This window comes from Sphingomonas anseongensis, from assembly GCF_023516495.1.
In the GTDB taxonomy this organism is placed as follows: domain Bacteria; phylum Pseudomonadota; class Alphaproteobacteria; order Sphingomonadales; family Sphingomonadaceae; genus Sphingomicrobium; species Sphingomicrobium anseongensis.
Genome location: NZ_JAMGBC010000001.1, coordinates 446,474 through 671,982, shown reverse-complemented (window position 1 = coordinate 671,982; position 225,509 = coordinate 446,474). Strand labels below are relative to the sequence as shown.

The following is a 225,509-nucleotide window of genomic DNA, read 5'->3' as shown; positions in this document are numbered from 1 at the left end:
AGGGTCCGAAGAAAATGCTCGCGGCCACTTGGTGATAACCGCGCCCACCGGCGGATCCGCAGGGGTCATGCCTGCGGTTCTCTATTCACTCGATCAAGCCGGCGCAAAAGTCCCTGACCAGAAGCTTCGCGAGGGGCTGCTGGCCGCATCGGTCGTCGGCTATCTGTGCAAGCACCACGCGACCCTGGCAGCTGCGGAGGGTGGCTGCCAGGCGGAAATCGGAGTCGCCTCGGCAATGGGAGCGGCGATGATCGGACAAGCGCTGGATGCGCCGCCGCAGGTCATCGCCAACGCCGCGGAAGGCGCGCTTGAGCACCATCTGGGAATGACCTGCGATCCGGTCGCCGGGTACGTGCAGATACCGTGCATCGAGCGTTGCGCATTCGGGGCGGTCAAATCCTGGACCGGCTATCTGATCGCCAAGAACGAGATTCCCGCCAACCGGCGCGTGGATTTCGATTCGACCGTGCAGGCCTTGGCCATCACCGCCAAGGAGATGAATTCGAAGTATAAGGAGACGTCGGAAGGCGGCCTCGCCGTGTCCCTGACGCTCTGCTGAATCCGATGTCCGGGCCGGTCACGCGGTCGGGAGCGACGGCGGCAATCACCGCCGCCTGGCTCCTGACCGCAGTCTTCTATTTCTACCAATATTCGATGCGCTCGGCGCCCGCCGTCATGGTTCCGGAGCTCACGGCCGCCTTCGGGATGAGCGCCGTCGGCATCGCCTCTCTCGTCGGCCTTTTCTATTACGGCTACGCACCCTTCAGCCTGGTTGCGGGCGTCGCGATGGACCAGCTCGGGCCCCGCAAGGTCGTTCCCCTCGGGGCCGCCAGCGTGGCGATTGGCGCAATGCTGTTTTCAACCGGCGATCCGACGCTCGGAAGCATTGGCAGGTTCATGCAGGGTGCCGGCGGCGTGTTCGCGCTGATCGGGGCCGTTTACCTGGTAACGGCCTTCATGCCCGTGTCGAGCGCCGCGACGCTTGTCGGCGTCACGCAGATGTTCGGAATGGCAGGCGGCTCCGCCGGCCAGTTCGTCGTCGGCCCGCTGATCGCTTCCGGAATAGCGTGGGACAAGTTCTGGTTCATCGCCGGCGTCGTCGGCATCCCCATCGCACTCCTGCTGCTTCTGCTCATCCCGAAACGAGAGGTCCAGGAAGGTGCGTCCCGCCAGCGAAGGGGTCTCGGCCCGGCGCTGTCGGCGATGGGGACGGTGTTCGCGAATCCCCAGTCGCTGCTGTGCGGCCTGATCGCCGGGCTGTTCTTCATACCGACGACCATCTTCGACATGGTCTGGGGCGTTCGGTACCTGCAGGAAGCGCATGATCTGCCTTATTCGGTCGCGGTCCTGCGATCTGCCGCCGTCCCCTTCGGGTGGATCATCGGTTGCCCGCTCCTGGGTTGGATCACCGACCGGATCGGTCGCCGCAAGCCCGTGATCGTCGGCGCCGGGCTAGTCCTTCTTGGAACGCTGGCGCTGATCCTGTTCGCGCCGGTTGGCATATTCCCGCCGTTCAGCCTCGCCCTTGTCGCCGGGATCGCTTCCGGTGCGGCGATGATCCCGTACACGATCATCAAGGAAGCCAACCGGCCGGAGCACAGCGGCACGGCGACCGGAGTGGTCAACTTTCTCAACTTCTCGATGACGGCCGTCCTCGGCCCGATTTTCGCCGGCGCGCTGATTGGGGCGAGCGCAGGCGGGGACCGGCAGCTCGGTCATTATCAGGAGGCGTTCCAGCCGCTTCTCTATGGCGTGGTCCTCGCAATCGCCCTGACCCTGCTGCTTCGCGAAACCGGGCCGCGCGCACGGACAGCGAAGGCAGCTTCCGCACTCCCCGCCGAATGAATGGAGGACTCGATGCCGACCCTGATCATGGAGCCAGAACACAAGCGCGGGACCCAGGAACGCCCATCCTTCCAAAGCGGACTGTGGACGAAGGACATCGATGTCCGCAATTTCATCCAGACGAACTTCACGCCTTATTTCGGCGACGGCTCCTTCCTCACGACTGCGACTCCCCGCACCCGAGCTATCTGGAAGAAATTGACCGACCTTTTCGTCGAGGAGCGCAAGAAGGGCGTTCTCGACGTCTCGCAAATCCCAAGCTCGATCACGGCTCACGACGCCGGCTATATCGACCGCGACAACGAGGTGATCGTCGGGCTCCAGACGGACGCCCCCCTGAAGCGCGCGATCATGCCCAATGGCGGCCTGAGGATGGTCACCAACGCGCTCGAGGCGTTCGGCTACACGCCCGATCCCCAGGTCGTGGAGATTTTCACCAAATACAGGAAAACCCACAACGCGGGCGTCTTCGATGCCTACACCGCGGACGTCCGACGCTGCCGCAAATCACACATACTGACCGGTCTCCCCGATGCCTACGGGCGGGGGCGGATCATCGGCGATTATCGCCGCGTTGCCCTCTATGGCGTCGACCGCCTGATCGAGGAGAAAAAGACCGAGAAAAGCCAGCTCGACCAGGTGTGGTCGACGGACGAGACGATCCGCGACCGCGAGGAGCTTTCCGAACAGATTCGCGCACTTGGCGAACTGAAGGAAATGGCGGCCAAATACGACTTTGACATTTCGAAGCCGGCCACAAGCGCGAAGGAAGCCGTTCAGTGGCTCTATTTCGGCTATCTCGCCGGGGTGAAGGAGCAGAACGGAGCGGCGATGTCGCTCGGACGAGTGTCGACATTCCTCGACATCTTCTTCGAACGGGATCTCGCTTCGCGCCTGATCACCGAAAGCGAAGCCCAGGAGATCATCGACGATTTCGTGATGAAGCTGCGGATCATCCGCTTCCTTCGAACGCCCGAATATGACGAGCTATTCGCCGGAGATCCCACCTGGGTCACGGAGTCCATCGCGGGAATGGGGGATGACGGCCGCCCCCTCGTCACGAAGACGAGCTTCCGCTTCCTCCAGACGCTCTACAATCTCGGCCCTGCGCCCGAGCCTAACCTGACGATCTGGTATTCCTCGCAGCTTCCCGAGAACTTCCGCCGGTTCACGGCCAAGGTCGCGATCGACACGAGCTCGATCCAGTTCGAGAGCGACGAGATCATGCGGATGGCCTGGGGCGACGACGGCGCCATCGCCTGCTGCGTTTCGCCGATGCTGATGGGCAAGCAAATGCAGTTCTTCGGCGCCCGCGCGAACCTCGCAAAATGCCTGCTCTACGCAATCAACGGAGGGCGGGACGAGATCAGCGGGGATCAAGTCGGACCGCCGACCGCGCCGGTTGAAGGCGATTATCTGGATTTCGACGACGTCCTCGACCGGTTCGAGAAAATGATGGGCTGGCTGGCGGAGATCTACGTCAGCGCCATGAACGTCATCCACTACATGCACGACAAATATGCCTACGAGCGGGTCGAAATGGCGCTCCACGATTACTCGCCGATCCGGACGATGGCGTTCGGGATCGCGGGCATGTCCGTCGTCGCCGACAGCCTGTCCGCGATCAAATATGCGAAGGTCAAAGTCATCCGGGACAGCAGCGGTCTCGTCGTCGACTATGAAGTCGAGGGCGACTTTCCCAAGTTCGGGAACAACGACAACCGCGTCGATTATATGGCCGCCTGGCTGGTCAGCACGTTCATGGGGAAGCTTCGCGGGCACGAGACGTACCGCAACGCCCTCCACACGCAGTCGGTGCTGACGATCACGTCCAACGTCGTCTACGGCAAGGCCACCGGGAACACGCCTGACGGAAGGCGCAAGGGCGAGCCGTTTGCCCCCGGCGCAAACCCCATGCACGGGCGCGATAGCCACGGAATCCAGGCTTCGGCCGCCTCCGTGGCGAAAATCCCGTATCGCGACGCCCAGGACGGAATTTCGCTTACGACGAGTCTGGTGCCGACCGGGCTCGGCCGTACCGAAAAGGACCGGATCACAAACCTCACTTCGATCCTGGACCGCTTCTTCTCAGTCACTGGCTTTCACATGAACGTGAATGTGCTCAATCGCGACACCCTGGTCGACGCGATGGACCACCCGGAGAAATATCCGACCCTGACGATCCGGGTCTCCGGCTATGCCGTCAACTTCGTCCGCCTGACCCGCGAGCAGCAGATGGACGTGATCAACCGCACATTCCACGGGGAGTGAGTCGGCGTGGAATCAAATCCGCCGCCCACTCCGCTGGAGGCCAGCTCGCCTTTTGAGATGCGCGTCAGCCTTGGCGAAGGCCTGCCAGACACGGATGTCCGCTCGGCGCTCAAGACCGGTGACATGGGATTCCTGCACAGCTTCACCACCGGTTCGGCGGTCGACGGGCCTGGAATTCGTCTCGTCGCCTGGACCACGGCTTGCATGTTTCGCTGCAAGTATTGCCACAACCCGGACACCTGGACCCTGACCAACGGAATCCCCGTGACCCTGGAGCAGGCGATCGAGGAGGTGCGCAAATACGCCAACGGTTTGAGGGCGATCCGTGGCGGGTTCACACTGTCGGGCGGCGAGCCGCTGATGCAGGATCGCTTTGCGGTGCGGCTGTTTGCTGCGGTACAGGACATGGGTGTCCACACCGCCATCGAGACCAATGGCTATTTCGGCGAGCGGCTTTCGGACGACGAGCTCAAGACCATCGACCTCGTCATTCTCGACATGAAGGCGATCGACCGGGACCAGCACCGGCGGGTCACCGGGATGCATAACGACGATATCCTCGCCTTCTGCGATCGCCTGGCGCGGCTCAAACGCCCAATGTGGCTTCGCTACGTCCTGGTTCCGGGACTGACCGACATTCCGGAAGAGATGGCGGCAGTCGCGAAGTTTGGAGCCTCCCTTGGCGTCGTCCAGCGTGCGGAAATCCTGCCGTTCCACCAGCTTGGCCAGTATAAATGGGACCGGCTGGGCCTCGAATACTCCCTCGCCGATACCAAGCCGCCCACGGATGAGCAGATTGCGGAAGCAGTGCGGATTTTCCGGGCCGCGGGGCTAGCTGCAGATTAGTCCGAAGCCGATTCTCCTGTCCCGATCCGCAGCTTGTTGTTGATTGTCTCGACGACCGACTCTTCCGCCCGCGTAACGTCTTGGCGCATTCCAAGGAGCGTAGCGACGTGGCTTCCTGCTGCTTCGGCCACCTTATGGCAGGCGTCGACCAGCGTGGTTACGCGCGCCCTTCGCTCGTCGGGCGGAAGCACTGAAAAGCCGCTCCTCAACACTTCCAGTGCGGTGTCGAAAAGCTCATCCGAAGGCTTGCTTTCGAGCCAGCTGACAAGCTGCGCATAGGCAGGCGAGGCGGGGTCGATCTCACGACCGCGCGCAAGGCCAAGCACAGTTTCACGTTCGGAACTCGTGACCGAACCGCCTGCCCAGGCGACCTGGACGAGTGGGGCCAGGAAGAAGGCAGGTGCGGTCTCAACGGTCACTCCGAGTTGCCGCGTACGCATCAGCAGCTCGGGGTCATCGACCTGCAATTTGTCGCGCAGCGCGGCCGCGATCTCGTCGAGCCTGGCGTTCTGGCGCAGCTTCTCGACAAGTTTCGCTTCCTCTTGCCGGAAGTAATTATCCTCGAGCGCCTTTTCACGATCTCCCAGGATGCCCTTGGTCATGCTCACGCCCTGTCGCTGCTTCCCGTCATTTGGCGCCATGCCTCAGGGTAGCGATTGATGCTCTGCCCGGAATTTGCCCGCAGCCGGTGCAATGGCAATCAGGTCAATTCCCGACAACGCGTCGAGACTCAGGCGAATGCCTCCCACGCTAGCCACAAGCCGAACAGCGTGGCCAGGATGGCGGCGATCACCGCCGCGCTTTCCATGAACGAGACGCGGAAGTGCGCCTTGTGCTCCTCCATGAAGGCGTCGAGCTTCGGACGAAGGCGCTGGTTGCTGGTAAGGAGCCCGATGTCCAGGTGACGTCCGGTGCGCATGAACCTCAGGATCTCGCCGGTTTCCTCTTGAGTCACTGCCGGATAGCGACCGACCAGGCCGGCTATTCGGTCGCGGTCTATCCGGAGAGCGCGAACCTGCTCGCGCGTCGTACGGTTTGTCATTGTATCGTCCATTCTTGCTGTGAGCATCAGGCCATCGCCGGGCTTTGCTGGAGAGTCTGGCGGGCCGGCTTCTGCTGCTTCGCAAACTTGGCCAGCTCGCGCTCGATCGTTCGTGCTCTGGGAAAAGTCTTGCCGTCGAGCCCCTCGAAGCGGCTATCCGATGCATAGAAAACGAAGCCGCCGGGGACGCGGACTGCGATCCCTACGGTCCTTCGCTCGAATTCAACTGAGAAACGTTGCGTTGCCACGAAACTACTCCCTGACGGGCGGGCCCGTCGTCTGATGTGAGTGGCGCGCTGCGATGCGGCGCGCGGTTCAGTCGGGGGAGAGCCCTAAGCGCGGGCTTGGGCGCGCGCCGAGGGCACTAGAATCGTGCGGTGCTGCTGCCCGGATGGAGCTGAGGCCGCCTGCAGGGGGAATACCCAGTCATATAACCAATATGGACGTCGTGGCCGGGTAATCAAGCCGGACCGGTTTGCGCCTTCAAATCAACCCCATCGCCCGCATGCTGGTCCTGCCGCTCGCACCGACGATCACATGGTCGTGGACCGTGATCTTCATGTGTCGAGCGGCTTCGATGAGATCGTTGGTGATGCGGATGTCCTGGCTGGAGGGCGTCGGGTCGCCGCTGGGGTGGTTGTGGACGATGATCAGCGCGGTGGCGCCTAGCGCGATAGCTCGGGAGATCACCTCGCGGACGTGAACGGATGCTTCGTCGACGGAGCCATTCCACATGGCCTCGTTGGCGATCAGCATGTTCTTGGCGTTGAGAAACAGCACCCGGACCTGTTCGGTGCGCGAATGCGCCATCGCCACGTGGAGATAATCGCAGAGAGCCTCCCAGCTGGAAAGGATCGGAGCGCCCTCGGCGCGGGTCTCGAGCAGACGAAGCGCGGTCGCCTCGGCAATTTTCAATGCGCCGATCACCGACTCGCTTAGCCCTTCGCGCTTCATCGTCTCCGCGCTCGCCGACAGAAGGGGCCCGATGCCACCGAACTTGGCGATCAGCTCCTTCGCTTGGTCCTTGGTGTCGCGACGGGGGATCGCCAGCGCGAGAAGATATTCGACCAGCTCATGGTCCAGCAGCGCCTTGCCGCCGCCTTCGAACAGCCGCTTCCTAAGCCTCGACCTGTGGCCGCTGCCATTGCTTTCGACCGACGTGATTCGCCCGTGCATCCGGTTCCCATCCGACCACTCCGAGCAGTGCCATACTAGCCACATCCCTCGCGCCGTGGAAAGCGTGGTCGTGCCGGTGACGGAACGGCTGGCACGGGCGCGGGTTGAAGGCACCAATGGTCGGATCTGAGGCCGAGAGCGGGGACACCGTCGTCGTCAGGCGGCGGTACGGATGGCGCAGGGTGCTCACCTGGGTCAGCGTCGGCGCGCTCGCCTTCATCCTCGCCGCATTCCTGTTCGTCTGGCTGGAGCGGCGGCCGATCGCCCGCAACATCATCGACCGCCAGCTCGAAAGCCGCGGGGTGAAGGGGAGCTACACGCTCGACCGGGTGGGCCTCAGGACCGAGCAGATCAGCAACCTCCGGATCGGCGACCCGAATCACCCCGATCTCACTGCCGAGCGGGTGCTGATCCAGATGCGGCTGAAATGGAATGGCAGCGTCGATGTGTATCGGATCGTCGCTCGCGGTGTCCGGTTGCGGGGGAAGGTGTTTCCGAGCGGACGCGTCAGCTGGGGCCAGATCGACAAGTTGCTTCCACCGCCAACTGGCAAGCCGTTCAGCTTGCCCGACGTCGCGCTCGACATTGCCGACAGCAGCATTGCCCTTGCAACGCCATGGGGGCCGCTCGGGTTCGCGGTCCAGGGGAACGGCAACCTCACCGGCGGTTTCAAGGGCCGCTTCGTTTCCTCGAGCCCGCGACTGGTCACCGGCAGGTGCTTCGCCGAGAATGTGCGCGGCGCGGCCGCCATAGAGGTAAAGGCTCGCCACCCCCACGTCGTCGGCCCGCTCACCGCAAATCAGTTCGTCTGCCCGGCAAGCCGGTTCACGATCGTCCAGCCCCGCCTCGAGCTCGACGCCAAGTTTGGCGAGGCGTTCGATAATTACGACGCCAACGCGCGGCTGATGTCGCAGGTGCTGACAGCCGGCGACAACGGTCTTGCCGCGCTCAACGGCACGATGACCCTTGTCGGCGACCCCAAGGACGCTCGCGGGGTGATGGACTTCTCCGCGCAAAAATCGAGGCTTGGGACGATCACGGCCGAGCGGACGCGAGTCCAGGGCAAGTACAGGCTGCGGACTACCGCCGGCTCGCTGGTCATGGTCGGCCAGTATCGCGCCAATGGCGCCAGCCTGGCGCCTTCGATGACGGCTGGCCTGACGCGCGCGCTGGCGGCGACGAAATCGACCCCCATCGGTCCCATCGCAGCAACGATCGGCAAGGCGATCGGCGCGAGCGCACGCAACTTCGACGTGTTCGGCGGAATCCGGCTGGTGAACTTCCCCGGCTACGGCGGCGCTCGAGTCACCGACGCGACCGTTCGCACCGCCACCGGCGGACGGGCGCAGATCTCCGGCGGCAAGGGCGTCAGTTACTATTGGCCGACCGGCGCGCTTCGCTTCGACGGAACGATTGCGATGACGGGTGGCGGACTTCCGACCGGTTCGGTCACTCTCCACCAGGCGCCGAACGGAGCCTTGAACGGCTTCGGCAACTTCCGGCCCTATGTCGTCGACGGCTCGCGGCTCAGCCTGTCGACCCTGCGCTTCAACGGCGAGGCGAGCGGCGCCACCAATTTCAGTACGCTTGCTAACCTGACTGGCAATTTCCCCGGGGGGCAGGTGCGCAACCTCAATCTTCCGATCGAGGGAAGGATCGGCGCCAACGGCGGCATCCTCGTTGGCCGGCGGTGCATGGTCGTCACTTTCGACTATCTGAAGATGCAGCAGCTCAGTCTCGGCCGCACCCGACTGCCGGTCTGCCCGACTGGCGCGGCGATTATCGCCCAGGCCGCCGGCGGAGCGCTTCACGTCGGCGGAAGGATCAGCAATCCGGCGCTCGCCGGAAACCTCGGCTCGGCCCCGATGCGGCTCAGCGCCAGGTCGATCCTGCTTTCACAGGCCGGTTTCGAGGGGAGCAACGTCGCCCTTCGTATCGGCAGGGACGAAAGGCCCGTTGCGCTCAGTGCGGAGGCGCTTCGCGGCAGGTTCACCAGCGGCGGCGCGGCCGGAACCCTTTCAAATGGGGAAGCGGTTCTCGGGTCGGTGAAACTGAAGATGACCGACATCGACGGCCGCTGGAGGTTCTTCAACGAGCGGCTGACGGTCGACGGAAGCCTGCTTCTCAACGATCGCTTCGACCCGCCGCGCTTCTATCCGCTCATGAGCAACGATGTTCATTTCGTGCTGGCGAACAACCGCATCACGACCACCGGCACCCTGCGGCATCCGGCGAGCGGAACGAGGATCAGCGACGTCAACATCGAGCATAATCTCAACAGCGGCGCCGGCCATGCAAACCTTGACGTTCCGGGGATCACCTTCGGGCCCAACCTCCAGCCCGACGAGCTGACCCGTCTGACCGAAGGCGTGGTCGCCCTGGTTCAGGGGACCGTGAACGGTCAGGGCAGGATCAACTGGTCGGGGTCCGGTGCAGTCACCTCCACCGGCGACTTCTCGACGGCCAACATGGATCTCGCCGCGCCGTTCGGGCCGGTCCAGGGCCTGACGACCAGCGTCCATTTCACCGATCTTCTCGGGCTGGAGAGTTCGCCCGGCCAGGTCGCGTCGATCCATTCCATCAACCCCGGCATCATCGTCAATGACGGCGTCATCCGGTACCAGCTGTTGCCCAATCAGCTGGTGAAGGTGGAGCGCGGCGAATGGCCGTTCATGGGCGGCCGCCTGATCCTGCGCGAGACGATCCTCAATTTCGGAAGCGATGCGCCCAAGCGCCTGACCTTCGAGCTTCAGGGCTTCGACGCGAAAATGTTCATCGACAACCTCGGCTTCTCCGGGCTGGAGATCACCGGCACGTTCGACGGAGTTCTGCCGATGATCTTCGACGAGAACGGCGGCCGGATAGTCGGAGGCCGGCTGGATTCGCGGCCGCCGGGAGGCGAGTTCGCCTATAACGGGACCAAGCCCAAGGCAGGAATGATGGTCGGAGTTGCCTTCGACCTTCTCAGCAACATCCGCTACCGGTCGATGATCATTCGCCTGGATGGCGACCTCGCGGGCGAATTCGCCACCCGGTTCACGATCAACCAGGTGTCGCTGGGCAACCGCGGCGGCTTCGTCGCAGGGCTGGTCCGCGGCGCCTTCAAGAACGTGCCGATGGTCGTGAACCTCAACATCCGGGGCCCGTTCCGCTCGCTGATCCAGATGGCGAAGGGCTTCAAGGACCCGACCGGCGTCATCGAACCGGTGATGCCTTTCCCGCTCGATAGCCCCGGCATTGTCACCGAGACCCGCGTCCTCGGGAAAGAGGAAGAGCAGACGCGACTTACGCCGATCGACGAGGTCGATGTTTCCACCAAACCCCCACCACCAAGCGAGAAGTGAGATGACCAAGCTCAACATGAAGCGGCACTTCCGGCTCCTCGCCGGAGCAGCGCTGGCGATCCCGTTGGCGAGCTGCGTTACCGTCAAGGCGCCCGACAAGCCGATCGAGATCAACCTCAATGTCGTTATCCGGCAGGAGGTGGTGGTCAGGCTTCAACAGGACGTCCAGCAGCTAATCCGGCAGAATCCGGAAGCTTTCCCGAAGACGCCGGGAGGGTCGCAGTGACCCTTGCAGCGCGTCTCCTGATGGCGGCCGCGCTTGCCGTGGCGGCACCGGCCGCCGCGCAGGAAAGCTCGGTGATCGTCCAGGCCAGGCAGGCAGCAATCGTCGGTGAGCGCTATGACGGCTATCTCGGCTTTGCTCCCGGCGCCGGCGAGCAGGTGCGCCGGCAGGTGGGGGCGGTGAACATCCGCCGGAGGAGCCTCTACACGGATCTCGCCGTCAGGCGCCGGGCGACTGTGCAGGAAGTCGGGATCGCCGCCGGCTGCCAACTACTTGCAGACGTGAAGCCGGGCGAAATCTACATGCTCAATGACGGCTCCTGGCGGAGAAGGGCCTCCGGTGAGGGCGCCCCCGCGCCAAGCTACTGCGGGCGCTAAGTTTGCGAGATTTTCGCGTGGGTTGCGCGCGCGGTTGACTAGGCGGGCGTCGGTTCATAAAGGGTCCGCGCCTTGGCGGGCTCGTCGCCGCCATGTTTTTCGCCCCGGAGCTTGCCCCCTGTAATTCCGTCAGGGGCGACGCACAGGAGAGAATCGTGGCTGATGACGAAACCGGCAAGGTCCCGGACCTTCCACCCGACGCACGACTTCAATCGCTCGATCGGCGATTGGATGAGTTGCACCGGGCGGAAGCGGAGCAGGCGAAGCAGGAGCAGTCCAACCGGGTCCGGCAATTCGGGCAAAAGGTCGCTGCTCAGATGATCGGTGCTCCGGCCGGTGGGCTGTTGTTCGGTTGGGGTTTGGACACTTTGTTCAATACCAAGCCGCTGCTCATGATTATCCTGATGTTCGTGGGCTTCGGGCTCGGTATCAGGAACGTTTACTACTGGACCAAGTCGACGCCTTCGAACGACCGAAGGCCCGAATAGAGGCGAGGACTTTAAAGTGGCGGGCGAAGCGAAGTTCGACCCGATGCACCAGTTCCAGGTGCATCCGATCGTTCCACTTCATATCGGCAATTACGACATCAGCCTGACCAACAGCGGTCTGTGGATGCTGATCGCCCTCGTCGTAATCATCGGCTTCATCGCCCTTGGAATGAAGCGCGAGCTCGTTCCCGGCCGCTGGCAGATGGCGGTCGAGGAATTGACCGGAATGACCGAAAAGATGGCGGGAGCCACGATCGGTCCTGAAGGCAAGAAGTTCGAGCCGCTCCTGTTCTCGCTCTTCTCGTTCATCCTGGTGGCGAATTTCCTGGGAATCCTGCCGTTCGCGATGATTCCGGGCCTTCACCCCTTCGCTTCGACCAGCCACTTCTCGATCACCGGCGTATTGGCGGTGCTCAGCTTCTCGATCGTCCTCATCGTCGGCTTCGCAAAGCACGGCCTGCACTTCTTCACCTTGTTCCTGCCGCCCGGCGTGCCCTGGTACATGCAGGCATTCCTGTTCCCGATCGAGTTGATCAGCTTCCTCGTCCGTCCGTTCAGCCTCGGCCTCCGTTTGTTCGTCGCGATCTTCGCGGGTCACGTGCTGATGGAAGTGTTCGGAAACTTCATCGTCGACGGCCTGAACGGCGGCCCCTTCGGAATGGGCGTCGGACTGCTCAGCTTCATCTTCGTCGTTTTCGTGAGCCTTCTCGAGATTCTGGTGAACCTCATCCAGGCCTACGTCTTCACGCTTCTCACCGCCGTCTATTTGAACGACGCGGTCAACCTTCACTGATTTCAACAAAGGAGTTCGTCATGGATCTTGCAGCAGCCCAGGTCATCGGAGCCGGCCTCGCCGCCATCGGCGTTGGCGCGGCAGCAATCGGCGTCGGCAACGTGTGGGGCCCGTTCCTGGAAAGCGCGGTTCGCAACCCCGCGGCTTCCGACGGCCAGTTCACTCGCGTCCTGATCGGCTTCGCACTCGCCGAGCTGCTCGGCCTGATTGCGTTCGTCGTCGCGATGATCATCCTCTACGCGCCGCCGGCCGCCTAAGCGAGAAGGACCCGCCAAGGCGGACGATCCATGCCCCAGATCAACCAACTTTCCGAGATCTTCCTCTCCCAGCTGTTCTGGCTGGCCCTGGTGTTCGGCATTATCTACTTCGTCATCGGGCGAGGGATGGTGCCGAAGGTCCGGGGCACCGTCAGCGACCGCGAGGCGAAGATCGCGGCCGACCTCAAACGTGCCCAGGATGCTCGCGAGGAAGCCGATCGGACGGAAGCGGACTGGCGAGCCCGGATGAACGAGGCTCGCGCCAAGGCAGCCGAGGTTGAGCAGAAGGGGCGCGCGGCCAGCGCTCGCGAGATCGAGGCCAAGGTTGCCAAGTCCGCGGGCAAGATCACGAAGCGCGTCCAAGATGCGGAAGCAAGCATCCGCAAGGCCGTGGAATCGGCACGCGCCGAGTTGGAGTCGATCGCGGTCGATGCCGCTCAGGACATGGTTCGCCGTCTCGCCGGCATCGAAGTCGACAAGAAGCAGGCCGCCGATGCGGTGAAGGCGAATCTCAATGGCTGAGTTTACGACCGTCCAGGAGGTCCCGAGCGAGACGGGCCACGAGGAAGCGACCGCCTTCGGCCTCGGCCCGGGGTTCTACATAGCGCTTGCGATGCTGGTCGTTATCGGCCTGTTGATGTGGGGCAAGGCGCACAAGATGGTGGCCTCTGCGCTGGACAAGAAGATCGCCGCGATCAGTGCGCAGCTCGCCGAAGCGCAGGACCTGCGCAAGCAAGCCGAGGCGCTGAAGGCCGAATATGCCGCCAAGGGGGCCGCTGCCGAGAAGGAAGCCGCGGCAATGATCGAGCGCGCCCAGCACGAAGCGGAAGCGATGCTCGAGAAGGCTCGCGCGGATGCCGAGGCCCTCGTCGAGCGCCGGGCGAGGATGGCCGAGGACAAGATCGCCGCCGAGGAGCGAGCCGCAATTCAGCAGCTTCGCGCCGCGGTTGCCGAGGCTGCCACCAGCGCCGCCGCCCAAATCCTTTCCGAGCAGGTTACCGGTCAGGCGGATTCGGCGCTGATCGACAAGGCGATCAAGGGCTTCGACGGACGCTAGCCCTGGTTGTGCTGGCCTCCGGGAGCGCTGACTCCTTCGAGAGCCTGTTCCGCGCTCTGATCGTCGGTCTCACGCGCGAGGTCGCCCAGGCTGACGATTCCGCATAGCCGCTCGTTTGAATCGACCACTGGCATCCTGCGGACCTGCGCGCGGCTCATCTTCGCCGCGACGTCCTCGATGCTCTCGTCGTCTCGAGCACACAGGACATCACCGGTCATCAGCTCACGGACCAGCGTATCCGGCCCGTAACCCTTGGCTACTCCACGAACGGCGATGTCGCGGTCGGTGATCATCCCGATCAGGCGATCGCCCTCGCTGACGGGCATCGAGCCCGCATCCTCGCTCAACATGAAGCTGGCGGCTTCCTGCGCGCTCTGGTCGGGACGGACGGTTTTGACGTCGCGAGTCATCACTTCGCTGACTTTCATCGCTTCTCTCCTTTTCCGGGGTCTCGCGATGCAAACGAACGGCTGTGGCGGGTGTTGCGTCCTAGGGCACGTTCTCGGTCAGAAGGTCGTATGTGGCGACAAGTTCGTCCTTCTGGTTGAAGATCTCGACGGCCCAGCGGACCACGCCGGTTTCCTCGCTCTTGAGCGACTTCGATTTGACGGTGAGCTCCACGCGCATCGAATCGCCCGGATAGAGAGGCGTCAGGAAGCGCAGGTTCTCCAGGCCGGTGTTCGCCAGCACAGGGCCCGGATCGGGATCGACGAAAAGTCCCGCGGCGAAGCTCAGGATCAGATAGCCGTGAGCGACCCGGCCCTCGAAGATCGGCGAGGCCTTCGCCGCTTCCTCGTCCATGTGGGCGTAGAATTTGTCGCCGGTGAAATTGGCGAAATGCTCGATGTCCTCGATGGTGACGGTCCGGCTGCCGGTGACCCAGGTGTCGCCGATGGCGAGCTCGCTCATCTTCTGCCGGAACGGGTGGGCGTCGACGACGTGCTTGGGCGCTCCGGCGACATATTGGCCCGTGATTGCCGCAATCATCGCCGGCGAGGTCTGGAGCGCAGTGCGTTGCATGTAATGCTTCACTCCGCGAACACCGCCCATCTCCTCGCTCCCGCCGGCCCTTCCTGGGCCGCCGTGGACGAGGACAGGAAGCGGCGAGCCGTGGCCGGTGGATTCCTTCGCATTGTCGCGGTCGATGACCAGCATTCGCCCGTGGAACGAGGCAGCGCCGCGAACGAAGTCGCGCGCCGAGTCGGCCGAGTGGGTGAAAAGCGACAGCGCCAGGCTCCCCTTGCCGCGATTGGCGAGGGCGATCGCGTCATCGATGTCCCTGTAAGGCATGATGGTGGAGACCGGGCCAAACGCTTCGACGTCGTGCACGGCCGCGTTGTTCCAGGGATCGTCGCTTCGAAGCAGGATCGGCGGCAGGAACGATCCCCCTTTGACCGGGGATTCGGCATTGGGGTCGCCGGCGACGATTCGCGCACCTCCCGCCTCCAGCTCGGCGATCTTTTCCCGGACGTCCTTGCACTGGCTCGCGCTGACGAGAGCGCCCATGCGCGTGTCCTCCGAGCGCGGGTCGCCGACCTTGGTTTGCGTCAGCCGCTCGCCGAGCGCCGCCTGGACGGCGTCCAGATACTCGGCCGGCGCCAGCGCCCGGCGGATGGCCGTGCACTTCTGGCCTGCCTTCACCGTCATCTCGATCGCCACTTCGCGGACGAACAGATCGAACTCCGGCGTCCCCGGCGCCGCGTCGGGACCGAGGACCGAAGCGTTGAGGCTGTCCTGCTCGGCGATGAACTTGACGCTTTCGCGCATCACCACCGGATGCGTACGAAGCTTGTAGGCGGTCGATGCCGACCCGGTGAAGCTGACTACGTCCTGGCCCTGGAGATGGTCGAAGAGGTCGCCGACTCCGCCGACGATTAGCTGGACCGCGCCGGTCGGCAGCAGACCGCTGTCGATCATCACTCGGAACGCGGCCTCTGTCAGGTAGGACGTCGCCGATGCCGGCTTCACGATGGCCGGAACGCCCGCGAGGAAGGTGGGAGCGAGCTTTTCCAGCATCCCCCAGACCGGGAAGTTGAAGGCGTTGATGTGCACCGCCGCGCCCTGGAGCGAGGTATAGATGTGCTGGCCGACGAAGCTGCCCCTTTTCGACAGCGGCTCTAGGGCGCCGTCGAGCAGCACATGCGCGTCGGGAAGCTCGCGCCGGCCCTTGGATGAGAAGGAGAAGAGAGTGCCGGCACCGCCCTCGATGTCGATCCAGCCGTCCTTGCGAGTAGCGCCCGTCTGGTAGCTCAGCTCGTACAGCTCTTCCTTGCGCGCCATGATGGCTAGGCCGAGACCTTTGATCATCCGCGCCCGCTCATGGAACGTCATCTTGCGAAGCGCCGGGCCGCCAACCTCGCGGGAATGTCGGAGCATCGCTCCGAAATCGAGCCCGCCGGAGCCGGCGATTGCCACTGGCGAGCCGTCGATCGCGCTTGCAAGCTCGGACAGGCCGTCGGTACCGGCGATCCAGCGGTCGCGCTCGTAATTGAGCAATTGTTGAGTCTTCATCGCCGCTCCTTAGAAGAAGTTGGCGACGAGCAGGAAGGGGATGCATGTGATCGATCCGGTAAGGCCCATCCCGATCGAGGATGTAGAGGCAGCCCGCGAGCGGATCGCCGGAACCATCCTGCGCACGCCCCTGGTGAAATTGGACCTCGGCCCGGACGGGCCCGACATCCGGCTGAAGCTGGAAAACCTGCAGCCCACGAACGCCTACAAGATCCGCGGCGCGGCCAATGCCGTTGCAATGCTGTCGGACGAGGATCGGGCGCGGGGTGTGTGGACGATCAGCGCCGGTAACGCGGGGCAGGGCGTCGCTTATGCCGCGCGGGCCGCCGGGATTCCCTGTTCGGTTGTGGCAATCGAGACCGCGCCGAAGACCAAGCTTGACCGGATGCGGGCGCTGGGCGCGACGATCGTGCCTGTGTCTTACGAGGAGGCATGGAAGGCGGCGGAGGCACACGCCTTCGAAGGGCTGGACGGCACCTTCGTTCACCCGTTCGACAATCACGATTTCATTGCCGGCCATGGCACCATGGGGCTGGAGATCCTGGAGGACGCGCCGAATGTTCGCACCGTCATCGCTGCGATCGGCGGCGGCGGGCTAATCACCGGCGTCGGAAGCGCGATCAAGGCGCTCAAGCCCGATGTGCGGGTCCTTGGAGCCGAGCCCGAAACCGCGGCCCCTTATGCCTTGTCGCTTCGCAACGGAGAGCCGAGCAAGTTCACGGACTGGCAGGCGAGCTTCGTCGACGGCGCCGGCGGCCAGAGCGTCACCGCGCGAATGTGGGAACGGATGCAGCCGGTCGTCGACGGCTCGATAACGGTGTCGCTCGAGCAGGTGCGCGAGGCCATGCGGCTGATGGCCGACAAGGCACGAGTGGTTTCGGAAGGTGCCGGAGCGCTTGCCCTGGCCGCGGCACTCACCGGAGAGGCAGGCGACGGGCCCATCGTCTGCGTGGTTTCCGGGGGCAATATCGACCTGGCGAAATTCACCTCGCTGGTGACCGCGTGATCAGCGCCCGATGAACTTCGCCGGCCGCTTTTCCAGGAAGGCAGCGACGCCCTCGCGATAGTCTTCGCTGTAGCCGAGCCGGCGCATTTCATCGCGCTGGAGGTCAAGCTCCTGGTCGAGGGTTCGCTCCCAGGTCGTGCGGATGATCTTCTTGATCGCTGCAAGGCCTAGCGGTGGAAGCGAAGCGAGCTTGGTCGCCAGCGCGTTCACTTCGCCGTCGAGCGCGTCGTCGTCGACGCATTTCCAGATCAGCCCCCATTCCTCGGCTTTTTCGGCGGACAGGGGCTCTCCGGTCAGAGCCATCCCCATCGCCCGGGCCTGTCCCACGAGCCGCGGCAGGATCCACGAACCGCCGCTGTCGGGGATGAGCCCGATCGCTGAAAAGCTCTGGATGAACTTCGCCGAGCGTGCGGCCACCACCATGTCGCAGGCGAGCGCGATGTTCGCCCCGGCTCCGGCGGCGACTCCATTTACCCGCGCGATGACGGGTTGCTTCATCGAAGTGAGCATCGTGATGAGCGGGTTCCAGCCCGTTTCGACGGTGACACCTAGGTCGACTGGCTGGTCCCCCGACGCCACCGACCGCTCGTTGAGGTCTTGCCCGGCGCAGAAGCCGCGCCCGGCGCCGGTGAGGACGACGACGCGCGCCTCAGAAGCCTCGGCGAGCGCGGATCGAAGCTCCTCGTGCATTTGCGCGGTAAAGCTGTTGAGCCGGTCGGGACGGTTGAGCGTGACGCGCGCAATTCCGTCATCGATCTTGAAGTCGATGGTCTCGTAATCCATGGCCACGGACTAGCGAAGGAGGGGCAGTGGACGCAAACGAACTCGCGGACCGCGTCGCGCACCAGATGCTTGCCGACGAGGGCACGGGGCCTTCGTGGGGTATTCGCATCGAGGAAGTGCGTGCGGGCTATTGCCGGCTGTCGATGCAGCTACGCGAGGATATGCTCAACGGACATAGGATCGCCCACGGCGGGATGGTGTTTGCTCTTGCCGACACTGCCTTCGCTTACGTTTGCAACGGCCGCAACGAGCGCACGGTCGCCGCCCAGGCATCGATCGTCTTCCTGGGTAGCGCCGAGGCTGGCGAGACGTTGATCGCAGAAGGCGAGGAGGTCGCTACTGCCGGTCGCGGCGGCGTGACCGGGGTTTCGGTGAAAACCTCCAACGGCCGCCCAGTCGCCGAATTCACCGGCTATTCGCGCACCATCGGCGGAGCGGTGATCGAAGTTTGAACGTTAAGCAGGCAGGGACTACATCGAGATCATGTACACGACCGAGCTCCAGAAGACCGCTCAGATCAAGAACCTCGACGATCCGAAGCTTTCGGAAGCGTTCGAGGCGCGCGTCGCTGCCGACGAATTCATCGAGCCGAAGGACTGGATGCCGGAGGCTTATCGCCGGACTTTGATCCGGCAGATTTCTCAGCATGCGCACAGCGAGATTGTCGGGATGCTTCCGGAGGGCAACTGGATCACGCGCGCTCCGTCGCTTCGCCGCAAGGCGATCCTTCTCGCCAAGGTGCAGGACGAGGGCGGACACGGCCTTTACCTCTATTGCGCCGCCGAGACGCTGGGGACGAGCCGTGAGGAGATGATCGAGGCGCTTCACTCCGGGAAGGCCAAGTACAGCACCATCTTCAACTATCCGACGCTCACCTGGGCAGACATCGGAGCGATCGGCTGGCTGGTCGACGGCGCCGCGATCATGAACCAGGTGCCGCTGCAGCGGACCAGCTACGGGCCGTATGCCCGCGCTATGGTGCGGGTGTGCAAGGAAGAAAGCTTCCACCAGCGCCAGGGCTACGAGATCATGATTGCGATGGCGAACGGGACTCCGGAGCAGAAAAGGATGGCCCAGGACGCCCTCGATCGCTGGTGGTGGCCGTCTCTGATGATGTTCGGCCCGCCTGACGAGAACAGTCCCAACACCGCGCAGTCGATGCGCTGGCGCATCAAGCGCGAGACCAATGATGAGCTTCGCCAGAAGTTCGTCGACATCACCGTCCCGCAGGCGGACTTCCTCGATCTCAAGGTCCCCGACCCGGACCTCAAGTGGAACGAGGAAAAGGGTGGCTACGACTTCGGCGCCGTCGACTGGGAGGAATTCTACGCGGTCGTCCGCGGCGAGGGCCCGGTTGCCAAGGAGCGGATGGAAGCCCGCCGCAAGGCATGGGACGACGGCGCCTGGGTCCGCGAAGCCGCAGCTGCGCACGAGGCGAAGCGCCAGGCAAGGAAGGCGGCGTGAGTGGCGACTGGCCGCTCTGGGAGGTTTTCGTCCGCAGCAAGGGCGGGCTTTCGCATCGCCACGTTGGCAGCGTTCATGCTCCTGACGCGCAGCTCGCGCTCTCGCACGCCCGGGACACGTACACGCGGCGGATGGAAGGCGTGAGCCTGTGGGTGGTGCCCTCGAAGGAGATCGTTGCCTCCGACCCTGACCATGCCGGCGAGCTGTTCGAGCCGGCGGAGAACAAGATCTACCGCCACCCCACTTTCTACGACATCCCCGACGAGGTGAAGCACATATGACGGCGCCCGACGCGGCGCGCGTCGACTATCTTCTCAGGCTCGGCGACGATGCGCTGATCCTCGGGCAGCGGCTTTCCGAATGGTGCGGGCACGCGCCGGCGCTGGAGGTTGACCTGAGCCTCGCCAACATTGCGCTCGACCTGGTCGGGCAGGCGAATTTGCTGTTTGGCAACATCGGCGATGCGGACAAGATCGCTTTCCATCGCGACGTGCTCGATTTCCGCAACTGCCTGCTGGTCGAGCAGCCGAACGGCGACTTCGCCCGCACGATGGCCCGCCAGCTGCTGTTTTCGACCTGGCAGCACATGCTTTTGCAACGGCTCGCTTCGTCGACTGACCGATTCCTGAGTGAATATGCGGCGAAGGCGGTGAAGGAAGTCGCCTATCACCGCGAGCTCGCTGCCGAATGGGTGGCGCGGCTCGGCGACGGGACCGAGGAAAGCACGCGCAGGATGGCCGAAGGGCTCGACTGGTGCTGGCGCTTCATTCCCGAGCTGTTCGAGGTCGACGAAACGCTTCAGGCGATCATCGGCAGCGGTGCGGCGCCCGATCCGCGGGACTTCGAGGACGAATATCGCTCCGCGATCGCTGCAGTCCTCGCTGAAGCCAGGCTCGACGCCCCGGCCGAGCAGCGCCCGATCCTGGGCGGGCGGCGTGGGCACCACAGCGAGCACCTCGGCCACATCCTGGCGCCGATGCAATATCTCCCGCGCACCTACCCCGACGCGACCTGGTAATGAGCGCCCACTTCTACCCTCTGCGGGTGGCTGCAATCGTCCCCGAGACGAACGAGGCCAATTCGATCCGCTTCGAAATCCCCGACGAGCTCCGCGATGCCTTCGCGTTCAAGGCCGGGCAGCATTTGACGCTGAAGGCGGAGATCGGCGGCGAGGAAGTGCGGCGCAATTACTCTTTGTGCACCGCTCCGGACGAGCGCGACTGGATGGTCACCGTAAAACGGATCGGCGGCGGCCTCTTTTCCAACTGGGTCGGCGACAATCTCAAAGCCGGCGACACCATCGAGGTTATGCCTCCGCACGGAAGCTTCACGACCGACTTCCCCGCGGCCACGGCGCGTAACGTCGTCGGCATTGCCGGCGGATCGGGAATCACCCCGGTGATGTCGCTGCTGCGGACGCTCCTGAAAACCGAGCCGGAGAGCCGCTTCACCCTGCTTTACGGCAATCGCGATTCCTCCTCGATCATCTTCCTCGAGGAGCTGGCCAGGTTGAAGGACCGCTATCTCGATCGATTCCAGCTCTATCATTTCCTCGACGCCGAAGAGGGCGACGTCGAACTGTTCAACGGGATGCTGAACCGCGAGCGGCTGGACGACGCGATCGAGCATCTGATCGGTGCGCCTGATAGCGTCGCCGACTGGTTCATCTGCGGCCCGGGCCCGATGATGGATGCGGCCGAAAGCTCGCTGATAGACCGCGGGATCCGCCGCGAGCGAATCCACATCGAGCGCTTCACCGCCGACCGTCCGCCGGACACCCTCGTCCGCGAGATGGCCGAACTCCAGACGAAAGCTGCCGGCCTGACTCTCTCCGTGACCCTAGACGGGCGGACCCGAAAGGTACCCTTCACAGAGGGCAATATTCTCGACAGTGCGCGAGCCGCCGGCCTTCCGGCGCCCTTCGCCTGCAAGGCAGGCGTATGCGCGACCTGCCGCGCCAAGGTGACGAGCGGCAAGGTTGAAATGGCTGCCCGCTACGGCCTCACCGACGAGGAGGTTGAGGAGGGCTATGTTCTCACCTGCCAGTCGGTGCCCGACGGCGATGGAGTTGCGGTCGACTACGACGCCTGAGCCTTTTGCGCGGCTGCCGGTTTGTCGCTAAGCCGCTCGCATGTTGGACGAAGCCCAGGTGACCACCCGCTCGATCGCCGATCTTGCACCCGTCAAAAGTGACTCGCTGCTCGCGCTGATCGACCTCGCCAATGCCGACAAGCGGCCGGAAAAGATCGACGTTGGAGTCGGCGTCTATCGCGACAGCAGCGGAGCGACGCCGATCCTCAAGGTCATCAAGGAGGCGGAGAGGCGGCTCCTGGAGACGCAAGAGACGAAATCCTATCTCGGAGGACGCGGCGACGTCCGTTTCGCCGAGCTCCTCGCCCCGATCCTTCTCGGCGAGCATTCCAGCGACGAGCGCATTGCGGGAATCCAGACGCCCGGAGGATGCGGAGCGCTCACGCTGGGCTTCCACCTCATCAAGGCGGCAAATCCGGGCGCCCGGGTGCTGGTCGGCACGCCTACCTGGCCAAACCACGCGCCGATCATTCGCGGCTGCGAGCTCGAGATCGTCGAATATCGCCACTACGACCGCGCTTCGCGTCAGCTCTGCTTCGACGAGATGGCCGAGACAGTGAAGTCGGCGCGCCCCGGCGACGTCGTCCTACTCCACGGCTGTTGCCACAACCCGACCGGTGCCGATCTCGACGCGCAGCAATGGGCAGAGATCACCGCGCTGATCGTCGGTCGCGGGCTGCTTCCGGTAGTCGACATAGCCTACCAAGGCTTCGGCGACGGGCTGGATCCTGACGCTGCCGGACTCCGAGCAATTCTCGACGCCTGCGACACGGTCATCGTCGCGCAAAGCTGCGACAAGAATTTCGGCGTCTATCGCGACCGCGTTGGCTCGGTCTGGATCAAGACGGCAAGCACTTCCTCGACTGCAACGGCGATGGGACACATCCTCCAGATCTCGCGCGAGATGTGGTCGATGCCGCCCGATCATGCCGCCGCTGCGATCCGGATCGTGCTCGACGATGCGAAGCTCAGCGCAGACTGGCGGGTCGAGCTTGACGGAATGCGCGGACGGATCGCGTCGCTTCGCCAGAGGCTCGCCGCCGCTGACCCGCAGTTCGGCTACATCGCCGAGCAGAAGGGCATGTTCTCGATGCTTCCGGTGACCCCGGAGCAGGTTGTGAGGCTTCGCGAGACCCACGCGATCTACATGGCCGACAGCGGCCGCTTCAACATCTGCGGCCTGTCGGACGAGCAGGTCGACCGCTTCGCTTCCGCAGTACTCGAGGCGATCGGTGGCTGAAGCCGACGCGGCGAGAATGGCCGATTCGACGCTGGACTGGAGCCGGGTCGCCCGGCTCGTCCTGACATCGCGCGAGATGGACCGGATCGAGGAACAGGAGCTCGTTCCGCAAAAGAAGGTCCTCTACCAATTCTCCGCGCGCGGCCATGACATGGCGCAGGTGCTTCTCGGGCTGCACGTGAAGGACGGCGACGCGGCCTGCGGTTATTACCGCTCGCGGCCGCTCCTTCTGGCGCTGGGAGTCGAGCTGGCCGACGCCCTGGGGTCAGGAATGGGCCTCGCCGGCGGCTATTCCGACGGCCGTGATATCGGCGTGGTGTTCAACTATCCCAATCCGGGCGGTGCGCACGCTCTTCCGATGTGCGGCGGGGTAGGCGCTCAATATACGCCCGCTGCCGGCTGGGCGCAGGCCATCAAGTATAAGAACGAGGTGCTCAAGGAGGGGCCCGACGACGCGATTGGTCTGGTCCTCGGAGGCGATGCGAGCGCCGCGACGGGTGGATTTTGGTCTGCGCTAACAATTGCCACGACTCAACAATTGCCGCTACTCATCTATATCGAGGACAATGGCTACGGTATCTCCGTTCCGTCCGAATACCAGACGCCGGGCAAGGACATCGCTGCGAACCTCGCAAGCTTTCGCGGGCTGACGATCTTCAACGGCGACGGAACTGAGCCGGAGCAGGCGGCGAAGATGATCTCGGACGCCGTCGCCCACGTCCGCCACAAGCGAGCGCCCGCTCTTCTTCGCCTGACGGTTCCGCGCCTCGAAGGGCACAGCGCGCAGGACACGCAGGCCTACAAGACGGAAGATGAGGTTGCCGCTGAATGGAGTCGCGACCCCCTTCCGAAGCTCAAGGCACAGTCGGGACTTTCCGACTCGCAATGGCAGCAGATCGAGCGCGAAGTCGCGGGCGAAGTCGCCGCGGCCGTCGCCGAAGCGGAGGCTCGCGGCATCTCCGATCCAGAGCGAGTCACGTCCAACGTTTTCTTCGAGGGCGATCTTCAGAAAGTCGGCGGGCGCGCAGGGCTTAGCCTCGATGACGGCGCCACCGACCAGCCCAAGCCCGAGGGACAGCGGATCAACATGGTCACGGCGATACGCCGGACCCTTGAGCAGGAGGTCGAAGCGAACCCGCGCGTGCTTCTGTTCGGCGAGGACATCGGACCGAAGGGTGGCGTGCATGCGGTCACACTCGGCCTGCAGGAGAAGTTCGGTCTGAGCCGTGTGTTCGACACCTCGCTGAACGAGGAAGGAATTATCGGCCGAGCGGTGGGAATGGCGCTGGCGGGACTGATGCCGGTGCCGGAAATCCAGTTCCGCAAATATTCCGAGCCGGCGACCGAGCAGATCCACGATTGCGGCACGATGCGCTGGCGCACGAACAACCGCTTCGCTGCACCCATGGTGCTTCGCATTCCCGGTGGTTTCTTCAAGTGCGGCGACCCCTGGCACAGCCAGACCAACGAGGTGGAGTTCATCCACAATCCTGGCTGGAAGGTCGCCGTCCCCTCCAATGCCGAGGACGCGGTCGGGCTGCTTCGTGCGGCGCTTCGGGGCAACGACCCGGTGATCTTCTTCGAGCACCGTGCGATGTATGATGACGCCTGGGCGCGACGACCGTGGCCCGGCGACCAGTTCGTCCTTCCATTCGGGCGCGCGAAGAAAACACGCGAAGGCGACGCGATCACCATCGTCACCTGGGGCGCCATGGTTCCACGCTGCGAGGCTGCCGCCGAAGGCGTCAGCGCCGACGTCATCGACCTTCGAACCTTGATGCCGTGGGATCGCGAAGCGGTGCTGGACAGCGTCCGCCGCACTCGCCGCTGCCTGATCGTCCACGAGGACCTGCGCACCGGCGGTTTCGGCGCCGAGATTGCTGCCGTCGTCGCCGACGAGGCCTTCCTGGATCTGGACGCTCCGGTGGCCCGAGTGACGATGCCCGACATTCCGAGCCCGCATCACCCGAAGCTCCTCGAGCGGGCTGTCCCGTCCGTCGCTGATATCCGGGCCGAGATCGACCGGCTGGTGGGGTTCTGACGTGATCGAAATCCGGGTGCCGGACGAGCAAGAGGGGACCAAGGCGGTGGTCCGATCCTGGCTCAAGAAGGTCGGCGATGTGGTCGCCGAGAACGACCCGCTGGTCGAGCTCGAGACTGACAAGGTGACTCAGGAGGTGCCCGCCCCGGCCGCCGGCGTGCTTGCCGAGATCGTCCTCGATACCGATGCCGAAGCGATCCCCGGCGCGGTGCTGGGCCGGATTACCACCGACAAAGCGGTTGCCGCAGCGCCGGCGTCGAGCGAACCCGAAGCGCCACCTTCCGTCGAGCGCGCGGCATCTGCGCCCGGAGCGATCGGAGATGCCGAAACCCGCCTTTCACCTTCCGTTCGGAGGGCGCTCCAGCAGCACGGGATCGACCCCTCGTTGATCAAGGGGACCGGGCGCGACGGGCGGATCACACGCGAGGATGTCGACCGGGCCGTTGCGCAGGCTACCGCGACCGGCGTTGGCGAACCCGCCACGGCGCAGCCGCGGCAGACGTCAACGCAGGACATCCCACACGACAAGATGCGGCTGAAGATCGCCGAGAACATGGCTCGCGCGGTCGCCGAGCAGCCGCACGTCACTGCGGTCTTCGAGGCCGATTTCTCCGCTGTCGCGGCCCACAAGGCAGCGTTGGCCGCCAAGGGCGTGAAGCTCAGCTACACGGCGTACATCGTCAAAGCCGCTGCCGAGTCGATGGCCGCAGCTCCGGCGATCAACGGGCGCTGGGAATCGGACCGAATCGCAATTTCGCCGACGATCGACATCGGCGTCGGTACTGCGCTCGGCGAAAAAGGGCTGGTCGTTCCCGTCGTCAAGGATGCCGGAAGCCTCTCGGTCGAGGAGATCGGAGCGAAGCTCGACGACCTGACCCGACGCGCTCGTGACGGCGCGCTCACAGGCGCCGACGTGTCGGGCGGCAGCTTCACCATTTCCAACCACGGAGTCTCCGGCTCGCTCCTCGCGGCGCCGATCATCCTCCATTCCGGCCAGGCGGCGATCCTCGGCGTCGGCAAGCTGGAGAAGCGGGTGGTCGTCAGGGAATGCGATGGGGAGGAGGCGATGGCGATCCGCCCGATGGCCTATGTCACGCTCACGATCGACCACCGGGTCGTCGATGGTCACCAGACAAACGCCTGGCTCACAAGGTTCGTCGAAGTCCTAGAGGGCTGGCCGGCAGCCTAAGTGTTGGTTTCGTCGGGAGGAACACCCTCCGGAATTTCGGCAGCGCCTTCAGTTTCGACGCAGTGAAGGTCCGCCCCCGCGCTGTAGCAGGTCATCGACAGCGACCCCATCGAATAGCCCTTCAGGAACGGCTCCATCGGCTCGCCCGATTCCGCGGCGACGCCGGCTATGTAGAGAAGCGGGATGAAATGGTCGGGCGTCGGCACCGCCAACGCATAGTCTGGATGATCCACCAACTTGAGGATGTCGCCCGGATTGGACCGCAGCTGATCCATCGCGGCGTCGTCGAAGCGCTCCGCCCAGTCGAAAGCCGAATCCGGCTTGTCCCACTCAACCCTCCGAAGGTTGTGAACCACGTTGCCGCTGGCGAGAATCAGGATGTTGCTGTCCCGTAGCGGCGCGAGCTTTCGTCCCAGCTGGACATGATAATCGAACGGCTTCAGCGCATTGATAGAGAGCTGGACGACTGGAATGTCCCTGTCCGGATAGACGTGCACGAGGACGCTCCACGTACCGTGGTCGAGCCCCCACTGGTCGCGGTCGAGACCGCACCAGACAGGCGCAAGCGCGTCCGCCACCTCCTGCGCCACATCGGGCGCTCCTGGGGCGGGGTATTGAACCGCGAAGAGCTCGGGCGGGAATCCGTAGAAGTCGTGAATCGTGCGGGGCCGCTCCATGGCTGTCACGGCAGTGGCTCCGAAGAACCAGTGCGCGGAGATGACGACGATCGCGCGGGGCCGAGGCAGTGCCTTGCCGACCGCCTTCCAGCCGCGCGTGAAGCCGTTGAGCTCGAGCGTGTTCATCGGGCTTCCGTGGCCGATGAAGATGGCGGGCATCCTGCTCATCGACTCCCCCTAACACATGGGACGGCATACGGTCGCAGACTGGATTCCTTCCGCGGGTGGAACAGTCTGCGGGGCAGGTGCGCTACAGTCCGGCAAATCCGGCGGAGTTCGAGGTGGCTGAGAAGAAAGAGGTGCCCGGCAATTCGGAGTTCGTACGGCGGACGTTGATCGTCCTCGGTCTCGTCGCGCTCGTATTCCTCGCCTGGCAACTTCGAACCGTCATCGTGCTGTTGTTCGGGGCGGTGGTCGTGGCGACGATCATCCGAGCGATCGCCGATCCCTGCACGAACAGGCTGCGCGTGCCGGAAGGGCTAGCGGTTCTTCTGGCGGTTCTGGTCATTGTTGTTCTTGTTGGCGGCGTTGGCTGGATGCTCGGCAACCAGATCGCGGCGCAGACAGAGACGCTCGCAGATACTTTGCCTACGGCGTTCCGGACTGTTGACGGATGGCTGGCGAACCTTGGGCTTGCCCATCCAATCCAGAGCTGGCTGGCCGAACTGCACCAGCATGGCGGAGCGCTCGTGTCGCGGTTCAGCACATGGTTGTCGGACGCAAGCACGGGACTCGCCAACCTGCTGATCGTATTCTTCGGCGGAATCTTCCTCGCCGCGGAACCTCGCTTCTACCGGACCGGTGTGATCAAGCTTGTGCCGCCGCATCGGCGAGCACTCGTTGCCGACGCGATGCGCGATTCCGAGAACGCCCTGCGTCTCTGGCTCCGGGGCCAGCTGGCAGCGATGCTGGTGATCGGGGTGATGACGGGGGCGGGGCTGTGGCTGCTTGGGGTAGAGTCCTGGCTAGTTCTTGGAATCCTTGCCGGCTTCCTCGAATTCATCCCCTTCGCCGGGCCGATCCTGTCCGCGATTCCGGCGATCCTGATCGCTCTCGTCCAGAGCCCTGAGCTCGCACTGTGGACGGCGCTGATGTACGTCTTCGTGCAGCACGCCGAGGCGTACCTCATCCAGCCGCTCATCCAGCAATATGCTGTCGAGGTGCCGGCCGTCGTCCTGCTCTTCGCTCTTCTCGCGTTCGCGGTTCTATTCGGGATCATCGGCGTTATCTTCGCCGCCCCGCTCACCGTGGTCTGCTACGTCCTCGTCAAACGGCTCTACATCGTCGAGGCGCTTGAGACGCCGACGCCAATCCCCGGCGAATACAAGAAGTAAGGGACCGGGGTAGAACCCCTCCCTCCGCCCGGCGGGCTTCACTTCCGCACCTGGATCGTGCTTTTAACGGGGCGCTGACAGGGGAGTGGCATGTGAGAGCTCGACATTGTCTGGCGGCGGCTGCCGCGCTTCTGACCGCTGGCACGCTGTCGGCCGCACCAGTGCTCGCTCCACCGGTTGCTCCGGGAGCGGACGTGCAGCCGTTCGTACGCGTTCCGTCCGGACGGATCGCCATCACGCACGTTCGAGTGATCGACGGCACTGGCGCTGCGTCCGCCGAGGACTGGACCGTCCTGATCGACGGAGCCCGAATTGCTGGAGTTCAGGCGGCGAGCGATGCCGTGCCGGACGGTTACCGGGCCATCGACGCGACGGGGAAGACTCTGATCCCCGGCATCGTCGCGATGCACAACCACATGTTCTACATCGCGCGGCCGAACCTCACGCCCGAGGGCCGGGCCGACGATCCACTTGTCGTCCCGCAAATGACGTTCACCGCGCCGCGCCTCTACCTGGCGAACGGCGTGACGACGATGCGGACGACCGGGAGCGTCGAGCCGTACGCCGACCTCAACGTCAAGGCGCAGATCGACGCCGGGGCGATGCCCGGGCCGCACATGAACGTCACCGGCCCGTATCTGGAAGGCGCAAACAGCCCCTTCATCCAGATGCACCAGCTGCGCGATGCCGACGATGCCCGCCAGACGGTCGCGTTCTGGGCCGAGCAGGGCGTCAATTCCTTCAAGGCTTATATGAACATCACCCGCGCGGAGCTTGGTGCAGCGGTCAAGGAGGCGCATCGGCGAGGGCTTAAGGTCACCGGACACCTCTGCTCGGTCACCTATCCCGAAGCTGCCGCGCTCGGCATCGACGACCTGGAGCACGGCTTCTTCGTCAACACCCAGCTCGATCCGGGAAAGACGCCTGACGTGTGTCCCGACACGGGCGGAACACCGACACTGATCGCGATGAAGCCCGGAAGTTCTGAGGCCAACGCGCTGATCAAGCTGCTCGTCGACCATCGGGTCGCCGTGACCTCGACTTTGCCGGTGTTCGAGCAGAGCCTGCCGCTTCACGCGCCGCTGAACCCAAGGGCGATGGCCGTGCTGACTCCGGAAGCGCGCAACGACTATCTCTACCTTCGCAATCTCGCCGCGACCCGCGGCGGCAGCGCTCGAGGCGAGGCGTTCCGGGAGGCTTACAATAACAATGCGGGCCTGGAGCGTCAGTTCGCGATGTCCGGCGGTCTTCTCATTGCCGGGCCCGACCCGACCGGAAATGGCGGCGTGATCCCCGGCTTCGGCGACCAGCGTGAGATCGAGCTTTTGGTTCAGGACGCCGGGTTCAGTCCGGTCGAAGCAATCCGAATCGCCACCCTGAACGGCGCGATCTTCATGGGGCTCCAGGATCACATCGGCTCGATCCAGGCGGGCAAGATCGCCGACCTGGTGCTGATCGATGGCAATCCAGTGGCGGCAATCACCGACATCGAGAAGGTGGACACCGTCTTCAAGGACGGCGTCGGCTACGACAGCGCCAAGCTGCTGGATTCAGTGAAGGGCCGCTACGGCCAATATTAGCGGCGAGTGCTGCGGTAGAGCTTCAGGACGTCGTCGACGGGCAGGGCGTCGATGTGATGGCCCTGGTCCCCATCCATCGAGGTCGCCGCGAACATGGAGTTGATCGCGGCCTCCTCGGCAGCCTCGACCGCGGCTTCGAAGAGAGGTGAAACCTGGTCGTTGGGCAGGTCGACGATCGCACTCGGCTTTGCCCGCCGCTCTGCCGTCCGCCGCACATCCGCATTTGTCGAAAAGGCGATCGCATACTCGCCCGAGCCATTGGTCATGGGCGAGCCCGTCCGGGCGATACCGAGGAGTCCGCGATGGGCGAGCCGCTCCAGATTGCGGTCGGAAAGTGGGGCATCGGTCGCGATGACGACGATGCAGGATCCGTCTCCGCTAGCCTTCGATAGCTCGTCCTTGAGAAAGTATTTGCCGAGTTTCTGCCCGACCGGAGTTCCCGCCACCTGAAGCACGCCCCCGTAATTGGTCTGGACCAGCACTCCGACGGTCCAGCCACCCAAACTGGCCGGAAGCTTGCGGGAGCTTGTCCCGATCCCGCCTTTCCAGCCGAACGCGATGGTGCCCGTGCCGGCGCCGACCGAGCCTTCCTGGACCGGGCCAGTTCTCGCTCCCTCGATCGCCGCAATCGTGTCGGAGGGCTTCACGCGCCGGGCGCGTATGTCGTTGAGGTAGCCGTCGTTGGTCTCGCCTACGACCGCGTTGACCGAGCGAACCTGCTCGTTTCCCGGCTGCCTAAGCGTCCACTCAACGGTCCCCGCCGCTGCTTCGGGCACGTTGAGCGTGTTCGTAAGCAGGATCGGCGTTTCGATCTCCCCGAGCTCCTTCACCTGCGTCGATCCCATGAACTTGCCGTAGGCATTGCCGACCGCGAAGCCGGCGGGGACCTTGTCCTGGTACAGATTTCCGCCATGCGGCAGGATTGCCGTCACGCCAGTTCGGATGGACGTTCCTTCGACGATCGTAACCTGGCCGACCTTCACTCCGGCGACGTCCGTTATGGCGTTCAGCGGCCCCGTGGAAAGGATGCCGAACGTGATACCCGCCTCGCGCGCACGCGGCCGATGATCCGCGGCAGAGGCGGCGCCAGTCACGAGGATAGCGGCAAGAAGGAGCAGGCTGCGCATTGTGCAGTCATCGCGCGCGACCTTGTCGGGCGCAACCGCCATCGCTAAGTCGCGCCTCCAAGCACCCGTAGCTCAGCTGGATAGAGCGCTGCCCTCCGAAGGCAGAGGTCACAGGTTCGAATCCTGTCGGGTGCGCCACTTCACTTGCCAAGAAAATCCGCCAGCGCCTCGTGCAGCTTTGCTCGCGCGGAGCCGACGATCATGCCCACATGGCCGGAATCGATTGGGATCGCTCGACCTGCCGGAGCCGTCGCGGCGGGCGTGATCCGGTCGTTTGACGCGGTAATGTTGAGAAGCGGGCAGGTGAGGCGATCGCTCATTGCCTTGCCGGCCACGCGCCACTGGTTGCGACCGGGCAGGTCGCTGCCGAACAGGTCTTCCATCAGTTCCCGGGCGGCAGGATAGGGCAGAGGCTCGCCTTCGTTCGCCCAATCCTCGAGTGCGACGAAACGTTGCGCTTCCTCGCCATCGGGCGGAAGCTCGGCAAAGCGCGCGAACTTCGTGACCGTTCGCTTGGGATCGAGCGACCAAAAGGCGCTTTGAAGCACTTCCATGGGAAGCACGTGCAACTGCTGCGCTGGAGGCTTCGCGCTTTCCCAAAGCTGCTGGAGCGGCTCGCGCGCTTCGAGAGGGTATCCGCCGAAGCGCCAGGGCGCGGCCAGGGTGACGACGCGCTCCACCGCTACCAGGTTGGCGGCGGCGATCGCCATAGTCCCGCCGAGGCAATAGCCGAGCAGCGCCGGGGGCTCGCCCAACTCCCCGATCAGCGTCGTCAGACTTTTCTCGACATGGTTGCTTACGCTCATTCCGGGCCGCCTGGCCGCCTCCCCCCAATCGACCAGAAGCACTCGGCGGCCCATTGTGCTGAGGGCGCCGGCGAGTGACACATGCTCGTCGAGGTCGAGGATGCTGGGCGGGTTGATCAGCGACGGCACGAGCACCAGCGGCCGTCCGGACCCGCCATAATCGCGAAGCGTTACGGCGCCCGCCGTTGCGACAGCCGGCCTCGGATCGCGCTTCAACAACCGGGGTGCCTGTTCGTACTTGGCCAGCCCGTCGAGCGCTTTCCCCGCCAGCTCCGGATTGTCCTGCGACACCATCCGAACAAGCTCGAGGAACAGCGGCAAAGGGCGGGGCGCGCGCTTTTGTTGCACCGCACACTCGGCGTCTGTTACTCTGTCGGTTCGATCATCGGAGCGGTTCATGGGCAAATCTGGCGGCAAGGTGACGATCAAGAAGTACGCGAACCGGCGGCTTTATGACACCGAAAGCTCGGCCTACATCACCCTCGACCGACTGGCGGAGATGGTCCGCGAGGGCCGCGAGTTCGAGGTCATCGATGCGAAGTCCGGCGAGGACATCACCCGCCAGGTGCTGACCCAGATCATCGTGGATGAGGAATCGCGCGCCGGATCGACGATGCTTCCGGTGAACTTCCTCAAGCAGATCATCGGCCTCTATGGCAATTCGATGCAGGGCGTGGTGCCGCAATATCTCGAGGCGGCCATGGACGCGTTCAAGCGCAACCAGCAGGCGCTTGGGCAGGCGTTCAGCGGAAGCAGCTTCGCCGACCTGGCAAAGCAAAACATGTCAATGTTCGAGGGCGCGAGCAGGGCATTCACCGAGACGGTGAAGAAAGCCGCGCCGGCATCCGAAAAAGAGCTCGACGAGCTTCGCGCAGAGCTTGCGAAGCTCCAGGAAAAAGTCGAACGCCTTAGCAAATGAAGACAGCCTTGTTTGCGTTCGCGGCAGCATTGCTTCTGCCGCTGTCCACCTCTTCGTCCGCTCAGGCCCCGGCGCCGATTGACCTCGAGTCCGTTCAGCCGATTGCAGGGCAGTGGGTTTATCGCTCTTTGCCCGCCGCTACCGAGGCGGACTTCGTCGACGCTGCTGGAACAGTCCGGCTGATGATTCGGTGCAACCGCGCCGGGCGGACCGTCTCGCTGATCCGAACCGGGGTAGCGGCCGCCGCCCCGACCTTGAGCGTTTGGACAACCTCGGCCTCGCGCAGCCTCCCGTCGAGCTTCCAGTCGACGAAAGAGCTGACGGCGACTCTGGCTGCGACGGATCCCTTGCTTGACGCCATCGCCTTCAGCCGCGGCCGTTTCGCAACCGGTGCAGCCGGAGCGCCGATGGTCGCGGTGCCGGTCTGGGCGGAGCTCAGTCGGGTGGTGGAGGATTGCCGAAGCTGATCGCGGGCGAGTCGTTTCGCGAAGTCAAACAAGATCGCCCAAACAAAGCTTCAATACAAGACTTGTGCTGAAGCCGATGGCGGCCGATGTTCGCTCTAGCTTCAACGCAGCGAAAGGAGGTGATCCGATGTCTCATGGTTCAGCACAGAGGTCGGAAAGGGGTGTCCGTCGGTAATCGCTGAACGGACGGCCGTCACTTCCGGCCGCTGACCATGTTCGAGGGGATCGCTGCACAGCAGCGGTCCCCTTTAACGTATCTAGCCTCTTGCAACTCGCCGGACTTCGCCGTTTTCCTTTGCTTTTTCGCCGCCGCAACGGAACTGTTGTAGGGTTGAAGTGTCTAATGCGGCGACCGCAAAGGAGGTTTTGCGATGGCAAAGTCCAGCACTCGTAAGTCAACATCATCAAAGTCTTCGTCGCGCTCCAAGAGCTCGAACCAAAGCACCAGTGATAAGATCGCAAAGGCCGCGATGAGCAAGGAAATGCTCGCTGCAGGCCTGACCGCTGCCGCGGCCGCGATTGCCGCCAGCCCGAAGGCCCGCAAGGCAATCAAGGACGCGGGGATGGATGCAGCGGACACGGCCGACAAGGCGGCCAAGTCAATGATGTCCAGCGCCACCAGGCTCGGCTCGCTGATTGCCGAGGCCGTCGCCGACGCGGCTCAGCGGATCATGTCCGGCAAGTGGCCGATGGACGACAGCAACTCGTCCGGCACGCGCGGGGCAAGCTCGGCGCGGAGCTCGACCTCGAGCTCACCTCGAGCGACCACTGCGAAGCCGGCGGCCAAACGGTCGACGACCCGCCGAAGCACGGCGAAGAAGAAGACCTCCACCGCAGCCAAAACCAGCGGCACCGCGACCCGCAAGGCGCCCGCAAAGTCGGGTGTCGCAAAGCGAAGCACCGCTCGCAAGTCGACGACTGCGCGGCGCGGCGCACGCAAGCCGTCGGGCGGAACGAAGCCTAGCTAGGCGGCCTGCCCGGCGAACTGAAGGCGGGCGAGGCTCGCGTAGAGTCCCTTCGCCTTCGTCAGCGAATCGTGAGTTCCTTCCTCGACGATCCGGCCGTGCTCCATCACGATGATGCGGTCGGCAGCGCGGGTCGTTGCGAGCCGGTGCGCGATGACGACGGTGGTGCGAGTCTTCATCAGTCGCTCCAGGGCTTCTTGGACCAACTGCTCGCTATGCGCGTCGAGCGCTGACGTCGCCTCGTCAAGCAGGAGCAGGGGCGCATCGCGAAGCAGTGCGCGGGCGATGACGATGCGCTGACGCTGCCCGCCGGAAAGGCGTGCCCCGCCTTCGCCAAGGAACGTGTCGTAGCGCTCGGGCAAAGTGTCGAGAAATTCATGGGCGTTGGCGGCCTTCGCCGCCTCGACGATTTCCTCGTCGGTCGAGTCCCAGCGGCCGTAGCGGATGTTGTCCTTGGCCGAGGCGGCGAAGATCACCGTTTCCTGAGGCACCAGCGCGATCCGTTTCCGCATCTCGGCTGGGTCGACGTCGCGAACGTCGATGCCGTCGATCAGCACTCGCCCTTCCTGCGGGTCGTAGAATCGAAGCGCCAGCTGCAGCAGCGTCGACTTGCCTGCACCCGACGGGCCGACCACCGCCACCGTCTCCCCGCGCGCAATGTTCAGCGACAGATCGTGGACCGCCTTCTCCTCGGGCCGCGTCGGGTAGCGGAAGGTGATATTGTCGAACTCGAGGCTTCCGACCGGCGGCTCGGGGAGCGCAACCGGCTCCGCCGGCGCATGGATTTCAGGCCTGGCGATCAGCAGCTCGTGGATTCGCCCGGCAGCGCCCGAGCCGCGAAGAAGGTCGCCATAGGTTTCGGTCAACGCCCCGAACGCGCCTCCGACGAGCACGCCGGTAAAGACGAAGGCGGCGATGGTCCCGCCGGTCATCCTGCCCTCGGCGACGTCGCTGGCGCCCTCCCAGAGGATCATGACGATCGCTCCGAACATCATCAGGATGACGCTGAAGGTCATGACAGCGCGAAGCGTGAAGCGCCGACGCGCGACGCGGAACGCCTGCTCTACGGCAGTCGAGAAGCGGCCGAGCTCGCGCTCCTCCTGACCGAAGGCCTGGACGACCTTCATCGCGCCGAGCGTCTCGGACACAGTCGTACCCACGTCGGCGATCCTGTCCTGCGACGAGCGGCTTAGCGAGCGGACCTGGCGACCGAACAGTACAAGCGGGATGACGATCACCGGGATCCCGATGACCAACATCGCGGCAAGCTTGGGCGCAAGGACGAACAGGTAGATGATGCCGCCAATGCCGGTTGCCATGTTCCTGAGCGCAATCGAGACGCTCGAGCCGATTACCTGGTCCAGGATCGCGGTGTCGGCGGTGAGCCGCGATGCGATCTCCGACGGTCGATTCTCCTCGAAGAAGCGCGGAGGCAAGGACAACAGGTTTCGCTGAACGGCGACCCGCAGGTCGGCGACAGTCCGCTCGCCGATCCATGACACGAAGTAGAAGCGCAGCGCGGTGGCGAGCGCCAGTACGGCCACAATCATCAGCAGATAATGAAACGCGGTGGCGACCGCATGTTCACTGCCGCCCTGGGAGCCGAAACCCTGGTCGATGACGCGTTTGAATCCGTAGGGAATTGCCAGAGTCGCCGCGGACGACATCACGAGGAAGAAGAGGGCGGCGAAGATCTGCGCCGGATATTTGCCCGCGGCGCGCCACACGACCCAAAGGTTGCCGAGCCTGCCTCGGGGTTTTTCGGTACTGGCCGCCATTCGCTACCGCCTAGCAGCCGCGCTCCAAGCTCTCAACGAGCCGTTCGCCGGATGAAGATTTGCGCGAGGGAGTGGGTCGATTCGGGGACGGGCGTCACGCAGTCAGGCCGTGGTAGCTGCTTGCCGGTGAGGCGAGTCGCCGAGGTTTCTCAGCTTGAGAGCCGGGCGCTCCACGCAGAACCATGAAAGTGCGCCACACAGCACGCCCAGTGGAAGCGAAAGCGCGATCATCGCGGCGACGCCGATTCCCGGGATGAGCGCGGCGAGGACCTGGCCGACGGGAAAACCCCAGATGTAGGTGCCGTATGAATAGTCCCCGAGCTTGTTGTAAGCGAGGAGAGCGGGCGCGCGGGCAAAGCCAAGCCAGAGAACGCAATAGGCAACCGCAACCGACCACAGTTCCTGAACGCCATGGCCGGTCACGATCAATGCGAACGCAGTAGCGAACAGGACCAGCGCGACACGACCGTTGCGGATACCCGAGGCACGGAACAGGTAGAAAGCTACACCGACGACGAACGGCAGGCTGAAAACGGCAAAATACCTGAACTGCGGCCACGGCCCATAACGGATGATGAGATAGGCCGGAGCCCAGGCGAGGACGATTACGGCGAACCGTTCGCGCCGAAGCAATCCCAGCACGCCGATCAAGAACAGGCCCGCGTAGCACGCACCTTCGAAGAGCAGCGTCCACAGCGGCCCGTTGACGATGTTGGGAGTGGGGTTGTGCATGAACACGCCGGGCAGTCCGATTGCGTACAAGATGCCGACAAGCGAGATGTTCTTGAGGGGGTACAGCCACACGCTTTCGTCGGAGAAATAGGCACCGAGCGGGTGGTCGGTGAACAGCGGTCCGATAAGGAATGCGCAGGCGAGCGAGACCACAAGAAGGGCCGGAATAATCCGCGTCACCCTCGCGAGCAGGAAAGCGGAATTGGACGTACGGCGTTCGAAACTGAGCGAAATGAAATATCCGGAGATCGCGAAGAAGGCGAGGACGGCCGTCGCTCCAAGATCGATGCCGATCAGGCTGTAAAGCGGGTCGGGGGTGTCCCAGGACAGAGACAGGTTCCCCGAATGAGATATGATCACCGAGCTTGCCGCAATCATCCGTATCAAGTTGAAGTGGTTCTGCTCGCGCTGACGCGGCAGGCTCTCGAACGACACGGAGGCTCATCTCCAAGTCGGCCGGCGGTTCGCCCCGAGCGGCCCCACCTTCCAGTTGAAGAGGTTTATTTCTCAATGGCATCGGTGCATACCTAACGTAAGTTAGTGCTGGAGGCTTCGCGCCCTGCTGACGCGGGGTGAGACATCGACTGGGGATAACTTCGCCGCAGCGCACCAATTCCTTGCGCAGGTGCGAAAGAGGGGCCACATCAGAGCCAATGCTCTATGATGCTTATGAAGTGCAGCGCTCCTTCCTCGCGGGCGCAAGCAAGCTTGCGGGCTTTGGGGCCGGGTGGCTCACCAATCCGGCAAATCCCATGGCCTACGCAAGCGCCAGCCCGCTGATTGCTGCGAGCCTCGAGGTCTTCGCCAACGCGACCGCACCGCACGGCAAGCCTGAGTTCGGGCTGAAGGCGGTCAAGATCGGCAAGAAACAGGTCGCGGTTCGCGAAGAGATCGTTCTGCGCAAGCCTTTCGGGCAGCTCAAGCGCTTCGTCCGGGAAGGCGTCGACACCGGCCCGAGGCTCCTCATCGTCGCCCCGATGTCGGGCCATTATGCGACGCTGCTTCGCGGCACCGTCGAGCGGATGCTTCCCGGGCACGACGTCTACGTGACCGACTGGCGCGACGCGAAGATGGTGCCGCTCAGTGAAGGCAGCTTCGACCTCGACGATTATGTCGACTACCTGATCGAGTTCCTGGAGACGATCGGCGAGGCGACCGGCGAGCGGCCGCATGTGATCGCCGTCTGCCAGCCCTCTGTGCCCGCATTTGCCGCAACCGCGCTGATGAACGCCGACAAGAACCCGTGGCGGCCCAAGACGCTCACAATGATGGGTGGGCCGGTCGACACGCGCAAAGCTCCGACGCCGGTCAACACGCTAGCGATCCAGCGGCCGCTGAACTGGTTCCAGAACAACGTGATAGCCACGGTCCCTGCGATCTATCCTGGTACCGGCCGAAAGGTCTATCCGGGCTTCCTTCAGCTCGCCGGCTTCATGGCGATGAACCTTGGCGACCATCTCGTCAGCCACTGGGAGATGTTCAAGCATCTGGTGGTCGGCGACGACGAGCATGCCGACGCGACCCGCGCCTTCTATGACGAATACCGGTCGGTCTGCGACATGACCGAGGAATTCTACCTGCAGACGGTCGACGTTGTCTTCAAGCGGCACCTGCTTCCGCGCGGCAAGATGACTCACCGCGGCCGCAAGGTCGATCCGGCGGCGATTACCGACACCGCGCTTCTCGCCATCGAAGGCGAGCGCGACGATATTTCCGGAATCGGCCAGACCAAGGCGGCGCTGGGCCTCGCGACCAAGCTCAAGGCGTCGGCGAAGAAATACTTCCTCGCGCCGAATGTCGGCCATTACGGAATCTTCAACGGCGGCAAGTGGCGCGAGATCATCGCCCCCGTCGTCGAGGACTGGATCGCCGCCAGCGATTAGGTGGGCGCCGCCTTGCGTTGCTTGCTGGTCGAAGTGTGGCGAAGCCCTATGAAGGATACGAGGCCCGACAGGGCTGCGATCACCGCCCCGATGATCATTGCCACCGAATAAGGGGCCAGGAGCGCCTTGCCGTTTTCCGCGAGCACGGCACCGAGCAGCGACACTCCGAACAGGCCGCCGGCGCGCGACAAGGCGCTGTTGAAACCGGAAACCATCCCGGTGTGCTTCGGATCGACGGAAACGAGGACGGTGCTCGTCAGCGGGGCAACGAGAATCGACATTCCCAGGGCGATTAGCGTGACAGCAGGGAAGACGTTCGTCCAATAAACCTGGTCCGAAGCGACCCGCGTCGCGAGCAGGAATCCGGCCGCGACCACCAGCGGGCCGACCGTCAGTGGCACGCGCGGGCCAAAGCGCGTGGCGAGCTTGCCCATCAGGGGCGAGCCGAGCCCCATTAGGATCGACAAGGGCAGCAACGACATTCCGGCGGCGACGGGCGAATAGCCGCCTGCGGAGATCAGCACGTAGGGCAGGAGAAGCAGGCAGGATCCGAAGGTGCCGTAGAGAAGGAAGGTGGTGAGGTTGAGCGACGAGAAGCACCAGTCGCCGAAATAGCGGAGCGGGATCATGGCCTTCTCACCCGCCCGGCGCTCGATGAGCATGAAGACGACCAGAATGACGATGCCGGCCGCGATCGACGCGCCCACAAGCGGCGAGAAGCTGCGATGCGAAGACCATAAGGTGAGGCCGTAGGCGAGGGCGCCCAAACCGAGAGTGGCAAGCACGGCCCCGGGGAAATCGATCGGCACCTTCTGCCGGTCTTTCGATTCCGGCACTTTCCAGAGCGCCACGGCGACCGAAGCCGCCGCGAACGGAATGTTGATGTAGAAAATGCTCGGCCAGCCGACATGGTCCACCAGCCAGCCGCCGATCAGCGGAGCTATCGCAGCGCTGATTGCGCCGGCGGCGGCCCAGATGCCGACCGCACGGCCGCGCGCTTCGCCTTCATAGGCGCTGTTGAGCAAGGCGAGGCTGTTGGGAAGCAGCAGCGCGGCAGCGACTCCCTGGAGCGCCCGGCCGACGAGGAGAAGCTCGAGCGAGCGGCTGACAGCGCAAAGGACGGATGCCAGGCCGAACAGGATGGTGCCGATGACCAGCCAGCGCCTGCGACCCTGGTGATCGCCGAGCGCTCCGCCGAGGAGGATCAGGGCTGCGAGTGGGAGCGTGAAGCCGTTCACCACCCATTGGATCTGGGCGGCGCTCGCATCAAGGCTTTCCCGCATCGCGGGGAGGGCGACATTGAGGACCGAGCCGTCGATGAAGGACAGTGAGGACGCACAGACCGACATGACGAGCGTCCATGTCGGGGAAGGGCGCCGCATCCGACGGCCTTAGCGCATCAATCGACCTTTTGCGCGATCGCGGCGGCGACCATCGCTCGCCACGTCTCCACGTCCCCGGCGGCAGCCATGGCTTCGTCGGGCTCACGCATCGTGTGGAGCACTGCCTCTGCCTGGTTCACATGCTCGCGCCAGGCGAGGTCGATCTTGTCCCCGGCCGACGGGTCGCTGCCTTCCGCATTGCTGCTGAGCGCAGCGCCCGCGAGAACCCGCGCCACTCTTTCGACCAACGGCTTTTCCGAAACCGGCATTGTCCGCTCTCCTCCTTTTCAGTGACAACACGCCGGAGGGCGTGCGGTTCAACGGGCGGACTTGCGCCGTGGGGGAGGGGGCAGAATCCGCTTGAGGAAGGCGCGGGCCTTCCACACGAGCCACAGCGACAGCAGCACCAAGATCGCGGCAATCAGAACCGCGGCGACAGGGTTGGCAATCGCCAGGGCAAGCAGCCCGCCGGTGGCGACATCTTCGGCGGTGGACACCGCGACATTGGAGAAGGGCTCCGGGCTCGCATTGACCAGGGTGCGGGCGCCGGCCTTGCCGGCATGGGCAAGGAAGGCCGCGCCGCCGCCCAGGAGCAGGCTTCCCAGCTGCCAGGCAGGGTCGGCGCCATCAATGATCGCCATCGACAGCAATGCGCCGCCGATGGGGCGGACGACGCTGTGGACGGCGTCCCAGGCACTGTCGACCCAGGCGATCTTGTCGGCGAAGAACTCGGCCAGCGCACCAACAGCCGCGACTCCGATGATCCAGTTGTTCGCGAGAACGTCGAGAGCGCTGAGCTGGTCGGGCAGGGCGATCCAGCCCAGCTTCATCGCCAACCCCGTCGCGAATGTGACCAGATACAGCCGCCAGCCGGCCAGGAGGCTGACCGTTGACGCCAGGGCAATCAGTTCGACCGCGGGCATTCCCGGCGAATAGCATTTCCGCCGTTCGTCGAAAAAGGGCTTGTACTCTACAAATGTAGCGCTACAAATGTAGCGACTGAAGGAGGCAACCATGTCGCGTCACCAAACCGTCCTCATTATCGCCGCCGCCGCTCTTGTTTCGACGGCACTGATCGTTCCCACGTCGGGGGTGCTTGCCGAGAGCTGGACGACCGTCACCGTCGATCACCGGCCGATTGTCCAGGGCAGCGGACACGTGGTCCAGCAGAGGCGGGACGTCGGAGACTTCCGCCGCGTGGAAACGCTTGGGTCGGAAGACGTGGACGTCCGTTTCGGCCCGACTCGCTCGGTCGTCATTGCCGCCGACGACAACATCCTGCCGCTTCTCAGCAGCCGGGTGGTGGGCGGGACGCTCAAGTTTGAAAGCCGTGGTTCCTACCGGATGCGCGGCCCGATCCGCGTCTGGATCACCACGCCCAGGCTCGACGAGTTCAAGACGGTGGGCAGCGGGAACGTCGTCATCCACGACGTCAACAGCTCCAGCCTGAAGCTCAGCCTGCACGGCTCCGGCGACATCCAGGCAAACGGCCGCACGCAGCAGCTCGATCTGGCGCTGATGGGCTCGGGCCGGGCGCGTCTCGCCGACCTCCTTGCAACCGACGTTTCCGCAGGTGTGTTCGGAAGCGGCGACGCCATCGTCCGCGCGACGGGCAAGCTCGACGCCCAGATGTTCGGTTCGGGGAGCCTGCGTTACGTGGGCAATCCGAAGAGCATGCGCAGCTCGCACTTCGGAAGCGGGCGGATCGTCTCCGCTAACTGAAGCCCACTACAAGATCTCGAACAGGCCGGCGGCGCCCATCCCGCCGCCAACGCACATCGTGACGACGACGTGCTTCACTCCGCGGCGCTTGCCCTCGATCAGCGCGTGGCCGGCCATCCTCGCGCCCGACATTCCGTAGGGATGTCCGATCGAGATGGCGCCGCCGTCCACGTTCAGCCGGTCATCGGGGATTCCAAGCTTCTCCTGGCAATAGAGCACCTGGACGGCGAAGGCCTCGTTGAGCTCCCAGAGCCCGATGTCGTCGACGCTCAGGCCGAAGCGGCCGAGCAGCTTGGGAACGGCGAAGACCGGGCCGATACCCATCTCGTCCGGTTCTGTGCCGGCGACCGCCATGCCGACATAGCGGCCCAGCGGTTCGAGCCCGCGTTTCGCCGCGAGCTCGGCTTCCATAAGGACGCACGCGGACGCACCGTCCGAAAGCTGGCTCGCGTTTCCGGCGGTGATCTGCTTGCCTGGCCCGCGCACGGGCTCGAGCTGCTGAAGCCCCTCCAGCGTCGTCTCGGGACGGTTGCCCTCGTCCTTGTCGATTGTGATGTCGCGCATCGAGACCTCGCCGGTCTCCTTGTCCTTGACGCCCATCCTTGCGCTGACGGATATGATCTCGTCGTCGAACCTGCCCTCGGCTTGCGCCTTGGCGGTCCGCTGCTGCGAGCGAAGGGCATATTCGTCGCACCGCTCACGGCTGATCGAATAGCGTTCGCCGACCACTTCGGCGGTGTCGATCATCGGCATGTAGACGCCGTTGTGCATTGCCAGCAGCTCGGGATCGGGGCCGACGCGCAACTCGCCCGTCTGGACGAGGGAGATGGATTCGACTCCGCCGGTGACGATCACGTCCATCCGGTCGACGATGATCTGCTTGGCGCCGGTGGCTATCGCCATCAGTCCGGACGAGCACTGGCGGTCTATCGACATTCCGGCGACCGTGACGGGTAGTCCGGCGCGAAGCCCCGCAGTCCGTCCGATGGTAGTCTGGACGCCCTGCTGGAGCGCCGCGCCCATGATGCAGTCGTCGACCTCCGCCGGGTCGATCTTCGCACGTTCAACCGCGGCTCGGATCGGGTGCGCTGCGAGCGTTGGGGAAGGGGTGGCGTTGAACGCGCCGCGATACGCCTTTCCGATCGGAGTCCGGGCGGTGGAAACGATGACTGCGTCGCGGGCCATTCGGCTCTCCTTCAGGTGAACAGCAAGGTCAGCCACACGGCCGATAGTGCTGGCTTGTCCTCATCTTCTATCTCGACAGTCACGAGGTGGCGTAAAAGAATTTGTCCCGCCGCTTTGTCCTCTACGCAGTCCAGGGTGAAGCGGCCCCGGACCCGCTTGCGGGATCGGACCGGCGCCAAGAACCGAACCCGGTCGAGTCCGTAGTTTACGATCATTCGCGTGCTGTCCGGGACCAGGATCACCTCGGCAGCCATTCGCGATAGCAGCGACAGGCTGAGGAAGCCGTGCGCGATGGTGCCGCCGAACGGTGTCTGCGCGGCAGCCTGCGGATCGACGTGGATGAACTGCCGGTCCTCGGTCGCGTCGGCGAAGGCGGAGATCCGCTCCTGGTCGATCGTCAGCCAGGACGAAACGCCAATCTCCTGCCCGGTGCGGCCGCGAATTTCGTCAATCGTTGCGACGGGCATCAGCGGCGCGCCGGAGCGGCCGCATAGGGCATGATCATCTTCCCGTCGGGCGCGGCCGTGAAGGTCGTCTGCGTCGGATAGGCGAAGTCGATCTTTCGCTCCGCAAACTCGCGAAGGATGTGCATCATGATCGCGGTTCGATCAGCTGCGAGGACGTTGGGGTCCACCGTCGTGACATCGAACAGCAGCTCGTGGTCGAGGCTGGACGGCCCGAAGCCCGTCATCGCGCAGCGGACGAAGGCACAGCCCCGGCGGCTCTCCACCGCCTGGCGCGCGAGGTCCGGAATCGCCTCCAGCTTCTCGGTCGGCGTCTGGTAAGTGATTCCGAAATTGAGGCTGGTGCGGCGGCTCTGCCCCTCGGCCAGGTTGCGGATTTCCTGATCGAGAAGCTTGGTGTTGGCCATCACCAGCTGTTCACCGCTCAGGGCGCGAAGCCTCGTCGTCTTCAGCCCGATCCTTTCGACGGTTCCGACGCTGTTACCGAAGCTGATGGTGTCGCCGCGACGGAATGGCTTGTCGAAGAGGATCGAAAGCGCGGCGAACAGGTCGGAGAAGATTCCCTGCGCCGCGAGGCCGATTGCGATTCCGCCGATGCCGAGCCCGGCGACAAGCGCGGTGACGTTCACGCCCAGATTGTCGAGGATGACAATCACCGCGATCGCGAACAATGCGACGCTGACGAGCACGCGGATCACCGCTCGGGCGTTGTCGAGAGAGGTCTCCCCCGGTTCGTCGCCCGCCTTCTGAGCGAGAATTCCCATTACCAGCTCGCGCGCCCACACCGCCGCCTGCAACGCCGCGACGATGATGAACGCGACATCGATCAGGCGAGCGATCCGCTCCGGCGGCTCTGAGTAGCTGGCGAGCACGTCGAGCGCGGCGACGACCATGAATACGATGCTGGTCCTGGCGAACACGCGCCCGATCACCGAGCGCCAGGTGCGGCAATGTGGGTCCCTGGCGGCGATCTGGCGGCCGATTTCGCGAAGGACGAGCATCAGCGCGACCGCAGCGACGGCCGCGGCGGCGCCGATCATCAGCTCGTGCCGGTTCTGCGCCAGCCAGGCGGCGGCGCGCGAGGGCCACATGATGCGCTCGTCCATCGCCGGCGGTCATGGCCGGTTCGGGCCGTGGAAATCAAGCAGCGCGCTTGCGCTGCGTGCCTTGCTTTCGCTCCAGGAATTTGAGGAAGCCGACTTCCGGAGACGACAACCACTTGCGCTTGCGCTGCGGCTCGATGCCGCCAAGCGGGTCGCGCGGATTGTCCTTTATCGCCTCGATCAGCGCCGGGTGGACATAAGACTTGCGGCTGATCGCCGGCGTGTTCCCAAGCGCTTCCGCCACGGGCTCGACGACGGTCTGGACGCTGACCCGGCTCGCTTCGTCCGCTTCCAGAATCTCGCCGTAGGCGATGACGCTCGCCCACCAGGTGCGGAAATGCTTGGCTGTGAACTCGCCTCCGCTCGCTTCGCGAATGTAGGCGTTGACGTCATCGGACGTGATCGGGTGCGGCACCCCTTCGCCGTTGATGTACTGGAACAGCGCCTGGCCGGGCAGCTCCTTGCACTGGCGGACGATCCGGCCAAGCCGCCGATCGGTGATGACCAGCTCGTGGAGCTTCCCGTGCTTGCCGTTGAAGCGCATCTTCACCTTGCCGCCGTCGGTGTTCACATGGCGGCAGAGAAGCGTCGTCGCACCAAAGCTCTTGTTGTCCTGTGCGTAGCGTTCGTTCCCAATGCGCAGATATTCGGTGTCGAGGAGCCGGACGACGGCAGCGAGCACCTTCTCCCGGCTCATTCCCGTGCTGCCAAGATCCTCCTCCACCCGCGTCCTGATCTTCGGTAGCGCCTCGCCGAACTGGAGGAGGCCGGAGAATTTCTTCTTGTCGGCCCGGGCGCGGAAGTCAGGATGGTAGCGATATTGCTTGCGGCCCCGCGCATCGATCCCGGTCGCCTGCAGATGCCCGTTGGAATCCTTGCAGAACCAGGCGTCGGTATAGGCCGGGGGAAGGCCCAGCGAATTGAGCCGGTCGATCGTGTCGCGGTCGGTCACGCGTTCACCCGCCTCGTCGAAATAGGCCCAGTAGCGGCCCATCCGCTTGCGCGAGTACCCTGGCTCGCTATCGCTGCTGTGGCGCAACCTTTGCTTCTGTTCCGGCATGATCGCCTAAGCGACCGGCGGGGCAGGGCGGTTCCTGCTGTTCGCCGAACGGAGTCACCAAGTGCCGAAAATCCGCGATTCAAGGGTGCTCATCGTCGCCACCGACGGGTTCGAGGAGTCGGAGCTGTTCGGCCCGCGCGAAATGCTGATGGCGATGGGCGCGCAGGTAATGCTCGCCTCGCCGGACTTGAGGCCGATCCAGGCGACGGTGCACGACGATCCGGGCAGGACGATCCGGCCCGACGTGAGGATCGAGGACGCTCGCTCGGCCGATTTCGACGCGTTGGTCCTGCCCGGCGGGGTCCGAAACCCGGATGCCCTGCGAATGAACAAGCCGGCGATTGCGCTGATCAGGGAGTTTGCGCAGGCGGGCAAGCCGGTTGCCGCGATCTGCCATGGCCCTTGGCTGCTCGTGGAAGCCGATCTCGTGCGGGGCAGAAAAGTTACGGGATGGCCTTCGATCCGCACAGATCTCTCCAATGCCGGGGCGAAGGTCGTGGACGAACCGGCGACGATCGATGGGAACATCCTGACCAGCCGCAACCCCGACGACGTGAAGCCCTTTACGGAAGCGCTCGTTGAGCTGATCGAATCCTCGGCGTCTGCCTAACCAGCCGGCAACCTTTGGCAGGGTAGGAAGCGTGAATGGCCCTTCTCGCCCGACTCCTCGCACGCCGATGCTTCGAGCTTCCCGAGTTCGAGCTCCGCCCGCTCGAGTTCGAGAGCGAGGCGGCGGAGGAGCTTGCCGAATTGCTGCTCGACAAGCCCATGGCGGTGAGCGCCACCAACGTCGTTGCGATGCCGCGGCCCATGCCCACCGCCGGCGAATTGCGCGATTCGATCGAGCGCCACCTGCGCAACAAGGCAAGTGGCGCCGGCGCTGGCGAGCGCCTCAGTCCGGCCGACGAACTGAAACTTGCGCTCGCCGAGCTTCGCCAGTCGCTCGCTTAAACTAGTCCTCGACCGTCAACGCCTCGATGGTGAGCACCAGCGAGCCGTCCGGTTGTTGATCGGGCTCGCCTGCAAGCGCGATGTCGGCAACCACATGGCCGGGGATGGAGAACTCGGAATCTTCAAGTCCGTTAACCAGCCTTGCCACTATCGCCCCCGCATCCGGCGCTGGGACACGAAGGCGAATTTTGTGTTGCTCGCCTGTAAAGGTTAATGATTGCCAATCCGTTGAACGGAACTCGGTAAGCAAAATCCTATCGCGGTTTACGCCGCCACGCCGAAGCAGGGAACGCAGCAACCCCGCGGCGGCGGGGGACATGGCCAGCCGCATCATTGCGGCGTCTCCAGATAGGCGAGAACCCGCTGTATAGTTCGCGGGCGCGGCTCTCTCCCCTTGCGCAGATCGAAAACAAACCGCGGATCGCCGACAGCATCCCGGCCGAATCGGGTTGGTGCGACCTCCTGGTGGCGTAGAAATTTCTCGACTTCTCTTAGCAGATACACGCTTATTCCCCACTTCGTCTGACGACTCGGCTGCCCATCCATTCCCAACGCAATTCCTACTTGTCTAGGCACATGCCTACACTTATGAGACCAACCATGGAGTCCAATCCCCGTGCCGTGTTGGAGCGCCTCTGCGCCGAGCGCGGCGAAGATTTCGCCGGATTGTCGCGAATGCTCGGCCGCAACTCGGCCTACATCCAGCAATTCGTACGCCGTGGTGTTCCGAGGAAGCTGAAGGAGGAAGAGCGAAAGAAGCTGGCTCGCTTCTTCGGCGTTCCCGAATCCTTGCTCGGCGGCCCGCCCGATGCGGACAAGCCTCCGCCAGGGCTCATTCCCGTGAAGCGGACGCTCGTGCATGCCTCGGCCGGGCCGGGCGCATTTGCCGGGGAGGAAAGGGGAGGACCCTATTTCGCGTTCGACGAGCGCTGGCTCCGGACGCTCACTCCGTCGGCTTCATCGAAGCTGTCGATCATTCGTGTCGAGGGGGATTCGATGGCGCCGACGCTGAATGCCGGCGACGACATCCTGGTCGACCTCGGCGACTGTATGGAGCGGCTCCGGGACGGGATCTACGTCCTTCGCGCGGACGATGTCCTGGTCGTGAAAAGGCTCGCGATCCATCCCACCGGACGACGGGTAACCGTCCAGTCGGACAATCCTGCCTACCCGGACTGGCCCGATTGCGACATCGACGCGATCCACTGCATCGGCCGGGTGATCTGGGCCGGGCGCAAGCTGGGTTGAGACTCTAGCTTCGGCGCCGGTCGAGCAGCCATACGGCGACCGCCACGGCAATTCCCGCGCCAAGGCCGATCCAGACGCCGCGAAGCGCGTTGCCGGTTACGAGGCCGGCGAGGAACCCCAGCAGGACTGCCGCCATGATGAAGCAGCCGCCAGCGCGCTTGTTTTGTCCGTCCATTGCCGCGCCTTGGCAGACCGCGGCTGCAAGCGCCAGCGTCAGGCGGGGAAGTTCATCTTCCGGAGCAGTGCCGCATAGCGGGGATCGCTCCGAAGCGGGTCGATGTACGTGTCGCGCTCCACTCGGAGCAATCCCGAATCGCGGATTACCCATGCCCGATCGAGCGCCGCGAAGGCTCGATCCTTATCGCCGAGCTGCGCATAGACCTCGGCATATTGGTAGCTTGCGGCGTCGCCATAGGATTGGCGCATCTTCTCGATCACCGCCGGCACCTCCTTGCTCTTCCCTGTCTGGGCGAGGATCACCGCTTCGTTGACGAGACGGTTGTAATTGTCCGTTGGTGCTCGCTTCAGATAGGCCTGGGCCTCGGCGAGCTTGCCTTGGGCAACGAGCGCAGTCGCGACGATCTCGGGCCAGTTGAACAGATACGGTCGCGTCCGTTCGAGCTTCTGTGAAAACTCGACCGCTTCGTTGAACCGGTGGGCGGCGAGCAGGGCGGAAAAATGAACGAAGTAGGCGTTGACGCTCAACGGATCGAGGTTGATCGCCTGATCGGAAAGCCTGATCGACTCCGTGCTGTTTCCGAGCGCTCCGAGGATGAAGGCATAATCCGACAACACGGCAGGGCTGGCGGGCGCGAGCTGAAGCGCAATCTTATACTCGCGGATTGCGGGCCCAACGTCCAAGACGACGCGGTAAATCTCCGCCAAGGCATGGTGAGCGTTGGCGAGCTTCGGAGCGAGCCGAAGCGCGACCTTGGCGGTTTCCATCGCATCTGAACGAAGCCGCACAAGTTCCGGAAGACCATCGGAATAGGTGCTTGCATACCAATTGGTGAACAGCGCCTTGTTCGCATAAGCATCGGCATATTTCGGATCGAGCTTGATCGCCGCGTCGGCGAGGGAAATGCCCTCCTGCAACGCATCCTTATCGCCGCGCCGGGTCGCTTCGAGCGCCTGAAGCAGAAGCTTTTGGGCCTCAGGGTTCTTTGTGCCTCCGGCGGTGATCGCTTCATGCTCGAACCCGCCGAGCGTGATGCTGAGCGCCCGGGCCACATTCTCGGCTATATCCGTCTGGATGACGATCGCATCGCCCGGTTTGCGATCGTAGTTTTGCGACCAGCGTTCGATCCCGCTCTGGCCGTCGATGAGCTGCGCGCTGACGCGAATGGTCGAGGGGGACTGCCGGACGCTTCCGGTGAGGATGTTGCCGACGCCGAGCTTTTTCGCAGCGGTCTCCGCATCGTCGTTGCGAACCGCTTCCGAGGAGGTTCGGCCTACGACTTTCAGGCCGGCAAGGCGGGCCAGGGCGCTCCGAAGTTCTTCGGCAATTCCATCTGAAAAATAGGCCTGGGAGGGATCGCCGCTCAAATTGGCGAACGGCAGGACGGCGATGCTTCCAGCAGCGGAAGCGGACGTCGGCTTGAAGAGCGCGTAGCCGCCAACGGCAGCGACGGCGACTGCGGCAATGCTGCCTCCGGCAATGACGTTTCGCCGGCTCAGCCCAGTGCCGCCAGAAGCGGAGATCGCCTCACCGCTCGACTCGCCGGCGAGCCTGGCGACCGCAGAAAGGATGGCTTGGAAACGCGGCTCGGAACGGCCGCCCTTCCATCCACTCAGTGGAAGCGCCTGCATCTCCCCAAAGCCCAGCGGTAGATGGACGTTATCGAGAAGCACCGGCACATAGACGCGGCGCTCTTGCGCCCGCGTCGCTTCGTCCTGCACGAACGTGCCTTCCGGCCCGACCGAGCGCTTGCTCCAGACAACGATGACGCATTTGGCTGCGTTGAGCTCGGATTCGATCATGTGGCGCCATTGCGCGCCGCCGCCGATCTGCTCGTCCCACCAGACCGAATAGCCCTCGGCCTCGAGCGCATCGACCAGCGGCTTAACCCGCCGCCGGTCTTCTGCCTTATACGAGACGAATACATCGCTCATTGGTGAGCCCCCGCTCTCGGAGGCAGCTTAGGTCCGATGACAGGCCTTCGCAATCGGCGGAGAGCAGATGGTCAACGCTCCGTTGACGATGTTCATCCGCAGTCCCGAAACGGCTCCGGGGCTAAGGCGCTTCAATGGACTCTCCCTTCATTTCGGGCCGCCCGGCGCTTGCCGATGCAGCGGAGCTGATCGAGCGCTTCGGCGACAATGCCGGTCTCGAGGCAGCCGTCCGTGCGGAGGAGAGCCGCGACGCGGGCAACCTGGTCCGCTTCTGTCACTGGCGGCAGATCGAGCGGGTCATCGTCACGCTGAGCAGCGAGGAAGTGCGCGGAAGCGTTCACTAAATCGTCTGGCCGGTCTGGCGCGGTTCATGTCCGCCCTCTAGTCTGCACCAATGGACGAGCGGGCTGGGGTGGGGGTCATCGCGCGGCTGCTTTGTGCGGCCGCAACGGCGGCATTTGCCTGCGCCCCTGCTGTCGCCCAGCAAGCAAACCCGTCACCCCCACCTGAGCCGCAACCCGATTCCACCTACATCGACCCATCCGCGCCGCTTGACCCCATGCCGGACCTCGGCGTGCCGTGGCCGGAGATCGGCAAGGACCTGCCCGACGCCTCTCAGCAACAGGCGCCCGACGCTCCAGCGGCTGCAATTACCGAGACCGACTCCGAGCATGCCTATGCGATCGTGATCGACGGGCTCGAGCGGCTGGGAAATCGGCAGGAATTGGTGGACGCGTTCGAGAAGCAGTCCGCGCTGTACGAACGGCGAAGGGAGGAAGCCAACGCCGCCCAAATCCAGCGCCGCGCCGAAGACGATTCGGAGCTGCTTGCCGAGCTTCTGCGATCCCAAGGCTATTATGACGCGCTCGTCGAGCCCGCCATCGAACCCGAAGGCTCCGTTCTCCGGGTGACCCTGGAGGCGCAGCCGGGCCAGCAATATCGATTCCGGTCTGTCGAGCTTCCTGGGCTCGAGGCAGCCGGCCCGGACGCCGAGAAACTTCGCCAGTCCTTTGCCGTCAAATTCGGCGATCCCGTGAATGCGCAGGAGGTGATCTCGGCCAACCTTGCGCTCAAGGTTGCGCTGGGCGAGGAGGGTTTCGCTCTCGCCAACATTGGCGAGCAGCAAATCGTCGTCGATCACCAGACCCACCTCGCGACCCTCGTGCTTCCGGTAAACCCGGGGCCGGTTGCTCATTTCGGGGCGATCCGGGTCAGCGGGAAGCCGCCGTTCAGCGCCCGCCACGTCGCCGAGATGGCGAGGTTCAAGCCGGGCCAGAGGTTCGAGCGCGACAGGGTCGACGATCTCCGCCGCGCGCTGATCGCCACCGGCCTTGTCGCCTCCGCGGAGGTTAAGGTCGTGCCGGTGACCGACCAGGGCAGGGTCGACCTCGACGTCACCCTGACTCCGGCTCCGCGCCACACCATAGCTGGGGAGCTTGGCTATGGGACGGGCGAGGGCGCCCGGCTCGACGTCAGCTGGCAGGACCGAAACTTCTTCAACCCGGAAGGAGCGCTCTCGCTGCGCGGAATTCTGGGCACTCGCGAGCAGCTGGCGGGCGTACAGTTCAGGCGCAACAATTTCATGAGGCGCGACCGCGTTCTCGACCTTCAGCTGACCGCCAGCCACACCAAGTTCGACGCATACGAGGCGCGCACCATTCGCTTCCTTGGGAGCATCGAGCGGCAGAGCAACATCATCTGGCGCAAGCGCTGGACCTGGGGCGTGGGCACCGAACTCCTGGCCACCGACGAGCGCGGGGTGTTCAGCGATCCCAACGTGAAGGAAACCAAGACCTTCCTGATCACTGCACTTCCGGTCAGCCTTGCCTATGACGGCAGCGACGATCTCCTGGATCCGACTCGCGGGTTCAGGATGTCCGGCCGGCTCAGCCCGGAAATCTCGGCCAAGTCCGGGTCCTTCGCCTACGCCCGCGCGCAAATCGACGCGAGCGCCTACCTTCCTGTTGCCGGGACAGCTGTTCTCGCCGGGCGGGTGCGCCTGGGAAGCATCCTCGGCGCGGACGCGCCGTCGATTGCGCCGTCGAGGCGATTCTATTCGGGCGGCGGCGGATCGGTTCGCGGATATGGCTACCAGCGCGTCGGGCCGGTCGACTTCGAAAACGATCCGGTGGGAGGGAAGACCCTCACCGAGTTCGCGCTCGAGGCCCGGTTCCGGCTCAAGGCGTTCGGCGGCAACTTCGGGCTCGTGCCTTTCCTCGACGGAGGGTCGCTGACCAACAATATCTTGCCCGGTGCAAGCCGCTGGCAGTTCGGCGCCGGCGTCGGTCTCCGTTATTATTCCAGCTTCGGCCCCATCCGGATCGACGTCGGGACCCCGCTCAATCCGCGCCACGGCGACAGCCCGATCGCGGTGGCGGTCTCGCTCGGCCAGGCCTTTTAATGGCCGAGGCTGCGCTCGTCGAAGGCGGCGGTGGGCGGCCGCCCTATCGGCTGAAACGCAATTGGGCACGAAGGCTCCTTCAGGAGCTTGTCGCGCTTTTGCTCGGCCTCGCTCTGCTCCTCGCCATCGGCCTGTTCGTGCTCGACACCGCGCCAGGGCACCGCTGGGTCGTCGACCGGCTCGCCCAGGTCGAGACCTCATCGGGCCTCAGGTTCCGAATTGGGCGAATCGAAGGCTCTATCTTCGGCGAATCAAGGCTCAAGAATGTCGAGATCCTCGACCAGAAGGGCGTGTTCTTCACGTCGCCCGACATTCGACTCGACTGGGCCCCAGGCGCATGGCTGTACAACAAGCTGTCGATCGACCGGCTTCACGCTGACCGAGCCACCCTGGTCCGGCTGCCCAAGCTCAAGCCGAGCGCGAAGAAGGGCCCGATCCTCCCCGGCTTCGACATCCACATCGGCGAATTGTCGATCGACCGGCTCGACGTCGGCAAGGCTGTCTCCGGAACGCCCCGCGTTGGCCGCCTGAAGGGGAGCGCCGATGTCCGTTCCGGCCGGGCCGTGATCAGGATGGGCGCCGCGATCGACCGCTCCGACCGGCTCCTGCTCAATTTGGACGCAGAGCCGGACGGCGACCGATTCGACCTCGAAGTTCGCGCCCGCTCGGCCGCGAATGGAGTGCTTCCGGCGCTGTTCGGATCGAAGCGTTCGATGGACGCTGTGATCACCGGCGACGGAACCTGGAAGCGCTGGCGGGGCGCAGCGGCGCTCAACCTTTCCGGCCGCCCGACCGCCAGGTTCACCCTCACTGCGTCCGACGGTACCTTCGGCCTCTCCGGCGCCCTGAAGCCATCGCAATTCCTTCGCGGGCGCCAGCTGCGGCTGACGTCGCCGATTGTCCGCGTGACCGGCAGCGCCCAGCTGAAGGACCGTATCCTCGACGGCCGGCTGATCCTCGGCTCGGGTTCGCTCCGGATTGCCACGACCGGCGCCCTCGACCTCGCCCAGAACAGCTTCCGCTCCGTGCGCATCGGGTTCGACCTGCTTCGCCCGCAGGCGCTGTTCACCAACATGACCGGGCGGCAGGTGCGGATGCTGGTCACGCTAAACGGTCCGTTCAGCACCGCGACCCTGGCCTACCGGCTCACTTCGCCCGCAGTGAAGTTCGACAATACGGGCTTCGTCGACGTGCGCGCGGAAGGACGGACTCAGCTTTCGCAGTGGCCGATGCAGGTCCCGCTGCACCTGAAGGCTCGAGCCATCACCGGGGTCGGCGATGTCGCCAGCGCAATCCTCGCCAACGCCAGCCTCGATGGAATGCTGACCATTACGCCCAAGCTCGTTCGCGGTGAAAATCTGCAGCTCCGGAGCGCCCAGCTGAACGGCAAGTTATCGCTGCTGATCGACCTCGTCACCGGCCAGTTCCAGGTGCTGCTGTCGGGCGGAATGCACCGCTACTTTATCGAGGGCCTGGGCATCGTCGATGTGCTCAGTGACCTTCGGGTCGTGCCGGCGCCGGGCGGCCACGGGTCCCTCGTCACTGGCACCGCCAAGGCATGGGTGAGGCGGCTCGACAACAGTTTCTTCATGAGCCTGACCGGAGGCCTTCCGCGGCTTGAAACCAACCTTACCCGAACGCCTGACGGGATCCTGCACCTTTCGAACCTCCAACTCTATTCGCCCAAGCTGCGGCTATCGGGGGAAGGGGTGCGCTTTCGTGACGGCACCTTCCACGTCATCGCTCGTGGGCGGCAGGCGAAATACGGGCCGGTCCGGATGACTCTCGACGGCAATATCGCGCGGCCGAAAGTCGACCTGGTTCTCGACCGTCCCAACGACACACTGGGCCTGAAGGACGTTCGAATTTTCCTTAATCCAATCGCGGCGGGCTATGATTATCGCGCGAACGGCGGATCGCGGCTCGGACCCTTCACAAGCAAGGGCCAGATACTGCTGCCGCGCGGCGGGCGCACCGTCATCGATGTGGCATCGCTCGACGTGAACGGAGCACATGCAAGCGGCCGCCTTCGCGCCGATCCGGGGGGCTTCACGGGCGGCCTCGATGTCGCTGGCGGCGGCCTGACCGGCAATCTGGCCTTCGCGCCCGTCGGTAACGCGCAGAAGATCGAGGCGCACCTCATCGCCAACGGCGCAAGCTTCCCCGGCGCGCTTGCCGTGAGGAGCGGACGTCTGGACGGGACGGTCGTGCTCGCCGACGAGCGAACGACGATGTCAGGCGTAGTGACCGCTCGCGGCCTCGAGATGAATGGCGTGACGATTGCGCGGCTCACCGCCAACGCCAACCTGGTCAACGGCACGGGCCAGGTCCGCGCCGCCTTTGCCGGTCGCCGTGGTGCCGAATTCGAGTTCACGACCGTCGCCGACGTCTCTCCCGACCGGATACGGCTCAGCGGGCGCGGGTCGGTTGAGCGAAAAGCACTGGTGCTCGAGCAGCCGGCGGTTCTGACCCGTTCCGGCGACGGCTGGGCGCTGTCGCCGACGCGCGTCGCGTTCGGCGGCGGCCATGCCGTCGTCTCCGGCAACAGCGGATCCAGCCCCAACGTTCACGCCCAGCTCGCGTCGGTCCCGCTCAGCGTCCTCAACATTGCCTGGCCCAACCTGGATATGGGCGGCCTGGCGAGCGGAAGCCTCGACTATGCGTGGAAGGGGACGCGCTCGGGCCGGCTGAACCTGACCGTCCGCGGCCTCAGCCGCTCCGGGCTCGTGCTGGCGTCGCAGCCGATCGACCTTGGAGTCGCCGCGATCCTGACCGGCGACAAGGCGGGCCTGCGCGCGGTCGCGGTGAGCAAGGGGCAGACCATCGGGCGGGCGCAGGCGCGCTTCGCCCCGCTCGGCGCGGGATCGGTGATGACGGCGCTGATGAACGCGCCGCTGTTCGCGCAGCTTCGATACCAGGGCCCGGCGGACACATTGTGGCGGCTGTCGGGCGTGGAGATTTTCGACCTTACCGGGCCAGCCGCGATCGGTGCCGACATCCGCGGGACCCTCGCCAATCCGACGATCCGCGGAGCGCTTCGGACCGACAATGCGAAGTTGGAAAGCCCCGTCACCGGAACCGTGATCGACCATCTGGTCGCGCAGGGTGTGTTTGCCGGGCCGAAGCTGGTGTTCAGCAGGCTATCTGGCCAAACATCGGGCGGCGGCACGATCGCCGGATCGGGAGCCGTGACCTTCTCGGAAGGCCGGACCTTGCTCGACCTGGCCTTCAATGCGTCCGAGGCGCAGCTGCTCAACCGAGACGATATCGCGGCGCGCGTAACCGGCCCGCTCAGGGTGAAGTCTAACGGCGCCGGGGGCACCATTTCCGGCAATCTCCACCTCAACGGCGGCCGCTTCACCCTGGGCCAGGCGAGCAGCGCCGCCGCGGTGCCGCAGCTCGACGTCAAGCATACGGGCCTCGATCCCGCGGACGTGATCGAAACCGAGCAGCTTCACCCGTGGAAGCTGGACATCGAACTTGCGGGCGGCGGGTTGCAGGTTCGCGGCCTTGGAATCCGAAGCACCTGGACGACCGACATCCACGTCGGCGGAGCCGCCGATTCTCCGGCGTTCACCGGTCGCGCCGACTTGGTCCGCGGCAATTACGACTTCGCCGGCCGGACCTTCCGGCTCGACCGCGGAGTCATCCGCTTCCGCGGCGAAAGCCCACCCGATCCGCTTCTCGATATCCGCGCGCTCGCGCAGGTGCAGGGGCTTGACGCGACGGTCCTCGTGCAGGGGACCGGGCTGAAGCCGGAAATCAGCTTCGCGTCGAATCCGCAGCTTCCGCAGGACGAGCTGCTGTCGCGGATCCTGTTCGGAACCTCGATCACCAACCTGTCGGCGCCGGAAGCCTTCCAGCTCGCTTCGGCAGTCGCCGCGCTCAACAGCGGCACCGGGAGCCTCGATCCGATCAACGCACTGCGCCGAGCGGTGGGCCTCGACCGCTTGAGAATCCTTCCTGCGGACATCGCCACCGGACAGAAGACTGCGATCGCCGGCGGCAAGTATATCGGCCGAAAGCTCTACGTCGAAGTGATCACCGACGGGCACGAATATTCCGCCACTCGCGTCGAATATGAGATCACGCGCTGGCTTTCCGTTTTGTCCACCGTTTCCACCATCGGACGAGCGCAGGCGAGCGTTCGTGTCAGCAAGGATTATTGACGCGAGCCGCCGCGGTTGCGAGCAGTGGCGCGAACGGGGGTAAGCACCGCATGAGAAACTGGAACGTCCGCAAAATCGTCGTGCCGCCTGAAGCGATGCCCGAGGAGCACCGGCTCAAGAAGACTCTGTCCTGGCACCATCTCATTTTCCTCGGCGTCGGGGCGATCGTCGGTACGGGAATACTCGTTCTGATCGGCACTGCAGCCGACAAGGCCGGCCCTGCGATGATGCTGAGCTTCGTGATCGCCGGCGTGATCTGCGCGGCCGCGGCCCTCGCTTATGCTGAGGTCGCGACGATGATACCTGCTTCGGGATCTGCCTACACCTACAGCTATGTCGTATTCGGCGAGCTGATCGCCTGGTTCGTCGGCTGGTCGCTCATCCTAGAATACAGCCTGGTGGTCAGCGCCGTCTCAGTCGGCTGGTCGGGCTATTTCTCGCCGTTGATCGGTATTCCGCAGGAACTTGCGACGGCGCCTCTTCTCGGCGGAGTGTTTAACTTTCCCGCCGTGTTCATCATCGCGGTAATCGCCGGGATGCTCATCTACGGAATGCGCGAGAGCGCGACTCTCAACTCGATCCTGGTTGCAATCAAAATGCTTGCGCTGGCGATGTTCATCGTCGTGGCGCTGAGAGTCTTTCAAGCCGACAATTTCACGCCGTTCATGCCCTACGGCTTCGTCAAGAGCGGGCCTTCGGGGCAGGAGGTTGGGGTGATGGCGGCCGCCGCAATCATCTTCTTCGCTTTCTACGGCTTCGACGCCATCGCCACGGCAGCGGAGGAAACGAAGAACCCCGGCCGCGACCTCGCGATCGGAATCGTCGGTTCGATGGTTCTGTGCGTGCTCATTTACATGGCGGTCGCTGCAGCGGCGATCGGTGCGGAGCCCTATCAGCGTTTCGTGGATTCCCCAGAACCGCTTGCTCTGATCCTTCGGGACATTGGCCAGCCGGTTGCGGCGAAGCTGCTCGCTCTGTCGGCTTCGGTGGGCCTCCCGACGGTGATCCTCGCCTTCTTCTACGGACAAAGCCGAATCTTCCTCGCGATGTCGCGAGACGGGCTCCTTCCGGCGCCGCTTGCACGGCTCTCGGGCCGGCGTAATCCGGTCCGAATCACGCTCTTCACGGCCGTCGTGGTCGGAGCACTGGCCGGCCTCGTTCCGCTGAACGACCTAGTCGCGCTGGCAAATGCCGGAACGCTGACCGCCTTCATCGCGGTGTGCGCAGCAATGCTGACACTCAGACGGCGTGACCCCGATGCAAAGCGTCTGTTCCGGACGCCCTTGCCGTGGGTGACCGGGCTCATCGGCATCCTCGGCTGCGCTTATCTTTTCTACAGCCTGCCGAGGTACACCCAGGAATGGTTCCTGATCTGGAACGCGGTCGGGTTGGTCATCTATTTCGTCTTTGCCTCGGGCAACGCGGAGCGGACCCGAGGGAAAGCCGCCAGCTGATCAACTGCTGTAATACATGTCGAACTCGACGGGGCTGGGCGTGGTCTCCCAGCGCATCACCTCGTCCCACTTGAGCTCGATATAGGCGTCGATCTGGTCGTCGCTGAACACGTCGCCCTTGGTCAGGAAGGCGCGATCTTCCTGCAGGTTCACCAGCGCCTCGCGAAGGCTTCCGCAGACCGTGGGAACGTTGACCAGCTCCTGCGGCGGCAGGTCATAAAGATTCTTGTCCATCGGATCGCCCGGATGGATTCGGTTCTGGATGCCGTCGAGGCCCGCCATCAGCAACGCTGAATAAGCGAGATAGGGATTGGCCAGGGCGTCGGGGAAGCGGAACTCGACCCGCTTGGCCTTCTCCCCAGCGCCGTACGGGATCCGGCAGGAGGCCGAACGGTTGCGGCTGGAATAAGCGAGCAGGACCGGCGCCTCGAAACCCGGAACCAGGCGCTTGTAGCTGTTGGTCGTCGGGTTGGTGAACGCGTTGAGCGCCCGGGCGTGCTTGATGACCCCGCCGATGAAGTAGAGCGCGGTCTCGCTCAACCCGGCATAGCCATTACCCGCGAACAGCGGCTTGCCCGCCTTCCAGATCGACATGTGCGTGTGCATGCCGCTGCCGTTATCCTTGGCGATCGGCTTTGGCATGAAGGTCGCGGTCTTGCCGTAGGCATGGGCGACCATGTGGACGACATATTTGTAGATCTGCATCCGGTCGGCGGTCTGGACCAGGCTTCCGTAGGTGAGGCCGAGCTCGTGCTGGGAGGCCGCGACCTCGTGATGGTGCTTGTCCATGGGGAGGCCCATCTCGAGCATCGTCGAAACCATCTCCCCGCGGATGTCCATCGCGCTGTCGACCGGAGCGACCGGAAAATAGCCGCCTTTCTCGCGCGGGCGGTGAGCCAGGTTTCCGCCTTCATATTCGCGGCCGGTGTTGGTCGGAAGCTCGATGTCGTCGATCCTGTAGCCGCTGGCGCTATAGCCATCCTCGAACCGGACATCGTCGAACATGAAGAATTCGGCTTCGGGGCCGACGAAGACGGTGTCGCCGACGCCGCTCGCCTTCAGATAGGCTTCCGCGCGAGTCGCGGTGGAGCGGGGGTCGCGGCCGTAGAGCTCTCCGGTCGAAGGCTCGACGACGTTGCAGAACAGGATCAGCATCGGGGTGGCGCTGAAGGGATCCACGTAAGTCGTCTCGAGGTCAGGCTTCAGGATCATGTCGGACTCGTTGATCGCCTTCCAACCGGCGATGGACGATCCGTCGAACATGAAGCCGTCGGTCAACATGTCCTCGTCGATGACGACCGACGCCATGGTCAGGTGCTGCCACTTGCCCTTGGGATCGGTGAAGCGGAGGTCGACCCACTCGATCTCCTCATCCTTGATCTTCGAAAGGATCTTGCTCGCGTCGTTGGCCATTTGCCGCTCCCGGTTTGCTCGTTTCCTGGCGCTAGCGGACTCAAAACCAAGGCGGCCCGCGCTGCTGCTGGAGCAACACGGGGAAGGTTCGCGAATCCGAAGCTTGGAACAGGCTTGTCGGGCCGGTGCGGGTGCAAATCCAGATCGCCGTTAACTTTTCACCCCAGGAGCGCTGAGTCTGAGCAACCTGCTCACAGGACTAATCTAGGTTGGTGAGATTTCCCGAGAGGATGTAACCGGAGTTAACTTGAAACTCGGACGCGCGGTTTAAGTTTTCCTAATGGAAACAGACGTTTGCTATTTCCGCCGGAGGGCGGAAGAGGAACTCGCAGCTGCGGGCACAGCTTCGTGCGATCACTCGCGCGCGGCGCATTTCGAGATGGCCGAGCGCTATTCACAGCTTGCCGCCGCGATCCAGGAAGCAAACGAGAAGCTGGGACCGTTGCCGCGCCTCGTTCTAGCGCGGCAAAGTCCCGGCTAACTCACATCATATCGTTGACGGTCGGAACGGTGGTCGTCTGATCGCCGCCAGTCACGCTTCCGCCGGTCGAGATCTGCTGTTGGACCACCTGCACCAATTGAGGGCTGGTGGTTGTCGCCTTGCAGCTTCCGTTGCCGCTCGCCAGCGAAGCGGCGAGGGCGTCCACGGACACGCCGCAAACGGCGGCTGCGACGTCGACCGGTACCTGCGCCGTCACGGGGATGCTATCGCGGTTGACCTGCAGCGATACCGACAGGTCGTTGAGCACATTTTCCAGGCTGACGTTGACCAGCGTCGGGATGCTCGATCCCGATCCCGTGGCGCCGTTTGTTCCCGTTGTTCCAGCCGAGCCTTCCGTGGCCGCCGTGGTCCCACTGCTTTGCGGCGCCTCCGTCTTGCACGCGCCTAACGTGGCAACCGCGGCGGCAATAGCCAGCAGATTCATCGGCTTGCTAGCCATACTTACTTCTCCTTGTACAAATTTACTGGGGTCGCTGGGTCGTGTTCGTCGTCGTGTTGGTGGTGACCGGCGTTTGCGTGTTCGTCGGAATCTGCGACTGGTCGCCACCTCCGACCGACCCGTTGGCGGCGAGCTGCTGCTGAATGTACTGCTTTAGCTCCGGAGATATGCTGTTGGCGGTGCAGGTGGAGCTTCCGCCGCCAGACATCGACAGGATGTTGATGTTCACGCCACAAACGTTCGCCGCGATGGTTATCGGGATCTGCGCGTTGATCGGGATGTTCGCCTTGTCGATGTGCAGGTCGAGCGCGAGATTGTTGAGGACGTTCGACAGGTCGACGTTGACCAGCGAAACCGCACCGCCGGCAAGATCGCCGGCTCCGCTTGCGACCGTTTCTCCGGCGCTCTTGACTGCGTCCGCAGCGGTGTTCGCCGTCTTGCACCCGGCGATGGCGGCAATCGAAAGAAGCGTGAAAAAAGCGACGTCGGTACGCATACTGGGACCCCTGTAGTTAGCCCGTTTCTAGAAAAGTTGATCGGTCAGAGATTCCCGGTGAGGAGAAGGATGACCACGATAATGAGGATGAGCCCAAGCAGGCCCGACGGGCCGTAGCCCCAGCCGCTGCTATAGCCCCAGCGCGGAAGCGCTCCGACCAGCAGCAGGATTAGCAAGATGACGAGAATGGTCCAAAGCATGGCCGTTCCTCCCACTAATTGATTGCCAAGCGTAACGTGCCGGCGGGGGAGTAGTTGCAGCGGTTTGTTGCCTGGGATCAGTAAATCCGGCGTTGCGCGGCGACGAGCATCCGAAGGAGCATCGCAACCGGCCGAGGCACTCCGACCTTGCCTTCCAGCCACAGGCTCACCGCCGAGCGTGACACCCCGATCGCGGTCGCCAGGTCGGCCTGCGTGCGATAGCCGAGCGTCCGCATCGCTGCCTTCAGCTCGTCCGGCGACATGGAGGCGAGGCGTGGGTCGTCCATCTAGATCGCGTCGGCTCCGCGGTCGCCGGTCCTGATCCGAACCGCGTCGTCGATCGGAAGAACGAAAATCTTGCCGTCGCCGATTCGCCCCGTCCGCGCTGCCTGGCTGATCGCCTCGATGACGTTTTCAACGAGCACGTCCTCGACCACGACCTCCACCTTCACCTTGGGTAGGAAGTCGATCACATATTCGGCGCCGCGGTAAAGCTCCGTATGGCCCTTCTGCCGACCGAAGCCCTTGACCTCGGTGACGGTGATTCCAGACACTCCAACATCGTGCAGCGCGTCCTTCACGTCATCGAGCTTGAATGGCTTGATCACCGCTTCGATCTTTTTCACGCCGAAAGCCCCTTGTCAGGTGATGACAGAGCTAATGCCCAATCGCCGCCGCATTTGAAAGGCAGTGGCGCCAAATGGATAGGGCGATCATCCTTTCGGCAGGCCAGGGCTCGCGCCTCGGCCACATGGTCGACAACCGGCCTAAGTGCCTGATCGACTTTGGCGGCCGAACCTTGCTTGACCGCCAGCTCGACTGCCTGGATGCAAACGGAGTGCGCGAAGCCGTGGTGGTCACCGGCTTCCATGACGAACTCGTCAACGAGGCGCTCTCGAACAGAACTGCGGGCCCCAACGTCCGCGCCGTCTACAATCCGTTCTACAAGGTAGCGGACAACCTGGGGTCGCTGTTCATGGCCCGAGACGAACTCTCCGGAGACTGCCTCGTCTGGAACGGCGACACGCTCGTCTCCGACCCGCTGATGGCCCGAGTGATCGCCAACCAGCGTCAGGGCATCTGTGTGACCATCGACCGCAAGGACAGCTACGATTCCGACGATATGAAAGTGGTCGTCGATGATGACGGCCGGTTGCGGTCGATCGGCAAGCGGATCAGTGCCGGCGTCAACGGCGAGTCGATCGGCCTGCTGGCTTTCCGCTCCGGCGGAGCGGAACGCTTCCTCGAGGCGATCGAGCGCGACATCCGCACGCCCGAGGGCACGACCATCTGGTACCTGCGAGTGATCCACCACCTCGCCCAACAGTCGGACGTGTGGACTTTCGACATCGCCGGCGAGGAATGGGGAGAAGTTGACTTCCCACAGGACGTCGAGCGCGCGCGGGAGCTGGTCGCCAGGTGGGATTCGAAAGGCGACAGCGCGGCCGCCTGAACCATTTCGGCGGCCGCCTTGAAACCGCGCCAAGGGGGTCCATATGGATGATCAGATGTTTAAGAACACCATCCTTGGTCGTCCTCAAGTCCACGGCGGAAGCAGCACCGCACGAGCCTGAGCGCCTGACGCTCCGCCCCTGACGGGCGGGGCAGGGCGCGATGTCGCGGCAGTGGCCGCATCATTTCACGAGTCCCGGAATTTCTGACGCGCCGTCCGCCGGCTCGGGTCGCAAGTGCGCGCGTGAAGGACGTCAACGATGATCGCTGCTTCGGAGCTGCTTCTTCGACGAGTCACCGCTGCCCGGAATGCCGTGGCGCTGAATAGTGGAGAGGATACTTTGACAAAGGATTATTCACGGATCGAAATCGACGGATCCGCCAAGCTCAGCGCGGGCGACTTTCCGTTGGCGACCGTGGCCGTGGTCGGCTCGATCGTCGCGCTGACGGCCTTCCTGCTCCTGTTCCTGTTGGTGTCGATCTGATCGGCACCGCCCGTCGGCGCCGCTGGGATCTCCCCCAGATGCACGCCAGCGCGTGCCGGCGGGCTTTAACGACTACAGATAAGGTGGCTTGTCGAAGTCCTTCGGGCTCTTCGTGAAAATCTCACAGCCGGTGTCGGTAATCCCGATCGAATGCTCGAACTGTGCGGAGAGCGAGCGATCGCGGGTCACCGCGGTCCAGCCGTCGTCGAGAAGCTTCACGTCCGGCCGCCCAATGTTGATCATCGGCTCGACGGTGAAGATCATTCCCGGCTTCAGCTCTGGCCCTGTCCCGGGCCGCCCCGCGTGAATCACCTCGGGGCTGTCGTGAAACAGGCGCCCGACTCCATGGCCGCAAAAATCGCGGACGACGCTGTAGCGGTTAGCCTCGGCGTGGCGCTGGATTGCATGGGCGACGTCCCCGAGCCGGTTGCCGGGCCTGGCCTGCTGGAGACCGAGCATCAGGCATTCGTAGGTGGTGTCGACCAGCTTGCGGGCCTTCAACGGAACGTCGCCGACCAGGAACATCCGGCTCGTGTCGCCGTGCCAGCCATCGACGATCGGAGTCACGTCGATATTGACGATGTCGCCGTCCTTCAGAACCTTCTCGCCGGGAATTCCGTGGCACACGACGTGGTTGATCGACGTGCAGCAGCTCTTCGTGAAACCGCGGTAGCCAAGGGTTGCAGGCACCCCGCCGCCCTCGGTCGTCATCCGGTGGACGATCGAATCCAGCTCGTCCGTGGTCACTCCGGGAACGACATGCGGCACCAGGGCGTCGAGGATTTCCGCCGCCAGGCGCCCGGCCCGGCGCATGCCTTCGAAGGCCTCGGGCCCGTGGAGCTTGATCACTCCATTGCGTGCTTCGACGCGGTCGTCTCCGGCGACGGTAATATACTGGGTCATCGGACCTAAATAGGCCGGGACGTTCGCGATTGCGACCCCTCGGCGCGGCTGTAGAAGGGACGAAGGAGGCGCTTGGATGAATCGGGTGTGGACCGCGGCGCTGGTCGTCATCGGCGACGAGATCCTTTCCGGCCGGACCGAGGAAAAGAACATCGCGCAGGTGGCGAACTGGCTGAACCGCCAGGGAGTCCGCCTAGCTGAGGCGAGAGTGGTGCCTGATGTGCTGGAAGCGATCGTCGATGCGGTGAACGCTCTCCGCCCAGTCCATGACTATGTCTTCACAACCGGCGGAATCGGCCCGACTCATGACGACATCACCGTGGACTCCATCGCCGCCGCCTTCGGCGTTCCCGTCGTCGTCCACCCGCAGGCGCGGCTGGTGCTGGAGGATTATTATCGCGGTCGCCCCGGCGGGCTGACCGAGGCCCGGCTCAGGATGGCCCGGGTGCCCGAAGGCGCCGAGCTGATCCCCAATCCCACGTCGGGCGCTCCGGGTGTGAGGATGGGCAACGTTTATATCCTTGCCGGAGTGCCCAACATCGCACGCTCGATGCTCGAGGGACTGGAAGGAAAGCTGGAAGGCGGCTCGCCGATCGTGTCCGTCACCGTCCGGGCCCATGTGGCGGAAAGCGACGTCGCGCTACTGCTGAAAGAGGTGCAGGACGAGCATCCGGGAGTGTCGATCGGGAGTTATCCATTCTACGGCGGCGGCAAGTTCGGCGCCGATTTCGTCGTCCGCTCGGAAGACGCGGACCTAGCCGAGGGGTGCGCGCGGGTGCTCCGGGATCGATTGAAGGCCGCGGATTTTGAGGTGGTAAGCGGCTAGTCACCGGCCGGTTCTGGAGCGGGCGAAGGGAATCGAACCCTCGTCGTAAGCTTGGGAAGCTTCTGCTCTGCCATTGAGCTACGCCCGCGCCGGCGCTGGAATTAGGTGCTCGCCTAAGCGGCGTCAACGCGGCTAAGAAACGTCCGTGGGGGCGTTCACGCGAAAGCCGAAACATGTCGACGCGGCGGACCTTAAGGGCCGTCAATTCCGCTATTTCGACTTCGTGATGGTGGCCTTTGTTGTCGTCCTGCTGCTGTCCAACGTCATCGGTGCCGAAAAGAGGTCGGTGGTCGACCTTCCGCTGGTCGGCCCATGGCCGTTCGGCGCAGGAATCCTGTTCTTCCCGATCTCCTACGTAATCGATGATATCCTGACCGAGGTGTACGGCTTCGCCCGCGCCAGGCGAGCAATCTGGGCCGGCTTCGCGGCGCTGTTGTTCATGGGCGTGATGGAATGGACCGTCGTCCATCTGCCCGTCGCCGAGGGTTGGACGGGGCAGGGCGCTTACGAACGCGTGTTCGGATCGGGCTGGCGGATCATCCTTGCATCGCTGACGGCATTCTTCGTCGGCGATTTCCTGAACTCAGTCGTGCTCGCGAAGATGAAAGTGTGGACCAAGGGAAAGCATTTGTGGACCCGGACCATCGGCAGCACGATCATCGGCGAGGGTGCCGATAGCCTGATTTTCTACCCGCTGGCATTCTACGGAATGATGGACTGGCCGCTGAGCGTCCTCGGAGAAGTCATGCTCAGCCAGTTCATCCTGAAGGTCAGCTGGGAAGTGATCCTCACCCCGGTCACCTATGCGGTGGTGGGATGGCTGAAGCGCCGCGAAGGCGTCGACGTTTACGACGAGCACACGGACTTCTCGCCCTTCACCACGCAGGTCTGAGGGACTCTTCCGCGAGCGTCGCTCGTGCTAAGCTGCGGCTTCGGTGGGGCAGGTGCCGTTCATGCGGCAGGGGGCAGGCATGCGCAATCCACCGTCACCTACAGTGGCCGGTCTTCGCAACGGCGTTTCGGCGATCTCCATCATCTCCATATTGGTGCCGGCCCCGGCGCTGGCTGCACCGGAAGCGGTGCTGCAGGACGTGCCTTCCGCGGTCCAGGCAGTCACCCGCGAGGACCTGCAGAAGCTACCGACCGGACGTCGGCTCGAGGATCTGATCCGAACCTGCCCGTCGCAGACGATTCCCACGGTGGCGAGGCAGCCAGGCGTGCCGACGGACGGTCGGCCCGCGATCGACCTTAACTGCACGCGGCCGGCGGACATCGAGATGATCGACGTCTTCAAGGGGCATAACAGCATCCGTTCCCTGTATGGTGCGCCGGCGATGGCATGGGATCCGGCGCTCGAGCGATCCGCGCTATCCTACGCCACTACGCTCGCCCAAACGGGAAAGCTCGTCCATGCATCGCGCGAGGGGCGCGGAACGATCCGTGAGAACATCAGCCAGGGCCTTCCGAACTGGAATTCGGGGAGGCTATTCCAAAGCTGGCTAGACGAGCGGCCCTATTTCACTCCCGGAACATTCCCGAACATCAGCACCACCGGCGATTGGTACAAGGTCGGCCATATCAGCCAGGTCCTTTGGCCGACGACGACCACCTTCGGCTGCGCACGCACCGTCGGCGGCGGCTCCTCCTGGCTCGTTTGCAGGTACAATCCCGGCGGCAACAGGGACGGCAAGCAGGTCGGATTCCCGCTGCAGATCGCGCAGGGCGGGCCGCCCGTCATCAACATCAACAATCCGGTCCAGCAGGCGCCTCAACCCCAGGCGCAGCCGCGCTGCGAGGTCACTCAGCCCGACGACCTGATGGACCTGATCCTCCAGGGCATGGTCAAGGCTGGCTATACGGAAGGCGCGCTCGATCCGCGCGACCGCGACACTGAGATCAAATGGGACCGTGCGCTCCAGCACGAGAACCAGATCCAAGACCGGATGATCGGCGAGCTCGCCCGGGTGCAGGGTGACGTTGCAAAGAATATCAACGCCTATCTGGCCGCCACTTCGACCTGGCAGGAACGCTACGTTTACATCGCTTCATCGACGACCGGCCTCCAGGGCCTTCTGACCAATTGGTATGAGTCGCGCGCGATCTACGAAAAGGCGGACCTGGCCTTCGCGCTGATGAACCTGGGTGTCGGCGTCGGGAAGCTCGGTTTCAAGGCGTACAAGTTCCTCGCGGCGCGGCGTGCCGCCGCAGCGGCCGCTGAAACGACGCAAGTGGCCGGGGCCGCCGGCAAGGCGACGGAAGCGACTGCCGCTGCGCTCGGCGAGACGCAGGCATTCAACAAGACTCTCATCCCGCCGGGACAGCAGCCGAACATCCTTGGCATGAAGGGCTATACCGGCGCTTCGTCAGTCGCGGGCAGGGTGGCTGAGACCGGATCCCAATATACGGTCGCACTCGAAGGGGCGAAGCAGAAGCTGGCGACCGCCAAAACCGGTTTCGAACAGCTGATCGCCCGAACGGAAATCGACAATCTGATCAAAATGGGTCCTGCGGGTTATGAGGCCCAGCAGGCGGCGAGAACCGCGGCGAAGTTCGCTGAGCTCGACACGGGACTGGTCAAGGCCGCCCAGCAGGCCGGGGTCAACGTCGAAAAGGCCGCGGTCGGAGCCAATGTCGCTGAGCGGGAATGGGCGCTGATGAAGGCCATCGCGGAGGCGCGCGGCTGGCACGATATTCCCCGCTGGGCAAACACTCCGATTACGAACACCCTACTCCAGGCGCGCAAGATCCTGGGCGGCGTGAAGGATGCGAAAATCAGCCCGCAGGACTTGGAGCTCCTCAAATCGCTGAAAACCTATGTCGAAGGCCGCGGCCTGAACTTTGCGGAATATCTCCGTACGGCCGCCGGGGAAGTTGCGGGTGGAATCGTGGCGGGGGAATCGAAACCCATCACCGAAATCATCAAATATTATGACGATGCCGACATTAACCTGCTGCTGAAAGTGCTCGATACGGGCGGCGACGCGGCCGCCTTGCGGAACGTCGTAAGCCCCGTAACCCAGGCCTCGCTGAACGGCCTTGCCCAGGCGGGTTTAGGCACAGCCGGCACGCTTGGTCACGGAGGATCAGGCAGTCCTGGCCAAGCCGGCCAGGGCGGATGCGGCGCGCTAGATGCCGGTGTGGGCCTGACCCAGGCCGGGCAGGGAACGACCGCCCCCGGCGGCAAGCCGACGGACGCCCAACTCTCGAATGTACTCAACGGGCTGGGAGATCTCGGCCAGGTGGGGCTGGGCAATGCCGTCGACCAGTTCGGAGTGACGGACCGCTTCACGGCGGGTCAGGGTTACGGCCGAGCGGTCATGGGCGAACTGTGGGAGTTCATCACCTCGCCGTCGGCGACCACGGCCAGCTTCTACTACACCCTGGAAGCGCAGAACGAGTTGCTGAACCTCCTGCAAAACGAGCGGAAACCGCTCGTCGAGCTCGGAACCAGCCTCGACTCCGCATCACGGGCGCTCGCGGATTTGCAGAACACGCTCCAGAGAGCCGGGCTGAGCGGAGCCAACAGCTATTTGACGGGGCGCGGGCCGGCCGAGCTTCGACAGGCTCTCGACGAACTGCAGAAAGCCTACGATTCCGGAAGCGACCAGTGGAAGCAGCAGCACAAGGCGCAGATGGACGAGCGGCGCAACCACATCACGCAAAAGCTGCAGGATCTCGCCGAGACTGTGGCCGACCTCAACGCACTCGCTGGGCGGATGGGACAGGTACGCAGTTGGCTGGATTCATTGAGGCTCGGCCCGGATGGGAAGCCGCGAGGGCCCGTCGAGGCGTTCAATCCAATGACCTTTGTTCGCCTCGGCTCGATCAGCCTGTACCTTCGCGGCATGGCCGCGGATGCTTTTGGCCTGACGACCGACGCCCCGTTCCGGGTCAGCCTGCCGCAGCCGAGCCCGCCAGCGAACATGCCGCGACCGGAAGGCTGGGACGAGATGTTGAACCGGATGAAGCAGCAGTCCGCGGCGTTCGATGCAGCCCCCGAGGTTGAGGTCGATCCCGGTTTCGATGCCTGGCTAAACGGGCTCAACCAAGGCAAATAACGCGCGGCCTTCTCATTCATTTCGCGGATGCGTGAGGCCATGCGATTGAGCTTTCGCAGGCTTTGCTCCAATCCTTGCGCGCAACTCATTTGGTGTCGGACGTATGAGCAAGAGTGATCTCGACAGCGGCTTTAAAAAGGCTGGCGCGCAGGCCACGCGCAAGAGCGCGCGGGTCCCCGTTACGGCGATGGTCAAGCTGCGCCGGCGCGGCCATGACAATTTCGGCGCCAAGGCGTTCGACTTCTCGCGTGAGGGCTGCAAGCTCGAGTTCCGGGAGCGCCCGCAGCTCGACGAAACGGTGTGGGTAAAATTCGACCAGCTCGAGCTGCTCGAGGCGACCGTGTGCTGGGTCGATGACATGTGCGTCGGAGTCGAGTTCGCGCGTCCGCTCCATCAAGCCGTCTTCGAGATGCTCGCCGCCCGCTTTCGCTAAGCTCCATTGCCAAAGCCGCTGCCGGAACCTCCCGGAGTGTTGTTGATTTAGTAAGCACCCTTATTATATGGGCGGCCCATGGAAGATCTGTTGTTCGACATCAACGAGACCGCTCGAGCCATTCGCCGAGCGATCGACCAGCGCGCCGCCGTCTTCGGAGTCACTCGCGCCCAGTGGCGAGTGCTGGTCCGACTGAAGCGCGAGCCGGGACTGCGGCAGGTCGAGCTTGCGGAGCGACTGGACATGGAGCCGATCACCCTGTGCCGGATTATCGACAGGCTGGAAGAAGCGGGGCTCGTCGAGCGCAAGCCGGATCCGTCGGACCGCCGGGCTTGGCGCGTCGAGGTGACGCAAAAGGCGGAACCGCTGGTGAAGAAGCTTCGCGGCCTCGCACATGATCTCGCGGAAGAGGCGATGGGCGGAATCGAGGAGACGGACCTCAAGGACCTTCAATTCCAGCTTGCGGCTATACGGGCCAACGTCGCCCGCGCCGGAGAGCAACGCGCCAAGGCAATTCGAGCATGAACGAAATGAAGAAAGAAGTCGCTGAACGCGCGGCAGCGACGAGCGAGGCTCCGGAAGACGCCACGGAGGTTGTGAAGGTTACCCGCAAGCGCAAGGCGCTCAAGGGATCGCGCACTCGGACGATCCTCATGCTGGTCGTTCCGCTGCTGCTCCTGCTTGGCCTCGCGTATCTGTGGCTGGCCAGCGGCGGGTCAGAGTCCACCGACAACGCGCAGGTGAAGACGGACATCGTCTCTGTCACGGCGCAGGTCACAGGACCCGTCGTAGAGGTCAAAGTTAAGAACGGCGACCAGGTGAAGCGGGGCGACGTGCTGTTCCGGATCGATCCGGCCCCGTTCCAGGTCGCGCTCGAGCAGGCGCAGGCACAACTTGCGGCTGCGAAGCTGCAGACCAACGAGCTTCGCACCCAGGCTGCCGGCACCGGCGCCGACATCACCGGTGCCCAGGCGAACCTCGCGATCAAGCGCAACGCGCTGAACCGCCAGAGCACTCTGCTGAAACAGGGCTTCACCACGCGGGCGGACTATGAGGATGCGCTCAACGAGGTGCGCACCGCCGAGACCGACCTTGCAGACGCGAGAGCTCGTGCTGCCAATGCGCACGCCGCGATCGCTCCGGGCCAGCAGCCTGCGATCGCGCAGGCGCAGGCGGCGGTCGACAAGGCCAGGCTGGACCTGTCGCGCACCACCGTCCGTGCCCCCATGGACGGCGAGATCGCCAACGCTGATCGGCTCCAGATCGGAACGCAGATCGTCTCCGGCGTCGGAGCGCTGTCGATCGTGCACAGCAACGGCGCCTGGGTCGAAGCCAACTTCAAGGAGAAGCAGCTGACCGACATGCGTCCGGGCCAGCCGGTGAACGTGAAGATCGATGCCTATCCCGGAGTGAAGTTCAAGGCGCACGTGGAAAGCATCGGCGCTGGCACCGGTAGCGAATTCTCGCTGCTCCCGGCTCAAAACGCTAACGGCAACTGGGTGAAGGTGACCCAGCGCGTTCCGGTCCGCGTTGCATTCGACGGGCATCCGTCAAAGCCGATGATCGCCGGCCTGTCGGCAGTCGTGACCGTCGACACCGACTAGGCACGAGCGAATGGCGACGGCTCAAACCGCCACTCACCCGCTTCCGGCCGGGCAACGGCTGATCGTCACCGTCGGAGTGATGCTTGCGGTGCTTCTGCAGGTGCTCGACACGACGATCGCCAACGTCGCCCTCCCGCACATGTCCGCAGACCTCGGCGCGACTCAGGAACAGATCAACTGGGTGCTCACCAGCTACATCATCGCGTCCGCGATCGCTCTCCCGATGAGCGGCTGGCTCGCCGACCGCGTCGGCCGCAAGCGCCTGCTGCTTATTTCCGTCATCGGCTTCACCATTTCCTCTACCTTGTGCGCGATGGCGACCTCGCTTCCGGAAATGGTCGCTTTCCGGGCCGTGCAGGGAGTCAGTGGCGCCTTCATCGTTCCTCTGGCCCAGGCGACCTTGTTCGACATCAACCCGCGCGAAAAGCACGGGCAGGCGATGGCGCTGTTTGGAGGCGGCGTCATGATCGGTCCGATCCTAGGGCCGGTGCTCGGAGGTTGGTTGACCGACAGCTACAACTGGCGGTGGGTGTTCCTGGTGAACCTTCCGGTCGGGGTGATCTGCTTCTTCCTGATGACGGCGTTCATGCCGACGACGGAAACCCGCAAGCGCCGATTCGACCTGTTCGGTTTCACTTTGCTCGCCGTGGCCCTCGCGTCTCTCCAGATGTTTCTCGACCGGGGGAACCAGAAAGACTGGTTCGACAGCTGGGAAATCATCATCGAGGCAGGGCTGGCCGTGGCCGCCTTCTGGATGTTCCTGGTCCACACCATCACCGCCAAGCAGCCGCTGTGGGACAGGGAGATGTTCGCGGACCGCAATTTCGCGAGCGCTTTGGTGTTCATGGTGATCACCGGAGTCCTGCTGCTCGCGGGCCTCGCGCTGCTGCCGCCGCTTCTCCAGAACCTCTACGGCTATTCGGTGCTCCAGTCCGGCTTCCTGACGGCGCCGCGCGGGGTGGGGACACTGATCTCGATGCTAGTTGCCGGCCGGCTAACGAGCCGCATGGACGCGAGGATCCTAGTTGGTGTCGGGGTCGTCCTGATGGGCATCTCGCTGTGGATGATGACCGGCTTCGCGATCGACCAGCCGTCGCGGCCGGTTATCGTCAGCGGAGTCGTGCAGGGCCTCGGACTCGGCCTCATCTTCGTACCGCTGCAGACGCTTGCCTTCGCCACGCTTCCGGCAAGGGACCGCACGACCGGAGCGGCGCTTCTCAACCTAGCTCGAAACGTCGGAGGGTCGGTCGGGATCTCGGTCGTGAGCTTCCAGCTCGCCCGAATGGCGCAGGTCGCTCACGCTGACATGGCCAGTCATATCACCGACAGCAAAATCCCGACTCTCGACCCGAACGTTCTCCAGACCTTCGGCAACCAGGCCGTGTCGGTCACCGCCTTCATCAACGCCGAGATCACCCGGCAGGCCTTGTTCATCGCCTATCTCGACGACTTCAAGCTGATGATGTGGATCAGCTTCCTGGTGCTTCCGCTGCTCCTTCTGATGCGCAATTCGAAGAAGGCCGACGACACGCCGCTGGTGCTCGACTAGGGATAGGCGCCGAGAGCCTGTTCGAGGTCCGCGATCAGGTCCCCAGGGTCCTCGAGGCCGATCTGAAGACGGACCAAGGGGCCTTCCCAGTCGGGGCTGCTTGCTGTGCGAATGGGCTCCGCGGGCGTGACCAGGCTTTCGAACCCACCCCAGCTGTAGCCGATGCCGAACATTTCGAGCCGGTCGATCAGGTGGTCGCGTGCCGCTGAATCGCCGCCGCTGAGGGCGAAGGAGAAAAGGCCCGCGGAGCCCTTGAAGTCACGCTTCCAATATTCGTGGCCGGGGCAGCTTTCGAACGCAGGGTGGAGGATTCGGGCGACTTGCGGCTGCTCGTCCAGCCAACGGGCGACGGTCAGGGCGCTTTCCTCGTGGCGCTTCAGGCGGATGCCGAGAGTTCTCAGTCCGCGGGAAGTCAGCCAGGCATCGTCGGGAGCGGCGGCGTGGCCGAAGTCCCAGACGGCGCGCTGCACCCGATCGTAATATTCCGAATTGGCGGTGATCGAGCCGAGCAGAAGGTCGGAATGGCCACCGACATATTTGCTCAGTGCTTGGATCGAGATGTCGACTCCGTGGGCGATGGCCGGGAAGAGCAGGGAGGTCGCCCAGGTGTTGTCGAGCAGGCTGACGACATTGCGCCGCCGGGCCATCGCGCAGATTCCGGGTACGTCCTGGACCTCAAAGGTCTGGGAGCCCGGGCTTTCGAGGAAGAGCGCGCGGGTGTTGTCACCAAGTAGCGCCTCGAGGTCTTCGGCCGTGGCGAGTGGGTCGTAATAGCGGGTGGCGATCCCGAGGCGGGTCAGGACAACATCGCAGAAATGCCGGGTTGGACCATAGGCACTGTCGACCATCAGCAGCTCGTCACCGGAGTGCAGCACGGCCATCAATGCGGCGGTGACCGCCGCCAGCCCCGTTTCGGCGAGTGCAGTTCCGGCAGCTCCCGGCTCGAGCTCCGTCAGTGCCTCCGCGAGCGCCCACTGCGTCGGCCAGCCGTGAAGGCCGTAGTAATATCTCCCGAGCCCAGGCCCGGAGGCTCGAAGCTCCTGGACCGTATCGAACAGGATCGTCGACCCGCGATCGACCGGCGGATTGACCAGGTGGCCTCGCCATTCCTTGCGGCGGCCGCCGGTCACGAGCGTCGTGTCGGGCCTTCGCCGGCGAGCCACCCTAAAGGTTCACCGTCTCCATGCCGCGAGCATGGTAGCGCTCGCCGGCGGCGGCTCCGGGCGGAAGAATCTCGTCGGGCCGTTTCAGGTCCTCACTCGTCAGCTGCACGTCGAGCGCGCCGATGTTCTGGTCGAGATACTTCACGTGCTTTGTTCCCGGGATGGGGACGATGTCCTGGCCTTGGGCGAGCACCCAGGCGAGCGCCAGCTGCGCGGTCGTGCAGCCTTTTTCCTCGGCCATCGCCTCCACCTCGCGCACGAGCTGGATGTTCTTGGCGAAATTCTCGCCGGTGAAGCGGGGATGGAATTTGCGGAAATCGTCCTCCGGGAAATCGTCGGGCGACTTGAACTGGCCGGTGAGGAACCCGCGGCCGAGAGGCGAATAAGCGACATAGCCGATGCCGAGCTCGCGGACGGTCGGAAGCACGCCTGCCTCCGCGTCGCGGCTCCACAGTGACAGCTCCGTCTGGACGGCGGTGATCGGGTGGGTGGCATGGCCCCGGCGGATCGTCTCCGGAGCGGCTTCGCTAAGTCCGAGGAAGCGCACCTTTCCGGCCTCAATCAGCCGCGCCATTGCGCCGACGGTTTCCTCGATCGGCACCTTCACGTCGACCCGGTGCTGGTAATAGAGGTCGATGACGTCGACCCCGAGGCGGCGAAGGCTCGCGTCGCAGGCCTGGGCGACATATTCCGGGTCGCCGCGGACGCCCAGGAACTCGCCTTTCTCTCCGCGCACGTTCCCGAACTTGGTCGCCAGGAACACTTCGTCCCGCCGGTCGCGGATCGCCCGACCGACGAGTTCCTCGTTCTTGAACGGGCCGTACATATCGGCGGTGTCGAGAAAGGTGACTCCGCGGTCGAGCGCGTGGTGGATGGTGGCGATGGATTCCTGCTCGTCGCCGCTTCCGTAGAACTCGCTCATGCCCATGCAGCCGAGGCCGATTGCAGAGACTTCCGGCCCGTCCTTGCCGAGGCGCCGCTTCTGGATTGCGATCATCGTCAGTCCTTTCTTCGCTCGCCCCCGAGCCGCTCCCGCACTTGTTGGGCCTCCAATGGCACCGACAGGCGCTTGTGGCGACTCGCTGAGCCTGCGGTAATCGAAACTTCCGAACGGCTGAGCCCGAGCGCCTTGGCGACGAGCTTAACAACCGCCTCGTTCGCGGCTCCGTCGGCGGGCGCTTCGGCGACCCGCACTTCAAGCTCGGCGCGGCCATCCGCCGCGGCGCGCCAGCCGCCGATTCCCGGCTTCGACGAGCGCGGAGTGACGCGGATTGCAATCTGGCTCGTCACGGACCGCGGACGATAGCGCCGCCCTTCATCACCATCCGCACATGCTCCACGGCGGATACATCGCGGGTGGGATCGCCCTCCACGGCGACGAGGTCCGCTAGGAGCCCGGGCCTGATCGCTCCGCGGTCCGTGAGATGAAGGATCTTCGCGTTGCGAGAGGTGGCGGAAATTAGAACTTCAGCGGGGCTCATGCCCGCGCGCTGCATCGCCTCCATCTCGAGCCAATTCTTGCCGTGAGTGAACACTCCGACATCGCCACCCATGCAGATGGGCACGCCAGCCTTCATCGCCAGCTGGAAGGAGCGGCGGTTCTCCTGAACGCTCTCCGGCGCGGGCTCCTGGCCGTTCCAGTTCTGGAAGTATCGCGCATAGGCTTCCGAGGCTCCGAGCGTCGGGCAGAGCGCGGTTCCCCGCTGCGCCATCAGGCGGAACACGTCCGCAGTGCCGCCATAGCCGTGCTCGATCGTGTCTGCGCCCGCGAGCACCGCTCGGCGCATGCCCTCGGCTGTCGCCGCGTGGACTGCGACGAGACGTCCGGCGTCGTGAGCGGAAGCGACACCGGCGTTTAGTTCGGCTTGGGACAGGGTGGGGCGGCTCGGCTCGGCCTTGCCCCAGTGATAGTCGGCGTAGAATTTGATGAGGTCGGCGCCGCCCGCAATCTGGTCGCGCACCGCCCGGACGATCTCGTCGACTCCCGCAACCTCCTGCGCGCCCTGAGGGATCAAGATTCCAGGCTCAAAACCCTTGGGGCCGTAGGCGCCGCGGGCGACGATCGCCCTGGTTGCGACCATCAGACGCGGGCCGGGGACAATTCCTTCATCGATCGCCCGCTCCAGCCCGACGTCCGCAAAGCCCGAGCCTTCGGTGCCGAGATCGCGCTCCGTCGTGAACCCGGCTTCGAGCGTCTTTTCGGCGTGGACGACGGCGCGGGCTGTGCGCAGCGCGAGCGGCTCGTGAAGCACCTGATCGTCCCACAAGGTCTCGTTGTAAGGGTGAAGGAAGAGGTGGGAGTGACCCTCGATCATTCCCGGCATCAGGGTCGTTCCGGGAAGATCGATCACTTTGGCGCCGGCAGGGGCGGCGAGGTTCGGGCCGGCCGCCGCGATCCGGTCGCCTTCGACCACCACCGTCCAGCCCGGATGCGGATGCGGGTTGACGCCATCGAAGACCTGAGAGGGCCTGAGCAGGAGTGTTTCCGCGGCCGCGGGTGCGGCGAGCAGGACCGCGTACAGAAGCAGGATCAGACGGCGCATGAATTCTCCCCTCGAGCGGTGAGCCTAAGCCATCTTCCTCGGCGCGCAACTGCCACCCGTAGGTTGCGGCCCTCAGTCGCGTCGGGCAAATGGCCGCGTCATGTCTCCTGTGCGTCCCACAAATGCCAACACGAAGTCCGCGCGCGGCATGGTGGACGGCGTCTGGCGCGGCATCGCCAGCTTCTCGGAATCAGTGTTTTGCCTCGAGGAACCGTACAATACGAAGGCCATCTTCGGGCGTGTCGTCCAGCGCGTCCTTGAGCTGCTGACGAACCAGCTGGGGACGGTCCCGTTCGTCCAGGTCGGTGCGAACGACGGGATTAGCGCCGACCATATCCATTCGTTCGTGAAGAGCGGAGCCTGGACCGGTGTCCTGGTCGAGCCGGCTCCCGTGCCCTTTGCGCGGTTGCGCGAAAACTATCGCGGGGTCGAAGGCCTGCAATTCGCGCCCGTCGCCATTTCCACGTCGGAAGGGACGCTGCCTTTCTACTTCGTCGAAGGCGACGACGGGCTATCCAGCTTCTCGCTGGACACCATCCTCTCGCACGCGCCGAAATACGAGGATCTGCGTGGGATGGTCCGAACACTGGAGGTGAAAACCAGGACTCTGGATGCCGTCTGTGAGGAATATGGAGTCAGCAGTCCGGCCGTGGTCGCTGTCGATACCGAAGGAACGGACGACATCGTGCTGGAAAGCCTCTCGATAGAGGAGCGCAAGCCGAGCGTGATCCTGTTCGAGCACTGCCACCTGTCGGCGGAGCGAAGCGCCAGGCTACGCGACCGGCTGGTCGACGCCGGATACCGCCTGATCCACGACCGCCACGATGCACTGGCGATCGCACCTGGAACCTTTGACGAGGCGCAAGTCGACTTCCTGGCCGACGTGGTTGCCGTTGCTCGAGCGAACTTCCCGAAGGCCGGGCTCGACACGCTGTAGCCAGCGGACCTTCGGGCTGGACGCTCTCCCTGCATTTTGCAGGGGGAGATAGACCTTAGCGCTTCGAGAACTGGAAGCTTCGGCGTGCCTTGGCGCGGCCGTACTTCTTGCGCTCGACGACGCGCGGGTCGCGGGTGAGGAAACCGGCCTGCTTGACGACCGTGCGAAGTGCCGGCTCGAAGCGGGTCAGCGCCTGGCTGATGCCGTGCTTCACTGCACCCGCCTGGCCGGACAGGCCGCCGCCCTTGACCGTCGCGACGACGTCATACTGGCCGCGGCGATCGGCGATGTCGAACGGCTGGTTGATCACCAGTCGAAGCGACGGGCGGGCAAAATAGACTTCCTGCTCGCGGCCGTTGACGAGGATCTTGCCGGAGCCGGGCTTCAGCCAGACCCTGGCGATTGCATCCTTGCGGCGGCCCGTTGCGTAAGCGCGACCCTGCTTGTCGAGCTGCTGCTCGCGGATCGGCGCTGCCTCGACCGGGGGCGGAGGAGGAGCGGCTTCGGCGGTGTCCTCAGCCGGAGCCTCGACAGCGGCGACGGCCGCCTCTTCCTTGGTCAGCTCGGCGAGATCGGAAAGGCTCTTCTTGTCGGCCATCTTATGCGCCCACCTTGTTCTTGCGGTTCATCGACGCGACGTCGAGGACCTGCGGGTTTTGGCCAGCATGGGGATGCTCGGTGCCGTTGTAGAGGTGAAGGGCACGCATCTGGTCGCGCCCCAGGGGCCCGCGCGGAATCATCCGCTCGACGGCCTTCTCGAGAACTCGCTCCGGAAAGCGCCCCTCGAGGATCTTGCCCGCGGTGACTTCCTTCAAGCCACCGGGGTAGCCGGTGTGCTTGTAGTAGATCTTCTGCTCGAGCTTGCGGCCGGTGAACTTCACCTTGTCGGCGTTGATAACCACGACGTGGTCGCCGCAATCAACGTGAGGCGTGAAGCTCGGCTTGTGCTTGCCGCGAAGGATGTTCGCGATGATCGAGGCGACGCGGCCGACGACCAGTCCGTCGGCGTCGATCAGGTGCCATTTCTTGTCGACCTCAGCCGGCTTTGCCGACTTGGTCGTTTTCATCAGCGCCTTCATGGCGATGATCCTTTCGTTGAAATACGAAAGGCGACGCCAAAGTGCGCCGCCGTCGGTCGCGCTATTTGCGGGAGAGGGCGGAAAAGTCAAGCAAAGCCGAGGGTTTCTCGACGGGTAAAATACTACCGAGTGCTATTTGCCTTGCGCTTCGATCTTGGCAACGCGGCGGTTGCGGTCCCAGATCTCGGAGCCGACGGGAAGCTTTCGCTCGCGCACCTGGCGAACGACATCGTCATCGTCAGCGGCCTCGATCCACTCGGCCTCGCTGATGTTTCCCGCTCCATCAAGTCGGTAGTGCCTGTACGATGGCAAAGTCTACTCCCCCACGGGCGCTGGATACACTCTCGGCCGAAAGAAACTGATTCACCTGCGTTATCGAAACCGACGGTTTGGCTTTCAAAAACATATAGTTCTTGCAAACGTGACGGGGGTGTAATTTACGCTTCCACCTCTGCTCGTGCGTCTGCGTTGGGGCTGAACGATGATCACCGCCCATCTCAAGAAACTGAGGCTTCGAACGTCGATCAGCCCGGACGAGGAGCGGGTCATTCGGGGGCTCGTGTCGGAAACGAAGCGGTTCGCTCCCGACACAGTGCTGGTCCGCACCGGCCAGCAGCTCCAGGTGAGCATGCTGGCGCTCGACGGCTGGCTGTTCCGGTCGAAGGATCTTCCTACCGGCGAGCGGCAGGTTCTCGAGATCCACCTCCCGGGCGACTTTGCCGATCTCCACGGCTTCACCCTCAAGCAGCTCGATCACGACATCATCACGGTCACGGAAACGATCATCGGCTTCGTTCCGCACGAGCGGCTCACGGAGCTCACCAATGCGCACCCGCACCTGACGCGGGTCTATTGGCTTTCGACCAACATCGACGCTGCGGTAACTCGCGAGATGGCCCTGTCGCTCGGCCAGAGGTCGGCGCTTTCGCGGATGGCACACCTGTTCTGCGAGCTGAGAGCGCGGCTCGCGATCATCGGACGCACGAACGGCGCTTCGTTCGAATTTCCGCTGACGCAGCGCGAGCTCGCAGAATGCCTCGGCCTGACCGTTGTCCATGTGAACCGGACCCTCCAGGAGCTTCGGCGGATGGGCCTGGTCGAGACCGCGAACAGGCGGCTAACCATCCTCGACTTGGAGCGGCTGGAGGCAGTCGCCGATTTCGATCCGGGATATCTGCAGCTTCACCGGCGCCAGCTCTGATCCCGCAGGCAAGAGCGCCGCCGAACCGGCCTTAGCGCGGGATGCGAGAAAGCGACTCTCCGACCCAGTCTGCATAGCGCGGAAGGACGGCTTCTACAGGCCAGGCCGTAATGCACGGAGTGTCGTAGCTGTGGAGCGCGGCGACCCGCTCGATGAGGCCGCGCACCTTGCTGCCGTCGGTCTTCAGGATTGCCGCCACTTCCTCGGCAGTCTCGATCGCGCCCTTCCAGCGATAGATGGACCGGCAGGGACCCAGGATGTTGACGCAAGCGGCGAGCTTCTCTTCGATGACGGTTCGGCCGATCCGCTCGGCCTCATCTTCGCTTGCGAAGATTGCGTAGACCGACAGGATCGTCATCTCTTCTGTCCCACGACATGCGCACCCCACACGGTAGAAGCGAGCACCAGGGCGCCTACTGCCTGATGGAGGACGGCCACGGACAGGGCGATCCCGGTTGTCACCGTGGCGATTCCGAGGATGATCTGAGTCCCAAATGCGCTGTGGATCGCGATGGAGGCCGAACGCGAGCCGGCGCGCCGGACCTTTCGGGCGAAAACGACTAGCGTCGCAACGACGGCCCACGCCCACCAGCGGTGAAGAAAATGGAGGAGGAACGGATCGTGGGTCAACGCGAAGCCGGCACCGTTCGACCAGTCCACGCCCTCCGGGAAGAAGCGGTCGTTCATCAACGGCCAGCTGTTGGAGACGTAGCCCGCGCGGAAGCCCGCGACCCATGCGCCCAGCAGGAGTTGGACGAACAGGATGGCTAGCGTGACGATCGATGCGGCGGTGAGCTTCGCCGGACGTGCGTCACGGTTCCTGCCGACCGAGCGCAGATCGAGCGCCGTCCAGATCAGCGCGCCCATCAGGAAAAGCGCAAATAGCAGGTGCGCTGAGAGGCGGTACGGACTGACCTCGGTCCGTCCCTCCAACCCCGACATGACCATCAGCCACCCAACCGCGCCCTGAAGTCCGCCCAGCACGAACAGCGCAATCAGGCGCCAGGTGAAGCCCTTCGGGATTGCTCGCTTCCAGGCGAACCAGGCGATTGCGCCGAAGAAGACCAGGCCGATGACACGGCCAAGAAACCGGTGAACCCATTCCCACAGGAAGATGAACTTGAAGCCGGCAAGGTCCATTCCCGCCGGTCCCGCCACCTCGCGATATTGCGGGGTCTGTTTGTAAAGATCGAAGGCGTGGACCCAGTCCTGGTGCGAAAGCGGCGGAATCGCTCCGACGATCGGCTTCCATTCGGTGATCGAAAGGCCGCTTTCCGTCAGTCTGGTGATCCCGCCGATGACGACCATCGCGAAGACGAGCCCCGCGGTGAACAGCAACAGGTTTGCGAGGGCGTAGGGTTTCGGGTTTGCGGTGGCTGTAGGCATCGGCGCGACTGCTAGCCGACGCCAGCGCCGAGGTCGACCGGGACATTCTACGGACCGAAAGCTCACGTGATATGTTGTAACTTCTCGGGCCTTGAACTACATGGATACTCGCAATGGGCCAGCTGACCGTTCCGAACTCACGCATCGACCATGTGGCGATGGGCCTTTCGGGCCTGTGCCTCGTGCATTGCCTAGCCACGGCAATCATGCTCGGTTTGCTTGCAAGCGCCGGCGGCTTCCTCGGTCAACCCATTATCCACGAAGTCGGTCTGAGCTTGGCCATGATCCTGGGGACGATCGCTCTCGGCCGCGGTGCGATGGAGCACGGATTCGTCCTTCCCACGGCAGTCGGCGCCTTGGGCCTAGGAGTCATGGCTGGCGCGCTGACGCTTCACGAGGGGGGAAACGAGCCTCTCTTCACGATGGTGGGCGTCGGCATCCTTGCACTCGGCCACCGGCTCAACTTCATGGCTGCCGAGTAAGCGCGCTTGCTCCGTCCCGCCAGCGGGCGTAATTTGAACAACTGAAAATGCGCTCCCACGATCATCAGGTCCACGAAGGCGAATCGCTGCGCAAGGCCGCGCGCGACCGGCTGCAGGCCAAGGGCGAGCAGTGGACAGACATGCGCTCCGCCGTGTTCGACGCTCTGTCGAGCTTCGATCGGCCGGCGAGCGCGTACGACATTGCTGAAGCGGTCTCGAAGTCTCAGGACCGCCGCGTCGCGGCAAATAGCGTCTACCGGATCCTCGACTTGTTTGTGGGGGCCAACTTGGCGCGGCGGGTCGAAAGCGCCAACGCCTATATCGCCAACCAACACCCCGACTGCCTCCACGATTGCATTTTCCTGATTTGCGACAATTGCGGGCAGGCGGTGCACATTGACGACGACAAGCTGTCCGGAGGCATTCGCGATGCGGCCGCCAATGCGGGCTTCGCAGCCAGGCGGCCCGTCATCGAGGTGCGCGGCACCTGCGGGGACTGCTCGGACAGCAAATAGCTGAGCAAAGTCTGAGCATTCGCTGAAATCGTCACCGCGCCGTCACGCTTGGGTGACACGGCGACAGCTTGAGGATAAGTCGCCGCCAATGTCGGACCGCCCGAAGACACCGCTTCTCGATACCGTCACCGTGCCTGCGGACATCCGCGCGCTCGACCGGTCGCAACTCGTCCAGCTTGCCGAGGAGCTTAGGCAGGAGACGATCTCGGCCGTTTCGGTGACCGGGGGACACCTGGGTGCAGGGCTCGGCGTCGTCGAGCTGACCGTCGCAATCCACTATGTCTTCGAAACGCCGCTCGACAAGCTGGTGTGGGACGTCGGCCACCAGGCCTATCCGCACAAGATCGTCACTGGGCGGAGGGACCGAATCCGCACTCTTCGCCAGGGCGGCGGGCTGTCCGGATTCACCAAGCGCACCGAGAGCGAATATGACGCGTTCGGTGCCGCCCATAGCTCCACGTCGATCTCCGCGGCACTTGGGTTTGCAATCGCCAACAAGCTTTCTGGTGACCCGCACCACGGAATCGCGGTGATCGGCGACGGCGCGATGAGCGCCGGAATGGCCTATGAGGCGATGAACAACGCCGCGGCGGCCGGAAACCGCCTGATCGTCATCCTCAACGACAACGACATGTCGATTGCCCCGCCGGTCGGGAGCCTTCGTAACGCGCTCGCCCGGCTGGTCAGCTCGGGCAAGTATCTGGCTCCGCGCCGGCTGGCGCAGAAGCTGGCTCGCGCGATGCCCGAGCCGCTCCACGTCGCCGCCCATCGCATGGAGCAATATGCACGCGGCATGTTCACCGGCGGCACGCTCTTCGACGAGCTCGGCTTCTACTATGTCGGCCCGATCGACGGTCATGACGTCAACGCCCTCGTCGAGGTGCTGGAGAACGTCCGCGACGCCGAGGAAGGGCCGATGCTGGTCCACGTCGTCACCAACAAGGGCAAGGGCTACGCTCCGGCGGAGAACGCCGCCGATAAATATCACGGGGTCGTGAAGTTCGACGTGGTGTCGGGCGTGCAGGCGAAGGCCGCGGCCGGGGCGCCGAGCTATACGGGCGTGTTCGCCAAGGCGATGCTCGCCGAAATGGAGCGCGACGAGAAGGTCGTTGCGATCACCGCGGCGATGCCCTCGGGCACTGGTCTCGACAAGGTCCAGGAAAAATTCCCCGACCGGACGTTCGACGTCGGGATCGCCGAACAGCATGCCGTGACCTTCGCTGCGGGGCTCGCCGCCGAAGGCTACCGGCCTTTCTGCGCGATCTATTCGACCTTCCTCCAGCGCGCCTACGACCAGGTTGTGCACGACGTCGCCATTCAGAACCTGCCCGTGCGCTTCGCTATGGACCGCGCCGGGCTGGTCGGAGCTGATGGAGCAACGCACGCGGGCTCGTTCGACCTCGCCTATCTGTGCACTCTGCCCAACTTCGTCGTGATGGCTGCGGCCGACGAAGCCGAGCTGGTCAACATGGTCCACACCATGGCCGTGCACAACAGCGGCCCGATCGCGGTTCGCTATCCCCGCGGCGAGGGCAGGGGCATCGAGCTTCCGCAAGTCCCGCAGGCGCTGGAGATCGGCAAGGGCCGGATCGTCCGCCAGGGAACCAAGGTCGCAATCCTGTCGCTCGGTACGAGGCTTGAGGAGGCTGAAAAGGCCGCCGAGCAGCTCGAGGCCAAGGGCCTGTCGACGACCGTCGCCGACCTTCGCTTCGCAAAGCCCCTCGACGAGGCGTTGATCCGCAAGCTTCTCACCACCCACGAGGTCGCCGTGACCATCGAGGAAGCGTCGATCGGCGGGATCGGCGCCCACGTGCTGACCATGGCTAGCGACGAGGGTTTGCTCGACGGCGGGCTGAAGATCCGCACGATGCGATTGCCCGACCGCTTCATCGACCAGGACAAGCCCGAGAAGCAGTACGACGAAGCCGGCCTCAACGCGCCGCAGATCGTCGAGACGGTGCTCAAGGCGCTGCGCAGCAACAGCGCAGGCATCGAGGAGGTTCGGGCGTAGCCAAGGTCCGCGCAGACCAGCTGCTGGTGAGCCGGGGGCTGGCTGAGAGCCGAACCAGGGCTCAGGCGCTGATCATGGCTGGCGCGGTCTTCTCGGGCGAGAAGAAGCTGGCCAAGGCGGGCGAAATGCTTGCCGGGGACGCTCCGCTGGAAGTGCGCGGCAAGGACCATCCCTGGGTCTCGCGGGGCGGGATCAAGCTCGCGCACGGGCTCGATGTATTCGGATTTGACGTCACCGGCGGGGTCGCGCTCGATGTGGGAAGCTCCACCGGCGGATTTACCGACGTGCTGCTCTCGCGAGGAGCGGCAAAGGTCTATGCGGTGGATGTCGGCACCAACCAGCTCGCCTGGAAGCTCCGCCAGGATCCGCGGGTGATCGTTCACGAGCAGACCAATGCGCGCAGCCTGGACGCATCGATCATCCCGGAACCGGTCGATATCATCACTTGCGATGCAAGCTTTATTTCCTTGTCTAAAGTACTGAAATCGGCACTTAACTTCGCCCGATGTGGAGCTAAACTAGTGGCCCTGGTGAAGCCGCAATTCGAAGCTGGACGGGAGGAGGTGGGCAAGGGCGGAGTGGTCCGCGATCCGCAAATCCACGAACGCGTCTGCGCCGAGGCAGTGACGTGGGTAAGAAGTCAGGGCTGGAGCGTTGTCGGCATAGCGCGGAGTCCGATCACGGGGCCCGAAGGCAATGTCGAATTCCTGCTGGGGGCAATCAAGAATGGCTGAGGACCTGAAGAGTGCGAGCTGGTGGAAGATCGCCATCGTCACTGTGATTGCCATCGAGGCGCTCGGCGGCTTGAGCGGCTGGTTGTCCAACAGCGGCTACGGCAATCAATGGTTCGACTCGCTGGTGAAGCCGAGCTTCATGCCGCCCGGCTGGGCCTTCGGCGTCGTTTGGCCCGTCCTCTATGCATTGATCGGGATGGCGCTGGCGATGGTGCTTGCCGAACCGCCGTCCGGCCGGCGCAAGATAGCGCTGATCCTCTTTTTCCTGCAGTTGGCGCTCAATTTGGCCTGGTCGCCGATCTTTTTCGCGGGGCACGACATCGTGCTCGCCAATACGGTCATCTTCGCGATGGCTGCGCTCGCAGCCGCTGCGGCCGGGCAATTCTGGCGGATTCGGGCCGCAGCCGGTCTGTTGATGATCCCCTATCTCGCCTGGCTGGTTTTCGCGGCCACGCTCAACGCGACTATCAACCAGCTCAACCCCGGTTCGGGGGCGTCGCTGCTCGGGATCTAATTCCGGCCATCGCAGCAAGTTGGGGATAGTCGGCCCCCGCGGGGTGGCGGAACGGACGCCCACTCACTATTTCCCGGCCGAAAGGGGTGACGTCATGCAATCCGAAAATCGCATGTTCGACGATTTCGTGAAGATGGTGAACGGCTTCGCCGGGACGATGGCCGGCATGGGACGCGAGGCTGAAGCCTCCGCTCGCGAAAAGATGCGCGAGTGGGTTGGCGGAATGGATTTCGTCTCCCGCGACGAGTTCGAGGCGGTGAAAGCCATGGCCGCGAAGGCCCGCGACGAGAATGAAGCTCTCAAGACCCGTCTCGCGGTGCTGGAGGCGACGCTCGGCGGCACGGCCCCCAAGCCAGCTCCGAAGCGCAAGCCGGGAGCGAAACCCTGACCGAACCCCAAGTGAACGATGAACGCGAAGACGGCGCTCCGATCGAGGTTCTCGAGCAATATTTCGAGGCTCGCGGCTGGGCGTGCGAGCGCTCGGGCGAAGGTGAGATCGTTGCGTCCGCGACTGGCAGCTGGGCGCAGTACGAGCTTCGCGGCGTGTGGCGCCCGGAGGACCAGGTTCTCCAGTTCCTCGCTTTCCCGGACATCAAGGTGGCGCCGGAGAAGCGCTCGGCGATCTACGAATCGCTTGGCTTGATCAACGAACAGCTGTGGCTCGGCCATTTCGAGATGTGGTCGGGATCCGGCCTGATCGTCTTCCGTCACTCGACGGTCCTCGACACCCGCGACGGCGAGGGCCTGAGCCTCGAGCAGGCGGAGGCTGTGGCGGAGGCGGCGCTCGAGGAGTGTGAGCGTTTCTACCCGGTCTTCCAGTTCGTGCTGTGGGGCGGCAAGAGCCCCGGCGAAGCGATCGCGGCAGCGCTAATCGACACCCACGGAGAGGCATGATGCAGCTTCCAGTTCCGACCTGGTTCGTCGGTTGCGGCAACATGGGCCAGGCGATGGTCGAAGGCTGGCGCCTGGCCGGCGTCGACCTTTCGAGCGCCGTCGCCATCCGCCCGAGCAACGTGCCCGTCCCGGGAATCCGGACGGTGGGATCAATAAAAGAGGCCGGCGCTCCGCCGCGGATGATCATCCTCGGCTTCAAGCCCCAGAAGCTGGACGAGGTGGCGCCCGAGCTTCTTCCTTGGATCACCTCTAAGACGATCGTCGTTTCGCTCCTCGCCGGAGTCGAGACGGCCAGCCTCAAGGCGCGCTTCCCCAAGGCGACGGTCATCCGCGCGATCCCCAACCTTCCGGTGTCAGTCCGCCGCGGCGTGGTCGCGCTCTTCACCGGCGGCGAAATTGAAGAGGGGCTTCGAAAGCAGCTTTCGGAAGCGTTCGCAGCGCTCGGTTTTGCAATGTGGGCCGAAACCGAAAACTCACTGGCCGCCATCGGCTCGGTTGCCGGCCCGGGACCAGCCTATGTCGCACGTTTCATCGCCGCTCTCGCCGACGCAGGAGTGGAACAGGGCCTTCCGAAGGCGCTTGCTTCGTCCATCGCCGTGGAGACGGTGCTGGGTACCGCTTGGCGTGCTGCTTCCAGCGGCGAGACCATGGACGATCTGGCGCGGCGCGTCGCAAGCCCCAGGGGCACCACCGAGGCCGGACTTGCAGTCCTCGACCGCGAGGACGCGTTTCGCCAGCTGATCGGAGCGACGATCAACGCCGCACGACGGAGGGGAGCCGAGCTCGCCGCCGAAGCACGCGGAGAACAGGTCGCCTAGTTTTCCGTAAACTTTACGAGCCGGACCGCCTGTCCTAGGCGGACCGCATGGCAGATAATCAGACCTACGACGACCGCGACGGCTTCATCTGGTTCGACGGCAAGCTGGTGCCGTGGCGCGAGGCGGAGGTGCACGTCCTCACGCACGCACTTCATTATGCCTCGTCGGTGTTCGAAGGGCAGCGCGCCTACGGCGGCGACATTTTCAAGCTCCACGCGCATTGCGAACGGCTTCACAAGAGCGCGAATATCCTCGGCTTCCAGATCCCATGGAGCGTCGAGGAGATCGCGACCGCGTGCAAGGAGGTATTGAACTCCAGCGGGCTGAAGGACGCCTACATGCGCCCGGTCGCCTGGCTGGGGTCTGAGCGGATGGGCGTTTCGCCGAGCGGGACCAAGCCGCACCTGGCGATCGCTGCGTGGGAATGGGGGAAGTATTTCTCGCCGGAGAGAGCCGCCAAGGGAATCCGGCTGACTATTGCCCCATGGCGTCGGCCCGCGCCTTACACTGCTCCCGTCCACTCCAAGGCTTCCGGCCTCTACATGATCGCGATGCTCTCGCGGAAACATGCCGAGGACACTGGGTTCGACGACGCCCTGATGTTCGACTGGCGGGGGCAGGTCGCCGAAGCGACCGGCGCCAACGCCTTCTTCGTCCGCGACGGCGTACTTCATACTCCGACGCCGGACTGCTTCCTCGACGGCATCACCCGCCAGACGATCATCGAGCTCGCCCGCAAGCGCGGGATCGAGGTCCAGGAGCGGGCGATCTGGCCGGAAGAGCTGGAGAGCTTCCAGCAAATGTTCCTGACCGGAAGCGCCGCGGAGGTCACCCCCGTCGGCTCAGCCGGCCCCTGGAGCTTCGAGGTTGGTGACGTCACGAAGCAGCTGGCCAAGGATTACGACGACCTGGTCAACGGGCGCCTTCCCAACTCCTAAGCCCCTTTCAAGTCGCTCGAGTGCGGCTATATGCCCGCACTCGGCTGGTGGGGCGTCGCCAAGTGGTAAGGCAGCGGCTTTTGGTGCCGCCATTCGCAGGTTCGAATCCTGCCGCCCCAGCCAATCCGCAGATGCCTCCGCTTCGGAGTGAAGGTTAAGCACGGGGAGACCCTGATCGCGACACTCATGCGCGATGGGCACCGGCCAGCATCAGATCAGGACCAGGGAGGAGCGGCGGCGAGTCATGCTGCCGGCGCGACTCCGCAGCCAGTCCGGCTGGAGCGACGCGTGCATCCTGAACGTCTCGGCTCACGGCTTGCTGATCTACTCCAACGGAGCTGCACAGCCGGGAAACTTCGTCGAGGTCCGTCGCGGCGGCCAGCTAGTCATCGCCCGCGTCGTCTGGCGCAGGAACCAGCGAATCGGCCTTTGCAGCCCCGACACGATCCACGTCGACGACATCATCTCCACCGACGAGGGCCAGGCCGCGCTTACGACCGCCTACAAGGTGACGCTTGAGCGGCGGCGGGTACCGCGCACCCCTGACTCCAGCCGCTCCCAGGCCAGCGCGGGCGAGTTCATCGGCACCGTGCTGATCGTCGCGGCCCTGGCCGGCGCGGGGGCTTTCTACGCGGCGAGCACGCTGGCCAGGCCGCTCGGGCACGTAAAGGCGGCGCTCGCCGGCCACTGACGCACCCTTGAGTTGCGTTGCCACCGGAGTGCATGAACGGCGGGATGCCGGGGCCGCTGCACGGAATGACGATTGTCGAGATGGCGGGTATCGGCCCGGCACCTTTCGCTGCGATGATGCTTGCCGACCATGGAGCCGAGGTCATCCGCGTCGAGCGGGAAGGGCTGATCGGAATTCCGAACGACCCGCTGCTACGTTCGCGCAGGAGCATATCGTTGGACCTCAAGACCGACGGCGCGCGCAGGGTCCTCCGGCGGCTCGCCGCGAGCGCGGACGCGCTGATCGAGGGATATCGTCCGGGCGTGATGGAGCGTCTCGGCCTGGGTCCGGATGCACTTCTCGGAGACAATTCAAGGCTGGTCTATGGCCGGGTGACCGGCTGGGGTCAGGAAGGGCCGCTCGCACCCGCCGCTGGGCATGACGTTGATTATCTTGCGATCACCGGTCTGCTCCACGGGATTGGCCCGAAGCAACGGCCTGTCGTGCCGATCAATTATCTGGCGGATTTTGCGGGCGGAGGGATGATGCTCGCCTTCGCCATGGTGGCGGCCTTGCTCGATGTGCAGCGCGGTGGTCAGGGACAGGTGATCGACTGCGCGATGAGCGACGGCGCGGCGCTGATCGGTGCGTTCACCTATGGGATGCGGTCGGCTGGCATTTGGAAGGAGGAACGGGAAGCCAATCTGCTCGACGGCGGCGATGCCGCTTACGGTGTGTACGAGTGCAGCGACGGCCGCTTTCTTGCCGTTGGCGCGATCGAGCCGCAGTTCCGAAAGGCGCTATTCGAGGGTCTTCGATTGCCCATGGACGCGGGCAAGGCCGAGGTTGCGGAGATCATCGCCAAGCGCAGCCGCGACGAATGGGTGACGCATTTCGGAGGAAGCGATGCCTGCGTCGCGCCCGTGCTGACGCTGGAGGAAGCGCCCGGTCACCCGCACAACGTCGAGCGCGGCACCTTCGTGGACCTCGGCGGCGTAGTTCAGCCGGGGCCGGCGCCCCGTTATTCGCGGACGGCCACCGATCAGCCGACTGAACCTCGTCCCGTTGGAGCGGATGGTGAAGCCGTTCTCGCAGGGATTGGCTATTCGCCCGACGACATCCTGTTATTGCGCCGCCAAGGAGCGCTTCTTTGAACCCGATCTACGAGCAGATGCAGACCAGCGTCTTCGAGCGGATGTCGGCGCTCGCCGCCAAGCACAGCGCCGTGAACCTAGGGCAGGGCTTTCCCGACTTCGGCTGGCCTAACGAGATACTGGACGCGGCGGCGGACGCGCTCAAGAACGCATCGAACCAATATCCTCCGTCGCGCGGTTTGCCTCAGCTGCGTGAAGCTGTCGCCGGTCATTACCACCGCCATTTTGGTCAGACGCTGAGAGCTGAGGATGTCTGCGTGACTTCGGGCGCGACCGAGGCCTTGGGCGCGTGCATCCTCGCCACCGTGTCGCCCGGCGACGAGGTGATCATCTTCACGCCCGCCTACGACAGCTACGCGCCGATGATTCGGAGAGCCGGCGGAGCGGTCCGCGAGATCGCGCTTCGGCCGCCCGAGTGGCGGATAGACCGTGACGCGCTCCAAGCTGCGATCGGGCCGAAGACGCGGGCGATCTTGTTCAACAACCCGCAGAACCCGACCGGGCGGCTGTACGACGGGACCGAACTGCAGATGATCGCAGATGCGGCAATTCAACACGACCTGACCGTCATCAGCGACGAGGTGTGGGAGCATATCGTGCTCGACGGGCAGAGGTTCACTCCGCTGGCAACGCTCCCCGGAATGGTGGACCGCACCCTGAAAATCGGCTCCGCCGGCAAGATCTTCTCGTTGACCGGGTGGAAGGTCGGCTGGATCGCCTCCGCGCCGCCGCTTGCTTCGGTCGCTGCAAGGGCCCACCAGTTCCTCACCTTTTCAACTGCTCCCAACCTGCAGGCGGCAGTGGCTTTCGGAATGGACGACGGCGATTCCTGGCTGGAGCCGATGCGGCAGAGGTTCGCCCGTGCCCGGGACCGGATGGTCGATGGGTTGAAAGGGGCGGGCTACGCCACTCTGGATGCAGCCTCGACCTACTTCCTCTGCGTCGACCTGAAGCAATCGGGGCTGGACTTGGACGACGAGGCGTTCGCCTCGGCAGCGGTCGAGCAGGCGGGGGTGGCCGTCGTCCCCGTGTCGGCCTTTGCCGAGCAGGACCCATCTCGGCATATCGTCCGGTTGTGCTTCGGAAAGCGCGACGAGACGATCGACGCGGGCGTAGCGGCGATGCGTAAGGCGAAGGAGCTGCTGGCATGACCCCGGCGGACGAAGCGCGGAAGCTCCTGGAACGGCTTGGAGTAACCTGCGGCGGATCGCTGGAGAGCCGATCGCCCATCGACGGGCAGGTCATCGGCAGCGTGGCCGAGGAAGGTGACGTCACCAGCGCCTGCGCGCGGGCGCAGGAGGCGTTTCTTTCCTGGCGCTTAGTCCCTGCACCCCGTCGCGGGGAGCTGGTGCGATTGCTCGGCGAGGAGCTTCGCGCGGCAAAGGAGCCGTTGGCCCGGCTCGTAACCCTCGAATGCGGAAAGATTGTCCAGGAAGGCCTGGGCGAGGTCCAGGAGATGATCGACATCTGCGACTTCGCGGTCGGCCTGTCGCGCCAGATCTACGGCCTGACGATAGCAAGCGAGCGGCCGAACCACCGGATGATCGAACAATGGCACCCGCTGGGGCCGGTGGGGGTCATCACCGCCTTCAACTTCCCGGTCGCCGTGTGGGCGTGGAATGCGGCGCTCGCGCTTGTCTGCGGCGATCCGGTTGTCTGGAAGCCTAGCGAGAAGGTGCCCTTGTGCGCCGAAGCGGTGATGGCGCTGGCGAGGCGCGCGATGGAGCGGTTCGGCGATGCTCCGGATGGCTTGCTGCAATGCGTGCAGGGCGGGCGCGATGTTGGCCAAGCCCTCGTGGAGGACGAACGGATCGCTTTGGTCTCGGCCACCGGCTCGACGGCAATGGGGCGCAAGGTCGGGCCGAAGGTCGCCGAACGGTTCGGCCGGGTGCTTCTGGAGCTGGGCGGCAACAATGCAACGATCGTCACTCCGTCTGCCGACCTGGACCTAGCAGAGCGCGCGATCCTCTTCTCGGCGGCCGGCACTGCGGGGCAGCGCTGCACGACGCTGAGGCGGCTGATCGTCCACGAGAGCATCGCCGACGCTTTCGTCGAGCGGCTGAAATCGCTCTTTGCCCGGATCAAGGTCGGAGACCCGCGCGATGCGGATACCCTCGTAGGCCCGTTGATCGACGCTTCGGCGTTTGAGGCAATGCGCAATGTAATCGGTGAGACGATCGAGCAGGTGGATGCAGTGCCAGGCGGCTATTACGTCAGGCCGGCGATCGTCGAAGCTGACGTCCAGCAGGGCACGATGCTGAAGGAGACCTTCGCGCCGATCCTTTACGTCCTGCGCTATTCAGATCTGGACGAAGCAATCGCGCTCAACAATGCCGTATCGCAAGGGCTTAGCTCATCCATCTTCACGAATGACCTTAGGGAATCGGAGCGCTTTCTGTCGGCGTCCGGCTCCGACTGCGGCATAGCCAACGTCAATATCGGTCCTTCAGGGGCGGAGATCGGCGGTGCGTTCGGAGGTGAAAAGGAGACAGGCGGCGGGCGCGAAAGCGGCTCCGACAGCTGGCGCGCCTACATGCGCAGGCAGACGAACACGATCAACTACGGATCAGATCTCCCGCTGGCGCAGGGAGTCGAATTCAAGGTCGCACCCTAGGCCTCGCCGATCAGCTCCGGCCAACGGCCGGCGAACTCCTCGATCCAGGCGCCGAGCGAATCCGGCTCGAGCGGGCGAGCGACGATATAGCCCTGCGCGACATCGCAGCGCAGCGAGCGGAGGAAACGAAGCTGCTCGGGGGTCTCGACGCCCTCAGCAGTGGCGACCAGCCCGAGCCCATGGGCGAGGTCGATGATCGCCTTGACGATCACGCAACTGTCGTGGGCGGCGGGAAGGTCCTTCACGAACAGGCGGTCGATCTTCACTTCCGTGAAGGGCAGCTGGCGAAGCTGCATCAGCGACGAATAGCCGGTGCCGAAATCGTCGATCGCGAGGCCGATGCCCTTGATCCGGAAGCGCGTGAGGGTGTCCATCAGCTTGATCAGGGGCTGCGTCGCGCCCTCCGTCAGCTCGAGGACCAGCCGGTCGGTCGGGACGTCCAGCTCGTTACACACGCGCTCAACCAGGTCTGGGAAATCGAGGCTCTGGAGGCTGATCGCGGAGATGTTGAAGGCGACGTGTGTGTCCAGGCCCTGTTTGCTCCACTTGCGATACTGGCTGAGCGTAGTTCGAAGTCCCCAGTCGGTCAGCGGCCCGATCAGGCCGTGCTTTTCCGCCAGCGGCACGAAGCGGGACGGTTCGACAGGCCCAAAGTCAGGCTCGTCCCAGCGCACCAGCGCTTCGAGACGGGTCAGCTCGCCCGTGTCCATGCGGACCTTCGGCTGGTAGACCATGTGAAGCTCGCCGCATTCGAGCGCTCGCTCGAAGCTCCGAAGCAGAGCGCCTTCCGGCTGCGCGCTCATTCCACCAGGCTCGGCCGCATTTCCGTAAGGAGGCCCTCGAGCTCCTGGAAGCGGACAGGCTTTTCTAGCGGGCCGACCATGGTAAGCCCGAGGGCTTCGCCGAGGCGGAAGGCGGATTCGAGCACGCGCCGGTCAAAGCCGCTGATGATCAGGATCGGCGCCTGGCTATTCTCCAGTGCAAGGAAGCGGAGCAGCTCGACACCGTCCATGCCGGGCATTCCGAGGTCGAGGGCGACCATGTCGGGCTTCCTGGTCTGAACAGCCTTCTTGAAGCTGTCGTAATCGGCGGTGAGAATTGGCGCGAACCCGCAGTCCCTCGCGACCTGGGCCACGAATTCCGCGAGCGCAGGCTCGTCATCGATAACAAGCAGTCGCGGCTGCCGCATCCGCCACTCCATTGTGACCCGATTGGCGCTTTGCGCTTGGCAAGTCCGGAATGAAACCGGTTTTTAACCGCATTCCGTCCAAAATGAGGACAGAAGGTTCGATTATCAGGAAGGTCGCGGATGTTTGCATCCCTTATCCGTCGCAGAGGCGGTCAGTCGCTTAGCGACGACCAGGCGGCGTTCGAATCGACCACTTTCTCTCTGAGCACGGCCGTTCCACGTCCTGCCGAGCGCCGCGTTGACGAGCGGCTGATCCCGCTCCTCAAGGTGTCGAAGCTGGTGTCGGACGGGACCGAGCGGCTGATTCGAATCCGCAACATTTCCGCCGGCGGAGTCATGGCGGAAGTCGCAAATCCGCCGCAGGTGGGCGAACGCGTCGCCATAGAGATGTCCGGGCAGCAGATTCCGTCGAGCGTGGTGTGGATCCGTGAAGGCCTTGCAGGGATCAAGTTCGACCAGACAGTCGACCTCGGCGAGCTTCTTGCCGGCCGCAAGCCGCGCCATGGATTCCGCCCCCGACCGCCGCGCCTCCACGTCGAATGCAAGGCGTCGGTCCGTGTCGGCAAGGTCTATTACAACGTGGACGTCCACGACATCTCGCTCGGCGGGATGAAGGTCGAGCCGATCGAGGAATATTGCGTCGGCCGGCCGGTCATCGTGGTCGTCGAGAGCCTGAAGCCAATCAAGGGCGAGGTCCGTTGGTTTTCCGACCGCCGCGCCGGAATCGTCTTCGACAAGCCGCTGGACTTCGGGGAGCTTGCGGAGTGGGTCGGCAAGCGACTTGAAGTCGCGAGCCTGAAGGCGAGCATGCACCGCCACTAATTTCGTTCATTCGCTCCTCGCAATGAGCCGCGGCAAATCCTATCTCCGCAAGGAGAAGGAGAGTCGCGATGGCTGAACAAGTCGCAATTCTGGCAGGCGGGTGCTTCTGGTGCACCGAGGCCGTTTTCAACGATGTCATCGGAGTCAGCAAGGTCGAAAGCGGCTACACCGGCGGAACGGCGGCCGAGCCGACCTACAAGGAGGTCTGCGGCGGAAACACCGGACACGCCGAGGCGATCCGGGTCAGCTTCGATCCCGACGTGATCTCCTACGGCGATCTTCTCGACATATTCTTCGCAACCCACGACCCGACCCAGCTCAACCGCCAGGGCAACGACGTCGGTACGCAGTATCGCTCGGCCATCTTCCCCCAGGATGCGACGCAGGAGAAAGAAGCGAAGAGGGCCAAGGACCGTGCCCAGTCCCACTGGGACGGAAATGTGGTCACGACGATCGAGCCACCGTCGCAATGGTGGCCGGCGGAAGGTTATCACCAGGCGTATTGGGAAGGCGAAGGGCAGAGTAGCCCCTATTGCATCGCCAACATCCCGCCGAAGCTGCAGAAGCTGAGGAAGAGCTTCCAGGCACGGGTCAAGGGCGAAACCGCCGCTTACTGACGCGGCGCTGCAGCGCGGCGAAGCCGGTCGTTGATGGCTGCACCGAGGCCTTCTTCCGGCACTCGCGCCACCGCAATCCGCGGCTTGGGCGACTGATCGGCCTGGTGAAGGAGGTCGAAAAGCCTTGAGGCGGCTTCGACGAGGTCGCCGTCCGGGCTGAGACTGGAGTCTCCGGCGACTTCGCCGAACCCGATAAGATATTCGTCGGCGGAAGCATCAGCGGCGTTCAGCCGCAGCGGCTTCGACGGGGCGTAATGGCTTGCCAGCTGCCCCGGCGCCTCGATCGCCCCTTTTGGTCCCTCGACAGCGCCCGCAATCTCTAACGGGCCGCGTCTAAGGAGCCTCAGCCCGCCATTGATCTCTGCAACGATCGTCGATTCGATGCCGCCGGGGCAGGGGCCGTCATCGATGATGAGCGGGATCCTGCCCGAAAGCGAGCGAACGACATGCTCAGCGCGCGTGGGGCTGATCGAACCGCTGGCGTTGGCCGAAGGAGCGGCGAGAGGGGTTCCGGCCGCCTCCAGCAGCGCCCGCATTGCACGGTGATTCGGCATCCGGAGTGCGATCGTCGCCAGACCCGCGGTGGCGAGCGCGGCAATCCCGCTGCCTGGTTTCAGCGGAGAGACGATGGTGAGCGGCCCCGGCCAATGCTTTCCGGCAAGTTCGAGCGACTGCTTCCCGAGGTCGGCGATCGCTTGGGCGTGGGCCAAGTCGAAAACATGGATAATCAACGGATTGAAGGACGGTCTTCCCTTCGCTTCGTAAATGCGTGCAACCGCTTCCGCGTTGGTGGCATCAGCGGCGAGACCGTAAACCGTCTCCGTCGGCACGGCGACCGGTTCGCCGGCGCGGATCAGCCGCGCGGCCTCCTCGACCGATTCGTCGCTGAAAGGTAGAACCCGCGTTTCCATTGGACGCGGCTAGTAAGGACTAGGCGTGCAGTGTGTCGAGCAGTTGTGCGGGCTTGATGCCGAGGCGCGCCATACGCTCGCGAATCTCCGGCCATTCCTCGGTGAGGAAGCGGTCCCGTTCCGATGCCTTGAGGCGAGCCCGGGCACCGTCCGCGACGAAGAGGCCGACACCGCGCTTGACCACTACGAGCCCCTCGTCCTGGAAGCCCTGGTACGCCTTGGCAACGGTCAGCGGGTTGGCCTGCTCTTCGGCCGCGAATGCGCGTACGGAGGGAAGCGGATCGCCGTCGCCGTATTTTCCGGAAAGAATAGAGTTCGCAATGATTTCGCGAAGTCGGACGTAGACCGGCTTGTCGTGGCTCGTACGAAGCGTCATGCTGTCATAATACAGCACCGCGCGCTTTCGTCAACGCCTGCCTATGATTTCGGCGACCAATCGCTGACGACCTCGTCGAGTGGCGGCCTGGGCCTTTCCTCGAGATCCACTGCGCACCGGCCGATGAAAATGAAGCCGGCGATCCGCTCGCCCGGCCGGCACAGCGCGGCGGTGACCCGCGGCGAGTAAGCTCGCCACCCGGTGACCCACCCGGCGACATAGCCAAGCGCGTGCGCCGCCAGGAGCAGGTTCATCCCGGCAGCGCCGCACGATAGCTCCTGCTCCCACACGGGGATCTTGTGGCCGCGAACGGGGCTCGAGACGAGAACGACGAGCGAGCCTTCGTAGCGGGAGAACTCCTCTTCCTTCTTCTGATGGGCGGCGGTCGCATCCGGGTTTTCCTCGCTGAGCGCCTGCCTGAGCAGCGTCGCAAGCTCGTCGCGCTGGCCCTCGTGGATCACCACGAAACGCCAGGGGTGCAGCTTTCCGTGGTCGGGCGTTCGCGCCGCTATCGTCAGCATCTCGTCCAGTTGCTGCCTCGTCGGAGGATCCCCTCTTATGTCGCGCGGCTTGGCCGAGCGGCGGGTTCGAAGAAGCGAAAGAAGCGAGGAGCGGTCGTTGAGCATTTGGCCGTCCATCTAGGGCCGGGTCGGCTCTGCAACAATCGGCTTCACAACTGGTTTTTGCCCGTTAGGGTGCGGCGCCTTGATGCCCGCCGCTGCGGCGGCGCCGTCTCTGGAGGGAGAGAGCATTGGACGCCGAACACGTGATTCCGATCATTGCTGCCGCGTTCCTGGCGATCCTTCTGGGCGGCGGCGCGCTGGTCGCCGCAACCAAGAAATCGGAATTCCTGGGCCACCCGAAGGGCCTCTACATGCTCTTCTTCGCCGAGATGTGGGAGCGCTTCTCCTACTACGGCATGCGGGCGCTGCTCATTTTCTACCTGACGCAGCACTGGTTGTTCAGCGACGGCAAGTCGAACCTGATCTACGGCGCGTACACCAGCCTCGTATACATCACGCCGCTGCTCGGCGGCTATTTGGCTGACCGTTGGCTGGGCCAGCGCAGGGCCGTGCTGTTCGGCGCCGTGCTGCTGACGGCAGGTCACTTCCTGATGGCGTTGGAGGGTACCGGCGGGCAGAACGATCCGACGATCAATGCCTTTTGGCTGGCGCTCTCGCTAATCATCGTCGGCTCCGGATTCCTGAAGGCCAACATCTCGGTCATGGTCGGGCAGCTCTACCCGCTCACCGACGTTCGGCGGGACGGCGCCTACACCATCTTCTACATGGGCATTAACGTTGGCGCCGCGATCGGCACGATCATCGCGGGCTATCTCGGCCAGACCTACGGCTGGGGGTACGGTTTCGGTGCCGCTGGCGTCGGCATGCTGCTTGGTCTTGTCGTCTTCGTGCTCGGCAGGTCGGCGCTTCGCGGTGCCGGCGAAGCTCCGGCGCCGTTGGCCCGCAACACCGAGTGGCTGCTTTATGGCGCGGGGATCGTCGGTGTCGCGGTGATCTGGGGCCTCGTCCAGTATCAGGATGTCATCCAGACCCTCCTCATCATCTCGGGCGTCCTGTTGCTCGGCTACGTCCTCTACGAAGCATTCAAGCTCGAGCGTCACGCGCGGGATCGGATCTTCGCGATCCTCTTCCTGATCGCGCTGAACCCGCTTTTCTGGGGCCTGTTCGAACAGGCAGGCGGTTCGCTCAACCTCTACACGGACCGCTATGTCGAGCGCGGCGGGGTGCCGGCGTCGATCTTCCAATCGATCAATCCCATTTACATCATCCTCCTCGCGCCGATGTTCGCGATGCTTTGGACCTGGCTCGGCAGGCGCGGCATGGAGCCGTCGGCGCCGGCGAAGTTCGGCCTCGCGCTGCTTCAGGTGGGCGCCGGTTTCTTGGTGTTCGTGCTAGGCGCCGCCACGGCCGACGTCACTCCGGTCATCTTCGTCTTTCTGATCTACCTGCTGCACACCACCGGCGAGCTTTGCCTGTCCCCTGTGGGATTGAGTGCGATGAACCGCCTCGCGCCCAAGTTCATGGCCAGCCTGATCATGGGCGCCTGGTTCTACATGACTGCTGTCGGCAATTTCGTAGCTGGCAAGATCGGAGAGGCAACCGGCGGCGAATCGGGTGAAATGACGAAGGGCGCGACGCTGTCCATCTACAGCACGATCGGCTGGGTCGCCGTCGGCATGGGCGTCCTCGTGCTGGTAATCTCTCCGCTCGTGAAGAAGCTGATGCATCTCGATACGCTTCGCGATGACGAAGAGCTGGCGGGCTACAAGGAACTCGGCGAGAAACAGGCGCCGGGATTGTTTCCTGACCGTGAAACGAAGCCGGGGCCGCAGGAAACTTGATCGAATCGCTGAGCGGGGTCGCATGTCTGTTCGACTGATATGGGGAGCGGCTGCTGCCGCACTGGCGCTCTCCGGCTGCGCGGCTCTGGAGCCGCCCAAGAAAAATGCGCCGGCGATCCACGTCAACGAGGATCCGTTCCCGTCGACCTATGTCGCCTATCCAGGCGTTCCGACGGCGATCCGCAACGCGACGATCTTCGACGGCGAAGGCGGGCAGATAAACAACGGGACGGTGGTCCTAGCGGACGGCGTTGTTCAGGCGGTCGGCGGGCCGGAGCTTCCGATTCCCGCTGGAGCTTTGGTGATCGACGGCACCGGAAAGTTCGTCACGCCCGGGATCATCGACGTCCACAGCCACCTTGGCGACTATCCATCGCCGGGGGTCGAGTCGCAATCGGATGGCAACGAGGCGACGTCGCCGGTTCGCCCCGAAGTCTGGGCCGAGCATAGCGTCTGGCCGCACGATCCGGGCTTCTCGCGGGCGCTGATCAACGGCGGAGTGACCACTCTGCAGATCCTCCCCGGGTCGGCGAACCTTTTCGGCGGCCGATCAGTGACGTTGAAGAATGTGCCCGCGCGCACGGCGCAGGGAATGAAGTTCCCGGGAGCGCCGTACGGGCTGAAGATGGCGTGTGGCGAGAACCCGAAGCGGGTCTACGGGTCAAAGGGGCAGATGCCGCAGACCCGCATGGGCAACATCGCCCTTGCGCGCGAGACCTGGATCAAGGCGCAGGCTTACAAGCGCAAGTGGGATGAATATTACAAGAACGGCGGCGACATGCCGGAGCGGGACCTGGCGATGGACACGCTCAAGGGCGTGCTCGAGGGCAAGATCCTGGTCCACAACCACTGCTATCGCGCCGACGAGATGGCCAACATGATCGATATGTCGAAGGAGTTCGGCTATCACATCACCGCGTTCCACCACGCGGTCGAGGCCTACAAAGTCGCCGACCTTCTTCGCGACAACAACATCTGCGGAGTGATGTGGGCCGACTGGTACGGCTTCAAGATGGAAGCCTATGACGCGATCAAGGAGAACATCCCGCTGGTCCACAATGCGGGCGCCTGTGCAATCGTCCACTCCGACGACCCCAATTACATTCAGCGGCTGAACCAGGAGGCGGCAAAGGCGCTCGCCGACGGACAGCGCGTTGGCATTCCGAACCTGTCGGAGGCGGTCGCCTGGCAATGGCTCGCGTCGAACCCGGCGAAAGCGTTGGGAATCTTCGATAGGACCGGAAGCCTGAAACCCGGCAAGATGGCGGACGTCGTGCTTTGGAATGACGATCCGTTCAGCGTCTATGCCCGCCCGGAGCGTGTCTGGATCGACGGCGCCGAGATGTACGACGCCAACGATCCCAAGAAGCGCCCGGTGAGCGACTTCGAGCTCGGCCAGCCCGGCGAAGGGGACGTGAAATGATCCGCGCAATGCTGGCGGCGCTCCTCGTGACCGTCGCTGCGCCCGCAGCTGCCGAGACGATCGCGATCATAAACGGCACAGTCGCCATCGGAAACGGCTCCGGCCCCGTGGAAGGCGCAACAGTCGTAGTACGCGACGGGCGGATCGTCGCTGCGGAGCAGGGGGTCAGGGTTCCGGCCGACGCGCGTGTGATCGACGCGTCGGGCAAGTGGGTGACTCCCGGCATCGTCGCGGGCTTCTCCCGCCTCGGCCTCGCCGACGTCGACCTTGGTGCCGGTGGCGCCGACGATACGAGCGCCCGCAACGGCCCTTTCAGCGCCGCGATCGACGTCGTTCCGGCAATCAATCCCAACTATCAACCGATCGCCGTAAATCGCGCCGACGGAGTCACCCGTGCGCTGGTTGCTCCGTCGAGCGCCAAGAGCATCTTCGCAGGCCAGGGCGCAGTGATCGACACCGGCGCCGACATGGACCCGATCACCAAGGCTAGAGCCTTCCAGTTCGTGGAGCTTGGCGAGACTGGAGCCAATGACGCTGGCGGTTCGCGGGCTTCGGCGCATCTACTGTTCCGAAACGCACTACGCGAAGCGCGCGAGCTTGCCCGCTATTCGCCGCCGGTCTCGTCGGGGCGATCGACGCAGCCGGACGCGCGCGAGCAGCCGACGGTACGCAACCCGAACGAATCCCGGCTCTACGGCGCGGATGCGCGGCGCAGCGAGGACGTGCTCCTGACGCGGTTCGACGCAGCGGCGCTGGTGCCGGTTCTCCAGGGCCGCCAGCACCTGCTGGTCCATGTCGAGCGTGCGAGCGACATTCTCCAGGTGATCGACCTTGGGCGCGAGTTTCCGGCGCTTCGGATCGTCATCGTCGGGGCGAGCGAAGGATGGATGGTCGCGCCCGAGATCGCGCGATCGGGAATTCCCGTCATCGCCTCCGCGCTCAACGACCTTCCCGCGAGCTTCGAGCAGATTGCTTCGACCCAGTCGAACATCGGCCGGATGCAGGCAGCGGGCGTGAAAGTGTCGATGGGGATGATCGACGACAACGATAGCAGGCAGGAGTTCAACGAGCGCCAATATGCCGGCAATCTCGTCGCACTGACCAAGGTGCCCGGTGCGACCGGAGTGAGCTGGGGAGAGGCGCTTCGCCTCATCACCTCGGCGCCGGCGGAAGCCATCGGGCTCGGACACGACATCGGAAGCCTGCAAGCCGGACGCCGCGCCGACGTCGTGATCTGGTCCGGCGACCCGCTCGATCCGAGGAGCGCGGCCGAGCAGGTGCTGATCGACGGCGTGCAGCAGCCGCTTCAGACCCACCAGACGCGGCTTCTCGACCGCTACCGCTTCCTTCCGCGCCGCGACCTTCCGGAGGCGTATCGCCACTAAGTCGCTTTGGCCGTGGCTCAATTGAGGGTTATGAGGCGCACATGACGCGTAAGTTCTTCGGCACGGATGGAATCCGGGGCCTCACCAACAGCGAGCCGCTGACCCCGCAAACTGCGCTTATCGTCGGGCAGGCGGCGGGTGCCCATTTTCTTCGCGGCGACCACCGCCACCGGGTGGTGATAGGCAAGGACACGCGCCTGTCGGGCTACATGATGGAATCGGCGCTCGTCGCCGGGTTCACCAGCGTGGGGATGGACGTGGTCCTCCTGGGACCGATGCCGACCCCGGCCGTGGCGATGCTGACGACTTCCATGCGCGCCGACCTCGGCGTGATGATCTCGGCTTCGCACAACCCCTTCTGCGATAACGGGATCAAGCTGTTCGGACCGGACGGCTACAAGCTCAGCGACGAAGCCGAGCAGGCGATCGAGGCGAGGATCGAGGATAATCCGAAGCTTGCGAAGCCGGAGATGATCGGACGCGCCAAGCGGATCGACGACGCTCGCGGGCGCTACGTCCACCATGCCAAGTCGACGTTTCCCGAGAGGCTCCGGCTCGACGGGCTCAAGGTGGTTCTCGATTGCGCCAACGGCGCCGCCTATCACGTGGCTCCGGAGGCATTGTGGGAGCTCGGAGCGGAGGTGATCCCGATCGGAGTCTCGCCGGACGGGCTCAACATCAACGCTTCGTGCGGATCGACCCATCCTCAGCACCTGCAGGAAACCGTGGTCGCCAGCGGCGCCGATATCGGCCTGGCTCTGGACGGCGACGCCGACCGTCTGGTCGTGGTCGACGAGAAGGGCAATCTCGTTGACGGCGACCAGATGATGGCCCTGATTGCGCTCGACCGGCGCAAGCGCGACCAGCTGAAAGGGGCGGTGGTCGCCACGGTGATGTCCAACCTCGGGTTGGAGCGGCGCCTCGGCGAGACCGGCATTGCAATGGTTCGAACCCAGGTCGGCGACCGCTACGTCCTCGAGGAAATGCGACGGAGCGGCTGCAACGTCGGCGGCGAGCAATCGGGCCACATCATCCTTGCGGATTATTCGACCACCGGCGACGGCTTGGTCGCCGCTCTCCAGGTGCTTGCGGCTCTCGTCGACAGCGGCAAGGCAGCAAGCGAGGTGCTCAGGCAGTTCGAGCCGCTTCCGCAGCTGCTCAAGAACGTTCGCTTCAACGGCGGCGCACCGCTGGAGAACGAGACCGTGAAGAAGCGAATCGCGGAGGCGGAACGCGAACTGGAAGGCCGCGGACGCCTGCTGATCCGCAAGTCCGGCACCGAGCCTTTGATCCGTGTGATGGCCGAAGGCGAAGATCAGGCATTGGTGGAGCGGGTCGTGGACGAAATCTGCGAGGCCGTCCAAGCGGCGGCGTGAACGCTTTATTCGCATTTCTGGGTGCAGAAGCGGCCCTGTGCACATGGATAACTTCGCCCCAAGGAGCGGGTCGAAGGCGAGTAGCGTGACGCCGACGGCGCGAATCCTGATCATCGCTGGCTCCGATTCTGGGGGCGGGGCGGGGATTCAGGCTGACCTGAAGACGGTTACCATGCTCGGCGGTCACGGGATGACCGCAATCACCGCGATCACCGCTCAGAATACGCTGGGAGTGGATGCAGTTCACCCGGTCCCGGCCGAGATGATCATCGCCCAGATCGATTCGGTCATCGGCGACATTGGCGTCGATGCGGTAAAAGTCGGCCTGGTGCCCGGAGCATTCGCCGCAGAAGCGATCGCCAACCGCCTGGAAAGACTGGAGAACATCCCGATCGTTTTCGATCCGGTGATGGTCGCTACGAGCGGGGCCCAGCTTGCGGACGATTCTACCGTCGCTGCGTTCGGAAAGCTGATGGACGTGGCGACCCTCGTCACGCCCAACCTTCCCGAGTTGAGCCGCCTGACAAGCGAGGAAGACCCGGTCGCCGCCGCGCTCCACCTCGTGGGCCGTCACGGCTGCGCGGTGCTGATCAAGGGCGGGCACGAGGAGGGCGACGCGCTTGCCGACGCGTTGATCGAAACGGACAATATGACGAGCTGGCAAGGCCAGCGGATCGACACGAGGAATACCCACGGGACGGGCTGCACGCTCGCAAGCGCGATCACCTGCTTCCTCGGCCAAGGCGACAACCTCAATTCGGCGGTGGAGCGGGCGCGGACGTTCGTTCGAATCGCACTCCAGGATTCGCCGGAGCTAGGCCAGGGGGCGGGGCCGCTTGGCCAGGGGCGGGTGCGCCTCGACGTTGGGGAAGGACTGCGGCTGAACCAAGTGACCGTAACCGGCACCAACTACCGCAAGTCGGTGGAATTCTACCGGACCCTGGGCCTGAGGCAGATCGTCGACAGCCCGGAGAACGGCTACGCGCGATTCGAGACTGCCGGCGGGGCAACCTTGTCGGTTCAAATCGACCCTGAAGAAGCGATTTCCGCGACCACCGCGGTCTATCTGGAATGCGACGATCTCGACGAGCGGACCGAGCAGCTGGCCCGCAACGGCCTGGTGTTCGAGCACGGTCCGCGCAATCAGCCGTGGATGTGGCGCGAGGCGCGGCTCCGCGACCCGTCCGGCAACATCATCTTCCTCTACAAGGCCGGAGAAGCCCGCCGCTTCCCACCGTGGCGAGTCGACGAATAAGGATCTTCGACTTTTCCACAGCATAGGCCGGCGAACCTCTGGACGCCTGCCGTTCGGGCGGTTCACAAAGCGACTCGATGCCGCGCCGGTGCTCGTTCAAGCTCGAACTTGACTTCCCCCAGCCGCTCGCCGGTGTGGACGAGGCCGGTTGCGCGCCCCTTGCGGGGCCAGTGGTCGCCGCGGCGGTCATCCTGAATCGCGACAATTTTCCTCGCGGGATCGACGATTCGAAGAATTTGCCCATCGAGAAGCGCGAATCGATCTACGCTCGGCTGGTCAAATGCTCCGCCTGGGGTGTGGGCATAGCCAGCGTGGAGGAAATCGACACGATCAACATCTATTGGGCGCGGATGCTGGCGATGACCCGGGCCGTCGAAGCGCTGGGTGTCGAGCCGGCTTGGGTCCTTGTCGACGGCAATGCCACTCCGCGCTGGCAGCGGCCGTCCAAGGCCATCGTCGAAGGTGACGCCAAGTGCCGCTCAATCGCGGCGGCATCGATCATCGCAAAGGTCACGCGCGACCGGATGATGGCCGAATGGGCGGAGCAATATCCGGGCTACGGTTGGGAAACCAATCGCGGCTACGGGACCCCGCATCATTATCGAGCCCTTCATGCGCTGGGGCTCACTCCGCTCCACCGGAGAAGCTTCGGACCGGTGAGGGCGATCGAGCGCGGCGAGGCACCGACCGAGCTCGAGATCATCGAAATGCCGGCCAGCGAGTCCTTTGAGTCACACACACCAGCAGTTGAGTCCGCGCCCGATCAGGCGACTCAATATATTGTGGTGGAGCCCCGCTCCGCCGCATAGCGATTGAGGCTCGCGGCCACCCGTTAACCTCTGCGCAGTTGACCGCGAGTCCGCCCTGACTCACCTTCCGTTCCTCACCAGGGGGCGTGTGTCAGATGAACCTGCTTGCTCGAGTTCCAGAGCCGAAAACGCGAGCCCGCCGGCCGGTCGCGGCGAAGCGCGAGTTGCCACTCGACATGATCCTTATCGGTGACTGCATCGCCCAGATGGCGCGGCTTCCCGACAAGTGCGTCGACATGATCTTCGCCGACCCGCCGTACAACCTCCAGCTCGGCGGCGACCTTTTCCGTCCGGAAGGCGGTCGGGTCGATGCGGTGGACGACGATTGGGACAAGTTCGACAGCCTCACCGTCTACGACGACTTCACCCGCGAGTGGCTTCACGAGGCGCGCCGCATCCTGAAGGATGACGGTACGATCTGGGTGATTGGAAGCTATCACAACATCTACCGCGTCGGCGCCCTTCTGCAGGACGCTGAATTCTGGATCTTGAACGACATCGTCTGGCGCAAGTCGAACCCGATGCCGAACTTCCGCGGAACCCGGTTCACCAACGCGCACGAGACTTTGATCTGGTGCGCCAAGGACGAAAAGGCGCGCTACACTTTCAATTATCAGGCGATGAAGGCGCTGAACGACGACCTGCAGATGCGGTCGGACTGGGTGCTTCCGATCTGCAGCGGAGCGGAGCGGGTGAAGGGCGCGGACGGGGCCAAGGCCCATCCGACGCAAAAGCCCGAGGCCCTACTCTACCGAATCCTCCTCGCCTGCACGAAGCCCGGCGACGTGGTCCTCGACCCCTTCTTCGGGACTGGAACGACGGGCGCGGTCGCCCGGCGGCTTGGCCGCCACTGGATCGGGATCGAGCGCGAGCGAACCTATGTGAAGGTCGCGCTGGAGCGGATCGAGTCGACGCTTCCGCTCGACGAGAGCGCGATGGCGACGATGGCCGACCGAAGGGCCGCACCGCGCGTGGCCTTTGGCGTCCTTGTGGAGGGCGGCTTGTGCCCGCCTGGCAGCGTGCTCACAGATTCGAGGCGTCGCTACTCCGCACGTGTCCGCGCCGACGGGTCAGTCGAATCGGGTGCACACAGCGGATCGATCCACAAGGTCGGAGCAGCGCTGCAGGGCGCGCCTTCGTGCAACGGCTGGACCTTCTGGCACGTGGAGGAGGGCGGTTCGCTCCAACCGATCGACAGCTTGCGGCAGCGCCACCTCTCCGCGCTATAGCGGAGCGATGCGAACACTCATCCGCCCGACTGCCTTCGTCGATTCACCGTTCGGCCATGACGGCCAGGTGGCGCGCCTCGCCGGCGGCCTCAACTGGTTCGCCGGGGTCGAGCTGCTGGAAATTGATGGGAACCGACGCTCCTCGACCAACCTCCTTTCTATTGAAGAACTTCAGTCACAGCTTGACGATGATTTATCAACACAATGGGAGCGGCTCACGAACCCAAGAGCGCCGCTGAGCCTGGGCGATCGAACCATCCGCCTCGACCAGCCGCAGGTGATGGGAATCGTCAACGCGACACCAGACAGCTTCTCGGACGGCGGGCAGTTCGCGGATGCAGGCGACGCTGCGGCCGCCGGAGCGCGAATGAGCGAGGCCGGGGCAGCGATCATCGACGTCGGCGGCGAATCCACGCGACCGGGCGCGCAGTCGGTCTGGGAGCGCGACGAGATCGAACGAATTGATCCGGTGATCCGCCAGCTCGCCTCGGGCGGTGTCGCGGTCTCGATCGACACGCGCAAGGCTGACGTCATGACAGCAGCCGTCGCCGCCGGAGCGCGGATGATCAACGATGTGTCGGCCCTGACCTATGACGAGCGATCTGCGAAGACCGCCGCCGCGGCTGGCGTTCCGGTCGTCCTCATGCACCACCAGGGCGCTCCGGAGACGATGCAGCAGAACCCGCGCTACGATGACGTGGTCGTCGAGGTCTATCTGTGGCTCGAGGAGCGGATCGCCGCAGCCGAGGCTTCCGGAGTCGATCGCTCGAAGATCCTGGTCGATATCGGCTTCGGGTTCGGCAAGACCGTGGCTCACAACCTCGAGCTGATGAACCACCTCGCGCTCTATCATTCGCTAGGTTGTCCGCTCGTCATCGGAGCGAGCCGGAAGCGGAGCATCGGCGCCCTGTCGAACGAAGCGCCGCCTGGGGAACGTCTGGGAGGAAGCCTGGCGCTTGCGCTGAAGGCGGCGGAGCAGGGGGCCCAGATCGTTCGGGCGCACGACGTTGCCGAAACCGTCCAGGCGCTCAAGATCTGGCGCGGCCTTCGCGACCAGGCGCTGACACCCCGCGCCTAGGCGGCGCTGGTGTCGATGCCGATTTCGCCCAGCTTCCGGTAGAGCGTCGACCGGCCGATCCCGAGGCGCTTGGCGACCTCGGTCATCCGGCCGCGATAATGTCCGATCGCAAGGCGAATCAGGTCTGCCTCGATCTCGTCGAGCGGGCGAATGTGGCCGTCGCCGTCGAAGACGGTGATCGCGCCCATGCCGTTGACCGCAGCGTCGCTGGACTGTTGGCTGAGGTTCGGCGTCGCGTCGGTCGAGCGGCCGGTGAATCGCGACTGGGTGGAGATGTGCGGGAAATCCTCGACCGAGAGGGAGGCCGAGCTGCACTCCAGCCCCGCGCGCAGCAGCACGCTCGCCAGTTGGCGGACGTTCCCCGGCCAGCCGTAGCGCATGAGCACCGTCAGTGCTTCATTGTCGATCGTGAGCGGCTTGATCAGCCTTTGCTCAGCAAAACGGGTGAGTAGGTGCCGTGCCAGCGCCGGAACGTCGCTGCTTCGCTGCCTGAGGGGCGGAAGCAGAACGACCGTGCCCTCGAGTCGTTCGCGAAGTTTCGGATCGAAGCTATCGTCCAGAGGGCGGCTGCTGGTTGCGATCAGGCGCACGTCGACGGAATGGCTGCCGTTGCAGCCGACGGGGCGCACTTCGCCGGTGGCGAGCGTGCGGTCCAGCGCGTCCTGCGTCGAAGGGGTCAGCGCGGTAACGTCGTCGAGGAGCAGCGTTCCGCCATCGGCGTCGACCATCTTGCCGCTCTTGGCGGAGAACGCGCCCGGGAAGGCTCCGGCTTCATGGCCGAACAGCTCGCTGTCGATGATGTTCGACGCCACGCTCTTGCAGTCGAGCGTCACCAGCGGCGAGCGTGAGCGGAGGCTCGCGGAATGGATTGCGCGGGCGAAGGTTTCCTTCCCGGTGCCGGGCTCGCCCACAATCAGGATCGGCAGGCGGTTGCGGGCTGCTTTCGCTGCGACCGCGAGCGATGAGCGGAATTCAGGCGTCGCGCCGATGAGCTGGTCGAGCGAGAGGGGGTGGGCGAGCTTCTCGGCAATCGGCATGAGCTCGCCGGCTGGCCGGCGGCGGTCGGCTGCGGATGCAAGGGCTTCGAGCAGGCGTTCGGGGGCGACCGGCCGCCCGAGAAAGTCGGTGGCTCCGGAGCGGATCGCCTCGATCGCGAGCGGCAGCGCCTCTTCGTCGGCGAGAAGGAGAACCGGAAGCTGCGCGTGGCAGGAGCGGAGGGCGTCGATGATTGCACCCGTTCCGTCCGGGTCCCAATTGCCCAGAACGGCGACTCTGACCTCGGGGCCGTAAGGGCCACGAAGGATGGCCACGGCTGTCTCCAACCCGTCCGCGCCGATGACGGTCCAGCCCGCGCGCGAGGCGATCGCAGAGATCCGGCGGCGCTCTGCAGCGTCGGCGTCAACCAGGAGCAGCGATCGGATCGGCTGATTGGGCATGCTTACACCTCGAGGATCGGTGTAGCCGCAAGCGGTAAAGGCGGGCTTAAAGCGCCGATTGGCTCTTGGGGGAGCGGGAGCGGCTTGTTATGCACGCCGCCACGAAACAATGGGGACATCAATGGCGCATGACGAAGAACCCATCCTGACCAATCCTCCGACGCAGGAGGTAGGCAGGCACGTCGATGATTATTCGCGGTTCACGGCGCTCCTGAAATGGGGGGCAATCGTGTGCCTGATCGTCGCGTTCATCGTTCTCCTGATCATCGGCTAGATCGCCGCCGGACGTGAAGATTGCGGTCCTCAAGGAGACGGCGCCCGGCGAGACGCGCTGCTCGGCCATTCCGGAGACGGTGAAGAAATTCACCGCGCTCGGGGCCGAGATGGCGGTCGAGAAGGGAGCTGGGCTTTCAGCCGGCATCTCCGACGAGGACTTCAAGGAAGCGGGCGCGAAGATCGGGACACGCAAGGACGTGCTCAAGGGCGCCGGCGCGATCCTGTGCGTCAGTGGACCCGAACCCGAAACGCTGAAGGACGCAGGGAGGGGCGCGCTTCTGGTGGGAGAGCTTGACCCTCTTCGGCGCAAGGTGGCAGTCGAGGGTTATGCCAAGGCCGGCCTTGTCGCCTTGGCGATGGAATGGATGCCGCGCATTACTCGCGCCCAGTCGATGGATGTCCTCTCGTCCCAGTCGAATCTCGCGGGCTACAAGGCAGTTCTGGAGGCCGCGGCCGCATTCGGCCGGGCCTTCCCGATGATGATGACCGCGGCGGGCACGATCAGCCCGGCGAAGGTGTTCGTAATGGGCGTCGGCGTCGCAGGCCTACAGGCGATCGCCACCGCCAAGCGCCTAGGGGCGCAGGTGAGCGCCACGGACGTCCGTTCGGCGACCAAGGAGCAGATTCAGTCGCTCGGGGCCAAGCCGATCTTCGTCGAGAATGTCGCGGGCATCGAAGGCGAGGGGAAGGGCGGCTATGCGACGGAGATGTCGCCCGAATATCAGAAGGCGCAAGCCGAGCTGGTGTCCGGTCACATCGCCAAGCAGGACATCGTCATCACCACCGCACTCATCCCCGGGCGGCCGGCACCCCGCCTGATCAGCGATGCTCAGCTGGCGACGATGCGCAGGGGCAGTGTAATCGTAGACCTTGCTGCCGAAGCGGGTGGCAATGTCGAGGGAACCGAGGCCGGTAAAACCGTCGAGAAGCACGGGGTCTCGATCATCGGCGCGCCGAATCTGGCGCGAACGCTAGCGGCGGACTCGTCCGCACTCTTCGCCCGAAACTTATACAATTTTCTCAGCGCCTTTTGGGACAAAGAGAAGAGCGAACCTGAACTTCCAGACGACGACGAAATCGTTCAGGCGATCCGCCTGACGCGCGGCGGCAAGGTTGTGAACGAAAGGTTGGCTTCCTCCTGAACAGCGACGTGCTGATCATCGGCGGCGGAGTCGCTGGCCTGTCGGCGGCGGCAATGCTCTCGCCCCACGTTTCGGTCACCGTGCTCGAAGGCGAGGAATCGATCGGCTACCATTCATCCGGCCGAAGCGCGACGATGCTCCACTATGCGCTCGGAAATTCGCTGGTTCGAGCGCTGACCCTGACAAGCCGCCGGTTCTTCGATGAGCCGCCCGAAGGCTTCAGTGACGTGCCGCTGGGCCGGCAGATGCCGGTTTTTGTGCATGCGCGAGTGGATGAACTTGCGGCGCTGGACGAGTTGGACAGAGCTATCGCCGCGTTTGCGAAGGTCGAACGGGTTGGCGAAGACGAAATCCTGCAGGTCTGCCCGGTGCTGAAGGTGGGCGAGGGCGGTGCAGTGTCGGCGATCGTCGACCGGAACGGGCTTCGGCTCGATCCGCACGCCTTGCTGCAGGGCTATGCGAAGACTCTGCGCACCAGCGGCGGACAGCTCGTCACCTCGGCTCGTGCCGCTCAAATCAAGCGCTCCGGAGGGGCGTGGACGGTCGTCAGCGAGCGGGGAGACAGTTTCTCGGCGCCGATTCTGGTCGACGCCGCCGGCTCCTGGGCCGACAAGGTGGCCGAGCTGGCCGGCGTCCGCCCCCTCGGGGTCGAGCCGAAGCGGCGAACGATCATCACTTTCGACGCGCCTGAAGGTTCGGACCTATCCTCATGGCCGTTCGCAAAGACGGTAGGCGAAGAGCTCTACTTTGCTCCGGAATCAGGACGATTGTTCGCTTCGCCGATGGACGAGGTCGCCAGCGATCCCTGCGACGCGCAGCCGGACGATTACGAAGTCGCGCTCGCAGCGCACCGCGTGGAGGAACGGACGACGATGAAGGTCAGGCGGATCGTCCATAAATGGGCTGGGTTGCGGACCTTCGCGCCCGACCGGAAACCTGTAGCCGGCTTTGCTCCAGACGCCGACGGGTTCTTCTGGCTTGCCGGACAGGGCGGCTTCGGGCTGCAGACCTCGCCGATGATGGGCGCCGCGGTCGCCTCGATCATCGCTGGCACGCCCTGGCCTGTCGAAGGGGTGCTTCCGGACGAGCTATCCCCCGGCAGGTTGCTCCGGCAGCCGGCATAGGTCCACCCAGCGTTCCCCCACCAGCTCGAACAGGCGGTCGGTCTTCACCTTCACCGATGTGTTGAGCGAGCCGCCTGCGGGAAAGACGGTGTCGAAGGCGCGAAGCGAGACGTCGAGATAGACGGGGAGGGCGATCTTCAGCCCGAACGGGCAGACCCCGCCAACCGGATGGCCCGTCAGCTCGAGAGTCTCCTCCGAACCAAGCATCCTCGGCCTCGCGCCGAACTCGTCCTTGGACTTGCGATTGTCGAGGCGCGCGTCTCCGCGGGCGACCACGAGGAAGGTGTGGTTGCCGGCCCTCACCGCGAGCGTTTTCGCGATTCGCCCCGGCTCAACACCCAAGGCCTCCGCCGCGGTTGCGACCGTCGCAGTCGTGGATTCCACCTCGATCACCGGCAGGTCGGGTGCGTGCTCGGCCAGCCATGCCCGCACCGACTCGAGGCTCATTCGCCTTCTCCGATCAGGTGAAGCGCAATTCTCCGGTCGGGCGGCGATTGGCGGTGCTCGAACAGGAAAATGCCTTGCCAGGTGCCGAGCGCCATTGCGCCGGCTTGCACCGGGATCGTCAGCTCAGTCTGGGTGAGAGCGCTTCGGATATGGGCCGGCATGTCGTCCGGCCCTTCGTCATTATGCGTGTAGAGGGCTGGGTCTTCGGGCGCGATTCGCTCGAAGAACCGTTCCAGATCGTGGCGGGCGGCCTGCGCCGTATTCTCCTGGATGACGAGCGATGCGGAGGTGTGAGCGCAGAAGAGGGTTAAAAGCCCGTCCGCGATTCGCTGCGAGTCGAGCCAGCCTGAAACCTTCTCCGTGATATCGAAAAGGCCGGGTGTGGGAGCCCGCACGCGGAGGCTTCCAAGGGCCTGGGTAAGCATCGCAGCGGACTTCACCACAAAATCGCGCAAATCTTCAACACAAACGAAAAGCGCCTGCAAATGCAGGCGCTTCCCTATTTCGCAATTGAACTAGGGTCGGCTTAGCCGTTCGACCCGCCGTTGGTCTGTCCGCCGCCAAGCAACCAAGTCCAGAAGCTCCAGCGAGCAGGCAAATTCTTGTTCATGTCTTCACCCCGGTTTTTCAAACTGCGATTCGGCAGCTTCGAGAACATTAACCTTAAGGAATAAGGTTAGCAACTCGTTAACCAAAGTCAGACCGTGAGCCTTCCCGGGGCGGGACACGTCGTTACTGGATCAGATTGAGGCTAGGCGACCTTGGAGCGGCGCTCGGAAGCGAGCCGGCGGCGCAAGCTTTCAAGGCTCATCGGCCTGCCGGTGATATAGCCCTGGGCGATGTCGCACTCGAGCTCGGCGAGAAGCTCGAGAGCCTCTCGAGTCTCGACGCCTTCGGCGACGACCTGCCGGCCGAGCGAATGGGCGAGGGCGATGGTAGAGCTGACCATCAGCTTTTCGCTTCGATTGTCGACCATGCCCTTGATGAAGCTCTGGTCGATCTTGATCTCGCTCGCCGGGATTTTCTTCAGATATTCGAGCGTCGACAAACCGGTCCCGTAATCGTCGATCGAGATGTTAAGCCCGAGCTCGCGGAGCTGGGTGAGCATCTCGAGCGCCTCGCCGCTGCCGGCAAGAGCCGCCGTTTCCGTTAGTTCGAGCGTCAGGTGCCTGGGATCAAGGCCGTGCCGCTCCAGCAGGATTGCGATTCGGCCGACCAGCGCCTTGTCGCTGAGAAGGCGACCCGACAGGTTGACCGACATGTCGAAGTGGTGGTCGCCCTTGTTGAGCGTCGCGGCGGCGGAGATCGCACCGTCGAGCATGAAGGCGGTCAGCTTGCCGATTCGATCGTTCTGCTCGGCGGCCGCGATGAACTCCGCCGCGGCGATGGGGCCCTTTTCAGGGTGGGTCCAGCGAGCCAGCGCTTCGGCCCCGACGATCTTGCGCGTCTTGAGGTCGACCTTCGGCTGATAGGCAGCCCACACCTCGCCGCGGTCGACAGCATCATCCAGCTGGCTGAGCATCGACAGCTTCCACGATGCATCCTGCAATGAATCTGGGTCGTGGTACTTCCATTTCAGCCCGTCGTGTGCGGCCTGCTCGGCGGCAAGAAGCGCGCTTCCAAGACGGTTAGCGATAGACCGCCCGCTGCCGATCTCGACGCCGAAGCTGATCGACAGGTCGATCGCCATGCCATTGACCCGGACCGGCGTGCGGAAGAGGGCATGCAGCGCTTCGAGGTGGTGCCCAAACGGTTTCCCCGGCTCGTCGAACCACGCGAAGATCCCATCATCGCCCTGGTAGAAGGTCCGGTCGCGAGCGCCGACCGACAGGCGCGAGACGATCTGTTCGACGAGCTGGCGCTCGGACGATGTCGGAAGGGTCGCAGCGATTTCCGCATAGTTGAGGATGCGAGCGACGATCAGCGCCTTGTCGCGGGTACCGCGGGCCGACTTCAGCGCGGTCAGGTTCGGAAGGCCGGAAACCGGGTCGATCAGGCCGCGCTTCCTGAACCGTCCCCGCAGCAGCAGGGCGCTGGTCGCCGCAAGGACGAGCAAAGCCGGAGTTACGTCGACGAAGATCAGCCGCGCCTCCAGGGCCGCCGGTCCCACCAGCGTGGCGATGGCGGCGATGCCCATCAACAGCAATTTGTGCTGGTCGACACGGCGGAACAGAACGAACGCGGCGGAGGCGATGCTCGCCAGCAGGAGGGGCAACCACCCGAGGTCGATCGGCCTTCCGGCCTTGAGCGTTTCCGCGCCGAGCGCATGGATGAAGACGCCGCCCATCTGTCCGACGCCGGGAACGAAGTACATGTCCCCGCCGGCGTCAGTGGTCGTGCCCACGATCACGTCCTTGCCGCGCACCACCTCGGCAGGGAACCTGGAGGCGAGCACCGCTCCGGCGGAAACGGATGGGATGGACTGCGGATCGACGGAATAGTCGACCGTGAACGAACGCGTCGGCGGCCCGGCGCGGTCAGACAGCAAAGCGGAGAATGACGGCAGCGGCGCCTTCGATGTGCTGGTAGCGTAGGGAAGCTGCCAGACAGCATTCTGGTAATTGTAGAACCAATTGATGCTTCCGAGATGAGCATGGCTCGCGAATGCGGGCAGCGGCAGCTCCTCTGACTCGCCCTCGAAATTGGTACGCGAAGGGCCGCGAACGGCAAGCGTTACGCGTCCCGACCGGGTCAGGGATTCGGTGAACATCCTGTCATCGGTTGGGTCGGTCGCGCCGTAGAACTTCACGTCGAAGAATATCCGCTTGGCTCCGGCGCGGGTGAGCTCGTCGGTCAATTTGGCGTAATAGCGGCGCGGCCAGGGCGGTACGCGGCCGACGAAGCGGTTCGACGCATCGTCCATCTTCACGACGACGATGTCGCCGCTCGCCTTGTGCCAGTGGAGGCTGTTTCGTCCGGTGCGAAGGACGTCCTCGCCGATTTCGCCAAGGCCAAGGGCGCCGAAGATCAGCCCCGCAATGGCGATCCAAAGCAGGGTCCGCCAGGGCTTTGGCGCCGTCCGGTCGAGGTCACGTGTGTGCACGTCACGCACATGCGCGCATAAAGGTTAGGAAATCGGAAACTCTAAACCGGTGAACGGCGGAAACTGCGGGCTGAATCTTGCCTCTGTCCTAGCGCGCCGAACTTGTGCAATGTCCCGCCGATGGACTTCATCTCGATCCTGTCGATCTTCGTCCTGGCCTGCTTTGTCGGCTATTACGTGGTCTGGTCGGTGACGCCGGCGCTTCACACCCCGCTGATGAGCGTCACCAACGCCATTTCCTCGGTAATCGTCGTCGGAGCGCTGATCGCAGCCGCGGCGGCGGGAAGCGCCTCGTCGAAATGGCTCGGCCTCCTCGCGGTCGCGCTTGCCAGCGTGAACATCTTCGGCGGCTTTGCGGTCACCGCCCGGATGCTAGCCATGTACAAGAAGAAGGAGCGCAAGGATGCATGAGGCGGCGGCGACGCCCGCCTGGGTCCTTCTCGCTTACCTGATCTCCGGAGTCTGCTTCATCCTGGCTTTGCGAGGGCTTTCGAACCCGGAGAGCAGCCGCCGCGGCAACCGCGCCGGAATGATCGGAATGGCGATTGCGGTCGTGACGACGCTGCTCATCCATCCTCCAGTGAGCACCATTTATTCCGACTTGCTGCCACGGCCTGGCGAAGCGCCCAGGATTTGGCACCAGGAACTGGACCTGACGACATTGCTCGAGATCCTGGGCGCGATGGTGATCGGCGGCGGCATCGGCCTCGTCACGGCTCGTAAGATCCAGATGACGGCGATGCCGCAGCTGGTCGCGGCATTTCACAGCCTCGTCGGAATGGCGGCAGTACTCGTGGGCGCGGCGGCATTCCTCAATCCGGAAGCGTTCGGAATCGCCATCCGGATCACGCCCATTGCGACGCCGTCCTTCATGAGCATCTATCCCGTCAGCCGGATCGAGATGGGCCTCGGCGTCGCGATCGGCGCGATCACCTTCTCCGGCTCCGTGATCGCCTTCCTGAAGCTCAACGGAAACATGAGCGGCAAGCCGATCCTTTTGCCCCTCCGGCACGTGATCAACCTTGCGACCCTCGCCGCCATCCTGCTTCTGATCGCTTACTTCACGCAGAACCAGGACCCCTGGGTCTTCTTCACCATCATGGGGCTCAGCTTCGCGATCGGCTTCCTGCTGATCATCCCCATCGGCGGGGCCGACATGCCGGTCGTGATCTCGATGCTGAACAGCTATTCGGGCTGGGCCGCAGCGGCGATGGGATTCACCCTCCACAACAGCGCGATGATCATCACTGGGGCGCTGGTGGGAAGCTCGGGCGCGATCCTAAGCTACATCATGTGCCGGGCGATGAACCGAAGCTTCATCTCGGTGATCGCGGGAGGCTTCGGCACCGATTCCGGTGGGGGAGGGGACGCAGCGGCGATCGACCGGCCGTGGAAGCGCGGATCCGCGGAGGATGCCGCCTTCCTGATGAAGCAGGCCGACCAGGTCATCATCGTTCCCGGCTACGGAATGGCCGTCAGCCAGGCGCAGCACGCGCTCAAGGAGATGGCGGACAAGCTCAAGGAAGAGGGCGTCCGGGTAAAATATGCAATCCACCCGGTTGCTGGACGGATGCCGGGCCACATGAACGTGCTGCTGGCCGAGGCCAACGTGCCATACGACGAAGTCTTCGAGCTCGAGGACATCAACAGCGAGTTCGCTCAGACGGATGTCGCTTTCGTGATCGGCGCCAATGATGTCACCAATCCAGCTGCCAAGACCGACAGGAGCTCGCCGATCTACGGAATGCCCGTTCTCGACGTGGAGAAGGCGCGGACCGTGCTGTTCGTGAAGAGATCGATGGGCGGCGTCGGCTATGCGGGCGTCGACAACGAACTCTTCTATCGCGACAGCACAATGATGCTGCTGTCCGACGCGAAGAAGATGGTCGAGGAAATCGTAAAATCCCTCGGCTAGTGCCGGGGCAGGTGAACTTCCGCGATCATGCAGCGGACGCTCCCGCCGCCGACCGCCTCGATCGTTGGGATGTCCACCGCCAGCAGCTCGCCGAAGCGCTCCAGCGCGCGAAGCTGGTCCGGTCGTAGGTTGGACCGCGCTTTCTCCGACATGGCGATTAGCGGGCCTCGCTTGCCCTTTAGCTCGAGCAGGTTGCAGCCGAAGCGGCGAAGCTGGGCGAAGCTTAGCTCGACGATCTTCCTGCCGCTCTCCTGGATCTCCGCCACCAGCGGCGCGCGCTGTTCCGGCGCGACGGCTTCGAGGCAGAGGACTGCGAAGCGCGTCCCGAGGCTCAGCAGCACGTTGGTGTGATAGATCGGGCGCCCCCCCGGATCGCGAGCGTCGAAGGCGAAGGTGGAATAACCCAGCTGCCGGTCGAAGTCGGCGATCGCCTCAGCAGACGTTCGCGGGCCGAGGCTTGCGTAAGAGCGGCGGCGGGGGCGGTCGAGGACGAGGCTTCCCGTGCCTTCCAGGAATTGCCGCTGCTCCTCGTGCAGAGAGAGATCGATGACCTGGCTCACGCGGAACCCGGCGTTATCGACGAGCGCCCTGACCTCCTCGACTCGCCTTTCGAGCCGTCGGGGTGGGGTGGCCATCGGATACAACACCATCGTCCCGTCTGCGTGGAACGATACCCAGTTATTCGGGAACACCGCGTCGGGCTTCGCCGGCTCGGCGCTGTCTTCGAGCACCAGCACTTCGACACCGCCAGCGGACAGTTTCGTCGCAAGCCGGTCGAACTCTGCCTGTGCCCGCCTTTCACCGCCGGCCTCACGCGCGTCGTGGGCGAAGACGTTCGACTTCGCGGCTTCGGCATTGAAGCCGAACGCGGCTGGTCGAACCAAAAGCACTGCGCCGGTCGATTGCTCTTCCATCACAGTGCTTTCCTCTGCCTGAAAAGTGACGTCAATCGACGCACAGTTTTCGCCTCTCAGGCGGCTTGCCGACAAAGGCGATATGGCCGAAAGTCGGGCGAGCGCTGAGTCGCAGGTTCAGCGTCGAAGTCGCATCTGGGTTAAAGCCCCCAGCCGGTCGCCGGTGGGGGTGCGGCCGGAAGGGAGGCAGGTTTGCGCAAGCTTGGGATTATCGGCGGCACCAGCTGGGCGTCCACAGCGCTCTATTACGACCATATCAACCGCGGCGTCGCACGCCGGCTCGGCGGTCTTCACAGCGCCCGGCTGGCAATCGAAAGCCTCGATCTTGCTCCGCTTGCAGAGCTGGAGCTGTCCGGCGACTGGGATGGCGTCGCGGGAATCATGATCAATGCCGCGAAATCGCTCGCCAAGTCCGGCGCCGACGGCCTGCTCATCGCCTCCAACACCGGCCACAAGGCCTATAGCGCCGTCGCCGCGGCCGTGCGGGTCCCGGTGCTTCATATTGCCGACGCGACGGCGGAAAAACTGGTGGAGGACCAGGTCAGCCGGGTCGCGCTTCTCGGTACCCGCTTCACCATGACGGAGCCCTACGTCCGCGAACGCCTCGAGAAGCGAGGGATCGCTCTCGCCTCTGTCGATCCCAAGTGGATGCAGGAGGTCGACCGGATCATCTTCGAAGAGCTCGCAGCCGGGCAGGTGATCCGCGACAGCCAGCGCAAGCTCAAGACGCTGATTGCCGAGCTTGCCCGTCACAAGGTCCAGGCCGTCGTGCTGGGCTGCACAGAGCTTGTGCTTGCAGTGGACACTCGAGCGAACGTGATTCCGGTGTACGACACGACGGCGATCCACGCCCGGGCTGCCGTCGAGTGGATGCTGGCGGAACAGGAGCAGGCCAAAGCGGCGGCTTAAGCCCTCCCGCAACGGGACAGCATCGCCTACATCGGCTTGATGGACCGTACTCCGGCCGATCGTCCCGACCAGCCCAATGCCGCCGAGCGCTTCAACGAAGAGCAGGCGACCTATGCCGTGCGCGGTGCGGACAAGCCCGACCTGGAGGTGGGCGTGGCGGCCATTCGCGACGTCCTGAAGACCCTGCCGAGGCGCCCGGGGGTCTATCGGATGCAGGATGCGCGCGGGGACGTGCTCTACGTCGGCAAGGCGAGGGCGCTCCGGAACCGCGTAACCAACTACACGCAGGTCGCGAAGCTACCCAAGCGGCTGCAGCGCATGGTGTCGCAGACTCGGTCGATGACCATCATCACGACCCGCACCGAGGCCGAAGCGCTCCTTCTCGAAGCGCAGCTGATCAAACGCTTTCGGCCGCCGTACAACGTCCTCCTCCGCGACGACAAAAGCTTCCCCTTCATCCTGCTCCGCGAGGACCACGCCTTTCCAAGGGTCCAAAAGCATCGCGGGGCGCGGCGGGCGAAAGGGCAATATTACGGGCCGTTCGCAAGCGCCGGTTCGGTCACTCGAACTCTTAATGCGCTTCAGAAGCTATTCCTTCTAAGAAGCTGTTCCGACAGCTTTTTTGAAACACGTTCGAGGCCATGCCTGCTCTACCAGATCCGCCGCTGCTCGGCGCCTTGCGTCGGGCGGATTTCGGAAAGCGATTATGCCGAGCTCGTGAAGGACGCGAAGGCGTTCCTGGCCGGCCGTTCGACGGGTGTCCAGGAACGGCTCGGACGATCGATGGCGGAGGCCGCGGACAAGCAGGATTATGAACTTGCCGCCGTCTATCGCGATCGCCTGCGCGCGCTGACCTACATCCAAGGCAGCCAGACGGTGCATTCCGAGGGGCTTGGCGACGGCGACGTGATGGCGCTTGCCTGCAAGGGCGGGGCAGTGTGCATCCAGGCCTTCTTCATTCGCGGGGGTCAGAATTGGGGTCATCGCGCCTTCTTCCCCGCGCACACGAACGACATTCCCGAGGCAGAAGTGCTCTCCGCCTTCCTGGTCCAGTTTTACGAGGAGGTGCCGCCACCGAAGCGGATATTGGTCGACCGTGATCTTCCCGACCGCGAGCTGCTCGAGGAGGCGCTATGCGAGCGGGCAGGGCGAAGGATCTCAATCGAGCAGCCGAAACGCGGCGCGCGGGCGAGGTTGATCGACCAGGCGCGCAGGAACGCCGAGGAAGCGCTCGACCGGCGAATGGCCGAGACCGCGACCCAGACCCGGGTCCTTCGCGAGCTCGCCGATACATTCGACCTCCCCGAAGTGCCGAAGCGCATCGAAGTCTATGACAACAGCCACATCATGGGCACCAACGCCACCGGTGCCATGATCGTCGCTGGCCCTGAGGGCTTCAGGAAGAACAATTACCGCAAGTTCAACATCAAGCGGCCCGAAACCGCGCCTGGGGACGACTTCGCCATGATGCGCGAAGTCCTCGAGCGGCGCTTCGCGCGGCTGGAGAAGGAAGACCCGGAGCGAGCGAGCGGAGAGTGGCCAGACCTCGTGCTCATCGACGGCGGCAAGGGCCAGCTGTCGGCAGTGTGCGAGGTGATGGAGGAAATGGGAGTCCACGACGTCCCGATCGTCGGCGTTGCCAAGGGTCCGCATCATGGCCGCGACGGCCGCGAAATATTCCATTTGCCCGGCGGTCGAGAACTGACGCTCCCGCCCAATTCGGCGCTGATGTTCTACCTTCAGCGGCTTCGCGACGAGGCGCACCGATTCGCTATCGGCACCCACCGGCAGAAGCGTGCCAAGAGCCTCACCACGTCCACTCTGGACGACGTCCCGGGCATCGGGCCCAACCGCAAACGGGCGCTTCTCATGCACTTCGGGACGGCACGCGCCGTGAAGGGCGCTGCGCTCGAGGACCTTGAACGGGCGCCGGGAATCTCGAAAACAATCGCACGCCAGGTCTACGACCATTTCCACCCTGGCGCCTGAGGCTGTTGGTGCAGATCGACACTGAAGCGATCGTGTGCGGGGTCAGGGGCCACGGCGAGCACGGGACGATCGTCCGGATGCTCAGCCCCGACCATGGGATGGTTGCGGCCTATGTTCGCGGCGGGCGCGGGCGGCGAGTGCGGCCAATCCTTATTCCCGGAAACACAGTGTCCGCGCAGCTCCGCTGGAGAACCGAAAACCAGCTTCCGCAGGCGACGGTCGAGTTGGTCCAAAGCCGGGCGCCTATCCTCAGCGAGCCGCTTCCTTCGGCGGGGATCGATTGGGTAACGTCGCTCGTCACGGCCGCGCTCCCGGAGAGACAGCCCTATCCGCGGCTCTACCAGGCGATGGGCGGCCTGCTAGACGCGATCGAAGCCGCTCCGTCGGCGATCGGCTGGAGTTCGGCGCTGGTGCGGTTCGAGCAATTGCTGGTCGCCGAGGTCGGCTATGCGCGGCCCGAAACTGACTTCATCGAAGGCCAATCGCCGGCGGGATGGAGTGAGATACTTGCTGCCCTCAACCGGTCGTCGCGGCAGCTGTTCGGCGAGCTGTTGACCGGCAGGGTGGAGGCTCTCCAGGATAGCCGGTCGAGGCTGCTCGACCGCCTTGCGCGGGCCGCGCGCTAGACAGCTTGTGCGAGCCAGCACTCGCCCCTACCTTCATTTTGATGGCTTCATCCTCCGACGCGCTTGCGGTGCTGTTCCCCAATGTCGCCGTGACTCGCGATATCAAGGTGAGGGTGGCCGTCAGTTACCTGGCAGAACAGTCCAACCCGCAGCTCGACCGCTGGTTCTGGTCCTATCACATACGAATCGAGAATTGCTCCGACCTATCGGTGCAGCTGCTTTCGCGAAGCTGGAGCATTGTCGACGGGCGCGGCGCCATTCATGAGGTCCATGGCGAAGGCGTGGTCGGAGAAACTCCGCTGATCGCTCCTGGCGGGAGTTTCGATTATGTTTCGGGCTGCCCGCTCGACACGGCGGGCGGATCGATGAGCGGGACTTACCGGATGGTGGACGAGGACGGATCGATCTTCGACGTCGACATCCCGCGTTTCGCGCTCGTCGCTCCAAGCGCATAAGAAAAGGGCGGCCGCGAAGGGCCGCCCCATTCAAGCGAAAGTCACCGAATCAGGCCGGGCTCACCGGCGTGATGTCGCCATTGTGGTTGTCGTCGCTCAAGAGCAGAAGTGCGGCGACCCCCAAAATCGCAGCCAGTCCGAGGAGCAGCGGTAGAGTACCGATTCCCGTTCCCGGTGCTGGCGGCGGCGGAGGTGGAGGTGCGACTTCGCCGACCGCCGCTGGAGGCGGAGTCGTGACGGGAAGCACGCATCCGGGGGCTACACCCTGTGCGGCCGTCGCTGCCGCGGCCGCAGCGGTCGAGCCGGCGCAGACAGCAGCCTGCGAAGCCGCGGAAGCGAGAACGCTCAGCGAAACGAGCGGATCGATCCTCGGCGCTGTGGGGGACGGCGCGGCATAAGCTGCCTGACCGGAGACCAACGCTGCTGCTCCTGCAGCAAGAACAAGCGTGCGGAATCGTGCCATGGAAAACCCCATTCTGGCCAAAGTGGGGGCGAAAGCCTCCGAAGTGGACAGAACGCCGCAGCGGCGGTTCGGTTGCGCAAAATCTAAAGCGACCGTTTTTCGAAGACGCAGGAGCAGCAATCCGCCGCACTTCCGGCAAATTGGCGACATCGGGGAAACCATGTCCGTTATGGATGGTTTGTGCCGCATCCACTTCAGGAGTCCGGAAGGAGCCGCGCGATGACGAAGTCACTGCTGTTCAAAGCCGTTTTCTTTGGTGCGGCAGCTGCCGCTCCGATCGCCGCGGTCGCTGCCCAGGCCGTGGCGTGGGCGCCGGGCTCCGAGATTGCGGGCCAGACCGTGCAGGTTCAGACCAACGGCGTGATGAACAGCATCACGTTCAACGCTGACGGCACGGCAACGATTGGCACCCCGAGCGGCACGACCGTGCCCGGAACGTGGTCTGCGGCAAACAACATGCTGTGTCTGAGCGCGAACGGCGGGCAGGAGTGCTGGCCTTATTCGCAGCCATTCCACGCCGGCCAACAGATCGCCCTCACCAGCTCATGCAACCAGGTGACGACGTTCACTCCGCAGTCGACCAATCCGCCGACGCAGCGCAGCGGCGGCGAGCGCGGCTAGCACATAGAAAAAGGGCGGCCCAAGGGCCGCCCCGTTCCTTGCGTGCAATCAGGAATTAATCAGGGCTGACCGGAGTCAAATCCCCGTGGCTATCTCCGTTTCCGGACGCGATCAAAGCCACCAGCCCGAGGAACACGACAAGCCCGAGAACGAGCGGAAGTGCACCAATGCCATGGCCCGGAGGCGGGCCCGGCGGCGGTGAGCAGGTCGCTGTAACCGGAATGACGCTTCCATCCGGGCAGGTCTGAACCGCCGGAGGAGCGTCCTGGACCACCGCGGCCGCCGCGACAAGCGAGGCGCGCGACTGAGTCGTTCCGAGAACGCTCAACGAGACGAGTGGATCTACGCCCACAGCTCGATGTGCTTGAGGAGCCGCGTAGACGGCCTGTGTAGAGATCAATGCGGCCGCCCCTGCAGCCAACACAAAACCGCGGATTCCCCAGTTCATCTGGAACTCCCGTATTTGCCAGAACGGCGGCTTTTGCCACCAAAACGGACATAAAGCAAAACCCAAATCAAAAATTTCGCAAGCTAAATGAAATCGCGGGTGCGCGGCGGGCCGGCTGACGCCCCTTTCAGGGGCCCGCCGAGGCCATGACGTCACCATTTGCATCAGGCGGGGCCCGCTTATCGGTGACGGCAAAGCGTTTGAAATTACGCCTATTTAGCCGAGCATTTAAAAAAGCTGCCGGGGCCTGGCACGGTCCAGGAGGGGTGCATTTGGCGAGTTGGGAAATTATCGTGCGCTTCCGTCGACAGCCCGGTCCGGGAAACCGTCGATTGGCGGAAATTCGACTAGATGGATCACGCAGAGCCCCCGCGCGCCGTGGTAATAGTAATGGCCGATTCGGATGATTCGCCGTTCGAATGCCGACTCAGCCCGGCGGTGATGCGCAGTTGGAATCGGCAGACGCTTCGCCGATACGCACGCGCTTGAACGAGTAAGAGAGGAACCAGGTGGGTAAGACCGCAACTTCATCCGACGGAGACGAAAGGGGATGAGCCGTCGACTCTTCTTCTCGCGTCCGGCCAAGCCGGCCGGCCCGCGCGGCCGCCGCGCCTATGCGATCGGCGACGTTCACGGCTGCCTCGACATTCTCGACAGCCTGCTCGCGCAGGTCGAAGCTGACATCGAGGCGCACCCGAAAGCGAAGACCAGCATCATCTTCCTTGGCGACGTCATCGATCGTGGGCCGGCCTCAGCGCAGGTGGTCGAACGGCTGCGAACCTACGCGCATCCTCGAGCCACCGCCCATTTCGTGATGGGAAATCACGAAGAGGTCATGCTCCGTGTGCTGGACGGCGACCTCGAGACGCTTTCCAGCTGGCTGCGCTTCGGGGGCGCCGAAACGTTGCGGAGCTACGGCATCGAGCCGCGCGATCTCAAGAACAAGCCGGATGACGAGATCGTCGCCAGCATCAGGGCTGCCGTTCCGCCCGAGCATCGGGAATTCCTGGCGAACTTCGCGGACAGCTTCACGTTCGGCGATTATCTGTTCGTCCACGCCGGCATCAGGCCGGGGGTCGAGCTATCGGAGCAGGCGCAGTCGGACCTCAGGTGGATTCGCGACCCGTTCCTTAGCGATCCGACCGATCATGGCTTTGTCGTCGTCCACGGCCACACAATAACCAACGCTGTCGACGTCGCCACCAACCGAATCGGAATCGACACGGGCGCCTATTGCACCGGCGTTTTGACCGCGCTGGCGATCGAGGGGCCGAAGCGCTGGCTGATCCAGACATCAGAAAGCGAAGCGCAGCCGGTCTGAGGGCCGATCGTCAACCACCCCCGGTTCCAGCGCCGTCACCACTATGGCTATGGCAATCGTTACGGCTATGGCTATGCCTATGGTCATGGGAATGGGTAAGCAGGGCCAGCGAAAGGAAAGCCTGGCAGGGGCGGCGGCAACGCTTGTCGTCGGGGCGCTTCTCGCAATCGAGGTGGTGCGTCTGTCGGTCGCATCGAACATCGCCGAAACCAACCCCAGGCTTGCATCGCAGCTTGCGCCGAATAGCCCGTTCGCGCTGCTTTCGAACGCGATGGGGGGAGTGGGACGATCCGCCGCTACGGGAGGGAACCCCGACCAGCAGACGCTGGATTCGCTCAAGGCCACTGCGGGCTTGTCGCCTTTGCAGCCAGAACCGTTCCTGGTCCAGGGCGCTCTGGCAGAGAGGGCGGGCGACATGGCTCGAGCTGAGGTTCTCCTGACCGAAGCGCGCTTTCGCAACCCGCGCTCGAACGCAGCCCGCTATCTGCTCGCGGACGTGTGGCTGAGGCAGGGCAAGGTCGTCCAAGGTCTTACTGAAATGGCGGTCCTTTCGCGCCTTTTTCCGGAGGCGTCCGTTCAGCTGGTGCCCGCGCTGTCGGCTTATGCGCAGTCGCCGGGCGCTCCGGATAGGCTCGCTCGGATCCTTAAGACGAACCCGCAGCTCAAGCGGCCATTGCTGAACGCGCTCGCTTCGGATCGTGCCAACGCAGGGCTGGTGCTGGACCTCGCCGGATCCGACGTCCGGTCGACGGACAAGGAGGCCAACCGGTGGAAGGAGAAGCTGCTCAGGGCTTTCGTGTCAGCCGGGGCCTACCAGCAAGCCTATGACCTGTGGCGTGCCTTTGCCGGCTTGCCGAAAGGCGCGGCCCCGCTTCTGTACAACGGCGACTTCAACAAAACCGGCGCTCCCCCTCCGTTCAACTGGACCTACATTTCGGGCCCGGCGGGCTTCGCCGAACCTGACAAGGACCGGCTGCGCGTGCTTTATTATGGCCGGCAGGACGCGCCGCTGGCTTCGCAACTGCTGCTACTCGCGCCGGGGAGCTATCGGTTCGCTGTTGCAGTCAGCGGAAGCCCGGCCGCCGGCGCTCTCGTCTGGACCGTGACCTGCGTGGGAGCGAAGTCGCCGCTGATGCAGCTCGACGTGGCCAGCGGGACTTCGGCGCCCTTCACGATTCCCACTGGCTGCCCTGCGCAGACGCTCGCTCTTGGCGGCCATCTGCAGGAGGTTCCCAAGGACACCGACATCCAGATGGGATCCGCGCGGATCCAGAGGGTGGGGGCATGAGCAACCGGACGCTCTCGCTGATCCTCGGCGGCTACGTGCTGCTCTGCATCGTCGTGGGCGGAAGCGCGCAGGGGAGATGGGCGAACCTGGCGCTTCAGCTCCTGGGGATCGCACTACTTGGTCTCGCCGCTCTCAATGAAGCTGAGCGGGAGCCGCCGGACCGGTCTCAGATGCTCATCGCGGGACTTCTCATTGCCGGGCTTGCCTTTGTCCTCGTGCAGCTGGTCCCGCTGCCGGCATCCCTGTGGACGTCGCTTCCCGGCAGGGAAGCTCTGCAAGAAGGCTTCCGCACGCTCGGCTATCCGGCGCCAGCCATGCCGATATCCGAGGCACCTTATACTTCTCTTCTCACGCTGTTTTCAGCCATCCCGGCGATTGCGACCTTCGTAGTGGTGATGAGGCTGAGACCGGATCCGCGCTGGGTGGCTCTGGCCGTCGTCGCTGCAACGATCCTGGCAATCCTGTTCGGCGCAATTCAGGTTTCGAGCGGCGCGAACAGCTGGGCCTATCTCTATAAGATCAACAGCGCCGGAGCCGTCGGCTTCTTCGCCAATCGCAACCACATGGCGACGCTGCTGCTGGTCGCGATCCCGATGGCCGCCGCGCTTCTGGCCTCGGCAAAGTCGGACCGCCGGTCGGCCGCGGGGCGCTATGCGACCGCCGGCGCGCTCGTGGTCACCCTGATGGTCGGAATCGGCCTCAACCAGTCCTTCGCCGCCTACGGCCTGGCGCTACCCGTCCTGTTCGCCAGTTTCGCACTTCTTCCGGCCACCGCCGGTTGGCGGCGGATCGCCTTGCCGGTCGCCGCGGTGGCGATGTTCGGCGGAATCGTCTTGCTGGCGACCAAGCCGATCGGAACCACGGCAATTCAGGCGAGCGCAACGGGATCGGTGACGTCGAGGGCGGAGATCTGGAACACGACCGGCAAGGCTATCGCCGAAACCTTCCCGGCGGGCACCGGCCTGGGGACGTTCCAACAGGTCTATTCGCACTACGAAGATCCCTCGCTGGTCACGAACCAATATGTGAACCACGCCCACAACGACTATCTGGAGCTGGTGCTGGAGCTCGGCGTAGCAGGCATGGCCCTGATCATCCTGTTCCTCGCCTGGTGGGTGGTTGCAGCCGCGCGAATCTGGACGTCGCCGCTAAGCACACCTTATTCGCGCGCGGCGACCATCGTGACGGCGACGATCCTCGCGCATAGCGTCGTGGACTTTCCGCTCCGCACGGCGGCGATCTCCGCGATCTTCGCCGTTTCCGTTGCCATCATGGCCCAGCATCTGGCGAGCCCTCCCGCGCCCCGCAAAGGCGAGTCTCGGCCGACCCGGCACGTCAAGCTCGGCTGAGGGACGAAAAGCAGCGCCAAGCTGAAGCCCGGCTCGCCTGAACTGTGTTGTTTCTGCAACGGTGCGTGCTACGGCAAGACTGATGGACGTGGCCGCGACCGAATCGGAAATCGGAGAGCAGAAGGGGAGCTGGCTGGCCCGCGAGCGCGAAAGCGGCCGATTCTACCGCTATGCTGCAATTGTCACGGCTGTGGTCCTGGCAGCCACTGTCGCGTTCAGCATCTGGCTGCTCCAGCGACCCGCGAGACCCGGATCACTGCTGAAAGCGCCACTGATCGCAGCGCTTCTGATCGCCAACCTGATTCCGGCCATCGCCCTGATGGTACTTCTGGCTCGGCGGATCGCGATGCAGCGGGCGGAGAGGGGAGGGGTCGGTTCGGGTCGGCTGCACACCCGGCTCGTCGCCCAATTCTCGGTCATCGCGGCGGTTCCGACCGTGCTCGTGGCGATCTTTGCCTCGCTTCTTTTCCAAAGCGGCCTGGAATTCTGGTTCTCCGACCGCGCTCGCGGCATGCTCGAGAATTCCGTGCAGCTCGCTCGGGAGACCTACAATGACGAGGTCGAGCGGGTGTCGGCAAACACGGTCGCGATGAGCAAGGACCTCGCCGGTTATCTGGAGCAGGTTCCGATCGATGATCCACGCTTCGTCGAGGCGTTCTCGAAGGTTCAGGTCTACCAACGGGAGCTCTCGGAGGCGATCATCTTCACCTACGGCCCCGATAAACAAATCCGAACGCTGGTGCTGGTCAATCCCTACGACCGCCCGCTGGACCGAGTGATCACGCCCGACAAGATTGCGGCCCTTCAGACGAAAGAGACTGTCGCGGTGAATTCGTCAGACAGGATCGGCGCGCTCACCCGACTCAATTATGGACCGACCACCTACTTGTACGCTGCACGCGTCTTCGATCCCGATTTCCAGGCGCAAATCGACAGGGCTAACGCCGTTCTCCATGACTACCAGGCGCTTCTTGCCCGATCGCGCGTGAACCAGCTGCGGTTCAATGCCGCGCTCCTCCTTGGCGCCTTGCTCATCGTCGCGCTCGCTATCCTGGCGGCGATGCGTCTCGCCGACCGGCTGGTTCGTCCGGTCGGCCAGCTCGCCGAGGCCGCCGGCCGGATCGAGCAGGGCGACTTCACGGCGCGAGTCCCGATCACTCGAACCGAGGACGAAATCCAGACGCTTGCCCATGCGTTCAACCAGATGACCGACCGGCTTCAGGAACAGACGGGAGAGCTCCGCGCCGCGAACACGCAGCTCGATACCCGCCGCGCCTTCATCGAGGCGGTGCTGTCCAGCGTCACTGCCGGCGTCGTCGCGCTGGATGCGCGGAATAAGATTCTGCTCAGCAACAAGTCGGCCGCCGCGCTTCTCAAGCCCGAGAAGGAAACCCTCGAGGGCACCGCCCTTTCGAAGCTGTCGCCCGAGCTGGCAGAATTCATGCACGGCGATGAACGCGAGGCGAACGTCGACGTCGAGGCAGGGGCGGGGCGCCGCACCCTCGCCGTGAAGCGGGTTCGCTACCAGGACGGCGCCGTGCTGACCTTTGACGACATCACCGACCAATTGTCCGACCAGCGGAGCGCGGCTTGGTCAGACATCGCCCGTCGCGTCGCGCACGAAATCAAGAATCCGCTGACCCCGATCCAGCTCGCAGCCGAGCGACTCCAAAGGCGCTTCGGCAAAGAGGTTCAATCGGATCCGGAGACATTCGACAGGCTGACGGGCACGATCGTCCGGCAGGTGGGCGACCTTCGGAGAATGGTCGACGAATTCTCCAACTTCGCGCGGATGCCGAAGCCGGTGTTCCGCAGCGAGAACGTCCACGACATCGCCAGGCAGGCGCTGTTCCTGCACGAGGTTGCGCATCCCGAAATCAAGTTCCTGCTTGAGCCGCCGACGGGCGACTACCCGATGATCTGCGACCGCCGCCAGCTTGGTCAGGCGCTGACGAACGTCGTGAAGAATGCCGTTGAAGCCATTGAATCGAGGCGTAGCCGGGGCGAGCATCATCTCAGCGGCGACCGCGTCGAGCTGCGCCTTCGCCGCGACGGCGACCAGCTGATCATCGACGTGATGGATACGGGAATCGGCCTTCCGGCCGACCGGGAGCGGCTTACCGAGCCCTATATGACGACGCGCGTCCGCGGGACCGGGCTTGGCCTCGCGATCGTCAAGAAGATCGTCGAGGAGCATTGCGGCGAGATCGCTTTCCTCGACCGCCAGGGTGGCGGAACGCATGTGCGGATCGCATTCGACGTGGACAAGTTGGCGGACCGGCAGGCGGAAGGCCCGGAGCCTCAATCGGATAATGAAAGTGAAGATGGAACATATATTTAGGGAGCGTTTCTGATGGCGCTTGAAGTGCTTGTGGTCGACGACGAGGAAGACATCCGCGACCTGGTCAGCGGTGTCCTCCAGGACGAAGGCTATGCCGTTCGCGCCGCCGCCGACAGCAGCGCTGCGCTTGATGCGATCAAGGACCGCAGACCATCGCTGGTTCTCCTCGACGTATGGCTTCAGGGCTCAAGGCTCGACGGCCTGCAACTGCTCCAACAGATCAAGCACAACGACCCGAGCCTTCCGGTGCTGATGATTTCCGGCCACGGCAACCTCGACACGGCCGTTGCCGCGGTTCGCGAAGGGGCGGTCGACTTTATCGAAAAGCCGTTCGAGGCCGGGCACCTGCTGCACCTGGTTTCGCGGGCCACAGAGACCGACCGGCTGAGGCGCGAAAACGAGAGCCTTCGCCAGCATGTCGTCCACGATGAGGTGCTGAGCGGCAATTCGGTTGCGATCAACACGGTTCGAGCAACATTGAAGCGGGTCGCCCCGACCGGAAGCCGGGTGCTGATCACCGGTCCCGCCGGGGTGGGCAAGGAAGTCGCGGCTCGAACGATCCATGCCTGGAGCACTCGCGCCAACGGCCCGTTCGTCGTCGTGTCGGCGGCGATGATGACGCCGGAACGGGTCGAGGAGGAGCTGTTCGGCCTCGACAATGAGGACGTGAGCCGGCCGGGCCTCCTGGAGCAAGCGCACGGCGGAACCCTGTTTCTCGACGAAATCGCCGACATGCCGCTAACTACCCAGGGCAAGATCCTCCGGGTTTTGACCGACCAGAGCTACCAGCGAGTCGGCGGCCAGCGGCCGGTGAAGGTCGACGTCCGCGTTCTGTCAGCGACTTCCCGCGACCTCGCGCAGGAAATCGCGCAGGGGAGGTTCCGCGAGGACCTGTTCTATCGGCTGAACGTGGTTCCAGTCCGGCTTCCTCCGCTCCGCGAGCGGCGCGAGGACATACCCGAGCTCGCCAATCACTTCGTCGCCAGGTTCGCCGCCGAACGACGGATCGTAACTCCTGCGCTGTCGGATGAGGCTATCGCTGCGCTCCAGGCGCACGAATGGCCCGGAAACGTCCGGCAACTTCGCAACATCATCGAGCGGACCGTCATCCTCGCTCCGTGCGAGCAGGTCGAGCGGCTGGAAGTCGACATGCTCCCGTCGGAAATCCTCGAAAACCAGGGCTCGACCGGGCTTTCGAGCCAGGCGATGACGATCATGGGCAGCCCGCTCCGCGAAGCTCGCGAATCCTTCGAGCGCGAATATCTGCGGATCCAGATCCGCCGGTTTTCCGGCAACATCTCGAGGACAGCGTCGTTCATCGGGATGGAGCGGTCAGCGCTCCACCGGAAGCTCAAAGCGCTGGGGATCGGCGACAAGCGGGACGAGGAGTGACTTACCGTCCGTGATGGCAGCCAAGCCCGTAAGCCTGCAGGATCAGTTCCTTAACACCGCGCGCAGGTCGAAAGCCCCGCTGACCCTATTCCTGTTGAAGGGCGTCAAGCTCCAGGGCGTCATAACCTGGTTCGACTCCTTCTCGCTGCTCCTCAGACGCGAGGGGCAGAACCAGCTCGTCTACAAGCATTCCATCTCGACCATCATGCCGGCGGCCGGGCTTGACCTTGGCGAGCTGAGCGCGCCCGAAGGGAGCCGTCATCCCGCGTTGCAGGATGCCTTCCTGACCGCTGCTGCGCGCGAACGGAAGCGGATGACGGTCTTCCTGGTCAACGGCGTCATGTTGGAAGGGCTGGTGACAGTCCATGATCAGTTCTCGCTACTTCTGGAGCGGGGAGGGCAGGTGCAACTGGTCTACAAGCACGCAATTTCCACGATGCAGCCGGACGAGCCGCTTTCGCTTGGCGGAATGGACGCTGGCGAAGAGGACGAGGAATGACGGTCAGAATCGCCGACGGCGCCGGCGCTCTGGACGTCGCTCGAGGCGAACGGGCATTCGTGATCGGAATAGAGCGAACCGGGCCGGGCAACGGCCGCTCTTCGGAGGCGAAGCTCGACGAGGCGGTAGGGCTCGCGCAGGCGATCGGAATTGACGTCGTGGCGCAGCGCACCGTCAGGCTTCGCGCGCCCAAACCCGCGACCCTGATCGGCAAAGGCCAGATCGATGAGATCGCCGAGGAAGCCAAGGAGCGCGAAGCGGGCCTCCTCATCGTCGACGCGCCGCTCACCCCCGTGCAGCAGAAATCGCTCGAGGAGCAGGTCGGGACGAAGGTGATCGACCGCACCAGCCTCATCCTCGAGATTTTCGGGGAAAGGGCGGCGACTTCGGAAGGGCGGCTCCAGGTCGAGCTCGCCCACCTCGATTATCAGGCGGGCCGCCTGGTCAGGAGCTGGACCCACCTAGAGCGGCAGCGCGGCGGCTTCGGCTTCCTCGGCGGCCCTGGCGAAACACAGATCGAGGCGGACAGGCGGCTTATCCGCGACCGGATGGCTCGGATCCGGCGGGAGCTGGAGCAGGTAAAGCGCACCCGGTCGCTTCACCGAGGGCGGCGCCAGCGTGCGCCGTGGCCGGTGATTGCGCTGGTCGGCTACACGAATGCCGGGAAATCCACGCTTTTCAATCGCATGACCGGTGGTGACGTTCTCGCCGAGAACATGCTGTTTGCGACGCTGGATCCCACCATGCGTGACGTCAAGCTGCCAGGATTCGACAAGGCGATCCTGTCGGACACGGTGGGCTTCGTGTCCGACCTTCCGACGCAGCTCATCGCCGCATTCCGGGCGACTTTGGAGGAGGTGGCGTCGGCCGACCTGCTCGTCCACGTCCGCGACATGGCGCACCCCGACCGGGAAGCGCAGCGCGAGGACGTGGACGAGGTGCTTGCACAATTAGGTGTCGGACCGGAAGACGAGGGCGCCCCGCCGCGGATTGAAGCCTGGAACAAGGTCGACCTTCTGGCTCCGCAAGACAGGGAGGCGCTTCAGGCGGAAGCCGCTCGCCGGGAGGACGTGGTGCCGATCTCGGCACTGACCGGCTTCGGCCTCGATGTGCTCAGCCAGCGGATCTCGAACCAGCTTCAAAGCGGCAATGTCGTCCACTCGATCCAGCTGCCCGCAAGCGACGGCGAGAAACTTGCCTGGCTCCATGCGCGCGGTGACGTCATCGGCCAGGACATGCGCGACGGGGATCTGCACCTTCAGGTTCGCCTTTCGCCGGAAAATTGGGCGCGGTTTCAGTCGCTCTGAGCGGCCTTGGCCTTCACCCACAGCGCTTCCATCTCATCCAGGCTCATGGTGTCGAAGCCCGGAGTAGTCTCAATCGCTCGAAACCTTTTCTCGAACTTACGATTCGCATGACGCAGAGCATCTTCCGGATCAATCTTGAGATGTCGTGCGAGGTTTACTACCGCGAACAATAGATCGCCGAGCTCCTCTGTGCGGCGCTTCTGGTCGGTTTCGCCGTCGAGCTCCTGAAGCTCCTCGTTGACCTTCGCCCGGGCTCCGGAGCTGTCGGGCCAGTCGAAACCGGTTCGAGCCGCCCTTCGCTGAAGCTTCATCGCCCGGTCGAGAGCGGGAAGGGTGTTGGCCACGCCGGCGAGCGCGCTGTCGTCCGGCTTCTGCTTGCGCTCGGCCGCCTTGATCGCGTCCCAACCGGGACTTTCCGAAGCGTTTCCAAAGATATGCGGGTGCCTGCGCTCGAGCTTGTCGCAGATGCGGCCGATGACGTTATCGAGGCTGAACAGCCCGCGTTCCTCAGCCATTTGCGCGTGGAACACGACCTGGAGCTGCAGGTCGCCAAGCTCATCCTCGAGCGCGTCCATGTCGCCGCGGTCGATCGCATCGGCGACCTCATAGGCTTCCTCGATCGTGTAGGGGGCGATGGTCTCGAAGCTTTGCTTGAGATCCCATTCGCAGCCGCGCTCCGGGTCGCGAAGACGGCGCATGATGGCCACGAGCCGCTCAAGGTTCATGAGGGGGCCCCTGGAAGCGCATTTCCGACTGCAGCGTTAAGTCTGATAATATGTATTATGTAAACTCCTAGGTGTGTCAGGGAACGAGGACCAGCCAACGCCCCTCAACCCCCCAGCGACGAAGTGTCGACAGGAAATTCATTCCCAGCACGTTCAAATCGTCATTTTCCGTCACGTGAAGCGCGAAATTGTCCCGTTCGATAGTCCCGACCCGAAGCCGCCGCGCCCGCCCCGTCGCCACTTTCACGAAGCCGTTGCCCGTCCTGACGATCTGATTTGCCGTCTCGCTGACCTGGACTCCCGCCTCGGCTGCTTCCTCACGGTCGATCGTCGTCATCGTGGCTCCGCTGTCCACCAGGAACCGAACCTTTTGGCCGTTCACTCGCGCATCGACCCAGAAATGCCCGTCGATCGCCATCGGGATCCTGAGCTCGCGGCCCTGATGGACCGGCTCGCCCGTGATTTCGGAGCGTGCGCGCTCCCAGACCCAATCCAGATTATCCCGGAAAGTGAACAGGATGAACCCGCTACTGAAGATCGCGACCCACGTGAGGATGTGCGTCAACGCCCGAGCGAAAGGCTCGCGCCTCGACATCAGCGAGCCGAGGAGGAGCATCACCGCCATCAAGATGTAGAGGCTGCCCAGCATCAAACCGTTGGTCACGGCTGAAGCACCAAAGTGTTGCCTTCGACCCGCCAGCCGCGGAGCGTGGACAGGAAGTTCATCCCCAGCAGGTTCATGTCCTCCTGTGAACTGATATCGACCGGGAAGTCGCTGCGGACGATCGTTCCGACCTCGAGCCGGTCGGCGGTCGCCTGAGTCATCCAGGCCGCGCCGTTAGCCGTGTTCACCATCACCCTCTGGCCTTCCGCGGCCACGCCGACGGTCGCCGCCGTGTCCCTGCCGATCGTCGTGGTCGATGCGCCGCTGTCCACCATGAAGCGGACGCTTTGTCCGTTGAGCCTGGCCTGGACCCAGTAGTGACCGTCTTCGCTGATCGGAATCTTGACCGTTGAACCTTCCACGATGGGATTGCCGGTCGCTTCGGCCCACAGCCGCTTGCCGACCCATGCAAAGTCGTTGCGGAAGGCAAAAAGGGCGAAGGCGACGGCAAATATCCCGATCCACGCCAGGGTCATCTTGAGGGTGGTGCTGAGGGGCGTTCGGCGCCCGATCAGCGAGGACGCGACGAACACGGCCGCGACGACATAGAAGACGATGTACGGCCCGTTAGTCCCCATGGTCCGACCAGGATTTCACTCTGCCGCCTTGGGAAACAGTCGAAAGAAGTTCGCGGTGGTGGTTTCCGCCAAGGTCTCAAGGTCCTCCCCCCTCAGTTCGGCGACAAACGCGGCAGTGTCAGCAACGAAAGCGGGCTCGCACGTCTTTCCGCGGTTGGGGACGGGCGCGAGGAAGGGCGAATCCGTCTCTACCAACATCTGGTCTGCGGGAAGCCACTTTGCGGTGTCCTGAAGGTCGCGGGCGTTCTTGAAAGTGACGATCCCCGACAGCGACACGTAGAATCCAAGATCCAGCCCCTTGCGAGCCAGGTCCGCGCTTCCCGTGAAGCAATGGAGGACGCCGGTCACACCGCCCTCCTTCGCCGCGGCCTCAAGCATCTCTGCAGTGTCGGATTCCGCCTCGCGCGTGTGGACGACTAGCGGCAGTCCGGATTCGCGGGCCGCCTGGATGTGCGCGTCGAACCCCTCGCGCTGGGCTGCACGGTCCGACTTGTCGTAATAATAATCGAGCCCGCACTCGCCGATCGCGATCACCCGCGGATGCGCCGCAGCATCGACGAGCGCGGCCGAGCCCAGGTCCGGGTGAGCATCTGCCTCATGGGGGTGGACCCCGACGGTCGCCCAAACGTCGTCATTGCGTTCCGCGACCGAGATGACGTCATTCCACTCGCTTTGGCGGGTTGAGATGTTGAGGAAGCCGGCGACGCCGCGAGCTCGCGCGGTGGCGAGCACCTCGTCCTGCCGCTCGGCAAGCCCTTCGTAGTTGAGGTGGCAGTGGCTATCTATCAGCCTCACGCCGCCTCCCCCTCCTCTGCCGGCAGCTCGAGCCGCGGGAAGATCGGAACAGGCTGCTCGAGTGCCCCCTGCAGCGCAGCGTCGATCGTGTCGATCAGCTTCTGGGCCGAAGCCGGCACGACAGGAACCACCGCTTGAGCGAGCTTGCGGATCGCCACCACCAAAGTGCCAAGCACGTCCGCCATTCGCTCCGGATCGCTTTTCCTGAGGACCCAGGGCGCAGCGGTGTCGACATAGGCATTGCAGGCGAAAACGGCAGTCATCCAGGCTTCGAGCCCGACGGAGAAGGCGAACTCCTCGAAGTGCTCGTCCAGCTCCTTCACCGCGGCGTCGACCTTCGCCAGGAGCTCGGCGTCTTCGGGTTGCTTGCCCGGCGCCGGAATTGCGCCATCCAAATTCTTGTAAACCATAGACAAAGTACGCTGGGCGAGGTTGCCGAAGCTGTTGGCAAGCTCGGCGTTCACCCGGTTGACGATCGCTTCGGCAGAATAGCTCCCGTCCTGCCCGAACGAGACCTCGCGCATCAGGAAATAGCGCAGCTGGTCGACCCCGAAGCGCTCGGCCAGCACCAGCGGGTCGACGACGTTGCCGATGCTCTTGGACATCTTTTCGCCGCGGCTGAGCAGGAATCCGTGGCCGTAGACCTGCCTGGGAAGCTCGATGCCGGCGGACATCAGGAACGCCGGCCAATAGACGGCGTGGAAGCGGACCACGTCCTTGCCGATCAGATGGACGTCTGCCGGCCAGTAGCGGCGCCACAACTCCGTATCTTCGGGATAGCCGAGACCGGTGATGTAGTTGGTGAGCGCGTCGAGCCACACGTACATGACGTGGCCCTCGCTTCCCGGCGCCTTCACGCCCCAGTCGAAGCTGGTCCTTGAAATCGAGAGATCGGAAAGCCCACCCTCGACGAAGCGCACGACCTCGTTCCTGCGGCTCTCCGGCCGGATGAAGTCCGGATTTGCCGCATAATGGTCGAGAAGTTTCGCCTGATAAGCCGACAGTCTGAAGAACCAGCTCTCCTCCACCGTCCACTCCACTGGAGTGCCCTGCGGGGACAGCTTTTCGCCGTCGTCCCCCTGCGTAAGCTCGCTCTCGTCGTAATAGGCTTCGTCGCGAACCGAATACCAACCCTCGTAGCGGCCGAGGTACAGGTCCCCCTTCTCCGCCATCGCTGTCCAGATTGCTTGGCTGGCCCGGTGATGCGCTGGCTCGGACGTCCGGATGAATCGATCGTACGAGACCTCAAGAATATCGCACATCTCCTGGAATAGAAGCGACATTTTGTCTGCGAACGCCTGCGGCTCAACGCCTTCCGCGCGCGCGGCCTGGGCCATTTTGAGCCCGTGCTCGTCGGTGCCCGTCTGAAAGCGCACGTCGCGGCCTTGTGCGCGCTGGAACCGCGCGATCACATCGGCCGCGATGGCCTCATAGGCGTGGCCGATATGCGGCGGGCCGTTCGGGTAGGAAATGGCGGTGGTGATATAATAGGGTTCTGACACTAGGGCGCCCTACCCTGACCCTTGCCGCCCTTCAAGAAACGCCCGGGCCAGAGACCGAAGCCAGATATCCGCCGAGCTGGAAAACCGTCGCCGCTGGGTCGAGCGACAGGCGCGGAGCGATCACCGACAGCTCGCGGACCCGCTCATAGGCGTCGATCGCCAGCCCCCGCTTCGGCTCCGGAAGCGAGCGCGCTTCCCTCGCGACCATCGCCGGCAGAAGGTCGAGGAAAGCGGCGTAGCGGTCCGCCGCCGGCTTCCGGGCAAGCGCTCCGGCGAGCGCGGATCTCTTGCTGTTGTCGGGATCGCCATCCCTGAGGATCGACAGCGCCTCCTTCTCCAGCGTCCCAAGGTCGAGCGAAGCAAAAGCGAGCGCCCGCCCGACCGAACCGCCGGCCATGGGGATCACGCTTCGGCGATCCGCTTCGCTCGTGTCGGGAAATTCCCTCTCGAGGATCGACGCCATGGCGTCATCGTCCAGAGCGTGGAATTCCAGCCTTCGGCAGCGGGAGCGGATCGTAGGCAGCAGCCGCCCGGGAGCGTGGCTGACGAGCAGGAAGGCCGTGTTGGGCGGCGGCTCCTCGAGCATCTTGAGGAGCGCGTTCGCCGCCGACTTCTCAAGCTCGTCGATGCTGTCGATGACGACGACCCGCCACGGCGACAGTGCCGGGGTCAGCCCGAGGAAATCGCCAAGCTCGCGCACCTGGTCGACCGTTATGTTTCGCGCGAGGTTCCCAGTCTTTTCATTCTCCAACCGCTGCAGCAGGCGCTGGTCGGGGTGGCTTCCGGCGGCGATCAGCTTAGCGATCCGGTGATCGGCGGGCGTGTCCAGCACCGGCGCGTCGAAGTCCGGTCCCCCGGCCTTGGCCAGGATCCAGCAGCTTGCCGAGCGCGCAAAGCTCGCCTTCCCGACGCCCTTTGGGCCCGCAAGCAGCCACGCATGATGCAGTGCGCCGGAATCCCAGGCCTGCCGGAACTGCTCGACCGCCTCGTCGTGGCCAATGATCACGGCAGCAAGTCCGAAAGCGCCGCGAGCAACCGTTTCGTGACCTCCTCGGCGTTCCCCGAGGCGTCGATGATTCGCACGCGCTGCGGCTCCTCCGCCGCAATCAGTCGAAACGCGAGATCGACCTTCTGGTGGTATCCTTCCGGGCGTCCGCCGATGCGGTCGCTAACCTCATTGTCCCGAACTCGCGCGCGAGCGCCGCCTTCGGCAAGCGCTAGCACCAGCGTACGGTCGGGAAACCAATCGCTTATTCCGAAGGCATTGATAGCCCGGACCGCTTCGATACCAAGCTCCCCAGCTCCGCCCTGGTAGGCCAGCGAGCTGTCGACGAATCGATCCGAAAGAACCCATTTTCCCGACAGGATCGCTGGGCGGATCACCTTGTCGACATGGTCCGAGCGCGCCGCCGCGAACAACAGGGCCTCCGCTTGAGGACTCCACCGTCCCTCATCGCCGGTCAGCAGCATTTCGCGAATCTTCTCGGCCCCTTCGCTTCCCCCCGGCTCGCGAGTGACGACGACGTCGAGGCCTTGCGCCCGAAGGGCATCGGCAAGCGCCTTCACCTGGGTCGACTTGCCGGCCCCCTCCCCGCCTTCGAGGCTGATGAAGCGACCGCGCTCGCTCACGAGAGCCCGAAGAGCGACTTCAACCCGTTCCACGCGCGTCCGAAGAAGCCGGCCTCGCCGACATCCTCGCCGGCCACCAGCGGAACCATCTGCGGAGGCGTGTCGCCTGTCGTGACGACCAGCTTCGCGATTTCCTGGCCTTTGCGGATCGGCGCCTTGATGGGGCCGTCGTAGCGCACCTTGACCGTCATTCCGCCCGAAATGCTCAGACCTGCGGGCACGGTCACCGCGAGGTCTCGAGGAGCCACCAGCGGCACTTCGCTGCTCGATCCCATCTGAACCTTCGCCTTGGCGACCTCGGCGCCCTTCTTGAACAATGGCTTCGCGGTCCAGGCGTTGAAGCCCCACTGCATCAGCCGCGTCGATTCCTGGACGCGTTCGTTCCAGCTGCCCATTCCGGCGAGCACCTCGATCAACCGCCGGCCATTCTGCTCGGCCGAGCCCGTGAACCCATAACCGGCCTCGTCGGTGTGACCTGTCTTGAGCCCATCAGCGCCGGGAATTTTGCCCAAGATCGGGTTGCGGTTCGCCTGAATGATGTCCTGACCGGAGCCGAGTGTCTTCCCCCACGTGAAGCTCGGTTGCGAATAGAATTTCTTGTAGAGAGCGAAGTGATTTTCGATCTCGTACCGGGCGAGCGTGGCGAGGTCGCGCGCCGATACATAGGTCACGCCATTGTCCGGCCAGCCATTGGCGGTCCCGAAATGGCTGTTCGTCAGGCCCATCTTCTTGGCCAGCGCATTCATCTGGTCGGTGAAGGCTTCCTCGGTCCCCGAAATGCATTCGGCGAGGACCACCGACGCATCATTGCCCGACAGGGTGACGATTCCGTGGAGCAGGTTTTCGACGCTGACCTGCTCGTTTGCGGAAAGGAACATGGTGGATCCGGCCTGGGGCCCATGCCATTTCTGCCAGGTCTCCGGCCGCACCGTGCACATCTTGGTGAGCGGCAGCTTGCCGGAATCGATCAACTCGAACGCGACATCGGTGGTCATCATCTTCGCCATGGAAGCAGGCGGCATCCTGACGTCGGCATTTTTCGCGAACAGCACGGCGCCTGACGACAGATCGATGAGGAATGCCACCTTGGCGGTCGTATCGAACTGGGGGGCGCGCGCGGGTGCGGCGGTGCCGGCAAGGATTGCGGCGGTCGTGGCGAAAATCAGTGCGCGCTTCATGGGTGGAGACAAGGCCCTCTTCCAAATGATCGTGAATGGCCCTGTCTATCGCGCCATTGGCTTCGGCGCGAGGGCCTGACGGCCGCTATCGCGCGGAAATGGCGTTGGCCAGCAGCGCAACCGACAGCGCGTAATAATTGGAGCAATTGTAATCGAGGATCGCGTAATAATTCCGCGTAAGCAGGTATCCGGGAGCATAGGCGCCGGGGGTTTCCATCAGAGTAGCGAGCTCGTTGTCGGGAAGGCCGCGCCCGCCAGGCACGATCCCAAGCGTCCGCCACTCCGCAACCGTCAGCCAGCGGCTGTGCCGCTTGAACACGGCCGGACAGCGAGTCGGGTGAACGCGCGATTGGATTGCAGCCCGGTTCAGGCGGGCAGGGATGTTGACCGGAACTCCCCAGGGGATTCCCCGCTTCCACCCCGCATCGCGAAGGTAGTTAGCGATCGAGGCGAAGGCGTCGTCCTCGCTCCCCCACACGTCGGCATAGCCGTCGCCATTGCCGTCCTGGCGCAGGCGAAGGACCACTGACGGCAGGAACTGCGGATAGCCGGTAGCGCCGGCATAGCTGCCCTTGAGCTGGTAGCGCCTCACTCCCGCGTCCATCAGCTTCAGGGTGGCAACGAACTCGTTCTCGAACAGAGTTCGCCGTCGGCCTTCGTAAGCGAGGCTCGCAAGCACCTCGAGCAGGTCGAAGTTGCCGGTGATCGATCCGTAACTGGTTTCCTTGCCGTAGATCGCCATGATCACGGCTGGGTCGACTCCGTACCGCTGCTCGATCCGCGACAAATTCCCCCAATGCGACGAGTAGCGCGACTGTCCGCGGTTGATCAGCGAGCTGGTGATGTGCCGTTCCAGATAGCCCGCGAAGGACGGCGGGCGGTCGTCGTTGGACGGCGTCGGCCGCTGCGCATGGTCAAGCTGCATCACCCGCGAGTTGAGCTGGAGGCCGGGGATCACCGACTGGATCGTCGCTTCCCTGACGCCCTGGCTTCGCGCCTTGGCCGCGAGATAGCTTTTGTAGCGCTCGAACGGGCTCTGGGCCTGCGGGTAAGTTATGCCGTAGGTCTGCGCCTGAGCGATCTGCACGGTCGCCCGCGCCTCGGGCGCCTGTAGAGCAGACGGAATCGACTGGCTGTCTTCGGCTTCGGCAGGCCCGAGCGCCAGCGCTGCCGCGCTCGCCACACTCCACCCGACGGTCCAACGCAACGCAACTCTCCAGGCCCCGGTCATACCAACAGCCTAGGGGCCGCCGCCGTTCCCGGCCACAATCATTGGTCGCACAGCTTGCACGGCCCGGCTCGACCGGCGATATCACCGCGCGCCCTTGGCCGAGTGGTTTGAGCGGGTGGTGACTGTCTTGCCAGGGACAAGACATCAAGCCACACGGTCTTGAAAACCGGCGAAGCCGATTGGAGAGGTGGCCGAGTGGTTTAAGGCACTGGTCTTGAAAACCAGCGACGGGGCAACCCGTCCGTGGGTTCGAATCCCACCCTCTCCGCCAGCCATTCGTCGAAAAAATTCGCGCCCTCCCAAAAATTCATCTTGCGTTCACGCTACAAATGTAGCACTCGCTACAAATGTAGCGCGAAATAGGAACAATGATTCTCATGCTCAGCAAGCTTCCGCCCCGTGAACGCCAGATCGTCGATATCCTGTTCGAATCGGGACCGTTGACCGCCGGCGAAGTGTGCGACCACCTTCCCGACCCGCTCAGCGGCTCGGCGGTCCGGGCCATGCTCAAGCGGCTCGAGGACAAGGGCTTCGTCCAGCGCGCCGATTCCGAACGCGGCTTTCTTTACAGCCCGGCGGTGTCCGAAGTCGCGGCGCGCAAGTCCGCGCTCAGCGAGATCGTCCGAGTCTTCTTCAACGGATCCGCAGCGGGCGCTGCTTCGGCGCTGCTCGGAATGTCCGACAAGCTCAGCACCGACGAGCTTTCCGATCTGGAAGCCATGATCGCCAAGGCGCGTAAAGCGAAGGGAGCGAACTGATGGACTGGCTAATTCCTCTCGCCGCGAAGTCCTTCGCAATCGCCGCCGGAGCCCTGCTCCTCCTCAAGCTGATGAAGAATCGCTCTCCCGCGGATCGGAGCTGGATCGCGCATCTTGCGCTCGCCGGCCTCCTGTTGCTGCCGGTCGCCACCGTCGCGCTTCCAACGCTCGACGTCGCCGGCCCGGCATTCCTGGTTGGCACGGCCGAAGTCGAATCCCCTTCTTCGGCCGTGCTTCCGACAACCGTTCCTGCAGTGGTGCAGGCGCCTCAATCGGCGCACACGGCGCAACCAGGACAGGCGCTTGAGCAGCCGATCGCAGGGAGCACACCCGTCAACTGGCCCTTTTGGGGCTATGCCCTACCTGCGGCTCTGCTCATCCTGCTTACCCTGATCGCGCTTATCCGGCTGTTCGTCCTCAAGGCGCGGGCGACCGTGATGGTCGACGCTCCATGGCTGACGGCGCTTGCCCGCGCGCAGAGCCGCATGGGCTTCAAGCACGGCACCGCCCTGCTCACCAGCAAGGACCTGCCCTCCCCCATCAGCTGGGGCGTGGTCAGGCCGGTGATCCTGCTCAATGCCGAGGCCGCCGATTCGCACGAGGAAGCCGAAGCCATCATCACGCACGAGCTGGCGCACGTTGCCCGGCTCGACTGGGCCAAGCTCCTGCTTGCCCGCGTCGCGGTCGCTTTGTTCTGGTTCAACCCGTTCGTCTGGCTGCTTGCCCGCGAAGCTCACCAGCTGCGCGAAGAGGCTGCGGACGACGCGGTGCTCGCGACCGACATCGACGAAACCGAATATGCCCGGCTTCTGGTCGGCGTCGCCCGCCACGAATGCCGCGGGCTTCTGATCGGCGCGCACGGTGTGGCTCCGGCGAAGAACTCGCTGTCCAGGCGGGTGAAGCGGGTGCTCGACCGCGCCGTCCAGCGCGCTCCGGGCGGATGGCGCTGGGGCTCGGCCGCGGCCTTCTTCGCCGCTGGCATGGCCGTTCCGGTTGCCGCCCTGAACCTGGTTCCGGCGGTCGCTCCCGCACCAGTGGCCAACCCGTCGAGCGCTTCCGGCAAGACCCCTTATTATGGGACGGTTCCGGCCCCGGTCGCGGCGGCGACCGCTGCCGCCGCTGCCACGGCTGCTGAAGTTGCCGCACAGGCGGAGTCACCGGCGGAGATCGCCGTGATCGACGGAGTGGCAACACTTCGTTCGGGCAAGACGACGATTTCCACGAAGAACGGCAAGACGGTCCTGCGATCGTCGGACGGCGGCACCATCACCGTCCTTCCGCCCGACGCAAGCGGCCACAGGCGCACCATCCTGACTGGCCCCGACGGCAAGAAGCTGGTCGTTGCCGATGCCCGCGCCATTCCCGGTCTCGCGGTGGCAATCTCGAGCCATCCCCGCTCGGGCGATGATCGCGAGACCGCAATCGACCGCGCGATTGAGCTCAAGGCGGTCGGCGTGACCCCGGAATATGTCGCCGCCATGCGCTCGGTGGCTCCGCAGCTCCGCCTCAACCATGACGACATCGTGTCGCTCAAGGCCGTCGGAGTGACCCCGGCCTTCGTCCAGGAGCTGGCGCGGCTCGGCTACCGCGCCGTCGACGCCGACGACATCACGGGCGCCTATGCCGTGGGCGTGCGCGAGGATTATGTCCGATCCATGGCTTCCGTCGGGTACGGCCGTCTGTCGCTCGAGCAACTGACCGAGCTTCGCGCCGTGGGCGTCACGGCCGGAGACGTTCAACGTTACCGCCGGGCCGGCTTCACCCAGATCGACGTCGACAAGCTCGTCCAGCTCAAGACCCTCGGGATCACTCCCGAAGAGCTGCGGGCGAGCGAACGATACGGACCGTGATCGCTCCGCCGGCCTGACCGACTGAGCTGAACTTCAAGACAAGCGAATTTTCACCGCCTGGAAGAGGCGGGCGGGCGAACTTTGCCCGAAGCATTGAGGAAAAGGAGACGTGACATGACGAGGATGTTGGCTTTCATCGCCGCTCTGTTGCTGACCGCAATCACGGTGTCCTCCGCTTGCGTGGCGGGTACCTCGTTGCCGCTCCAGTTCACCATCGTCCCACGAAGCGGCGACCAGGTGCACGTCAAGTTCACCCGCGAGCGCAACGGCCACTCGGAGAACAACTGGGAAACGTCGTTCCATCCGGACGAACTCAGCGGCCTCGATACCGCCGCTCTCAACAGTCCAGGCACCCGCCAGCTCCGCTTCGCGATCGCTCGCGACGCCGGCCGAGTCGACTGCGCCGGCAGCGGCGGGAACCAGATGGCCCGCGGCAATTGCTCGATGACCTCGAGCCCCGATTTCGACCGCTTCCTTAGCGATCACGGTATCGCCCGGCCCACGGAAGAGCAGAGCTTCGGCCTGATCGCTCTCAACGTTCGCCGCGATCTCGTCGATGCCTTGGCGAGAGCACGCTATCCGACGCCTTCGATCGAAAAGCTGATCGAGCTGACCGCTGTGGAGGTTACTCCGGCTTACATCGACGAGCTTTCCCGTCAGGGTTATCGGCCGCAGGCGTTGCAGGGCCTGGTCGAATTCGGGGCCTTGAAGATCACTCCCGAATATATCGGCAGCTTCGCCCGCGCCGGTTATGCGAACCTGCCGCCGGACGAGCTGGTGCAGCTCAAGGCGATGAACATCACGCCTGATTTCATCGCGGGATTCGAACGCATCGGATACCGCCACCTGCCGGTCGACAAGCTAGTCGAGCTCAAGGCGATGAACGTCACTCCTGAGTTCGTCCGGGCGGTTCAGCAGGGCGACACGCTGCCCTCGCCGGACCATCTCATTCAGATCCGCGCCGTCAGCGAGGACATGCGCAAGCACTAGTTTGCCTCACTGTATTATATCACTAATACTCTAACGATCGATTTGGGGGTAGTCATGACGAAGGCCAGCCACAGTTTGAAAGTTGCGTTGATGGCTTCGGCGGCCAGCTTCCTGCTGGCCTCGGCAGCGGCTGCACAGACGACTGACCCCGCGGCAGTGCCGCCGCCAGTCGCCAAGTCGGCGGGGCAAAAGCGGGTTTATGCTCCCGCCGATTTTGCCCGGTTTGCTCCCAAGACCGCCTACGACATGCTGGTCCAGGTTCCCGGATTCTCCATCCGGGGCGCCGACCAGGAGCGAGGCCTCGGCCAGGCATCCGAGAATGTCCTGATCAACGGCCAGCGCATCGCCAACAAGTCCGGCGGTGCGATCGACCAGCTTCAGCGCATTTCCGCCTCCAGCGTCGAGAGGATCGAGATCGTCGATGCGGCGAGCCTCGGAATCGCGGGGCTTTCGGGCCAAGTGGCGAACGTCATCGTCAAGCAGAACCAGAAGTCCGCCGGTCAGTTCGAATATCGGCCGCACTTCCGGGCCCACTTCGCAAAGCCGGAATTCCTCGCCGGATCGGTCAGCTACAACGGCAAGACGGGTCCTCTGGATTATACTCTTTCGATCAAGAACAGCCCGGGCCGGGGCGCATTCGGAGGCCCCGTCTACATCCGCAACGGCGATGGCGTCCTCACCGAGAGGCGCCGCGAGGTCTATCACTCCGAATATGACCAGGCGAACATGCAGGCGAAGTTCGGGCTGGACGGGCCCGGGTCGTCGGTCGGCAACCTGACGCTTGGCTACACGCCTTATTGGAACCCGGCTTTCCAGCAGGATCACCGGACCATCCTCGCCACCGACGAGCACCGAACCCGGACGATCACCACCAAGCTCGACGGCTATTATGCCGACATCAACGGCGACTATGAGTTCGCGCTCGGGCCCGGACGTCTGAAGCTGATCGGAGTCCGCCACTGGGAGCATGAGCCCCTGCTCCAGGACCTCATCCTCCGCTTCGACACGACCGGAGCGCCGGACACGGGGAGCCGGTTCAGCCGCGACACGCATATCGGGGAAACCATCTTTCGCGGCGAATATGGCTGGAAGACGGGAAAGAACGACTTCCAGGTCTCGCTCGAACGCGCGTTCAATTCGCTCGACCAGAAAGGCGCCCTCTTCACCCTCGATCCAGAAGGCGAGTTCGTCCCCTTTCCCTTCCCCAACGGGACGGGCAAGGTCACGGAGGTCCGATACGAGGGGATCGGGACCTGGAGCCGGCCGCTCGCATCCAACCTCAACCTGCAGGTCGCGGCCGGAGCGGAAATCTCGGAGCTGGACCGGGTCGATGACGATCAGGCGCCGCGCAAATTTTTCCGCCCGAAGGGAAGCGTCACTCTGGGATGGCAACCGAAGCCGTCCTGGGACCTTAGCCTGAAGCTTCGCCGCCGAGTCGGCCAGATCAGCTTCTACGACTTCCTCGCGCAGCCCAAGCTCGCGGACGACCGGGAGAATGCGGGCAATCCCGAGCTCGTGCCGCCGCAGAGCTGGGAGGCGGAGACCGAGTTCGCGCACGATCTCGGCAAATGGGGGAAGACCCGGCTCAACCTCCATTATTACCGCGTGGAAGACATCATCGACGTCATTCCTATCGGAGACGATGAAGAAGGGATCGGAAACCTGCCGCGCGCGGACCGCTACGGGTTCGAAAGCGTGAGCACGATCCAGCTCGATCCGACCGGCTTCAAGGGCGCGAAGGTCGACCTCACCTTCGGCGTTGAATGGACGAAGGTGAAGGATCCGCTCACCCACGAAACGCGCGCAATTTCAGGCATTCGCGACAAGTGGTGGAGCGTCCAGCTGCGTCACGATGTCCCCGGAACGTCCTGGGCCTGGAGCGCCTACGCCGAACGCAACCACTACACGAAGTATTTCTTCCTGACCGAGATCAATCAGAATCTCGACCTGCCCTACTTCGCGGGCGTCTACGTCGAGAATAAGAACGTGCTGGGAACGACGGTCCGGTTTTCGGTCGATAACATCATCGAGAGCCGGCATCGGGTGTGGCGCACCGTCTTCGACGGCTTCCGCGACCGGTCGCCGCTGCTTTTCTTCCAAAAGCAGAACCAGTTGGTCGGCCCGATCTTCACATTGTCGATCAAGGGCAATTTCTAGCGAATGAGTTTCAACCGGCCACGCAACCGGCAGAACGTCGAAACTGGCCGGCCGCTGGCGAAACCGTCTGTCGGTTGGTCGAACGCCGCTGGCGGAACGGCCATTTCGGTTGGAGCTGTGTTACCACATTAAAACAGGGAATATGAATGCGTAACTCGGTTCTGCTCACTTCAGCGGCGGTCGCGGTCCTTGTCCTGCCGGGCGCGGCCTTTGCACAGGCAACGCCTGCGGAACAGCCGCCGCCCACGCAGGCCCCCCCGGGCTCAGCGAATGTGAACTCTGCGCCGAAGAGCAGTCGCACGCTCCAGTACGAAGCGTCCTTCTTCACGCCTTTCGCTCCACGCACGGCGCTCGACATCGCGCGCCAGGTTCCGGGGTTCAGCCTCGACCTCGGCAACACCGACGTACGCGGCTTTGCCGGTGCCGTCGGCAACGTCGTCATCAACGGCGCGAGGCCGAGCGCCAAGTCGGAATCGCTGGAAACCCTGCTATCGAGAATTCCCGCCAGCCGCGTGACGCGGGTCGAGGTCGGTCCGGGCGACCTCTACGGCGCGGACTATGCCGGCAAGGGGCAGGTGCTCAACATCGTAATGTCGGCAGTCGCCGGCTTCGATGGAGAGGTCAGCGCTTCAGCGAACCGACACTTCAGGGGCAACATCGTCCCCAATGCCGACATCACGGCGCTGATCAAGCGGGGGGATTCCAGCTTCAACCTTTCCGCTGGAACGGGACGCAACGACTATAGCGAGGAGGGCAGCGACGACCTGTTCGCCTTCGCAACCGGCGACCTGCTCGAGCACCGGCGCAAGATCAACGATATCCGCCAGCACGATCCCTTCCTGTCGGGCAGCTGGGCGTTGGAGCATGGGGACAACAACGCGATCCACGTCAACGCGCGTTGGTCGCCGAGCACCTTCTTCCTTCGCCAGTCCAACCACGTCACCCCGACAGTCGGCGCCGAGCGCGACGACCAGCTCATCCAGGACTACAAGAACCCGGTGATCGAGTTGGGCGGCGATATCTCGCGGCCGCTCGGAAGTGGCGCAATCAAGTTCGTCGGCCTCGCAACCCGCCGCAAGCGCGACAATTTCGACGCCAGCTACAACCGCGGTGTCGGCGGAAGCCCGCTCCTGGGCGGATTCGAGCAGATCCAGGAAGCCAAGCTCCAGGAAACGATCGGACGGTTGAGCTATTCCAAGCCCAAGCTGTTGGGCTTCAGCTTCGAAACAGGCCTCGAAGTCGCCTACAACAAGCTCGATTCCCAGCTCGACCTGTTCTTGCTCGACGACGAAGGTGGAAGGACTCACTTCGATCTGCCGATCGAGAGCGCAACGGTGTCCGAGCTGCGCGGCGAAGGCTACGTGAACGCGGGCCGGTCCTTATCGAAAACGGTCCGCATCGATCTCGGGCTGCGTTACGAGGCGTCGAAGCTCAAGGTCCGCGGCGATGCGCTTGCAGACCGCACCCTCAAGTTCCTCAAGCCCAGTGTCACTCTCGACTGGCGACCGGGCGGCGGCTGGCACACCCAGGCCAGCCTCCGGCGGACAGTCGCGCAGCTGAACTTCTACGACTTCATCAGCTCGGCGGAGCTTTCCAGCGACCGGATCAACGGCGGCAATGCCGACCTTCAGCCGCAGCGGACCTGGGAAGCGCGACTTCTCGCCGAAAAGCCGATCCTCGGCGATGGCCTGGTGAAGCTTGAGCTTGGCTACGACCTCGTCTCGATGCTCCAAGACCGTATCCTGGTGTCGACTCCGGAAGGGGATTTCGACGCGCCGGGCAACCTCGGCACGGGCAAGCGCATGTTCGCGGATTTCAACCTCGACGCGCCGCTCGGCAAGTTCGGCCTTTCCGGCGTCCGCTGGAAGGCACAGCTGACGCTCCAGCGCACCCGCGTCGAAGACCCGATCTCCCACGAGCAGCGCCGCTGGACCGACTTCTGGCCTGCCTGGCAGTGGTACACGGAACTTCGCCGCGACCACGGCGCCTTTTCTTACGGCTTCGCAGTGTCGGACCGCGACAAATTCTACCTGTTCCGGACGGACGAGATTTACAGCAATTGGAACGGCGGTCCCTACGCGACCGCCTTCGCTGAATATCGACCCGACAAGCGGACGACGATCCGGCTGGATCTCGACAACATCCTCGACACGAACGCGACTGCGAACAGGCTCCTGTTTCGCCCCAACCGGACGAACCCGGACCCGCGGTTCCAGGAAATCCGCGAGCGCAACATCCACACCAGCGTCGGGCTGACGATCAAGCGCAGCTTCGGCGGCGGAGGGGCCGGCAAGCCCAAGGGTTGAGCGGGGGTGGCGAAGACCCGGCGCGCCCGCTAGAGGAGCGGCGTTTCCGCAAGCGGGGGTTTCTTCGTGGCCGAACCAGCCATTTTGCCGTTCGACTGGGCCGATCCCTTCGGCCTCGACAGCCAGCTTACCGACGAGGAGCGGCTCGTCCGCGACACGGCCGAAGGCTATGCGCAGGAGAAGCTGCAACCGCGGGTGACCAAGGCCTATCTCGACGAGGACTTCGACCGCTCGATCCTCACCGAGATGGGTGAACTTGGCCTGCTTGGAGCCACCATCCCGCACGAATATGGCGGCGCCGGCCTCGGCTACGTCAGCTATGGCCTGATCGCCCGCGCGGTCGAGCGAGTCGACAGCGGCTACCGCTCCGCGATGTCGGTTCAATCCAGCCTCGTGATGCACCCGATCCACGCCTACGGGTCGGAGGAGCAGCGCAAGAAATACCTTCCGGGCCTGGCGACAGGCCAGTTGGTGGGCTGCTTTGGCCTCACCGAACCCGATTCAGGCTCCGATCCGGGCAGCATGCGCACTCGCGCGGCTAAGGTTCAGGGCGGCTACGTCCTCACCGGCAACAAGATGTGGATCACCAATTCCCCGATCGCCGACGTCTTCGTCGTCTGGGCGAAGTCGGAGGCGCACGACGGCAAAATTCGCGGCTTCGTCCTTGAAAAGGGCGCGAAGGGCCTGTCCGCACCGAAGATCAAGGAGAAGCTCTCGCTCCGCGCCTCGATCACCGGCGAGATCGTCATCGACAATGTCGAGGTTGGAGAGGACGCCCTCCTCCCGAATGTCGAGGGCCTCAAAGGTCCGTTCGGCTGCCTCAACCGCGCCCGCTACGGAATCGGCTGGGGAGCGATGGGCGCGGCCGAATTCTGTTACAACGCTGCGCGCCAGTACACGCTGGACCGCAAGCAGTTCGGAAAACCGCTCGCGGCCAACCAGCTGGTCCAGCTCAAGCTTGCCAACATGATTACCGAGATCACGCTCGGCCTCCAGGCGGCGCTTCGGGTCGGCCGGCGGATGGATTCAGGCGAGCTTGTCCCGGAGACGATCAGCCTCATCAAGCGCAACAATTGCGGCAAGGCGCTGGATATCGCCCGGATGGCGCGCGACATGCACGGCGGCAACGGAATCTCCGCCGAATTCCACGTGATGCGCCACTCCTCCAACCTCGAAACGGTGAACACCTATGAGGGCACGCACGACGTGCACGCGCTGATCATGGGCCGCGCAATTACCGGAATCGCCGCCTTCTAGCGGAGGACCTCGAATCGCCTTAAGCTCGCCTCACTTAAGGGGGGCCTTCACATGAGTCTTATCGGCTGGATCGTCGTTGGCGTCATCGTCCTGCTGCTTCTCTACGCGGTGGGCGTTTACAATCGGCTCGTGCGCCTTCGCGCCCTGGTGAAGGAAGGCTTCAGCGGGATCACCGTCCAGCTCCGCCGCCGCGCCGACCTCATCCCCAACCTCGTCGAGACAGTGCAGGGCTATGCCACGCACGAGCGCGAGGTCTTCGAGGAGGTCACTCGAGCCCGCGCCGCCACGGTCAACGCCGGCAGCGTCGAGGCGACCGCACAGGCTGATGCGACGATGACGGGCCTGCTGGGGCGCTTGTTCGCCGTTGCGGAAGCCTATCCCGAGCTGAAGGCGAACCAGAACTTCCTGCAGCTTCAGGACCAGCTTGCCAATATCGAGACGGAGCTTCAGAGCTCGCGGCGCTATTACAACGCGACGGTTCGCGACCTCAATTCGACGATCCAGAGCTTCCCGCCCGTTCTCATCGCCCGGCCCGCCGGCTTCGCCGAAGAGCCGTTCTACGAGGATGAGGACAAGAGCATACAGACGGCGCCAAAGATCGATTTCGCTCGCCCGGCGGCCTGACCGTGCGAACTCTGCTGGCGGCAATCGCCGCATTACTCTTTGCCGCGGCACCAGCTGCGGCCGAAGAGAGGATCACCAGCTTCGTTAGCGACGTGTCGATCCAGAAGGATTCGGCGCTCAAGGTCACCGAAACGATCGACGTCCATTCCGAGGGCGACCGGATCCGCCACGGAATCTATCGCGACTTTCCGACCCTCTACACTGGACGCGACGGAAGGCGGGTGCGGGTCGGCTTCACCTTTGAAAGCGCGGAGCGCGACGGGCATCCGGAGCCGGCGAGCGTCGAGCCCCTGTCGAACGGAGTGAGGATCAAGGTCGGAAGCGCGGACACCGAGATTGAGCCGGGCGAGCACCGCTACGTGATCCACTATCGGACGACCCGCCAGGTTGGCCGCTTTCGCGGCTACGACGAGCTCTACTGGAACGCGACCGGCAACGGCTGGATCTTCCCGATCGACGTTGCCGAAGCGCGGATCCGCCTGCCCTCCCCGGCCAGCTTCGGCCAGCGCGCCTCCTACACGGGACCGCAGGGGTCGAAAGACAGCAATGCTCAGGTGGTCAGCGAGAGGCCGGGCGAGATAGTCTTCCGGACCACCTGGCCGCTCGGACCCTATGAAGGACTGACCGTCGCGCCGGCCTTCCCCAAGGGCGTGGTGGGGGAACCGGGCCAGAACACGAAGCTCGGGTGGTGGCTTGCGGACAACGGCCCGCCGATCATCGGCGTCTTCGGGCTGCTCGCGGTGCTCACCTTCTATTATCTGGCCTGGCACAGGGTCGGCCGCGATCCGCGCGCCGGGACGATCGTGCCTCTGTTCAGTCCCAGCGACGACCTCAGCCCCGCGGGCATGCGCTATGTCGTCAAGGAAGGCGCCGACAACCGGGCTTTTGCCGCCGCCCTGGTCGACATGGGGGTTCGCGGCCACATCCGGATTTCGGAGCGCGACGGCGGGCTGCTGTCCTCGGACGTCCGAACCATCGAGCGCCTGTCCAGCACCAACCCTCTCCCGCCGGAGGAGCAGGCTGCGCTCAACCAGCTTCTCTCCTCGCCCGGCGAAACGAGGGAGATGAAGCAGGACCAACACACGTACTTTTCCGCCGCAAAGAAAGAGTTGGAATCTATTCTTAAGGAAAAATACGAAGGCAACCTGTTCAAGCGAAACCTCGGCTGGGCCGCTGCCGGTTTCGGTGTTTTCGTCGCGGCGATGTGGCTCGCTGCTGCATCCGTCGCCTTCGCCAGCGGATTCGCTTCCGGCATCCAGATCGCGATAGCTCTGGGCGCCGGAGTTGCCGCGGCGTTGCTCCTTATCCTCCAGAAACAGGTGACGACCGCCGGCAAGTGCCTTTTTACGGGCCTTGGCGTGCTGCTGGCATTCGGAGCGGTCGCAATCGGCGCGCCCCGGTTCATCCAGGCGCTCGACAGCGGTTGGTGGTTCCCGCTCCTCCTGCCGGCGTTGTCGTTGCCCATCGTCATATCGGGTTTCTGGTGGATGTCCGCGCCGACGACCGAAGGCCGCCGCGTTCTCGACCATGTCGCCGGTTTCAAGCAGTATCTGTCGATCACCGAGCGCGAGCGGCTGGACCGCATGACCTCGCCCGCCGACACGCCGGAGATCTTCGAGAAATATCTTCCCTACGCCATCGCTCTCGGCGTCGAAAACCGCTGGGCGGACCGGTTCGCGCCGGTCCTCGCTGCCGCCGCTGCGCAGGGCCAACAGGGCTTCGCCTGGTATTCGGGCTCCACCAGCCCGTGGAGCGACCCAGACGGCTTCACCCGGAGCGTCGGCTCGTCTCTCGCAAGCAGCGTCAGCTCGGCATCGACTGCGCCCGGATCGAGCAGCGGCTCGGGCGGCGGCGGTTTTTCGGGTGGCGGTGGTGGCGGCGGTGGCGGCGGAGGCTGGTAGCCTACCCCCACGCCGGGCGTTTGAGGATTACAGTCGGGTCGTCGTGGTAGAGCGTTTCGCCGATCCGCTCAAAGCCGAGTTTCTGGGCGAGCTTTAGCGACGGCTCGTTTTCCGGCGCGATGATGGCCCACAGCGGCTTCGGCTCGAGATTGCCTTCCGTCCAGTCGATTACGGCGTTGCAGGCTTCGCGAGCGAAGCCCTGTCCGTGGGTCTCTGCTGCGAAGATCCAGCCCATCTCGGGCTCATCGCCGAACTCGGGGTCAAGGCCGCGCCAGGCGGTAAAGATTCCAACGTTGCCGACCAGCTTGCCGTCGCTCTTGCGATCGACTGCCCAGGTCCCGAAGCCATTGAACTGCCAGCCTCCAACGGCCGCGGTCAGCCGGCGCCACGCTTCTTCGGTACCCATGGGCTGCGGGCCGAAGTGCCGATGCACGTCGGGATGCTGCATGATCGCATGCCAAGGACGGAAATCGTCCTTGCGCCACGGGCGAAGGACGAGACGTTCGGTTTCTATCCGTGGAGCTTCGCGCACCAGGCGTGCCGTGCTCGCTTGTCCCCCCGACAAGCTGCACCCGTCACTTCTTGCCGAGAGTGAGCCCGCCGAAACGCTTGTTGAAGCGCGCGACCTGGCCTCCGGTGTCCATCAGCTTCTGGTTGCCGCCGGTCCATGCCGGGTGAACCTTGGGATCGATGTCGAGGTGAAGGGTGTCCCCTTCCTTGCCCCAGGTCGACCGCGTCTGGAACTTGGTTCCGTCGGTCATTTCGACCGTGATCATGTGATAATCGGGGTGGGTACCGGATTTCATTGTCTTTTCCTTGGGTTTGGCTGGTTTCCGACCAGCCGGAAAGGCGTCGCGGCCCCATAGAGGCTGAGGCCGCGCGATGCAACCGCAGTCAGGCCCTGGCGTGGGCCGGGCGAGCTTGGCGAATGGCCGGCAGGAACCGCTCCGCAATCGCGAAACCGCCGAACAGCGCCGCCGTGAAGGTGAGGTCGCCCGCGAGCGTGTTCTGGAAGAACGGGATCGCGGCGACGTAGCAGGCGACCAGCCCTTCCCTCGTCAGCGGATAGATGCCGCTGAACAGCCACATGCCGAAATTGGTGAGGACGAAGAACATGACTGAGCTTGCGACCGCTGCGGCGCCGATGGTCACCGCGGTCTTTTGCCTGGCGACCAGCCAGCCGATCAACACCGTGAGCCCGAAGCTGAGATAGACGAAGTTCATGCCCGGGTAGAAACCGCCAAGGAGCGCGTCGCTAATCAGCAGCGCAGCAAAGGGAGCGACGAACGCCGTCAGCCGCCGCGGCATGTAGGCGCCGCTGAACAGCGCCATCGCAGCGATCGGAGAGAAGTTCGGTGGATGAGGAAGCAGGCGCATCGCGGCCGCCGCGAAGATCGCGGCGAGAAGCGCAAGCAGTCGGGCGTTCTTGTCCATCGTCAGTCCCAGTCTTTGCATCAGCCGTTCATAACCACCCCGGCGCTCGATTGACAATTGTCCGCGGCGAGACTTAGCCAGTCCGCGACGAGGGTGCCGCCCACGAAGCCAAGCTTCGGCGGGGGCGGTCAAAAGGGAAGCCGGTGGAATTCCGGCGCTGTGCCCGCAACTGTGAAGCCGCTTTCGAGCGGCTAGTCAGGAACCTGCCCCCGTCCGTCGTCCGCACCCCGGCCGGGAACAGCCGAGATGCGTGGAGCCGGACGCCATCGCGGCAGCCGGCGCCTCCGAGACGACAGCTGCAGTCGTTCAAGGAGGTTCCCGATGCTCATTTCCCTGTTGCTCACTTCTCTCGCCGCGGCCGACGCCACCCCCGAAATCGTCGTCACCGCATCGCGGGCGCCTGAAGAACGGTCGAAATCTGCCGCGAGCACGACGGTGCGGGACCAGGAGCAGATCGAAAGGCTGGGCGATCCGCTCGCCGTGTCGCTGCTCCGGCTGGTCCCGTCGGCAGCGGTCGAAACCAGTGGTCCCGCTGGCAGCTTCGCCGAGGTCCGGATTCGCGGTGCCGAAGCCAATCACACTTTGCTGTTCATCGACGGAATCCGCGCCAACGATCCGGCCGCGAACGACACGCCGAGGTTTGAGCTCCTCAATTCCGACATGATCTCGCGCATCGAGGTGGTCCGCGGGCCGCAATCGGCGCTGTGGGGGTCGGACGCCATCGGCGGCGTGATAGCAGTCAACGGCCTTGCTCCTACGGAGCCTGGCTATTCGGCGGCAGGAGAAGCCGGCTCCTTCGGTTTCCGGCGACTTTCGGCTTCTGGCCAGCTCGTTTCCTCCAACGCAACCCTCGCCGGCGCAATTGGGTGGCAGCGAGCCACCGGCATCGACAGCTTCAATGGCGAGGGCGACCGCGACGGCTACCGCAACCTTTCGGGCCGTATCCGCGGAAGCTGGGAGTTTGCTCCGGGGTTCGAGGTTGGTGCAGCCGCATTCTCATTGGACGGCCGAAGCGAATTCGACGGGTTCAATCCCGACCCGCCGTTCCAGCATACCGACACGCTCGACAACACCAGGAACCGTCTTTCTGCGGGACGTCTGTGGCTGAAGGGCGGCGATGAGGTCAGCGGGCTGAGCGGAAGCATCGCAACGTCGCTGCTCGGCTCGTCGAACCGCAATTTCATCGGCAATGGGGAGATCAACCGGACTGCGGGGGATCGATGGACCGTCAACGGCCAGCTTGAATATCGCTTCTCAACCGGCCCGGTGCGCCACACAGCCATCGTTGCGCTTGACCACGACCGCGAGACCTTCGAAGCGAGCGACATCATCTTCTTCAACGCCAGCGACCAGCATCGCCATCGCAGCCACGATGCCGTCACGGCCGAGTGGCGCGCGGAGCTGAAACCGCTTGTGGCGGACATCGCGGTCCGCCGGGATTCGTTTAGTGCCTTCGCCGATGCGACCACGGTAAGAGCTTCGGCGCTCTTCGCTGTGGGTGGCGGCTTCTCGATCGCAGCTTCCTATTCCGAAGGGATCGCCCAGCCCACCTTCTTCGACCTTTTCGGAGTGTTTCCGGGGACCTTCATCGGCAACCCGTCGCTGAAGCCCGAGAGCTCACGCGGGTTCGAAGCCTCGCTGCGCTTCAGGCGAGGACCGATCGACGCCGCGGTCACGGGCTACAAGCAGACACTCCACGACGAGATCATCGACCTGTTCGATCCGGCGACCTTTACCTCGACCACTGCCAATCGCTCCACCTCTAGCCACCGGTCGGGGATTGAAGCGGAGTTCGGCTGGAAGCTGGGCAAGCAGCTGCGGCTGAGCGCCACCTACGCCTATCTCCATGCGACCGAGCCGGGCGCTATTCCATCATCGCAGTTGCGCGAGGTTCGGCGGCCCAAACACAGCGGATCGCTCGCCCTCGACGGCGCCAGCGGCCGCCTCACCTACGGCGGTAGTGTCGCTTATGTGGGTACCCGGAGCGACACCAACTTCGACGTCTTTCCGGCGCAGAAGGTTCGCCTCAAAGCCTATTGGCTAGCGGGGGGGCGGGTCGCCTATCCCGTTCGGCCCGGGGTCGAGCTTTTCGCACGTGTGTCGAACCTGTTCGACGCGAAATACCAGGATGTGGTCGGCTACCGGACCGAAGGGCGAGCGGTCTTTGCCGGGGTACGTCTCGGCGGCCGTTGATCAGTCCGACGGAGGATCGGCGATCATCGCGGTGAAATTGGCCTCCGCTACAACCTTTCCCTCAATCAGTGCGCGGCCGGCGAACTTGCACACCGTCGGCCGCTTCTGGACGAACTGGACTTCAAGGCGAAGCAGCACGCCCGGCTCGACCGGGGCGCGGAACTTCGCGCCTTCGATCGCCATGAAATAGACGAGCTTGCCGGACCCGGCGAGGCCCAGCGATTCGACGGCAAGCACTCCTGCCGCCTGGGCGAGAGCCTCGACGATCAGGACTCCGGGCATGATCGGCCGCCCCGGGAAATGCCCTTGGAAGAACTGCTCGTTCATCGTCACCGCCTTGATGGCGACGATGCCGCCGTCCGGGTCGAGGCTTTCGACCCTGTCGACGAGCAACAGGGGGTAGCGGTGCGGAAGCGCGGCCATAACCCGCCGGATGTCCAGCGGGCCTAGCCCCTTCCCTTCCGCGGCTTCGCTCACCGCCCCTGCGGCTGCTTCGGCTGGGCCGGAGCGACGACCTGGAGCGACGGAAGGGCCGCGTTCAGCCCGGCGAGCACGTCATTGGTGACTTCCACGGTCGGAGCGATTGCGAGCGTCGTTCCCACTTCAATGAGCAGGTTGGCCCCGCGACGCTGCATGACCTGCTGGAAGATCGGGTTGAGCTTCGCCTGGACCTGCTGCGACACATATGCGGAGTTCCGCTGAATCTGCTGTTCCTGCGTTGCGATCTGTGTGGCCGCCTGCTGACGCTTGGTTTCGAACGCCTGCATCCGCCCCTGGAGAGCCGCGTCCGGTGCCGCGCCCTTCAGGGCGTCGATAGCCGCCTGGATCGACTTCTGCTCGGCTTCGAGCGGAGTCGCCAGCGCCTGCTTGCGGGAGTTGTAGGCATTCACCTGGCCCTGAAGAGCAGCCCGGGCAGTCTTGCATGCGTTGCAGTCCGACGTGACCTTTTCGAGATCGACGACAGCGACGACCGCACCCGGAACAGCTTGCGCCTGTGCCGAAGCGGGCACCAGCATGATCGCCGCAGCCGCGGCGGAAAGGAGAAGATGTTTCATCAGAATTGCGTTCCTACGTTGAATGAAAAGAGCTTGGTGTCGTCGCCCTTCTGCTTGAGCAAGGCCTTGGCGATGTCGATGCGCAGCGGGCCGAACGGCGAGGTCCAGTTGACCCCGAAGCCGATCGAAAGCCGCGGCTTGGGCGAACTTCCGAGGAAGATTTCCTTGAAGCCCGGAATGAAGGTGTAGTTCGACGTCGGGCAATTGGCAGCGGTCTGGCCCGGTGCAAGCACGATCTGGGTCGCGCCGCCAGTGATGTCCACCGGGTTGCAGGTGCCGGGAATGTCGATCAGGCTGGGCGTCTTGAGGCCCCACACCGAGCCGACGTCCACGAACGCCGACGGGCGAAGGCCGAGGCTTCGGATCGAAGAGCTCGTCGGAACTTCGAGCTCGATCCGGCCCATATAGTAGGAATGGCCGCCGATCGCGTCGCTGACCAGCCGGGTGCCGTTGGTCGTCTCCATCTTGTCGAAGTTGACTTCGGAAAGATTGCCCGTGTCGTCATAGGGAACGCGGATGATCCTTGGGCCGATGCCGCGGATATCGAAGCCGCGCATGTCGTTGCCGAAGAATCGGTCGGTCAGGCGAATCGGGTCAACACCTGGCTCATTGCTCTTCTTCAGCGGGAGGATGTGCCCTCCCTCCAGATGCGCCGACAGGATCCAGCCGCCGCCGAAGCTGTGATATTTCGTGCCATCGGCGCGCGTGCGCAGATATTTCACGTCACCGCCGAGCCCCGCAAAATCCTGGCTGAAAACGAACCTCTGCCCGCGGGTCGGATGGATTCCGTCGGTGTTGTCGAAAGCCAGCGAGTGGCCGACCGAGGAGGTCAGCCTCGAACCGAGCTCGTCGCAAAGATAGCGGCCGGCCTTGAGCGGATCGCAGGCCAGCGGCAACGGTCCGTTGCTCCCTGTCAGCGGACCACTTCCGTCAGGGTCCGGAACGAGGTCCGGATCGGTGAAGTAGAGCGCCTTGCTGAGCGTGACCTTGTCCCAGGTCAGCGAGTAGCGCGTGCCCCAGGTCATGAACTCGGTGAGCGGGAAGCCAAGGCGGAAGCCGCCGCCGGTGCTGAGCTGCCGGTAGGTGGTGTTCCGCTCGCCGCCGAGGAAGTTGAACGCATTATAGTCGCGGCGGAAGATTTGCCCGCCGAGCAGGATCTGCTTGTCGAACAGGTAGGGCTCCGTGAACCCCGCCGAAATCGACTTGGAATAGCGCGACCAGCTCACGCCCGCGTCGAGGCTCTGCCCCATTCCGCGGAAATTGTTCTGCGACACCGCGAGCGAGACGAGGAACCTCTCGATGCTCGAGTAGCCGGCGGAGAATTGAAGCTGGCCGGTCGCCTTCTCCTCGAGGTCGACGCCCAGGACCACGCGGTCGGGAGCCGACCCTTCCGTCTGCTTTACCTCGATATTGTCCTGGTAATAGCCGAGCGACTGGATCCGGTCCTGCGATCGCCTGATCTTGATGGCGTTGAAGGCGTCGCCTTCGTTCACCCGGAATTCGCGGCGGACGACCTTGTCGTGCGTGATGGTGTTCCCGTTGACGTCGATCCGCTCGACATACACCCGCGGTGTTTCGCCGACGCGGAAGGTCACGTCCATCGTGTGGGTTTCGGGGTTGCGCTTGTACGACGGATTGATGTCCGCGAACGCGTAGCCAAGGTTGCCCGCGGTCTCGTTGAGCGCGGTCACGGTGTCCTCGACGGCCTTTGCGTTGAACCACTCGCCCTGCTGGATATGCACCTGCTGCATGATCTTTTCTTTGGGCAGGTCGCGAAGCGCGCTGTCCGCCGTCACCGGGCCGAACTTGTACCTGGGGCCTTCCTCGACGACGTAGGTGATGATGAAGTCGCGGCGGTCGGGCGTAAGCTCGGCAAGCGCGGAGGCGACGCGGAAGTCGGCATAGCCTTCCGTCAGGTAGAAGGCGCGAAGCTTCTGCTGGTCTGCGGCCAGGCGGTCGGGATCATAGGTATCGTTCGATTTGAGGAAGCCGAGCACTCCGCCCGCCTGGCGAGTGTACATTTCCTTGCGCAGGCGCCCATCGTCGAAAGTCTGGTTGCCGATGATGTTGATCTTGCGGATCTTCGACACCGGGCCTTCGTAAATTTCGAAGATCAGGTCGACGCGATTCTGGTCCTGCTCAACGATCTTGGGAATGACGCGGGCGGCGAAGCGGCCTTGGCGTTTGTACAGCTCGATGATCCGGTCGACATCAGCCCGGGCCTTGGAGCGAGTGAAGATCTCGCGCGGCTTGAGCTGGATTTCCGGAGTGATCTTGTCGGACTTGAGCCGTTTGTTCCCCTCCAGGACGATCCGGTTGATGACCGGGTTCTCCTGGACAGTGATCACGATGTTCCCGGTTTCCGCGCCGGTAATCACCACGTCGGCGAACAGCTCGGTCGCGTAGAGATCCTTCAGCGCCTGATCCAGCGTTTCGGCGGTGTAGGTCTGGCCCGGCTGAAGATTTGCGTAGGAGATGATCGTCGCCGGTTCGAGGCGCTGGCTTCCCCGGACCGCGATCGAGCGGATCGTTCCCGCGGCTTCAGGAGCGGTCAGGGTCGTCGGGGCCGGGGGCGTTGCCTGTGGAGTCGCAGCAGGCGCCTGCGCCGGCTGCGGTTGGCTCGTGTCCTGGGCAAGGAGCGGCGCGGACCAGCCACCGATGATTGTGCCGACCAGAAGAATGGCACCCGCACGCCTGGAAATGTTCGCTTTATCTGGAGTCACGCGTTCCCGCCCTTGAATGCTGTGCCGCTTCGCGAACGCTGCGGCCTGTGGATGTGCAGCCCTGCCCCATGCGCCCTAGCCAATCAAGCGCCCGAGCCGTTCCCAGACGCCGAATGAGCCGAGATCGTTCACGGTCGTGAAGAACAGTAACGCGACGAGCAGTGCAAGGCCTCCGCGAAACGCCCATTCCTGCGCCTGGACGCTGACCGGACGCCGGCGAACCGCTTCGACTGCATAGAAAAAGAGATGGCCGCCATCCAGTATGGGGACTGGCAACAAGTTGATGAATCCGAGATTAATTGAAAGCAACGCGAGCAGGCTGACGAACGCCAGCGGCCCCTGCGCTGCCCCTTCGCCGGCCACGCGCGCGATCTTGATCGGCCCGCCGAGCTGCTTTGGAGAAATCCGGCCTCTGACCAGCTGGACGATGCCGTCGACGATCGAACGAGTCATCCCGATTGTGAAGGAAGCGGCAAGGGGGACCGCCTCGACGATGCCGACAGGTTCGCTCACCCCGGTCGTCGGGCGAACGCCGAGGATCCCGCGCTCGAACTTGGTGCCGGCCGGATCGTCCATCATCTCCTTGCGGAGGTGGACCGGGAAGACGGCCAGGGCGTCGCCGCGCTTGATCTTCACGCTCACGGTCTCGTCGGGACGAACCACGACGGTGCTGAACACGTCGGAGAAGGTCGGAGTCGGACGTCCGGCGATCGCCACGATCTGGTCACCAGGCTGAATGCCGGCGGCAGCGGCCGCCGACCCCTTCTCAACCGCCCCGACGACATTGGTCAGGGGCGCGCCGACCAGGGTAAAAAAAGCGACGAAAATGACCCACGCCAGAAGGAAATTGGCCACCGGCCCGGCAAGGACGATCAGGAACCGCTGCCAGACGGGCTTGCCGGCGAAGCTGCGCGGGTCAGTTTCGTGCGGCGCGTCGGACTCGCCCGCATGGCTTTCGTCGCCGACGAAGCGGACGTAGCCGCCGAGAGGGAGCCAGCCGACCTTCCAGCGGGTGCCGGTGCGGTCGGTCCAGCCGGTGATTTCTCGCCCGAAGCCGATCGAGAAGGTCTCCGCCCCCACGCCGAACAGGCGGCCGACGGCATAATGGCCAAGCTCGTGGATGAACACGAGCGGACCCATCGCGCATACGAACGCGACAATGATCAGCCATGCGGGGGGTTGCGCGAGCATTACGGGCGGCTTTCGGCAATAAGTGCGCTGGTCCGGTCGCGCGTTTCCCCATCGAGTGCAACTACTTCCTCTACGGAGCGCGGCCTCGAGGCATCGATTTCGCCAAGCGCCCGCTCGACGGTCCGGCTGATGTCGCAGAAGCCGATCCGACCCTCGAGGAAAGCCTGGACGGCGATCTCGTTCGCCCCATTGAGGACGATCGCCGCCCCTTCCCCGCGCTCCAGCGCCTCGCGCGCAAGGCGAAGCGCCGGGAAGCGCTCGAGGTCGGGGGCCTCGAAGTCCAGCCGGCCGATCTCGGTCAGCGACAGCCGCTGCGAAGGCGTCGCCATCCGTTCGGGCCACGCGAGGGTGTAGGCGATCGGGATCCGCATGTCGGCGCTACCGAGCTGGGCGAGCATGGATCCGTCGACGAACTCGACGAGCGAATGAACGACCGACTGGGGGTGAACGACGACGTCGATCCGCTCGGACGGCAAAGCGAACAGATGGTGCGCCTCGATCAGCTCCAGGCCTTTGTTCATCAGGGTAGCGGAATCGACCGAGATCTTGGCACCCATCGACCAGCGCGGGTGGGCGACCGCCTGGTCGGGAGTAGCCTCGCTCATCTGCTCGAGCGAGGAGCCCAGGAAAGGGCCACCGCTGGCAGTCAGCACAAGGCGTGAGACATCTTCTCTACGACTTCCGGCAAGACATTGGAAAATTGCGTTATGTTCGCTGTCAACCGGCAGCAAAGTGGCGCCGCTCCGGGCCGCCGCGTCCATCATCAGCGCGCCGGCGGTGACCAACGCTTCCTTGTTGGCGAGGGCCACCGTCTTGCCCGCCTCGATCGCGGCCATGGTCGGAACGAGGCCAGCACAACCGACGATCGCGGCCATTACCCAGTCAGCGTCACCCGAAGCCGCTTCGACCAGCCCTTCGGCGCCAGCAGCAGCGCGGCATCCGCTTCCCTCGAGGCGATCGCGGAGCTCATCGTAGCGCGCCTCATCGGCGATGACCGCAAGCTTCGCTCCGGTTCGCATCGCAGCGTCGGCCAGGCCCTCGACGTTGCCCCGCGCGGTCAGCGCTACCACCTCAAAACGCGCGGGCGAGCGCTCAACGAGGTCCAGCGTCGACCGGCCGACGGAGCCGGTGGCGCCGAGGATTGCGATCCGCCGCTTCATGCCATGCCCGCGATGACCGCGAGCGCGGTCAGGATCGCGACTGGGAGAAGTCCGTCGAGGCGGTCGAACACGCCTCCGTGGCCGGGGAGCAGCCGCCCGGAATCCTTGACCCCCGCCCGCCTCTTCATCCAGCTTTCGAACAGGTCACCGCCCTGAGATGCAACCGAGAAGAGCGGAGCGAGCAGCAAGACCAGCCAGTAAAGGCCCGTCGTCAGTACCCAGGCCCCGCCGAAGAGGGTCGCCGCCGCGACGCCGCCGTAAAAGCCGGCCCAGGTCTTGCCGGGGCTGATTGCAGGAGCGAGCTTGGGTCCGCCGATGGAGCGGCCCGAAACATAGGCGCCGATGTCGGTCGCCCAGACGATGATGAAGATCCAAAGCAGCAGGCTGCGCCCATCCTCGGCACGCTCGCGCACCCAAAGGAGCGAGAGCGCGGCCAGCAGCGCGTAGGCGAAACCGCCGATGTACCAGGCCGCGCCCCAGCCTTTGGCGAGCCGAGTCCATTCGTAGAATACGGCGGTGGCCGCGGCTGCTGCGAGGACCGCCAGGGCATAGCCGCCTTGAAAGGCTGCAAACAGTGCGACGACGGCCATGACGACGCCCGTGGCGGTGCGGACGAGAAGCTCGCTCATCGGCCGCCGAACCGGCGCTGGCGAGCCGAGAACTGCGCGAGCGCATCGCTGAAGGCCTGCTCGTCGAAGTCGGGCCACAGGACAGGACTAAACAGGAGCTCGGCATAGGCCGACTGCCAAAGCAGGAAGTTGGACAGCCTGACCTCGCCCGAGGTTCGGATCAACAGGTCGAGCTCCGGCAAGCCGGCGGTGTCGAGCTCGGCAGCCAGGGCCGCCTCATCGATTTCCCCCGGAGCAACGTCGCCGGCGACGGCCTTGGCAGCAAGCGTGGAAGCCGCTCGCGCCAGCTCGAGGCGCGATCCGTAATTGAGCGCGACGACCAGGGTCAGGCGGTCGTTGCCCGCGGTCTTTTCCACCGCGCGCTCGAGAAGCCCAGTCATCTTGGGGCCGAATGCCGAATAATCGCCGATCAGCCTGAGCTTCACCCGCTCCTCGAGCAGGCGATCGAGCTCCTTTTCGAGATAGTAGCGCATTAGCCCTGTGAGGTCGGAGATCTCCTCGTCCGAGCGGCGCCAGTTCTCCGACGAGAAAGCGTAGAGCGTGAGCACTTCGACGCCCGCATCGGCGGCCGCCTGCAGGGTCCGCCGAACCGCTTCGGCTCCGGCCTTGTGCCCAGCAACCCTCGGCAGCCCGCGCTGGGCGGCCCAGCGGCCGTTGCCGTCCATGATGATCGCGACGTGGCGCGGAACGAGCGCCGCTGCCCCCTCCGCTGAAGCGGCCTGGGGAGAGGTCACTTGCCGAGGATTTCCTTCTCCTTGGACTCGGCAAGCTCGTCGATCTCGCTAATCGTGTCGTCGGTGAGCTTCTGCACCTCGTGCTCGAGCCGCTTGCGCTCGTCCTCGCTGATCTCGTGCTTCTTCTCGTCGGTCTTGAGCTGGTCCATTCCGTCGCGGCGGACGTTGCGGACCGCGATCTTGGCCTTCTCGGCATACTGGCCGACAAGCTTGGCGAGCTCCTTGCGGCGCTCTTCCGTCAGGTCGGGGATGGGAAGCCTGATGAGCTGGCCGTCCGTAACCGGGTTGAGGCCGAGGTTCGCGGAGCGGATCGCCTTTTCCACCGGCTGCACGTTCGACCGGTCCCAGACCTGCACGGTCAGAAGACGCGGCTCCGGCACGGAAACCGTCGCCACCTGGTTGAGCGGCATGTTGGCGCCATAGACCTCGACGTGGATCGTATCGAGCAGAGCGATGGAAGCGCGACCCGTCCGGAGTCCCGACAGGTCGTGCCTCAACGCCTCGAGAGCGCCGTGCATCCGCCGCTGCAGGTCAGCCTTGTCCATTGCCATTGCTTACTCCTCGTTCTGGACGATCGTCGCGGTGCCCTTGCCGGCGAGCACCTGCGCCAGGTTGCCCGGCTGGCGGACGTTGAAGACGACGATCGGAATGTTGTTGTCGCGGCACAGAGCGACCGCAGCCGCGTCCATGATCTTGAGGTCGTCGCTGAGCACGCGGTGAAAGCTCAGCTGCTCGTAGCGCTTGGCGCCTGATACCTTCTTCGGGTCGGCCGTATAGATGCCGTCGACGCTGGTGCCCTTGAACAAAGCGTCGCAGCCCATCTCCGCAGCTCGAAGAGCGGCCGCCGTGTCTGTTGTAAAATACGGGTTTCCGGTACCTGCAGCGAAAAGGACAACGCGGCCCTTCTCCAGGTGCCTCAGAGCGCGGCGGCGGATGTAGGGCTCGCTGACGGCCGCCATCGGGATCGCGGACTGGACCCGGGTGTCCACTCCCTGATTCTCGAGAGCGTTCTGGAGCGCGAGCGAGTTCATCACCGTCGCAAGCATCCCCATATAGTCGGCGCTTGTGCGGTCGAATCCCTTGGCCGCGGCAGCGATGCCGCGGAAGATGTTGCCGCCCCCAACGACGACGCAGAGTTCCCGGTCCTTCTTGGCCGCGGCTATCTCCGATGCGAGTCCTTTGACGGTTTCAGGGTCGATCCCGAACTGCCCCTGCCCCATCAGAGCTTCGCCCGACAGCTTCAGCAGGATGCGATTGAAGCGCGGGCGGGTCATCGGGCGGGTCGTCCTATCGGATAGAAAAAAGGGCGGACACGCTTTAGCGCGCCCGCCCCAATTTCCAACTGTTGCTTTGCCCCGCTCAAGCGACCGGTTCGGCCTTGTTGGTCCCGGCTGCTGCAGCGACTTCGGCTGCGAAGTCGTCTTGCTTCTTCTCGATGCCCTCGCCGAGCTGGAAACGGACGAACGCGGCAAGCTCGATCGGCGAGCCGGCGTCCTTGGCGGCAGCGCCTAGAACGTCCGAGACCGGCGTCTTGTTGTCCATCACGAACAGCTGCGACAGCAGGGCATTTTCCTTGCGGAACTTGGCAAGGCTGCCTTCGACCATCTTTTCGGCGATGTTCTGCGGCTTGCCGCTTTCCTTCGCCTTTTCGAGAGCGATCGAGCGCTCGCGCTCCATCAGCTCGGGGTCGAGCTGGTCGCCGATCAGCGCAAGCGGGTTCGCAGCCGCGATGTGCATCGCGACCTGCTTGCCGAGCGCCTGGAGCGTGTCGGCCGACGCCTTGCTTTCGAGAGCGACGAGGACTCCGATCTTGCCGAGGCCGGTGCCGACCGCATTGTGGACGTAGGACACGACCGCGCCCTCATTCACCTCAAGGACGGCGCTGCGCCGAAGCGACTGGTTCTCGCCAATGGTGGCGATGTTGTTGGTCAGAGCTTCCTCGACGGTTCCGCCGGCCGGATAGGAGGCCGCGAGCAGGCTGTCGACGTTGCCCCCGGCGTCCAGCGCAAGCTTGGCGACGTTGCGGACGAAATCCTGGAACTGCTCGTTCTTGGCGACGAAGTCCGTCTCCGAGTTCACTTCGACGATGGCGCCGCGATTTCCTTCGACCGCGACTCCGATCAAGCCCTCGGCGGCCGTGCGGCCGGCCTTCTTGGCGGCGGCGGAAAGCCCCTTGGCGCGAAGCCAGTCCACCGCCGGCTCCATCTCGCCATTGGTTTCTGCAAGCGCCTTCTTGCAGTCCATCATGCCAGCGCCGGTACGGTCGCGAAGCTCTTTCACTGCGGCGGCGGTGATCTCAGCCATTGTCTTCATTCCTTCCTTGAGCCCCCGCAGGCGCAGGAACCCAGTCGATATCTGAGTGGGTGCGCCGCTGCCGGGGCAGCGGTCGCATCAAATTTTAGGCCTCGAGAGCCGCCTCGGCGGGAGGCTCGGCCATTTCGCCGATATCCTGGCCCTTGGCCTGGGCGTCTCCGGTACGGCCGGCAGCGACCGCTCCGGCGATCGCGTCGGCGTAGAGGCGGATGGCGCGGCTGGCGTCGTCATTGCCAGGAACCGGGAAAGCGATTCCGCTCGGATCGCTGTTCGAATCGAGGATCGCGACGACCGGGATTCCAAGGACGTTGGCTTCCTTGACCGCGAGCTCTTCCTTGTTCGTGTCGATCACGAACATGACGTCCGGAAGTCCGCCCATGTCGCGGATCCCGCCAAGGCTCTTCTCGAGCTTGTCGCGCTCGCGGGTCAGCTGGAGAACTTCCTTCTTGGTGAGACCGGCGGTGTCGCCCGACAGCTGCTCCTCGAGGCTCTTGAAGCGCTTGATGGAGTTCGAGATCGTCTTCCAGTTGGTGAGCATTCCGCCGAGCCAACGGTGGTTGACGTAATGCTGTCCCGAGGATCTCGCGGCTTCGGCCACGGGGTCCTGCGCCTGGCGCTTGGTGCCGACGAACAACACCTTGCCGCCGCGGGCGACCGTCTGCTGGACGAAATCGAGAGCGCGCGCGAACAAAGGCACGGTCTGCGACAGATCGATGATGTGGACGCCGTTGCGGTCGCCGAAAATGTACGGCTTCATCCGCGGGTTCCAACGGTGGGTCTGGTGGCCGAAGTGCGCTCCAGCCTCGAGCAATTGCTGCATTGTGACGACATTGGCCGCCATAGGTCTTCTCCTTCCGGTTTTGCCTCGGCGAAGCCAGTCACCGACCTTGCGGTCAGCACCGGTATGTCAGCTCCGCCTGTGGGATGGCCGCGCCACTAGCCGAACAGCGGCGCATATTCAACCACTTGCAGATGGCGACGATCGCGCGCTTGACAAGCGAGAACAAAGCGGGAACATTGGTCCGTCCCAGCAGCGCTGCAGTGCGACCGGCGCAACGGATTTACATAGGAGCACTGACGATGCTTGGACCGATTTTCAACCTGCTTTTTCTTGGCTGCTTCTGGGTTGCCGGAAGCCTCGCCCTTCGCGAGCTCTACGACAACCGCGGGGCGATCATCGCCGCTCTCAGCGGTCGCGGCGGGGTGAAGCGGCCGCCGCGCTGCGCCGGCGTTTGACCCGCGAGTAGCTGGCGACGCTGAATGGAAGGACCGCGAGGTAGACGAGCGAAATCGCAAGCAAGGTGATCCACGGGTTCGTTACCAGCGCCGCTCCGAGAAGTGCGATGCCGGCGAGCGCGAACAGGCGCCACCCGCTTCGAATCCGGATGCTCGACCAGCTGTAGGTCGGAACGCTCGAAATCAGCAGCAGCGCGACGAGCAAGACCCACGGCATGACGACGTACCAGGCCCGGAACCACTCGCTACCGGTCACCAGCCACAGGAACACAGGGACGAAGGCGAGGCCGGCGCCGGCAGGCGCTGGAACGCCGGTGTTGAAGCCCGCGGACTTGTGGGGCTGGTCGGCCGAATCGATCCGCGCGTTGAAGCGTGCGAGCCTGAGGGCGCAACTGACGGCGAGAGCGAGGGCCGCGATCCAGCCGAAGCTGGGCGCTGTCTGGAGCGACCAGAGGAAGAGGATCAAGGCCGGCGCCGTGCCAAAGGCGACATTGTCGCTCAACGAGTCCAGTTCGGCGCCGAACCTGCTCTCTGCTCGAAGAAGGCGCGCGATTCTGCCGTCCATTCCGTCGAGCACGCCGGCGCCGATCACGCATGCAAGGGCAAGCTGCCAGTCGCGATCGTTGCCGTAAGCGGCCGATATGGCGAAGCTTACTCCAGTCAGCCCGAAGCACAGAGCAAGCGCGGTCACCGCGTTCGGCACCAGGGCCCTGAACGGTATTCCAGCCTTGGCTGGCGGGACTTTGCTCACTGGCTCCGCCCGGCGACCGGCGAATCGACGCCCAGCTCGGCGATCAGGGTCTCGCCGGCAATCGCCCTCTGCCCAAGCAGGACCCGAGCCCCTGTTCCGGCAGGAAGGTAGACGTCGACCCGACTTCCGAAGCGGATCATCCCGATCCGCTGGCCGGCCTCGACCACGTCGCCCTGCTGGACGAAGGTGAGGATGCGGCGTGCGACGAGCCCGGCAATCTGCGTGACTCCGAGAAGCACGCCATCGTCACTCTCGATCAGGAAATGCTGCCGCTCATTTTCTTCGCTTGCCTTGTCGAGGTCGGCGTTGAGGAACTTGCCAGGGACATAGGCCATCTTGCGCACCCGCCCGGCGATGGGCGAACGATTGATGTGAACGTCGAACACGCTCATGAAAATCGATACCCGAGTCATCTCGGGGTCCGTCAGCCCGTCCGGGCCGGCGAGCTCGCGCGGCGGCGGAACCTTGGCGATCATCGTCACCAGGCCGTCGGCGGGAGCGATTACCAGGTTGGCTCCCTGTGGGGTGGTGCGGATCGGGTCGCGGAAGAAGGCGGCGATCCAGATCGTCAGCCCGACCAGGAGCCAGCCGAGGAAATGGCTGATCCCGCCATAGACGACGAAAGTCGCGACCACGGCAATCAGCAGGAACTTGCGTCCTTCCGGGTGGACGGACGGGAATCGCCACTTGGTGTTGGTGGTGGCGAGCGGGCTGTCGGGCTTTTCGAGCTCTGGCATCGGCGAACCCTTAGAGTGAGCATTCGCCATTCACAATTGGCGGCGGTTGCGTTCGTTCCGGCGCTTCGCCTATGCGCCCCGGCAATCCCAATACGGCAGGACGGACATGGCCAAGATCAAGGTGAAGAACCCGGTCGTCGAGCTCGACGGCGACGAGATGACCCGAATCATCTGGCAATGGATCCGCGAGCGGCTGATCCAGCCCTACCTCGACATCGACCTGCTCTATTACGACCTCTCGATCCAGAAGCGCGACGAGACCGAAGACCGCATCACCGTCGAGGCCGCCGAGGCGATCAAGAAGCACGGCGTGGGCGTCAAATGCGCGACGATCACCCCGGACGAAGCGCGGGTGAAGGAATTCGGCCTCAAGAAGATGTGGAAGTCGCCCAACGGGACGATCCGCAACATCCTTGGCGGGGTCGTCTTCCGCGAGCCGATCGTCATGTCGAACGTGCCTCGGTTGATCCCCGGCTGGACGGACCCCATCGTCGTCGGCCGCCACGCCTTCGGAGACCAGTACAAGGCGACGGACTTCCGGGTGCCTGGGCCCGGCAAGCTGACCATCAAGTGGACGGGCAACGACGGCGACGAGCTGGAGTTCGAGGTGTTCGACTTCCCCTCCTCGGGGGTCGCGATGGGCATGTACAACCTCGATGAGAGCATTCGCGATTTCGCCCACGCCTGCCTCAACTACGGACTCAACCGCGGCTGGCCGGTCTATCTGTCGACTAAGAACACCATCCTCAAGGCTTATGACGGGCGGTTCAAGGACATCTTCGAGGAGATTTACAGCAGCGAATACAAGGCGAAGTTCGAGAAAGCTGGTATCGAATATCAGCATCGCCTGATCGACGACATGGTCGCCTCGGCTCTCAAGTGGAGTGGCAAGTTCGTCTGGGCCTGCAAGAATTACGACGGCGACGTGCAATCGGACCAGGTCGCCCAGGGGTTCGGCTCGCTGGGGCTGATGACGTCGGTGCTGATGACCCCCGACGGCAAGACGGTGGAGGCGGAAGCCGCGCATGGCACCGTCACGCGCCACTATCGGATGCACGAGCAGGGCAAGGCGACCTCGACCAACCCCATCGCGTCGATCTTCGCCTGGACGGGCGGGCTTAAGTACCGAGGCAAGTTCGACGAGACTCCGGACGTTGTTCGCTTCGCCGAAACCTTGGAGAGGGTCTGCGTCGAGACGGTGGAAAACGGCCATATGACCAAGGACCTGGCGATCTTGGTCGGGCCGGAACAGCCCTGGATGACGACCGAACAGTTCTTCGAGGCGATCGTCCACAATCTCGAGGCCGCTATGGCCGCGGAGGCGCAGCTTTCCTGAGCCGCGCATCGGGGGAGCGAATGTGCTCCCTTCGTATGCCGAGACCTATCAGCCGCGCGGGAATCCTCGCGAGGATTGGAAATCGATCGAGCAGCCCAAGCGCGAACGGCACCTTGTCGAGAACCGCCTTGCGCATGACCAAGGGGGTGAGAATGCGGTCGTGGACAGCCTTCTGACCAACCTGGATCACGCGCGTCGGGAACATGCGCCGCTGCTGCACCTTCTTCAGTAAAGGGTCGACATCCTCATGGCCGGCTAGCGACGCAGCGAGGATATTTGCCGCAGCGACTGCGTCCTGGATCGCGAGATTGATCCCTACCCCGCCGACCGGCGACATTGCGTGAGCCGCGTCGCCGATCGCGAGGAGCCCCGGCCTCCACCAGCGGGTCAGCCTGTCGAGTGTCACCGACAGCAGTTTCACCTGGTCCCAGTCCAGCAGGCTGTCCACTACCGGCGCGAGCTCAGGGACTGCGCGGGAAAGGTCTCTGCGGAAGGCCGGGAGCCCCTTGGCCCGGACATCGTCGACGGCGCCCTTCGCCACTACGTAGGCGCATTGCCAGTAATCGCCGCGGTCGAGCTGGACGACGAAGGTCCCCGATCCGAACGTGCCACCGGTCCGGTTCACGGCAGTCGGCTCCTTGGGCAGCCGGAACCAAAGCACGTCGATCGGCGCACCGAGATCGACGCGAGGAAGCTGCGCCTTGTCACGAAGGACTGACGAGCGGCCATCGGCGGCGATCGTCAACCTGGCGCGCATTTCCTCTCCGTTTGCCAGGCGAACGCCGCCTACCCGACCATCGTCGATGATGAGGTCGACAGCCTGTGCCTCCATGCGCAACTCGAAGGTCAGATAGAGCCGCGCCTCGTCCGCCAGGAAGTCCAGGAAGTGCCATTGCGGCATCAGGGCGACGAAGCGGCTCTCCACTGGCAAGTGAGTAAGGTCCGCGATGACGATCTGCCGATCAGCGACACGCGCCGTCAGCTGGCGGATCTCGTCGTGAGGCCGCTTCAGGAACTCCTCGAGCAACCCAAGCTCGCGGAGGAGCTCAAGGGTGGACGGGTGGACCGTGTCGCCGCGAAAGTCGCGCAGGAAGTCCTCGTGCTTTTCCAGCACTTTGACCCTGCAGCCGGCACGCGCGAACAGGAGGCCCGCCATCATTCCCGCAGGACCGCCCCCGGCAATGACGAGATCCAGGTCCGACGCCATGACGTCAGGACTAGCCACATCGTTGCGCGCACGAAAGCGCGGTGCGAAGAAAGAAAAATCCGCTTCCGCCTTTCCCGCCATTCACGAAATCTGCACAACGGCTGCTGATGGACAGCGAATTCAGCACTTCCGGCTTTAGCGACGCGCTCGTCATCCTTGGCGCGGCCGGGCTGGTGATCCCTGCCTTCGCACGCCTTCGGATAAGCCCGATCATCGGGTTCATTCTCATCGGCGTCCTGGTCGGGCCTGCCGGCCTGGGCTCCATGAGCGCCGCCTATCCCTGGCTGAACTACATAACGATCTCGGACGCCCACCGGATCGAGCCGTTTGCCGAGCTGGGCATTGTCCTATTGCTGTTCTCCATCGGCCTCGAGCTTTCGCTGCGGCGCTTGTGGTCGATGCGCCGCCTGGTCTTCGGCGTCGGCGCTGCCGAGTTGATCGGGTGCGCGCTCATCATCGGCATTGGGTTGCGGATGATGGGCCAGGGCATTCCGGGATCGATCGGCCTCGGTCTCGCGCTCGCCTTGTCGTCGACCGCGATCGTGCTTCCGCTGGTCGGAACGCAAAGCGCCGTCGGGCGGGCTTCGCTTGGCATGCTGCTGTTCGAGGACGTCGCGCTGGTGCCGATCGTTTTCGCGCTGGGCGCCATGTCCCCCAGCGCGACCGCGGGCGTCGGCCCACTCCTCGGAACGTTGGTTCTGGGCGGCGCAGTCGCTGTCGGGATGCTGTTTGGCGGCCGTTTGCTCCTCCCGGTGCTTTTCGCCCAGGCGGCACGCACCAAGAACCCCGAAATATTCCTCGCCGCCTGCCTGCTGGTGGTGATCGTAGCCAGCATGGTTACCTCGGCGATCGGCTTCTCGGCCGTGCTCGGCGCACTCATCGCCGGAATCGTGATCGCCGAAACAGAATATCGCGGCGAGGTAGAGGTCATCACCGCGCCGTTCCGCGGGTTGGGCCTGGGCATCTTCCTGATTACGGTCGGGATGAGCGTGAATCTGCGCCAACTGGTGGCGAACTGGGAGTCCGTCCTCGCGGCGCTCTTTGCCGTCCTTGCAGTGAAGGCGGTGATCACCGCCGCCCTGCTTCGGCTAAACGGCAGCCGCACCGGCGTCGCGGCGGAAACCGGGCTTCTGATGGCTTCGCCGTCCGAAACCACGCTGATCGTGCTCGGCTCGGCCACGGCGGCCCAACTGATCCAGCCTGAGACCGCCGCATTCTGGCAGATCGTCACGGCTCTCGGCCTGACCGTCACACCGCTCCTCGGCAAGCTGGGACGCCTCGCCGGGCGGCGGATCGATCAGAGGAGCGACACCGAGCTCGGCGAGGCGTTGCGCCAGGGCGGTGCCGGAAAGGTGGTGATCGTCGGCTTCGGTCGCGTCGGGCGGATCGTCGCCGACATGCTCGCGCGTCATGATCGCGACTATGTGGCGGTCGATTCAGATGCCGACTCCGTACGCATCGGGCGAAGCCAGGGGCTTCCGGTGCTGTTCGGTGACGTCGCGCGCGGCGTCCTGTTCGAACGGCTGAAGGTCGGACAGCCGAGCGCGGTTGTCCTGACGATGGACGATCCGGTGCTGGTAAACCGGCTGACGAAGCGCCTGCGAGCCGCCTTCCCGGACATCCCGATCATCGCCCGGGCCCGCGACACCGCCCAGGCTGCCACGCTCTACAAGTCAGGCGCGAGCCAGGCGGTGCCGGAAGCCCTGGAGGCATCGCTGCTGATCGCCGAGACGGTCCTCGTCGACCTGGGGGTGCCCATGGGGCCGGTCATCGCCAGCATCCACGAGAAGCGCGACGAGCTGCGCGGGCAGATCAAGGAAGAGGCGAACCTTGAGGAGAAGCCGCGGCTTGGAAGCCGGCGGCTAAGGGACGCGACCTAGGCTGCCACCTTCTCCAGCGCGTCCCTGACCGCCTGCAGGGCGTCGTTGGCCTTGGCGCCGTCGGGTCCGCCGCCCTGGGCCATGTCCGGACGGCCGCCACCACCCTCCCCGCCGAGAGCCGCGACTGCGCACTTGACTAGCTCGACGGCGTTGAATTGCCCCGTCAGGTCGTCGGTCACTCCGACAGCTACGCTCGCCCGCCCCTCGTTCACGGCCACAAGGGCCGCGATGCCGGTGCCGAGCCGTTGCTTCATCCCGTCAACGGTCGACCGCAAGTCCTTGGGATTCAAACCTTGCGCAACCTGGGCGAGGAAGGCGTGGCCGTTGACCTGCTCGGGCGCCGGACCGTCGTCCTTCGAGCCGCCGCCGGTGGCGAGCGCCTTCTTGGCTTCGGCTAGCTCGCGCTCGAGACGCTTGCGGTCGTCGACCAGCGCGGCAATCCGCGCCGGCACTTCCTCCGGCGAGCTCTTCAGCGCGGCAGCCGCCTCGCGAAGCTTGGCCTCGCGGTCAGTCAGCCATTGGCGGGCGGCCTCTCCGGTGAGCGCCTCTATTCGGCGGATTCCCGAGGAGACCGCGCTTTCCGAGACGATCTTGAGGAGCTGGATGTCCCCGGTTGCGCGAACGTGGGTGCCGCCGCACAGCTCGACCGAATAATCGTCGGCGCCCATCGACAGAACTCGAACTTCATCGCCGTATTTCTCGCCGAACAAGGCCATCGCTCCCGCCCCGATCGCCTCATCGGGGGTCATCAGCCGAGTCGTGACCGGCTCGTTGCCGCGGATCTGGGCGTTCACGTCCGCTTCCACCGCCTCGATCTCGTCGCGGGTCATCGCCTTGGGGTGGGAGAAGTCGAAGCGGAAATAGTCAGGCGCAACCAGGCTGCCCCTCTGGGTGACGTGCGTGCCGAGGCGATGGCGGAGGGCCGCGTGAAGCAAGTGAGTCGCGCTATGGTTCGCGCGCACGCGGTCGCGGCGTTCCGAATCGACCTTCTGCTGGACAGTTTCGCCGAGCGTCAGCTCGCCTGCAACGACCTTGGTCTTTAGAACATGCAGCTTGCCCAGAGGTTTAGAGGTATCCTCAACTTCGCCGCTAAAGCCCTTGAGTGTGGTCAGTTTTCCGCTGTCACCGACCTGTCCACCGCTTTCGCCGTAGAAAGGCGTCTGGTTGACGAGGATTTGCACGGTGTCGCCAACTTCCGCCGTCTCGACGCGCTTTCCGTCCTTGACGATGGCCAGCACCACGCCCTCGCCCTCGTCGCCCGAATAGCCGGTGAACTCGGTACTCCCGAATTCCTCGGCCAGATCGAACCACAGGTCATCCGAAGCTTTCTCGCCCGACCCCCTCCATGCGGCGCGCGCAGCGGCCTTCTGCCGGGCCATGGCCGAATCGAACCCTTCGTGGTCGACCTTGAGGCCCTTCTCGATCAGCGCCTGCTCGGTGAGGTCGAGTGGGAAGCCATAGGTGTCGTAGAGCTTGAACGCGGTCTCTCCGGCCAGCGTGCCGCCCTCGCCGAGCCCGGTTGTCGCCTCATCCAGCAGCTTGAGCCCGGTCACCAGGGTCTGGCGGAAGCGGGTCTCCTCCTGCTGCAGCGTCGCCTCGATCAGCGGCTGGGCGCGGACCAGCTCGGGATAAGCGGCGCCCATTTCCGCCACCAGCGCCGGCACCAGGCGGTGCATCAAAGGTTCGCTGGCGCCCAGAAGGTGCGCGTGACGCATCGCCCGGCGCATGATGCGGCGAAGGACGTAACCCCTGCCCTCGTTCGCCGGCAGCACCCCGTCGGCGACAAGGAAGCCCGAGGTGCGCAGGTGATCGGCGATGATCCGGTGGCTCGCGGCCTTCTCGCTGGAATTGTTGGACGTCAGCGACTCCGAAGCCTCGATCAGCGCCCGGAAGACGTCCGTCTCGTAATTGTCGTGCACGCCCTGGAGCACAGCGGCGATGCGCTCGAGGCCCATGCCGGTGTCGATGCTCTTGCTCGGAAGCTCGGAGACGATCTCACCGGCGGTCTGCTCGTACTGCATGAACACCAGGTTCCAGATCTCTACGAACCGGTCGCCGTCCTCGTCTGGGCTCCCAGGAGGGCCACCGGGCAGGTGTTCGCCATGGTCGTAGAATATCTCGGAACAGGGACCGCACGGACCGTCGTCGCCCATCGCCCAGAAATTGTCCTTGGTCGGGATGCGGATGATCCGGCTCTCCGGAAGGCCGCTGATCTTCTTCCAAAGATCGAAGGCTTCGTCGTCGGTGTGGTAGACGGTCGCGGTCAGCCGGTCGGGGCTGAGGCCCCATTCCTTGGTGATCAGGTTCCACGCCAGCTCGATCGCGCGGTCCTTGAAATAATCGCCGAACGAGAAGTTGCCGAGCATTTCGAAGAAGGTGTGATGCCGTGCGGTGTAGCCGACATTGTCGAGATCGTTGTGCTTCCCGCCGGCCCGGACGCACTTCTGCGAACTCGTCGCCTGGCTATACGGGCGGGTTTCAAGGCCGGTGAAGACGTTTTTGAACGGCACCATCCCTGCGTTGACGAACATCAAGGTCGGGTCGTTGTGCGGCACCAGCGGCGCCGACGGCACCCGCGTGTGACCGTTCTTCTCGAAGAACTCGAGGAAGGAGCGGCGGATGTCGTTGGTCGAGGTCATTGCCCACGGCATGTAAATGCGCTGCTGCACTGCGGCAAGGAGCGCGCTAAGCAGCGGCATGGCGAAACGATCGAAGCCCGCTATTCCGACCTACAAGCGCCGGCGCAAGAGCAGCCGCGGACCCATCGCGCGCGCGCTCGGCTGGATCGTGAAGCTCGTGCTGGCCTTCCTTGTGATCTCGGTCCTTTGGGTGCTCGCCTACCGCTTCATCAATCCGCCAATCACCGTGACGATGATCGGCGACATGCTCGCAGGCCGTGGGGCGACGCGCGACTGGATGCCGATCACCCAGATCGACCGCGACATGGTTCGCGCCGCGATCGCTGCCGAAGACAGCAAGTTCTGTACGCACAACGGCTTCGACATGGAAGCGATCGAGGACGCTATGAAACGCAACGCCTCGGGCGGGCGTATTCGCGGCGGGTCCACGATCAGCCAGCAGACGGCGAAGAACGCGTTCCTGTGGCAGGGCGGCGGCTATGCCCGCAAAGGCGTGGAAGCCTGGTTCACCTTCCTAATGGAGCATATGTATTCGAAGCGCCGGATCATGGAGCTGTATCTCAACCTCGCGGAGACGGGGATCGGCACCTACGGAGTCAACGCCGGATCGCAGCGTTATTTCGGCCATGACTCGAGCGGGATGAGCGCGACCGAGGCGGCTCGAATCGCCGCAATCCTGCCTCTGCCCAAGAAACGCGGCGCGATTGCCCCCAAGGGCTTCACCCGGCGCTACGGCAACACGATTGCAGCGAGGATCGGCGTCGTCGGCCGCGACGGTCTCGACGCCTGCGTCTACAAGGGTGCGACCGCGCCGCCGGCCAAGGCGCCGCCCAAGGTCACAACGAAGCCGCGGCCGCTGCCCGGCGAGGAATATGAGACGGCAAAGCCACTGCCGCCGCTCGACAATGTCGTCCAGCAGCTCCCGCCCGGCGAGCCCCTGGTGGTCAACGAACCCGCGCCCGGGCAACCGGAGCCGGTGAACACCACCCAGCCGGTGCCGACGGAACAGCCGCAGGTGCCGTCCAACAGCTTCTGATTGCGCGCCGAACGGTTGCCTTACAGCGCCTCGTCACAGGAACGCGCACCCTCCCCTGACCGTTGAAACGGCGACCAGGACAAGGAGGATTTTCAATGGCTACGCGTACCCGGAGCCGAAGCTCCAACCACAGCTCAAAGGGCAACAGCCATAGGGAATCGAGCGCATTTTCGTGGGGCGAAAGTGCCGGCCCGCTGATCGGCGCAGCAGTCGCCGGAGCAGCGCTCGGCTTTGCGGCCAATTTCGGACGCAAGTTCCTGACCCAGGCAGTTTCCGGAGTGAGTGGCGACTGGGACGAGGTTCTGTCCACCGAGCACGACCTGACCGAAGCGATCTTCGACAAGATGCTCGCCACCGATTCCAGCCAGACCTGGAAGCGCTCGATGCTTCTCATGCAGCTCACCCACGCGCTCGACAATCATGCGCACGAGGAGGAGACGATCGTCTATCCGGCGCTTCGCGAGGCGAACGAGAACGTCAGCGCCGACGAGCTCAACAAGGAGCACGGTTACATCAAGACCTTCCTCTATGAGCTAGGCCAGATGGATTCGGACGATCCGTCATGGCTGGAGAAGGTCCGCGAGTTCCGCGATCTCGTCGTCGAGCATGCGCGGATGGAAGAGAACGAAGTGTTCCCGCGTTTCAAGCAGGCGATGAACGAGGAGCAGAACGCGAAGATCACCGCGCTCGTTAACAAGGACGGCTTCTGGATGTCGTAACGCGTCGGACTATCCGACGAGTGCGAGCTTCGGCGGTTCCTGGACGGACAGGTCGACATTGCCCTCGCCGGCGATCCGCTGGATCCGTTCTGCAACCTCCGCGTCGAGAGTGAAGTCGCGGCCCGCGAGGATGGTCGCTTCGCCTTCCCCGCCGAGTGCCACGTGCAGACGCACGGTGCCATTGCCGCCCCGGCATGACGCAAGCTCCCGGGCAACGGCCTCCACCTGGTCCGGGCGGACGCTGATCAGCAGTTGCAGGCGCGTCCGCTTGGCAAGCGAGTCGAGCGGCTGGACGCGCTTAACCGCCGCCCTAGGGGTCTCGTCACCGGACCGGCGGTCGAGCTCGACGGTCAGCAGCGCACAGGCGCCCTTCTCCGCGGCTTTTTGGAGCGCCTCGATGGGCTCATCGTCGAATGCTGTGGCCTGGAACTGACCAGACGGATCGCTCAGCATCACGGTGAGGAACCGCCGGCCCTTTGCTGAAGTCCTCCACCGAGCGTCCTCGACCAGAGCCGCCATGCTCACCGTGACTCGCTCGCCTTCCGCGATCCGGATGTCGCCAAGGTCCTCGAACCTCTTCACCTTGTGAGCAGCGAGCAAATGCTCGTGGGTCTGCACCGGGTGGCCGGAGAAATAGAAGCCGAACGATTCCCGCTCCGCCGCCATTCGCTGCGCCAGGCTCCATTCGACTGAAGGCAGCCGGATCGGCGGAACCGTCGAGTCGCCCGATTGGAAAAGCCCATGCTGCCCGCTTTCGCGCTGATCCGCTGCACTTGCCGCGTGCGCGAGGATGGTTTCCGCAGCCGCAAAGACCGAGGCCCTGTTCGGCTCAAGCGCATCGAACGCACCGCCGCCGGCGAGGCTCTCGATCTGCTTTCGGTTCAGGAGGCGCGGCTCGATCCGCTCGGCAAAGTTTTCGAGCGACTTGAACGCGCCCTTTGCGACGCGATCCGCGACGACCGAGTCCATCGCCTTTTCCCCGACGCCCTTGAGCGCCCCTAGCGCGTAGCGGACTGCGCCTTCCTCGACCGTGAAGAAGGCATCGCTCGAGTTCACGCAGGGCGGAAGACACTCTGTCCCCCCACGCCTCATGTCCTCGACGAAAAGCGACAGCTTGTCGGTCTGGGCCATGTCGAAGCTCATCGAGGCCGCGTAGAATTCGGGCCGGTGGTGAGCCTTCAGCCAGGCCGTGTGGTAGGCGACCAGCGCATAAGCCGCCGCGTGACTCTTGTTGAAACCATAGCCGGCGAACTTGTCGATCAAGTCGAACAGTTCGTTGGCCTTGGCGGCCGGGATGCCGTTGTGGGTGGCGCAACCCTCGACGAAGGTGGCGCGCTGAGCATCCATCTCCGACTTGATCTTCTTGCCCATCGCGCGGCGCAAAAGGTCGGCGCTTCCGAGCGAGTAGCCGGCAAGCACCTGGGCCGCCTGCATCACCTGCTCCTGGTAGACGAAGATTCCGTAGGTCTCTTCCAGGATCTCCTTGAGCAAGGGGTGTGGATATTCGATCGGAGTGCGGCCGTTCTTCCGGTCGCCGAACATTCCGATATTGTCCATCGGCCCCGGCCGGTAGAGCGCGACGAGCGCGATGATGTCGCCGAAGGCGGTGGGGCGGACTGCCGAAAGGGTGCGCCGCATGCCCTCCGATTCCAGCTGGAACACGCCGACCGTGTCACCCCGCTGGAGGAGCTCGAAGACCGCAGGATCGTCGAGCCGCAGCTTGGTGAAATCGACCTCGACGCAGCGCTGGGCGAGTAGCCTCTGCCCTTCCTTGAGCACCGACAAAGTCTTGAGGCCGAGGAAGTCGAACTTCACCAGCCCCGCGGCCTCGACATATTTCATGTCGAACTGGGTAACCGGCATGTCGGAGCGCGGGTCGCGGTAGAGCGGGACAAGCTCGTCCAGCGCGCGGTCGCCGATCACCACGCCGGCCGCGTGGGTGGAGGCGTGCCTCGGCAGCCCCTCCAGCTTCATCGCCAGGTCGAACAGCCGCTTGACGTCGGCGTCGCCCTTGTACTCCGCCGCCAGCTCCGAGACTCCGTTTAGCGACCGCTCCAGGGTCCAGGGATCGGTCGGATGGTTGGGGATGAGCTTCGCGAGCCGATCGACCTGTCCGTAGCTCATCTGCAGGACGCGCCCGGTGTCCTTGAGGACCGCCCGCGCCTTCAGCCGGCCGAAGGTGATGATCTGCGCCACCTTGTCACGGCCGTACTTGCCCTGGACGTAGGAGATAACCTTGTCGCGATGGGTTTCGCAGAAGTCGATGTCGAAGTCCGGCATCGAAACGCGTTCCGGGTTGAGGAAGCGCTCGAACAGCAGCTTGAGCTCGATCGGATCGAGATCGGTGATCGTCAGCGACCAGGCGACGACCGAGCCGGCGCCCGATCCGCGGCCCGGCCCGACAGGAATATCGTTGGCCTTCGCCCATTTGATGAAGTCGGCGACGATCAGGAAGTAACCGGCGAAACCCATGTTGATGATGATCTCGAGCTCGTAATCGAGCCGCTCGACATAGGGCCTGCGGTCCTCCTCGCTTCGCCCTTCCAGCCGGATTTCGAGCCCGGCCCTGGCGTCGCGCCGCAGCTGCTCGTCCTCCTGGTCGCTGAGACGCGGCAGGATCGGGCGGCGAGTGGGAGCGCCGATCGCGCAGCGCTGGGCGACGACGGCCGTGTTGGCGATCGCCTCCGGTACGTCGGCGAACAGCTCGCTCATCTCCGGCCCGCTCTTGAGCCAGGCCTCCGGCGAGGAGGAGATGCGGTCGGTGCTCTCGATATACTGGCCGGCGGCGATGCAAAGCATCGCGTCGTGCGCCGCGTGGAAGGTGCGATCGACGTAAGCCGCGGGGTTGGTCGCGACCAAAGGCAGGTCGCGTTCATAAGCGAGCTCGATAAGCGCCTGCTCCGCCGCTTCCTCAACTGCGTCGCCACGGCGGATCAGCTCGATGTACAGCCGGTCCCGGTACAGATCCTGAAGCCGGTCGAGATAGGCATGCGCCTTCGCGCTCTGCCCGTCGGCCAGGAACCTCGCGAGAGCGCCCTCCCCGCCCGCGGTCAGCGCGATCAGCCCGTCGCTGAACTCGGCGAGCAGCGAAAAAGGAATGTGCGGCTCTTCGCTGAGAGGCCGGTCGAGATGCGCGGCCGACACCAGCTTGCAGAGGTTCGAATAGCCCCGCTCGTCCTTGGCGAGGAGAACGATCCAGTCGAGTTCCTTGCCCAGCTCTGGCGGCCGGGCGACGGCGAGGGCCGTTCCGATCACCGGCTGGACGCCCTTTGCGATGCAAGCGTCGGTGAACGGCATCGCCGCATAGAGGCCGTTGCGGTCGGTCAGAGCCACCGCCGGGAATCCGAGCTTTTCCGCCTGGGCGGCGATCGCCTTTGGCTCCATCGCGCCTTCGAGCATCGTGAAGCAGGATAGGACTCGAAGCGGGACGTAGGGGGTCATGGACCCTTTATGGGAGAGGCTTCACCGCAGGGCAAAGCCGCTGCGGCGCCTTTTCCACAGTTTCAGCCGCGCCAGCGGTCGGCGGCTATGTCCCGGATCTCCTGGATCCGGCCACGATAGGTGTTGGCGACGCATTCGTTCGTCGCGCAGCGGTCGCGGTAGGACAGGAAGCGCGTCCGAGTCCGCTCGAGAAGGCGCCGTCGCGAAGCATCCGCCTCGCTGACGGCGGCATTGTACTGGGCGGCCATCTGGCGATCGAGGGCAGCGAGTCCGCTGTCGTTGCACACGGCGATCTCGCCGCGGGTGCGCGCATTGGCGCAGTTGAAGCTGGGGCTGGCCTGCTGGGGAACCGGTTGCGGCTGGCCGGGCGATTGTGAAGCATCGGGCGTCCCGACCGGCTGCTCGTCCGTGACGGCATTGTCCGTCTGCGCCGGCGCAGGTGTTGGCGCAGCGACCCGTGACAGCGTCGCGAGCGGGATCACGATGGCGTCTGCGTTGCCAAGGCGAACCACGTTGCCTGTGCCGTCTGCGGCCGGCTCGATCGTGTAATCGACATCCCCGGACAGCGACCTCCGCCCGCCGGCCACCGCCACTCCCGGCGGCAGGCTCAGCACCGCTGTGCCGCTGCAGCTCACGCTGTGGAGCCGGTCGTCGATCCCACGGGCGACGGGGCCGTTCACTCGAAGGAGGGCGAAATCGGCGAGGCGCGCATAAGCGGCCTCGTCGTCGCCGCGGACCTGCGCGGCGCGGCGGAACAGCTCGCGCTTCATTGCGTCGTAGCTCGCCTGGGCAGCGCACCACTTCTCCATCTCGGGGCCCTTGGCCTCAGATGCGCTGTCCGATTTCTCGCCCCCGCCGCTCCAGCGATTGTCGAGGAGCGTGCTCGCAAGGACGACTCCGGCGAGCACCGCTACCACTAGAGCGATGATCAGCCATTTGTTGAACGGCCGCCGCTGCAGCGCGGCGTCTTCTGCGCCTGGGTCCCTGTCGTCCATCCTATTGCAGCACACCTTCGTGCAAGCGCACGATCCGGTCCATCTTCTTCGCCAGCCGCTCGTTATGAGTGGCGACGAGCGCGGCAGTTCCTTCGCCGCGCACCAGGGACAGGAACTCTCCAAGAACGGTATCGGCCGTCGCCTCGTCGAGATTGCCGGTCGGTTCGTCGGCAAGGACCAGCGGCGGCTGGTTGGCCAACGCTCGGGCGACGGCAACGCGCTGCTGCTCGCCTCCGGACAGCTTGGCCGGTCGATGCTCTAGCCGGTCGGCAAGGCCGAGCTTGCCGAGTAGCGCGTCGGCACGCGTGGCCGCCTCGGCTGGCGTCGCGCCGCGGACGAGCTGCGGCAGGATCACATTTTCGCGGGCGTTGAACTCGGGGAGCAGGTGGTGGAATTGGTACACGAACCCCAAAGCCTCGCGCCGGACTCGGGTGCGGCCCTCGTCATCGAGCTCGGCGGCCTCCTGCCCCTGGAGCCGGATGGAGCCTTCGAAGCCGCCCTCCAGGAGGCCCACCGCCTGGAGCAATGTCGACTTGCCGGACCCTGATGGGCCGAGAAGCGCGACGATCTCACCAGGCATCACGCTGAGGTCGACTCCACGAAGGACATGGATGGTGGCATCCCCCTGAGTGAACGCCCGGCGCAGCCCGCTGGTCTGGAGGATCGGCTCACTCATAGCGGAGCACCTGGACGGGATCGGTGCTCGCCGCCTTCCACGCGGGATAGAGGGTCGCGAGGAAGGACAGGACCAGCGCCGTCACGACGATCGCCGTCACCTCGAACGGGTCGGTCTTCGAGGGAAGGTCCGACAGGAACCGCACCGATGGGTCCCACAGGTTCTGGCCGGTCAGGTACTGGATCGCGTTGAGCATCCCCTGGCGGAAGAATAGGAAGATCGAGCCGAGGATTAGCCCGAGAATGATCCCGAGCGAGCCGATCGTGACGCCGACCGTGACGAATACCTTCATCATCCCCTTACGGCTGGCGCCCATCGTTCGCAGAATGGCAATGTCGCGGGTCTTCGCCCGCACCAGCATGATCAGCGACGACAGGATGTTGAAGACGGCAACAAGGACGATCAGCGACAGGACGACGAACATCGCCACGCGCTCAATTTCGAGAGCGTCGAACAAAGCCGAATTCATCTGCTTCCAGTCGATCAGCGCGCCTTTCCCCTGAACCAGCGGCTGAAGCGGAGCGAGAATGGTGTCAACGCGGTCCGGGTTGGTGGTTTGAAGCTCCACCGTGCTGACCGTATCGCCCATCAGCAAAAGGTTCTGCGCGTCCTGCATCGGCATGATGACGAAGCTGTTGTCGTAATCGTAGATCCCGACCTCGAAGACGGCCGCGACCGTGTACGACACGATCCGCGGGACGGTCCCAACGACGGTCGAGCGCCCTTCCGGGCTGATCAGGCTGATCGTACTTCCCGGATAGGCGCCGAGCGCTTGCGCCAGCCGAGAGCCTATGGCGACGCGGCCGCTGTCCGGGGTTACGAGCCTGAGGTCGCCGGCCTTCACGTTCTTGGAGATGACCGGATTGGTCTGGAAGTCCTCCATCCGCATGCCGCGGACGAGCACGCCCTCGACCCGCCCATTGGCCGAAGCCATCAGCGGCTGCTCGATGAGCGGAGTGGCGGAGGTGACGCCGGGGAGCGACCGTGCCTTGACCGCGATCTGCTGCCAATCCGGAAGCCGCCCTTCATAGCCCTGGACGATCGCGTGGCCGTTGAGGCCGGTGATCTTGTCGAACAGCTCGGCTCGGAAGCCGTTCATCACGCTCATCACGATGATGAGCGCCGCGACTCCAAGCGCGACCGCGACCAGGCTGATCGAGGCGACGAGGAAAATGAAGCCCTCGCCCTTGCCTGGAAGAAGATAGCGTCGAGCGACCATCCGCTCGTAGGAATTGAGGATCACGCGGTGAGCCTCGCCAGTGCGGATTCCATGCTCAACTCTTCCTTTTCACCCGAGGCGCGGTTCTTCAGCTCGACGACCCCGCTCGCGATTCCGCGCGGACCGACCACCAGCTGCCAAGGCAGGCCGATCAGGTCCATGGTCCCGAGCTTCACGCCGCCGCGCTCATCGCGGTCGTCATAGAGCACTTCGATGCCGGCGCCTTTGAGCCTGGAATAGAGTTCGTCCGCAGCGGCGACCGTGGCCTCGTCGTCCTGGCGCATGGTGACCAGGCCGACTTTCCACGGTGCAACCGATTCCGGCCAGATGATTCCCGCATCGTCGTGGCTCGCCTCGATGACTGCTGCGACCAGGCGGGACACGCCGATCCCGTAGCTCCCCATCATGGGGGCAACCATCTGACCGTCCGGACCTGTGACCCGAAGGCCCATCGGTCCCGAATATTTGTCGCCGAAGTAGAAGATGTGGCCGACTTCGATTCCCCGGCCGGTTCGCCTGCGCTCCTCTGAGATATCGGCCCAGCGGTCTTCCTCGTGGGTTTCGTCGGTCGCAGCGTAGGTGGAGGTCACGTCGTCGAACAGATTGTGGAGCCCGACCGGATCGTCATAGCGAAGGTCCGAACGGTTCCAGTCCATCTCCTCGAACGCCGCGTCGTAGAAGACTTCGCTCTCGCCGGTGGGGGCGAGGACGATGAACTCGTGGCTGAGGTCGCCGCCGATCGGGCCAGACGCCGCCTTCATCGGAACGGCGCGAATTCCCATCCGCTGGAAGGTGCGAAGATAGGCAAGCAGCTGCGTGTAATAGCTCAGCCGAGCGCTCGCCTCGTCGAGGTCGAAGCTATAGGCGTCCTTCATCAGGAATTCGCGGCCGCGCATCACTCCGAAGCGGGGTCGTACCTCGTCCCTGAACTTCCACTGTATGTGGTAGAGCGTCCGAGGAAGGTCGCGGTAGCTTTTCGCCTCGTCGCGGAAGATTGCCGTCAGCATCTCCTCGTTGGTCGGGCCGTAGAGCATCTCGCGGTCGTGGCGGTCGCGAATCCGGAGCATCTCGGGGCCGTAGGCGTCGTAGCGTCCGCTCTCGCGCCACAGCTCGGCCGACTGGAGGGTCGGCATCAGCATTTCCTGCGCGCCGGCGCGATCCTGCTCCTCGCGGACGATCTGCTCGATCTTCTTGAGCACCCGGAAGCCGAGCGGGAGCCAGGCGTAGATTCCCGCCGCCGTCTGGCGGACGAGGCCGGCGCGGAGCATCAGCTTGTGGCTGACGATCTGCGCGTCCGACGGGCTTTCCTTCAGGACCGGCAGAAAAGCGCGGGAAAATCGCAACTTCGGTTCCTCGAATGGCTGGTTGGCGCGGCAGCCCTAGGGCGATGCCCCAAGCAACGCAATCCAACGCTCTACGCTGGGATATTGTGTCCAGCGCGACACAGGCGCTGTGGAAAAGTCGTTCGCCACCGCCTTGGCGGGTGACAAGCGGCAACAACGAGGTTTAGCTCCTGCCTGTGCCGGATGCTCCGCCTTAGGGCGATATTCGGGGCCGCTCGATAGCGGCGGAGTAAGTTAAGGGGGCTGACGAGCAATCGTCACGCAGGACGCCCGGATCGCCTCGCGGTCCGGGCGTTTGCTTTTCCGCAGATGGCCTCTTGCGCCAGCCAAGCCGCGCTGCTCTTGTTGCGAGCGATTCGCAAAAGGAAAGCATGAATGCGCAAGTGGCACCGTTGGCTCTCGATCGTCTTTGGCTGCTTCCTGCTCTGGATTTCCGCAACGGGCGTGCTCAGCCAGATCGGCTCGCTGGTGAACAAGGCTTCAGTCGAACAGCAGGCGACGGTTGCCGAAGGGTTCACATGCCCGGAGACAATGGTCTGCCGGCCAAAACCCAAGCCGAAAGCCTGGAACGTCGGGCTACTGCACCACCTTCACTCCGGGGAGACGTTCGGCCCGGTAGGAACCGCCATTTCGATCCTGTCCGGGTTCGCGTTGTTCACCTTCGCCTTCTCCGGCCTCTGGATGTACATCCAGATGTATCGCGGGCGCCTGGTACGCGCGGATGTCGGAAAACGGGTGCGCGGAGGCAAGTTTTTCTGGTGACGCTGCTTCGATTTCGCTGCCCCAGTCGCCGAGGCAGCCGCGCGTGGAATGGTAGCGGAGGAGGGACTTGAACCCCCGACACGCGGATTATGATTCCGCTGCTCTAACCAGCTGAGCTACTCCGCCCCAAGCCAAGGCCCCTCCCCGTCGGAAGCGGCATATCATGGAAGCAGCGCCCGAAGGCGGGCGCGGGCGGCGATATAAGAGCGGCGAGTCCCCCGGTCAACGAACGACGAATGAGTAGGAACCGCTTACGGCTGCTGTCGTTGAGCGGATCAGGACGAGAGGCTTTTCATGGACCCTGCAACACCGCTCGAAACGCTTTGCCGCATCGTCCTCAGGGCGCGCGAATATGAAGCGCAGACCCCAAGCGACTATGACGCCGACGAATCCGCCGACAATGTCGACGACGAGGACGAAGGATCGCTGTCGGTACTCGACGATTCGATCAACGACAGCGTCGAGGAGGAGCTTCGAGCCATCCTCGACGACCTCGGCGAAGACCAGCTCACCGAGGTTCTGGCATTCTGCTGGGTCGGCTCCGGCAATTACGAGGCGTCGGACTGGGACGAAGCGCTACAGGAAGCGCAGGAGATGCACGACGACGGCGGAAGCGAGGCGGTCATCGACGAGCTTCTTGAAATGCCGATGCTTCCGTCGGTCCTGGAGGCGGGGCTGGCGGCATTCGAGCTAAGCTGCGACGGAGTCGGCGAGCTCAGCTAGCGAAATTTCCACGCGGCGACGTCTTCCCACTTGCCGTCCACATATCGGACCAGGCGAAGCCCGGCGATCGCGATCGGCCGCGGCTCGAACCCTTCCCTGAGCTGCTTAAGAAGCGTCCGCGCCAGCTTCGGATCGACCTTGTTCTGGATGGTGATGTGCGCAGTCCAGGGGCCCGAGTCCTGCGAGGTGAGAAGCCCGTGGAAGTCTGCGGCCAGTTGGTCGCGGATCGCTTCGAGCTCGGGCGAGTGGACCCGAAGCGCGACTCCGCTGTCGAGATCCATCGCTCCGCTGATCACTGCCTGCGGAGCCGGCTCCGAACCGGCTCTTGCAAGGCTCCGGCGAACCTCGCCTTCGACCGACGGCGGTAGGGCTCGAAACAAGGTCAGGTGAGCAGGCACTCGGTTGCGCTCGGGTGGGTAGTGTCGACGACGGAGCGCATCGAGCCACGCGAAATCGCTCTTGCCGAGCTCCGCCAGGATGATCAGCGCGCCGGCCAACGATCCGGCTCGAGCTCTTCCAGATGCCGAAGCTGGCCGACCTCCATCGATGTCTGCACCCGGTCGTCCGCAACGTGACATCCCTGCCACGGCAGGCGTCTCAAGGTCTCCCCCACGCCGCCCACCCCGCCTTCCGACACGACCACGTAGGCGAGCCTTCCTGTGAGGCATCCCGCCATCGCGTCGACGCAACGCCCGATGTCCGTCCCGTCCCTGGCGAGCACCTGTCCTTTCGTGAGTGCCGACACCGGGAAGAGGTTTTCGCCCGACCTGTGATGGCTCTGCTCCGCGGCAGCTTCGCCTCCTCGCTCGATTCGCGCCTGCCGCCCGAGCCAGCGCCAGATCCCGAACAGGTTCAGCAGGGTCAGCAGGACATTCTGCCACAGGAGGTTCGGCTGGCCCGTCGCGAGGCCGAGCGCCGCCCAGCCAATGGACCCGACAGTGAAGACGATGAATCCGAACCCGGTGATACGCGATCCGAGGTTGGAGGCGACGATCAGCGCCGCAATCGTCGTTGCGATCGGGGCGATGTAGGAGGCGATCTGTTCCATTTCGCGCAAACAAGCGAGCGCGGGCGCCGGTTCAAATCTCGAGCTGGCTTCCAAGCTCGACGACCCGGTTGGTCGGAAGCTTGAAGAATTCCATCGCGCTTTCGGCGTTTCGAAGCATCCAGGCGAACAGCTTTTCGCGCCAGATCGCCATCCCGGGCCGTGCAGACGCGAGCAGGGTCTGGCGTGCCAGGAAGAAGCTGGTGTCCATCATCTTGCACGACGGGCCGACCCCTTTGACCTTGGCGAGCGCCGCGGGGACGTCGATTTCCTCCATGAAGCCGTAGCGGAGCACGATCCGGTAGAAGCCCGAACCGTAGTCCTTGACCGTGCAGCGCTTCTCGCTTTGGACGAAGGGCACATCCTCGATCCTTACGGTCAGCAGGAACACCCGTTCGTGGAGAACCTTGTTGTGCTTGAGGTTGTGGAGCAGCGCGTGCGGGACTCCGTCGGACGTGCTGGTCATGAACACCGCGGTGCCGGGCACGCGAGCAGCGCTCGGAGCCGCCGACTTTATGAAGATTTCCATTGGAAGGGTCGCCTCGTTCATCCGGGCGATCATCAGCTGACGGCCCTTCGCCCAGGTTGTCAGCAAGGTGAAGGCGATCCCGCCGACAAGGAGCGGGAACCAGCCGCCAGCGGGAATCTTCGTGAGGTTCGAGCTGAAATAGCCAAGGTCGACCGTGATGAAGATCGCGAGCAGCGCTGCGATGACAATCCGGTTCCAGTTCCACATGGTGATGAGCACGACCGCGATGAGCACGGTGTCGATCGCCATCGCGCCGGTCACTGCGATTCCATAGGCCGCCGCCAGGTTCGACGAGCTCTGGAACGTGACCACCAGCAGCAAAACCATGATCATCAGGGCCCAATTCACGACCGGAATATAGATTTGGCCGGCGGCGCTTTCGCTGGTGTGGGTGATCCTCAGCCGCGGGACGAAACCAAGTTGGACCGCCTGCTGCGTGACGGAGAAAGCGCCCGATATCACCGCCTGGCTGGCGATAATCGTGGCCGCGGTCGCCATCAGCACCAGCGGCAAGCGAAAAGCCTCCGAAGCAAGATAGAAAAACGGGTCTTTCACCGCCGTCGCGACTTCGCCCGGCGGCAAGCTCAGCAACATCGCGCCCTGTCCCATATAATTGAGCAGGAGCGCGGGCAGAACGAAGTACAACCACGCAATCTTGATCGGCCGCCGCCCGAAATGCCCCATGTCCGCGTAGAGCGCTTCGGCGCCGGTGAGCGCGAGCACGACCGACCCCATGGCAAGGAAGGCGCGCATGGGCTCCTCGAAAAAGAAGCTCGCGGCATTGAGCGGATTGATCATCGCAAGGATGACCTGCGGGCGGTCAACGATATGGATCAGGCCGAGGACGGCCAGCGTGGCAAAATAGAGGAGCATCACCGGGCCGAACAGCGCGCCGACGCGCGCAGTCCCGCGAGACTGGATTGCGAAGAGGCCTACCAGGATCCCGAGCGCGATCGGAACGACGAAGGGCTGCAGGCCAGCGTTGACGGTCGTCAGGCCTTCGACCGCGGAGAGCACCGAGATCGCCGGCGTGATCATGCTGTCGCCGTAGAAAAGAGCCGTTGCGAACACGCCGAGCATGACGATGCCGCTGGCCCACCTTTTCTTTCCGCCCATCGACCGGTTGATCAGCGCCAGCAAGGCGAGGCTGCCGCCTTCCCCCTTGTTGTCGGCGCGCATGATGATCGTGACATATTTCAGCGTAACCACGATCATCATCGACCAGAAGATCATCGAAAGCACAGCGTGGATGTGAAACTGGTCAGGCGACAGCGAGTGATGGCCCGCGAAAGTCTCCCGGAAGGAATAGATTGGCGACGTTCCGATGTCGCCGAAGACGATCCCCACGGCGCCGATCGCCAGCTTGTAGAGCGGGCCGTGCGCGTGCGTTCGCGGATCGTGGTCGAGCGTCACCTGCTCGGCGGCGCCGGTCTCGGTAATGCTCATGCTTGGCTGATCATTCCAGGCTGTTCGCGAACGCGCACTCTATTTGCCCCGGTGCCATTGCGGCAGGCGCGGGGGACTAGCACCCGCCCTGCATGGCTGCAATCGCTGCTTACAAGCGCGGAAAAGCCCGTCTATAGGCGCGGCACGGGGACATCATTGGAGCGAATGAACGATGCGGATCGGCGTGCCGAAGGAAATCAAGAATAACGAGTTTCGAGTCGGCATGACTCCCTCTTCGGTCGCCGAACTCGTTGCTGCTGGTCATGAGCTTTTCGTCGAGACTCGCGCCGGCGACGGCATCGACTGCCCCGATTCCGCCTACAAGAAGGCCGGAGCGACGATCCTCCCCAATCCGGAGGAAGTGTTCAAAGCCAGCGACATGATCGTGAAGGTCAAGGAACCGCAGGCGTCGGAGATTGCGCTCCTCGAGCCGCGGCACATCCTTTTCACCTACCTTCACCTGGCGGCCGACAAGCCGCAGACGCTGGGGCTGATGAAGTCAGGCGCGACCTGCATCGCCTATGAAACCGTGACCTCCAACAACGGATCGCTGCCGCTGCTGAAGCCCATGAGCGAAGTCGCTGGACGGATGTCGGTCCAGGTCGGCGCCCATTATCTGGAAAAGGAGCAAGGCGGCCGCGGAATCCTGCTCGGCGGGGTTCCGGGCGTGTCGCCCGCGACCGTCGCAATCCTGGGCGGCGGAGTTGCCGGTGTGAACGCCGCACAGATGGCCGTCGGGATGCGCGCCGACGTAACCATCTACGACATCAACATGGAACGCCTGGCCGAACTGGACATGTTCTTTTCCAGCCAGATCAAGACGGCCTATGCGTCGCGCGCAGCGATCGCGAGTGCGGTCGAGAAGGCCGAACTGGTCATCGGCGCCGTCCTCGTTCCCGGAGCCGCTGCCCCGAAGCTCGTCACTCGCGACATGCTCAAGACGATGAAGCGCGGCTCCGTCCTCGTCGACATCGCAATCGATCAGGGCGGCTGCTTCGAAACGAGCCATGCGACCACCCATGCCGACCCGGTCTACGAGATCGACGGAGTGATCCATTATTGCGTCGCGAACATGCCGGGAGCAGTTGCCCGGACCTCCGCTTTCGCGCTCAACAACGTCACTCTTCCCTACGTGCTGAAGATCGCCAAGCTCGGCGCCGAGGAAGCGATGCGCCGCGACCCGCACCTCGCTAACGGTCTCAACGTGTCAGGCGGAAAGGTTCGGCACCAGGCCGTCGCCGAGGCGCTCGATCTGGCCTACGAACCCGTCGGCTGACGTGGCGGCGGCGCATTAAGCGCCGCGATCGCATCCTCGACCAGCGGGCGCCAGTCGGCGTCGGCGGGTGCTGAAGCCAGGATTTCCTTCCACATCGCAAGCGCGGTATCGCGGTTGCCCGAACGCGCGAGCGCCAACCCCGCGAAGAAGGGCGGAGCGGGATGGCCGGGCGCCAGCTCGGCCGCTCGCCGATACGCATATTCGCTTGCGGGGGTCATCGTTCTGGCGTGATCGACCAGCGCGTTGCCGAGCCCAATCCACAGCTGCGGATTGCCGGGATATTTCCCGACGGCATTCTGAAGGACGCCGACCGCGTCCTCGGTGTCGCCAGCACTGGCCAGCGCCTCGGACATGCTCAGCCAGCTTTCCTCGCCCGTGAAATGACCGAAAAATGCGTGGCGGATGTCGCGCAGGGGAAGAGCAGGTTCGACGGACGCCGCTTCCCGCGGCGAGCCGGCTACGAAAGGATGGCCCTGGAGCGCATAGCCGGCACAGCCGAACAGTAACGCGGCCGCGGAAAGTTGCAGAAGTGCGCCCCTGACACGCAGCAGCCACAGTCCCGCCACCGCGACGGCGAACAGAAGCGCGAGGATGATCCAGCCGTTCACGACCCTTTCCTCGCCCGCAGCCGGGTTCGTGCGAGCAGCGCCCCGCCCGCGAGGAGCACGAGCGGCGCCAGCCACAACGGCCAGGTGATCGGCTTCCCGGTCGGTCGGAAGGTGATCCAGTCACCGTACCGCTGGATCAGCCAGGCGCGGATCGCCGAGGGCTTCTCGCCGGCAGCGATCCTCCGGCGGACCATGTCGCGCATGTCGGCGGCCAGGTCCGCGTCGGAATCGGCGATCGACTCCCCCTGGCAAACCAGGCAGCGGATTTCCTCCATCAGCGCCTTTGCCTCCGCCTCCTGGCGCGCGTCGGGCAGCTGCCGGTTCGCCCAGTATGACGGCGGAAGCGAGGAATCGGCGAACGCCGGTGCCGCGACGATTAGCGCGAGGAAGATCGCGAACCGCTTCACCGCGCGTTCCTCACCGCCTCGAGCAATGCGGGCACGTCATCGGGCTCGATAGGGCCGATATGCTGCAGCCGGATGATTCCGCGACCGTCGACGACGAACGTCTCAGGAACGCCTGACGAGCCGAAGCTGAGCTGCACCCTGCTTTGGCTGTCGGCACCGATCCGCTCGAATGGATTGCCGTTCTCGTCGAGGAAGCGAGCGAGATCGTCGGTCCTGTCACGAACGGCGATCCCCACGATGGGAACGCCTTGCTGCTTGAGCTCGGTCAACACCGGAGCCTCGCCGATGCACGGCACGCACCAGCTCGCGAAGAAGTTGACCAGCTTGGGCCGTCCGTCGGCAAGATTGGCGGACGACAGTGCTTCGGTTCCCGCGAGTGCGGCCGGAAGCGTGAAGCCGGGCACCGCCTTGCCGATCATCTCCGACTCAACGGTCGTGTCCGGCGGGTGGCTGAGCCGCCAGACGAGCGATGCGACGACCAGCACAAACAATGCCACAGGAGCGAAGCGGAGCCATTTGCGCTTCATGCATCCCGCTCCTTCCGCCAGCCGCGCCACGCGCGCCCGACCAAGGCCAGTGCGCCGCCGAGCGCGATCAGCGCTCCTCCGAACCAGATCAACGTGACGAGCGGCTTCCACCACAGGCGAAGCTGCCAGCGACCGTCCTCGGCGGGCCTGCCGAGCACAGTGTAGAGCTGCCCCGACATCACGGTCTCGATTGCTGCCTCCGTCGTTTCGGTCGGCGGGTCGGTGTAGAAGCGCGACTGCGGCCTGAGCACCGAAACGCCATCGCCCTTCGACGCTCGAAGCTCCGCCTGGAGCGCGGTCCAGTTCGAGCCCGCGGCCGGAATGACCGACTCGAACTGGATGAGCCACGGACCGATCGCGACCTGTTCCCCGGGCCGGGCCGCGGTCAGCATCTCCTTGGTCAGAAGCGTGCTTCCCGCCATTCCGGCGATGGAAACGGCGACGCCGAAATGCGCGACGACCATTCCCCAGGTCGATAGCGGCGTTCGCCTCAGCTTGCGCCCGATCAACGGAAGGAAAGCGGCAACGGCAAGCATCGCCGCGACTCCCAGCCCAATCTTGGCGAGCAGGCTTCCACCGCTGGAAAGCACCACGGCGATGACCACGACGGTGACACCCACGAGCGCCGGCACTGCGAGGCGCTTCAGCCGCTCACCGGAGTCCCGGCGCCAGTTGAGTAGCGGGCCAGCGCCCACGAGGGTTGCGAGAAGCAGCGCGAGCGGGCCTGCCACGGAATCGAAATAAGGCGCGCCAACCGACAATTTGTCGCCGGTCGCGGCTTCGACGAACAAAGGGTACAAAGTGCCGACGAAGACGACGCCGAGGATGACGGTCAGCAGGAGGTTGTTCCCGACCAAGGCTGCCTCGCGGCTCATCAGCTCGAATGGAGGCCCTTCGGCCAGCTTGCCCGAGCGCGCGGCGAACAGGACGAAGGCCGCGCCGACGTAGAGACCAAGCAGCGCCAGCAGGAACGTCCCCCGGGTCGGGTCTACCGCAAAGGCGTGGACCGAGGTCAGGATTCCGGAACGCACCAGGAAGGTGCCGACCATCGACATCGAAAAGGCGATCATCGCCAGCATCACCGTCCAGGCACGAAGCGAATCCCGCGCGGCGAGAACGTTGACGGAATGAAGCAGTGCGGTTGCGGCCAGCCACGGCATCAGCGACGCATTCTCGACAGGGTCCCAGAACCACCAGCCGCCCCAGCCGAGCTCGTAATAGGCCCAGTAGCTTCCCGCCGTGATCCCCAGTGTCAGGAAGATCCACGCGCCCAGGACCCACGGCCGCATCGCCTTGGCAAGCGCGGAATCGACGCGGCCGGTGAGAAGTGCTCCGACGGCAAGGCTGAACGCCACCGACAGCCCGACATAGCCGAGGTAGAGCGTCGGTGGATGGAATACGAGGCCGGGATCCTGGAGTAGCGGGTTGAGGCCCCTGCCCTCCAGCGCCGGCGGGTTGAGCCGGGCGAACGGGTTCGACGACAGGAGCAGGAATGTGAAGAACCCGAGCGCAAGCGCTGCCTGCGCGCCAAGCGCGGCGGTCAGCGTCCGCTCCTCCATTCGTCTCGAGAAGACCGCGAGCGCCGCTCCGGCAACCCCGAGGATCGTCACCCACAGAAGCATCGACCCTTCGTGGTTTCCCCAGGCGCCCGCGAGCTTGTAAAGCCAGGGCTTGGCGCTGTGGCTGTTCTCCGCGACCAAAAGGACCGACAGGTCCGTTCGCTCGAACACGACCATGAGCATCGCCATCGCGAAGAGAGTCAGCGCGCCTTCGCTGATTGCGACCGACCGCACCGCGCTGGTGGTCCGTAGCGCCGCCGGACCGAATGCGAGAAGCAGCTGAAGGAGCGCCAGCCCTGCGGCCAGCCACAATGCGGCGAGCCCCGCCTCGGCGATCACTTCTCCACCGTCTTCGCGGCCTTGTGCTCCGCTGCCTGGTTGCCAAGCTCGGGCGGCATGTAGCGCTCGTCATGCTTGGCAAGGATATTGTCGGCAACGAAGGTGCCGTCACTCGACAGCTGCCCCTCGGCGACGGCTCCGCTTCCTTCTCGGAACAGGTCCGGCGCGATCCCCCGGAAGGTCACTGGAACCCGGCCCTGTCCATCGCCCATGGTGAAGCGGATCGTCACCCCGTCGGGCAGGCGCTGGATGGAGCCGGTTTCGACCATTCCTCCGATCCTGATTGACTGCCCCACGGCCGCCTTGCCGCTGGCGACTTCGGCGGGGGTATAGAAATAGGCGGCGCGATCCCTCAGCCCCCACATGGCGAGAAGCACCGCCGCGGCCACAGCGACGAGCGCAATGACGATCAGGACCAGCCGCTGGTGTTTGGGCCTAAAGATCATTGCCGCGAAGCTTGTCGGCTTCCGCTTCGGCGCGGACCATGCGGATGTAAGACAATAAAAGCAGCCCGGCCGTGGCTCCCAGCATCACGACATAAGCTGCGATCACGAAGGGCCAGGGGTTCATTCTGCTGCCGCCCTTCTGAGCCGCGCTTCGACCTTCGCGCGGGCGAGCTCGGCGCGCATCCGCATCAGCACCGCAGCAGCGAACAGGCAGGTGAAGCCTACGAAGGTCAGCGACAGCGGCCACAGGATCGAATTGTCGATGGTGGATCCGGATATCCCGATGCTCTGCCCCTGGTGGAGCGTGCGCCACCAAAGCACCGAATAATGGATGATGGGCAGGTTAATCGCCCCGACGAGGCCGAAGATCGCGGTGATGCGCCCTTCCCCGCTCCGCTCGTTCTCGGCGGCGGCAAGGGCGATGTAGCCGAGGTAGAGGAAGAACAGCACGAGCATGGACGTTAGCCGGCCGTCCCATTCCCACCAGGTACCCCAGGTTGGACGGCCCCAGATGGATCCGGTCATCAGGCAGGCTGCAGTGAAGGTCGCCCCGCAAGGCGCGACCGCCCGCCCCGCGACCGCGGCAAGCGGGTGCCTCCAGACAAGCTGGCTGACCGCGGCGGCCGCGATGCCCGCCCAGCCGGCCATGCCCAGCCAGGCAGCGGGGACGTGGACGTACATGATCCGCACCGTCTCGCCTTGCAGATAGTCCGGCGGAGCGATGGCGAGGCCGCCGATGACTCCGGCGGTCGCTAACGCCAGGCCGATGGCGAGCAGCCAGCCGGTCGCAGGCCGGGCCAGGCGAAGGAAACGCGCCGGATTGGCGAGCGCGTGCATGGGTTCCGGTTCAGCCTCTGCCGATCAGGCGCTGCGCCATCGCGTCCGCGACTGCAGCGGGATCACGGCCGGTTTCGGCGCTTTCCGCCCAGATCTGCTCCAGCCGCGTCGGAATGCCGCTGATTCGCTCGCGAACCAGAGCGGCGTCGCCGTCGCCCAGATACTCGGTGCAGACGTTAATGATCCCGCCCGCGTTGATCACGTAATCGGGCGCGTAGAGAATGCCCCGGTCGTTGAGGCGCGCTCCATCCGCGGCAGTGGCAAGCTGGTTGTTCGCTCCGCCGGCAACGATGCCGGTGTTGAGCCTGGCGATGCTTTCTTCGGTCAGGATCGCTCCCAGCGCACAGGGACTGACGACGTCCGCATCGAGGAAGAGCACTTCATCGGTGCCCACGACGGTGCCGCCGGTCTGGTCGGCGAGCTTCTTCGCCTTCGCTTGGTCGACGTCCGCGATCGACAGCTTCGCCCCTTCGGCAGCAGCGTGCATCGCAACGCCGCTGGCGACGCTGCCGGCGCCCTGCAGCGCGATGCGCAGCCCGTCGACGCTGTCCTTGCCGAGCCCCCGCTTCACCGCCGCCTTCAGTCCGAGGAAGACGCCAAGCGACGTATGCGGGCCGGGATCTCCGCCAACGTCGCCGCGATCGTTGGGAAGACCCGCGACGAACTTCGTCTGCCGGCTTACCTCGACCATGTCGGTGACGCTCATTCCGACGTCTTCGGCGGTGATGTAGCGGCCGCACAGGCGATCGACCGCCTTGCCGAACGCGGCGAGGAGTTCCGGCGACTTGTGCCGATCCGGCGAGGCGAGGATCACCGACTTGCCACCGCCGAGCGGAAGCCCCGCCATCGCATTCTTGTAGCTCATCCCCCGCGACAGCCTCAGCGCATCGGTCAGCGCCTGCGCGGCATCCTCATAATGCCAGAAGCGCGCTCCGCCGGCCGCCGGGCCAAGATGGGTGGAGTGAATGATGATAATCGCTCGAAGCCCGTGCTCCGGCTCGTCCACGAAATGCACAACCTCGTGAGCGTCGAAATCGGGGTAGCCCCAGGGCGTGTTCATTTCTTTCCGGACATCCGTTCAATCGAAGTGAAAGTGGGGCGATCGAGGGGACTTGAACCCCCGACCCCTGGTACCACAAACCAGTGCTCTAACCAGCTGAGCTACGATCGCCATGACGCGCCTTGGGAAGCGTCCCCAAACCGCGCGCGCTCCTTAGGGTTGGCCGCCCCTGAACGCAACCCGAACCAAGGGCGAAACAGGGTGGCGAACGCTATGCCGGCGGCCCTTTTGGCGATGTCCGGTTTCCGGCACGGACAAGCGCGCACTAATGTCCCGGCAGTTTCCTTGACCTATACTAAAGATAGTGCCCGCAACTGGCTTCGGAAAAGGAAAAACCAGTCCTGAACAGCTAAAACGGCGGCCTTAGTCTGAATTACTTACCCAGAGCAGGTGTTTCTCCTTGCGCGCAACAACAGTACGGCTCATGTTGTACGAGGGAGAACTGCAAATGCTGACGAGTCGCCGGCCACGCTCAGCCGCGTCTCCGCGCGCGACTCTAAAAGAGACGCTGGTCGCTGCGGGCCTAGAGCCGCGCATTGCTGCGATGCTTGAAGCGATGCCGCACAGGGTCGTGCACGTAGACCCTCGACGGCCGTTTCGCGAAAGCGGAACTCTTCGCGACGAAGTAATGTTCGTTCGCACTGGGATCCTTGCTAAATACAAGACAGAGGGCTCCGGCCGTCGGCAGATCGTCGCTCTTCGGTTTCCGGGCGAAGGCATCCTCCCGCGCGACGGGAATGCAAGCTACGGGATCCAGGGCATCGTACGAAGCGAAGTGATGGTCGGAAGCGCCAGCGACTTCAACGCACTGGTCGAGAAAAACCCCACGCTCCAGTCCTTCTTCTGGCGCCTGATCCAGCGCAACGAAGCGATCGGCTACGAATGGCTGGTCAATTGCGGGCGTCGCGATTCCGTTGCCCGCGTTGCTCACCTGCTCTGCGAGACCGCGGTTCGAAGCGGGGTCGATATCGAGAGTGAGATGATGCTCAACCCCTTCACGCAGCAGCAGATCGCCGACATCACCGGCCAGACCTCGGTCAACGTGAACCGGGTGTTCGCCGACCTCGAGCGCCAGGGGCTGATCGAGCGGGCAGGCCGCGAGATTGCCTTCCGCGACTGGCGTGAGCTTCGGCGGATCGCCAGCTTCCAGCCCGCCTACCTGGAGTAAGCGTCACGGCAGCGAGTCCGGAGGACTCGTAAGCACGGCGCTCCGCCGTACGGCGTTCGGAGCAGTTCGACCGTCGAGATGGTGGGCGCGGTAGGGATTGAACCTACGACCCCACCCGTGTGAAGGGTGTGCTCTACCACTGAGCTACGCGCCCGCGCCTTTGCGGGAAGGAGCGCGGATATAGTCCGCCCGTCCCGCCTGTCCAGCACCGCTATTGAACGGCGTCCTTGAGCACCTTGCCGGGACGGAACTTCGGTTGCGAGGTCGCCTTGATCTGCATCGGTTCGCCAGTGCGCGGGTTCCTGCCCGTTGAGGCCTTGCGTCGGGTGACGGAGAAATTGCCGAAACCGACCAGCCTGACCTCGTCGCCGCGCTTCAGCGCGGAGGTGATCACCTCGAGCATCGTCTCGACCGCCCGGGCCGCATCGCTGCGGCTGAATCCTGCGCGGTCGGCGACATGGCCGATCAATTCCTGCTTGTTCATTCGCTCGCCGCTCCCCGTACTCTAGCGCAAGACTCGCGCAATCAACTGTCGTGACTAAAGGCGCGGTTGCGCGCCTAAGTCAAAGGCCTTCCGGTCCGCAAAGCGTCCTAGTGTCGGACAGCCGGCTCCCCGCCAGCTTCTCCCGGCGGGATCGGCGGCTCCGCGGCATGTTCGTCGGGGTCCGTCCATTCGATGGGCCGCATCGGCTCCGTCATCGCGTGGTGAAGCACCTCGTCGACATGGTTGACGATGACGATGTTGAGGCTTTCCTTCACCGAGTCCGGAATCTCCGCCAAGTCCTTTTCGTTCTCGCCGGGGATAAGTACCGTCTTGATTCCGCCGCGAAGAGCCGCGAGCAGCTTTTCCTTCAGCCCGCCGATCGGCAGCACCCGCCCGCGAAGCGTAACTTCTCCGGTCATCGCGACGTCGCGCCGAACGGGAATTCCGGTCAGCGTGGAAATCATCGCAGTGACCATGCCCACTCCGGCGGACGGGCCGTCCTTGGGAACAGCGCCTTCGGGCAAGTGGACGTGGATGTCCTTCTTGCCGAACAGGCTCGGCTTCACGCCGAACGAGGGCGAGCGCGCCTTCACAAAGCTCATCGCCGCCTGGACCGATTCCTGCATCACTTCACCGAGCTTGCCGGTTGTCTTGATCTGGCCCTTGCCGGGAACCGTGACCGCTTCGATGGTCAGAAGCTCGCCCCCGACTTCGGTCCACGCCAGCCCGGTGACGGCGCCGATCTGGTCCTCCTCCTCTCCCATTCCGTAGCGGTAGCGACGAACCCCGAGGAATTCGGACACGTTGGAAGCGCTCAGCTCGACCTTGTCGGCCTTGCCTTCGAGGATCTTGCGAAGCGTCTTGCGGGCAATCTTGGCTAGCTCACGCTCGAGCGTCCGGACGCCGGCCTCCCGCGTGTAGTGCTGGATGATCGCCCGGAGCCCCTCGTCGGCGAAGACCAGCTCGCCAGGCTTCACTCCGTGGGCTTCCATCTGCTTGGGTATCAAGTGGCGCTTAGCGATCTCCACCTTCTCGGCCTCGGTGTAGCCCTCCAGCCGGATGATCTCCATCCGGTCCATCAGCGGCTGGGGCATGTCGAGCGAGTTGGCGGTCGTGACGAACATCACGTCTGACAAGTCGTAGTCCAGCTCGAGATAATGGTCCTGGAAGCGCGCATTCTGCTCCGGATCGAGGACTTCGAGCAGTGCCGACGCCGGATCGCCGCGGAAATCCTGGCCAAGCTTGTCGATCTCGTCGAGCAGGAACAACGGGTTGGACGTCCCTGCCTTCTTGATGTTGGCGATGATCTTGCCCGGAAGCGAGCCGATGTAGGTCCTGCGGTGCCCGCGGATCTCGGCTTCGTCGCGGACTCCGCCGAGCGACTGGCGAACGAACTCGCGGCCGGTTGCCCGGGCGATGGACCGTCCCAGTGAGGTCTTGCCGACGCCCGGGGGTCCTACGAGGCACAAGATCGGCCCCTTGAGCTTGTTGGTGCGCGCCTGGACCGCGAGATATTCGACAATCCGCTCCTTCACCTTCTCGAGACCGTAATGGTCCTCGTCGAGGATCTGCTGGGCTTCGGCGATGTCCTTCTTCACCCGGGACTTCTTGCCCCACGGAAGGCCCAGCAGGACGTCAAGATAGTTGCGGGCGACCGTCGCCTCGGCCGACATCGGTGCCATCGCCCTCAGCTTCTTCAGCTCGGCGTTGGCTCGCGCCTTGGCTTCCTTGGAAAGCTTGGTCTTGCGGATCTTGGCGGCAAGCTCGGCGAGCTCGTCGCCGCCCTCTTCGCCCTCGTTGCCGAGCTCGCGCTGGATCGCCTTCAACTGCTCGTTCAGATAATATTCGCGCTGGGTCTTCTCCATCTGGCGCTTGACCCGGCTCCGTATCTTCTTCTCGACCTGGAGAACGCCGAGCTCGCCTTCCATGAAGGCAAACACCATCTCCAGCCGGCGCGCGGGAGCAAGCTCGCCCAGGACAGCCTGCTTGTCTGCCACCTTGATCGACAGGTTCGAAGCAACGGCATCGGCGAGGATGGACGGATCCTCGATCTCGGCAAGCTGGATTCCGGTTTCCGGAGGAAGCCGCTTGTTGAGCTTGGCGTAATTGTCGAACTGCTCGACGACCGAGCGCATCAGCGCCTGGACTTCGGGTCCGTCGACAGTCTGGTCCTCGATTTCCTCGATCTCTGCGGCGACGAAGCCGTCGCGCTCGACCAAGTCGACGAGCCTGGCGCGCCTGGCGCCTTCGACTAGCACCCGGACAGTGCCGTCGGGCAGCTTGAGAAGCTGCATCGCGGTCGCGACCACACCCAAGTCATAGAGGTCGTCGCGGCCGGGATCGTCCTCGGCCGGGTCGAGCTGGGCGACGAGGAACAGCTCCTTGTCGGCGGCCATCGCCGCCTCGAGCGCGGTTACGGATTTCTCGCGGCCGACGAACAGCGGGACGATCCGCTGGGGGAAAACGACGATATCACGAAGTGGGAGAAGCGGGAGGAAGCGAGTCATGGCGCCTATATGGGCGGGGCTCGGCTGCTTCGCAACGCGCTGGAACAAGTCACGCGATGGCGCGCTGACCGAGGAGGAGCAAAGCCATGGACGAGCGAGAGAAAATCACGCCCGGAACCAATGACCGGTCGGTTGACGAAACGATCGCCGGAACTGGCCCGGGGATTCCGGACGACAGCCTGGCGCCGAGCGAGGATGAGCTTCCCGAGCCACCGAGTGACGATGACGTCGAGCGGATCAGGGAAAAGCTCGGCGCATCTAAAGCGGAAGAGGACACGCTTCCGCTGGAAGGCGAATAGCTAGCTGCGGGCTCCGTAAGCGACCAGTAGCGCCGGGATCAGGTTCTGGAGCGCGTGGACGCACATCGGGATTAGGAAGGCCAGCAGCAGCGACCGGCGCTGCCAGGCGACGAACAAGATCGAGAAGACCAGGAACGGCCACCAGATCACCAGCCCCCACATGGGCGCGACCATAGAATGGGCGATTCCCCAGCCGAGGGCGCTGGCGATGATTGCCGCTGCGGGGGGAACGAACCTCAGCAGGACCAGAAGCACGCTGCCCATGATCAGGGTCTCGACCACCGGTGAAAAGAGTACGAGCGCGAAGATCGCGGCGAGGCCATTGACGTGGAATTGCGGCTGCTCGGCCTGGGGAAGGATCAGCGCACCCAGGGCCGCGAAGGCCATGCTGATTGGGAAGGCCGTCAGCCAGCCGGTAGCGATCGCCCGAAACGGCCGCTGCGGAACGCGGAGCGCGTAGGGAAGGAAACGCAGGGGAGTTCCAGCGCCCACGGCCCGGGCGCTGACGTCATGCCTCACGCGGCGTCGCCGGTCTTACCTTTCTTCGCATAGACCCGCACCGGGTCCTTGCGGCCTTCGACGACGTCCTTGTCGATATGGACCTCGTCGACGCCGTCCATCGACGGCAGGTCGAACATCGTGTCGAGCAGGATGCCCTCGAGGATCGAGCGGAGCCCCCGAGCGCCGGTCTTGCGGTCGATGGCCTTGCGGGCGACTGCGCCGAGCGCATCGTCGCTGAACGCCAGCTCCACGTCCTCCATGTCGAACAGCTTATGATATTGCTTCACCAGCGCGTTCTTCGGCTCGACCAGGATCTTGATGAGCGCGTCCTCGTCGAGGTCGAGCAGGGTCGCGATCACCGGCAGTCGCCCGATGAATTCGGGGATGAGCCCGAACTTGAGCAGGTCCTCCGGCTCGCAATGCTGCAGGATCTCGCCCGTCTTGCGCTCGTCCGGGGCGGCGACATGGGCGCCGAAGCCCATCGACTTGCCTTCCATCCGGTCGGAGATGATCTTTTCGAGACCCGCGAAGGCGCCGCCGCAGATGAACAGGATGTTCGTCGTGTCGACTTGCAGGAATTCCTGCTGCGGATGCTTGCGGCCGCCCTGCGGAGGAACCGATGCGGTGGTACCCTCCATCAGCTTCAGGAGCGCCTGCTGCACGCCCTCGCCCGAAACGTCGCGAGTGATCGACGGATTGTCCGACTTGCGGCTGATCTTGTCGATTTCGTCGATGTAGACGATCCCGCGCTGCGCCTTCTCGACATTATAGTCGGATGCCTGGAGCAGCTTGAGGATGATGTTCTCGACGTCCTCGCCGACATAGCCGGCTTCGGTGAGCGTGGTCGCGTCAGCCATTGTGAACGGAACATCAAGAATGCGCGCAAGCGTCTGTGCAAGAAGCGTTTTTCCGCAACCGGTCGGCCCGATGAGGAGGATGTTCGACTTGGCGAGCTCGACCTCCGCACCAGGCTTGGCGCCGTGGTTGAGCCGCTTGTAATGGTTGTGGACGGCGACCGAGAGGACCCGCTTCGCGCGGTCCTGCCCGATCACATAGTCGTCGAGGACCTTGCAGATCTCCAGCGGCGTCGGAACCCCGTCGCGCGTCTTGACCAGCGCGGACTTGGTTTCCTCGCGGATGATGTCGTTGCACAGCTCGACGCATTCGTCGCAGATGAAGACGGTCGGGCCGGCAATGAGCTTGCGGACCTCGTGCTGCGACTTCCCGCAGAAGGAGCAGTAAAGGGTGCTCTTACCGTCGCTGCCCGATAGTTTCGTCATCTAAGTCCTTGCGCCCTTTGCTTCACGGTACCCGGAGGTCTCGCACCGGCCACGCTAGCCGGATTTATACAACGCGCAAGCTTGGGCTTCGGTTAACGCGGCGCCCGCCTGTGCCATTTCGGTAACTGATATGGAGCGCTGGGGAGCGGCTAACAACCCCGCAGGGAGCCTAAAAGAGTCGTGTTAGCAAATAGAAAGCAGCGCCAACCGCAGCCGAGGCGGGGATGGTGATGACCCAGGCGACAGCGACGTTCTGAGCCACGCCCCAACGGACCGACGACGCCCGGCGCGCAGCGCCCGCGCCGATCACGCAGCCGGTAATCGTATGGGTTGTCGAAACGGGGATTCCTAGCCAGGAAGCACCGAAGAGGATGACCGATCCACCAGCAGAGGCGCTGAAGCCCTGGTGCTGGGAAAGCTTGGTAATCCGCGTTCCCATCGTCTCGATGATCCGCCAGCCGCCCGAAAGGGTCCCGAGGCCCATGGCCGCGTAGCAGCACAAGGCCACCCAGTTCGGAACATGGAAGGTTTCCATGTGGCCAGTCGAGTAGAGAAGAACGGCGATGATTCCCATCGTCTTCTGCGCGTCGTTGAGGCCGTGCCCGAGCGAGTAAGCGCCCGCTGAAACCAGGTGGAGCGCGCGGAAGGTCCGCTCCGCGCCGCGAGCGGTCGCCTTTACGCCCAGCCAGCTGGTGAGCATCATGATCAGCATCGTCAGCATCAGGCCCAGCATCGGCGAGAGCACGATTGCGATCAGCGTCTTGTTGAGCCCCGTCCACTGGATTCCGTCGATGCCCGCATGCGCAACTCCGGCGCCGATGAGGCCACCCACCAGGGCATGGCTGGATGAGGACGGAATGCCCTTGAGCCAGGTGACGATGTTCCAGAACATGGCCCCGATCAACGCGCCGAAGACCACTGCGGGCGTGACGAGGTCCTTGTCGATCAGGCCCTTGCCGATCGTGTCCGCGACCTTGTGAAGCTCCGGCCAGCGGAGCGCGAGGAAATAGGCGGCAAAGTTGAAAAAGGCCGCGAAGCCCACGGCGGCGAGCGGACTCAGCAGGCGCGTGGCAACGACGGTCGCGATCGAATTGGCGGCGTCGTGGAGCCCGTTGAGGAAATCGAAGGCTAGAGCGACCCCGATAAGACCGATCAGCAGCGGAAGCGCCAGTTCGTGCATTGATCAGCTATGATCGATGACGATGCCGTCGATCTCGTTCGCGACGTCCTCGAAGGCGTCCGTCACCCGCTCGAGATTCTTGAACACCTCGCGGTTGATCGCAAAATGCATGGAGCTGCTTTTCGAATATTCTTGGAACGCCGCCTTTAGGCCGATCGCGTGAATCTCGTCCGCCTGGCCCTCCAACTCCACGAGCCTGGCGGTGAGCTCATGCAGTTGCTTGCCGTTGCGGGCCACGTTGCGAAGTAGCGGGATAGCTTGAGACGTCACAGCGGCCGCCTCGACGATGAGGTCGACGATCTGCTTCATCTCCGGCCTCAGCTGGTGAAGATCATAGAGGTCGATTGCCCGGGCAGCAGCGAGCATCTCGTCGATCGCGTCGTCCATCGCGGCGATGAGGTCGGTGATGGCGCCGCGGTCGAAGGGCGTCAGGAACGTGAGCCGGACCTCGTGGAGCACCTGGCGGATGATATCGTCCGCCTCATGCTCATGGTCTTGGATCCGCTGCAGCAATTCCTGCGGCGTGCCACCGTCCTGGGACAGGTCGCGAAGGGCGTTCGCCGCTTCCACCAGAGTCTTCGAATGCGCCTCGAACAAGCCGAAGAAGTCGCCCTTCTTCGGCAAGAGCCGCTGAAACCAGCCGAACATCCATTCCCCTGTCGTCAGACTAGCTGAGCCGCGGCCTCAATGGCAGGGTTTGCAGGGGCCGCCAAGCAAAACAGCAGCAGCACTCCGGCGATCAGGTGGGTGTGACCTCGCCCGCGCCCGTTCCCGCATCTTCCCCGCTCTCGGGGCGCTTCTCGAACAGCTCATCGATGATGCCGAATTCCTTGGCTTCATCGGCTTCCATGAACTTGTCGCGGTCCATCGCCTTCTCGATCGCCTCGATCGGTTGGCCCGTGTATTTGGCGTAGAGCGAGTTGAGACGGCTGCGCATCCGCAGGATCTCGCGCGCCTGGATCTCGATGTCCGCGGCCATGCCCTGAGCGCCGCCCGACGGCTGGTGCACCATGATCCGGCTGTTCGCCAGCGCGACCCGCATGCCCGGCTCACCGGCGGCCAGCAGGAAGCTTCCCATTGAAGCGGCCTGGCCGATGCAGACCGTGCCGATCTTCGGCCGGATGTACTGCATGGTGTCGTGGATAGCGAGGCCGGCGGTCACCACGCCGCCCGGCGAGTTGATGTACATGAAGATGTCCTTCTTCGGGTTCTCGGACTCGAGGAAGAGCAGCTGGGCGGTGACGAGGCTGGCCATGTGGTCCTCGATCGCGCCGGTGATGAAGACGATCCTCTCGCGAAGCAGCCGGGAGTAGATGTCGAAGCTGCGCTCGCCCCGGTTGGATTGCTCGATGACGATCGGAACGAGCTGCGAGACGATGTCCTGGTGATCCATGGTTCGGAAGAATCCTCAACTGAAGTGCTAGCGCGCCTACATCGGGCGGAAGCCGCGAAGGTTCAAGCCGCTCCCGAAAAAGCGAGAGCAGGCAGGCGCTAAGACTGCTTGGGCGCCGGCGGAGCCTGGAGCGAAAGATAGGCCAGGCGGCGCATTTCACGCCGGCCGCGAGTCACGGTGTCGAGGATCAGCCCGGCGAAGAAGCAGAGCACCGCGACGATCACCATTCCGGTCACGAGGATCGCCGTCGGAACTCGCGGAACGAGGTGCGTATCGAGGTAAGTGATGACCAGCGGAATGGAGAGCAGCAGCGCGGCGACGAGCAGCAGCACCGCTACCGTCCCGTAGAACAGCACCGGACGCTCCACTCGGTAGAGCGTTCCGATCGTCTTCAGGATCCGCCAGCCGTCGCCAAAGGTCGACAGCTTGGATTCGGATCCTTCGGGGCGTGCGAGATAGCGGGTTTCAACCTCGCCGACGGGCATCCGGAGCTCCAGCGCGTGGACGCTCATCTCGGTTTCGATCTCGAAGCCTGACGAGAGAACCGGGAAGCTCTTCACGAAGCGACGCGAGAACACTCGGTAGCCGGAGAAGATGTCGTTGAAGCTTCGCCCGAACAGTCCGGCGAGAAGGCCCGTAAAGAGCCGGTTTCCGAGGACATGGCCGCCCCGGTAAGCCTCCTTCTCCTCGTGCTTGCGGGTGCCGACGACCATGTCGAGTTGCTCGGCAAGAAGCATCGCGACCATGTCGGGCGCAGCCTTGGGGTCGTAGGTGAGGTCGCCGTCGGCCATCACGTAAACGTCGGCATCGATGTCGGCGAACATGCGGCGGACGACGTGGCCCTTGCCCTGCTGGCCTTCGGACCGGACGATCGCGCCAGCTTTCGCGGCAATCGCCTTGGTGCGGTCGCTGCTGTTATTGTCGTACACATAGACCGCCGCGCCGGGCAGAGCAGCGCGGAAGCCCTTCACCGTGGCGGCAATCGTCGCTTCCTCGTTGTAGCACGGGATTAGCACAGCAATGGTCGGGCTGTTCGGGCTGGCCAACTCTTCCCCCTAGGCATCGGCAACAGGCGTATAGAGGCGATGCCCCAGCCGCCGCCAGCAGCTTTTACGCGAGCCTGGCCGTGGCCACATGAAGCATCCGGAAATCGCCCGACGGCTCAGCGAGCGTCCATTGCTCCTCGGGCGGTATCACAAGTGCATCGGCCGGTCCGAGGCGATGCTTTCCCCGGAAATCGAGCGTGGCGGTACCCTCGAGGACGAAGCCGAAGACCAGTTCTCCTGCATGCGCAGGGAAGTTGAGCGGTTCCCGATTGCCATGGATCGTTCGCACCTGCGCGATTCCGCCGGTCGCTTCAGCAACCGCCGTTTCCCGCGCTTTTCCAGTGAGGAAAGGCGACAATGGCGTCTGGCTTGCGCGATGGTGCAGGAATCTCTGCCCGGAGAAATCGCGATCTCTATCAACACGAGCGTTGGGCAAGGTCATGCCGTGATCGGCGAAGGTCGGATGAAGAGCCGGACATCCGATCTCGACGACTTCGAAACCCGGTGAATTCTCAAGCACGCGATGGCGGATTTCAGGGGGCTGGAGAGCGACATCCCCGCTCTCGATCACAAACGGCTCGCCTTGATCTTCGTAAACCACCCGGGCCCATCCACGCGCGACGTAGATCATCTGGAACCGGACCTGGTGGTAGTGAACCCAATCGGAAACCGGCCCGCCGTCGGGAATGCTGATATGGGAGGCGATGTAGCGGCCGCCGAGCCGGCCCGGGATGAGATCGCGGTAGAGCATCCCGGCCCTCCCCTCGCCCCATCCCCCAATCACGCGAGAAACAACGAACTCGGGGGCGAATGGCGGCAGGTCCAGCGGTAGAGCCTCGCCGACTCCCGTGGTCAGGCGGACCTGCGCACCGTCCCTGGAAAGGACAGCCGTGTGCGGGTCGTCGGCCGGATAGATGACGTCCAGCCGGTAGCCTTCGCCTTTCAGCCGATCGATTTCAGGGCCGAGCTCAGCGCAGACGAGCTCGATCTGGGCCACTAACGGCTTAGCCCTTCTTCTTGGGCGCAGCCTTCTTTGCAGGCGCCTTGGTTTCAGCCTTCTTGGCCGCCGCCTTGTTCGATGGCTCGCTCTTCAGCGGCTTTGCCGGCTTGGGCTTTTCGGTCTTTTCAGGCGTCAGCTTGGCCTTGGCCGGAGCAGGTTCTGCCTTGGCCTTGGTGGGCTTCTTCGCCTCAGCCTTGGGTCCCGCCTTCGCCCCGCCCTTCTTGGCCTTCGGCTCGGCATGGTCGTGCCCGCAACCGGGGCCGTGGACATGGCCTTCCTCGCTCTCGAGGTCCGCTTCAAGCTCTTCGCGGCTGGCCTTTCGCTCCGTGATGTCTGCCTTGCCAAACAGGAAGTCGACGACCTTCTCTTCATACAGCGGCGCCCGAAGCTGGGCGGCTGCGCTCGGCTCCTGCTGGATGTACTGGATGAAGCGCTCGCGATCCTTGCCTTCATATTGCGAGGCAGCCTGGACGATCAGCCGGTTCATCTCCGTGTCGGTGATGTCGATGCCATTGGCGGCGCCGATCTCCGACAGCAGTAGGCCCAGCCGGACGCGCCGTTCGGCGATCCGCCGGTAATCCTCCGATTCGCGTTCGATTTCGGCGAGCGCGGCCTTCGGGTCGGCCTCGTGGCTGGCCTCATGCCGCAGCTGCTGCATGATGTTCTGGAACTCGGCGTCGACCATCGACTGCGGGACGTCGAACTTCGCGCGTTCGGAGAGCTGGTCGAGAAGCCGCCGCTTCATGTGCGTGCGGGTCAGGCCGTTCAGTTCCTGGCTCTGCTGGTCGCCGAGGATTTCCTTGAGCTTGTCCAAGCTGTCGAGACCGAGCGACTTGGCGAAGTCATCGTCCGCCTTGGCCTCTGTCGCGACCTTCACCTGCTTCACGGTAACGTCGAAGACCGCGTCCTTCCCCTTCAGGTTCGCCGCCTGATAATCGGCGGGGAACTTGACCTTCACTTCGCGGCTGTCGCCGGCCTTGGCTCCGATCAGCTGTTCTTCGAAGCCGGGGATCAGCTGGCCCGACCCGATCTCGACCGACATGTCCTCGCCCTTGCCCCCCTCGAACGGAGTGCCGCCGAGCTTTCCTTCGAAATCCATGACGACCAGGTCGCCGGTCTCCGCATTCTTGCCCTTGGGTGCGTCCTTCCAGCTCTTGTTCGACTGGACGAGCCGCTCGAGCTGCTCGTTGACCGCTTTCTCGTCGGGCTCGACGATCAGCCGCTCGAGCTTGATCCCGTTGATGTCGGGAGTGGGGATTTCCGGAAGCGCCTCCAGCCGCACCTTCACTTCGGCGTCCTTGCCGGGTTCATAGCCTTCGTTGAGTTCGACCTCCGGCTGCATCGCCGGACGAAGCTTCTTGTCCTGCAGGAGCTTCTGGACCCCGTCCTGCACCGCTCCGCTCAGAGCGTCGCGCTGAATGCTGTCGCCGTGCATCTTCCTGATCAGGTTCGGCGGCACCTTGCCGGGGCGGAAGCCGGGCATCCGCACCTGCGGGGCGAGGCGCTTGATCTCCTGGTCGACGCGAGCGTCGATGTCCTTGGCCGGGATGGTCAGCATGAAGGCGCGCTTCAGGCCCTCGCTCTCGGTCTCGACGGTCTTGATGGTCACGATCTCAAAATCCTCAATCTATCCGGGGTCGCTCGATGGCCATGCTCGGCTGTCCCCCGGACTGCCTGTGCGTGACCATGGTGCGCGCGGAGGGACTCGAACCCCCACGTCTTGCGACACTGGAACCTAAATCCAGCGCGTCTACCAATTCCGCCACGCGCGCGGACGCTTCCGAAGGTGGCGGGCCTATAGCAAGGCTGGTGGTCGGGGCAAGCGCGGTCCGCCCGTCATCGCCTTGCAACCAGCGGGCAATCGGCCGCGTTACCCTGTGAGGAGACAAAACATCGCCCAGCAACCGCAAGATCCGCAGGTCCCGCCCGAGACTCCGCCGCCGCCCGCCCAGCCGGTTCAGCCGACCGCGCCGCCGGCGGAAAGCCCGCCGGTCGCGCCCGACATCGACGTCCCCGCTCCCGCTCAACCGTCCAACCCGCCCGGGCCGACTCCTGCGCAGCCGACCGGCTGAAGCCTCTATTTCAGGCGTGCCGAGGCGACCATCGCCTCGAAATCCCTGAGCTCGTCCGGGAAATAGTGTGACCGGGCGGCGTCGAGCATGATCAGGTACAGGCGGCCGTTAATGACCGCGCCGACCGCTCGGCCCTTGCGCCACAACTCGTCGCTGTCGAGATGCTCGTAATCGAGCTGGAAGCCCGGATAGGCCATGAACTGCCGTGGCTGCAGCGAGAGCGTCCTGAAATCCACGGCCCCGCCACGGACGCGATAGGCGCTCTCGAGCATCGCAGCGATCTCGGGCGCCGTCATGTCGGAATGAAACTTGGGCACCTGCTGCGCATCGCGCGAATCGGTCCGGATCAGGCGCTTGGTATCGGGAAGGCCGCTGATGAAGGTGAGGTCGTCTAGGAACGGGCCGTTGAGCGTCCAGTCCTCGACCCAGCGGACGTCGTCGAAGAAGAATCGACGCTGCCGGTTCCAGGGCCGCGGAGGAGTGACCGCCATCGATCCGTCGCCGACGCTGACGCTGTGCGGCCGGACGAGGGAATAATAACTGCCGAAGCTTCCGCCGCCCGCGCCGCTGCAGGCGGTCAGCGCGAGTGCCAACGAAGCAGCTGCGAGCTTGATTGCGCGGTTCATTCGTCGCTCCTCAGCTGATCATCTGCCGGATATAGGCGGCGTCGACGGCGTCGGGCTTCATCGACAGGTAGCGCGACAGAGCACTCCGCGCTTCGGCCGTCCTGCCCTGCTTGATGAGGGAAAGGCCGTGCCAGCGCCAAGCGTCCGGCGGAGCGTCGGGATAGGCGACCGCGATCGCATAGCTCTGCTCGGCGCGCTCCTGGTCTCCCCTGCGGTTACGGAGCCGCCAGACCTCGCCCTCGTAGAAGCGGAGGAGGCCGTTCCACCCGTCCTGGGCCAGCGTCTCGATCACATATTGGCTCGCGCCGGGATCGTTGAGCTTCACCTGGTCGTCCAGGAGCATCTGGCGAATTGGGGCGATAGCTTCCAGGTAACGGGGCCGTCCGGCGTCATAGGTTCGTCCCGGCACCGTCATTTCGGCAGCGCTGGCCCGGAGGTCCGCCATTCGGGTCTCCTCCGCTGGATGAGTCGCGAACAGGTCATAACCCCGGTCGCGGTGCTTGCGGCGATAGCGGGCGCTTGCGTCGAGTTCGCCGATCAGCTGGGCCCAGGTGTTTGACATCTCGATCGGCGCATATCCTGCCTCGGCGATCAGCCTGACCCCCATTGCATCGGCTTCCGCCTCGAGCTCGCGGCTGTAGCGGAACAGCGACAGCAAGGTGCCGAGCTGGGCCAGCTGCACGAAATCGCCGAGATAGACCCCGGCACCCGCCCCGCCGACCCCGGCGAGCATTGCCCCGATGGTGAAAATATCGGTCTTGCGCCGCATGTCGCGCCACTGCCGGATCATGTGGCGGCGAAGGAAATGGCCGCCTTCGTGCGCGATCACGCCGGCAAGCTGGGCTTCGCTGCGCATCCTCAGGAGGAGCCCGGAAAAGACGACTGCGAATCCGCTCGGGAACATCATCGCGTTGAATTCCGGAATCCGGACCACGTAGATCCGCATGTCCCTGGCGGCCGGACCGCCGACCTTGCCGATCAAGTCGCGAACGTAGGAGTCGATTCCTGCGTTCTTCATGACAAGGTTCGATCCGGCGACTTCTTCCTCGACCCGGTCCATCTGCTGCCACAGGCCCTGCTCGTCCCTGTCCGCGGGCTTGAACCCCGGCCCGATGAGCGGAACCATGTCGGCGGGCTTGATCCGCGCTTGGGCGACTCCGGTCATCGTCGCGGCCGCAAGCGCGCCGCCGGCGGCGAGCAGGGAGCGCCGGCTGATTTCGCAACGGATGCACATCAGCTTCGCGCCTTCTGCTGCCGGCGGATGTCGTATCCCGGCTTCATGCGGCCGAGTAGCCGCTCGACCATCTGCGCGGCGCCTTCGGGGGTGCGGATGTCTCCGAGGTTGATTCCCGCCACTTGCGTTCCGGCCTGGAGAACGTTGAACCAGACGACCTCGCCCGTGTGCAGGTCGACGAGCGAGGCATAAGCCAGCTGGCCTCCGCCCCCGACGTTGGGAGCGCAGAAGCCGATGAAGCAGCCGGCGATACCCAACACCTGGACCGCGATCCGTCCTCGCGAGGCAAAGCTGTCCTCCGCGTGCATGAACAGCATGTAGTCGAAGCCGGTCTTGCGGCCGAAGTTCACCGCGTCTTCGCCGAGCGTGTAATCGAGCCCCTTGCGGCTCTTCGTCGGAAGATAGGCGCCGTCATATTTGTGGAGGACGATCGACTGGTCGACGACGTAGTTCAGCCGCTCCAGGTCGGCGACTTCGTCAGGGTCGGCACCAGGGACATCCGTCCGCCGCTCGATCACCAGCACATGGCCTCCGCGAGCCGACTGCTGGGCTTTGAGGGCCGCGATTAGGTTGGTCCGCGCAGTTTCGGTCCAGTCGGCGCGCGGCTCGGTCATCCCGCCCGTGCTGACGGAGCCAACGGAAACGTCGGGCCGCAACACAAGCAATTTGTAATCGCCCTGGGGCGGGCTGAATTGAAGGTCCGCATATTGCTGCGTCTGTACGCAAGCCGACGCGGCAAAGCTCAGGGCGACGGCAATGGCGATGCCGGATTTGCGCATGTCGGACGACTCCCCGCGGCAGAATGCTTTGCCGCTTCGCCCGCTTTACTGCTTGGGCCCCGCTTAACGCTAGATGAAAAATGCAGCTTTTTGAATAACCTAGCGTGAAGGGCAGGCTATAGACGCAATTCCCTGAAGGCAGTGGCCGTCGATGCTGGAGGCCTCGATCGGGATTCCGATCATCGCCGCAAGGGTCGGCATGATGTCCGGGGTCTCGATGGCCTCGGCCCGGTCGGAAGCGGCCATTCCGGCCCTCCAGAAGAGGATCGGGACTCTTCGGTCATAGTCCCAGGCGCTCCCGTGAGTGGCCACATCGCCATGCGTCGGCTTGGTTAGCAGCGACACGCGCTCTTTCAGCAGGACCACGAGATCGCCGGACCGCTCCCGGTCGAACGACGCCCGCGCCCTTTGCTCGAGCGTCCAGGCACTGGGCGCACCGGTCGGAAGCGCCAGCTTCCCAAGCTCATCCTTGGTGAACACCGCCGCGACCTGCGGGTGCTCGCGATACAGGCGTACTGCCTCGGCAAGCGCCTTGGCGCGTTCGCTGGAGGGGATCGACGGCGCCAGATAGACGTCGCCGCCAATTCCGCCGGCCAGCAACGGGCCGGGCAATCCGAGCGCCTGGCCGAGCTTTGTCCCCATGGCGCTAGGAGCGAGCGCGGGATCGGCCCGCGCGCCGCCTGATCGCTCGGGAATATCCTCGACCCCGTGATCCGCGGTCAGCGCGACCGCATAATCGAGGTGCATCGCGTCCAGCGCACGGAAGAAATCGCCGAGCTCGCGGTCGAGCGCATACATCTGAAGGCACATTTCCTCGCCTTCGCTTCCGTAGGTGTGGCCGAGATAATCGGTGGCTGAAAGCGCGATGGAGAGAACGTCCGGCGCCCGGTCCCGCCCGAGTTTCATGTCCTGGATGAGGCCGGCCGCCACCGCCAGGGTCGCGCCGTCGAAGTCGGGCGAAGCACGAAACGCCTCATAATCGCCGGCAGCGCGCGCCAGGCGCCCGCCGCCAACCGAGACGCCGCTCGAGAGCGGGACCAGCTTCGCCTTGGTCTGGCAATAAGGCGGCGGATCCAGCGGAGCTTCCGCAGTCGCGACCAGCCTGGCGATGCCTGCGTTGGCCAGGGCGATCGAACGCGGCGCCGGAGCCGACGCGAGGTCGGTGACGAACTGCTTGCCGTTCCAATACCAGCGCTGGTCGACCGAATGGCCGCTCATCATCACTGCGGAGCGGTCCTTGCCGGCAACCGCGACATTCTGGCTGTCCGGCGAGAGCTTCTTCAGGATGTCGCCGAGCGTCGGCACCTTCAGGTGCACGGCCGAGACGGTGTAATTCCTGTAGGTCGAGCCGGGAACACGCTCGTCCTCGGCACAATAGATCTTCTTGTCCGCGCGAGGAGCGGATTGGTCGATCCAGCTGTTGGCGATGATCCCAGTCCGCGCCGGAAGCGAGCCGGTGAGGATCGTCGAATGGCCCGGACAGGTCTCCGTAGCCGCTTGGCCCTGGTAGCCGTTGCGGAATACCGTTCCCGACGACAGGCGCGCGAGCCCGGCAGTGAAGCGCGGCCGGTATTCGTCGAACAGGTCGGCGCCGAACTGGTCGACAGAGATCACGATCAGCAGCTTTGGCGCTGCTGGCACCTGGGCAGCTGCGGGGATGGAAGAGGTGAGGACAAAGGCGGCAGAAAGCGCCGGCAGGATACGCATCAACCCTCCAGTTTCGCCCGCAGCCTCTCGTTGACGACCTTCGGGTTGGCCTTGCCGGCCATCGCCTTCATCACCTGGCCGACGAAGAAGCCGAACAGCGCCTGCTTCCCGCTTTTGTACTCGGCGACCTTGTCGGCATTGGCGGCTAGCACCTCGTCGATGCGCGCGTCGATCTCGCCGGTGTCGCTGGTCTGCTTCAGTCCCCGCTCCTCGACGATCTCGGCGGCGCCCTTGCCGCTCTCGAGCATGATCTCGAACACCTGCTTGGCGAGCGTGCCCGAGAGGGTGCCGTCGGCGATGAGGTTCAGGAGTTCGCCCGCCTGGGCGGCACTCACCGGGCTTCGGTCGATCGTCAGCTCCAGCCGGTTGAGCGCGCCGAACAGCTCCGAGGCCGTCCAGTTGGCCGCGGCCTTCGGCTCCGCGCCGCTCTCCAGTAGCGCGTCGAACCAGCGGGCGATGTCGACGTCGGCGGTGAGGACGCTCGCGTTGTAGGGCGGAATCCCGAGCGCCTCATAGCGCTTGCGCTTGGCATCCGGCAGCTCGGGCAGGCTTGCACGGCATTCCTCGAGGAACGCCTCGTCCAGCTCCAGCGGAAGCAGGTCTGGATCGGGGAAATAGCGATAATCGTGCGCGTCTTCCTTCGACCGGAGGGTCCGGGTGACGCCCTTGTCGGGATCGTAGAGGCGGGTTTCCTGGACGACTTCACCGCCTTCCTCGAGGACCTCAATCTGCCGCTTCGCCTCATGCTCGATCACGGCCATTACGAAACGGACCGAGTTGACGTTCTTGGTCTCGGTTCGGGTGCCCAGCTCGCCGCCGGGCTTGCGGACGCTGACGTTGACGTCGGCGCGCATCGAACCTTCTTCCATGTTGCCGTCGCACGAGCCGACATAACGAAGGATTGTTCTGAGTTTCCTGAGGTAAGCCCCTGCTTCGGCAGGAGAACGCATGTCAGGCCGCGACACGATCTCCATCAGCGCAACGCCCGCGCGATTGAGATCGACGTAGCTCATCGACGCATGCTGATCGTGCATCAGCTTTCCCGCGTCCTGCTCCACGTGGATCCGTTCGACGCCGATGCGCTTGGCCGAGCCCTCGTCCTTCTCGTCGACCAGGACCTCGACTTCACCCTCGCCGACCAGCGGATGGTAGAGCTGGCTGATCTGATAGCCCTGCGGAAGGTCCGCGTAGAAATAGTTCTTCCGGTCGAAGCGGCTCCACGCATTGATCTTGGCTTCCAGCGCCATTCCGGTCCGCACCGCCTGCCGGATGCACTCCCTGTTCGGCACCGGAAGCATGCCCGGCATCGCCGCGTCGATCAGGCTTACCTGCGTGTTCGGCTCCGCACCGAACGCGGTCGCTGCGCCGGAGAACAGCTTGGAGGCGGTCGCGGTGATCTGCGCGTGCACCTCGAGGCCGACGACGACCTCCCACTCGCCGGTGGCGCCTTTGACGCGATAGTCGCTCACGCTCACCACCACTTCTCCGCCCGATGCGTGAAGCCGGCCCGCTCCTCGATCGCCAGGGCGGCGTTGAGCACCGTCTGCTCGTCCATCTCCGGGCCGATCAAGTGGAGTCCCAAGGGAAGCCCCTGCTCGTCGAGGCCGCCGGGAACGCTCATCGCTGGAAGCCCGGCGAGGCTCGCGGGCACAGCGAAGACGTCATTGAGATACATGGCCAGCGGGTCGCTCATCTTCTCGCCGATCCCGAATGCGGCCGATGGCGCGGTGGGCGTCAGGATGACGTCACACTGCTCGAATGCGCGCGCAAAGTCCTGCTTGATCAGCGCGCGGACGCGCTGCGCCTTGGTGAAGTAAGCGTCGTAGAAGCCCGCCGAGAGCACATAGGTGCCGATCATGATCCGGCGCTTCACCTCGGCTCCGAAGCCGGCTGCTCGCGTCGCCGAATACATGTCGTCGAGCGTCTTCACACCCTCGACGCGCATTCCGTAGCGAACGCCGTCATAGCGAGCGAGGTTGGACGAGGCCTCGGCCGGAGCGATGATGTAATAGGTCGGGAGCGCGTATTTGGTGTGCGGAAGGCTGATTTCGACCGGAGTCGCGCCGGCGTCCTTCAGCCACTCGATGCCCTTGTCCCAAAGCACGTTGATCTCGTCCGGCACTCCGTCGATCCGATATTCCCTTGGAATACCGACTCGCTTGCCGCTGAGATTGCTGGACAAAGCGCCTTCCCAATCGGGAACGGGCTGGTCGAGCGAGGTCGAATCCTTCGGATCGAAACCGGCCATCGCCCCGAGCAGGATCGCGCAGTCACGAACCGTCTTGGCCATCGGCCCCGCCTGGTCGAGCGAGCTTGCGAATGACACGATCCCCCACCGCGAGCAGCGGCCGTAGGTCGGCTTGATCCCGCAAATGCCGGTGAAGGCCGCCGGCTGGCGGATCGAGCCGCCGGTGTCGGTGCCGGTGACGCCCGGTGCAATCCCTGCCGCGACCGCGGCCGCCGACCCGCCCGATGATCCGCCGGGGGTCAGCGAGACGTTGCTCCCGTCCGTGCGCCGCCACGGGCTGATCACCGGCCCGTAGGCGCTGGTCTCGTTCGACGAGCCCATCGCGAACTCGTCCATGTTGAGCTTACCGAGCATGCCCGCGCCCGCCTTGCGCAAATTGGCGACCACGGTGCTTTCGTAAGGCGGCTTGAAGTCCTTGAGGATCCTGCTTCCGGCGGTCGTGTCGACGCCCTTCGTCGCGAACAAATCCTTGATGCCGAGCGGGATTCCGGCGAGCGCACCGGTCGACTTGCCGCTGTCCGCTGCGTCCGCAGCCGCAAGCGCGTCCTCCGGAGTCTCCACAGTGTAGGCATTCAGCCCGCGAGCCGCGGCCACGGCGGCATTATACGCCTCCGCGACCTCGCGCGCCTTGAAATCGCCTCCGCGCATGCCGTCGCGAAGCTCGGCGATCGAAAGGTTGGTAAGGTCGGTCACTCGATCACCTTAGGGACCGCGAAGAAGCCGTGTTCGGCTCCCGGAGCGTTGGCGAGGATCGCGTCGCGGCAAGCGCCGTCAGTGACCGCGTCATCGCGCAGCCGAAGCTTTTGCTTGATCACAGCGGTCAGCGGCTCGATTCCGTCGGTGTTCACCTCACCGAGCTGCTCGACCCAGCCGATGATGGCGTTGAGTTCCGGCACGAGGCGCTCGATCTCCTCGTCGCTCATCGCGATTCGGGCGAGCTTGGCGATGTGGCGGACCTGTTCGGGGGAAACTGACATGGAGCGCGCCGGATAGCGGCGACGCCCCAGAGCGGCAAGCGCTCTAGCCGCTCCACGCCTCCCCCTCGGGTGCGCCGCGGCCGAGCTTGTCGGGAAGCGGCTCGCCTTCCGGCGTGAAATCGAGGCTGACGGAATTGATGCAATAGCGCTCGCCGGTCGGCGGCGGACCGTCGGGAAAGACGTGCCCCTGGTGCGCTCCGCAGCGCGCGCAGACGATCTCGGTACGCACCATTCCGTAGCTCATGTCGCGGATCGTATCGAGGTGATCGGCGGCGAACGGCGTGGTGAAGCTCGGCCAACCCGTCCCGCTCTCGAACTTGGTGCCGCCATGGAACAGCGGCAGCCCGCACAGCCGGCAGGTGAACACTCCGGGCCTCTTCTCATCCAGGAACACCCCGCAGAACGGCGCCTCGGTGCCGTGCTCCAGCAGAACGCGCCGCTCATCCTCGTTCAAATCCTCCTTCAGCTCCTCGAGCTGCTCCTCGGTCGGAGGGGTGAGATCGAATGCGGCTTCGGCCATTTCTATTTCCTCGATGCGATCCACTCGTCCACCCGCGTCTCGAGCACGGGAAGCGGCTGCGAACCGTCGCTTATGATCAAATCGTCGAACGCCTTGATGTCGAACTTCGGTCCAAGCGCGGTCTCCGCCTTCTTGCGAAGCTCCATGATCTTCAGCATTCCGATCTTGTAGCCGGTCGCCTGCCCTGGAAGCGTGATGTAGCGCCGGACTTCCGAGCGCGCCGCGTCGGGGGACTGCCGGCCGGTCTTGATCATGTAATCGACCGCCTGGTCCTCGGTCCAGCCGAGCGCGTGGATCCCAGTGTCGACCACCAGCCGCGCCGCCCGGAACAGCTCCGCATCCAGACGCATGAAGTCGGACGCGATGTCGGGATAGGCGCCCATCTCCTTGCATAATTGCTCGGAATAGAGCGCCCAGCCCTCGTTGAACGCGACATAGCCGCCGGCCCGGCGGAACTTGGGCGTGCCGGTCTGGCGAACCTGGATGTCGCCCGCCATCACGTGGCCGGGAACGCCTTCGTGGCACATCAGGTCGGCGAGCGCGGCAGGGTCCTCCGTGTTGCCGAGCAGGTGGACATAGACCCGGCCCGGCCGGGTGCCGTCCGGGCTCGGGCCACCTGCGTGGGCGGCACCGCCGGCGACCTCGCTGAACGAGGGCTCGCGAACCACCTCCATCTTGTATTTGGGAACGTCGTTGAAGCGCTCGGGGAGAAGCTCGCGATTGTGCGCGATGATGGCGTTCGCCCGGTCGAGATAATCTTTCCGGAGAGCGTCCGTCCACGGAGTGGGCGGGAAGCGTTTCTCGCGATCCGCGTAGAAGGCGTGCCGATCGGCAAAGCCGGCCTGGCGAGCGAGCGCATCCTGCTCAGCCTCGATCCGAGCGACTTCGCTAAGCCCGATCTTGTGGATCTGGTCGGCGGTGAGGTCGAGCGTCGTGTTGAGCTTGAGCGCGGCCGCATAATAGTCCGCTCCGCCCGGAAGCGAGATCGCGCCGACCCGCCCGCTCGGCGCATTCGGAAGCTCGCTCGTCGCCCATGCGATGACTCGCTCATACGCCGGCTTCATTTCCAGCAGCGCCGCCCGGCTGTCCTCTAGCAACGCATTCGCCTTCGACGCGTCGATCTTGCCGGCCGACTGGAGCTTGGCGACCTTCGCCTTCGCGTCGGCCCAAAGCGGCGAATCCTCGCCCGCTCCAAACGGCGCTCCGGCGATCAATGTCTTGCTTCCGCTGATCACCCGCTCGATCTCGAACTTAGGAGCCCGGATTCCCTGCGCGTCCGACTCCTTGCTCTGGGCGATCGCCGTATCCAGCACCGCCGGAATGGCGCGAATGCGGGAATTGTAGGCGCTCATGTCCGCCTCGTCCTGAACCGTGTGCGTGTTGATCAGGAAGTTCGGAAGCGACGCGTGGATCGAATAGAGGAAGGAATAGAATGGCGGGCTGTAGTGGCGGTACTTGTACCGGCGCTCAGCACGCTCGAGCTCGGTCACCCGGATGTCGTAATTGGTCTGCCCCCTGGCCGACAGCTTGCTGCGGTCGAACTGCGCCTTCATCCGCGCGACGCTGTCGCGAAGCGCTTCCAGCCGCTTTAGCTCGCCTGCATCGCTGATGTCGTCGAGCCGGTCCTGGCCCTCCTTCATCCCGAGCCGGGTTGCGAGCTGCGGGCGGGACTTCAGCTCCTCGGCGAATTCCTGGTCGAGGAAGGCGGTGAGCCGCGCGTCTTCGGCATTGGCAGGAGCGGCGATCGGAGCCGGCTGGGCCGAGACCGATGCATACTGTGGGACAGCGACGATCGCCGCGGCAACGAGCAGCCAATGCAATTTCCGCACGAAAATTCCTCCCCTCGGATTGTCGGGCGAACCCTAACGAAAGGTATGCTCACTGCAACCGATTGCGTCGGACCGTTCGTAGAAAATTCGCGCTATTTACCCCTCCGTTTCGATCAGCCTGGTGCGATCGCCACTTCCGGCAATTGCGGGCGGACCCCAGCCTAGGGAGACCTCCCGATTGAGTCGCAAAGGGATGAGGAATAGCCGGCTTCGCAGGAGGAAGGCCGATGATCGCTGCCATTCTCGCACTTGCGGCACTGCAAATGACTCCGAGCCTACCCGGTTCGCCGCCCGATCCTCCGACCAACGGCGGCGGCGAGCGATGGGGAGTCGTTAGCCTCGACTACGAACGCGACGCCATAAATCTCCGGACTGAAATGCGTGCGCTCCAGGAGGCCGATGGCGGTCAGCTGACACCGCAACATCGTGCTTACGTGAAGAAAAAGGTTGAAGCGCTTCTCAATGCCTATCGCCGCGACGCTGAACGCGCGGGCCCGACGGCGATCAACGCGGACGGATCGAGGCCGCGCTAACGCCGCTCTTCTGGCAGCTTTGCGTGGAAAGCTGCCATTCAGTGCGCGGCTATCGAAAACGAACGTTCCGCGCCAGCTTGGTCTTGTCCCGCGACTTTCCCTGTGCGAGCCTCTCAAATTCAGGGGTTGCGCAATGCGTCGAAAAAATTTCACTCCCGACACCCCGGACGGAGCGTTCCTCGAATGATTGAAGGGCGCACGCTGCCGGGCGCCGCGGCGCTTCAGAGCTGATGGCCGGTGGGGTGCCTAAGGGGCAGTTGAGGGCGTTGTTCGCAACACCTGTGATCTTCGACGAACTCGAAGACGCAGCGGACCTCAATCGCCAGTTGGAGGCAATCATCCTCGCGCGGCGGGAGCATGAACCCGGTTTACGCCTGTCCAACCATGGTGGCTGGCAGTCTCGACACGATTTCCCTGATTGGTCCGGTGCGGCTGGCAATCGGCTTATCAGGCACGCGCTAGGTCTAGCCTCATTCTATACCGCGACCGACGCGCCGGTAGGGCTGGGATGGGTGACGGACTGCTGGGCGAATGTCTCGGAGAGCGGCGCTTTCAACATGGCACACATCCACGGAGGGTCCTTCTGGTCGTGCGTCTATTATGTGAGGATCGGAGAGGGAGGCGGAGGCCAGTTGGTGCTCCACGACCCCCGCATGCCTGGCCTTACCATGCATGCGCCTGATTATCGCTTCGAGGGTGTCGGTGCGGAGGTCGCAGCCGGCATCAAGCCCAAGGCTGGCCTGATGGTGCTCTTCCCAGGATGGCTGTCCCACAGCGTGGAGCCGTTTCATGGCACGGGCACAAGAATTTCCGTGGCAATGAATATTCGCGCCGTACAGCCGGTGCGGCGCAATCAAGCAACAGGATCAATGGAGGGCGCGCCGAAGGCCTGAAGGGCCAACCAAAGATGCGCTCAATTCGAGATTACAGAGCAGGCTCGGTTGCCCGCCAGCAGCCCCTGCCCTAACCGCCACGTCCAATGTGCGCTCGCCGCTTCCTGATCTTCGTGACGTTCCTGACCCTGCTCGTCGTCGGGGCGGCCTTCGCCATCTATCAGTTCGGCGGGTCGGTCCTTCGCCATCAATATACGCCGCAGGGCCATTTCGCGGCCCCGGCGCCCAGCAGCGGCCCCGATTATGCCAAGGCGGAGTCGTGGATCGCCCGGCCGGACATCCCGCACAACGCCGCGGGATGGCTGCCGCCCGGAACGCCCGTCGCCGAGCCTGGCGAAGCGGCCGTCTTCTACGTCCACCCCACGACCTATCTGAAAGGCGATCACTGGAATGCGCCGCTCTACGAGCGGGACAGCGGCTGGCGCGACCAGCTGTTCACCCAGAGCCAGGCGAGCGCATTCAACGGCGCCGGCGCGACATGGGCGCCGCGTTACCGCCAGGCTGCGTACGGCGCCTTCCTTCTGGAGAGCGACGATGCGCAAAAAGCGCTCGACCTCGCTTACGGCGACGTCTCCGCGGCGTTCGACGAGTTCCTGAACCGCGTCGGTGCGGACCAGCCGATCATCCTCGCCGGCCACAGCCAGGGGGCGCTTCACCTGATCCGGCTCCTTCAGCAGCACAAGGCCGTGCTCCAGAAGCGGCTTGTCGCCGCCTATGTCGTCGGCTGGCCGATCGACATCCGCGCTGACCTTCCCGCGCTCGGCTTTCCCGCGTGCACGGCGGCCGACCAGTCGGGCTGCATCCTCTCGTGGATGAGCTTTGGCGATCCGCCCAACGCCAATTTCATCGTCGGTGACTGGCAGGGCACGAAAGGGCTCAACGGCGGCAAGCGCAACCGCGAGCAGATCCTCTGCGTCAATCCGATCACCGGGACTGAGAGCGGCTCGGCGCCACCCGCGGCCAACCCCGGAACGCTGGTCCCCAACGGGGACTTTTCAAACGGGACTTTGGTCGCGGGCTCGGTCGGGGCGCGCTGCGAGAAAGGCCTGCTGCTCGTCGACGGAAACTTGCCGTCTCTCGGAGGCTTCGCGTTGCCGGGCAACAATTATCACGTCTACGATTATGCTTTGTTCTGGGCCGCGATCCGGCGCGACGCCGAACGGAGGCTGGCCGCATGGAAGCGCTGATCACCGGCTACACCTCGGCCTTCGCCGACGCGCTGCCCGACGCGGGCAAGCTTGCGGGGCTGGATGTCGGCACCAGGACGATCGGCCTAGCGATTTGCGACGCCGGCTGGCACTTCGCCGGTCCCGCCGAGACGATCAAACGCACCAAGTTCACCAAGGACCTGGAGGCCCTCCGCGCCTTCGTCGAGCGAGAGCATGTGGTCGGCGTCGTCGTCGGCCTTCCGCTGAACATGGACGGAAGCGACAGCCCTCGAACTCAATCCGTCCGCGCCTTCGCCCGCAACCTCGCTCCGCTGGATCTTCCGATCCTGCTGTGGGACGAACGTTGGTCCACGCAGGCTGTCGAGCGCGCGATGATCGACGCTGACGTCAGCCGGGCGAAGCGCGCGGAGAAAGTGGACGCGCTTGCCGCCGCCCACATCCTCCAAGGTGCGATCGACGCACTGGCAAATCTTCCGGGTCCGGAATAAGCGGGACGCTCGTGGACCTTCTTTCAATCGATTCCCTGAACGACGCGCAGATCGGGACCATCCTCGATCGCGCGGATTTCCATCTCGCCGCCAATCGCTCCGGAGGTTCGAGCAACGCCCTCGCCGGCAAGCTGGTCTTCAACCTCTTCTACGAAAATTCGACCCGAACGTTGATGTCCTTCTCCACCGCGGCGCATCGGCTCGGGGGTAGCGTCGTGACGCTCCCGGTCGAGCAGTCGTCTGTGAAGAAGGGCGAAACCCTCGAAGACACCGCGCGAACGCTCAACGCAATGCGGCCGGACGTGGTGGTCATCCGCCACCGTGAGAACGGAGCGCCCCAACGCGTCGCCGAAATCATGGACAGTCCGGTGATCAACGCCGGCGACGGCACTGACGAGCATCCGACCCAGGCGCTTCTCGATGCGGCGACCATGCGCTCCCGCTTCGGGAGCTTCGAAGGACTGACCGTCGCGATCTGCGGCGACATCCGCCACAGCCGGGTGGCCCATTCCAACGCCATGCTTCTTCCGCGGTTGGGTGCAAAGGTTCGGCTGGGCGGGCCGCCGATGCTGATGCCCGACGACCTGCTCGCGCCGCATTCGGTCGACGAGGCGATCGAGGGCGCGGACGTGGTGATGATGCTTCGTGTGCAGCGCGAGCGGTTGGCCGAGGACCTCGGCGACGCTCCCGGGGAATATCTGGCCCGCTACGGCCTGACTGCCGAACGGCTGGCGAAGGCGAAGCCGAACGCGCTCGTCATGCATCCCGGCCCGATGAACCGCGGAGTGGAGATAGACGGAGCGATCGCGGACGACCCGCATCGCTCGCTGATCACGCTTCAGGTCGAATATGGCGTGGCAGTCCGGATGGCCTGCCTGGAGCTTGTCCTCGCCTAGCGCGAAGCCATCTGGACGGGTGCATCACCGGCCACGAGGCGAACGAAGCAGTTCCCGCCGCGGCTCTGGAGGAGCTCGCAGCGCAGGCGCGCTTCGCGGTCGCTTCCGAAGCCCTTGATCGACAGCCGCCAGACGGTGCCCTTCGGCCCTTCGAAGCGGGCGCGCTGGGGCGAATATTTGGCGAGCGCCGGATAGCGCTTGGTGATCTTGTTCCAGGCGACGCTGACCTGCGCCGGCGAGCTGTAGGCGCCGAGCTGGACGACCGAGTTCGAATGGCCGTTGGCGCGGTGCGCCTTCCTGGCCGCCCGGCGGACCGTATCGCTGATCGCGACATAGCTGGCCGGCTGGGCAGGAGCCTCGAAGCGGGTCGGAAGCTCCGGCATGGGAGCAACAGCCTGGACGACGGGAGCTTCAGGTTTCGATTGCTGAAGGAGCGAGCGCGCTGCCTCGGCGGCGACGGCGACCTGGGCCTCCTCGGCCTGGCTCGGCGCCGGATCCGGCAGTGCCGGCAGCGGAGCAGGCGGAATTTCCGCGGGCTGCGGAGCCTGGAAGGGCTCCGGCTGGCTCTTCGGAAGGACAAGCTGCGCCATGCGCTGGTTATCAGGCGAAGCCTTGAGTGCGAGCTGTTGCGGCTGGCCAGGATCGGTGGTCGGATGAACGCCGGTTACCATCGCGAGCTGGTCGTACGGGTGCGAGGGCGTGGCCATCGCCATCCACTGCTCGACCCGCGAGTCGAGCTGGTCGGGCGAAACGTCCTGAGCAGCGACGGTGCGAGCCATGGTCCAGTCGCCGGAAAGGCCATAAGCGAGCGCGAGGTTCTGGCGGACGCGGGCGTCTGCCCCCGGCGCTCGGGCAACTTCGCCGAGGATTGAAACGGCGTCGTCCGGACGGCCGGCGAGGGCCACGGCAAGCCCATAGTCGGCGGGATCGAGTGCACCGCGGGCCGCATCAAGGGCGGCCAGAGCGTCGGAGGACCGGCCCTGCCCGATTTCGACAAGCGCGAGCTTGAGCACCACGTCCGCCTGAGCCGGAGAAAGGGTCAGCGAGTCACGGTAGGCCTGCTCGGCCGAAGCGAAACGGCCGGCGGCGAAGTAGCAATTGCCCAGAAGCTTCCGGAAGCCGGCGTCGTTGGGCGTGTACTGCACCGCCTGCTCGGCGAAATCGACCGCAAGCGCGAACTGGCCGGACGAGAGAGCCGACTGGGCGCGCATCGCGAGCCCGATTTTCGAGCTGTCGGCCTTGGAGGCGAACGATTGCCGCCCCTGCGGCTGTCCGATCGCGCAGCCGGCGAGGGCCGCCACGATGGCGATTGAGGAGATTGCGGTACCAAATCGGGCCGGGCGCATTGTCGCTTATCCCTTCCGTTTTGCCTTTTGGGCGAGTGTGTCGAGCTCGGGCATTTCGCCGAGCAGCTTGTCGAGAGCCTGGGTGACCAGCATCTGCGCCGAGCGTCCGTCGACGGCGCAGGCGAGCCGAAGCTTCAGGTGCCGATCTGGATCCAGGCGAAGAGTGAAGGCAGCCTTGCCCTTGGTTCCAGGCGCGGCGCGTTCCTTGCGCTGGCGGCGAGCGGCAGGCGCGGGTGCGGGCTGGCGCACGATGACCGGCTCGGGCTGCGGCTTAGCCATCAGCACCGGTGAAAGGTCGGCTTCGGATTCGATGGCGTCTTCCGCGTCGACGTCGGCTTCCGGCTCGTACAGCTCGGCGGAATCGTCGACTTCCTCCTTCTCTTCCTCGCCCGCATCGTCCGGCGTGTAGGCCGACAGCCGGCCGGCGATTTCCGCCTGCTGGTTGTGGACGGGAGACTCGATCGGCGTCAGGCCGGCAAGATTGTGTGGATGCGCCGGAATGACTTCGCCGAACGCATCATGTTCCTCATCCGGAGCCGGGTTGTGCGCCGGCTTCGGCGGCTCGAACCCCATGTCGTTCCAGCCGAGGTCCTCCAGGCTTGCGCCGGCCTGGCCGAAGCCCTGCGGACGCATGGCCGGGCGGGCCGCGCCCTTGCGGGCGAGGAGGCCGGACGAAAGAGAAGCGAAAGGCTTAGGCTCGGTTTTCACGCATTCCCCCGTTACTGGCCCATCACGCGACGGCCGAAGCCGCCGACTGGACGCGGGCTCGCCTGGCTGATGCCCGGCGCTGCGTTGGGGGCTGCAAAAACCGTCCGGCGGAAATTCTTCTCGAGCCGGTCGGAGATATATTCCCACAGCTCGATGACTTCGCGCGCGGAGCGACCGTTGGGGTCGACCTCCATCACGGTCCTGCCGTCGATCATCGACGCCGCGAAGTCCGTGCGGTGGTGAATGGTAACAGGAGCGACGGTTCCGTGCTGAGACAGCGCGACGGCCGCCTCATAGGTGATCTTGGCTTTGGGCGTCGCCGCATTGACGACGAAGATGAGCGGCTTTCCGGCACGATCGCAAAGGTCGACGGTGGCGCCGACGGCACGAAGATCGTGCGGGCTCGGACGGGTCGGGATGACGATCAACTCGGCGACCGCGATTACGCTCTGGATCGCCATGGTGATCGCGGGCGGAGTGTCGATGACAGCGAGGCGGAAGCCCTGCTGGCGAAGAACCTCAAGATCCGAAGCGAGCCTGGCGACGGTCGTCTG

The 225,509-nt window shown here is 64.4% G+C and carries 223 protein-coding genes, 8 tRNA genes, 2 pseudogenes and 1 riboswitch (2 of these 234 running past the window's edge); of the genes and pseudogenes, 114 read left to right on the top strand and 119 right to left on the bottom strand.

Annotation, left to right across the window (positions count from 1 at the left end):
• The 4 genes in view from LZ519_RS03425 to pflA are tightly spaced (at most 12 nt apart) and all read left to right on the top strand, a layout consistent with a single transcriptional unit that may run on beyond the window.
• Positions 1–559: the 3' end of an L-serine ammonia-lyase gene (locus LZ519_RS03425; protein ID WP_249867326.1), read on the top strand. 1,034 nt of this gene lie to the left of the window's left edge; the window shows 559 of its 1,593 coding nt (coding positions 1,035–1,593); its start codon lies off the left edge, out of view; the stop codon is at positions 557–559.
• A gap of 5 nt (positions 560–564) precedes the next feature.
• A complete protein-coding gene (locus LZ519_RS03420; RefSeq protein WP_249867325.1) occupies positions 565–1,845 on the top strand; it encodes an MFS transporter in 1,281 nt (426 codons plus the stop codon).
• Positions 1,846–1,857: 12 nt separating this feature from the next.
• Positions 1,858–4,116, top strand: coding sequence for a formate C-acetyltransferase (gene pflB, locus LZ519_RS03415; RefSeq protein ID WP_431358080.1), 2,259 nt, complete (start codon positions 1,858–1,860; stop codon positions 4,114–4,116).
• A gap of 6 nt (positions 4,117–4,122) precedes the next feature.
• Entirely contained in the window at positions 4,123–4,962 is an 840-nt protein-coding gene (gene pflA / locus LZ519_RS03410) for a pyruvate formate-lyase-activating protein (protein WP_249867324.1), read from the top strand.
• On the opposite strand, the gene LZ519_RS03405 is transcribed toward pflA, so the two are convergent.
• From LZ519_RS03405 to radC, 4 genes are all read right to left on the bottom strand, one after another.
• Positions 4,959–5,564, bottom strand: a complete 606-nt coding sequence (locus tag LZ519_RS03405) for a hypothetical protein (RefSeq protein ID WP_249867323.1) — start codon at positions 5,562–5,564, stop codon at positions 4,959–4,961. The two genes, pflA and LZ519_RS03405, sit on opposite strands and share 4 nt — an antisense overlap.
• Before the next feature lie 128 nt (positions 5,565–5,692).
• Positions 5,693–6,004 (bottom strand): hypothetical protein, encoded by a 312-nt coding sequence (locus tag LZ519_RS03400; protein WP_249867322.1) that lies wholly within the window; start codon positions 6,002–6,004, stop codon positions 5,693–5,695.
• 26 nt (positions 6,005–6,030) lie between these two features.
• Positions 6,031–6,252 carry a hypothetical protein gene (locus tag LZ519_RS03395; RefSeq protein WP_249867321.1) on the bottom strand — a complete coding sequence of 74 codons (222 nt, stop codon included), beginning with the start codon at positions 6,250–6,252 and terminating at the stop codon, positions 6,031–6,033.
• A gap of 235 nt (positions 6,253–6,487) precedes the next feature.
• Entirely contained in the window at positions 6,488–7,180 is a 693-nt protein-coding gene (gene radC / locus LZ519_RS03390) for a RadC family protein (protein ID WP_249867320.1), read from the bottom strand.
• Between the two features lie 116 nt (positions 7,181–7,296).
• On the opposite strand from radC, the gene LZ519_RS03385 reads away from it, so the two are divergent.
• The 8 genes from LZ519_RS03385 to LZ519_RS03350 all read left to right on the top strand — a co-directional run bounded on the left by LZ519_RS03385 (position 7,297) and on the right by LZ519_RS03350 (position 13,719).
• Positions 7,297–10,524, top strand: a complete 3,228-nt coding sequence (locus LZ519_RS03385; protein ID WP_249867319.1) for an intermembrane phospholipid transport protein YdbH family protein — start codon at positions 7,297–7,299, stop codon at positions 10,522–10,524.
• Between the two features lies 1 nt (position 10,525).
• Positions 10,526–10,750 carry a YnbE family lipoprotein gene (locus LZ519_RS03380; protein WP_431358079.1) on the top strand — a complete coding sequence of 75 codons (225 nt, stop codon included), beginning with the start codon at positions 10,526–10,528 and terminating at the stop codon, positions 10,748–10,750.
• Positions 10,747–11,124: a YdbL family probable chaperone protein gene (locus LZ519_RS03375; protein WP_249867318.1), complete on the top strand. Its 378-nt coding sequence runs from the start codon at positions 10,747–10,749 to the stop codon at positions 11,122–11,124. Before LZ519_RS03380 ends, LZ519_RS03375 begins: the two co-directional genes overlap by 4 nt.
• 155 nt (positions 11,125–11,279) lie before the next feature.
• Positions 11,280–11,612, top strand: a complete 333-nt coding sequence (locus tag LZ519_RS11650) for an AtpZ/AtpI family protein (protein ID WP_249867317.1) — start codon at positions 11,280–11,282, stop codon at positions 11,610–11,612.
• Between the two features lie 16 nt (positions 11,613–11,628).
• Positions 11,629–12,405: a F0F1 ATP synthase subunit A gene (locus LZ519_RS03365; protein WP_348539375.1), complete on the top strand. Its 777-nt coding sequence runs from the start codon at positions 11,629–11,631 to the stop codon at positions 12,403–12,405.
• A 20-nt stretch (positions 12,406–12,425) separates the two neighbouring features.
• Complete coding sequence (locus LZ519_RS03360) at positions 12,426–12,662, top strand: F0F1 ATP synthase subunit C (protein ID WP_249867316.1); 237 nt, start codon at positions 12,426–12,428, stop codon at positions 12,660–12,662.
• A gap of 30 nt (positions 12,663–12,692) precedes the next feature.
• Complete coding sequence (locus LZ519_RS03355) at positions 12,693–13,184, top strand: F0F1 ATP synthase subunit B family protein (RefSeq protein WP_249867315.1); 492 nt, start codon at positions 12,693–12,695, stop codon at positions 13,182–13,184.
• Positions 13,177–13,719 carry a F0F1 ATP synthase subunit B family protein gene (locus tag LZ519_RS03350; RefSeq protein ID WP_249867314.1) on the top strand — a complete coding sequence of 181 codons (543 nt, stop codon included), beginning with the start codon at positions 13,177–13,179 and terminating at the stop codon, positions 13,717–13,719. Before LZ519_RS03355 ends, LZ519_RS03350 begins: the two co-directional genes overlap by 8 nt.
• Here the strand turns inward: LZ519_RS03350 and LZ519_RS03345 are convergent.
• On the bottom strand, positions 13,716–14,147 hold the full coding sequence (locus LZ519_RS03345; protein ID WP_249867313.1) for a CBS domain-containing protein: 432 nt from the start codon (positions 14,145–14,147) through the stop codon (positions 13,716–13,718). The two genes, LZ519_RS03350 and LZ519_RS03345, sit on opposite strands and share 4 nt — an antisense overlap.
• Before the next feature lie 61 nt (positions 14,148–14,208).
• Positions 14,209–16,230 (bottom strand): phenylacetic acid degradation bifunctional protein PaaZ, encoded by a 2,022-nt coding sequence (paaZ, locus tag LZ519_RS03340; RefSeq protein ID WP_249867312.1) that lies wholly within the window; start codon positions 16,228–16,230, stop codon positions 14,209–14,211.
• A 46-nt stretch (positions 16,231–16,276) separates the two neighbouring features.
• Here paaZ and LZ519_RS03335 point away from each other — a divergent pair, with 46 nt between their 5' ends.
• Positions 16,277–17,236, top strand: a complete 960-nt coding sequence (locus LZ519_RS03335) for a threonine ammonia-lyase (RefSeq protein WP_249867311.1) — start codon at positions 16,277–16,279, stop codon at positions 17,234–17,236.
• Here LZ519_RS03335 and paaG read toward each other — a convergent pair whose 3' ends face one another.
• Complete coding sequence (gene paaG, locus LZ519_RS03330; protein WP_249867310.1) at positions 17,237–18,019, bottom strand: 2-(1,2-epoxy-1,2-dihydrophenyl)acetyl-CoA isomerase PaaG; 783 nt, start codon at positions 18,017–18,019, stop codon at positions 17,237–17,239.
• Positions 18,020–18,045: 26 nt separating this feature from the next.
• On the opposite strand from paaG, the gene paaI reads away from it, so the two are divergent.
• From paaI to LZ519_RS03290, 8 genes are read left to right on the top strand one after another with little or no spacing between them, the layout of a single operon-like run.
• Positions 18,046–18,471 (top strand): hydroxyphenylacetyl-CoA thioesterase PaaI, encoded by a 426-nt coding sequence (paaI, locus tag LZ519_RS03325; protein WP_249867309.1) that lies wholly within the window; start codon positions 18,046–18,048, stop codon positions 18,469–18,471.
• Between the two features lie 31 nt (positions 18,472–18,502).
• Entirely contained in the window at positions 18,503–19,483 is a 981-nt protein-coding gene (gene paaA / locus LZ519_RS03320; protein ID WP_249867308.1) for a 1,2-phenylacetyl-CoA epoxidase subunit PaaA, read from the top strand.
• Positions 19,480–19,764 carry a 1,2-phenylacetyl-CoA epoxidase subunit PaaB gene (gene paaB / locus LZ519_RS03315; RefSeq protein WP_249867307.1) on the top strand — a complete coding sequence of 95 codons (285 nt, stop codon included), beginning with the start codon at positions 19,480–19,482 and terminating at the stop codon, positions 19,762–19,764. Before paaA ends, paaB begins: the two co-directional genes overlap by 4 nt.
• On the top strand, positions 19,761–20,501 hold the full coding sequence (gene paaC / locus LZ519_RS03310; protein ID WP_249867306.1) for a 1,2-phenylacetyl-CoA epoxidase subunit PaaC: 741 nt from the start codon (positions 19,761–19,763) through the stop codon (positions 20,499–20,501). Before paaB ends, paaC begins: the two co-directional genes overlap by 4 nt.
• On the top strand, positions 20,501–21,574 hold the full coding sequence (locus tag LZ519_RS03305; protein ID WP_249867305.1) for a 2Fe-2S iron-sulfur cluster-binding protein: 1,074 nt from the start codon (positions 20,501–20,503) through the stop codon (positions 21,572–21,574). Before paaC ends, LZ519_RS03305 begins: the two co-directional genes overlap by 1 nt.
• Positions 21,575–21,614: 40 nt before the next feature.
• Complete coding sequence (locus tag LZ519_RS03300; protein ID WP_249867304.1) at positions 21,615–22,814, top strand: amino acid aminotransferase; 1,200 nt, start codon at positions 21,615–21,617, stop codon at positions 22,812–22,814.
• A complete protein-coding gene (locus LZ519_RS03295; RefSeq protein WP_249867303.1) occupies positions 22,807–24,855 on the top strand; it encodes an alpha-ketoacid dehydrogenase subunit alpha/beta in 2,049 nt (682 codons plus the stop codon). Before LZ519_RS03300 ends, LZ519_RS03295 begins: the two co-directional genes overlap by 8 nt.
• Position 24,856: 1 nt before the next feature.
• Positions 24,857–26,044, top strand: a complete 1,188-nt coding sequence (locus LZ519_RS03290; RefSeq protein ID WP_249867302.1) for a dihydrolipoamide acetyltransferase family protein — start codon at positions 24,857–24,859, stop codon at positions 26,042–26,044.
• Here the strand turns inward: LZ519_RS03290 and ygiD are convergent.
• Entirely contained in the window at positions 26,041–26,889 is an 849-nt protein-coding gene (ygiD, locus tag LZ519_RS03285; RefSeq protein WP_249867301.1) for a 4,5-DOPA-extradiol-dioxygenase, read from the bottom strand. The two genes, LZ519_RS03290 and ygiD, sit on opposite strands and share 4 nt — an antisense overlap.
• A gap of 56 nt (positions 26,890–26,945) precedes the next feature.
• Here ygiD and LZ519_RS03280 point away from each other — a divergent pair, with 56 nt between their 5' ends.
• The gene (locus LZ519_RS03280) at positions 26,946–28,055 is read left to right on the top strand and encodes an AI-2E family transporter (RefSeq protein WP_249867300.1); all 1,110 of its coding nucleotides are present in this window, start codon (positions 26,946–26,948) and stop codon (positions 28,053–28,055) included.
• Positions 28,056–28,147: 92 nt separating this feature from the next.
• On the top strand, positions 28,148–29,635 hold the full coding sequence (locus LZ519_RS03275) for an amidohydrolase family protein (RefSeq protein ID WP_249867299.1): 1,488 nt from the start codon (positions 28,148–28,150) through the stop codon (positions 29,633–29,635).
• Here the strand turns inward: LZ519_RS03275 and LZ519_RS03270 are convergent.
• The gene (locus LZ519_RS03270) at positions 29,632–30,804 is read right to left on the bottom strand and encodes a DmpA family aminopeptidase (protein ID WP_249867298.1); all 1,173 of its coding nucleotides are present in this window, start codon (positions 30,802–30,804) and stop codon (positions 29,632–29,634) included. The two genes, LZ519_RS03275 and LZ519_RS03270, sit on opposite strands and share 4 nt — an antisense overlap.
• Before the next feature lie 19 nt (positions 30,805–30,823).
• Between LZ519_RS03270 and LZ519_RS03265 the strand changes: the two genes are divergently transcribed.
• Positions 30,824–30,900: transfer RNA gene (locus LZ519_RS03265), tRNA-Arg, on the top strand.
• Between the two features lie 2 nt (positions 30,901–30,902).
• On the opposite strand, the gene LZ519_RS03260 is transcribed toward LZ519_RS03265, so the two are convergent.
• On the bottom strand, positions 30,903–31,889 hold the full coding sequence (locus LZ519_RS03260; protein ID WP_249867297.1) for an alpha/beta fold hydrolase: 987 nt from the start codon (positions 31,887–31,889) through the stop codon (positions 30,903–30,905).
• Positions 31,890–31,965: 76 nt separating this feature from the next.
• On the opposite strand from LZ519_RS03260, the gene phaR reads away from it, so the two are divergent.
• The 3 genes from phaR to LZ519_RS03245 all read left to right on the top strand — a co-directional run bounded on the left by phaR (position 31,966) and on the right by LZ519_RS03245 (position 33,922).
• Entirely contained in the window at positions 31,966–32,487 is a 522-nt protein-coding gene (gene phaR, locus LZ519_RS03255) for a polyhydroxyalkanoate synthesis repressor PhaR (RefSeq protein WP_249867296.1), read from the top strand.
• The gene (locus tag LZ519_RS03250) at positions 32,484–32,954 is read left to right on the top strand and encodes a hypothetical protein (RefSeq protein WP_249867295.1); all 471 of its coding nucleotides are present in this window, start codon (positions 32,484–32,486) and stop codon (positions 32,952–32,954) included. Before phaR ends, LZ519_RS03250 begins: the two co-directional genes overlap by 4 nt.
• A 470-nt stretch (positions 32,955–33,424) precedes the next feature.
• The gene (locus LZ519_RS03245) at positions 33,425–33,922 is read left to right on the top strand and encodes a hypothetical protein (RefSeq protein ID WP_249867294.1); all 498 of its coding nucleotides are present in this window, start codon (positions 33,425–33,427) and stop codon (positions 33,920–33,922) included.
• Here the strand turns inward: LZ519_RS03245 and LZ519_RS03240 are convergent.
• Both LZ519_RS03240 and LZ519_RS03235 read right to left on the bottom strand, forming a co-directional pair.
• Entirely contained in the window at positions 33,919–35,697 is a 1,779-nt protein-coding gene (locus LZ519_RS03240; RefSeq protein WP_249867293.1) for an ABC transporter transmembrane domain-containing protein, read from the bottom strand. The two genes, LZ519_RS03245 and LZ519_RS03240, sit on opposite strands and share 4 nt — an antisense overlap.
• A 102-nt stretch (positions 35,698–35,799) precedes the next feature.
• Positions 35,800–36,864: an acyltransferase family protein gene (locus LZ519_RS03235; RefSeq protein WP_249867292.1), complete on the bottom strand. Its 1,065-nt coding sequence runs from the start codon at positions 36,862–36,864 to the stop codon at positions 35,800–35,802.
• 218 nt (positions 36,865–37,082) lie between these two features.
• Here LZ519_RS03235 and LZ519_RS03230 point away from each other — a divergent pair, with 218 nt between their 5' ends.
• A complete protein-coding gene (locus LZ519_RS03230; RefSeq protein WP_249867291.1) occupies positions 37,083–38,312 on the top strand; it encodes a polyhydroxyalkanoate depolymerase in 1,230 nt (409 codons plus the stop codon).
• On the opposite strand, the gene LZ519_RS03225 is transcribed toward LZ519_RS03230, so the two are convergent.
• Genes LZ519_RS03225 through LZ519_RS03215 form a run of 3 tightly spaced genes read right to left on the bottom strand, consistent with a single transcriptional unit; the run spans position 38,309 to position 40,617 of the window.
• Positions 38,309–39,661, bottom strand: a complete 1,353-nt coding sequence (locus LZ519_RS03225) for an MFS transporter (protein ID WP_249867290.1) — start codon at positions 39,659–39,661, stop codon at positions 38,309–38,311. The genes LZ519_RS03230 and LZ519_RS03225 overlap by 4 nt on opposite strands.
• A gap of 50 nt (positions 39,662–39,711) precedes the next feature.
• Entirely contained in the window at positions 39,712–39,963 is a 252-nt protein-coding gene (locus LZ519_RS03220; RefSeq protein WP_249867289.1) for a hypothetical protein, read from the bottom strand.
• Positions 39,964–40,011: 48 nt separating this feature from the next.
• On the bottom strand, positions 40,012–40,617 hold the full coding sequence (locus tag LZ519_RS03215) for a DUF4126 domain-containing protein (RefSeq protein ID WP_249867288.1): 606 nt from the start codon (positions 40,615–40,617) through the stop codon (positions 40,012–40,014).
• 91 nt (positions 40,618–40,708) lie between these two features.
• Here LZ519_RS03215 and LZ519_RS03210 point away from each other — a divergent pair, with 91 nt between their 5' ends.
• Positions 40,709–41,416, top strand: coding sequence for a head GIN domain-containing protein (locus LZ519_RS03210; protein WP_249867287.1), 708 nt, complete (start codon positions 40,709–40,711; stop codon positions 41,414–41,416).
• A gap of 6 nt (positions 41,417–41,422) precedes the next feature.
• Here the strand turns inward: LZ519_RS03210 and LZ519_RS03205 are convergent, their stop codons facing one another.
• From LZ519_RS03205 to LZ519_RS03190, 4 genes are read right to left on the bottom strand one after another with little or no spacing between them, the layout of a single operon-like run.
• Positions 41,423–42,601 carry an acetyl-CoA C-acyltransferase gene (locus tag LZ519_RS03205; protein ID WP_249867286.1) on the bottom strand — a complete coding sequence of 393 codons (1,179 nt, stop codon included), beginning with the start codon at positions 42,599–42,601 and terminating at the stop codon, positions 41,423–41,425.
• 11 nt (positions 42,602–42,612) lie between these two features.
• Positions 42,613–43,068, bottom strand: a complete 456-nt coding sequence (locus LZ519_RS03200) for a MaoC family dehydratase (RefSeq protein WP_249867285.1) — start codon at positions 43,066–43,068, stop codon at positions 42,613–42,615.
• Positions 43,068–44,171: a mechanosensitive ion channel family protein gene (locus LZ519_RS03195; protein ID WP_249867284.1), complete on the bottom strand. Its 1,104-nt coding sequence runs from the start codon at positions 44,169–44,171 to the stop codon at positions 43,068–43,070. Before LZ519_RS03195 ends, LZ519_RS03200 begins: the two co-directional genes overlap by 1 nt.
• A gap of 34 nt (positions 44,172–44,205) precedes the next feature.
• On the bottom strand, positions 44,206–45,228 hold the full coding sequence (locus LZ519_RS03190) for a DNA topoisomerase IB (RefSeq protein ID WP_249867283.1): 1,023 nt from the start codon (positions 45,226–45,228) through the stop codon (positions 44,206–44,208).
• 61 nt (positions 45,229–45,289) lie between these two features.
• On the opposite strand from LZ519_RS03190, the gene LZ519_RS03185 reads away from it, so the two are divergent.
• On the top strand, positions 45,290–45,838 hold the full coding sequence (locus tag LZ519_RS03185) for a type 1 glutamine amidotransferase domain-containing protein (protein ID WP_249867282.1): 549 nt from the start codon (positions 45,290–45,292) through the stop codon (positions 45,836–45,838).
• Between the two features lie 35 nt (positions 45,839–45,873).
• Positions 45,874–46,179: a hypothetical protein gene (locus LZ519_RS03180; protein ID WP_249867281.1), complete on the top strand. Its 306-nt coding sequence runs from the start codon at positions 45,874–45,876 to the stop codon at positions 46,177–46,179.
• Between the two features lies 1 nt (position 46,180).
• Here the strand turns inward: LZ519_RS03180 and LZ519_RS03175 are convergent, their stop codons facing one another.
• Positions 46,181–46,513, bottom strand: a complete 333-nt coding sequence (locus LZ519_RS03175) for a hypothetical protein (RefSeq protein WP_249867280.1) — start codon at positions 46,511–46,513, stop codon at positions 46,181–46,183.
• Positions 46,514–46,779: 266 nt separating this feature from the next.
• On the opposite strand from LZ519_RS03175, the gene LZ519_RS03170 reads away from it, so the two are divergent.
• Positions 46,780–47,427, top strand: coding sequence for a S24 family peptidase (locus tag LZ519_RS03170; RefSeq protein WP_249867279.1), 648 nt, complete (start codon positions 46,780–46,782; stop codon positions 47,425–47,427).
• Positions 47,428–47,431: 4 nt separating this feature from the next.
• Here the strand turns inward: LZ519_RS03170 and LZ519_RS03165 are convergent, their stop codons facing one another.
• Positions 47,432–47,602 (bottom strand): hypothetical protein, encoded by a 171-nt coding sequence (locus LZ519_RS03165; protein ID WP_249867278.1) that lies wholly within the window; start codon positions 47,600–47,602, stop codon positions 47,432–47,434.
• A gap of 38 nt (positions 47,603–47,640) precedes the next feature.
• Positions 47,641–49,539, bottom strand: a complete 1,899-nt coding sequence (locus tag LZ519_RS03160) for a TIR domain-containing protein (protein WP_249867277.1) — start codon at positions 49,537–49,539, stop codon at positions 47,641–47,643.
• A gap of 134 nt (positions 49,540–49,673) precedes the next feature.
• On the opposite strand from LZ519_RS03160, the gene LZ519_RS03155 reads away from it, so the two are divergent.
• The 4 genes from LZ519_RS03155 to LZ519_RS03140 are packed head-to-tail and all read left to right on the top strand — an operon-like array spanning position 49,674 to position 57,563.
• Complete coding sequence (locus tag LZ519_RS03155; RefSeq protein ID WP_249867276.1) at positions 49,674–49,883, top strand: hypothetical protein; 210 nt, start codon at positions 49,674–49,676, stop codon at positions 49,881–49,883.
• A gap of 50 nt (positions 49,884–49,933) precedes the next feature.
• Positions 49,934–51,940, top strand: a complete 2,007-nt coding sequence (locus LZ519_RS03150; protein ID WP_249867275.1) for an autotransporter assembly complex protein TamA — start codon at positions 49,934–49,936, stop codon at positions 51,938–51,940.
• On the top strand, positions 51,940–56,109 hold the full coding sequence (locus tag LZ519_RS03145) for a translocation/assembly module TamB domain-containing protein (protein ID WP_249867274.1): 4,170 nt from the start codon (positions 51,940–51,942) through the stop codon (positions 56,107–56,109). Before LZ519_RS03150 ends, LZ519_RS03145 begins: the two co-directional genes overlap by 1 nt.
• A gap of 50 nt (positions 56,110–56,159) precedes the next feature.
• Entirely contained in the window at positions 56,160–57,563 is a 1,404-nt protein-coding gene (locus LZ519_RS03140; protein WP_249867273.1) for an amino acid permease, read from the top strand.
• On the opposite strand, the gene glnA is transcribed toward LZ519_RS03140, so the two are convergent.
• From glnA to LZ519_RS03110, 6 genes are all read right to left on the bottom strand, one after another.
• Complete coding sequence (gene glnA, locus LZ519_RS03135; RefSeq protein ID WP_249867272.1) at positions 57,564–58,976, bottom strand: type I glutamate--ammonia ligase; 1,413 nt, start codon at positions 58,974–58,976, stop codon at positions 57,564–57,566.
• A gap of 482 nt (positions 58,977–59,458) precedes the next feature.
• On the bottom strand, positions 59,459–59,917 hold the full coding sequence (locus LZ519_RS03130; protein ID WP_249867271.1) for a hypothetical protein: 459 nt from the start codon (positions 59,915–59,917) through the stop codon (positions 59,459–59,461).
• A gap of 22 nt (positions 59,918–59,939) precedes the next feature.
• Positions 59,940–60,413: a hypothetical protein gene (locus LZ519_RS03125; protein WP_249867270.1), complete on the bottom strand. Its 474-nt coding sequence runs from the start codon at positions 60,411–60,413 to the stop codon at positions 59,940–59,942.
• A gap of 44 nt (positions 60,414–60,457) precedes the next feature.
• Complete coding sequence (locus LZ519_RS03120; RefSeq protein ID WP_249867269.1) at positions 60,458–60,613, bottom strand: DUF3309 family protein; 156 nt, start codon at positions 60,611–60,613, stop codon at positions 60,458–60,460.
• A 77-nt stretch (positions 60,614–60,690) separates the two neighbouring features.
• A complete protein-coding gene (locus tag LZ519_RS03115) occupies positions 60,691–60,900 on the bottom strand; it encodes a helix-turn-helix domain-containing protein (RefSeq protein ID WP_249867268.1) in 210 nt (69 codons plus the stop codon).
• Positions 60,901–61,239 (bottom strand): P-II family nitrogen regulator, encoded by a 339-nt coding sequence (locus LZ519_RS03110; RefSeq protein ID WP_249867267.1) that lies wholly within the window; start codon positions 61,237–61,239, stop codon positions 60,901–60,903.
• A 74-nt stretch (positions 61,240–61,313) separates the two neighbouring features.
• On the opposite strand from LZ519_RS03110, the gene LZ519_RS03105 reads away from it, so the two are divergent.
• Both LZ519_RS03105 and LZ519_RS03100 read left to right on the top strand, forming a co-directional pair.
• Positions 61,314–62,066, top strand: a complete 753-nt coding sequence (locus LZ519_RS03105) for a phosphocholine cytidylyltransferase family protein (protein ID WP_249867266.1) — start codon at positions 61,314–61,316, stop codon at positions 62,064–62,066.
• Positions 62,067–62,325: 259 nt separating this feature from the next.
• Entirely contained in the window at positions 62,326–62,550 is a 225-nt protein-coding gene (locus tag LZ519_RS03100; RefSeq protein WP_249867265.1) for a hypothetical protein, read from the top strand.
• A gap of 72 nt (positions 62,551–62,622) precedes the next feature.
• Here LZ519_RS03100 and map read toward each other — a convergent pair whose 3' ends face one another.
• On the bottom strand, positions 62,623–63,453 hold the full coding sequence (gene map / locus LZ519_RS03095) for a type I methionyl aminopeptidase (RefSeq protein WP_249867264.1): 831 nt from the start codon (positions 63,451–63,453) through the stop codon (positions 62,623–62,625).
• A gap of 76 nt (positions 63,454–63,529) precedes the next feature.
• On the opposite strand from map, the gene LZ519_RS03090 reads away from it, so the two are divergent.
• Complete coding sequence (locus LZ519_RS03090) at positions 63,530–64,279, top strand: competence/damage-inducible protein A (RefSeq protein ID WP_249867263.1); 750 nt, start codon at positions 63,530–63,532, stop codon at positions 64,277–64,279.
• Positions 64,280–64,293: 14 nt separating this feature from the next.
• On the opposite strand, the gene LZ519_RS03085 is transcribed toward LZ519_RS03090, so the two are convergent.
• Positions 64,294–64,367, bottom strand: a tRNA-Gly gene (locus LZ519_RS03085).
• Positions 64,368–64,424: 57 nt separating this feature from the next.
• Between LZ519_RS03085 and LZ519_RS03080 the strand changes: the two genes are divergently transcribed.
• The 6 genes from LZ519_RS03080 (at position 64,425) to LZ519_RS03055 (ending at position 71,923) form a co-directional block, all read left to right on the top strand.
• The gene (locus LZ519_RS03080; protein ID WP_249867262.1) at positions 64,425–65,171 is read left to right on the top strand and encodes a queuosine precursor transporter; all 747 of its coding nucleotides are present in this window, start codon (positions 64,425–64,427) and stop codon (positions 65,169–65,171) included.
• A gap of 79 nt (positions 65,172–65,250) precedes the next feature.
• The gene (locus tag LZ519_RS03075) at positions 65,251–68,337 is read left to right on the top strand and encodes a CAP domain-containing protein (protein ID WP_249867261.1); all 3,087 of its coding nucleotides are present in this window, start codon (positions 65,251–65,253) and stop codon (positions 68,335–68,337) included.
• 103 nt (positions 68,338–68,440) lie between these two features.
• Positions 68,441–68,770, top strand: a complete 330-nt coding sequence (locus tag LZ519_RS03070) for a PilZ domain-containing protein (RefSeq protein ID WP_283937280.1) — start codon at positions 68,441–68,443, stop codon at positions 68,768–68,770.
• A gap of 78 nt (positions 68,771–68,848) precedes the next feature.
• Complete coding sequence (locus LZ519_RS03065; protein WP_249867259.1) at positions 68,849–69,295, top strand: MarR family winged helix-turn-helix transcriptional regulator; 447 nt, start codon at positions 68,849–68,851, stop codon at positions 69,293–69,295.
• Complete coding sequence (locus tag LZ519_RS03060; RefSeq protein WP_249867258.1) at positions 69,292–70,374, top strand: HlyD family secretion protein; 1,083 nt, start codon at positions 69,292–69,294, stop codon at positions 70,372–70,374. Before LZ519_RS03065 ends, LZ519_RS03060 begins: the two co-directional genes overlap by 4 nt.
• 10 nt (positions 70,375–70,384) lie before the next feature.
• The gene (locus LZ519_RS03055) at positions 70,385–71,923 is read left to right on the top strand and encodes a DHA2 family efflux MFS transporter permease subunit (RefSeq protein ID WP_249867257.1); all 1,539 of its coding nucleotides are present in this window, start codon (positions 70,385–70,387) and stop codon (positions 71,921–71,923) included.
• Here LZ519_RS03055 and metC read toward each other — a convergent pair.
• From metC to LZ519_RS03035, 4 genes are read right to left on the bottom strand one after another with little or no spacing between them, the layout of a single operon-like run.
• Positions 71,920–73,086: a cystathionine beta-lyase gene (metC, locus tag LZ519_RS03050; RefSeq protein ID WP_249867256.1), complete on the bottom strand. Its 1,167-nt coding sequence runs from the start codon at positions 73,084–73,086 to the stop codon at positions 71,920–71,922. The genes LZ519_RS03055 and metC overlap by 4 nt on opposite strands.
• A 1-nt stretch (position 73,087) precedes the next feature.
• Positions 73,088–74,074 carry an aldo/keto reductase gene (locus tag LZ519_RS03045; RefSeq protein WP_249868846.1) on the bottom strand — a complete coding sequence of 329 codons (987 nt, stop codon included), beginning with the start codon at positions 74,072–74,074 and terminating at the stop codon, positions 73,088–73,090.
• A gap of 11 nt (positions 74,075–74,085) precedes the next feature.
• Positions 74,086–74,376 carry a DUF167 domain-containing protein gene (locus LZ519_RS03040; RefSeq protein ID WP_249867255.1) on the bottom strand — a complete coding sequence of 97 codons (291 nt, stop codon included), beginning with the start codon at positions 74,374–74,376 and terminating at the stop codon, positions 74,086–74,088.
• Positions 74,373–75,629, bottom strand: a complete 1,257-nt coding sequence (locus LZ519_RS03035) for a metal-dependent hydrolase family protein (RefSeq protein ID WP_249867254.1) — start codon at positions 75,627–75,629, stop codon at positions 74,373–74,375. Before LZ519_RS03035 ends, LZ519_RS03040 begins: the two co-directional genes overlap by 4 nt.
• A gap of 148 nt (positions 75,630–75,777) precedes the next feature.
• On the opposite strand from LZ519_RS03035, the gene LZ519_RS03030 reads away from it, so the two are divergent.
• Positions 75,778–76,566, top strand: coding sequence for an FkbM family methyltransferase (locus LZ519_RS03030; protein WP_249867253.1), 789 nt, complete (start codon positions 75,778–75,780; stop codon positions 76,564–76,566).
• A 55-nt stretch (positions 76,567–76,621) separates the two neighbouring features.
• Here LZ519_RS03030 and rpsI read toward each other — a convergent pair whose 3' ends face one another.
• The 3 genes from rpsI to LZ519_RS03015 form a co-directional block, all read right to left on the bottom strand.
• On the bottom strand, positions 76,622–77,164 hold the full coding sequence (gene rpsI, locus LZ519_RS03025) for a 30S ribosomal protein S9 (RefSeq protein WP_249867252.1): 543 nt from the start codon (positions 77,162–77,164) through the stop codon (positions 76,622–76,624).
• Position 77,165: 1 nt separating this feature from the next.
• Positions 77,166–77,645, bottom strand: coding sequence for a 50S ribosomal protein L13 (gene rplM / locus LZ519_RS03020; RefSeq protein WP_249867251.1), 480 nt, complete (start codon positions 77,643–77,645; stop codon positions 77,166–77,168).
• A gap of 132 nt (positions 77,646–77,777) precedes the next feature.
• A complete protein-coding gene (locus tag LZ519_RS03015; RefSeq protein WP_249867250.1) occupies positions 77,778–77,957 on the bottom strand; it encodes a hypothetical protein in 180 nt (59 codons plus the stop codon).
• Between the two features lie 169 nt (positions 77,958–78,126).
• Between LZ519_RS03015 and LZ519_RS03010 the strand changes: the two genes are divergently transcribed.
• Positions 78,127–78,846 carry a Crp/Fnr family transcriptional regulator gene (locus tag LZ519_RS03010; RefSeq protein ID WP_249867249.1) on the top strand — a complete coding sequence of 240 codons (720 nt, stop codon included), beginning with the start codon at positions 78,127–78,129 and terminating at the stop codon, positions 78,844–78,846.
• Positions 78,847–78,877: 31 nt separating this feature from the next.
• Here LZ519_RS03010 and cutA read toward each other — a convergent pair whose 3' ends face one another.
• Together cutA and LZ519_RS03000 are read right to left on the bottom strand one after the other, a co-directional pair.
• Positions 78,878–79,204 carry a divalent-cation tolerance protein CutA gene (cutA, locus tag LZ519_RS03005; protein ID WP_249867248.1) on the bottom strand — a complete coding sequence of 109 codons (327 nt, stop codon included), beginning with the start codon at positions 79,202–79,204 and terminating at the stop codon, positions 78,878–78,880.
• Positions 79,201–80,232: a COX15/CtaA family protein gene (locus LZ519_RS03000; RefSeq protein ID WP_249867247.1), complete on the bottom strand. Its 1,032-nt coding sequence runs from the start codon at positions 80,230–80,232 to the stop codon at positions 79,201–79,203. The genes cutA and LZ519_RS03000 overlap by 4 nt, the downstream gene beginning before the upstream one ends.
• Positions 80,233–80,345: 113 nt before the next feature.
• Between LZ519_RS03000 and LZ519_RS02995 the strand changes: the two genes are divergently transcribed.
• The 14 genes from LZ519_RS02995 to amaB all read left to right on the top strand — a co-directional run bounded on the left by LZ519_RS02995 (position 80,346) and on the right by amaB (position 91,576).
• Positions 80,346–80,714 carry a MerC domain-containing protein gene (locus tag LZ519_RS02995; RefSeq protein ID WP_249867246.1) on the top strand — a complete coding sequence of 123 codons (369 nt, stop codon included), beginning with the start codon at positions 80,346–80,348 and terminating at the stop codon, positions 80,712–80,714.
• Positions 80,715–80,761: 47 nt separating this feature from the next.
• Complete coding sequence (locus LZ519_RS02990) at positions 80,762–81,229, top strand: Fur family transcriptional regulator (protein ID WP_249867245.1); 468 nt, start codon at positions 80,762–80,764, stop codon at positions 81,227–81,229.
• A gap of 88 nt (positions 81,230–81,317) precedes the next feature.
• A complete protein-coding gene (dxs, locus tag LZ519_RS02985; RefSeq protein ID WP_249867244.1) occupies positions 81,318–83,240 on the top strand; it encodes a 1-deoxy-D-xylulose-5-phosphate synthase in 1,923 nt (640 codons plus the stop codon).
• Positions 83,241–83,260: 20 nt separating this feature from the next.
• On the top strand, positions 83,261–83,974 hold the full coding sequence (locus LZ519_RS02980) for a TlyA family RNA methyltransferase (protein WP_249868845.1): 714 nt from the start codon (positions 83,261–83,263) through the stop codon (positions 83,972–83,974).
• The gene (locus LZ519_RS02975) at positions 83,967–84,488 is read left to right on the top strand and encodes a TspO/MBR family protein (protein ID WP_348539374.1); all 522 of its coding nucleotides are present in this window, start codon (positions 83,967–83,969) and stop codon (positions 84,486–84,488) included. Before LZ519_RS02980 ends, LZ519_RS02975 begins: the two co-directional genes overlap by 8 nt.
• A gap of 94 nt (positions 84,489–84,582) precedes the next feature.
• Positions 84,583–84,876 carry an accessory factor UbiK family protein gene (locus tag LZ519_RS02970; protein ID WP_249867242.1) on the top strand — a complete coding sequence of 98 codons (294 nt, stop codon included), beginning with the start codon at positions 84,583–84,585 and terminating at the stop codon, positions 84,874–84,876.
• Between the two features lie 11 nt (positions 84,877–84,887).
• A complete protein-coding gene (locus LZ519_RS02965; RefSeq protein WP_249867241.1) occupies positions 84,888–85,382 on the top strand; it encodes a type III secretion system chaperone family protein in 495 nt (164 codons plus the stop codon).
• Positions 85,379–86,200 carry a pyrroline-5-carboxylate reductase family protein gene (locus LZ519_RS02960; RefSeq protein WP_249867240.1) on the top strand — a complete coding sequence of 274 codons (822 nt, stop codon included), beginning with the start codon at positions 85,379–85,381 and terminating at the stop codon, positions 86,198–86,200. Before LZ519_RS02965 ends, LZ519_RS02960 begins: the two co-directional genes overlap by 4 nt.
• Before the next feature lie 47 nt (positions 86,201–86,247).
• Entirely contained in the window at positions 86,248–87,138 is an 891-nt protein-coding gene (locus LZ519_RS02955; RefSeq protein ID WP_249867239.1) for a branched-chain amino acid aminotransferase, read from the top strand.
• Between the two features lie 48 nt (positions 87,139–87,186).
• A tRNA-Gln gene (locus LZ519_RS02950) sits at positions 87,187–87,261 on the top strand.
• 70 nt (positions 87,262–87,331) lie between these two features.
• Entirely contained in the window at positions 87,332–87,829 is a 498-nt protein-coding gene (locus LZ519_RS02945) for a PilZ domain-containing protein (RefSeq protein WP_283937278.1), read from the top strand.
• A gap of 44 nt (positions 87,830–87,873) precedes the next feature.
• On the top strand, positions 87,874–88,962 hold the full coding sequence (locus tag LZ519_RS02940) for a CaiB/BaiF CoA transferase family protein (protein WP_249867237.1): 1,089 nt from the start codon (positions 87,874–87,876) through the stop codon (positions 88,960–88,962).
• Positions 88,959–90,113: an aminotransferase gene (locus LZ519_RS02935; RefSeq protein WP_249867236.1), complete on the top strand. Its 1,155-nt coding sequence runs from the start codon at positions 88,959–88,961 to the stop codon at positions 90,111–90,113. Before LZ519_RS02940 ends, LZ519_RS02935 begins: the two co-directional genes overlap by 4 nt.
• Positions 90,110–91,576 carry an L-piperidine-6-carboxylate dehydrogenase gene (amaB, locus tag LZ519_RS02930; protein ID WP_249867235.1) on the top strand — a complete coding sequence of 489 codons (1,467 nt, stop codon included), beginning with the start codon at positions 90,110–90,112 and terminating at the stop codon, positions 91,574–91,576. The genes LZ519_RS02935 and amaB overlap by 4 nt, the downstream gene beginning before the upstream one ends.
• On the opposite strand, the gene LZ519_RS02925 is transcribed toward amaB, so the two are convergent.
• Together LZ519_RS02925 and LZ519_RS02920 are read right to left on the bottom strand one after the other, a co-directional pair.
• Positions 91,573–92,379, bottom strand: coding sequence for an EAL domain-containing protein (locus tag LZ519_RS02925; RefSeq protein ID WP_249867234.1), 807 nt, complete (start codon positions 92,377–92,379; stop codon positions 91,573–91,575). The genes amaB and LZ519_RS02925 overlap by 4 nt on opposite strands.
• Positions 92,376–92,765 carry a response regulator gene (locus tag LZ519_RS02920; RefSeq protein ID WP_249867233.1) on the bottom strand — a complete coding sequence of 130 codons (390 nt, stop codon included), beginning with the start codon at positions 92,763–92,765 and terminating at the stop codon, positions 92,376–92,378. The genes LZ519_RS02925 and LZ519_RS02920 overlap by 4 nt, the downstream gene beginning before the upstream one ends.
• Positions 92,766–92,885: 120 nt before the next feature.
• Here LZ519_RS02920 and LZ519_RS02915 point away from each other — a divergent pair, with 120 nt between their 5' ends.
• Positions 92,886–93,587: a PilZ domain-containing protein gene (locus tag LZ519_RS02915; protein WP_249867232.1), complete on the top strand. Its 702-nt coding sequence runs from the start codon at positions 92,886–92,888 to the stop codon at positions 93,585–93,587.
• A gap of 68 nt (positions 93,588–93,655) precedes the next feature.
• Positions 93,656–94,204 carry a peptide-methionine (S)-S-oxide reductase MsrA gene (gene msrA, locus LZ519_RS02910; protein ID WP_249867231.1) on the top strand — a complete coding sequence of 183 codons (549 nt, stop codon included), beginning with the start codon at positions 93,656–93,658 and terminating at the stop codon, positions 94,202–94,204.
• Here the strand turns inward: msrA and LZ519_RS02905 are convergent.
• The 3 genes from LZ519_RS02905 to LZ519_RS02895 are packed head-to-tail and all read right to left on the bottom strand — an operon-like array spanning position 94,198 to position 96,117.
• Entirely contained in the window at positions 94,198–95,115 is a 918-nt protein-coding gene (locus tag LZ519_RS02905; RefSeq protein ID WP_249867230.1) for an L-threonylcarbamoyladenylate synthase, read from the bottom strand. The genes msrA and LZ519_RS02905 overlap by 7 nt on opposite strands.
• 19 nt (positions 95,116–95,134) lie before the next feature.
• On the bottom strand, positions 95,135–95,491 hold the full coding sequence (locus tag LZ519_RS02900) for a GntR family transcriptional regulator (RefSeq protein WP_249867229.1): 357 nt from the start codon (positions 95,489–95,491) through the stop codon (positions 95,135–95,137).
• 41 nt (positions 95,492–95,532) lie between these two features.
• A complete protein-coding gene (locus tag LZ519_RS02895) occupies positions 95,533–96,117 on the bottom strand; it encodes a nitroreductase family protein (RefSeq protein WP_249867228.1) in 585 nt (194 codons plus the stop codon).
• A 125-nt stretch (positions 96,118–96,242) separates the two neighbouring features.
• On the opposite strand from LZ519_RS02895, the gene LZ519_RS02890 reads away from it, so the two are divergent.
• From LZ519_RS02890 to folP, 8 genes and pseudogenes are all read left to right on the top strand, one after another.
• Complete coding sequence (locus LZ519_RS02890; RefSeq protein ID WP_431358078.1) at positions 96,243–97,856, top strand: peptide MFS transporter; 1,614 nt, start codon at positions 96,243–96,245, stop codon at positions 97,854–97,856.
• 22 nt (positions 97,857–97,878) lie between these two features.
• Complete coding sequence (locus LZ519_RS02885; RefSeq protein ID WP_249867227.1) at positions 97,879–99,279, top strand: amidohydrolase; 1,401 nt, start codon at positions 97,879–97,881, stop codon at positions 99,277–99,279.
• Positions 99,276–100,664, top strand: a complete 1,389-nt coding sequence (locus tag LZ519_RS02880; protein ID WP_249867226.1) for an amidohydrolase family protein — start codon at positions 99,276–99,278, stop codon at positions 100,662–100,664. The genes LZ519_RS02885 and LZ519_RS02880 overlap by 4 nt, the downstream gene beginning before the upstream one ends.
• A 41-nt stretch (positions 100,665–100,705) precedes the next feature.
• Complete coding sequence (gene glmM, locus LZ519_RS02875; protein WP_249867225.1) at positions 100,706–102,040, top strand: phosphoglucosamine mutase; 1,335 nt, start codon at positions 100,706–100,708, stop codon at positions 102,038–102,040.
• 85 nt (positions 102,041–102,125) lie between these two features.
• Positions 102,126–103,295 (top strand): bifunctional hydroxymethylpyrimidine kinase/phosphomethylpyrimidine kinase, encoded by a 1,170-nt coding sequence (thiD, locus tag LZ519_RS02870; protein ID WP_249867224.1) that lies wholly within the window; start codon positions 102,126–102,128, stop codon positions 103,293–103,295.
• Between the two features lie 77 nt (positions 103,296–103,372).
• Positions 103,373–103,954, top strand: a pseudogene (rnhB, locus tag LZ519_RS02865) (ribonuclease HII); the annotation flags it as partial.
• A gap of 245 nt (positions 103,955–104,199) precedes the next feature.
• On the top strand, positions 104,200–105,333 hold the full coding sequence (locus LZ519_RS02860) for a site-specific DNA-methyltransferase (RefSeq protein WP_283937277.1): 1,134 nt from the start codon (positions 104,200–104,202) through the stop codon (positions 105,331–105,333).
• Positions 105,334–105,340: 7 nt separating this feature from the next.
• Positions 105,341–106,411 carry a dihydropteroate synthase gene (gene folP / locus LZ519_RS02855; RefSeq protein ID WP_249867223.1) on the top strand — a complete coding sequence of 357 codons (1,071 nt, stop codon included), beginning with the start codon at positions 105,341–105,343 and terminating at the stop codon, positions 106,409–106,411.
• Here the strand turns inward: folP and LZ519_RS02850 are convergent.
• Positions 106,408–107,847, bottom strand: coding sequence for a sigma-54-dependent transcriptional regulator (locus LZ519_RS02850; RefSeq protein ID WP_249867222.1), 1,440 nt, complete (start codon positions 107,845–107,847; stop codon positions 106,408–106,410). The two genes, folP and LZ519_RS02850, sit on opposite strands and share 4 nt — an antisense overlap.
• Positions 107,848–107,968: 121 nt before the next feature.
• On the opposite strand from LZ519_RS02850, the gene LZ519_RS02845 reads away from it, so the two are divergent.
• Genes LZ519_RS02845 through LZ519_RS02835 form a run of 3 tightly spaced genes read left to right on the top strand, consistent with a single transcriptional unit; the run spans position 107,969 to position 110,389 of the window.
• Positions 107,969–108,121: a hypothetical protein gene (locus LZ519_RS02845; protein ID WP_249867221.1), complete on the top strand. Its 153-nt coding sequence runs from the start codon at positions 107,969–107,971 to the stop codon at positions 108,119–108,121.
• 13 nt (positions 108,122–108,134) lie between these two features.
• Positions 108,135–109,265, top strand: coding sequence for an NAD(P) transhydrogenase subunit alpha (locus tag LZ519_RS02840; RefSeq protein ID WP_249867220.1), 1,131 nt, complete (start codon positions 108,135–108,137; stop codon positions 109,263–109,265).
• A gap of 8 nt (positions 109,266–109,273) precedes the next feature.
• On the top strand, positions 109,274–110,389 hold the full coding sequence (locus LZ519_RS02835) for an NAD(P)/FAD-dependent oxidoreductase (RefSeq protein WP_249867219.1): 1,116 nt from the start codon (positions 109,274–109,276) through the stop codon (positions 110,387–110,389).
• Here LZ519_RS02835 and LZ519_RS02830 read toward each other — a convergent pair.
• From LZ519_RS02830 to LZ519_RS02820, 3 genes are all read right to left on the bottom strand, one after another.
• Positions 110,354–110,836, bottom strand: a complete 483-nt coding sequence (locus tag LZ519_RS02830; RefSeq protein WP_249867218.1) for a YbaK/EbsC family protein — start codon at positions 110,834–110,836, stop codon at positions 110,354–110,356. The two genes, LZ519_RS02835 and LZ519_RS02830, sit on opposite strands and share 36 nt — an antisense overlap.
• Entirely contained in the window at positions 110,833–111,261 is a 429-nt protein-coding gene (locus LZ519_RS02825; protein WP_249868842.1) for a secondary thiamine-phosphate synthase enzyme YjbQ, read from the bottom strand. The genes LZ519_RS02830 and LZ519_RS02825 overlap by 4 nt, the downstream gene beginning before the upstream one ends.
• A gap of 326 nt (positions 111,262–111,587) precedes the next feature.
• Positions 111,588–113,888 (bottom strand): EAL domain-containing protein, encoded by a 2,301-nt coding sequence (locus LZ519_RS02820; RefSeq protein WP_249867217.1) that lies wholly within the window; start codon positions 113,886–113,888, stop codon positions 111,588–111,590.
• 111 nt (positions 113,889–113,999) lie between these two features.
• On the opposite strand from LZ519_RS02820, the gene LZ519_RS02815 reads away from it, so the two are divergent.
• Together LZ519_RS02815 and LZ519_RS02810 are read left to right on the top strand one after the other, a co-directional pair.
• Positions 114,000–114,290, top strand: a complete 291-nt coding sequence (locus LZ519_RS02815; protein WP_249867216.1) for an NAD(P) transhydrogenase subunit alpha part 2 — start codon at positions 114,000–114,002, stop codon at positions 114,288–114,290.
• Positions 114,283–115,794: an NAD(P)(+) transhydrogenase (Re/Si-specific) subunit beta gene (locus LZ519_RS02810; protein ID WP_249867215.1), complete on the top strand. Its 1,512-nt coding sequence runs from the start codon at positions 114,283–114,285 to the stop codon at positions 115,792–115,794. Before LZ519_RS02815 ends, LZ519_RS02810 begins: the two co-directional genes overlap by 8 nt.
• On the opposite strand, the gene ctlX is transcribed toward LZ519_RS02810, so the two are convergent.
• The gene (ctlX, locus tag LZ519_RS02805; RefSeq protein ID WP_249867214.1) at positions 115,791–116,708 is read right to left on the bottom strand and encodes a citrulline utilization hydrolase CtlX; all 918 of its coding nucleotides are present in this window, start codon (positions 116,706–116,708) and stop codon (positions 115,791–115,793) included. The two genes, LZ519_RS02810 and ctlX, sit on opposite strands and share 4 nt — an antisense overlap.
• Positions 116,709–116,900: 192 nt before the next feature.
• On the opposite strand from ctlX, the gene LZ519_RS02800 reads away from it, so the two are divergent.
• The 4 genes from LZ519_RS02800 to apaG are packed head-to-tail and all read left to right on the top strand — an operon-like array spanning position 116,901 to position 120,687.
• Positions 116,901–117,617, top strand: a complete 717-nt coding sequence (locus LZ519_RS02800) for an aspartate/glutamate racemase family protein (protein ID WP_249867213.1) — start codon at positions 116,901–116,903, stop codon at positions 117,615–117,617.
• Between the two features lie 39 nt (positions 117,618–117,656).
• On the top strand, positions 117,657–119,606 hold the full coding sequence (uvrC, locus tag LZ519_RS02795) for an excinuclease ABC subunit UvrC (protein ID WP_249867212.1): 1,950 nt from the start codon (positions 117,657–117,659) through the stop codon (positions 119,604–119,606).
• A gap of 8 nt (positions 119,607–119,614) precedes the next feature.
• Positions 119,615–120,232, top strand: coding sequence for a DNA repair protein RecO (recO, locus tag LZ519_RS02790; protein WP_249867211.1), 618 nt, complete (start codon positions 119,615–119,617; stop codon positions 120,230–120,232).
• A 41-nt stretch (positions 120,233–120,273) separates the two neighbouring features.
• Positions 120,274–120,687: a Co2+/Mg2+ efflux protein ApaG gene (gene apaG, locus LZ519_RS02785; RefSeq protein WP_249867210.1), complete on the top strand. Its 414-nt coding sequence runs from the start codon at positions 120,274–120,276 to the stop codon at positions 120,685–120,687.
• A 49-nt stretch (positions 120,688–120,736) separates the two neighbouring features.
• Here the strand turns inward: apaG and LZ519_RS02780 are convergent, their stop codons facing one another.
• Positions 120,737–121,150, bottom strand: coding sequence for a hypothetical protein (locus tag LZ519_RS02780; protein WP_249867209.1), 414 nt, complete (start codon positions 121,148–121,150; stop codon positions 120,737–120,739).
• Positions 121,151–121,369: 219 nt separating this feature from the next.
• Between LZ519_RS02780 and LZ519_RS02775 the strand changes: the two genes are divergently transcribed.
• From LZ519_RS02775 to hflX, 8 genes are all read left to right on the top strand, one after another.
• A complete protein-coding gene (locus LZ519_RS02775; RefSeq protein ID WP_249867208.1) occupies positions 121,370–121,771 on the top strand; it encodes a hypothetical protein in 402 nt (133 codons plus the stop codon).
• A gap of 998 nt (positions 121,772–122,769) precedes the next feature.
• Complete coding sequence (locus LZ519_RS02770; protein WP_249867207.1) at positions 122,770–123,540, top strand: metallophosphoesterase family protein; 771 nt, start codon at positions 122,770–122,772, stop codon at positions 123,538–123,540.
• A gap of 91 nt (positions 123,541–123,631) precedes the next feature.
• Positions 123,632–124,828: a tetratricopeptide repeat protein gene (locus LZ519_RS02765; RefSeq protein WP_249867206.1), complete on the top strand. Its 1,197-nt coding sequence runs from the start codon at positions 123,632–123,634 to the stop codon at positions 124,826–124,828.
• Positions 124,825–126,177 carry an O-antigen ligase family protein gene (locus LZ519_RS02760; RefSeq protein ID WP_249867205.1) on the top strand — a complete coding sequence of 451 codons (1,353 nt, stop codon included), beginning with the start codon at positions 124,825–124,827 and terminating at the stop codon, positions 126,175–126,177. The genes LZ519_RS02765 and LZ519_RS02760 overlap by 4 nt, the downstream gene beginning before the upstream one ends.
• 82 nt (positions 126,178–126,259) lie before the next feature.
• Complete coding sequence (locus LZ519_RS02755; RefSeq protein ID WP_249867204.1) at positions 126,260–128,518, top strand: sensor histidine kinase; 2,259 nt, start codon at positions 126,260–126,262, stop codon at positions 128,516–128,518.
• Between the two features lie 12 nt (positions 128,519–128,530).
• Entirely contained in the window at positions 128,531–129,910 is a 1,380-nt protein-coding gene (ntrX, locus tag LZ519_RS02750) for a nitrogen assimilation response regulator NtrX (protein ID WP_249867203.1), read from the top strand.
• Positions 129,911–129,923: 13 nt separating this feature from the next.
• Positions 129,924–130,409, top strand: a complete 486-nt coding sequence (gene hfq, locus LZ519_RS02745; RefSeq protein WP_249867202.1) for an RNA chaperone Hfq — start codon at positions 129,924–129,926, stop codon at positions 130,407–130,409.
• Entirely contained in the window at positions 130,406–131,716 is a 1,311-nt protein-coding gene (gene hflX / locus LZ519_RS02740) for a GTPase HflX (protein WP_249867201.1), read from the top strand. The genes hfq and hflX overlap by 4 nt, the downstream gene beginning before the upstream one ends.
• On the opposite strand, the gene mazG is transcribed toward hflX, so the two are convergent.
• From mazG to LZ519_RS02695, 9 genes are all read right to left on the bottom strand, one after another.
• Positions 131,704–132,441: a nucleoside triphosphate pyrophosphohydrolase gene (mazG, locus tag LZ519_RS02735; protein WP_249867200.1), complete on the bottom strand. Its 738-nt coding sequence runs from the start codon at positions 132,439–132,441 to the stop codon at positions 131,704–131,706. The two genes, hflX and mazG, sit on opposite strands and share 13 nt — an antisense overlap.
• A 76-nt stretch (positions 132,442–132,517) precedes the next feature.
• Positions 132,518–133,105 (bottom strand): retropepsin-like aspartic protease family protein, encoded by a 588-nt coding sequence (locus tag LZ519_RS11645; RefSeq protein ID WP_249867199.1) that lies wholly within the window; start codon positions 133,103–133,105, stop codon positions 132,518–132,520.
• Positions 133,102–133,683 (bottom strand): retropepsin-like aspartic protease family protein, encoded by a 582-nt coding sequence (locus LZ519_RS02725; protein WP_249867198.1) that lies wholly within the window; start codon positions 133,681–133,683, stop codon positions 133,102–133,104. Before LZ519_RS02725 ends, LZ519_RS11645 begins: the two co-directional genes overlap by 4 nt.
• A gap of 15 nt (positions 133,684–133,698) precedes the next feature.
• A complete protein-coding gene (locus tag LZ519_RS02720) occupies positions 133,699–134,478 on the bottom strand; it encodes a TatD family hydrolase (protein ID WP_249867197.1) in 780 nt (259 codons plus the stop codon).
• Complete coding sequence (gene metG / locus LZ519_RS02715) at positions 134,475–135,980, bottom strand: methionine--tRNA ligase (protein WP_249867196.1); 1,506 nt, start codon at positions 135,978–135,980, stop codon at positions 134,475–134,477. The genes LZ519_RS02720 and metG overlap by 4 nt, the downstream gene beginning before the upstream one ends.
• 31 nt (positions 135,981–136,011) lie before the next feature.
• On the bottom strand, positions 136,012–136,986 hold the full coding sequence (locus LZ519_RS02710; protein ID WP_249867195.1) for a DNA polymerase III subunit delta': 975 nt from the start codon (positions 136,984–136,986) through the stop codon (positions 136,012–136,014).
• A complete protein-coding gene (tmk, locus tag LZ519_RS02705) occupies positions 136,983–137,609 on the bottom strand; it encodes a dTMP kinase (RefSeq protein WP_249867194.1) in 627 nt (208 codons plus the stop codon). The genes LZ519_RS02710 and tmk overlap by 4 nt, the downstream gene beginning before the upstream one ends.
• The gene (locus tag LZ519_RS02700) at positions 137,606–138,787 is read right to left on the bottom strand and encodes a D-alanyl-D-alanine carboxypeptidase family protein (protein ID WP_249867193.1); all 1,182 of its coding nucleotides are present in this window, start codon (positions 138,785–138,787) and stop codon (positions 137,606–137,608) included. Before LZ519_RS02700 ends, tmk begins: the two co-directional genes overlap by 4 nt.
• 85 nt (positions 138,788–138,872) lie before the next feature.
• Positions 138,873–139,994 (bottom strand): lytic murein transglycosylase, encoded by a 1,122-nt coding sequence (locus tag LZ519_RS02695; RefSeq protein WP_249867192.1) that lies wholly within the window; start codon positions 139,992–139,994, stop codon positions 138,873–138,875.
• Positions 139,995–140,199: 205 nt separating this feature from the next.
• Between LZ519_RS02695 and LZ519_RS02690 the strand changes: the two genes are divergently transcribed.
• The 9 genes from LZ519_RS02690 (at position 140,200) to LZ519_RS02650 (ending at position 151,861) form a co-directional block, all read left to right on the top strand.
• Positions 140,200–140,289: transfer RNA gene (locus tag LZ519_RS02690), tRNA-Ser, on the top strand.
• Between the two features lie 97 nt (positions 140,290–140,386).
• Positions 140,387–140,776: a BlaI/MecI/CopY family transcriptional regulator gene (locus LZ519_RS02685; protein ID WP_249867191.1), complete on the top strand. Its 390-nt coding sequence runs from the start codon at positions 140,387–140,389 to the stop codon at positions 140,774–140,776.
• The gene (locus tag LZ519_RS02680; RefSeq protein ID WP_249867190.1) at positions 140,776–142,626 is read left to right on the top strand and encodes a M56 family metallopeptidase; all 1,851 of its coding nucleotides are present in this window, start codon (positions 140,776–140,778) and stop codon (positions 142,624–142,626) included. Before LZ519_RS02685 ends, LZ519_RS02680 begins: the two co-directional genes overlap by 1 nt.
• A gap of 114 nt (positions 142,627–142,740) precedes the next feature.
• The gene (locus LZ519_RS02675) at positions 142,741–143,616 is read left to right on the top strand and encodes a hypothetical protein (protein WP_249867189.1); all 876 of its coding nucleotides are present in this window, start codon (positions 142,741–142,743) and stop codon (positions 143,614–143,616) included.
• 54 nt (positions 143,617–143,670) lie between these two features.
• Positions 143,671–145,773, top strand: a complete 2,103-nt coding sequence (locus LZ519_RS02670) for a TonB-dependent receptor plug domain-containing protein (protein WP_249867188.1) — start codon at positions 143,671–143,673, stop codon at positions 145,771–145,773.
• A 272-nt stretch (positions 145,774–146,045) separates the two neighbouring features.
• Positions 146,046–148,079, top strand: a complete 2,034-nt coding sequence (locus LZ519_RS02665; protein ID WP_249867187.1) for an outer membrane beta-barrel protein — start codon at positions 146,046–146,048, stop codon at positions 148,077–148,079.
• 66 nt (positions 148,080–148,145) lie between these two features.
• Positions 148,146–149,336: an acyl-CoA dehydrogenase gene (locus tag LZ519_RS02660; protein WP_249867186.1), complete on the top strand. Its 1,191-nt coding sequence runs from the start codon at positions 148,146–148,148 to the stop codon at positions 149,334–149,336.
• Between the two features lie 51 nt (positions 149,337–149,387).
• On the top strand, positions 149,388–149,960 hold the full coding sequence (locus tag LZ519_RS02655) for a LemA family protein (protein ID WP_249867185.1): 573 nt from the start codon (positions 149,388–149,390) through the stop codon (positions 149,958–149,960).
• Between the two features lie 2 nt (positions 149,961–149,962).
• Entirely contained in the window at positions 149,963–151,861 is a 1,899-nt protein-coding gene (locus LZ519_RS02650) for a DUF2207 domain-containing protein (RefSeq protein ID WP_249867184.1), read from the top strand.
• A 1-nt stretch (position 151,862) separates the two neighbouring features.
• On the opposite strand, the gene LZ519_RS02645 is transcribed toward LZ519_RS02650, so the two are convergent.
• The 3 genes from LZ519_RS02645 to LZ519_RS02635 all read right to left on the bottom strand — a co-directional run bounded on the left by LZ519_RS02645 (position 151,863) and on the right by LZ519_RS02635 (position 153,316).
• On the bottom strand, positions 151,863–152,393 hold the full coding sequence (locus LZ519_RS02645; RefSeq protein ID WP_249867183.1) for a GNAT family N-acetyltransferase: 531 nt from the start codon (positions 152,391–152,393) through the stop codon (positions 151,863–151,865).
• Between the two features lie 43 nt (positions 152,394–152,436).
• Positions 152,437–152,667 (bottom strand): 50S ribosomal protein L31, encoded by a 231-nt coding sequence (gene rpmE / locus LZ519_RS02640; RefSeq protein ID WP_249867182.1) that lies wholly within the window; start codon positions 152,665–152,667, stop codon positions 152,437–152,439.
• A gap of 88 nt (positions 152,668–152,755) precedes the next feature.
• Positions 152,756–153,316 carry a DUF6580 family putative transport protein gene (locus LZ519_RS02635; RefSeq protein ID WP_249867181.1) on the bottom strand — a complete coding sequence of 187 codons (561 nt, stop codon included), beginning with the start codon at positions 153,314–153,316 and terminating at the stop codon, positions 152,756–152,758.
• A gap of 53 nt (positions 153,317–153,369) precedes the next feature.
• A riboswitch (cobalamin riboswitch) is annotated at positions 153,370–153,520 on the top strand.
• Between the two features lie 96 nt (positions 153,521–153,616).
• Between LZ519_RS02635 and LZ519_RS02630 the strand changes: the two genes are divergently transcribed.
• Complete coding sequence (locus LZ519_RS02630; RefSeq protein WP_249867180.1) at positions 153,617–155,488, top strand: TonB-dependent receptor domain-containing protein; 1,872 nt, start codon at positions 153,617–153,619, stop codon at positions 155,486–155,488.
• Here the strand turns inward: LZ519_RS02630 and fabZ are convergent, their stop codons facing one another.
• From fabZ to rpsB, 11 genes are all read right to left on the bottom strand, one after another.
• Positions 155,489–155,965: a 3-hydroxyacyl-ACP dehydratase FabZ gene (gene fabZ, locus LZ519_RS02625; RefSeq protein ID WP_348539373.1), complete on the bottom strand. Its 477-nt coding sequence runs from the start codon at positions 155,963–155,965 to the stop codon at positions 155,489–155,491.
• Positions 155,962–156,543, bottom strand: coding sequence for an OmpH/Skp family outer membrane protein (locus tag LZ519_RS02620; RefSeq protein WP_249867179.1), 582 nt, complete (start codon positions 156,541–156,543; stop codon positions 155,962–155,964). The genes fabZ and LZ519_RS02620 overlap by 4 nt, the downstream gene beginning before the upstream one ends.
• Entirely contained in the window at positions 156,543–159,266 is a 2,724-nt protein-coding gene (gene bamA, locus LZ519_RS02615; protein WP_249867178.1) for an outer membrane protein assembly factor BamA, read from the bottom strand. The genes LZ519_RS02620 and bamA overlap by 1 nt, the downstream gene beginning before the upstream one ends.
• 75 nt (positions 159,267–159,341) lie before the next feature.
• Positions 159,342–160,457: a M50 family metallopeptidase gene (locus tag LZ519_RS02610; RefSeq protein WP_249867177.1), complete on the bottom strand. Its 1,116-nt coding sequence runs from the start codon at positions 160,455–160,457 to the stop codon at positions 159,342–159,344.
• A complete protein-coding gene (locus LZ519_RS02605) occupies positions 160,457–161,617 on the bottom strand; it encodes a 1-deoxy-D-xylulose-5-phosphate reductoisomerase (protein WP_249867176.1) in 1,161 nt (386 codons plus the stop codon). Before LZ519_RS02605 ends, LZ519_RS02610 begins: the two co-directional genes overlap by 1 nt.
• On the bottom strand, positions 161,614–162,246 hold the full coding sequence (locus LZ519_RS02600; RefSeq protein ID WP_249867175.1) for a phosphatidate cytidylyltransferase: 633 nt from the start codon (positions 162,244–162,246) through the stop codon (positions 161,614–161,616). Before LZ519_RS02600 ends, LZ519_RS02605 begins: the two co-directional genes overlap by 4 nt.
• Complete coding sequence (gene uppS, locus LZ519_RS02595; RefSeq protein ID WP_431358077.1) at positions 162,243–162,980, bottom strand: polyprenyl diphosphate synthase; 738 nt, start codon at positions 162,978–162,980, stop codon at positions 162,243–162,245. Before uppS ends, LZ519_RS02600 begins: the two co-directional genes overlap by 4 nt.
• Positions 162,977–163,531: a ribosome recycling factor gene (frr, locus tag LZ519_RS02590; RefSeq protein ID WP_249867174.1), complete on the bottom strand. Its 555-nt coding sequence runs from the start codon at positions 163,529–163,531 to the stop codon at positions 162,977–162,979. Before frr ends, uppS begins: the two co-directional genes overlap by 4 nt.
• 3 nt (positions 163,532–163,534) lie before the next feature.
• Positions 163,535–164,254 carry a UMP kinase gene (pyrH, locus tag LZ519_RS02585; RefSeq protein WP_249867173.1) on the bottom strand — a complete coding sequence of 240 codons (720 nt, stop codon included), beginning with the start codon at positions 164,252–164,254 and terminating at the stop codon, positions 163,535–163,537.
• Positions 164,255–164,339: 85 nt separating this feature from the next.
• Positions 164,340–165,284 (bottom strand): translation elongation factor Ts, encoded by a 945-nt coding sequence (tsf, locus tag LZ519_RS02580; protein WP_249867172.1) that lies wholly within the window; start codon positions 165,282–165,284, stop codon positions 164,340–164,342.
• A 94-nt stretch (positions 165,285–165,378) separates the two neighbouring features.
• Positions 165,379–166,134, bottom strand: coding sequence for a 30S ribosomal protein S2 (gene rpsB, locus LZ519_RS02575; RefSeq protein ID WP_249867171.1), 756 nt, complete (start codon positions 166,132–166,134; stop codon positions 165,379–165,381).
• A 239-nt stretch (positions 166,135–166,373) separates the two neighbouring features.
• On the opposite strand from rpsB, the gene LZ519_RS02570 reads away from it, so the two are divergent.
• Positions 166,374–166,529 carry a hypothetical protein gene (locus LZ519_RS02570; RefSeq protein WP_249867170.1) on the top strand — a complete coding sequence of 52 codons (156 nt, stop codon included), beginning with the start codon at positions 166,374–166,376 and terminating at the stop codon, positions 166,527–166,529.
• Here LZ519_RS02570 and LZ519_RS02565 read toward each other — a convergent pair.
• Complete coding sequence (locus LZ519_RS02565; RefSeq protein ID WP_249867169.1) at positions 166,480–167,280, bottom strand: CDP-alcohol phosphatidyltransferase family protein; 801 nt, start codon at positions 167,278–167,280, stop codon at positions 166,480–166,482. The two genes, LZ519_RS02570 and LZ519_RS02565, sit on opposite strands and share 50 nt — an antisense overlap.
• Positions 167,277–168,017 (bottom strand): phosphatidylserine decarboxylase, encoded by a 741-nt coding sequence (locus tag LZ519_RS02560; RefSeq protein ID WP_249867168.1) that lies wholly within the window; start codon positions 168,015–168,017, stop codon positions 167,277–167,279. Before LZ519_RS02560 ends, LZ519_RS02565 begins: the two co-directional genes overlap by 4 nt.
• 106 nt (positions 168,018–168,123) lie before the next feature.
• Between LZ519_RS02560 and LZ519_RS02555 the strand changes: the two genes are divergently transcribed.
• On the top strand, positions 168,124–169,353 hold the full coding sequence (locus LZ519_RS02555) for an NADP-dependent isocitrate dehydrogenase (protein ID WP_249867167.1): 1,230 nt from the start codon (positions 168,124–168,126) through the stop codon (positions 169,351–169,353).
• Here the strand turns inward: LZ519_RS02555 and LZ519_RS02550 are convergent.
• Positions 169,325–170,560, bottom strand: coding sequence for an FAD-dependent oxidoreductase (locus LZ519_RS02550; RefSeq protein ID WP_249867166.1), 1,236 nt, complete (start codon positions 170,558–170,560; stop codon positions 169,325–169,327). The genes LZ519_RS02555 and LZ519_RS02550 overlap by 29 nt on opposite strands.
• Before the next feature lie 107 nt (positions 170,561–170,667).
• Between LZ519_RS02550 and LZ519_RS02545 the strand changes: the two genes are divergently transcribed.
• A complete protein-coding gene (locus LZ519_RS02545) occupies positions 170,668–172,440 on the top strand; it encodes a cation:proton antiporter domain-containing protein (protein WP_249867165.1) in 1,773 nt (590 codons plus the stop codon).
• On the opposite strand, the gene alaS is transcribed toward LZ519_RS02545, so the two are convergent.
• Positions 172,437–175,079 carry an alanine--tRNA ligase gene (gene alaS, locus LZ519_RS02540; protein ID WP_249868839.1) on the bottom strand — a complete coding sequence of 881 codons (2,643 nt, stop codon included), beginning with the start codon at positions 175,077–175,079 and terminating at the stop codon, positions 172,437–172,439. The two genes, LZ519_RS02545 and alaS, sit on opposite strands and share 4 nt — an antisense overlap.
• 58 nt (positions 175,080–175,137) lie before the next feature.
• Here alaS and mtgA point away from each other — a divergent pair.
• Both mtgA and LZ519_RS02530 read left to right on the top strand, forming a co-directional pair.
• A pseudogene (gene mtgA / locus LZ519_RS02535) lies at positions 175,138–175,872 on the top strand (monofunctional biosynthetic peptidoglycan transglycosylase); the annotation flags it as partial.
• Between the two features lie 338 nt (positions 175,873–176,210).
• Positions 176,211–176,834 (top strand): hemerythrin domain-containing protein, encoded by a 624-nt coding sequence (locus LZ519_RS02530; protein WP_249867164.1) that lies wholly within the window; start codon positions 176,211–176,213, stop codon positions 176,832–176,834.
• A 9-nt stretch (positions 176,835–176,843) separates the two neighbouring features.
• Here the strand turns inward: LZ519_RS02530 and dnaE are convergent, their stop codons facing one another.
• The 5 genes from dnaE to proS form a co-directional block, all read right to left on the bottom strand.
• Positions 176,844–180,275: a DNA polymerase III subunit alpha gene (gene dnaE / locus LZ519_RS02525; protein ID WP_249867163.1), complete on the bottom strand. Its 3,432-nt coding sequence runs from the start codon at positions 180,273–180,275 to the stop codon at positions 176,844–176,846.
• A gap of 62 nt (positions 180,276–180,337) precedes the next feature.
• Positions 180,338–181,270 carry a lysozyme inhibitor LprI family protein gene (locus LZ519_RS02520; RefSeq protein ID WP_249867162.1) on the bottom strand — a complete coding sequence of 311 codons (933 nt, stop codon included), beginning with the start codon at positions 181,268–181,270 and terminating at the stop codon, positions 180,338–180,340.
• A 1-nt stretch (position 181,271) separates the two neighbouring features.
• Positions 181,272–181,946, bottom strand: a complete 675-nt coding sequence (locus tag LZ519_RS02515) for an ABC transporter ATP-binding protein (protein WP_249867161.1) — start codon at positions 181,944–181,946, stop codon at positions 181,272–181,274.
• Positions 181,939–183,189, bottom strand: a complete 1,251-nt coding sequence (locus tag LZ519_RS02510; RefSeq protein WP_249867160.1) for a lipoprotein-releasing ABC transporter permease subunit — start codon at positions 183,187–183,189, stop codon at positions 181,939–181,941. The genes LZ519_RS02515 and LZ519_RS02510 overlap by 8 nt, the downstream gene beginning before the upstream one ends.
• Positions 183,186–184,508, bottom strand: a complete 1,323-nt coding sequence (proS, locus tag LZ519_RS02505; RefSeq protein WP_249867159.1) for a proline--tRNA ligase — start codon at positions 184,506–184,508, stop codon at positions 183,186–183,188. Before proS ends, LZ519_RS02510 begins: the two co-directional genes overlap by 4 nt.
• A 375-nt stretch (positions 184,509–184,883) precedes the next feature.
• Here proS and LZ519_RS02500 point away from each other — a divergent pair, with 375 nt between their 5' ends.
• Positions 184,884–185,270, top strand: coding sequence for a PepSY domain-containing protein (locus LZ519_RS02500; RefSeq protein WP_249867158.1), 387 nt, complete (start codon positions 184,884–184,886; stop codon positions 185,268–185,270).
• 49 nt (positions 185,271–185,319) lie between these two features.
• Here LZ519_RS02500 and LZ519_RS02495 read toward each other — a convergent pair.
• Positions 185,320–185,396: transfer RNA gene (locus LZ519_RS02495), tRNA-Met, on the bottom strand.
• A 168-nt stretch (positions 185,397–185,564) separates the two neighbouring features.
• Between LZ519_RS02495 and LZ519_RS02490 the strand changes: the two genes are divergently transcribed.
• Entirely contained in the window at positions 185,565–185,993 is a 429-nt protein-coding gene (locus LZ519_RS02490; RefSeq protein ID WP_249867157.1) for a DUF3775 domain-containing protein, read from the top strand.
• On the opposite strand, the gene LZ519_RS02485 is transcribed toward LZ519_RS02490, so the two are convergent.
• The 3 genes from LZ519_RS02485 to LZ519_RS02475 are packed head-to-tail and all read right to left on the bottom strand — an operon-like array spanning position 185,990 to position 189,013.
• Positions 185,990–186,490 (bottom strand): 2'-5' RNA ligase family protein, encoded by a 501-nt coding sequence (locus tag LZ519_RS02485; RefSeq protein ID WP_249867156.1) that lies wholly within the window; start codon positions 186,488–186,490, stop codon positions 185,990–185,992. The genes LZ519_RS02490 and LZ519_RS02485 overlap by 4 nt on opposite strands.
• The gene (locus LZ519_RS02480; protein ID WP_249867155.1) at positions 186,475–187,041 is read right to left on the bottom strand and encodes a PRC-barrel domain-containing protein; all 567 of its coding nucleotides are present in this window, start codon (positions 187,039–187,041) and stop codon (positions 186,475–186,477) included. The genes LZ519_RS02485 and LZ519_RS02480 overlap by 16 nt, the downstream gene beginning before the upstream one ends.
• A 31-nt stretch (positions 187,042–187,072) precedes the next feature.
• The gene (locus tag LZ519_RS02475) at positions 187,073–189,013 is read right to left on the bottom strand and encodes a potassium transporter Kup (protein WP_249867154.1); all 1,941 of its coding nucleotides are present in this window, start codon (positions 189,011–189,013) and stop codon (positions 187,073–187,075) included.
• 172 nt (positions 189,014–189,185) lie between these two features.
• On the opposite strand from LZ519_RS02475, the gene ald reads away from it, so the two are divergent.
• Positions 189,186–190,289 (top strand): alanine dehydrogenase, encoded by a 1,104-nt coding sequence (gene ald / locus LZ519_RS02470; protein ID WP_249867153.1) that lies wholly within the window; start codon positions 189,186–189,188, stop codon positions 190,287–190,289.
• Here ald and LZ519_RS11640 read toward each other — a convergent pair.
• The 9 genes from LZ519_RS11640 to LZ519_RS02430 form a co-directional block, all read right to left on the bottom strand.
• Complete coding sequence (locus tag LZ519_RS11640) at positions 190,271–190,897, bottom strand: tetratricopeptide repeat protein (protein WP_249867152.1); 627 nt, start codon at positions 190,895–190,897, stop codon at positions 190,271–190,273. The genes ald and LZ519_RS11640 overlap by 19 nt on opposite strands.
• Complete coding sequence (locus tag LZ519_RS02460; RefSeq protein ID WP_249867151.1) at positions 190,894–191,304, bottom strand: cytochrome c-type biogenesis protein; 411 nt, start codon at positions 191,302–191,304, stop codon at positions 190,894–190,896. The genes LZ519_RS11640 and LZ519_RS02460 overlap by 4 nt, the downstream gene beginning before the upstream one ends.
• A complete protein-coding gene (locus tag LZ519_RS02455; RefSeq protein ID WP_249867150.1) occupies positions 191,301–191,831 on the bottom strand; it encodes a DsbE family thiol:disulfide interchange protein in 531 nt (176 codons plus the stop codon). Before LZ519_RS02455 ends, LZ519_RS02460 begins: the two co-directional genes overlap by 4 nt.
• Positions 191,828–193,729 (bottom strand): heme lyase CcmF/NrfE family subunit, encoded by a 1,902-nt coding sequence (locus LZ519_RS02450; RefSeq protein ID WP_249867149.1) that lies wholly within the window; start codon positions 193,727–193,729, stop codon positions 191,828–191,830. The genes LZ519_RS02455 and LZ519_RS02450 overlap by 4 nt, the downstream gene beginning before the upstream one ends.
• On the bottom strand, positions 193,726–194,175 hold the full coding sequence (gene ccmE / locus LZ519_RS02445) for a cytochrome c maturation protein CcmE (RefSeq protein WP_249867148.1): 450 nt from the start codon (positions 194,173–194,175) through the stop codon (positions 193,726–193,728). Before ccmE ends, LZ519_RS02450 begins: the two co-directional genes overlap by 4 nt.
• A complete protein-coding gene (locus LZ519_RS11530) occupies positions 194,165–194,299 on the bottom strand; it encodes a hypothetical protein (protein WP_283937274.1) in 135 nt (44 codons plus the stop codon). The genes ccmE and LZ519_RS11530 overlap by 11 nt, the downstream gene beginning before the upstream one ends.
• Positions 194,296–195,012 (bottom strand): heme ABC transporter permease CcmC, encoded by a 717-nt coding sequence (ccmC, locus tag LZ519_RS02440; RefSeq protein ID WP_249867147.1) that lies wholly within the window; start codon positions 195,010–195,012, stop codon positions 194,296–194,298. Before ccmC ends, LZ519_RS11530 begins: the two co-directional genes overlap by 4 nt.
• 10 nt (positions 195,013–195,022) lie before the next feature.
• Positions 195,023–196,072 (bottom strand): Glu/Leu/Phe/Val family dehydrogenase, encoded by a 1,050-nt coding sequence (locus LZ519_RS02435; protein WP_249867146.1) that lies wholly within the window; start codon positions 196,070–196,072, stop codon positions 195,023–195,025.
• A gap of 34 nt (positions 196,073–196,106) precedes the next feature.
• A tRNA-His gene (locus LZ519_RS02430) sits at positions 196,107–196,183 on the bottom strand.
• A gap of 517 nt (positions 196,184–196,700) precedes the next feature.
• On the opposite strand from LZ519_RS02430, the gene LZ519_RS02425 reads away from it, so the two are divergent.
• Positions 196,701–197,240, top strand: a complete 540-nt coding sequence (locus LZ519_RS02425; RefSeq protein WP_249867145.1) for a Crp/Fnr family transcriptional regulator — start codon at positions 196,701–196,703, stop codon at positions 197,238–197,240.
• Between the two features lie 79 nt (positions 197,241–197,319).
• Here the strand turns inward: LZ519_RS02425 and LZ519_RS02420 are convergent.
• The 3 genes from LZ519_RS02420 to lon form a co-directional block, all read right to left on the bottom strand.
• Positions 197,320–197,394, bottom strand: a tRNA-Val gene (locus LZ519_RS02420).
• Between the two features lie 57 nt (positions 197,395–197,451).
• Positions 197,452–197,724, bottom strand: coding sequence for an HU family DNA-binding protein (locus tag LZ519_RS02415; RefSeq protein ID WP_249867144.1), 273 nt, complete (start codon positions 197,722–197,724; stop codon positions 197,452–197,454).
• A 107-nt stretch (positions 197,725–197,831) separates the two neighbouring features.
• Entirely contained in the window at positions 197,832–200,231 is a 2,400-nt protein-coding gene (lon, locus tag LZ519_RS02410) for an endopeptidase La (RefSeq protein ID WP_249867143.1), read from the bottom strand.
• 86 nt (positions 200,232–200,317) lie between these two features.
• Here lon and LZ519_RS02405 point away from each other — a divergent pair, with 86 nt between their 5' ends.
• Entirely contained in the window at positions 200,318–200,530 is a 213-nt protein-coding gene (locus LZ519_RS02405) for a hypothetical protein (protein WP_249867142.1), read from the top strand.
• Here the strand turns inward: LZ519_RS02405 and LZ519_RS02400 are convergent, their stop codons facing one another.
• From LZ519_RS02400 to LZ519_RS02360, 9 genes are all read right to left on the bottom strand, one after another.
• Positions 200,531–201,049: a hypothetical protein gene (locus LZ519_RS02400; protein WP_249867141.1), complete on the bottom strand. Its 519-nt coding sequence runs from the start codon at positions 201,047–201,049 to the stop codon at positions 200,531–200,533.
• Positions 201,046–202,311, bottom strand: a complete 1,266-nt coding sequence (gene clpX / locus LZ519_RS02395; RefSeq protein WP_249867140.1) for an ATP-dependent Clp protease ATP-binding subunit ClpX — start codon at positions 202,309–202,311, stop codon at positions 201,046–201,048. The genes LZ519_RS02400 and clpX overlap by 4 nt, the downstream gene beginning before the upstream one ends.
• A 169-nt stretch (positions 202,312–202,480) precedes the next feature.
• Positions 202,481–203,491, bottom strand: a complete 1,011-nt coding sequence (locus LZ519_RS02390) for an inorganic phosphate transporter (RefSeq protein ID WP_249867139.1) — start codon at positions 203,489–203,491, stop codon at positions 202,481–202,483.
• 3 nt (positions 203,492–203,494) lie between these two features.
• A complete protein-coding gene (locus LZ519_RS02385; RefSeq protein WP_249867138.1) occupies positions 203,495–204,139 on the bottom strand; it encodes a DUF47 domain-containing protein in 645 nt (214 codons plus the stop codon).
• Positions 204,140–204,230: 91 nt separating this feature from the next.
• Positions 204,231–204,884, bottom strand: a complete 654-nt coding sequence (locus LZ519_RS02380; RefSeq protein WP_249867137.1) for an ATP-dependent Clp protease proteolytic subunit — start codon at positions 204,882–204,884, stop codon at positions 204,231–204,233.
• Between the two features lie 98 nt (positions 204,885–204,982).
• Positions 204,983–205,930: a glycosyltransferase family 2 protein gene (locus tag LZ519_RS02375; RefSeq protein WP_249867136.1), complete on the bottom strand. Its 948-nt coding sequence runs from the start codon at positions 205,928–205,930 to the stop codon at positions 204,983–204,985.
• A gap of 64 nt (positions 205,931–205,994) precedes the next feature.
• Complete coding sequence (locus tag LZ519_RS02370) at positions 205,995–206,927, bottom strand: cupin domain-containing protein (protein WP_249867135.1); 933 nt, start codon at positions 206,925–206,927, stop codon at positions 205,995–205,997.
• A 7-nt stretch (positions 206,928–206,934) separates the two neighbouring features.
• On the bottom strand, positions 206,935–208,533 hold the full coding sequence (gene tig, locus LZ519_RS02365; RefSeq protein ID WP_249868838.1) for a trigger factor: 1,599 nt from the start codon (positions 208,531–208,533) through the stop codon (positions 206,935–206,937).
• Between the two features lie 84 nt (positions 208,534–208,617).
• Positions 208,618–208,702, bottom strand: a tRNA-Leu gene (locus tag LZ519_RS02360).
• A 105-nt stretch (positions 208,703–208,807) separates the two neighbouring features.
• Between LZ519_RS02360 and LZ519_RS02355 the strand changes: the two genes are divergently transcribed.
• Positions 208,808–209,002 (top strand): hypothetical protein, encoded by a 195-nt coding sequence (locus LZ519_RS02355; protein ID WP_249867134.1) that lies wholly within the window; start codon positions 208,808–208,810, stop codon positions 209,000–209,002.
• A 5-nt stretch (positions 209,003–209,007) separates the two neighbouring features.
• On the opposite strand, the gene LZ519_RS02350 is transcribed toward LZ519_RS02355, so the two are convergent.
• From LZ519_RS02350 to LZ519_RS02310, 9 genes are all read right to left on the bottom strand, one after another.
• Positions 209,008–209,628 carry a hypothetical protein gene (locus LZ519_RS02350; RefSeq protein ID WP_249867133.1) on the bottom strand — a complete coding sequence of 207 codons (621 nt, stop codon included), beginning with the start codon at positions 209,626–209,628 and terminating at the stop codon, positions 209,008–209,010.
• A gap of 10 nt (positions 209,629–209,638) precedes the next feature.
• Positions 209,639–210,862: a M48 family metallopeptidase gene (locus LZ519_RS02345; protein WP_249867132.1), complete on the bottom strand. Its 1,224-nt coding sequence runs from the start codon at positions 210,860–210,862 to the stop codon at positions 209,639–209,641.
• Complete coding sequence (locus tag LZ519_RS02340) at positions 210,862–211,641, bottom strand: hypothetical protein (protein WP_249867131.1); 780 nt, start codon at positions 211,639–211,641, stop codon at positions 210,862–210,864. Before LZ519_RS02340 ends, LZ519_RS02345 begins: the two co-directional genes overlap by 1 nt.
• A 99-nt stretch (positions 211,642–211,740) precedes the next feature.
• Positions 211,741–213,348 (bottom strand): alkaline phosphatase family protein, encoded by a 1,608-nt coding sequence (locus LZ519_RS02335; protein WP_249867130.1) that lies wholly within the window; start codon positions 213,346–213,348, stop codon positions 211,741–211,743.
• A complete protein-coding gene (gene gatB / locus LZ519_RS02330) occupies positions 213,348–214,817 on the bottom strand; it encodes an Asp-tRNA(Asn)/Glu-tRNA(Gln) amidotransferase subunit GatB (protein ID WP_249867129.1) in 1,470 nt (489 codons plus the stop codon). The genes LZ519_RS02335 and gatB overlap by 1 nt, the downstream gene beginning before the upstream one ends.
• Positions 214,818–214,819: 2 nt before the next feature.
• Positions 214,820–216,289: an Asp-tRNA(Asn)/Glu-tRNA(Gln) amidotransferase subunit GatA gene (gene gatA / locus LZ519_RS02325; protein WP_249867128.1), complete on the bottom strand. Its 1,470-nt coding sequence runs from the start codon at positions 216,287–216,289 to the stop codon at positions 214,820–214,822.
• Positions 216,286–216,573 carry an Asp-tRNA(Asn)/Glu-tRNA(Gln) amidotransferase subunit GatC gene (gatC, locus tag LZ519_RS02320; protein WP_249867127.1) on the bottom strand — a complete coding sequence of 96 codons (288 nt, stop codon included), beginning with the start codon at positions 216,571–216,573 and terminating at the stop codon, positions 216,286–216,288. Before gatC ends, gatA begins: the two co-directional genes overlap by 4 nt.
• Before the next feature lie 43 nt (positions 216,574–216,616).
• Positions 216,617–217,093, bottom strand: a complete 477-nt coding sequence (gene msrB, locus LZ519_RS02315) for a peptide-methionine (R)-S-oxide reductase MsrB (protein WP_249867126.1) — start codon at positions 217,091–217,093, stop codon at positions 216,617–216,619.
• 2 nt (positions 217,094–217,095) lie between these two features.
• Positions 217,096–218,922 carry a DUF885 domain-containing protein gene (locus tag LZ519_RS02310; protein WP_249867125.1) on the bottom strand — a complete coding sequence of 609 codons (1,827 nt, stop codon included), beginning with the start codon at positions 218,920–218,922 and terminating at the stop codon, positions 217,096–217,098.
• Between the two features lie 227 nt (positions 218,923–219,149).
• Between LZ519_RS02310 and LZ519_RS02305 the strand changes: the two genes are divergently transcribed.
• The 5 genes from LZ519_RS02305 (at position 219,150) to LZ519_RS02285 (ending at position 222,901) form a co-directional block, all read left to right on the top strand.
• Positions 219,150–219,455, top strand: coding sequence for a hypothetical protein (locus LZ519_RS02305; RefSeq protein WP_249867124.1), 306 nt, complete (start codon positions 219,150–219,152; stop codon positions 219,453–219,455).
• Between the two features lie 230 nt (positions 219,456–219,685).
• Positions 219,686–220,348, top strand: coding sequence for a TIGR02466 family protein (locus LZ519_RS02300; RefSeq protein WP_283937273.1), 663 nt, complete (start codon positions 219,686–219,688; stop codon positions 220,346–220,348).
• Positions 220,349–220,434: 86 nt separating this feature from the next.
• A complete protein-coding gene (locus LZ519_RS02295; protein WP_249867122.1) occupies positions 220,435–221,535 on the top strand; it encodes a DUF3089 domain-containing protein in 1,101 nt (366 codons plus the stop codon).
• Positions 221,523–222,005, top strand: coding sequence for a Holliday junction resolvase RuvX (gene ruvX / locus LZ519_RS02290; RefSeq protein ID WP_431358076.1), 483 nt, complete (start codon positions 221,523–221,525; stop codon positions 222,003–222,005). The genes LZ519_RS02295 and ruvX overlap by 13 nt, the downstream gene beginning before the upstream one ends.
• An 11-nt stretch (positions 222,006–222,016) precedes the next feature.
• Complete coding sequence (locus tag LZ519_RS02285) at positions 222,017–222,901, top strand: aspartate carbamoyltransferase catalytic subunit (protein WP_249867121.1); 885 nt, start codon at positions 222,017–222,019, stop codon at positions 222,899–222,901.
• Here LZ519_RS02285 and LZ519_RS02280 read toward each other — a convergent pair.
• The 3 genes in view from LZ519_RS02280 to LZ519_RS02270 are tightly spaced (at most 11 nt apart) and all read right to left on the bottom strand, a layout consistent with a single transcriptional unit that may run on beyond the window.
• Positions 222,898–224,247, bottom strand: coding sequence for an SPOR domain-containing protein (locus tag LZ519_RS02280; protein WP_249867120.1), 1,350 nt, complete (start codon positions 224,245–224,247; stop codon positions 222,898–222,900). The genes LZ519_RS02285 and LZ519_RS02280 overlap by 4 nt on opposite strands.
• Positions 224,248–224,253: 6 nt before the next feature.
• Positions 224,254–224,955 (bottom strand): hypothetical protein, encoded by a 702-nt coding sequence (locus LZ519_RS02275; RefSeq protein WP_249867119.1) that lies wholly within the window; start codon positions 224,953–224,955, stop codon positions 224,254–224,256.
• Positions 224,956–224,966: 11 nt separating this feature from the next.
• A protein-coding gene (locus tag LZ519_RS02270; RefSeq protein WP_249867118.1) for a ParA family protein crosses the window boundary here: on the bottom strand, positions 224,967–225,509 show its 3' portion. Its footprint extends 180 nt past the window's final position; only the last 543 of its 723 coding nucleotides appear in the window; the start codon falls outside the window, past its right edge; the stop codon is at positions 224,967–224,969.

Bases quoted from the DNA above. Each gene is read 5' to 3' on its own strand.
- LZ519_RS03300 (WP_249867304.1), top strand. From the start codon at position 21,615: ATGTTGGACGAAGCCCAGGTGACCACCCGCTCGATCGCCGATCTTGCA.
- LZ519_RS03115 (WP_249867268.1), bottom strand. From the start codon at position 60,900: ATGGACGACCCACGCCTCGCCTCCATGTCGCCGGACGAGCTGAAGGCA.
- LZ519_RS02335 (WP_249867130.1), bottom strand. From the start codon at position 213,348: ATGCGTATCCTGCCGGCGCTTTCTGCCGCCTTTGTCCTCACCTCTTCC.
- LZ519_RS02825 (WP_249868842.1), bottom strand. From the start codon at position 111,261: ATGCTTACCCAGGCCCTTGGAAGCCTCCGCGTGCGGGCTCCCACACCC.
- LZ519_RS02280 (WP_249867120.1), bottom strand. From the start codon at position 224,247: ATGCGCCCGGCCCGATTTGGTACCGCAATCTCCTCAATCGCCATCGTG.
- frr (WP_249867174.1), bottom strand. From the start codon at position 163,531: ATGGCAATGGACAAGGCTGACCTGCAGCGGCGGATGCACGGCGCTCTC.
- LZ519_RS02620 (WP_249867179.1), bottom strand. From the start codon at position 156,543: ATGAAACATCTTCTCCTTTCCGCCGCGGCTGCGGCGATCATGCTGGTG.
- dxs (WP_249867244.1), top strand. From the start codon at position 81,318: ATGTCGGACCGCCCGAAGACACCGCTTCTCGATACCGTCACCGTGCCT.
- LZ519_RS02610 (WP_249867177.1), bottom strand. From the start codon at position 160,457: ATGCTCGCGCAACCCCCCGCATGGCTGATCATTGTCGCGTTCGTATGC.
- rpsI (WP_249867252.1), bottom strand. From the start codon at position 77,164: ATGGCCGACAAGAAGAGCCTTTCCGATCTCGCCGAGCTGACCAAGGAA.
- LZ519_RS03090 (WP_249867263.1), top strand. From the start codon at position 63,530: ATGAATCGGGTGTGGACCGCGGCGCTGGTCGTCATCGGCGACGAGATC.
- pflB (WP_431358080.1), top strand. From the start codon at position 1,858: ATGCCGACCCTGATCATGGAGCCAGAACACAAGCGCGGGACCCAGGAA.
- LZ519_RS02435 (WP_249867146.1), bottom strand. From the start codon at position 196,072: ATGAACACGCCCTGGGGCTACCCCGATTTCGACGCTCACGAGGTTGTG.
- ald (WP_249867153.1), top strand. From the start codon at position 189,186: ATGCGGATCGGCGTGCCGAAGGAAATCAAGAATAACGAGTTTCGAGTC.
- LZ519_RS03100 (WP_249867265.1), top strand. From the start codon at position 62,326: ATGATCGCTGCTTCGGAGCTGCTTCTTCGACGAGTCACCGCTGCCCGG.
- LZ519_RS02475 (WP_249867154.1), bottom strand. From the start codon at position 189,013: ATGAGCATTACCGAGACCGGCGCCGCCGAGCAGGTGACGCTCGACCAC.
- LZ519_RS02655 (WP_249867185.1), top strand. From the start codon at position 149,388: ATGAGTCTTATCGGCTGGATCGTCGTTGGCGTCATCGTCCTGCTGCTT.
- LZ519_RS02905 (WP_249867230.1), bottom strand. From the start codon at position 95,115: ATGGAAACGCGGGTTCTACCTTTCAGCGACGAATCGGTCGAGGAGGCC.
- LZ519_RS02830 (WP_249867218.1), bottom strand. From the start codon at position 110,836: ATGAGCCTCGAGTCGGTGCGGGCATGGCTGGCCGAGCACGCACCCGAC.
- LZ519_RS03035 (WP_249867254.1), bottom strand. From the start codon at position 75,629: ATGCGCCGTCTGATCCTGCTTCTGTACGCGGTCCTGCTCGCCGCACCC.
- uvrC (WP_249867212.1), top strand. From the start codon at position 117,657: ATGGACCGTACTCCGGCCGATCGTCCCGACCAGCCCAATGCCGCCGAG.
- rpmE (WP_249867182.1), bottom strand. From the start codon at position 152,667: ATGAAATCCGGTACCCACCCCGATTATCACATGATCACGGTCGAAATG.
- ygiD (WP_249867301.1), bottom strand. From the start codon at position 26,889: ATGAGCAGGATGCCCGCCATCTTCATCGGCCACGGAAGCCCGATGAAC.
- LZ519_RS02915 (WP_249867232.1), top strand. From the start codon at position 92,886: ATGTTTGCATCCCTTATCCGTCGCAGAGGCGGTCAGTCGCTTAGCGAC.
- LZ519_RS03210 (WP_249867287.1), top strand. From the start codon at position 40,709: ATGTCGCGTCACCAAACCGTCCTCATTATCGCCGCCGCCGCTCTTGTT.
- LZ519_RS02675 (WP_249867189.1), top strand. From the start codon at position 142,741: ATGACGAGGATGTTGGCTTTCATCGCCGCTCTGTTGCTGACCGCAATC.
- rplM (WP_249867251.1), bottom strand. From the start codon at position 77,645: ATGAAGGCGCTGATGAAAACGACCAAGTCGGCAAAGCCGGCTGAGGTC.
- LZ519_RS02515 (WP_249867161.1), bottom strand. From the start codon at position 181,946: ATGAGTGAGCCGATCCTCCAGACCAGCGGGCTGCGCCGGGCGTTCACT.
- LZ519_RS03200 (WP_249867285.1), bottom strand. From the start codon at position 43,068: ATGCCCGTCGCAACGATTGACGAAATTCGCGGCCGCACCGGGCAGGAG.
- LZ519_RS03155 (WP_249867276.1), top strand. From the start codon at position 49,674: ATGGACTCTCCCTTCATTTCGGGCCGCCCGGCGCTTGCCGATGCAGCG.
- gatC (WP_249867127.1), bottom strand. From the start codon at position 216,573: ATGTCAGTTTCCCCCGAACAGGTCCGCCACATCGCCAAGCTCGCCCGA.
- LZ519_RS03055 (WP_249867257.1), top strand. From the start codon at position 70,385: ATGGCGACGGCTCAAACCGCCACTCACCCGCTTCCGGCCGGGCAACGG.
- msrB (WP_249867126.1), bottom strand. From the start codon at position 217,093: ATGGCCGAAGCCGCATTCGATCTCACCCCTCCGACCGAGGAGCAGCTC.
- LZ519_RS03130 (WP_249867271.1), bottom strand. From the start codon at position 59,917: ATGGCTAGCAAGCCGATGAATCTGCTGGCTATTGCCGCCGCGGTTGCC.
- LZ519_RS03220 (WP_249867289.1), bottom strand. From the start codon at position 39,963: ATGCCGGTTTCGGAAAAGCCGTTGGTCGAAAGAGTGGCGCGGGTTCTC.
- LZ519_RS03420 (WP_249867325.1), top strand. From the start codon at position 565: ATGTCCGGGCCGGTCACGCGGTCGGGAGCGACGGCGGCAATCACCGCC.
- LZ519_RS02940 (WP_249867237.1), top strand. From the start codon at position 87,874: ATGCCGGGGCCGCTGCACGGAATGACGATTGTCGAGATGGCGGGTATC.
- tsf (WP_249867172.1), bottom strand. From the start codon at position 165,284: ATGGCTGAGATCACCGCCGCCGCAGTGAAAGAGCTTCGCGACCGTACC.
- LZ519_RS02380 (WP_249867137.1), bottom strand. From the start codon at position 204,884: ATGGATCACCAGGACATCGTCTCGCAGCTCGTTCCGATCGTCATCGAG.
- LZ519_RS03150 (WP_249867275.1), top strand. From the start codon at position 49,934: ATGGACGAGCGGGCTGGGGTGGGGGTCATCGCGCGGCTGCTTTGTGCG.
- LZ519_RS02880 (WP_249867226.1), top strand. From the start codon at position 99,276: ATGATCCGCGCAATGCTGGCGGCGCTCCTCGTGACCGTCGCTGCGCCC.
- LZ519_RS02845 (WP_249867221.1), top strand. From the start codon at position 107,969: ATGGCGCATGACGAAGAACCCATCCTGACCAATCCTCCGACGCAGGAG.
- LZ519_RS02490 (WP_249867157.1), top strand. From the start codon at position 185,565: ATGGACCCTGCAACACCGCTCGAAACGCTTTGCCGCATCGTCCTCAGG.
- LZ519_RS02680 (WP_249867190.1), top strand. From the start codon at position 140,776: ATGGACTGGCTAATTCCTCTCGCCGCGAAGTCCTTCGCAATCGCCGCC.
- dnaE (WP_249867163.1), bottom strand. From the start codon at position 180,275: ATGACCCCCTACGTCCCGCTTCGAGTCCTATCCTGCTTCACGATGCTC.
- LZ519_RS03305 (WP_249867305.1), top strand. From the start codon at position 20,501: ATGAGCGCCCACTTCTACCCTCTGCGGGTGGCTGCAATCGTCCCCGAG.
- LZ519_RS03240 (WP_249867293.1), bottom strand. From the start codon at position 35,697: ATGGCGGCCAGTACCGAAAAACCCCGAGGCAGGCTCGGCAACCTTTGG.
- LZ519_RS03195 (WP_249867284.1), bottom strand. From the start codon at position 44,171: ATGGACGAGCGCATCATGTGGCCCTCGCGCGCCGCCGCCTGGCTGGCG.
- LZ519_RS03230 (WP_249867291.1), top strand. From the start codon at position 37,083: ATGCTCTATGATGCTTATGAAGTGCAGCGCTCCTTCCTCGCGGGCGCA.
- LZ519_RS02850 (WP_249867222.1), bottom strand. From the start codon at position 107,847: ATGCCCAATCAGCCGATCCGATCGCTGCTCCTGGTTGACGCCGACGCT.
- LZ519_RS02725 (WP_249867198.1), bottom strand. From the start codon at position 133,683: ATGGGGACTAACGGGCCGTACATCGTCTTCTATGTCGTCGCGGCCGTG.
- LZ519_RS03270 (WP_249867298.1), bottom strand. From the start codon at position 30,804: ATGGCGGTTGCGCCCGACAAGGTCGCGCGCGATGACTGCACAATGCGC.
- LZ519_RS02560 (WP_249867168.1), bottom strand. From the start codon at position 168,017: ATGCCAGAGCTCGAAAAGCCCGACAGCCCGCTCGCCACCACCAACACC.
- LZ519_RS02570 (WP_249867170.1), top strand. From the start codon at position 166,374: ATGCTTGGACCGATTTTCAACCTGCTTTTTCTTGGCTGCTTCTGGGTT.
- paaC (WP_249867306.1), top strand. From the start codon at position 19,761: ATGACGGCGCCCGACGCGGCGCGCGTCGACTATCTTCTCAGGCTCGGC.
- LZ519_RS03105 (WP_249867266.1), top strand. From the start codon at position 61,314: ATGGATAGGGCGATCATCCTTTCGGCAGGCCAGGGCTCGCGCCTCGGC.
- LZ519_RS02700 (WP_249867193.1), bottom strand. From the start codon at position 138,787: ATGAAGCGCGCACTGATTTTCGCCACGACCGCCGCAATCCTTGCCGGC.
- LZ519_RS02670 (WP_249867188.1), top strand. From the start codon at position 143,671: ATGACGAAGGCCAGCCACAGTTTGAAAGTTGCGTTGATGGCTTCGGCG.
- LZ519_RS02895 (WP_249867228.1), bottom strand. From the start codon at position 96,117: ATGCTCAACGACCGCTCCTCGCTTCTTTCGCTTCTTCGAACCCGCCGC.
- LZ519_RS03345 (WP_249867313.1), bottom strand. From the start codon at position 14,147: ATGAAAGTCAGCGAAGTGATGACTCGCGACGTCAAAACCGTCCGTCCC.
- LZ519_RS03360 (WP_249867316.1), top strand. From the start codon at position 12,426: ATGGATCTTGCAGCAGCCCAGGTCATCGGAGCCGGCCTCGCCGCCATC.
- mazG (WP_249867200.1), bottom strand. From the start codon at position 132,441: ATGAACCTTGAGCGGCTCGTGGCCATCATGCGCCGTCTTCGCGACCCG.
- LZ519_RS03215 (WP_249867288.1), bottom strand. From the start codon at position 40,617: ATGCCCGCGGTCGAACTGATTGCCCTGGCGTCAACGGTCAGCCTCCTG.
- cutA (WP_249867248.1), bottom strand. From the start codon at position 79,204: ATGACGATCCTGTCGGTCTACGCAATCTTCGCAAGCGAAGATGAGGCC.
- LZ519_RS03000 (WP_249867247.1), bottom strand. From the start codon at position 80,232: ATGCCTACAGCCACCGCAAACCCGAAACCCTACGCCCTCGCAAACCTG.
- LZ519_RS03175 (WP_249867280.1), bottom strand. From the start codon at position 46,513: ATGATGCGGCTGGCCATGTCCCCCGCCGCCGCGGGGTTGCTGCGTTCC.
- hfq (WP_249867202.1), top strand. From the start codon at position 129,924: ATGGCAGCCAAGCCCGTAAGCCTGCAGGATCAGTTCCTTAACACCGCG.
- ccmE (WP_249867148.1), bottom strand. From the start codon at position 194,175: ATGATCTTTAGGCCCAAACACCAGCGGCTGGTCCTGATCGTCATTGCG.
- LZ519_RS02765 (WP_249867206.1), top strand. From the start codon at position 123,632: ATGGGTAAGCAGGGCCAGCGAAAGGAAAGCCTGGCAGGGGCGGCGGCA.
- LZ519_RS03180 (WP_249867281.1), top strand. From the start codon at position 45,874: ATGGCCCTTCTCGCCCGACTCCTCGCACGCCGATGCTTCGAGCTTCCC.
- LZ519_RS03075 (WP_249867261.1), top strand. From the start codon at position 65,251: ATGCGCAATCCACCGTCACCTACAGTGGCCGGTCTTCGCAACGGCGTT.
- LZ519_RS03065 (WP_249867259.1), top strand. From the start codon at position 68,849: ATGGAAGATCTGTTGTTCGACATCAACGAGACCGCTCGAGCCATTCGC.
- LZ519_RS03350 (WP_249867314.1), top strand. From the start codon at position 13,177: ATGGCTGAGTTTACGACCGTCCAGGAGGTCCCGAGCGAGACGGGCCAC.
- LZ519_RS02780 (WP_249867209.1), bottom strand. From the start codon at position 121,150: ATGGCACGATTCCGCACGCTTGTTCTTGCTGCAGGAGCAGCAGCGTTG.
- ctlX (WP_249867214.1), bottom strand. From the start codon at position 116,708: ATGGAAGAGCAATCGACCGGCGCAGTGCTTTTGGTTCGACCAGCCGCG.
- LZ519_RS02755 (WP_249867204.1), top strand. From the start codon at position 126,260: ATGGACGTGGCCGCGACCGAATCGGAAATCGGAGAGCAGAAGGGGAGC.
- glmM (WP_249867225.1), top strand. From the start codon at position 100,706: ATGACGCGTAAGTTCTTCGGCACGGATGGAATCCGGGGCCTCACCAAC.
- LZ519_RS02545 (WP_249867165.1), top strand. From the start codon at position 170,668: ATGGACAGCGAATTCAGCACTTCCGGCTTTAGCGACGCGCTCGTCATC.
- LZ519_RS03140 (WP_249867273.1), top strand. From the start codon at position 56,160: ATGAGAAACTGGAACGTCCGCAAAATCGTCGTGCCGCCTGAAGCGATG.
- LZ519_RS02480 (WP_249867155.1), bottom strand. From the start codon at position 187,041: ATGGAACAGATCGCCTCCTACATCGCCCCGATCGCAACGACGATTGCG.
- LZ519_RS02945 (WP_283937278.1), top strand. From the start codon at position 87,332: ATGGGCACCGGCCAGCATCAGATCAGGACCAGGGAGGAGCGGCGGCGA.
- LZ519_RS02500 (WP_249867158.1), top strand. From the start codon at position 184,884: ATGCGCAAGTGGCACCGTTGGCTCTCGATCGTCTTTGGCTGCTTCCTG.
- msrA (WP_249867231.1), top strand. From the start codon at position 93,656: ATGGCTGAACAAGTCGCAATTCTGGCAGGCGGGTGCTTCTGGTGCACC.
- LZ519_RS02550 (WP_249867166.1), bottom strand. From the start codon at position 170,560: ATGGCGTCGGACCTGGATCTCGTCATTGCCGGGGGCGGTCCTGCGGGA.
- LZ519_RS02455 (WP_249867150.1), bottom strand. From the start codon at position 191,831: ATGAAGCGCAAATGGCTCCGCTTCGCTCCTGTGGCATTGTTTGTGCTG.
- map (WP_249867264.1), bottom strand. From the start codon at position 63,453: ATGACCCAGTATATTACCGTCGCCGGAGACGACCGCGTCGAAGCACGC.
- LZ519_RS03225 (WP_249867290.1), bottom strand. From the start codon at position 39,661: ATGTCGGTCTGTGCGTCCTCACTGTCCTTCATCGACGGCTCGGTCCTC.
- LZ519_RS03160 (WP_249867277.1), bottom strand. From the start codon at position 49,539: ATGAGCGATGTATTCGTCTCGTATAAGGCAGAAGACCGGCGGCGGGTT.
- ntrX (WP_249867203.1), top strand. From the start codon at position 128,531: ATGGCGCTTGAAGTGCTTGTGGTCGACGACGAGGAAGACATCCGCGAC.
- LZ519_RS02770 (WP_249867207.1), top strand. From the start codon at position 122,770: ATGAGCCGTCGACTCTTCTTCTCGCGTCCGGCCAAGCCGGCCGGCCCG.
- LZ519_RS03010 (WP_249867249.1), top strand. From the start codon at position 78,127: ATGATCACCGCCCATCTCAAGAAACTGAGGCTTCGAACGTCGATCAGC.
- glnA (WP_249867272.1), bottom strand. From the start codon at position 58,976: ATGGCCAACGACGCGAGCAAGATCCTTTCGAAGATCAAGGATGAGGAG.
- paaA (WP_249867308.1), top strand. From the start codon at position 18,503: ATGTACACGACCGAGCTCCAGAAGACCGCTCAGATCAAGAACCTCGAC.
- LZ519_RS03190 (WP_249867283.1), bottom strand. From the start codon at position 45,228: ATGCCGGAACAGAAGCAAAGGTTGCGCCACAGCAGCGATAGCGAGCCA.
- LZ519_RS02405 (WP_249867142.1), top strand. From the start codon at position 200,318: ATGGACGAGCGAGAGAAAATCACGCCCGGAACCAATGACCGGTCGGTT.
- LZ519_RS02385 (WP_249867138.1), bottom strand. From the start codon at position 204,139: ATGTTCGGCTGGTTTCAGCGGCTCTTGCCGAAGAAGGGCGACTTCTTC.
- LZ519_RS02955 (WP_249867239.1), top strand. From the start codon at position 86,248: ATGGCAGATAATCAGACCTACGACGACCGCGACGGCTTCATCTGGTTC.
- LZ519_RS02300 (WP_283937273.1), top strand. From the start codon at position 219,686: ATGGCCGGTGGGGTGCCTAAGGGGCAGTTGAGGGCGTTGTTCGCAACA.
- LZ519_RS02425 (WP_249867145.1), top strand. From the start codon at position 196,701: ATGTTCGTTCGCACTGGGATCCTTGCTAAATACAAGACAGAGGGCTCC.
- ccmC (WP_249867147.1), bottom strand. From the start codon at position 195,012: ATGCACGCGCTCGCCAATCCGGCGCGTTTCCTTCGCCTGGCCCGGCCT.
- clpX (WP_249867140.1), bottom strand. From the start codon at position 202,311: ATGACGAAACTATCGGGCAGCGACGGTAAGAGCACCCTTTACTGCTCC.
- LZ519_RS02340 (WP_249867131.1), bottom strand. From the start codon at position 211,641: ATGCGCAAATCCGGCATCGCCATTGCCGTCGCCCTGAGCTTTGCCGCG.
- alaS (WP_249868839.1), bottom strand. From the start codon at position 175,079: ATGACCTCGACCAACGACATCCGCCGCTCCTTCCTCGAGTTCTTCGAG.
- LZ519_RS03060 (WP_249867258.1), top strand. From the start codon at position 69,292: ATGAACGAAATGAAGAAAGAAGTCGCTGAACGCGCGGCAGCGACGAGC.
- LZ519_RS03405 (WP_249867323.1), bottom strand. From the start codon at position 5,564: ATGACCAAGGGCATCCTGGGAGATCGTGAAAAGGCGCTCGAGGATAAT.
- LZ519_RS02415 (WP_249867144.1), bottom strand. From the start codon at position 197,724: ATGAACAAGCAGGAATTGATCGGCCATGTCGCCGACCGCGCAGGATTC.
- LZ519_RS02990 (WP_249867245.1), top strand. From the start codon at position 80,762: ATGCGCTCCCACGATCATCAGGTCCACGAAGGCGAATCGCTGCGCAAG.
- LZ519_RS02960 (WP_249867240.1), top strand. From the start codon at position 85,379: ATGATGCAGCTTCCAGTTCCGACCTGGTTCGTCGGTTGCGGCAACATG.
- paaZ (WP_249867312.1), bottom strand. From the start codon at position 16,230: ATGAAGACTCAACAATTGCTCAATTACGAGCGCGACCGCTGGATCGCC.
- LZ519_RS02810 (WP_249867215.1), top strand. From the start codon at position 114,283: ATGCATGAGGCGGCGGCGACGCCCGCCTGGGTCCTTCTCGCTTACCTG.
- amaB (WP_249867235.1), top strand. From the start codon at position 90,110: ATGACCCCGGCGGACGAAGCGCGGAAGCTCCTGGAACGGCTTGGAGTA.
- phaR (WP_249867296.1), top strand. From the start codon at position 31,966: ATGGGCAAATCTGGCGGCAAGGTGACGATCAAGAAGTACGCGAACCGG.
- LZ519_RS02630 (WP_249867180.1), top strand. From the start codon at position 153,617: ATGCTCATTTCCCTGTTGCTCACTTCTCTCGCCGCGGCCGACGCCACC.
- radC (WP_249867320.1), bottom strand. From the start codon at position 7,180: ATGCACGGGCGAATCACGTCGGTCGAAAGCAATGGCAGCGGCCACAGG.
- LZ519_RS02920 (WP_249867233.1), bottom strand. From the start codon at position 92,765: ATGCGGCAGCCGCGACTGCTTGTTATCGATGACGAGCCTGCGCTCGCG.
- LZ519_RS02600 (WP_249867175.1), bottom strand. From the start codon at position 162,246: ATGAGCGAGCTTCTCGTCCGCACCGCCACGGGCGTCGTCATGGCCGTC.
- LZ519_RS03030 (WP_249867253.1), top strand. From the start codon at position 75,778: ATGGTGGACGGCGTCTGGCGCGGCATCGCCAGCTTCTCGGAATCAGTG.
- LZ519_RS02555 (WP_249867167.1), top strand. From the start codon at position 168,124: ATGGCCAAGATCAAGGTGAAGAACCCGGTCGTCGAGCTCGACGGCGAC.
- hflX (WP_249867201.1), top strand. From the start codon at position 130,406: ATGACGGTCAGAATCGCCGACGGCGCCGGCGCTCTGGACGTCGCTCGA.
- LZ519_RS03245 (WP_249867294.1), top strand. From the start codon at position 33,425: ATGAGCAAGGAAATGCTCGCTGCAGGCCTGACCGCTGCCGCGGCCGCG.
- LZ519_RS03385 (WP_249867319.1), top strand. From the start codon at position 7,297: ATGGTCGGATCTGAGGCCGAGAGCGGGGACACCGTCGTCGTCAGGCGG.
- pyrH (WP_249867173.1), bottom strand. From the start codon at position 164,254: ATGACCCGCCCGCGCTTCAATCGCATCCTGCTGAAGCTGTCGGGCGAA.
- paaG (WP_249867310.1), bottom strand. From the start codon at position 18,019: ATGGATTACGAGACCATCGACTTCAAGATCGATGACGGAATTGCGCGC.
- LZ519_RS03170 (WP_249867279.1), top strand. From the start codon at position 46,780: ATGGAGTCCAATCCCCGTGCCGTGTTGGAGCGCCTCTGCGCCGAGCGC.
- LZ519_RS03380 (WP_431358079.1), top strand. From the start codon at position 10,526: ATGACCAAGCTCAACATGAAGCGGCACTTCCGGCTCCTCGCCGGAGCA.
- rpsB (WP_249867171.1), bottom strand. From the start codon at position 166,134: ATGGCGGCCAATGTCGTCACAATGCAGCAATTGCTCGAGGCTGGAGCG.
- LZ519_RS03400 (WP_249867322.1), bottom strand. From the start codon at position 6,004: ATGACAAACCGTACGACGCGCGAGCAGGTTCGCGCTCTCCGGATAGAC.
- LZ519_RS03120 (WP_249867269.1), bottom strand. From the start codon at position 60,613: ATGCTTTGGACCATTCTCGTCATCTTGCTAATCCTGCTGCTGGTCGGA.
- LZ519_RS02970 (WP_249867242.1), top strand. From the start codon at position 84,583: ATGCAATCCGAAAATCGCATGTTCGACGATTTCGTGAAGATGGTGAAC.
- LZ519_RS02975 (WP_348539374.1), top strand. From the start codon at position 83,967: ATGGCTGAGGACCTGAAGAGTGCGAGCTGGTGGAAGATCGCCATCGTC.
- LZ519_RS02295 (WP_249867122.1), top strand. From the start codon at position 220,435: ATGTGCGCTCGCCGCTTCCTGATCTTCGTGACGTTCCTGACCCTGCTC.
- LZ519_RS02995 (WP_249867246.1), top strand. From the start codon at position 80,346: ATGGGCCAGCTGACCGTTCCGAACTCACGCATCGACCATGTGGCGATG.
- LZ519_RS03145 (WP_249867274.1), top strand. From the start codon at position 51,940: ATGGCCGAGGCTGCGCTCGTCGAAGGCGGCGGTGGGCGGCCGCCCTAT.
- LZ519_RS02885 (WP_249867227.1), top strand. From the start codon at position 97,879: ATGTCTGTTCGACTGATATGGGGAGCGGCTGCTGCCGCACTGGCGCTC.
- LZ519_RS02900 (WP_249867229.1), bottom strand. From the start codon at position 95,491: ATGACGCTTCGTACGAGCCACGACAAGCCGGTCTACGTCCGACTTCGC.
- LZ519_RS02605 (WP_249867176.1), bottom strand. From the start codon at position 161,617: ATGAAGCGGCGGATCGCAATCCTCGGCGCCACCGGCTCCGTCGGCCGG.
- LZ519_RS02350 (WP_249867133.1), bottom strand. From the start codon at position 209,628: ATGAACCGCGCAATCAAGCTCGCAGCTGCTTCGTTGGCACTCGCGCTG.
- ruvX (WP_431358076.1), top strand. From the start codon at position 221,523: ATGGAAGCGCTGATCACCGGCTACACCTCGGCCTTCGCCGACGCGCTG.
- LZ519_RS02345 (WP_249867132.1), bottom strand. From the start codon at position 210,862: ATGTGCATCCGTTGCGAAATCAGCCGGCGCTCCCTGCTCGCCGCCGGC.
- LZ519_RS11530 (WP_283937274.1), bottom strand. From the start codon at position 194,299: ATGAACCCCTGGCCCTTCGTGATCGCAGCTTATGTCGTGATGCTGGGA.
- LZ519_RS02760 (WP_249867205.1), top strand. From the start codon at position 124,825: ATGAGCAACCGGACGCTCTCGCTGATCCTCGGCGGCTACGTGCTGCTC.
- LZ519_RS02390 (WP_249867139.1), bottom strand. From the start codon at position 203,491: ATGCACGAACTGGCGCTTCCGCTGCTGATCGGTCTTATCGGGGTCGCT.
- LZ519_RS02520 (WP_249867162.1), bottom strand. From the start codon at position 181,270: ATGGACGACAGGGACCCAGGCGCAGAAGACGCCGCGCTGCAGCGGCGG.
- folP (WP_249867223.1), top strand. From the start codon at position 105,341: ATGCGAACACTCATCCGCCCGACTGCCTTCGTCGATTCACCGTTCGGC.
- apaG (WP_249867210.1), top strand. From the start codon at position 120,274: ATGGCTTCATCCTCCGACGCGCTTGCGGTGCTGTTCCCCAATGTCGCC.
- LZ519_RS03355 (WP_249867315.1), top strand. From the start codon at position 12,693: ATGCCCCAGATCAACCAACTTTCCGAGATCTTCCTCTCCCAGCTGTTC.
- lon (WP_249867143.1), bottom strand. From the start codon at position 200,231: ATGACTCGCTTCCTCCCGCTTCTCCCACTTCGTGATATCGTCGTTTTC.
- LZ519_RS03205 (WP_249867286.1), bottom strand. From the start codon at position 42,601: ATGGCCCGCGACGCAGTCATCGTTTCCACCGCCCGGACTCCGATCGGA.
- LZ519_RS02815 (WP_249867216.1), top strand. From the start codon at position 114,000: ATGGACTTCATCTCGATCCTGTCGATCTTCGTCCTGGCCTGCTTTGTC.
- LZ519_RS02860 (WP_283937277.1), top strand. From the start codon at position 104,200: ATGAACCTGCTTGCTCGAGTTCCAGAGCCGAAAACGCGAGCCCGCCGG.
- LZ519_RS03165 (WP_249867278.1), bottom strand. From the start codon at position 47,602: ATGGACGGACAAAACAAGCGCGCTGGCGGCTGCTTCATCATGGCGGCA.
- LZ519_RS02775 (WP_249867208.1), top strand. From the start codon at position 121,370: ATGACGAAGTCACTGCTGTTCAAAGCCGTTTTCTTTGGTGCGGCAGCT.
- LZ519_RS02635 (WP_249867181.1), bottom strand. From the start codon at position 153,316: ATGCAAAGACTGGGACTGACGATGGACAAGAACGCCCGACTGCTTGCG.
- LZ519_RS02685 (WP_249867191.1), top strand. From the start codon at position 140,387: ATGATTCTCATGCTCAGCAAGCTTCCGCCCCGTGAACGCCAGATCGTC.
- LZ519_RS02305 (WP_249867124.1), top strand. From the start codon at position 219,150: ATGATCGCTGCCATTCTCGCACTTGCGGCACTGCAAATGACTCCGAGC.
- LZ519_RS02530 (WP_249867164.1), top strand. From the start codon at position 176,211: ATGGCTACGCGTACCCGGAGCCGAAGCTCCAACCACAGCTCAAAGGGC.
- LZ519_RS03125 (WP_249867270.1), bottom strand. From the start codon at position 60,413: ATGCGTACCGACGTCGCTTTTTTCACGCTTCTTTCGATTGCCGCCATC.
- LZ519_RS03070 (WP_283937280.1), top strand. From the start codon at position 68,441: ATGAGCAAGAGTGATCTCGACAGCGGCTTTAAAAAGGCTGGCGCGCAG.
- LZ519_RS02925 (WP_249867234.1), bottom strand. From the start codon at position 92,379: ATGAGCGCGCAGCCGGAAGGCGCTCTGCTTCGGAGCTTCGAGCGAGCG.
- LZ519_RS03250 (WP_249867295.1), top strand. From the start codon at position 32,484: ATGAAGACAGCCTTGTTTGCGTTCGCGGCAGCATTGCTTCTGCCGCTG.